The organism is Rhodoferax sp. OV413 (genome assembly GCF_900104385.1).
Classification (GTDB): Bacteria; Pseudomonadota; Gammaproteobacteria; order Burkholderiales; family Burkholderiaceae_C; genus Rhodoferax_B.
Window position 1 is genome coordinate 160,386 of sequence record NZ_FNJA01000001.1, and the last position, 228,039, is coordinate 388,424.

216 protein-coding genes, 2 tRNA genes and 2 riboswitches (1 of these 220 cut by a window edge) are annotated in these 228,039 nt (G+C 63.5%); of the genes, 117 read left to right on the forward strand and 101 right to left on the reverse strand.

Annotated features, from left to right (window positions below; all coding sequences use genetic code 11):
• Both BLT66_RS26720 and BLT66_RS00760 read left to right on the forward strand, forming a co-directional pair.
• Positions 1-2,524 (forward strand): ATP-binding protein (locus tag BLT66_RS26720; RefSeq protein ID WP_218922540.1); only part of this gene is annotated, 2,524 nt, incomplete at its 5' end.
• 176 nt (positions 2,525-2,700) lie between these two features.
• On the forward strand, positions 2,701-4,218 hold the full coding sequence (locus BLT66_RS00760; protein WP_092754498.1) for a methyl-accepting chemotaxis protein: 1,518 nt from the start codon (positions 2,701-2,703) through the stop codon (positions 4,216-4,218).
• 55 nt (positions 4,219-4,273) lie between these two features.
• Here the strand turns inward: BLT66_RS00760 and BLT66_RS00765 are convergent, their stop codons facing one another.
• The 4 genes from BLT66_RS00765 to BLT66_RS00780 form a co-directional block, all read right to left on the reverse strand.
• On the reverse strand, positions 4,274-5,521 hold the full coding sequence (locus BLT66_RS00765; protein WP_092754502.1) for a GGDEF domain-containing protein: 1,248 nt from the start codon (positions 5,519-5,521) through the stop codon (positions 4,274-4,276).
• Positions 5,522-5,536: 15 nt separating this feature from the next.
• Complete coding sequence (locus tag BLT66_RS00770; protein ID WP_092754505.1) at positions 5,537-6,640, reverse strand: ABC transporter substrate-binding protein; 1,104 nt, start codon at positions 6,638-6,640, stop codon at positions 5,537-5,539.
• A gap of 76 nt (positions 6,641-6,716) precedes the next feature.
• Positions 6,717-9,344: an alanine--tRNA ligase gene (gene alaS, locus BLT66_RS00775; RefSeq protein ID WP_092754508.1), complete on the reverse strand. Its 2,628-nt coding sequence runs from the start codon at positions 9,342-9,344 to the stop codon at positions 6,717-6,719.
• Between the two features lie 253 nt (positions 9,345-9,597).
• Positions 9,598-11,280, reverse strand: coding sequence for a diguanylate cyclase (locus BLT66_RS00780; RefSeq protein ID WP_176954934.1), 1,683 nt, complete (start codon positions 11,278-11,280; stop codon positions 9,598-9,600).
• Between the two features lie 221 nt (positions 11,281-11,501).
• On the opposite strand from BLT66_RS00780, the gene BLT66_RS00785 reads away from it, so the two are divergent.
• Positions 11,502-11,575: transfer RNA gene (locus tag BLT66_RS00785), tRNA-Gly, on the forward strand.
• Positions 11,576-11,593: 18 nt separating this feature from the next.
• Here BLT66_RS00785 and BLT66_RS00790 read toward each other — a convergent pair.
• The gene (locus BLT66_RS00790; RefSeq protein ID WP_092754514.1) at positions 11,594-11,965 is read right to left on the reverse strand and encodes a hypothetical protein; all 372 of its coding nucleotides are present in this window, start codon (positions 11,963-11,965) and stop codon (positions 11,594-11,596) included.
• Between the two features lie 157 nt (positions 11,966-12,122).
• On the opposite strand from BLT66_RS00790, the gene BLT66_RS00795 reads away from it, so the two are divergent.
• Complete coding sequence (locus BLT66_RS00795; RefSeq protein ID WP_092754517.1) at positions 12,123-13,298, forward strand: PQQ-dependent sugar dehydrogenase; 1,176 nt, start codon at positions 12,123-12,125, stop codon at positions 13,296-13,298.
• A 14-nt stretch (positions 13,299-13,312) separates the two neighbouring features.
• Here BLT66_RS00795 and BLT66_RS00800 read toward each other — a convergent pair whose 3' ends face one another.
• Both BLT66_RS00800 and BLT66_RS00805 read right to left on the reverse strand, forming a co-directional pair.
• The gene (locus tag BLT66_RS00800) at positions 13,313-13,951 is read right to left on the reverse strand and encodes a CoA transferase subunit B (protein WP_092754520.1); all 639 of its coding nucleotides are present in this window, start codon (positions 13,949-13,951) and stop codon (positions 13,313-13,315) included.
• Position 13,952: 1 nt separating this feature from the next.
• On the reverse strand, positions 13,953-14,783 hold the full coding sequence (locus BLT66_RS00805; RefSeq protein WP_092754523.1) for a CoA transferase subunit A: 831 nt from the start codon (positions 14,781-14,783) through the stop codon (positions 13,953-13,955).
• A 77-nt stretch (positions 14,784-14,860) separates the two neighbouring features.
• On the opposite strand from BLT66_RS00805, the gene BLT66_RS00810 reads away from it, so the two are divergent.
• Positions 14,861-15,427 (forward strand): PAS and helix-turn-helix domain-containing protein, encoded by a 567-nt coding sequence (locus BLT66_RS00810; protein ID WP_092754526.1) that lies wholly within the window; start codon positions 14,861-14,863, stop codon positions 15,425-15,427.
• 268 nt (positions 15,428-15,695) lie between these two features.
• Here the strand turns inward: BLT66_RS00810 and ilvC are convergent, their stop codons facing one another.
• The 3 genes from ilvC to BLT66_RS00825 form a co-directional block, all read right to left on the reverse strand.
• On the reverse strand, positions 15,696-16,712 hold the full coding sequence (gene ilvC / locus BLT66_RS00815) for a ketol-acid reductoisomerase (protein ID WP_092754529.1): 1,017 nt from the start codon (positions 16,710-16,712) through the stop codon (positions 15,696-15,698).
• Between the two features lie 130 nt (positions 16,713-16,842).
• Positions 16,843-17,334 (reverse strand): acetolactate synthase small subunit, encoded by a 492-nt coding sequence (gene ilvN, locus BLT66_RS00820; protein WP_092754532.1) that lies wholly within the window; start codon positions 17,332-17,334, stop codon positions 16,843-16,845.
• 154 nt (positions 17,335-17,488) lie between these two features.
• Complete coding sequence (locus BLT66_RS00825; protein WP_092754535.1) at positions 17,489-19,285, reverse strand: acetolactate synthase 3 catalytic subunit; 1,797 nt, start codon at positions 19,283-19,285, stop codon at positions 17,489-17,491.
• A 304-nt stretch (positions 19,286-19,589) separates the two neighbouring features.
• Here BLT66_RS00825 and BLT66_RS00830 point away from each other — a divergent pair, with 304 nt between their 5' ends.
• From BLT66_RS00830 to BLT66_RS00850, 5 genes are read left to right on the forward strand one after another with little or no spacing between them, the layout of a single operon-like run.
• Positions 19,590-20,153 carry an RNA polymerase sigma factor gene (locus BLT66_RS00830; protein WP_092756953.1) on the forward strand — a complete coding sequence of 188 codons (564 nt, stop codon included), beginning with the start codon at positions 19,590-19,592 and terminating at the stop codon, positions 20,151-20,153.
• A complete protein-coding gene (locus tag BLT66_RS00835; RefSeq protein WP_092754538.1) occupies positions 20,150-20,587 on the forward strand; it encodes a DUF3619 family protein in 438 nt (145 codons plus the stop codon). Before BLT66_RS00830 ends, BLT66_RS00835 begins: the two co-directional genes overlap by 4 nt.
• A gap of 60 nt (positions 20,588-20,647) precedes the next feature.
• Positions 20,648-21,289, forward strand: a complete 642-nt coding sequence (locus BLT66_RS00840) for a DUF3106 domain-containing protein (protein ID WP_255406711.1) — start codon at positions 20,648-20,650, stop codon at positions 21,287-21,289.
• Positions 21,289-21,810 carry an RDD family protein gene (locus tag BLT66_RS00845; RefSeq protein WP_255406801.1) on the forward strand — a complete coding sequence of 174 codons (522 nt, stop codon included), beginning with the start codon at positions 21,289-21,291 and terminating at the stop codon, positions 21,808-21,810. Before BLT66_RS00840 ends, BLT66_RS00845 begins: the two co-directional genes overlap by 1 nt.
• Complete coding sequence (locus BLT66_RS00850; RefSeq protein WP_092754547.1) at positions 21,810-22,211, forward strand: diacylglycerol kinase; 402 nt, start codon at positions 21,810-21,812, stop codon at positions 22,209-22,211. The genes BLT66_RS00845 and BLT66_RS00850 overlap by 1 nt, the downstream gene beginning before the upstream one ends.
• A gap of 1 nt (position 22,212) precedes the next feature.
• On the opposite strand, the gene BLT66_RS00855 is transcribed toward BLT66_RS00850, so the two are convergent.
• Positions 22,213-22,551, reverse strand: coding sequence for a P-II family nitrogen regulator (locus BLT66_RS00855; RefSeq protein WP_092754550.1), 339 nt, complete (start codon positions 22,549-22,551; stop codon positions 22,213-22,215).
• An 18-nt stretch (positions 22,552-22,569) separates the two neighbouring features.
• Entirely contained in the window at positions 22,570-24,234 is a 1,665-nt protein-coding gene (locus BLT66_RS00860; protein ID WP_092754553.1) for an NAD+ synthase, read from the reverse strand.
• A gap of 48 nt (positions 24,235-24,282) precedes the next feature.
• Between BLT66_RS00860 and BLT66_RS00865 the strand changes: the two genes are divergently transcribed.
• Entirely contained in the window at positions 24,283-25,503 is a 1,221-nt protein-coding gene (locus tag BLT66_RS00865; protein ID WP_092754556.1) for a GNAT family N-acetyltransferase, read from the forward strand.
• On the opposite strand, the gene BLT66_RS00870 is transcribed toward BLT66_RS00865, so the two are convergent.
• Positions 25,481-25,864, reverse strand: a complete 384-nt coding sequence (locus tag BLT66_RS00870) for a cupin domain-containing protein (protein ID WP_092754558.1) — start codon at positions 25,862-25,864, stop codon at positions 25,481-25,483. The two genes, BLT66_RS00865 and BLT66_RS00870, sit on opposite strands and share 23 nt — an antisense overlap.
• 71 nt (positions 25,865-25,935) lie before the next feature.
• On the opposite strand from BLT66_RS00870, the gene dapC reads away from it, so the two are divergent.
• The 5 genes from dapC to prmB are packed head-to-tail and all read left to right on the forward strand — an operon-like array spanning position 25,936 to position 31,244.
• Positions 25,936-27,150 carry a succinyldiaminopimelate transaminase gene (dapC, locus tag BLT66_RS00875; RefSeq protein WP_092754561.1) on the forward strand — a complete coding sequence of 405 codons (1,215 nt, stop codon included), beginning with the start codon at positions 25,936-25,938 and terminating at the stop codon, positions 27,148-27,150.
• A gap of 13 nt (positions 27,151-27,163) precedes the next feature.
• Complete coding sequence (gene dapD, locus BLT66_RS00880; protein WP_092754564.1) at positions 27,164-27,988, forward strand: 2,3,4,5-tetrahydropyridine-2,6-dicarboxylate N-succinyltransferase; 825 nt, start codon at positions 27,164-27,166, stop codon at positions 27,986-27,988.
• A gap of 45 nt (positions 27,989-28,033) precedes the next feature.
• Positions 28,034-29,188: a PilT/PilU family type 4a pilus ATPase gene (locus BLT66_RS00885; protein ID WP_092754567.1), complete on the forward strand. Its 1,155-nt coding sequence runs from the start codon at positions 28,034-28,036 to the stop codon at positions 29,186-29,188.
• Positions 29,188-30,381 (forward strand): succinyl-diaminopimelate desuccinylase, encoded by a 1,194-nt coding sequence (dapE, locus tag BLT66_RS00890; RefSeq protein ID WP_092754570.1) that lies wholly within the window; start codon positions 29,188-29,190, stop codon positions 30,379-30,381. The genes BLT66_RS00885 and dapE overlap by 1 nt, the downstream gene beginning before the upstream one ends.
• Complete coding sequence (gene prmB, locus BLT66_RS00895) at positions 30,378-31,244, forward strand: 50S ribosomal protein L3 N(5)-glutamine methyltransferase (protein WP_092754573.1); 867 nt, start codon at positions 30,378-30,380, stop codon at positions 31,242-31,244. Before dapE ends, prmB begins: the two co-directional genes overlap by 4 nt.
• Positions 31,245-31,251: 7 nt before the next feature.
• Here the strand turns inward: prmB and gnd are convergent, their stop codons facing one another.
• The gene (gnd, locus tag BLT66_RS00900) at positions 31,252-32,676 is read right to left on the reverse strand and encodes a decarboxylating NADP(+)-dependent phosphogluconate dehydrogenase (protein WP_092754576.1); all 1,425 of its coding nucleotides are present in this window, start codon (positions 32,674-32,676) and stop codon (positions 31,252-31,254) included.
• 337 nt (positions 32,677-33,013) lie between these two features.
• On the opposite strand from gnd, the gene BLT66_RS00905 reads away from it, so the two are divergent.
• The 9 genes from BLT66_RS00905 to BLT66_RS00945 all read left to right on the forward strand — a co-directional run bounded on the left by BLT66_RS00905 (position 33,014) and on the right by BLT66_RS00945 (position 41,767).
• On the forward strand, positions 33,014-34,960 hold the full coding sequence (locus tag BLT66_RS00905) for an ABC-F family ATP-binding cassette domain-containing protein (RefSeq protein WP_092754580.1): 1,947 nt from the start codon (positions 33,014-33,016) through the stop codon (positions 34,958-34,960).
• Between the two features lie 52 nt (positions 34,961-35,012).
• Complete coding sequence (locus BLT66_RS00910) at positions 35,013-35,261, forward strand: GlsB/YeaQ/YmgE family stress response membrane protein (RefSeq protein ID WP_092754584.1); 249 nt, start codon at positions 35,013-35,015, stop codon at positions 35,259-35,261.
• A 203-nt stretch (positions 35,262-35,464) separates the two neighbouring features.
• The gene (locus BLT66_RS00915; protein WP_092754587.1) at positions 35,465-36,259 is read left to right on the forward strand and encodes a transporter substrate-binding domain-containing protein; all 795 of its coding nucleotides are present in this window, start codon (positions 35,465-35,467) and stop codon (positions 36,257-36,259) included.
• An 18-nt stretch (positions 36,260-36,277) separates the two neighbouring features.
• On the forward strand, positions 36,278-36,949 hold the full coding sequence (locus BLT66_RS00920; RefSeq protein ID WP_092754590.1) for an amino acid ABC transporter permease: 672 nt from the start codon (positions 36,278-36,280) through the stop codon (positions 36,947-36,949).
• Positions 36,950-36,958: 9 nt separating this feature from the next.
• Entirely contained in the window at positions 36,959-37,693 is a 735-nt protein-coding gene (locus BLT66_RS00925) for an amino acid ABC transporter ATP-binding protein (RefSeq protein WP_092754593.1), read from the forward strand.
• 6 nt (positions 37,694-37,699) lie between these two features.
• Positions 37,700-38,932 (forward strand): cysteine desulfurase-like protein, encoded by a 1,233-nt coding sequence (locus BLT66_RS00930; protein WP_092754596.1) that lies wholly within the window; start codon positions 37,700-37,702, stop codon positions 38,930-38,932.
• Positions 38,929-40,341 (forward strand): dihydropyrimidinase, encoded by a 1,413-nt coding sequence (gene hydA / locus BLT66_RS00935; RefSeq protein WP_092754599.1) that lies wholly within the window; start codon positions 38,929-38,931, stop codon positions 40,339-40,341. Before BLT66_RS00930 ends, hydA begins: the two co-directional genes overlap by 4 nt.
• Positions 40,342-40,362: 21 nt before the next feature.
• A complete protein-coding gene (locus BLT66_RS00940; protein WP_092754602.1) occupies positions 40,363-41,259 on the forward strand; it encodes a MurR/RpiR family transcriptional regulator in 897 nt (298 codons plus the stop codon).
• A gap of 1 nt (position 41,260) precedes the next feature.
• Positions 41,261-41,767, forward strand: coding sequence for an ureidoglycolate lyase (locus tag BLT66_RS00945; RefSeq protein WP_092754605.1), 507 nt, complete (start codon positions 41,261-41,263; stop codon positions 41,765-41,767).
• Positions 41,768-41,773: 6 nt separating this feature from the next.
• Here the strand turns inward: BLT66_RS00945 and BLT66_RS00950 are convergent, their stop codons facing one another.
• From BLT66_RS00950 to BLT66_RS00985, 8 genes are all read right to left on the reverse strand, one after another.
• Positions 41,774-42,670 (reverse strand): polysaccharide deacetylase family protein, encoded by an 897-nt coding sequence (locus BLT66_RS00950; RefSeq protein WP_092754608.1) that lies wholly within the window; start codon positions 42,668-42,670, stop codon positions 41,774-41,776.
• A gap of 65 nt (positions 42,671-42,735) precedes the next feature.
• Positions 42,736-42,811 (reverse strand) — tRNA-Lys (locus BLT66_RS00955).
• Positions 42,812-42,847: 36 nt separating this feature from the next.
• A complete protein-coding gene (locus BLT66_RS00960; protein WP_092754611.1) occupies positions 42,848-43,654 on the reverse strand; it encodes a tRNA threonylcarbamoyladenosine dehydratase in 807 nt (268 codons plus the stop codon).
• A gap of 70 nt (positions 43,655-43,724) precedes the next feature.
• Positions 43,725-44,501, reverse strand: coding sequence for a tol-pal system protein YbgF (gene ybgF, locus BLT66_RS00965; protein WP_092754614.1), 777 nt, complete (start codon positions 44,499-44,501; stop codon positions 43,725-43,727).
• The gene (gene pal, locus BLT66_RS00970) at positions 44,498-45,040 is read right to left on the reverse strand and encodes a peptidoglycan-associated lipoprotein Pal (RefSeq protein WP_092754617.1); all 543 of its coding nucleotides are present in this window, start codon (positions 45,038-45,040) and stop codon (positions 44,498-44,500) included. The genes ybgF and pal overlap by 4 nt, the downstream gene beginning before the upstream one ends.
• A gap of 30 nt (positions 45,041-45,070) precedes the next feature.
• A complete protein-coding gene (gene tolB, locus BLT66_RS00975; RefSeq protein ID WP_092754620.1) occupies positions 45,071-46,342 on the reverse strand; it encodes a Tol-Pal system beta propeller repeat protein TolB in 1,272 nt (423 codons plus the stop codon).
• 58 nt (positions 46,343-46,400) lie between these two features.
• Entirely contained in the window at positions 46,401-47,249 is an 849-nt protein-coding gene (locus BLT66_RS00980; RefSeq protein ID WP_255406712.1) for a glycosyltransferase, read from the reverse strand.
• A complete protein-coding gene (locus BLT66_RS00985) occupies positions 47,249-48,013 on the reverse strand; it encodes a glycosyltransferase family 2 protein (protein ID WP_092754623.1) in 765 nt (254 codons plus the stop codon). Before BLT66_RS00985 ends, BLT66_RS00980 begins: the two co-directional genes overlap by 1 nt.
• A 257-nt stretch (positions 48,014-48,270) precedes the next feature.
• On the opposite strand from BLT66_RS00985, the gene msbA reads away from it, so the two are divergent.
• Positions 48,271-50,043 (forward strand): lipid A export permease/ATP-binding protein MsbA, encoded by a 1,773-nt coding sequence (gene msbA / locus BLT66_RS00990; protein ID WP_092754626.1) that lies wholly within the window; start codon positions 48,271-48,273, stop codon positions 50,041-50,043.
• Between the two features lie 43 nt (positions 50,044-50,086).
• Positions 50,087-51,157 carry a glycosyltransferase family 9 protein gene (locus tag BLT66_RS00995; RefSeq protein WP_143029124.1) on the forward strand — a complete coding sequence of 357 codons (1,071 nt, stop codon included), beginning with the start codon at positions 50,087-50,089 and terminating at the stop codon, positions 51,155-51,157.
• Here the strand turns inward: BLT66_RS00995 and BLT66_RS01000 are convergent.
• Positions 51,149-52,162 carry a hypothetical protein gene (locus BLT66_RS01000; protein WP_143029125.1) on the reverse strand — a complete coding sequence of 338 codons (1,014 nt, stop codon included), beginning with the start codon at positions 52,160-52,162 and terminating at the stop codon, positions 51,149-51,151. The two genes, BLT66_RS00995 and BLT66_RS01000, sit on opposite strands and share 9 nt — an antisense overlap.
• A 37-nt stretch (positions 52,163-52,199) precedes the next feature.
• Between BLT66_RS01000 and BLT66_RS01005 the strand changes: the two genes are divergently transcribed.
• Complete coding sequence (locus BLT66_RS01005) at positions 52,200-53,501, forward strand: O-antigen ligase family protein (protein ID WP_176954936.1); 1,302 nt, start codon at positions 52,200-52,202, stop codon at positions 53,499-53,501.
• Between the two features lies 1 nt (position 53,502).
• Positions 53,503-54,327, forward strand: coding sequence for a glycosyltransferase family 2 protein (locus BLT66_RS01010; RefSeq protein WP_092754638.1), 825 nt, complete (start codon positions 53,503-53,505; stop codon positions 54,325-54,327).
• A 7-nt stretch (positions 54,328-54,334) separates the two neighbouring features.
• Here the strand turns inward: BLT66_RS01010 and rng are convergent, their stop codons facing one another.
• From rng to BLT66_RS01070, 12 genes are all read right to left on the reverse strand, one after another.
• A complete protein-coding gene (gene rng / locus BLT66_RS01015) occupies positions 54,335-55,837 on the reverse strand; it encodes a ribonuclease G (protein ID WP_092754642.1) in 1,503 nt (500 codons plus the stop codon).
• Between the two features lie 11 nt (positions 55,838-55,848).
• Complete coding sequence (locus BLT66_RS01020) at positions 55,849-56,451, reverse strand: Maf family protein (protein WP_092754645.1); 603 nt, start codon at positions 56,449-56,451, stop codon at positions 55,849-55,851.
• A gap of 87 nt (positions 56,452-56,538) precedes the next feature.
• Positions 56,539-57,114: a YceI family protein gene (locus BLT66_RS01025; protein ID WP_092754648.1), complete on the reverse strand. Its 576-nt coding sequence runs from the start codon at positions 57,112-57,114 to the stop codon at positions 56,539-56,541.
• A gap of 61 nt (positions 57,115-57,175) precedes the next feature.
• A complete protein-coding gene (locus BLT66_RS01030) occupies positions 57,176-57,742 on the reverse strand; it encodes a YceI family protein (protein WP_092754651.1) in 567 nt (188 codons plus the stop codon).
• A 28-nt stretch (positions 57,743-57,770) separates the two neighbouring features.
• Positions 57,771-58,343: a cytochrome b gene (locus BLT66_RS01035; RefSeq protein WP_092754654.1), complete on the reverse strand. Its 573-nt coding sequence runs from the start codon at positions 58,341-58,343 to the stop codon at positions 57,771-57,773.
• A gap of 144 nt (positions 58,344-58,487) precedes the next feature.
• Positions 58,488-60,356: an ABC transporter ATP-binding protein gene (locus BLT66_RS01040; RefSeq protein ID WP_092754657.1), complete on the reverse strand. Its 1,869-nt coding sequence runs from the start codon at positions 60,354-60,356 to the stop codon at positions 58,488-58,490.
• Between the two features lie 15 nt (positions 60,357-60,371).
• Positions 60,372-60,851 (reverse strand): 23S rRNA (pseudouridine(1915)-N(3))-methyltransferase RlmH, encoded by a 480-nt coding sequence (gene rlmH / locus BLT66_RS01045; RefSeq protein WP_092754661.1) that lies wholly within the window; start codon positions 60,849-60,851, stop codon positions 60,372-60,374.
• A gap of 14 nt (positions 60,852-60,865) precedes the next feature.
• Entirely contained in the window at positions 60,866-61,648 is a 783-nt protein-coding gene (gene rsfS / locus BLT66_RS01050; protein WP_092754664.1) for a ribosome silencing factor, read from the reverse strand.
• On the reverse strand, positions 61,645-62,262 hold the full coding sequence (gene nadD / locus BLT66_RS01055; protein ID WP_092754667.1) for a nicotinate (nicotinamide) nucleotide adenylyltransferase: 618 nt from the start codon (positions 62,260-62,262) through the stop codon (positions 61,645-61,647). The genes rsfS and nadD overlap by 4 nt, the downstream gene beginning before the upstream one ends.
• Positions 62,253-63,146 carry an oxygen-dependent coproporphyrinogen oxidase gene (gene hemF / locus BLT66_RS01060; RefSeq protein ID WP_092756955.1) on the reverse strand — a complete coding sequence of 298 codons (894 nt, stop codon included), beginning with the start codon at positions 63,144-63,146 and terminating at the stop codon, positions 62,253-62,255. Before hemF ends, nadD begins: the two co-directional genes overlap by 10 nt.
• A gap of 20 nt (positions 63,147-63,166) precedes the next feature.
• Positions 63,167-64,459, reverse strand: a complete 1,293-nt coding sequence (purD, locus tag BLT66_RS01065) for a phosphoribosylamine--glycine ligase (RefSeq protein ID WP_092754669.1) — start codon at positions 64,457-64,459, stop codon at positions 63,167-63,169.
• Complete coding sequence (locus BLT66_RS01070; RefSeq protein WP_092754672.1) at positions 64,456-65,175, reverse strand: YebC/PmpR family DNA-binding transcriptional regulator; 720 nt, start codon at positions 65,173-65,175, stop codon at positions 64,456-64,458. The genes purD and BLT66_RS01070 overlap by 4 nt, the downstream gene beginning before the upstream one ends.
• Positions 65,176-65,245: 70 nt before the next feature.
• Between BLT66_RS01070 and BLT66_RS01075 the strand changes: the two genes are divergently transcribed.
• Together BLT66_RS01075 and BLT66_RS01080 are read left to right on the forward strand one after the other, a co-directional pair.
• Positions 65,246-66,778 (forward strand): helicase HerA-like domain-containing protein, encoded by a 1,533-nt coding sequence (locus BLT66_RS01075; protein ID WP_092754675.1) that lies wholly within the window; start codon positions 65,246-65,248, stop codon positions 66,776-66,778.
• Between the two features lie 81 nt (positions 66,779-66,859).
• Complete coding sequence (locus BLT66_RS01080) at positions 66,860-67,828, forward strand: threo-3-hydroxy-L-aspartate ammonia-lyase (protein WP_092754680.1); 969 nt, start codon at positions 66,860-66,862, stop codon at positions 67,826-67,828.
• Here BLT66_RS01080 and BLT66_RS01085 read toward each other — a convergent pair.
• The gene (locus BLT66_RS01085; RefSeq protein ID WP_092754683.1) at positions 67,825-68,088 is read right to left on the reverse strand and encodes a DUF2798 domain-containing protein; all 264 of its coding nucleotides are present in this window, start codon (positions 68,086-68,088) and stop codon (positions 67,825-67,827) included. The two genes, BLT66_RS01080 and BLT66_RS01085, sit on opposite strands and share 4 nt — an antisense overlap.
• Before the next feature lie 131 nt (positions 68,089-68,219).
• Here BLT66_RS01085 and BLT66_RS01090 point away from each other — a divergent pair, with 131 nt between their 5' ends.
• From BLT66_RS01090 to BLT66_RS26725, 12 genes are all read left to right on the forward strand, one after another.
• Positions 68,220-69,173 (forward strand): LysR family transcriptional regulator, encoded by a 954-nt coding sequence (locus BLT66_RS01090; RefSeq protein ID WP_092754686.1) that lies wholly within the window; start codon positions 68,220-68,222, stop codon positions 69,171-69,173.
• 92 nt (positions 69,174-69,265) lie between these two features.
• Positions 69,266-70,546 (forward strand): GTP cyclohydrolase II, encoded by a 1,281-nt coding sequence (locus BLT66_RS01095; protein ID WP_092754688.1) that lies wholly within the window; start codon positions 69,266-69,268, stop codon positions 70,544-70,546.
• Between the two features lie 50 nt (positions 70,547-70,596).
• Positions 70,597-71,820, forward strand: coding sequence for a URC4/urg3 family protein (locus BLT66_RS01100; RefSeq protein WP_369821564.1), 1,224 nt, complete (start codon positions 70,597-70,599; stop codon positions 71,818-71,820).
• Positions 71,821-71,838: 18 nt separating this feature from the next.
• Positions 71,839-72,468 carry a uracil phosphoribosyltransferase gene (gene upp, locus BLT66_RS01105; RefSeq protein WP_092754692.1) on the forward strand — a complete coding sequence of 210 codons (630 nt, stop codon included), beginning with the start codon at positions 71,839-71,841 and terminating at the stop codon, positions 72,466-72,468.
• Between the two features lie 173 nt (positions 72,469-72,641).
• Positions 72,642-77,093, forward strand: a complete 4,452-nt coding sequence (locus BLT66_RS01110) for an EAL domain-containing protein (protein ID WP_176954937.1) — start codon at positions 72,642-72,644, stop codon at positions 77,091-77,093.
• A 62-nt stretch (positions 77,094-77,155) separates the two neighbouring features.
• The gene (locus BLT66_RS01115; RefSeq protein WP_092756956.1) at positions 77,156-78,445 is read left to right on the forward strand and encodes an amidohydrolase family protein; all 1,290 of its coding nucleotides are present in this window, start codon (positions 77,156-77,158) and stop codon (positions 78,443-78,445) included.
• 15 nt (positions 78,446-78,460) lie between these two features.
• Entirely contained in the window at positions 78,461-79,264 is an 804-nt protein-coding gene (locus BLT66_RS01120) for a Cof-type HAD-IIB family hydrolase (protein WP_092754696.1), read from the forward strand.
• A gap of 188 nt (positions 79,265-79,452) precedes the next feature.
• A riboswitch (glycine riboswitch) is annotated at positions 79,453-79,553 on the forward strand.
• A gap of 6 nt (positions 79,554-79,559) precedes the next feature.
• Positions 79,560-79,683, forward strand: a riboswitch (glycine riboswitch).
• 49 nt (positions 79,684-79,732) lie between these two features.
• The gene (gcvT, locus tag BLT66_RS01125) at positions 79,733-80,854 is read left to right on the forward strand and encodes a glycine cleavage system aminomethyltransferase GcvT (protein WP_092754698.1); all 1,122 of its coding nucleotides are present in this window, start codon (positions 79,733-79,735) and stop codon (positions 80,852-80,854) included.
• A 25-nt stretch (positions 80,855-80,879) separates the two neighbouring features.
• Positions 80,880-81,251, forward strand: a complete 372-nt coding sequence (gene gcvH / locus BLT66_RS01130; RefSeq protein WP_092754700.1) for a glycine cleavage system protein GcvH — start codon at positions 80,880-80,882, stop codon at positions 81,249-81,251.
• Positions 81,252-81,445: 194 nt separating this feature from the next.
• Complete coding sequence (gene gcvP, locus BLT66_RS01135) at positions 81,446-84,325, forward strand: aminomethyl-transferring glycine dehydrogenase (RefSeq protein WP_092754702.1); 2,880 nt, start codon at positions 81,446-81,448, stop codon at positions 84,323-84,325.
• 115 nt (positions 84,326-84,440) lie between these two features.
• Positions 84,441-85,052 (forward strand): DUF6198 family protein, encoded by a 612-nt coding sequence (locus tag BLT66_RS01140; RefSeq protein WP_092756957.1) that lies wholly within the window; start codon positions 84,441-84,443, stop codon positions 85,050-85,052.
• A gap of 105 nt (positions 85,053-85,157) precedes the next feature.
• Positions 85,158-85,298 carry a hypothetical protein gene (locus tag BLT66_RS26725; protein ID WP_176954938.1) on the forward strand — a complete coding sequence of 47 codons (141 nt, stop codon included), beginning with the start codon at positions 85,158-85,160 and terminating at the stop codon, positions 85,296-85,298.
• A gap of 66 nt (positions 85,299-85,364) precedes the next feature.
• Here BLT66_RS26725 and BLT66_RS01145 read toward each other — a convergent pair whose 3' ends face one another.
• Positions 85,365-87,659, reverse strand: a complete 2,295-nt coding sequence (locus tag BLT66_RS01145) for a putative bifunctional diguanylate cyclase/phosphodiesterase (protein WP_092754704.1) — start codon at positions 87,657-87,659, stop codon at positions 85,365-85,367.
• A 186-nt stretch (positions 87,660-87,845) separates the two neighbouring features.
• Between BLT66_RS01145 and BLT66_RS01150 the strand changes: the two genes are divergently transcribed.
• From BLT66_RS01150 to BLT66_RS01180, 7 genes are all read left to right on the forward strand, one after another.
• Positions 87,846-89,972 carry a PAS domain-containing hybrid sensor histidine kinase/response regulator gene (locus BLT66_RS01150; RefSeq protein ID WP_092754706.1) on the forward strand — a complete coding sequence of 709 codons (2,127 nt, stop codon included), beginning with the start codon at positions 87,846-87,848 and terminating at the stop codon, positions 89,970-89,972.
• Positions 89,969-90,235, forward strand: a complete 267-nt coding sequence (locus tag BLT66_RS01155) for a VF530 family protein (RefSeq protein WP_092754709.1) — start codon at positions 89,969-89,971, stop codon at positions 90,233-90,235. The genes BLT66_RS01150 and BLT66_RS01155 overlap by 4 nt, the downstream gene beginning before the upstream one ends.
• The gene (locus BLT66_RS01160; RefSeq protein ID WP_092754712.1) at positions 90,222-90,881 is read left to right on the forward strand and encodes an RluA family pseudouridine synthase; all 660 of its coding nucleotides are present in this window, start codon (positions 90,222-90,224) and stop codon (positions 90,879-90,881) included. The genes BLT66_RS01155 and BLT66_RS01160 overlap by 14 nt, the downstream gene beginning before the upstream one ends.
• A gap of 102 nt (positions 90,882-90,983) precedes the next feature.
• Positions 90,984-91,421 (forward strand): RidA family protein, encoded by a 438-nt coding sequence (locus BLT66_RS01165; protein WP_092754715.1) that lies wholly within the window; start codon positions 90,984-90,986, stop codon positions 91,419-91,421.
• A gap of 125 nt (positions 91,422-91,546) precedes the next feature.
• A complete protein-coding gene (locus BLT66_RS01170; RefSeq protein WP_092754718.1) occupies positions 91,547-92,260 on the forward strand; it encodes a YebC/PmpR family DNA-binding transcriptional regulator in 714 nt (237 codons plus the stop codon).
• Positions 92,261-92,325: 65 nt separating this feature from the next.
• On the forward strand, positions 92,326-93,576 hold the full coding sequence (locus tag BLT66_RS01175; RefSeq protein WP_092754721.1) for a serine hydrolase domain-containing protein: 1,251 nt from the start codon (positions 92,326-92,328) through the stop codon (positions 93,574-93,576).
• Positions 93,577-93,642: 66 nt separating this feature from the next.
• Positions 93,643-94,401, forward strand: coding sequence for an SDR family NAD(P)-dependent oxidoreductase (locus tag BLT66_RS01180; RefSeq protein ID WP_092754724.1), 759 nt, complete (start codon positions 93,643-93,645; stop codon positions 94,399-94,401).
• 61 nt (positions 94,402-94,462) lie between these two features.
• On the opposite strand, the gene ppk2 is transcribed toward BLT66_RS01180, so the two are convergent.
• Complete coding sequence (gene ppk2 / locus BLT66_RS01185) at positions 94,463-95,356, reverse strand: polyphosphate kinase 2 (protein ID WP_176954995.1); 894 nt, start codon at positions 95,354-95,356, stop codon at positions 94,463-94,465.
• Between the two features lie 161 nt (positions 95,357-95,517).
• On the opposite strand from ppk2, the gene bktB reads away from it, so the two are divergent.
• The 7 genes from bktB to BLT66_RS01220 all read left to right on the forward strand — a co-directional run bounded on the left by bktB (position 95,518) and on the right by BLT66_RS01220 (position 103,794).
• The gene (gene bktB, locus BLT66_RS01190; RefSeq protein WP_092754730.1) at positions 95,518-96,702 is read left to right on the forward strand and encodes a beta-ketothiolase BktB; all 1,185 of its coding nucleotides are present in this window, start codon (positions 95,518-95,520) and stop codon (positions 96,700-96,702) included.
• Positions 96,703-96,850: 148 nt separating this feature from the next.
• Positions 96,851-98,053 (forward strand): ROK family transcriptional regulator, encoded by a 1,203-nt coding sequence (locus tag BLT66_RS01195; protein WP_092754733.1) that lies wholly within the window; start codon positions 96,851-96,853, stop codon positions 98,051-98,053.
• Positions 98,050-99,537 carry a sugar ABC transporter ATP-binding protein gene (locus BLT66_RS01200; protein WP_092754736.1) on the forward strand — a complete coding sequence of 496 codons (1,488 nt, stop codon included), beginning with the start codon at positions 98,050-98,052 and terminating at the stop codon, positions 99,535-99,537. Before BLT66_RS01195 ends, BLT66_RS01200 begins: the two co-directional genes overlap by 4 nt.
• On the forward strand, positions 99,518-100,513 hold the full coding sequence (locus tag BLT66_RS01205; RefSeq protein ID WP_092754738.1) for an ABC transporter permease: 996 nt from the start codon (positions 99,518-99,520) through the stop codon (positions 100,511-100,513). Before BLT66_RS01200 ends, BLT66_RS01205 begins: the two co-directional genes overlap by 20 nt.
• Positions 100,514-100,581: 68 nt before the next feature.
• Positions 100,582-101,541 (forward strand): substrate-binding domain-containing protein, encoded by a 960-nt coding sequence (locus BLT66_RS01210; RefSeq protein ID WP_092754741.1) that lies wholly within the window; start codon positions 100,582-100,584, stop codon positions 101,539-101,541.
• Positions 101,542-101,620: 79 nt separating this feature from the next.
• Complete coding sequence (locus tag BLT66_RS01215) at positions 101,621-102,628, forward strand: sugar phosphate isomerase/epimerase family protein (RefSeq protein ID WP_092754744.1); 1,008 nt, start codon at positions 101,621-101,623, stop codon at positions 102,626-102,628.
• On the forward strand, positions 102,625-103,794 hold the full coding sequence (locus tag BLT66_RS01220) for a Gfo/Idh/MocA family protein (protein ID WP_092754747.1): 1,170 nt from the start codon (positions 102,625-102,627) through the stop codon (positions 103,792-103,794). The genes BLT66_RS01215 and BLT66_RS01220 overlap by 4 nt, the downstream gene beginning before the upstream one ends.
• A gap of 105 nt (positions 103,795-103,899) precedes the next feature.
• Here the strand turns inward: BLT66_RS01220 and BLT66_RS01225 are convergent, their stop codons facing one another.
• The 4 genes from BLT66_RS01225 to BLT66_RS01240 all read right to left on the reverse strand — a co-directional run bounded on the left by BLT66_RS01225 (position 103,900) and on the right by BLT66_RS01240 (position 105,893).
• On the reverse strand, positions 103,900-104,265 hold the full coding sequence (locus BLT66_RS01225; protein ID WP_255406713.1) for a hypothetical protein: 366 nt from the start codon (positions 104,263-104,265) through the stop codon (positions 103,900-103,902).
• A gap of 85 nt (positions 104,266-104,350) precedes the next feature.
• The gene (locus BLT66_RS01230) at positions 104,351-104,590 is read right to left on the reverse strand and encodes a YdcH family protein (RefSeq protein WP_092754750.1); all 240 of its coding nucleotides are present in this window, start codon (positions 104,588-104,590) and stop codon (positions 104,351-104,353) included.
• A gap of 36 nt (positions 104,591-104,626) precedes the next feature.
• A complete protein-coding gene (locus BLT66_RS01235) occupies positions 104,627-105,376 on the reverse strand; it encodes a 2OG-Fe dioxygenase family protein (protein WP_092754753.1) in 750 nt (249 codons plus the stop codon).
• Positions 105,377-105,611: 235 nt separating this feature from the next.
• Positions 105,612-105,893: a DUF427 domain-containing protein gene (locus BLT66_RS01240; protein ID WP_092754756.1), complete on the reverse strand. Its 282-nt coding sequence runs from the start codon at positions 105,891-105,893 to the stop codon at positions 105,612-105,614.
• A gap of 398 nt (positions 105,894-106,291) precedes the next feature.
• Here BLT66_RS01240 and BLT66_RS01245 point away from each other — a divergent pair, with 398 nt between their 5' ends.
• The 4 genes from BLT66_RS01245 to BLT66_RS01260 all read left to right on the forward strand — a co-directional run bounded on the left by BLT66_RS01245 (position 106,292) and on the right by BLT66_RS01260 (position 109,093).
• Entirely contained in the window at positions 106,292-107,335 is a 1,044-nt protein-coding gene (locus tag BLT66_RS01245) for an NADP-dependent oxidoreductase (RefSeq protein WP_092754759.1), read from the forward strand.
• A gap of 29 nt (positions 107,336-107,364) precedes the next feature.
• Positions 107,365-107,748 carry a DUF1801 domain-containing protein gene (locus BLT66_RS01250; protein ID WP_092754762.1) on the forward strand — a complete coding sequence of 128 codons (384 nt, stop codon included), beginning with the start codon at positions 107,365-107,367 and terminating at the stop codon, positions 107,746-107,748.
• A gap of 13 nt (positions 107,749-107,761) precedes the next feature.
• Positions 107,762-108,421, forward strand: a complete 660-nt coding sequence (locus BLT66_RS01255) for an HD domain-containing protein (protein ID WP_369821565.1) — start codon at positions 107,762-107,764, stop codon at positions 108,419-108,421.
• A 93-nt stretch (positions 108,422-108,514) separates the two neighbouring features.
• Positions 108,515-109,093 (forward strand): dihydrofolate reductase family protein, encoded by a 579-nt coding sequence (locus tag BLT66_RS01260; protein WP_092754765.1) that lies wholly within the window; start codon positions 108,515-108,517, stop codon positions 109,091-109,093.
• An 18-nt stretch (positions 109,094-109,111) separates the two neighbouring features.
• Here the strand turns inward: BLT66_RS01260 and BLT66_RS01265 are convergent, their stop codons facing one another.
• Positions 109,112-110,272, reverse strand: a complete 1,161-nt coding sequence (locus BLT66_RS01265) for an IS30 family transposase (protein ID WP_092756960.1) — start codon at positions 110,270-110,272, stop codon at positions 109,112-109,114.
• Positions 110,273-110,361: 89 nt separating this feature from the next.
• Between BLT66_RS01265 and BLT66_RS01270 the strand changes: the two genes are divergently transcribed.
• Both BLT66_RS01270 and BLT66_RS01275 read left to right on the forward strand, forming a co-directional pair.
• Positions 110,362-110,640: a hypothetical protein gene (locus tag BLT66_RS01270; RefSeq protein WP_143029127.1), complete on the forward strand. Its 279-nt coding sequence runs from the start codon at positions 110,362-110,364 to the stop codon at positions 110,638-110,640.
• Positions 110,641-110,719: 79 nt separating this feature from the next.
• Positions 110,720-111,109, forward strand: coding sequence for a GFA family protein (locus tag BLT66_RS01275; RefSeq protein ID WP_092754771.1), 390 nt, complete (start codon positions 110,720-110,722; stop codon positions 111,107-111,109).
• 665 nt (positions 111,110-111,774) lie between these two features.
• On the opposite strand, the gene BLT66_RS01280 is transcribed toward BLT66_RS01275, so the two are convergent.
• Positions 111,775-112,716 (reverse strand): aromatic alcohol reductase, encoded by a 942-nt coding sequence (locus tag BLT66_RS01280; RefSeq protein WP_092754774.1) that lies wholly within the window; start codon positions 112,714-112,716, stop codon positions 111,775-111,777.
• Positions 112,717-112,756: 40 nt separating this feature from the next.
• On the opposite strand from BLT66_RS01280, the gene BLT66_RS01285 reads away from it, so the two are divergent.
• Both BLT66_RS01285 and BLT66_RS01290 read left to right on the forward strand, forming a co-directional pair.
• Positions 112,757-113,230 (forward strand): winged helix-turn-helix transcriptional regulator, encoded by a 474-nt coding sequence (locus tag BLT66_RS01285; protein WP_218922542.1) that lies wholly within the window; start codon positions 112,757-112,759, stop codon positions 113,228-113,230.
• Positions 113,231-113,545: 315 nt separating this feature from the next.
• The gene (locus BLT66_RS01290) at positions 113,546-116,230 is read left to right on the forward strand and encodes a bifunctional acetate--CoA ligase family protein/GNAT family N-acetyltransferase (protein ID WP_092754777.1); all 2,685 of its coding nucleotides are present in this window, start codon (positions 113,546-113,548) and stop codon (positions 116,228-116,230) included.
• Between the two features lie 16 nt (positions 116,231-116,246).
• On the opposite strand, the gene dctA is transcribed toward BLT66_RS01290, so the two are convergent.
• Entirely contained in the window at positions 116,247-117,542 is a 1,296-nt protein-coding gene (dctA, locus tag BLT66_RS01295; protein ID WP_092754780.1) for a C4-dicarboxylate transporter DctA, read from the reverse strand.
• A gap of 208 nt (positions 117,543-117,750) precedes the next feature.
• On the opposite strand from dctA, the gene BLT66_RS01300 reads away from it, so the two are divergent.
• From BLT66_RS01300 to BLT66_RS01370, 15 genes are all read left to right on the forward strand, one after another.
• Positions 117,751-118,635: a LysR family transcriptional regulator gene (locus BLT66_RS01300; RefSeq protein WP_092754783.1), complete on the forward strand. Its 885-nt coding sequence runs from the start codon at positions 117,751-117,753 to the stop codon at positions 118,633-118,635.
• Between the two features lie 205 nt (positions 118,636-118,840).
• Entirely contained in the window at positions 118,841-119,119 is a 279-nt protein-coding gene (locus BLT66_RS01305; RefSeq protein ID WP_092754786.1) for a DnaJ domain-containing protein, read from the forward strand.
• Positions 119,116-119,652 carry a hypothetical protein gene (locus BLT66_RS01310; RefSeq protein ID WP_092754789.1) on the forward strand — a complete coding sequence of 179 codons (537 nt, stop codon included), beginning with the start codon at positions 119,116-119,118 and terminating at the stop codon, positions 119,650-119,652. The genes BLT66_RS01305 and BLT66_RS01310 overlap by 4 nt, the downstream gene beginning before the upstream one ends.
• Before the next feature lie 5 nt (positions 119,653-119,657).
• Positions 119,658-120,410, forward strand: a complete 753-nt coding sequence (locus tag BLT66_RS26365; protein WP_143029128.1) for a hypothetical protein — start codon at positions 119,658-119,660, stop codon at positions 120,408-120,410.
• Between the two features lie 161 nt (positions 120,411-120,571).
• Positions 120,572-121,825: a hypothetical protein gene (locus BLT66_RS01320; protein WP_092754795.1), complete on the forward strand. Its 1,254-nt coding sequence runs from the start codon at positions 120,572-120,574 to the stop codon at positions 121,823-121,825.
• A 61-nt stretch (positions 121,826-121,886) separates the two neighbouring features.
• Entirely contained in the window at positions 121,887-123,515 is a 1,629-nt protein-coding gene (locus tag BLT66_RS01325) for a sensor domain-containing diguanylate cyclase (RefSeq protein WP_092754800.1), read from the forward strand.
• A 59-nt stretch (positions 123,516-123,574) separates the two neighbouring features.
• A complete protein-coding gene (locus tag BLT66_RS01330) occupies positions 123,575-124,813 on the forward strand; it encodes a hypothetical protein (RefSeq protein ID WP_092754803.1) in 1,239 nt (412 codons plus the stop codon).
• A 257-nt stretch (positions 124,814-125,070) separates the two neighbouring features.
• The gene (locus BLT66_RS01335) at positions 125,071-125,454 is read left to right on the forward strand and encodes a hypothetical protein (RefSeq protein ID WP_092754806.1); all 384 of its coding nucleotides are present in this window, start codon (positions 125,071-125,073) and stop codon (positions 125,452-125,454) included.
• 114 nt (positions 125,455-125,568) lie between these two features.
• A complete protein-coding gene (locus BLT66_RS01340) occupies positions 125,569-125,886 on the forward strand; it encodes an HNH endonuclease (RefSeq protein WP_092754809.1) in 318 nt (105 codons plus the stop codon).
• The gene (locus BLT66_RS01345; protein ID WP_092754812.1) at positions 125,876-126,238 is read left to right on the forward strand and encodes a PilZ domain-containing protein; all 363 of its coding nucleotides are present in this window, start codon (positions 125,876-125,878) and stop codon (positions 126,236-126,238) included. Before BLT66_RS01340 ends, BLT66_RS01345 begins: the two co-directional genes overlap by 11 nt.
• A 105-nt stretch (positions 126,239-126,343) precedes the next feature.
• Complete coding sequence (locus BLT66_RS01350) at positions 126,344-127,123, forward strand: GntR family transcriptional regulator (RefSeq protein ID WP_092754815.1); 780 nt, start codon at positions 126,344-126,346, stop codon at positions 127,121-127,123.
• On the forward strand, positions 127,120-127,911 hold the full coding sequence (locus tag BLT66_RS01355) for a transporter substrate-binding domain-containing protein (RefSeq protein WP_092754818.1): 792 nt from the start codon (positions 127,120-127,122) through the stop codon (positions 127,909-127,911). Before BLT66_RS01350 ends, BLT66_RS01355 begins: the two co-directional genes overlap by 4 nt.
• A gap of 42 nt (positions 127,912-127,953) precedes the next feature.
• Entirely contained in the window at positions 127,954-128,625 is a 672-nt protein-coding gene (locus BLT66_RS01360; protein WP_092754821.1) for an amino acid ABC transporter permease, read from the forward strand.
• A gap of 11 nt (positions 128,626-128,636) precedes the next feature.
• Positions 128,637-129,290 carry an amino acid ABC transporter permease gene (locus BLT66_RS01365; RefSeq protein ID WP_092754824.1) on the forward strand — a complete coding sequence of 218 codons (654 nt, stop codon included), beginning with the start codon at positions 128,637-128,639 and terminating at the stop codon, positions 129,288-129,290.
• Positions 129,274-130,035 (forward strand): amino acid ABC transporter ATP-binding protein, encoded by a 762-nt coding sequence (locus tag BLT66_RS01370; protein ID WP_092754827.1) that lies wholly within the window; start codon positions 129,274-129,276, stop codon positions 130,033-130,035. The genes BLT66_RS01365 and BLT66_RS01370 overlap by 17 nt, the downstream gene beginning before the upstream one ends.
• Positions 130,036-130,105: 70 nt before the next feature.
• Here BLT66_RS01370 and BLT66_RS01375 read toward each other — a convergent pair whose 3' ends face one another.
• On the reverse strand, positions 130,106-130,306 hold the full coding sequence (locus BLT66_RS01375; protein ID WP_092754830.1) for a hypothetical protein: 201 nt from the start codon (positions 130,304-130,306) through the stop codon (positions 130,106-130,108).
• 122 nt (positions 130,307-130,428) lie between these two features.
• Here BLT66_RS01375 and BLT66_RS01380 point away from each other — a divergent pair, with 122 nt between their 5' ends.
• Positions 130,429-131,826, forward strand: a complete 1,398-nt coding sequence (locus BLT66_RS01380) for a phospholipase D-like domain-containing protein (RefSeq protein WP_255406714.1) — start codon at positions 130,429-130,431, stop codon at positions 131,824-131,826.
• Between the two features lie 62 nt (positions 131,827-131,888).
• Here BLT66_RS01380 and BLT66_RS01385 read toward each other — a convergent pair whose 3' ends face one another.
• The 3 genes from BLT66_RS01385 to cysS are packed head-to-tail and all read right to left on the reverse strand — an operon-like array spanning position 131,889 to position 134,991.
• Positions 131,889-132,866: an acetyl-CoA carboxylase carboxyltransferase subunit alpha gene (locus tag BLT66_RS01385; RefSeq protein WP_092754833.1), complete on the reverse strand. Its 978-nt coding sequence runs from the start codon at positions 132,864-132,866 to the stop codon at positions 131,889-131,891.
• 33 nt (positions 132,867-132,899) lie between these two features.
• Positions 132,900-133,565: a DNA-3-methyladenine glycosylase family protein gene (locus BLT66_RS01390; RefSeq protein WP_092754836.1), complete on the reverse strand. Its 666-nt coding sequence runs from the start codon at positions 133,563-133,565 to the stop codon at positions 132,900-132,902.
• Between the two features lie 49 nt (positions 133,566-133,614).
• Positions 133,615-134,991 carry a cysteine--tRNA ligase gene (cysS, locus tag BLT66_RS01395; protein WP_092754839.1) on the reverse strand — a complete coding sequence of 459 codons (1,377 nt, stop codon included), beginning with the start codon at positions 134,989-134,991 and terminating at the stop codon, positions 133,615-133,617.
• A 192-nt stretch (positions 134,992-135,183) separates the two neighbouring features.
• Between cysS and BLT66_RS01400 the strand changes: the two genes are divergently transcribed.
• From BLT66_RS01400 to BLT66_RS01420, 5 genes are all read left to right on the forward strand, one after another.
• Complete coding sequence (locus BLT66_RS01400) at positions 135,184-135,711, forward strand: tetratricopeptide repeat protein (RefSeq protein ID WP_255406715.1); 528 nt, start codon at positions 135,184-135,186, stop codon at positions 135,709-135,711.
• 74 nt (positions 135,712-135,785) lie between these two features.
• Positions 135,786-136,355: a peptidylprolyl isomerase gene (locus BLT66_RS01405; RefSeq protein WP_369821566.1), complete on the forward strand. Its 570-nt coding sequence runs from the start codon at positions 135,786-135,788 to the stop codon at positions 136,353-136,355.
• 12 nt (positions 136,356-136,367) lie between these two features.
• Positions 136,368-136,874, forward strand: coding sequence for a peptidylprolyl isomerase (locus BLT66_RS01410; protein ID WP_092754848.1), 507 nt, complete (start codon positions 136,368-136,370; stop codon positions 136,872-136,874).
• Positions 136,875-136,886: 12 nt separating this feature from the next.
• Positions 136,887-137,663 carry a UDP-2,3-diacylglucosamine diphosphatase gene (locus tag BLT66_RS01415; protein WP_255406716.1) on the forward strand — a complete coding sequence of 259 codons (777 nt, stop codon included), beginning with the start codon at positions 136,887-136,889 and terminating at the stop codon, positions 137,661-137,663.
• 5 nt (positions 137,664-137,668) lie between these two features.
• On the forward strand, positions 137,669-138,505 hold the full coding sequence (locus BLT66_RS01420; RefSeq protein WP_092754851.1) for a M90 family metallopeptidase: 837 nt from the start codon (positions 137,669-137,671) through the stop codon (positions 138,503-138,505).
• 4 nt (positions 138,506-138,509) lie between these two features.
• On the opposite strand, the gene BLT66_RS01425 is transcribed toward BLT66_RS01420, so the two are convergent.
• The 3 genes from BLT66_RS01425 to BLT66_RS01435 form a co-directional block, all read right to left on the reverse strand.
• The gene (locus BLT66_RS01425; RefSeq protein ID WP_092754854.1) at positions 138,510-139,463 is read right to left on the reverse strand and encodes a LysR family transcriptional regulator; all 954 of its coding nucleotides are present in this window, start codon (positions 139,461-139,463) and stop codon (positions 138,510-138,512) included.
• 188 nt (positions 139,464-139,651) lie between these two features.
• Positions 139,652-140,062 carry an alternative ribosome rescue aminoacyl-tRNA hydrolase ArfB gene (gene arfB, locus BLT66_RS01430; RefSeq protein WP_092754857.1) on the reverse strand — a complete coding sequence of 137 codons (411 nt, stop codon included), beginning with the start codon at positions 140,060-140,062 and terminating at the stop codon, positions 139,652-139,654.
• Positions 140,059-140,790, reverse strand: coding sequence for an SIMPL domain-containing protein (locus tag BLT66_RS01435; RefSeq protein ID WP_092754860.1), 732 nt, complete (start codon positions 140,788-140,790; stop codon positions 140,059-140,061). Before BLT66_RS01435 ends, arfB begins: the two co-directional genes overlap by 4 nt.
• A gap of 239 nt (positions 140,791-141,029) precedes the next feature.
• Here BLT66_RS01435 and ompR point away from each other — a divergent pair, with 239 nt between their 5' ends.
• The gene (gene ompR, locus BLT66_RS01440; RefSeq protein WP_092754863.1) at positions 141,030-141,761 is read left to right on the forward strand and encodes an osmolarity response regulator transcription factor OmpR; all 732 of its coding nucleotides are present in this window, start codon (positions 141,030-141,032) and stop codon (positions 141,759-141,761) included.
• Between the two features lie 87 nt (positions 141,762-141,848).
• The gene (locus BLT66_RS01445; protein WP_092756964.1) at positions 141,849-143,207 is read left to right on the forward strand and encodes an ATP-binding protein; all 1,359 of its coding nucleotides are present in this window, start codon (positions 141,849-141,851) and stop codon (positions 143,205-143,207) included.
• A gap of 11 nt (positions 143,208-143,218) precedes the next feature.
• Here the strand turns inward: BLT66_RS01445 and BLT66_RS01450 are convergent, their stop codons facing one another.
• The 21 genes from BLT66_RS01450 to ispD all read right to left on the reverse strand — a co-directional run bounded on the left by BLT66_RS01450 (position 143,219) and on the right by ispD (position 160,821).
• Positions 143,219-143,878: a 4'-phosphopantetheinyl transferase family protein gene (locus BLT66_RS01450; RefSeq protein ID WP_176954940.1), complete on the reverse strand. Its 660-nt coding sequence runs from the start codon at positions 143,876-143,878 to the stop codon at positions 143,219-143,221.
• A 14-nt stretch (positions 143,879-143,892) separates the two neighbouring features.
• Complete coding sequence (locus BLT66_RS01455) at positions 143,893-144,345, reverse strand: hypothetical protein (RefSeq protein ID WP_092754870.1); 453 nt, start codon at positions 144,343-144,345, stop codon at positions 143,893-143,895.
• Between the two features lie 38 nt (positions 144,346-144,383).
• Complete coding sequence (locus BLT66_RS01460; RefSeq protein WP_092754873.1) at positions 144,384-145,616, reverse strand: beta-ketoacyl-ACP synthase; 1,233 nt, start codon at positions 145,614-145,616, stop codon at positions 144,384-144,386.
• Positions 145,613-146,344, reverse strand: a complete 732-nt coding sequence (locus BLT66_RS01465) for a 3-ketoacyl-ACP reductase FabG2 (RefSeq protein WP_092754876.1) — start codon at positions 146,342-146,344, stop codon at positions 145,613-145,615. Before BLT66_RS01465 ends, BLT66_RS01460 begins: the two co-directional genes overlap by 4 nt.
• Positions 146,344-146,838: a hotdog family protein gene (locus BLT66_RS01470; RefSeq protein ID WP_255406717.1), complete on the reverse strand. Its 495-nt coding sequence runs from the start codon at positions 146,836-146,838 to the stop codon at positions 146,344-146,346. The genes BLT66_RS01465 and BLT66_RS01470 overlap by 1 nt, the downstream gene beginning before the upstream one ends.
• A complete protein-coding gene (locus BLT66_RS01475; protein ID WP_092754882.1) occupies positions 146,810-147,991 on the reverse strand; it encodes a beta-ketoacyl-ACP synthase in 1,182 nt (393 codons plus the stop codon). The genes BLT66_RS01470 and BLT66_RS01475 overlap by 29 nt, the downstream gene beginning before the upstream one ends.
• On the reverse strand, positions 147,988-148,533 hold the full coding sequence (locus BLT66_RS01480; RefSeq protein WP_092754885.1) for a DUF3261 domain-containing protein: 546 nt from the start codon (positions 148,531-148,533) through the stop codon (positions 147,988-147,990). Before BLT66_RS01480 ends, BLT66_RS01475 begins: the two co-directional genes overlap by 4 nt.
• Entirely contained in the window at positions 148,530-150,857 is a 2,328-nt protein-coding gene (locus BLT66_RS01485) for an MMPL family transporter (RefSeq protein ID WP_092754888.1), read from the reverse strand. Before BLT66_RS01485 ends, BLT66_RS01480 begins: the two co-directional genes overlap by 4 nt.
• The gene (locus BLT66_RS01490) at positions 150,850-151,428 is read right to left on the reverse strand and encodes an outer membrane lipoprotein carrier protein LolA (protein ID WP_255406718.1); all 579 of its coding nucleotides are present in this window, start codon (positions 151,426-151,428) and stop codon (positions 150,850-150,852) included. Before BLT66_RS01490 ends, BLT66_RS01485 begins: the two co-directional genes overlap by 8 nt.
• A 35-nt stretch (positions 151,429-151,463) precedes the next feature.
• Positions 151,464-151,880, reverse strand: a complete 417-nt coding sequence (locus tag BLT66_RS01495) for an acyl-CoA thioesterase (protein ID WP_092754894.1) — start codon at positions 151,878-151,880, stop codon at positions 151,464-151,466.
• A gap of 1 nt (position 151,881) precedes the next feature.
• Positions 151,882-153,435: an HAL/PAL/TAL family ammonia-lyase gene (gene hutH, locus BLT66_RS01500; protein WP_092754897.1), complete on the reverse strand. Its 1,554-nt coding sequence runs from the start codon at positions 153,433-153,435 to the stop codon at positions 151,882-151,884.
• Positions 153,436-153,443: 8 nt separating this feature from the next.
• Positions 153,444-154,403, reverse strand: a complete 960-nt coding sequence (locus tag BLT66_RS01505) for an LpxL/LpxP family acyltransferase (protein WP_092754901.1) — start codon at positions 154,401-154,403, stop codon at positions 153,444-153,446.
• Positions 154,400-155,146, reverse strand: coding sequence for a glycosyltransferase family 2 protein (locus BLT66_RS01510; protein WP_092756965.1), 747 nt, complete (start codon positions 155,144-155,146; stop codon positions 154,400-154,402). The genes BLT66_RS01505 and BLT66_RS01510 overlap by 4 nt, the downstream gene beginning before the upstream one ends.
• Positions 155,139-156,827, reverse strand: a complete 1,689-nt coding sequence (locus BLT66_RS01515) for an ApeI family dehydratase (RefSeq protein WP_092756966.1) — start codon at positions 156,825-156,827, stop codon at positions 155,139-155,141. The genes BLT66_RS01510 and BLT66_RS01515 overlap by 8 nt, the downstream gene beginning before the upstream one ends.
• Positions 156,820-157,392 carry a COG4648 family protein gene (locus BLT66_RS01520; RefSeq protein WP_092754904.1) on the reverse strand — a complete coding sequence of 191 codons (573 nt, stop codon included), beginning with the start codon at positions 157,390-157,392 and terminating at the stop codon, positions 156,820-156,822. The genes BLT66_RS01515 and BLT66_RS01520 overlap by 8 nt, the downstream gene beginning before the upstream one ends.
• Positions 157,373-157,630, reverse strand: coding sequence for an acyl carrier protein (locus BLT66_RS01525; protein ID WP_092754907.1), 258 nt, complete (start codon positions 157,628-157,630; stop codon positions 157,373-157,375). The genes BLT66_RS01520 and BLT66_RS01525 overlap by 20 nt, the downstream gene beginning before the upstream one ends.
• 14 nt (positions 157,631-157,644) lie before the next feature.
• Positions 157,645-157,905: a phosphopantetheine-binding protein gene (locus BLT66_RS01530; RefSeq protein WP_092754910.1), complete on the reverse strand. Its 261-nt coding sequence runs from the start codon at positions 157,903-157,905 to the stop codon at positions 157,645-157,647.
• A complete protein-coding gene (locus BLT66_RS01535) occupies positions 157,886-158,665 on the reverse strand; it encodes a lysophospholipid acyltransferase family protein (protein ID WP_092754913.1) in 780 nt (259 codons plus the stop codon). Before BLT66_RS01535 ends, BLT66_RS01530 begins: the two co-directional genes overlap by 20 nt.
• Complete coding sequence (locus BLT66_RS01540) at positions 158,658-159,323, reverse strand: beta-ketoacyl synthase chain length factor (RefSeq protein ID WP_092754916.1); 666 nt, start codon at positions 159,321-159,323, stop codon at positions 158,658-158,660. The genes BLT66_RS01535 and BLT66_RS01540 overlap by 8 nt, the downstream gene beginning before the upstream one ends.
• A gap of 290 nt (positions 159,324-159,613) precedes the next feature.
• On the reverse strand, positions 159,614-160,096 hold the full coding sequence (gene ispF / locus BLT66_RS01545; protein ID WP_092754919.1) for a 2-C-methyl-D-erythritol 2,4-cyclodiphosphate synthase: 483 nt from the start codon (positions 160,094-160,096) through the stop codon (positions 159,614-159,616).
• Positions 160,096-160,821 (reverse strand): 2-C-methyl-D-erythritol 4-phosphate cytidylyltransferase, encoded by a 726-nt coding sequence (ispD, locus tag BLT66_RS01550; RefSeq protein ID WP_369821567.1) that lies wholly within the window; start codon positions 160,819-160,821, stop codon positions 160,096-160,098. The genes ispF and ispD overlap by 1 nt, the downstream gene beginning before the upstream one ends.
• Positions 160,822-160,928: 107 nt before the next feature.
• Between ispD and mfd the strand changes: the two genes are divergently transcribed.
• Entirely contained in the window at positions 160,929-164,408 is a 3,480-nt protein-coding gene (mfd, locus tag BLT66_RS01555; RefSeq protein ID WP_092754925.1) for a transcription-repair coupling factor, read from the forward strand.
• Positions 164,409-164,787: 379 nt separating this feature from the next.
• Positions 164,788-167,442, forward strand: a complete 2,655-nt coding sequence (locus BLT66_RS01560) for a chemotaxis protein CheW (RefSeq protein WP_255406719.1) — start codon at positions 164,788-164,790, stop codon at positions 167,440-167,442.
• A gap of 81 nt (positions 167,443-167,523) precedes the next feature.
• Here BLT66_RS01560 and BLT66_RS27020 read toward each other — a convergent pair whose 3' ends face one another.
• Complete coding sequence (locus BLT66_RS27020) at positions 167,524-167,763, reverse strand: hypothetical protein (protein ID WP_255406821.1); 240 nt, start codon at positions 167,761-167,763, stop codon at positions 167,524-167,526.
• On the opposite strand from BLT66_RS27020, the gene BLT66_RS01565 reads away from it, so the two are divergent.
• Complete coding sequence (locus tag BLT66_RS01565; RefSeq protein ID WP_255406802.1) at positions 167,654-168,808, forward strand: MFS transporter; 1,155 nt, start codon at positions 167,654-167,656, stop codon at positions 168,806-168,808. The two genes, BLT66_RS27020 and BLT66_RS01565, sit on opposite strands and share 110 nt — an antisense overlap.
• An 87-nt stretch (positions 168,809-168,895) precedes the next feature.
• On the opposite strand, the gene BLT66_RS01570 is transcribed toward BLT66_RS01565, so the two are convergent.
• Positions 168,896-169,885, reverse strand: a complete 990-nt coding sequence (locus BLT66_RS01570; protein ID WP_176954941.1) for an alpha/beta fold hydrolase — start codon at positions 169,883-169,885, stop codon at positions 168,896-168,898.
• A 245-nt stretch (positions 169,886-170,130) separates the two neighbouring features.
• Here BLT66_RS01570 and dnaG point away from each other — a divergent pair, with 245 nt between their 5' ends.
• The 3 genes from dnaG (at position 170,131) to rpoD (ending at position 175,386) form a co-directional block, all read left to right on the forward strand.
• A complete protein-coding gene (gene dnaG, locus BLT66_RS01575) occupies positions 170,131-172,011 on the forward strand; it encodes a DNA primase (protein ID WP_092754934.1) in 1,881 nt (626 codons plus the stop codon).
• A 39-nt stretch (positions 172,012-172,050) separates the two neighbouring features.
• Positions 172,051-172,659 (forward strand): hypothetical protein, encoded by a 609-nt coding sequence (locus BLT66_RS01580; RefSeq protein ID WP_092754937.1) that lies wholly within the window; start codon positions 172,051-172,053, stop codon positions 172,657-172,659.
• A 366-nt stretch (positions 172,660-173,025) separates the two neighbouring features.
• A complete protein-coding gene (gene rpoD / locus BLT66_RS01585; protein ID WP_092754941.1) occupies positions 173,026-175,386 on the forward strand; it encodes an RNA polymerase sigma factor RpoD in 2,361 nt (786 codons plus the stop codon).
• A 66-nt stretch (positions 175,387-175,452) separates the two neighbouring features.
• Here the strand turns inward: rpoD and BLT66_RS01590 are convergent, their stop codons facing one another.
• Both BLT66_RS01590 and BLT66_RS01595 read right to left on the reverse strand, forming a co-directional pair.
• Positions 175,453-176,304, reverse strand: coding sequence for a class III extradiol dioxygenase family protein (locus BLT66_RS01590; protein WP_092754944.1), 852 nt, complete (start codon positions 176,302-176,304; stop codon positions 175,453-175,455).
• Between the two features lie 2 nt (positions 176,305-176,306).
• Positions 176,307-176,648, reverse strand: coding sequence for a protocatechuate 4,5-dioxygenase subunit alpha (locus BLT66_RS01595; protein WP_092754947.1), 342 nt, complete (start codon positions 176,646-176,648; stop codon positions 176,307-176,309).
• A gap of 79 nt (positions 176,649-176,727) precedes the next feature.
• On the opposite strand from BLT66_RS01595, the gene BLT66_RS01600 reads away from it, so the two are divergent.
• Both BLT66_RS01600 and BLT66_RS01605 read left to right on the forward strand, forming a co-directional pair.
• Entirely contained in the window at positions 176,728-177,666 is a 939-nt protein-coding gene (locus BLT66_RS01600) for a LysR family transcriptional regulator (RefSeq protein ID WP_092754950.1), read from the forward strand.
• 40 nt (positions 177,667-177,706) lie between these two features.
• Complete coding sequence (locus BLT66_RS01605; protein ID WP_092754953.1) at positions 177,707-178,078, forward strand: thioredoxin family protein; 372 nt, start codon at positions 177,707-177,709, stop codon at positions 178,076-178,078.
• Between the two features lie 7 nt (positions 178,079-178,085).
• Here the strand turns inward: BLT66_RS01605 and BLT66_RS01610 are convergent, their stop codons facing one another.
• From BLT66_RS01610 to BLT66_RS01635, 6 genes are all read right to left on the reverse strand, one after another.
• Positions 178,086-178,673, reverse strand: coding sequence for a DUF2242 domain-containing protein (locus tag BLT66_RS01610; protein ID WP_176954942.1), 588 nt, complete (start codon positions 178,671-178,673; stop codon positions 178,086-178,088).
• A 2-nt stretch (positions 178,674-178,675) separates the two neighbouring features.
• Positions 178,676-179,044 (reverse strand): DOPA 4,5-dioxygenase family protein, encoded by a 369-nt coding sequence (locus BLT66_RS01615; RefSeq protein ID WP_092754956.1) that lies wholly within the window; start codon positions 179,042-179,044, stop codon positions 178,676-178,678.
• Entirely contained in the window at positions 179,041-179,280 is a 240-nt protein-coding gene (locus tag BLT66_RS01620; protein WP_092754959.1) for a hypothetical protein, read from the reverse strand. Before BLT66_RS01620 ends, BLT66_RS01615 begins: the two co-directional genes overlap by 4 nt.
• Positions 179,281-179,639: 359 nt before the next feature.
• Positions 179,640-179,870 carry a hypothetical protein gene (locus BLT66_RS01625; RefSeq protein WP_092754962.1) on the reverse strand — a complete coding sequence of 77 codons (231 nt, stop codon included), beginning with the start codon at positions 179,868-179,870 and terminating at the stop codon, positions 179,640-179,642.
• 192 nt (positions 179,871-180,062) lie between these two features.
• Positions 180,063-181,457: an MATE family efflux transporter gene (locus tag BLT66_RS01630; RefSeq protein WP_092754965.1), complete on the reverse strand. Its 1,395-nt coding sequence runs from the start codon at positions 181,455-181,457 to the stop codon at positions 180,063-180,065.
• Positions 181,458-181,471: 14 nt separating this feature from the next.
• Complete coding sequence (locus BLT66_RS01635; RefSeq protein WP_092754968.1) at positions 181,472-182,125, reverse strand: DUF2239 family protein; 654 nt, start codon at positions 182,123-182,125, stop codon at positions 181,472-181,474.
• Positions 182,126-182,257: 132 nt separating this feature from the next.
• Here BLT66_RS01635 and BLT66_RS01640 point away from each other — a divergent pair, with 132 nt between their 5' ends.
• The 4 genes from BLT66_RS01640 to pyk all read left to right on the forward strand — a co-directional run bounded on the left by BLT66_RS01640 (position 182,258) and on the right by pyk (position 187,387).
• Positions 182,258-183,151 carry a LysR family transcriptional regulator gene (locus BLT66_RS01640; protein ID WP_092754970.1) on the forward strand — a complete coding sequence of 298 codons (894 nt, stop codon included), beginning with the start codon at positions 182,258-182,260 and terminating at the stop codon, positions 183,149-183,151.
• A 170-nt stretch (positions 183,152-183,321) separates the two neighbouring features.
• Positions 183,322-184,644 carry an MFS transporter gene (locus tag BLT66_RS01645; RefSeq protein ID WP_092754972.1) on the forward strand — a complete coding sequence of 441 codons (1,323 nt, stop codon included), beginning with the start codon at positions 183,322-183,324 and terminating at the stop codon, positions 184,642-184,644.
• A 26-nt stretch (positions 184,645-184,670) separates the two neighbouring features.
• Positions 184,671-185,960, forward strand: coding sequence for a glycerate kinase type-2 family protein (locus BLT66_RS01650; protein WP_092754974.1), 1,290 nt, complete (start codon positions 184,671-184,673; stop codon positions 185,958-185,960).
• 8 nt (positions 185,961-185,968) lie between these two features.
• Entirely contained in the window at positions 185,969-187,387 is a 1,419-nt protein-coding gene (pyk, locus tag BLT66_RS01655; RefSeq protein ID WP_092754976.1) for a pyruvate kinase, read from the forward strand.
• On the opposite strand, the gene hrpA is transcribed toward pyk, so the two are convergent.
• The 3 genes from hrpA to BLT66_RS01670 all read right to left on the reverse strand — a co-directional run bounded on the left by hrpA (position 187,384) and on the right by BLT66_RS01670 (position 194,399).
• Complete coding sequence (hrpA, locus tag BLT66_RS01660) at positions 187,384-191,286, reverse strand: ATP-dependent RNA helicase HrpA (protein ID WP_092754978.1); 3,903 nt, start codon at positions 191,284-191,286, stop codon at positions 187,384-187,386. The two genes, pyk and hrpA, sit on opposite strands and share 4 nt — an antisense overlap.
• Before the next feature lie 65 nt (positions 191,287-191,351).
• Positions 191,352-192,503 (reverse strand): outer membrane beta-barrel protein, encoded by a 1,152-nt coding sequence (locus BLT66_RS01665; protein ID WP_092754980.1) that lies wholly within the window; start codon positions 192,501-192,503, stop codon positions 191,352-191,354.
• Between the two features lie 36 nt (positions 192,504-192,539).
• Complete coding sequence (locus tag BLT66_RS01670; RefSeq protein WP_092754982.1) at positions 192,540-194,399, reverse strand: Ig-like domain-containing protein; 1,860 nt, start codon at positions 194,397-194,399, stop codon at positions 192,540-192,542.
• Between the two features lie 463 nt (positions 194,400-194,862).
• On the opposite strand from BLT66_RS01670, the gene BLT66_RS01675 reads away from it, so the two are divergent.
• Both BLT66_RS01675 and BLT66_RS01680 read left to right on the forward strand, forming a co-directional pair.
• On the forward strand, positions 194,863-195,438 hold the full coding sequence (locus BLT66_RS01675; RefSeq protein WP_092754984.1) for a hypothetical protein: 576 nt from the start codon (positions 194,863-194,865) through the stop codon (positions 195,436-195,438).
• 45 nt (positions 195,439-195,483) lie between these two features.
• Entirely contained in the window at positions 195,484-195,948 is a 465-nt protein-coding gene (locus tag BLT66_RS01680) for a hypothetical protein (protein WP_092754986.1), read from the forward strand.
• 50 nt (positions 195,949-195,998) lie between these two features.
• Here BLT66_RS01680 and BLT66_RS01685 read toward each other — a convergent pair whose 3' ends face one another.
• Both BLT66_RS01685 and BLT66_RS01690 read right to left on the reverse strand, forming a co-directional pair.
• The gene (locus BLT66_RS01685) at positions 195,999-196,400 is read right to left on the reverse strand and encodes a nuclear transport factor 2 family protein (protein WP_092754988.1); all 402 of its coding nucleotides are present in this window, start codon (positions 196,398-196,400) and stop codon (positions 195,999-196,001) included.
• 104 nt (positions 196,401-196,504) lie between these two features.
• Positions 196,505-197,755 (reverse strand): winged helix-turn-helix domain-containing protein, encoded by a 1,251-nt coding sequence (locus tag BLT66_RS01690; RefSeq protein WP_092754990.1) that lies wholly within the window; start codon positions 197,753-197,755, stop codon positions 196,505-196,507.
• Between the two features lie 114 nt (positions 197,756-197,869).
• Here BLT66_RS01690 and BLT66_RS01695 point away from each other — a divergent pair, with 114 nt between their 5' ends.
• From BLT66_RS01695 to argA, 6 genes are all read left to right on the forward strand, one after another.
• Positions 197,870-199,414 (forward strand): HAMP domain-containing sensor histidine kinase, encoded by a 1,545-nt coding sequence (locus BLT66_RS01695; RefSeq protein ID WP_255406720.1) that lies wholly within the window; start codon positions 197,870-197,872, stop codon positions 199,412-199,414.
• Positions 199,407-200,006 carry a hypothetical protein gene (locus tag BLT66_RS26730; RefSeq protein WP_176954929.1) on the forward strand — a complete coding sequence of 200 codons (600 nt, stop codon included), beginning with the start codon at positions 199,407-199,409 and terminating at the stop codon, positions 200,004-200,006. Before BLT66_RS01695 ends, BLT66_RS26730 begins: the two co-directional genes overlap by 8 nt.
• Positions 200,003-201,439: a sigma 54-interacting transcriptional regulator gene (locus BLT66_RS01705; protein ID WP_092754994.1), complete on the forward strand. Its 1,437-nt coding sequence runs from the start codon at positions 200,003-200,005 to the stop codon at positions 201,437-201,439. Before BLT66_RS26730 ends, BLT66_RS01705 begins: the two co-directional genes overlap by 4 nt.
• A 185-nt stretch (positions 201,440-201,624) precedes the next feature.
• A complete protein-coding gene (locus tag BLT66_RS01710; protein WP_176954943.1) occupies positions 201,625-203,160 on the forward strand; it encodes a glucan biosynthesis protein G in 1,536 nt (511 codons plus the stop codon).
• Positions 203,157-205,301, forward strand: coding sequence for a glucans biosynthesis glucosyltransferase MdoH (mdoH, locus tag BLT66_RS01715; RefSeq protein ID WP_255406721.1), 2,145 nt, complete (start codon positions 203,157-203,159; stop codon positions 205,299-205,301). Before BLT66_RS01710 ends, mdoH begins: the two co-directional genes overlap by 4 nt.
• A 95-nt stretch (positions 205,302-205,396) precedes the next feature.
• Entirely contained in the window at positions 205,397-206,746 is a 1,350-nt protein-coding gene (gene argA / locus BLT66_RS01720) for an amino-acid N-acetyltransferase (RefSeq protein WP_092755000.1), read from the forward strand.
• On the opposite strand, the gene BLT66_RS01725 is transcribed toward argA, so the two are convergent.
• Complete coding sequence (locus BLT66_RS01725) at positions 206,730-208,376, reverse strand: HD family phosphohydrolase (protein WP_218922543.1); 1,647 nt, start codon at positions 208,374-208,376, stop codon at positions 206,730-206,732. The two genes, argA and BLT66_RS01725, sit on opposite strands and share 17 nt — an antisense overlap.
• A 278-nt stretch (positions 208,377-208,654) precedes the next feature.
• On the opposite strand from BLT66_RS01725, the gene BLT66_RS01730 reads away from it, so the two are divergent.
• Positions 208,655-209,551 carry an aldose 1-epimerase gene (locus BLT66_RS01730; RefSeq protein ID WP_092755004.1) on the forward strand — a complete coding sequence of 299 codons (897 nt, stop codon included), beginning with the start codon at positions 208,655-208,657 and terminating at the stop codon, positions 209,549-209,551.
• Positions 209,552-209,601: 50 nt separating this feature from the next.
• Here the strand turns inward: BLT66_RS01730 and BLT66_RS01735 are convergent, their stop codons facing one another.
• The 8 genes from BLT66_RS01735 to BLT66_RS01770 form a co-directional block, all read right to left on the reverse strand.
• Positions 209,602-210,525, reverse strand: coding sequence for an SDR family oxidoreductase (locus BLT66_RS01735; protein ID WP_218922544.1), 924 nt, complete (start codon positions 210,523-210,525; stop codon positions 209,602-209,604).
• A gap of 73 nt (positions 210,526-210,598) precedes the next feature.
• Positions 210,599-211,177: a TetR/AcrR family transcriptional regulator gene (locus tag BLT66_RS01740; protein ID WP_092755008.1), complete on the reverse strand. Its 579-nt coding sequence runs from the start codon at positions 211,175-211,177 to the stop codon at positions 210,599-210,601.
• A 44-nt stretch (positions 211,178-211,221) separates the two neighbouring features.
• Positions 211,222-211,728, reverse strand: a complete 507-nt coding sequence (locus tag BLT66_RS01745) for a disulfide bond formation protein B (RefSeq protein ID WP_092755010.1) — start codon at positions 211,726-211,728, stop codon at positions 211,222-211,224.
• 50 nt (positions 211,729-211,778) lie between these two features.
• Positions 211,779-212,897, reverse strand: coding sequence for a sulfate/molybdate ABC transporter ATP-binding protein (locus BLT66_RS01750; RefSeq protein WP_092755012.1), 1,119 nt, complete (start codon positions 212,895-212,897; stop codon positions 211,779-211,781).
• A gap of 12 nt (positions 212,898-212,909) precedes the next feature.
• A complete protein-coding gene (gene cysW / locus BLT66_RS01755) occupies positions 212,910-213,848 on the reverse strand; it encodes a sulfate ABC transporter permease subunit CysW (protein WP_092755014.1) in 939 nt (312 codons plus the stop codon).
• The gene (cysT, locus tag BLT66_RS01760; protein ID WP_092755017.1) at positions 213,845-214,714 is read right to left on the reverse strand and encodes a sulfate ABC transporter permease subunit CysT; all 870 of its coding nucleotides are present in this window, start codon (positions 214,712-214,714) and stop codon (positions 213,845-213,847) included. Before cysT ends, cysW begins: the two co-directional genes overlap by 4 nt.
• Positions 214,711-215,751 carry a sulfate ABC transporter substrate-binding protein gene (locus tag BLT66_RS01765; protein ID WP_092755020.1) on the reverse strand — a complete coding sequence of 347 codons (1,041 nt, stop codon included), beginning with the start codon at positions 215,749-215,751 and terminating at the stop codon, positions 214,711-214,713. The genes cysT and BLT66_RS01765 overlap by 4 nt, the downstream gene beginning before the upstream one ends.
• A 116-nt stretch (positions 215,752-215,867) precedes the next feature.
• Positions 215,868-216,767 carry a LysR family transcriptional regulator gene (locus BLT66_RS01770; protein ID WP_092755023.1) on the reverse strand — a complete coding sequence of 300 codons (900 nt, stop codon included), beginning with the start codon at positions 216,765-216,767 and terminating at the stop codon, positions 215,868-215,870.
• A 115-nt stretch (positions 216,768-216,882) separates the two neighbouring features.
• Between BLT66_RS01770 and BLT66_RS01775 the strand changes: the two genes are divergently transcribed.
• Positions 216,883-217,290, forward strand: coding sequence for a tautomerase family protein (locus BLT66_RS01775; RefSeq protein WP_092755026.1), 408 nt, complete (start codon positions 216,883-216,885; stop codon positions 217,288-217,290).
• A 184-nt stretch (positions 217,291-217,474) separates the two neighbouring features.
• Here BLT66_RS01775 and BLT66_RS01780 read toward each other — a convergent pair whose 3' ends face one another.
• The gene (locus tag BLT66_RS01780) at positions 217,475-217,684 is read right to left on the reverse strand and encodes a hypothetical protein (RefSeq protein ID WP_092755029.1); all 210 of its coding nucleotides are present in this window, start codon (positions 217,682-217,684) and stop codon (positions 217,475-217,477) included.
• A 201-nt stretch (positions 217,685-217,885) separates the two neighbouring features.
• Here BLT66_RS01780 and BLT66_RS01785 point away from each other — a divergent pair, with 201 nt between their 5' ends.
• Together BLT66_RS01785 and mnmD are read left to right on the forward strand one after the other, a co-directional pair.
• Complete coding sequence (locus BLT66_RS01785; protein WP_092755032.1) at positions 217,886-218,158, forward strand: oxidative damage protection protein; 273 nt, start codon at positions 217,886-217,888, stop codon at positions 218,156-218,158.
• Between the two features lie 2 nt (positions 218,159-218,160).
• Positions 218,161-219,897, forward strand: coding sequence for a tRNA (5-methylaminomethyl-2-thiouridine)(34)-methyltransferase MnmC2 (gene mnmD / locus BLT66_RS01790; protein ID WP_092755035.1), 1,737 nt, complete (start codon positions 218,161-218,163; stop codon positions 219,895-219,897).
• Here the strand turns inward: mnmD and BLT66_RS01795 are convergent.
• Both BLT66_RS01795 and BLT66_RS01800 read right to left on the reverse strand, forming a co-directional pair.
• The gene (locus BLT66_RS01795) at positions 219,894-220,784 is read right to left on the reverse strand and encodes a DMT family transporter (RefSeq protein ID WP_092755038.1); all 891 of its coding nucleotides are present in this window, start codon (positions 220,782-220,784) and stop codon (positions 219,894-219,896) included. The genes mnmD and BLT66_RS01795 overlap by 4 nt on opposite strands.
• 3 nt (positions 220,785-220,787) lie before the next feature.
• On the reverse strand, positions 220,788-221,573 hold the full coding sequence (locus tag BLT66_RS01800; protein WP_092755041.1) for an SDR family oxidoreductase: 786 nt from the start codon (positions 221,571-221,573) through the stop codon (positions 220,788-220,790).
• Between the two features lie 143 nt (positions 221,574-221,716).
• Here BLT66_RS01800 and BLT66_RS01805 point away from each other — a divergent pair, with 143 nt between their 5' ends.
• On the forward strand, positions 221,717-223,414 hold the full coding sequence (locus BLT66_RS01805; RefSeq protein ID WP_092755044.1) for an electron transfer flavoprotein-ubiquinone oxidoreductase: 1,698 nt from the start codon (positions 221,717-221,719) through the stop codon (positions 223,412-223,414).
• A 100-nt stretch (positions 223,415-223,514) separates the two neighbouring features.
• Here the strand turns inward: BLT66_RS01805 and BLT66_RS01810 are convergent, their stop codons facing one another.
• Complete coding sequence (locus BLT66_RS01810; RefSeq protein ID WP_092755047.1) at positions 223,515-224,504, reverse strand: ABC transporter substrate-binding protein; 990 nt, start codon at positions 224,502-224,504, stop codon at positions 223,515-223,517.
• 107 nt (positions 224,505-224,611) lie between these two features.
• Here BLT66_RS01810 and BLT66_RS01815 point away from each other — a divergent pair, with 107 nt between their 5' ends.
• The 4 genes from BLT66_RS01815 to BLT66_RS01830 form a co-directional block, all read left to right on the forward strand.
• The gene (locus BLT66_RS01815) at positions 224,612-225,607 is read left to right on the forward strand and encodes an ABC transporter substrate-binding protein (protein ID WP_092756970.1); all 996 of its coding nucleotides are present in this window, start codon (positions 224,612-224,614) and stop codon (positions 225,605-225,607) included.
• 38 nt (positions 225,608-225,645) lie between these two features.
• Entirely contained in the window at positions 225,646-226,755 is a 1,110-nt protein-coding gene (locus BLT66_RS01820) for an LLM class flavin-dependent oxidoreductase (RefSeq protein ID WP_092755050.1), read from the forward strand.
• A complete protein-coding gene (locus BLT66_RS01825; RefSeq protein WP_092755053.1) occupies positions 226,752-227,570 on the forward strand; it encodes a class II aldolase/adducin family protein in 819 nt (272 codons plus the stop codon). Before BLT66_RS01820 ends, BLT66_RS01825 begins: the two co-directional genes overlap by 4 nt.
• A 102-nt stretch (positions 227,571-227,672) precedes the next feature.
• On the forward strand, positions 227,673-228,039 hold the 5' portion of the coding sequence (locus BLT66_RS01830; protein ID WP_092755056.1) for a universal stress protein. Its footprint extends 56 nt past the window's final position; 367 of the gene's 423 nt are visible here — the first part of the coding sequence; the start codon lies at positions 227,673-227,675; its stop codon lies beyond the right edge, outside the window.

Below are 228,039 nucleotides of genomic sequence, written 5' to 3' on the forward strand. Positions count from 1 at the left end.
CTATCGTTTCGGCCGCTTTGAAGTGCGCCCCGCCCAGCGCGTGGTGCTGGTAGACGGCAAAAGCACCAACCCCGGCGCCCGGGCTTTCGATGTGCTGATGGCCTTGCTGTACCACCGTGACCGCGTGGTCTCCAAAGACGAGTTGCTCGATCTGGCCTGGCCCGGCCTGGTGGTCGAGGAAAACAACCTCCAGGCCCAGGTATCGGCGCTGCGCAAGCTGCTGGGGCCACAGGCCATCGTCACCATTCCCGGGCGCGGCTACCGGTTTGCGCTGGAAGCCAGCGACGCGGCGCCGGATGGCACCCAACCGCCCTTGCCGCCCCCACCCAGCGCGCCCCAGCCCAACAACACCCACCTGCCCCTGGTGCTCACGCCGCTGATTGGCCGCACCCACGATGTATCCAACCTTGGCAACCTGATGGGCCAGCACCGCTTGCTGACCATCGTCGGCGCCGGCGGCATTGGCAAGTCGCTGCTGGCCCAATGGCTGCTGCACGAGCGCCGCGGCGCCCACCAGCATGGCGTGGCCTGGGTCGATCTGGCATCCCAGACCTCGCCCGAGTTCGTCGCCAGCACGGTTGCCGGCGCCCTGGGCCTGCAATCCGGCCACGGCGACCCGCTCAAGGGCCTGATGGAGGCCGTGCGCCCGCTGTCCATGCTGATCGCCATCGACAACGCCGAGCACCTGCTGGACGAGGTCGCGCGCATCCTGCAAGCCCTGCACCAGGCCGCGCCCCAGCTGCAGGTGCTGGTGACCAGCCAGGCACCGCTGAAGCTGGCCAATGAATGGGTGTATCGGCTGGATGCGCTGGCTCTGCCCGAGCGCGCTGCCACGCTGGACGAGGCGCGCAACTTCGGCGCTGTCGCCCTGTTTGCCCAGCGCGCCCAAGCCGCCGACCGGCGCTTTGAGCTGGGCCCGCAGAACCTGGCCACCGTGGTGGAGATCTGCCGCCGCCTGGACGGCCTGCCGCTGGCCATCGAGCTGGCGGCCGCGCGCGTGCCCTTGCTGGGCCTGGTGCCGCTGGCGAATTCGCTGAACGAACGCCTGCGCCTGCTCAACGGCGGCGGCCGCGGCGCACCGGCGCGGCAGAAAACCCTGCGTGCCGCACTCGAATGGAGCTACGGCCTGCTGGATGCCAGCGAGCAAACCGTGTTCCGCCGCCTAGGTGTGTTCGTGGGCGGCTTCTCGCTGGAAATGGCCCAGCAGGTGGTGGCCGACGAGGCTCTGGACGGCTGGACCGTGGTCGACGTACTCGGTGCGCTGGTCGACCGCTCCCTGGTGATTGCCGACGGTGGCGACACCCCGCGCTACCGCCTGCTCGACACGCCGCGCAGCTATGCGCTGGAGCAGCTGGCAGCCGCGGGCGAAGACACCGCGCTGCGCCAGCGCCACGCCCTGGCCATGCGCCATTTGTTCGAACAGGCAGACCGCGATTTCTTCAGCGGCAAGCAGCGCATAGACGACTGGTATGTATCCCTGGCGCCCGACCTGAGCAATGGCCACGAAGCGCTGTCCTGGGCCATCCAGCACGATCCGCATACCGCGGTGGCGATCGCTCCCGGCCTGGCCGAAGCCCTGACCAGCGACCGCAGGCGCGAACGCCGCTTTGTCTGGCAGGCCACGGCCCTGCTGGTCACCGACCAGCTGCCGGCCGACCTGCAGGCCCGCTGGTCGAGCCGGGCCGCGTATTTCTGGGCCTACCGCCAGCCGGCGCTGGCCTGCCGCCTGGCCCGCCGCGCCGCCACGCTGTACCGGGCCCAGCCCGGCGAGCAGCGCAACCTGTACCACGCGCTGGCGGCCCTGGTTTACGCGCTGACCTATGGTTCCGAGCAGCGCCAGGAGCAGCGCGAGGTGCTGGCCGAGATGTGGGCGTTGGAGGACCCGGCCTGGCCGCCCATCGTGCGCAGCTACGGCCTGTTTGCCTCGCTGACCTGCAACTTCATCGAAGGCCGGTTCGACCAGGCCATCGAGCAGCTGCTGCAAAAAGCCACGCTGGACGCGCTGGCCGGCTATTCCGAGGCCTTGCTGCGCGGCGAAGACATCATTGCCTACATGGAGCTGGCCGCGGGCCGCGTGGATGCGTCCATCGACCGCTACCTGGCGCTGCAGGCCCGGCTGGCCGGCACCCGCCACATGGCCACCCTGCTGCTGGTGCAGCTGCACCTGACCGGCGCCTGGCTGGCCAAGGGCGATACCCAACAGGCCCGCGCCCTGCTGGAAACCTGCTGGCCGCAGGTGCTGCACTTTGAAGCCCAGGTCTACGCCGCGGACAACCTAGCTCTGCTGGCCGCGCTGGAGAGCCGCCCGCATACCGCCAGCCGCCTGCTCGGTTATGCCGACACGGTGCACGCCGCGCACGGAAAATCGCGCGAGGTCAACGAAGCCCGCTGCGCCGAATGCGCCGAGCACCTGGTGCGCCAGCAGCTGGACGCTGCCAACTTCGAGCGCCTGAAGACCCTGGGCACCGGCCTGCGGCATGACGACATTGCGGCCCAGGCCCTGGGCCGTGTCGACGCTGTCTAAATTTATAAAAAATCGGGCTCTGGTGCAGTATTAACCTGCGCCAGCCGCTACTTTATTGGTAGCAAATCATGCGCGCGACCCAGCGCCGTGGCGTTGACAGTTTGCTGTAAGCACGTTCAGATACAAGCGCTGGGCGGCGAAGTACCGGCAGCGACATTACAAAGAGAGACAAACGCATGATTTTCGAAACCCTGTTTTCCCCGGGTCTGTGGCTGATGCGCAGCATGCGCCTGGGCGCCAAGCTGCTGTTGCTGGCGCTAGTGCTGTTGGCCACGCCGCTGGTGGTGTTGCTGCAGTACGCGTTCTCGGACTCTGGCTCGACCGCCGTGGCCTGGCTCAGCGGCATCTGCGTGCTGCTGGCGGTCTACGGGCTGCTGGCCTTCTTCAGGAGCTTTACCCAGGACCTGGGCCAGGTGCGCCAGGCCATGGAGCAGCTGGTCAAGGGCGACCTGCGGCTGCGCCTGGTACTGCGCGGCAGCGACGAGCTGGCCGGCCTGGCCGCCGCCACCCAGCACATGGGCGCCACCGTATCGGCCATGGTGGCCAATGTGCGCAGCAATGCAGCCTTCGTCGCCCACGCCGGCACCAGCCTGGCGAATGGCAACCGCGCCCTGTCCGACCGCACCGAGCAGCAGGCCGCCAACCTTGAACAAACCGCGGCCAGCGTGGAGCAGCTGTCCAGCACCGTGCAAGACACGGCCCAGACCGCCGGCCAGGCCAACACCCAGGCGGCCCGCGTGCGCGACGCGGCCAACCAGGGCGCAAGCAGCATGGCCGAAGCCATTGCCTCGGTCGAAGCCATCCAGAGCAGCGCCCAGCGCATGGACGAGATCGTCGGCGTGATCGACGGCCTGGCCTTCCAGACCAATATCCTGGCGCTGAACGCCGCGGTCGAAGCGGCCCGTGCAGGCGAATCTGGGCGCGGCTTTGCGGTGGTGGCAAGCGAGGTGCGTTCGCTGGCCCAGCGCTCGGCCGAAGCCGCCAAAGAGATTCGCCAGCTAATCGGCGCTTCCAGCAGCCAGGTGGGGTCCAGCGTGCAGAAGATCCGCACTGCCGGCAGTAATATGGACGCCATCGTCACCGGCATCCGCGACGTGGCCAGCAATATGGCGCAGATTTCCAATTCCAGCGCCGAGCAAAGCACCGGCCTGAGCGAGATCACCTCGGCCGTGCGCCAGCTCGACGAGATCACCCAGCAGAACGCCCAGATGGTCGACCACGCGGTGACCCAGGCATCCACCCTGGAAAGCCGGGCCTCCACCCTGGTGGAAGCCGTGGCGCTGTTCAAGCTGCAGCAGGGCTCGGCCGAAGAAGCCCGCGCGCTGGTCGAAAAAGCCTTGCAGCACCGCCGGCGCAACGGCTCGCGCGACACCTTTTTGCGCGAGCTGACCAATCCGACACAGGGCTTTCACGACCGCGACATGTATGTGTTCGTGCTGGACCGCAACGGCACCTATGTGGCCTTTGGCGGCAACCCGGCCAAGGTCGGTACCCGGGTGCAGGACATTGCCGGCATTGACGGCGCCGGCCTGCTGCAGTCGATCTACAACCAGGCCGAGCACGAGCCGGGCTGGGTCGAATACGACATCACCAACCCGACCACCGGCCGGGTGCAGACCAAGATGTCGTTCGTGCAGCTGGTGGACGACCTGGCCGTCGGCTGCGGGGTCTACAAGAACCTGGTCGTCAGCTAAGCCGATTTAAACGAAATCGGGCTCTGGCGCTTATATACCCTTCGCCAGCAGCTATTCATTCCATAGCAGGAGGCGCTGGGAAGATGCAGTTCCGGCCTGCGGCCTTGGCCTGGTAGAGCAGGCTGTCGGCCAGTTGCACCAGTTCAGCCGACGCCTGGTCGTCCTGCCATTGGGCCACGCCGAAGCTGGCCGTCAGATCGATGCGTTGGCCTTCAAACCACACAGGTTCGGCCTGCAGCAGCTGGCGCAGGCGCTCGGCATTCTGCAGCGCGGTGGCCAGCACGGTTTCGGGCAGCACGATCAAAAACTCCTCGCCGCCCAGGCGCACCGTCCAGTCGAGCCGGAAGCGCGTAGCGTTGCGCAGGTGGTCGGCGGTGGCGCAGAGCACGGCATCACCGGCCGCGTGGCCGTAGCTGTCGTTGATCTGCTTGAAATGGTCGAGATCCAGGCAGATCACCGAGAACGGCCGCTGGTAGCGGTGGGCGCGTTCGATTTCTTCCAACAGCCGCGGCTCCAGCGTGCGGCGGTTGAAGCAGCCGGTCAGCGGGTCGGTGATGGACAGCACGTGGTTGGCCTCGGCCAGCGCCTCCAGCTGCTGGGTGCGCTCGGCCACCATCTTGTCCAGATTGGCAATATGGGTGCGCAAGCCGTTTTGCAGCTTGGAAAAGCCGTGGGCCACCAGGTCGATCTCGTCGCTGTGGCTGCGCCGCGGCCGGTCCAGCACCAAGGGCTGCACCAGGGTTTGCGGCGTCAGCTCGCTGGCGAACTGGGCCAGGCGCTGCAGCGGTATCTGCAGCTCGCGGCGCAGCAGGTAGGCAATTAGGCTGCAGATCAGCACAGTGAACAAGCCGTAGCCGGCCAGCACGGTCCAGGCGGTGTGCACCATTTCGTCGATAGCGAACTGCGGATTCGGCCACAGCCGCAGCTCGGCAATCACGTTCTTGCCCTGCGGCGCGGGAATAGCAATCCGCAGGCTGCTGGACTCGGGCTGCAGCGCCGCATTGCCCGCCTGGAACTGCTGGCCGGTGCCCACGGTCAGCATCACAAAGCCGACCTCGGGGCGCTCGGCCATCATCGCCACCTGCTGCTGCACGGCCCGCAGCTCGATGTCCCACAGGCTGACCGACAGCAGCGGCACGCTGGTCTTGGCGATCTCGTCGGCCAGCCGTTCGAACTCTTTGCGCTGGTGCTGCAGCATGATGCCCACCTGCACCACGAACACCGCCACCATGCAGCACAGGGCCAAGCCCAAAGTGCGGCGTATCAAATGCCCGGCGAGCGATCTGAAGGGAAGGTTCGGCATGGGCGCAGTGTGCAATCAGCGTAGCAATTGGGCAAACCCAAAGCTGTAGCGCGCCAGCTTGGGATTCAGCACTTTGCTGTAGCGCCGAAAGTCAATGCTGTCGTAGCGCTGGCCAAAGCGGGCCTCGAATTTGCGCGCCGTGGCCGGGTCGAACAGCACGAACATCGAGGCTTCGAGTTGCAGGCCTTCGTCGGCAAAGTCGCGGCCGTGGTGGTAGTCGTAGAGCATGACCAGCGCCCAGGCACCGGCAATGAAATGGCCGCCGGCCAGTGCCGCCAGCCGGCCCGACTGGATGGCCTGCATACCGTCTGCCGAGGCGTTGATACCGCTGAACCACATGCTCTTGCCAGGTGTGCCGCCGCGCTTTTCCAGCGACTGCATGGCACCAAAGGCCATCAGGTCGTTGCCGGCCCAGACCAGCCGGGCGGCCGGGTAGCGCTCGTACAGCCAGTCGGCTTGCTCGGCCGCCTTGTCGCGGGTCCAGCCGGCGTAAATGGTTTGCTCCAGCACTACGTCCTTGGCCTCGGCCACGGCGCGCTGCAGGCCTTCGTTGCGCCGCACCGAGCTGGGGGTGGAGCGGTCGCCGGCTATCGCCAGCAAATGCAGTTTGCCGTCGGCCGCCTGTGCACGGGCACTGCGCCCCTGCTGGATCAAGGCCTTGGCCGTCAGATAGCCGGCCTCCTCGGCCAGCGGCTCCAGCGAGCCTATCCAGTCCTTGTAGCGCTGGCGGGGTCCGCCCAGCTGGGCTTCCTCCGCCGCGGAGAGCCGGCTGAAGGCCATGAAACATTTGATGCCCGAGCCGTCGAACAGGCGCAGCAGCTCGGCGCCGGTGGCGTTGTCATTCGACAAGATCACGTAGTCGGGCCGCTGGGCCGGTGGCCGGGCCACCAGGCTGCGGGCCAGCTCCAGCACCCGCAGGTGGTCGCGCTCGGCGTACTGCACCTCCAGCTGCCAGTCCAGGCTGCGGGCCGCAACCTGCATGGCCTGCGTTGCCGCGACCCAGTAGGCCTCGGTCGACTTACCCGGATTGATGAAGGCCACCGTCACCGCACCGGCCGGCCACGCCACTAGCAGCGTCCAGCAGAGAACCAGGTAACGGATCAGGGTGCAGGGCTGCAAGCGAGAGATTCCAGAAATTGAAAATGCGCAGCGGCCGGGCCGCCGCAGCGCCCGCCCGGTGCGCGGTGTGCCAGGCTCAGACCCGTTCTGCCACCCAGGCTTGCACAGATGCCAGCGCTGCCGGCAGCTTGGCCGGCTCGGTACCGCCAGCCATGGCCATGTCGGGCTTGCCGCCCCCCTTGCCGCCGAGCTGGCTGGCTACAAAGTTGGCCAGCGCGCCGGCCTGCACCTTGTCCACGCTGTCCTTGGTCACGCCGACGGCGATCTGCACCTTGTCGCCATCGACAGCGGCCAGCACGATGACCGCGGTTTTCAGCTTGTCTTTCAGCTTGTCCATGGTCTCGCGCAGGGTCTTGGTGTCGGCGCCTTCGAGCTTGGCAGCCAAGAGCTTGATGCCCTTGATGTCCAGCGCGCTGTTGACCAGCTCGTCACCCTGGCTCGAAGCCAGCTTGCCCTTGAGCTGGGCAACTTCTTTTTCCAGCGCCTTGATGTTGTCCAAGGCCAGCGTGACGCGGGCTTGCAGCTCGGCCGGCTGCACCTTGAAGCTGCCAGCGGCTTGGGTCACGGTGCGTTCCAGGTCTTGCAGATAGGCCAGGGCGCCCTCGCCGGTCACGGCCTCGATGCGGCGGATGCCAGCGGCCACGCCGCCCTCGCCCACCACCTTGAACAGGCCGATATCGCCGGTGCGCTGCACATGGGTGCCGCCGCAGAGTTCTTGGGTGGTGCCGATGCTCAGCACGCGGACGATTTCGCCGTACTTTTCACCGAACAGCATCATGGCGCCGGTCTTTTGAGCCGATTCGATGTCCATCAGCTCAGCCTTGGTCGGGGCGTTGGCCAGGATCTCGGCATTCACCAGGGCTTCGATCTGCGTGATCTGCGCGTCGGTGACCGGGGCGTTGTGGGTGAAGTCGAAGCGCGTGCGTTCGGCGTTCACCAGGCTGCCCTTTTGCTGCACATGGCTGCCCAGCACGGTGTGCAAGGCCTTGTGCATCAAATGGGTGACCGAGTGGTTGCGCTGGGTGGCGGCACGCAGCGCGGTGTTGACCTGGGCGGTGACGCTGTCGCCGACCTTCAGGCGGCCCTGGGCCACCGTGCCCTGGTGGCCGAACACATCGGCCTTGATCTTCTGGGTGTCGCCGACTTCGAAGCGGCCGGCGGCAGACACCAGCGTGCCCTCGTCGCCGACCTGGCCGCCGGATTCGGCGTAGAACGGCGTGGTGTCCAGCACCACGGTGCCGGTTTGGCCTTCATTCAAGGCTTCCACGCTTGCACCATCTGCGTAGAGCGCTACAACTTTCGCAGCGGATTCAAGCGCGGTGTAGCCGATGAACTCGTTGCTGGCACCGGTGTATTCGAGCGCCCGGTCCATCTTGAACTTGCCGGCCGCGCGGCCCTTGGCCTTTTGCGCTTCCATCGCGGCGGTGAAACCGGCTTCGTCCACCGACAGGCCACGCTCGCGGCAGACGTCGGCCGACAGATCGAGCGGGAAGCCATAAGTGTCGTGCAGCTTGAAAGCCACATCGCCGGGCAGCACCTGCACGCCGCCTTCAAGGGCCGCGTTCAGGATTTCCATGCCCATGGCCAGGGTTTCGAAGAAGCGCTCTTCCTCGGCCTTGAGCACTTCGGCGATGCGCTCCTGCTGGGCGGCCATGGCCGGATAGGCTGCGCCCATCAGTGCCACCAGGTCGGGCACCAGCTTGTGGAAGAAGGGCTTGGTCTGGCCCAGCAGGTAGCCGTGGCGGATGGCGCGGCGGATGATGCGGCGCTGCACGTAGCCGCGGCCTTCGTTGCCGGGGATCACGCCGTCGCTGACCAGGAAGGAGGTGGCACGGATGTGGTCGGCGATCACGCGCAGGCTCTTGTGGCCCAGGTCTTGTTCGCCGGTTTCGCGCGACGCGGCCTTGATCAGCGCGTCGAAGATGTCGATTTCGTAGTTGCTGTGCACGTGCTGCAAGATGGCGGCCAGGCGCTCCAGGCCCATGCCGGTGTCCACGCAGGGCGCGGGCAGCGGCTTCACCGAGCCGTCGGGCTGCATGTCGAACTGCATGAACACGTTGTTCCAGATCTCGATGTAGCGGTCGCCGTCCTGCTCGGGGCTGCCGGGTGGGCCGCCAGCGACTTCGGGGCCGTGGTCGTAGAAGATTTCGCTGCAGGGGCCGCAGGGGCCGGTGTCGGCCATCATCCAGAAGTTATCGGACATGTACTTGCCGCCCTTGTTGTCGCCGATGCGCACCACGCGCTCGGGCGGCAGGCCGATTTCCTTGGTCCAGATGTCGTAGGCCTCGTCGTCATCGATGTAGACCGTGGCCCAGAGCTTGTCGGCCGGCAGCTTGTACACGGTGGTCAGCAGCTCGAACGCCCATTTCAGCGAATCGCGCTTGAAGTAGTCGCCAAAGCTCCAGTTGCCCAGCATCTCGAAGAATGTGTGGTGGCGCGCGGTATAGCCCACGTTTTCCAGGTCGTTGTGCTTGCCGCCGGCGCGCAGGCAGGCCTGCACCGAGGCCGCGCGCACATAGGGCTGCTTGTCGGCGCCCAGGAACACGTCCTTGAACTGCACCATGCCGGAGTTGGTGAACATCAGCGTCGGGTCGTTGCCCGGTACCAGCGAGCTGCTGGGCACCACGGTATGGCCCTTGGAGGCAAAGAAGTCGAGGAAGGTCTTGCGGATGTCGGCAACGGTGATGGAGGCAGGGGTGCTCATAAGCGTGGGGTCTCGTTCAAATCGTTCTACGCCGCCAGCACAAAGCCAGGGCACACACAGGGGTGAATAGGGTCAATGGATTGAAATCAAGCCGGGAGCCGCGCAGGCCAACCCGAAGCGCACAAATTTTAACAGCCGGGCGGCACCTGCCATGGCGGCCAGGCCGCCGCCGTTTGCTATGTTTAGCATAGCTGCTTGCGCAGATGCAATAAGCGCTAGCGGCCTGTATCTCTTATACCCCCGACCCACCCGCTCAGGCTTCGGCTTGGACCACCCGGTTGCGCCCCGAATGTTTGGCCCGGTACAAGGCCTGGTCGGCGGCTTTCAACAGGGCGGTGGCGTCGGCGCCGTGCAGCGGAAACTGCGACACGCCAAACGATGCGGTTGGCGCCGCCAGCCGCTGCCCGGCGTGCAGCAGGTCGATGGACGCGATGGCGACGCGGATTTTTTCGGCCCGCCCCAAGGCCGTGGCCAGGTCGCACTCGGGCAGTATCAGCACCAGCTCTTCGCCGCCGAAGCGGCAGGCCAGGTCGCTCTCGCGGATGTTGTCGCGCACCTGGTTGGCCACGCTTTTCAGCAGCAGGTCGCCCGCATCGTGCCCAAAAGTGTCGTTGACGCGCTTGAAGTGGTCCAGGTCCAGCACGATCAGCGACAAGGGCAAGCCCTTGCGCTCGGTTCGGCCCAGCTCGCGCCTCAGGGTCTCGTCCATATAGCGCCGGTTGAACAGGCCGGTCAACGGATCGATGATGGACTGCATGCGCAGCGTCTCGCGCAGCCGGACATTGCTCAACGCCAGCGCGATCTGCTCGGTCAGCCGGTCCAGCATTTGCTGCTGAGCCTTCAGGCTGGCCTCGTCTTCCGCCAGGCCCTCGAAGTAAATCAGGCCGATCACCTCGCCCTGCGTAACCAGTGGAATGCACAGCCGGCCGACCGGAAACACCGCCTGCGGGGCGTAATGCGCACAGCACAGATCGCCGGCGTTGCGGGTCGCATGCGCCCTGCCCCGCTTCAGCGCCCAGCAGTCCTTGGGCTCGAGCTGCTCCACCGACGAGGAACTATTGCCCCAGGACGCCTGGGCTTCCAGCAGGTCGCGCGAGCTGCGGTACAGGTAGACGGTGCCCGACATCCCGGGCAACAGCTTGGCGCAGTAGCTGGCAATGATGCGCGAGGTTTCGGCAGAAGAAGAGATCGAGCCTAGCGCCTGCAGCATTTCTGCGCTGACCTCCATCTGCACATTGCGGCGCTCGGCTTCGGCCGCACTCCGCCCCAGGGTATTGGCAGTTTCCTGCACCAGAGCCGCGGTGGCCTGGCGCGCCTTCAGCACCCGCGTCATCGCCACCATCAGCAGCGCCAGCAGCAGCAGATTGGCCACGGTAGCACCGACTTCGACGGCAAAAGCATCCTGGGACTTGCGCTCCAGTTCTTGCCGCAACTCGCCGCGCCGGTTGGCCAGATGCGCTTGCTGCACGGCGATCAGCTGGCGCAAGGCGTCCATGTATTCCTTGCCGCGCTCGACGGCGATCACGGGTTCGGCCAGAGCCAAGCCCTTGGCACGCCGCACCTCGATCATGTACGCCATGTCTTTCAGCTTGAGCTCGACCATGCGGAAGATTTCTTCCAGAGCCGCCAATTCCTGCGGCTGTGCCTCGGCCATCTGCAGCAGCGCTCCGCGCGCATCGGGAATCTCGCCCAGCGCCACGTGGTAGGGCTCCAGATAGCTGTCCTTGGCGGTAATCAGGTAGCCGCGCTGGCCGGTTTCGGCGTCGCGCAAGGCATCGATCAACTGCTCGAATTTCTCTTCCCGGTTTTGGATACGGCCCAGCTCGACCACCGTTGCCCGGGTCGACAGGCTGGCGCGGTACGGCACCACGGCGATCAGCAAAATCAAGACAAAAACCAGCCCGGCTGCGATGTTGAGCTTTTTTTCGGCGTCCATGGGTTTGCGTTTTGTTGCGCCCGCTGAAACCAGAATTGTGTGCCGGTCCATGGTGCCACAGCGCTTGCGCAGACGCCAGCGCAATAACCAGTTACACCTGTTGTGAAGCCCGCCCATCCGCCCTTACAGCTTGGCGGCAACACTGGGGCTCGGGTACACTGCCGCTAGCTTGGTGGTGGCACTGCTGGCCGATGCCAGTCCAGCCGCCCACCGCACGCCAAGCGGGTGTAGTTCAATGGTAGAACGCTAGCTTCCCAAGCTCGATACGAGGGTTCGATCCCCTTCACCCGCTCCATTCGCAGGCGTACCCCGCCTAGATCGTTCTCAGCAGATCCGTGCCGCTGCGGCGCCGGGCGCTGACCCTGCGCTCCTGGAACACGGGTGCCGCATGGCTGTCGTAATGCAGCCGCTCGCGCATTTGGCGCAACGCCTCCAGCCCCGCCATCAAGTCGTCGTTTTCATCGATGCCCATCGGCAAATGGGACCGCGTCAAACGCTCGCAGACCAGTTGGAACCGCGTCAGGCATTCCTGCACCTGGTTGTCGTGGCAGGCGCCGCGCATGACCAGGCAGATGCGGACAATCTTTGGCAACTCCAGCTTGCGGCCCAGCCGCGTACGCTCGATGAAGCGGGCATACGTGCCTTCCAGCTGTTTCAAGGTGCGTTCTAGTTCTTGGTGTGGCATAAAAAACCGACCCTTCCTACAAATCCAACTTGAGCTTGTTGCTGCGCTATGGATTTTCAAGCCAGTGGACATGAAAGGGAATAGGTGTAAGCACAGGCCAAACCGGCTATGGTGGGGCCTGAAAACCGGTACTTATGCCCATTTCAGGAGTCCGCGCATGCTTTTTGACCGCCATTTGCACACCTTGCTATCGCGCACCCGTGCGCTCCCCTACGCTTTGGCCGCTGCGCTGTGCTGGGGCTTGCTGGGTTGTGGCGGTGGCGCCGGCCAGGCTGAGGCCCAGGTGCTGCAACCCAAAGTCAGCGTGCTGCGCAGCGGTCTGGCATCACCCTGGGGACTGGTGTTTCTGCCCTCGGGCGAGATGCTGGTGACCGAACGCGGCGGGCGCCTGCTGCGGCTCAGCGCCGACGCGCAAACCAGTACCGAAATAACTGGCATCCTGCCGGTCAATGCCGCCGGCCAGGGCGGCCTGCTAGGGCTGGCGTTGGACCCTGACTTTGCGACCACGCTCTGGGTCTACTGGGCTTTTTCCGAGCCCGGCACGGGCCGCGCAGCGGGCCTGACCGGCACCGCGATAGCCCGCGGGCGCCTTGTGGGCAATAACTTGCAGAACGTGGCGGTGCTGTTCCGCCAAAGCCCCAAAACTTCGGGCAACGGCCACTACGGTTCTCGCCTAGTGTTTGCCCGGGACAAAACCCTGTTCATCACCCTGGGCGAACGCCAGTTGGGCAGTCCGTCGCAAGACCTGGGGCAGACTCTCGGCAAGGTGGTGCGTATCCAGCGCGATGGCAGCATCCCCGCCGACAACCCGGCGCTGGGCGCGGGCGCCCTGCCCGGCATCTGGAGCCTGGGCCACCGCAATGTGCAGGGCGCGGCGCTGCACCCGGATACTGGAGAGCTGTGGACCAGCGAGCACGGCCCGCAAGGCGGCGACGAAATCAACATCACCCGCGCGGGAGCCAACTACGGCTGGCCGGTCAAAAGCTATGGCTGCAACTACGGATCGCCGGTAGGTGACGCCTGCCGCATCGGCGGTGGCGTGCATGCGCCAAGCTTCGTCGAACCGCTGACCTACTGGGTGCCGACCTCGGTGGCGCCGGCCGGCCTGCTGTTCTACACCGGCAGCCTGATTCCGCAGTGGAAGGGCAATTTGTTCTCTGGCTCGCTGGCCGGCCAGACCCTGTGGCGCATGACCGTCAGCAACAACGCCGTGCTGAGCCGCGAAGCACTGCTCAGCGATTTGAAGGAGCGCATCCGCGACGTGGTGCAGGCACCGGACGGGGCCATCGTGCTGCTCACCGATAGCGGCAAGCTGCTGCGCCTGGCCCAGTGAATTTCAGGCCGAGATCAGACCAGCTTGACGCCGGTCTTGGCCTGCAGCGATTCCAGCGTCACATCCGGCGCCAGCTCCACCACTTTCAGGCCGGCGGGGGTCACGTCCATCACGGCCAGGTCGGTGATGATGCGGTTCACCACGCCGACGCCGGTCAGCGGCAGGGTGCAGGCGGGCAGGATCTTCAGGTCTTCGCTGCCATCTTTCTTCTTGGCCACGTGCTCCATCAGCACGATCACGCGCTTCACGCCGGCCACCAGGTCCATCGCGCCGCCCATGCCCTTGACCATCTTGCCGGGGATCATCCAGTTGGCCAGATCGCCCTTTTCGCTTACCTGCATGGCACCCAGGATGCTCAGGTTGACCTTGCCACCGCGGATCATCGCAAAGCTGTCGTGGCTGCCGAAGATCGAGGAACCGGGCAAGGTGGTGACGGTCTGCTTGCCGGCGTTGATCAGGTCGGCATCGACCTGGTCTTCGGTCGGGAACGGGCCGATGCCCAACATGCCGTTCTCGCTCTGCAGCCAGACTTCCTTGTCGGCAGGCACATGGTTGGCCACCAGGGTCGGGATGCCGATACCCAGGTTCACATAAAAGCCGTCTTCTAGCTCCAGTGCCGCGCGGGCTGCCATTTGGTCTTGGTTCCAGGCCATCTCAGGCTCCTTTCACGGGGGTGGTTGGGGCTGCGGCGTCCACTTTGGGTACGGCAACTTCGTCGCTGCCAATAATGGCAGCGTGGGCAATAACGGCCTGGGCTTCGGCCTTGGCGGCAGCCGGGTCTACCGCGGCAGCAGCCGACAGCGTGCGTTTTTCAATCCGCTTCTCGGGGTTGGCGTTCAGCACAATGCGGTGTACGTAAATGCCGGGCAGGTGCACCTGGTCGGGGTCCATGGCGCCGGTTTCGACGATCTCCTCGACTTCCACAATGCAGACCTTGCCGGCCATGGCGGCGGCCGGGTTGAAGTTGCGCGCTGTCAGGCGGAACTGCAGATTGCCGGATTTGTCGGCGCGGAAAGCCTTGACCAGGGCGACTTCAGGCACCAGGGAGCGCTCCATCACATAGGTTTCGCCGTTGAATTCGCGCAGCTCCTTGCCTTCGGCCACCAAGGTGCCGACACCGGTCTTGGTGAAGAAAGCCGGAATGCCGGCGCCACCGGCACGCAGCTTTTCGGCCAGCGTGCCCTGGGGGGTGAATTCCAGCTGCAGCTCGCCCGCCAGGTACTGGCGCTCGAATTCCTTGTTCTCGCCCACGTAGCTGGAGATCATTTTCTTGATCTGCCGGGTTTCCAGCAGCTTGCCCAGGCCGAAGCCATCGACACCGGCGTTGTTGGAGATGACGGTCAGGTCTTTCACGCCGGAATCGCGCAGCGCGTCAATCAAGGCCTCGGGGATGCCGCACAGGCCGAAACCACCCACGGCCATCAGCTGGCCGTCCTTCACAACGCCTTGGAGCGCTTCGGCGGCAGAGGGGAAAATTTTGTTCACACAGGTCTCCGGTTAAAAGATCAAGGCGTACGATACTACCTATTTAATTACGTAGTTTTTCGTAAAGGGTTTGCCCGATGGATCTGGCTGCAGCAGTGGATTACCAGCTGGCTTTCGCGCTGGCGCCGGTCGGGCTGGTGGTATCGCGCAATCGCGCCATTGTGGACTGCAACCAGCATCTGTGCGAGATGTTCGGCGCCGACCGGGAGCAGCTGATCGGCCAGTCGTTCCAGGTGCTCTACCCCAGCGCGGTGGAGTTCGAGCGCACCGGCACCCGCATCACACTGACCATGGATGCGAAAGGCCATTACGCCGACGACCGCATCATGCAGCGCGTGGACGGCCGGCTCAAAGGCGAGGTGTTCTGGTGCCACGTGATCGGCCGGGCCTTTGACCGCAATGCGCCGCATGCGGCCGGCATCTGGAGCTTTGAAGACCTGTCGTCGCGCCGCCCGGTGCAAGCCGCCCTGACGCCGCGCGAACGCGAGGTGGCGGCGCATGTGATGACCGGGCTCACATCCAAGGAAATTGCCAAACTGCTGGGCATCAGCCACCGCACGGTGGAGATTTACCGCGCCACCTTGATGCGCAAGTACAAAGCCTCGACCACTGCCGATCTGACGCAGAAGCTGATGGGTGGCTGAATTTATAGAAAATCGGCCTCTGGCGCAGATAGCGGCTGCGCTAGCAGCTACCAAATATGTAGCATACGAATGCTGACCCCAAACGCACTTCGGGCCTGCTAACCGAAGCTAGCAGGCCCGAAGTGGGGTTTACCGTCGGTACCCCAGTCTTGGCCCCAACCCCTCTTCACCAGAAACACCGCAGAACTGGCTCCGCCAGGCTGCTGGTGTTGCCCCCTGCAAGGGGGTCGGCGAAAAGCGCTTGCGCTGTAGCCTGGGGGTGTGCCGATCAGTTACGGGTTTGGTCAACCAGCTTGTTCTTGGCAATCCAAGGCATCATGGCGCGCAGCTTAGCACCCACAACTTCGATGGAGTGTTCAGAGGTCAGACGGCGGCGGGCGGTCATGCTGGGGTAGCCAGTGCGGCCTTCCAGGATGAACATCTTGGCGTATTCGCCGGTCTGGATGCGCTTCAGGGCGTTGCGCATGGCTTCGCGGGATTCAGCGTTGATCACTTCGGGGCCGGTCACGTACTCGCCGTACTCGGCGTTGTTCGAGATCGAGTAGTTCATGTTGGCAATGCCGCCCTCGTAGATCAGGTCCACGATCAACTTCAGTTCGTGCAGGCATTCGAAGTAGGCCATTTCAGGGGCGTAGCCGGCTTCCGTCAGGGTCTCGTAACCCATCTTGATCAGCTCGACAGCACCACCGCACAACACGGCTTGTTCGCCGAACAGGTCGGTCTCGGTTTCTTCCTTGAAGTTGGTTTCAATGATGCCGGCCTTGCCGCCACCATTGGCCATCGCGTACGACAGGGCCAAGTCACGGGCCTTGCCGGTCTTGTCCTGGTGCACAGCCACCAGGTGGGGCACGCCGCCGCCCTGGGTGTAGGTGTTGCGCACGGTGTGGCCAGGGGCCTTGGGAGCGACCATCCACACGTCCAAGTCAGCGCGTGGCACGACCTGGTTGTAATGCACGTTGAAGCCGTGGGCGAAGGCCAGCGAAGCGCCTTGCTTGATGTTGGGCTCGACGTTGTTCTTGTAGACACCAGCGATGTCTTCGTCAGGCAACAGAATCATGACCACGTCAGCGGCCTTGACCGCGTCGTTGACTTCCAGCACGGTCAGGCCGGCTTTGCCAACCTTGTCCCAGGAAGCGCCGCCCTTGCGCAGACCGACCACGACCTTCACGCCGCTGTCGTTCAGGTTTTGCGCGTGCGCATGGCCTTGGCTGCCGTAACCAATGATGGCGACCGTCTTGCCCTTGATCAGGCTGAGGTCACAGTCTTTGTCGTAAAAAACTTTCATGTTCTGCTTTCAAAAATTAAAGGTTTGGCGAAATGCCCATCGACAGGCTCAGGGCGAACGTAATACGCAATCGCCAAAAATAGTCCGTTCGCGTTGAGCCCGTCGAAACGCGCGTACGGACGACTCAAAACTAAACCCGCAGGATGCGCTCACCACGGCCGATGCCGCTGGCACCGGTACGCACGGTTTCCAGGATCGCGCTGCGGTCCAGCGCCTCCAGGAACGCGTCGTTCTTGCCTTGGTCACCGGTGAGCTCGATGGTGTAGCTCTTCTCGGTCACATCGATGATGCGGCCTCGGAAGATGTCGGCCATGCGCTTCATTTCTTCGCGCTCTTTGCCGACGGCACGCACCTTGACCATCATCAGTTCGCGTTCGGTGTAGGAGCCTTCGGTCAGATCGACCACCTTGACCACTTCGATCAGGCGGTTCAGGTGCTTGGTGATCTGTTCGATCACGTCGTCCGAGCCGGAGGTCTGGATGGTCATGCGCGACAAGGTGGCGTCTTCGGTCGGAGCGACCGTCAGCGACTCGATGTTGTAACCACGGGCGGAAAACAGGCCGACCACGCGCGACAGCGCACCGGGTTCGTTTTCCAGCAAGACAGCAATGATGTGTTTCATAAGACTAGATTCCTCTTTTCGCCGCCCTCCCCCGTGCACGGTAATGCGCGGGCTTGGCGGGCAATAGATTCGTCAGAAAGTTAATACTATCGAATTGATAGCTGCCAGCGCAGGCAGTACCTGCGCTAGAGCCGTATTTGGCTTAAAGACCTGGTTACAGATCCTCGCTGCCCAGCAGCATCTCGGTGATGCCCTTGCCGGCCTGCACCATCGGGAACACGTTCTCGGTGGGGTCGGTACGGAAGTCCATGAACACCGTGCGGTCCTTCAGCTTGCGGGCTTCGCGCAGTGCGGGCTCCACATCTTCGGGGCGCTCGATCAGCATGCCGACGTGGCCATAGGCCTCGGCCAACTTGACGAAGTTCGGCAGTGCGTCCATGTAGCTGCTGCTGTAGCGGCCGGCGTATTCCACCTCTTGCCACTGGCGCACCATGCCCAGGTAGCGGTTGTTCAGCGAGCAGATCTTGATCGGCGTGTTGTACTGCAGGCAGGTCGACAGTTCCTGGATACACATCTGCACCGAGCCTTCGCCGGTGATGCAGAAAACTTCGCTCTCAGGTTTGGCCAGCTTCACGCCCATGGCGTAGGGAATGCCCACGCCCATGGTGCCCAGGCCACCGGAATTGATCCAACGGCGCGGTTCGTCAAAGCGGTAGTACTGCGCAGCCCACATCTGGTGCTGGCCCACATCGGAGGTGATGTAGGTGTCGGCATCCTTGGTCATGTTCCACAGGGTTTCGACCACATACTGGGGCTTGATCACGTCGCTGGAGCCCATGCTGTACTTCAGGCAATTGCGGCTGCGCCAGCCTTCGATGGTGCTCCACCAGCTGCCCAAGGCATCGGCGTCGGGCTTGGTGCCGGCTTCCTTGATCATGGCGATCAGCTCGGTCAGCACTTCTTTCACGTCGCCGACGATAGGTACATCGACCTTGACGCGCTTGGAGATGCTCGACGGATCGATGTCAATATGGATGATCTTGCGTTCGTTCTGGGCGAAATGCTTGGTATTGCCAATCACGCGGTCGTCAAACCGGGCGCCGACGGCCAGCAGCACGTCGCAATGCTGCATCGCGTTATTGGCTTCGATGGTGCCGTGCATGCCCAGCATGCCGAGGAATTTCTTGTCGCTGGCAGGGTACGCGCCCAGGCCCATCAAGGTGTTGGTGCAGGGATAGCCCAACATATCCACCAAGGTGCGCAGTTCTTGCGAGGCATTGCTCAGCAGCACGCCGCCGCCGGTATAGATATACGGGCGCTTGGCGGCCAACAGCAGTTGCAAGGCCTTGCGGATCTGGCCGCCGTGGCCTTTGCGCACCGGGTTGTACGAGCGCATCGCGACGGTTTCGGGGTAGCCGTGGTACGGCGTCTTCTTGAAAGACACGTCTTTCGGAATGTCCACCACCACCGGGCCGGGGCGGCCGGTGCGGGCAATGTGGAAGGCCTTCTTCATGGTTTCGGCCAGATCGCGCACATCCTTCACAAGGAAGTTGTGCTTGACGATGGGGCGGGTAATGCCGACGGTGTCGCATTCCTGGAACGCATCCAGGCCGATGGCGTGCGTGGGCACCTGGCCGCTGATGATCACCATGGGGATGCTGTCCATGTATGCCGTGGCGATACCTGTGACTGCATTTGTCAGGCCGGGGCCGGAGGTCACCAACGCCACACCCACATCACCGGTAGCACGCGCATAACCATCGGCAGCGTGCACAGCAGCCTGCTCGTGGCGCACCAGTACGTGCTGGATGGTGTCTTGTTTGTAGAACGCGTCGTAGATGTACAGAACGGCGCCGCCGGGGTAACCCCAGATGTGCTTGACGTTCTCGGCCTGGAGACATTTCACCAGAACCTCTGCACCCATAAGCTCTTGGGCGGTAGTACGCGGGGTATTTTGTGCGGCGGTAGACGCAGCGGCTGCCGAAGCGATTTCGGCTTTTGACATTTCCATGATGAACCTTTGTGAATTTCTCTAACGAAATACCTTGGGTGCTTCTTCACGCACTCTTTTGGAGTTGTGTCGAAACTTAAGACCAAAGCCATGGGCGAGCTGCTTGCATCGCCGAACCATGATCCGTTTGCTTTTTGACTAGCAACGTGGATTATGGCACTCCCGGGCATGAAAACTGGTGCACGCCCCAAGAAAATCAGCCGGCGATGCCATAATCCGCCCGCAAACGCCCCAAATCCGGGCGTATGCTTTCCAAAAACAACGCGTATTCCTTTACCGACCCGCCCCCACAGGCCCCACCCTCTTGGCTACTGAACGCGAACTTTCTGATTTCCTCAAGAGCGTCGAGAAACGGGCGTTCAAACGCTCGGTCTACCACGTGCGCAATGAGGAGTCGGCGCTCGATATCGTGCAAGACAGCATGATGAAGCTGGCCGAGCACTATGGCGACAAGCCGGTGGAAGAGCTGCCCATGCTGTTCCAGCGCATTCTGTCGAACTGCACGCTGGATTGGTTCCGGCGCCAAAAAACCCGTAACGCTTTGTTTTCCAACATGAGCGATTTCGAGTCTGGCGACGACGGAGATTTCGACTTATTGGAAACCTTTCAGCTTGCAGATGACTCTGAGCGCACGGAAAGTGCGGAAGACACCACGCGGCGGGCACAGGTTTTGCGTGAAATTGACACCCAGATACAAGAGTTACCGACACGTCAACGAGAAGCGTTCTTGATGCGTTACTGGGAGGAGATGGACGTTGCTGAAACTGCCAGCGCGATGGGCTGCTCGGAAGGCAGCGTCAAAACGCACTGTTCGCGCGCGGTCCAGTCACTTAGCAAAGCGCTCAAAGCCAGGGGAATATTTCTATGACAAAGCTGCACACACTCCAAATTCTGTCGCCCGAAGACCAGTTTGCGCGCCGCGTCACGGCACGTCTTTCCGAGGGTGCAGCCGATCTGCCACACGACATTTCCGAGCGGCTGCGCATCGCCCGAATGCAGGCTCTGGCGCACCGCAAGGCGGTCGTCATGCGCACCGCTACCGTGGTGGCCAGCCAGGGCGGCACCGCATCGCTGACTTTTGGCAACGACAGCCCCAGCTGGTGGAACCGTTTTGCGTCTGCATTGCCGCTGGTGGCCCTGGTGGCCGGACTGCTGACTATTTACGTGGTGCAGGATGACAACCGCGCCGACGAGCTGGCCGAGGTGGATTCCGCCCTGCTGTCCGACGATCTGCCTACCGCTGCGTATACCGACCCAGGCTTTGTCGAATTTCTCAAGTCCAACCGGGACAACAACCAATAATCGAGCCCCTTACGGATGCAGCCATCGCACAAGCGCTTTTTTTCTCTGTCGCCCTCTTCCGTGGCAGGCCTGGTCTGGGTAGGCTTGGCCTTGGCCGGATCACCGGCGTGGGCGCAAACGGCGGCACCTGCATCGATTCCCCTGGCCAAAGCCAGTGCGGCCGACCAGAAGCCGCTGTGGAAAGAGCTCACGCCTGCGCAGCAGGTCGCGTTGCAACCGCTATCCAGCCATTGGAATGACATCAGCGTCGGCCAGAAACGCAAATGGCTGGCTTTGTCGCTGAACTTTGCCAAGATGTCCGCGGACGAGCAGACCAAGCTGCACGAGCGCATGCTGGACTGGGGCTCACTAAGCCCTACCCAGCGCAGCCAGGCACGCCTGAACTTCGCCGAAACCAAGCGCCTGGCGCCCACGGAAAAGCAGGCCAAATGGGAGGCCTACCAGACCCTGGACCCCGAAGAGAAGCAAAAGCTGGCCAAAAACGTGCGCAACAAGCTGCCTGGTGCGGCCACGGCCGTCAAGCTGGTTCCGCAACAAAAGCTCGCCACCGTGCCGCCCGCGCGTAAAGACGAGCCCAAAGGCCCGTCCATCGCCACGGCGCCGCACCAGATCAACCCCAAGACCCTGCTCCCGCTGCCGGTACAGCGTATGGATGCCGCGCGGCCGCAGGCGGCCAATCCTCCCGCTACCAACGCACCATGATGGCATCGACTGCAGCGGCGGGTCCAGACCCACTGGCACCCACCGCGCCCAGCCTGCGCCGCCGCATGGCCTGCTGGCTGTACGAAGGCATGCTGATGTTCGGCGTGGTGTTCATTGCCGGCTACCTGTTTGGCACGCTGAGCCAGACCCGTAACGCCATGGACAACCGGCTGGGCCTGCAGGCCTTCTTGTTCGTCATCTTCGGCATCTACTTCACCTGGTTTTGGTCCAAAGGCCAAACCCTGGCCATGAAGACTTGGAATATCCGTGTGGTAGGCCAGGATGGGCGGGCCATTTCCCAGCCGCGCGCCCTGCTGCGCTATGTCTGCAGCTGGATCTGGTTTCTGCCGCCGCTGGCGGCCGTGGCACCGTTTGCACTGCCCGCCGGTGAAACCATGGTCATTCTGCTGGGCTGGGTGGCGGTCTGGGCTTTGCTGAGCCGCTTTCACCCGCAACGCCAGTTCTGGCATGACGCGCTGGCTGGCACCCGCCTGGTCGGCTCCTTGCCGCTGAGCCGGTGATGCCGCCGATGGAAGCACCCGCGGCGCAAAAATCCCGCAAAGGTTTGCAGCGCATCTGGCATGCGGCCGGCTACTCGCTGGCAGGGCTGCGGGCCGGCTGGGATGAAACTGCCTTCCGGCAAGAAGCCATCGCCGCCATCGTGCTGGTGCCGTTGGCGTTATGGTTGGCGAACAGCTGGGTGGAATTTGCCTTGCTGGCCGGCTCGGTGGTGTTGGTGCTGGTGGTCGAACTGTTGAACACCGGCATCGAGACCGCCATTGACCGCATCGGCCCCGAGTGGCATGCGCTGTCGAAACGCGCCAAGGACATGGGCAGCGCGGCCGTGCTGCTGAGTCTGCTGATGGCTGCAGCCATCTGGGCCATGCCCCTGCTGGGGCTGGCGAAACGACTGCTTACGTAAATTACACCGCGGATTCGTCCTGCTCGCCCGTACGGATGCGCAGCACGCGTTCCACGCTGGTCACAAAGATCTTGCCGTCACCAATTTTGCCGGTGCGCGCAGCCCGGACGATGGAGTCGATGCAGCGATCCACATCGTCGTCCTTGACCACTACTTCGACCTTTACCTTGGGCAAGAAGTCGACCACGTATTCGGCACCGCGGTACAGCTCGGTATGGCCCTTCTGGCGGCCAAAGCCTTTGACTTCGGTAACCGTGAGGCCGGTGACGCCGCATTCGGCCAATGCCTGGCGCACTTCTTCGAGTTTGAACGGTTTGAGGATGGCGGTGATTTGTTTCATGGTGCTAATTGGCCTCGGTTAAGCGCGGAAATGACTGGTTATAGGATAGCGCCAATCCTTGCCAAAACTGCGGTGGGTCACGCGAATTCCCACCGGCGACTGGCGGCGCTTGTATTCGTTGATCTTGATCAGGCGGGTCACGCGCTCCACATCGGCACGGTCGAAGCCGGCGGCGACGATGGCCTCCAGGCTTTCATCGTTCTCCATGTAGCGCTCCAGAATCGCATCCAGCACCTCGTAGGGCGGCAGGCTGTCCTGGTCGGTCTGGTCGGCGCGCAGCTCGGCGCTGGGTGGCCGGGTGATGATGCGCTCGGGGATCGGGTTGCTGCCCGTGCCGTACGGGTCGTTGGCGTTGCGCCAGCGCGCCAGCGCAAACACCAGGGTCTTGGCCACGTCCTTGATCACCGCGAAGCCGCCCGCCATGTCACCGTACAGCGTGCAATAGCCGGTGGCCATTTCGCTCTTGTTGCCAGTGGTGACCACGATGCTGCCGAACTTGTTGCTCAAGGCCATCAACAGGGTGCCGCGGATGCGGGCCTGGATATTTTCTTCGGTGGTGTCCTCGGCGCGGCCCACAAAATGCGGCGCCAGCGAAGCCTTGAACGCATCGAACTCCGGCAGGATGGAGATTTCGTTGTAGACCACACCAAGACGATTCGCCATGTCGCGGGCGTCAATCCAGGAAATGTCGGCGGTATAGGGCGACGGCATCATCACCGTGCGGACCCGGTCCTTGCCCAGCGCGTCCACCGCAATCGCCAGCACCAGGGCCGAGTCGATGCCGCCGGACAAGCCCAACAGCACGCCGGGGAAGCGGTTCTTGCCCACGTAGTCGCGCAGGCCCAGCACCAGCGCGTCCCACAGGTCAGCCTGCAGGCTGCGCTCGGGAACAATGCTTGCTTCCAATTTGATAGCTGCCTGCGCAGGTACTGCCTGCACGTAGAACAGATTTTCCTTGAATGCCGGGGCGTGACCACTGAGCGTACCGTCGGCATCCACGCAGAAGGAATTGCCGTCGAACACCACCTCGTCCTGCCCGCCCACGATGTGGGCGTAGACCAGCGGCAGGCCGGCGGCGCGGGCCCGGTCGGCCATGCGCACGATCCGCTCGCCGCCCTTGCCCACATGGAAGGGCGAGGCATTGATGACGGCCAGCAGCTCGGCCCCGGCCTGCTTAGCCAGCGCGGCGGGCTCATCGAACCAGGCATCTTCGCAAATCAGCAGACCGACCTTCACGCCCTGCACCTCGAACACGCAGACGCCGTGCCCGGGGGTGAAGTAGCGGCGTTCGTCGAACACCTGGTAGTTGGGCAGCTCGCGCTTGGCGTACGTAGCGAGCACGCGGCCCTCGCTGAGCACGCTGGCCGCATTGAAGCGGCGCTGCACGGCCACGGACTTGGTGCGGTCGTCGCCGCCGCTGGGGTGGCCGACCACGACGCACAGGCCGTTTAACCCGGCGAGTTCGCGGGCCACTGTTTTCACGGCATCATCGCAAGCAGCGGTGAAGGCCGGGCGCAGGAACAGGTCTTCGGCCGCATAGCCGCAGATCGACAGCTCCGGCGTCAACACCAGGCGCGCACCCTCGGCATAGGCGGTGCGGGCCGCATCGATGATTTTTTGCGCATTGCCGGCCAGGTCGCCGACGACAAAATTAAGCTGGGCAACACAGAGTTTGAGAGTCATGGAAACAAAAAATACGAGGGCAGCCGGCTGCTGCCTGCAGGGTGGGATATGAGTGCGACAGATTATGTCATCCGGGTGCTGGACTCGCCGCTGCTGCTGAGCGCCGAGGCCTGGAACGGCCTGCTGGCCCAGCAGCCCGACGCCAGCCCCTTCATGCGCCACGAATACCTGGCTGCGCTGCAGCTCAGCGGCAGCGCCACGCCCGCCACCGGCTGGACGCTGCGCCTGGTGACGCTATGGCAGGGCGAGGCCTTGCACGCCGCCTGCGCGCTGTACCTGAAAGACCATTCCTACGGCGAATACGTGTTTGACTGGGCCTGGGCCAATGCCTACCAGCAGCACGGCGTGCCCTACTACCCCAAGGCCATCATCGCTGCGCCCTTCACCCCCGTGCCCGGCGCGCGGCTGTTGGCCCGCGATGCCGCGGCGCGCCAGCTGCTGGTGCAGGCCGTGGTGGCCTGGTGCAACGAGCAAGAGCTGTCGTCGCTGCACGTGCTGTTTGCCAACCAGGAGGACGTGGACGCCTGTGCCGAGGCCGGCTTGATGCTGCGCCATACGGTCCAGTTCCATTGGACCAATACTGCGGCGGGCTACCAGGACTTCGACGACTTCCTGGCCTCCATGGCCCAGGACAAGCGCAAGAAGATCCGCCAGGAGCGCCGCAAGGTGGCGGACGCCGGCATCCGCTTCCGCTGGGCCCGGGGCCGCGACATCGCGCCGCAGGACTGGGATTTCTTCTACCGCTGCTACGAGCGCACCTACCTGGAACACGGCAACGCGCCGTATCTGAGCCGCGACTTCTTCCAGCGCATGGCCGACACCATGCCCGAGCACTGGCTGCTGTTCGTGGCCGAACGGGAGGACGCGGGAGTAATCAAGCCGATTGCTACCAGTTTGATAGCTATCAGCGCAGGTAATGCAAGCGCTAGCGGCCTAAATGATGCCCAACCTTTGGTTGCCTACGGCCGCTACTGGGGTGCCATCGAGCGTGTCGACTGCCTGCATTTCGAGGCCTGCTACTACCAGCCGCTGGCCTGGTGCATTGAACACGGCGTGGCCCGCTTTGAAGGCGGTGCCCAGGGCGAACACAAGATGGCGCGCGCCCTGCTGCCGGTCAAGACCACCAGCGCCCACTGGCTGGCCCACCCGGCGTTTGCCGATGCGGTGGAGCGCTTTCTGGAGCGCGAAGGCGCGGGGATTGCAGGCTACATGGACGACTTAGCCCAGCGCAGCCCGCTGAAACACCCTAAGCCCGCACAAACATCGTGACCAGCGGCTCCGAACCGACCTGGCGGCTCCAATGGCCGTGGACGTTGGGGTCGAAGGTGGCGCCGGCCGGCAGCACATCAGCCGAATAAAAGTGTTCGCCCGCCTTGAAGATGCGCGAGACGCCGCCTTGCAGGCCAATCTCCATCTGCCCACCCAGAATCACCACCCACTGCGGGTCGGTGGTGCAATGGAAGTTGCTCTGGAAGCCCACCGGGCTGTGGCGCAACTGGTAGCCGCCGCTGGGCTCCAGCGTGGACAGCTGGGAGGTGGGCGTGCCGCCGAGCAACTCCACGGCCTCGTCACGGAACTGGGCGCGGCCATCGGCCCCGGTGTAGAGCACGACTTTGGTGAATACGGTCATATCTGGTCCCACAAAATTGGAAGAAAGCGTCTGGCTGGGATCATAAGTGGCTGCGCTGATAATCTCCCCCCATGAATCCCCTGCTCACCAAACTCCAGCCCTACCCGTTTGAGCGGCTCAAGCAACTTTTTGCCAGCGTCACCCCGAACCCCGCCTACCGCGCCATCAGCCTGGGCATTGGCGAGCCCAAGCATGCGACACCTGCCTTTATTGAAACGGCCATGCTGGCCGGCATCAAAGGCCTGTCGGGCTACCCGGCTACCGGCGGCGACCCGGCTTTGCGTAACGCCATGGCCCAATGGATCCAGCGCCGCTACGGCCTGGAGCTGAACCCGGCCACCCAGGTGCTGCCGGTCAACGGCTCGCGCGAAGCGCTGTTTGCGTTTGCGCAGACCGTGATCGACCCCACCCAGACCGGTGCCACCGTGGTCTGCCCGAATCCGTTCTACCAAATCTACGAAGGCGCAGCTCTGCTGGGCGGCGCCACGCCCTACTACGCCCCCAGCGACCCGGCACGCAACTTTGCGGTCGACTGGGACAGCGTGCCCGCCGACGTCTGGGCGCGCACCCAGCTGCTGTTCGTCTGCTCGCCCGGCAACCCCACGGGCGCAGTGATGCCGCTGAGCGAATGGCAAAAGCTGTTCGCGCTGAGCGACCAGCACGGCTTTGTGATCGCCTCCGACGAGTGCTACAGCGAAATCTACTTCCGCGACGAAGCTCCGCTGGGTGGCCTCGAAGCCGCTGCCAAGCTGGGCCGCACAGATTTCAAGAACCTCATCGCCTTCACCAGCCTGTCCAAGCGCAGCAATGTGCCGGGCCTGCGCAGCGGCTTTGTGGCCGGCGACGCAGCGCTGATCAAGCCGTTTTTGCTGTACCGCACCTACCACGGCAGCGCGATGAGCCCGGTGGTGCAAAGCGCCAGCATCGCCGCCTGGAACGACGAAGCCCATGTGGTGGAAAACCGCGCGCTGTACCGTAGCAAGTTCGCCCAGGTTACGCCCATCCTGTCCGAAGTGATGGACGTGGCCCTGCCCGACGCCGGTTTTTACCTCTGGGCCCAGGTGCCTGGCCCGGCCACGGTGGACGGCCTGGACAGCGACGTGGCCTTCGCCCGCGACCTGCTGGCTGCCTACAATGTGACGGTGCTGCCTGGCAGCTACCTGGCACGCGAAGCCAACGGCCAGAACCCCGGCCGCCAGCGTATCCGCATGGCCTTGGTGGCAGAGACGGCCGAGTGCGCCGAGGCCGCCCAACGCATCCGACAATTCATCCAATCCAAAACCTGAAGCAGAGAACAACATGACACAACAACTCCAAGCCACCATCGACGCCGCCTGGGAAGACCGCGCGAATCTGTCGCCCACCGCCGCCTCGGCCGAAGTGCGTGACGCCGTCGCCCATGTGATCAACGAGCTGAACAACGGCCACCTGCGCGTCGCTACCCGCGAAGCCGTCGGCCAATGGACCGTGCACCAGTGGATCAAGAAGGCCGTGCTGCTGTCGTTCCGCCTGAAGGATAACGAAGTCATCAAGGCCGGCGACCTGGGCTTTTACGACAAGGTGCCCACCAAGTTCGCCCACCTGAGCGCGGATGAGATGAAGGCCACCGGCGTGCGCGTCGTGCCACCAGCCGTGGCCCGCCATGGCAGCTACATCGCCAAGGGCGCGGTGCTGATGCCGTCCTACGTGAACATCGGCGCCTACGTGGGCGAGAACACCATGGTCGACACCTGGGCCACCGTCGGCTCCTGCGCGCAGATCGGCAAGAACGTGCATTTGAGCGGCGGCGTCGGCATCGGCGGCGTGCTCGAGCCCCTGCAGGCCGGCCCGACCATCATCGAAGACAACTGCTTTGTCGGCGCACGCTCCGAAGTAGTTGAAGGCGTGATCGTTGAAGAGAACTCCGTTATCTCCATGGGCGTGTACCTCGGCCAAAGCACCCCGATCTACGACCGCGCCACCGACACCGTGACCTACGGCCGCATCCCCTCTGGCTCGGTGGTCATCAGCGGCACCCTGCCCAAGGATGGTGGCAAGTACAGCCTGTACGCGGCCATCATCGTCAAGCGCGTCGATGCACAAACCCGTTCCAAGACCAGCCTGAACGACCTGCTGCGGGATTGATCCCTGCCGCGCGGCGTTTTGGCAAACACGACACAAAGGTAATCGATGAGCACTATGGAACGGATCCTGCGCTTGATGCAGGAAAAACACGCCTCCGATGTCTACCTGTCGGCCAATTCGCCCGCGCTGATCCGCATCAACGGCCAGTGCGTGCCGATCAACAGCCAGATGCTGCAGGCCGACGCGCCGCGCAGCCTGCTGGCCGAGGTGGTGACGCCTGACCGCATCCAGGAGCTGGAAAAAACCGGCGAGCTGAACATGGCCGTGTCCCTGGCCGGCGTCGGCCGGTTCCGGGTCAGCGCCATGCGCCAGCGCGGCAGCTATTCGGTGGTGCTGCGCTACATCAATGTGGAAGTGCCGCTGCTGGCCAACCTGCGGGTGCCCGAGGTGCTGGGCGAGCTGGTGCTGCAAAAGCGCGGCCTGATCCTGATGGTCGGCTCGACCGGCGCCGGCAAGACCACCACCCAGGCCGCCATGATCGACCACCGCAACCAGCGCATGGGCGGCCACATCCTGACCATCGAAGACCCGATCGAGTACCTGTACAAAAACAAGCGCTCGGTGATCAACCAGCGCGAGATCGGCTCTGACACGGTGTCGCTCGAAGTGGCGCTGAAAAACGCGCTGCGCCAGGCACCCGACGTCATCCTGATCGGCGAAATCCGCGACCGCGAAACCATGTCGGCCGCCATTGCCTACGCCCAGACCGGCCATTTGTGCATGGCCACCCTGCATGCCAACAACAGCTACCAGGCGCTGAACCGCATCGTCAATTTCTACCCGGTGGAAGTGCGCGCCACCATGCTGGCCGATTTGTCGGTAGCGCTGAATGCCATCGTCTCGCAGCGCCTGCTGCGCACGCCGGCCGGCGAACGCGTGCCGGCCGTGGAGATCATGCTGAACACCTTGCTGGTGGCCGACATGATCGAGAAAGGCGATATCGGCGGCGTCAAGGAAGCCATGGAGAAATCCATCGCCGATGGCTCGCAAACCTTCGAAGGCGATATTGCGCGCCTGATCACCGAGGGCATCATCGACCGCAAGGAAGGCCTGGCCCATGCCGACTCGGCCACCAACCTGATGTGGCGGCTGCAGAACGACTTTGCCCGCGCCAGCCAGAAGAACGATGGCGAAGTCCTGCAAGCCGCGGCCGACGACGAGCCCTCCTTTACCGAAATCACCCTGGACGTACGGAACTGATGTCCCACACCCTGTACCTGGCTGAGCAACTGATCGCCCAGCCGTCCGTCACGCCCGATGACGCGCAATGCCAGGCCCTTGTCCAGGCCCGCCTGGCACCGCTGGGCTTTGAATTTGAAACCATCACCAGCGGCCCGGACAACTTCCGCGTCACCAACCTGTGGGCCGTGCGCCGCAGCACCTTTAAGGGTTTTAAGCCCGCAGCGCAGGCAGAATCTGCGCCAGCAGCTAGCAAACTCATAGCATTCGCCGGCCATACCGACGTGGTGCCCACCGGCCCGCTGGCGCAATGGAGCAGCGACCCGTTCATCCCCACGCACCGCGACGGCAAATTGTTCGGCCGTGGCGCCAGCGACATGAAGACATCCATCGCCGCCTTTGTGGTGGCGGTCGAAGAATACGTGGCCGCCCAGCCCGACACCCCGTTGTCCATCGCCCTGCTGCTGACCAGTGACGAAGAAGGCCCGTCCGTCGACGGCACGGTGGTGGTCTGCAAGCTGCTGCAGGAACGCGGCGAACGCATCGACTACTGCATCGTCGGCGAGCCCACCTCGGTGGAGCGCACCGGCGACATGGTGAAGAACGGCCGCCGCGGCAGCATGAGCGGCAAGCTGACCATCCGCGGCGTGCAAGGCCATATCGCCTACCCGCAGCTGGCCAAGAACCCGATCCACATGGCCATGCCGGCGCTGGCCGAGCTGGTGGCCATAGAGTGGGACGGGGGCAATGCCTTCTTCCAGCCGACCAGCTGGCAGATGAGCAATATCCACGCAGGCACTGGCGCCAACAACGTGATCCCCGGCACCGTGGTGGTGGACTTCAACTTCCGCTTCTGCACCGAATCCACACCCGACGGCCTGCAAAAACGCGTCCATGAAGTGCTGGACCGCCACGGCCTGGGCTACGACATCCAGTGGACCGTGGGCGGCCTGCCTTTCCTGACCACGCCCGGCACCCTGGTTGAAGCGGTACGCAAAGCGATACAGGCCGAAACCGGGCTGGACACCGAGCTGTCCACCACCGGCGGCACCAGCGACGCGCGCTTCATCGCCCAGATCTGCCCGCAGGTCATCGAATGCGGTCCGCCCAACGCCAGCATCCACAAGATCGACGAACACATCGCCGTGGCCGACATCGAGCCGCTGAAGAACATCTACCGCCGCACGCTGGAAAACCTGGCCAGCCATCCATGACCATTCTCGAACTCATAGAACAATCCGCCGCCCAGCTGGAGGCCGCAGGCGTGTCCTACGGCCATGGCACGACCAACGCCTTTGACGAAGCCGCCTGGCTGGTGCTGTGGCGACTGGGCCTGCCGGTGGACGACCTGGATTCTGTAGAAAATCAGCCTGTAGCGCAGGACAAGCAAGCGCTGGTAGCTACACTTTTGGAAGCACGCATCGCCAGCCGCAAGCCGGCGGCCTACCTCACCCAAGAGGCTTGGCTGCAAGGAGTGCCGTTCTATGTGGACGAACGTGCCATCGTGCCGCGCAGCTTCATCGCCGAGCTGCTGGTCGACGGCGGCATCGACTACTGGCTGCGCGAGGAAACCAGCACTGTGCTCGACCTGTGCACCGGCAACGGCAGCCTGGCCGTGCTGGCGGCCATGGTCTACCCCGACGTGCAGGTCACCGGCGCCGACATCAGCCCCGACGCACTGGCCGTGGCCCGCATCAATGTGGACAAGCACCAGCTGCAGCATCGCATCCAGCTGGTCGAATCCGATGGCCTGGCCCAGCTGGCCGGCCCGTTCGACCTGATTTTGTGTAACCCGCCCTACGTCAACAGCCAGAGCATGGCCGCCCTGCCCGCCGAATACCAGGCCGAGCCGGTGCTGGCGCTGGCCGGCGGCACGGACGGCATGGACTTCATCCGCAGCCTGCTGAAAAGCGCCGCCGCCAAGATGACGGCCGACGCCGTGCTGGTGCTGGAGATCGGCAACGAGCGCGAATACTTCGAGGCCGCGTTCCCGGCGCTCGAAGTGGTGTGGCTGGAAACCAGCGCCGGCGAAGACCAGGTGTTGCTGGTGACGCGCGAGGCGCTGGACGCGCTCTAAGCCAAGCTTAGCCGATCACTTCCGGCCACTCCGTGTGGAAGAACTGGCCTTCCGGCTTGTCGATGCGCTCGTAGGTGTGAGCGCCAAAAAAGTCGCGCTGGGCCTGCAGCAGATTCGCCGACAGCCGGTGAGAGCGGTAGCTGTCGTAGTACGACAGTGAGGAGCTGAAGGCCGGCACCGGAATGCCATGGCCCACTGCCAAGGCCACCACTTCGCGCCAGTTCTGCTGCGCAGCATTCAGCACGTCCTTGAAGAACGGCGCCAGCATCAGGTTCACCAGCGTCGGTTCGCTGCGGTAGGCATCGGTGATGTGGTTCAGGAAACGCGCACGGATGATGCAGCCGCCCCGCCAAATCGAGGCGATGCCGCCAAAGTCCAAGCCCCATTGCTTCTTCTCGCCCATGGTCTTGATCAAATCGAAGCCCTGGGTGTAGCTGATCACCTTGGAGGCATACAGCGCATCGTGCACCTTGGCCACCAGGTCCTTCTTGGCCGCGCTCAGGTCGGCTTTCGGTCCCTGCAGATGCTCGCTGGCCGCCACGCGCTGCTTTTTCTGCGATGACAGCACACGGGCTTCCACCGCAGCGTTGATGGTGCCGATGACCACGGCGTTCTCGGCTGCGTTCAGCTGCGTCCACTGGCCCGTGCCCTTCTGGCCGGCCTTGTCGAGGATCAGGTCGACCAGCGGTTTGCCGGTTTCCGGGTCTTTTTGCTCCAGCGCCTTGCCGGTGATCTGGATCAGGTAGCTTTGCAGCGCGCCTTCGTTCCACTCGTTGAAGATGGCGGCCATCTCGTCGGTGGTGAAGCCGGCCGCCTTGAACAGGCTGTAGGCCTCGCAGATCAGCTGCATGTCACCGTATTCGATGCCGTTGTGGATCATCTTCACGTAGTGGCCCGCACCACCGGGGCCGATGTGGATCACGCAGGGCTGGCCGTCGACCTTGGCGGCGATGCTCTCGAAGATCGGCTTCATCACCTCCCAGGTGGAGGCCGGGCCGCCGGGCATGATGGCCGGGCCCTTGCGCGCACCCTCCTCGCCACCCGACACGCCGGCGCCGATGAAGCGCAGGCCTTTTTCAGCCAGGTAGCTGTCGCGGCGCTCGGTGTCGGTGTACAGGCTGTTGCCGCCGTCGATGATGATGTCGTCTTTGTCCAGCAAGGGAATCAGTTGCTCGATCACCTGGTCCACCGGCGCGCCGGCCTTGACCATGATCTGGATCTTGCGCGGCGATGCCAGGCTTTGCACAAAGGCCTCCAGCGTGTCACAGCCGACCAGCTGTTTGCCGGGGTTGGCGGCAATGAATTCGTTGGTCTTGTCCACGGTGCGGTTGTACACGCTGACCTGGAAGCCGCGGCTTTCCACGTTCAGCACCAGGTTCTGGCCCATCACGGCCAGGCCAATCAATCCGAAATCGCTTTTCTTGCTGCTCATGTGCATGCTCAGTTGGGAGTAGGAGCGCTCCAAGCGCCCGGATGAAATTCAGAACTGCATTTTTACAGGGCTAGGGCCTGGATGCACGGACTGCAAAAAATACACACCAAATAAGCCTCCAGCGCATATTTAGATTGCGCAAGCAGCTATAAGTTACATAGCAAACATGCAGCCTGACCACCACACTGCAAAGCCAAGCCGTTACGGGTTTTCCCAGGTACAGGCCCAAGCCACTTAAAATCCACGCCATGCCGTCCCCGCACCTTGCGGCGGCTCAGGCCTTGTCCTCGCGGATTTCCTCTTATCTTCCCCGGCTGCCTTTGGCTGCCACCTTGCCATGATCACCCTTAAAAACGTCGTTCTTCGCCGTAGCGCCAAAGTATTGCTCGACAGCGCCAACGTCACCATCAACCCCGGCGAAAAGGTCGGCCTGGTGGGCCGCAACGGCGCCGGCAAGTCCACGCTGTTTGCCCTGCTCAACGGCACGCTGCACGAAGATGGCGGTGACTTCTACGTGCCGCCGCAATGGCGCCTGGCCCAGGTGGCGCAGGACATGCCGGAAACCGATCAAAGCGCCACCGACTTCGTGATCGAGGGCGACACCAATCTGTTGGCGGCCCAGCAGGAAGTCGACGCCGCCGAAGCCACCGACGACGGCGAACGCATGGCGAATGCCTACATGGCGCTGTTCGATGCGGGTTCCGGTGATGCCCAAGCCCGCGCCCAGGCACTGATCCTCGGTCTGGGCTTCAAGACCACCGAACTCGACAATCCAGTGAACAGCTTCTCCGGCGGCTGGCGCATGCGCTTGCAGCTGGCGCGCGCGCTGATGTGCCCGTCGGACCTAATGCTGCTCGACGAGCCGACCAACCACTTGGACTTGGACGCTTTGGTGTGGCTGGAAGCCTGGCTGAAACGCTACACCGGCACCATGCTGGTCATCAGCCATGACCGCGAATTCCTGGACGCCATCACCGACGTCACCGTGCACATCGAAACCGCCAAGCTGAACCGCTACGGCGGCAACTACAGCAAGTTCGAAGACATGCGCGCCGAAAAGATGGAGCAACAGTCGGCGTCCTTTGCCAAGCAGCAGGACAAGATTGCCCATCTGCAGAAATTCATTTCGCGCTTCAAGGCCCAGGCCAGCAAGGCCAAGCAAGCACAGAGCCGGGTCAAGGCGCTGGACCGCATGGAGAAGATCGCGCCGCTGCTGGCCGAGGCCGAGTTCACCTTCGAGTTCAAAGAGCCAGCCAATCTGCCGAACCCGATGCTGTCGATGTCCGACGCCACCTTCGGCTACCCGCCGCCAGAAGACGCACCCGCAGGCACCGGCCCGACGGTCATCGTGCAAAAGGTCAACAAGTCGGTACTGGCCGGCCAGCGCATTGGCATTCTGGGCGCCAACGGCCAGGGTAAATCGACCCTGGTGAAGACGGTAGCCCGCGCGCTGACGCCCATCCACGGCGAAATCCTCGAAGGCAAGGGCCTGAACATCGGCTACTTCGCCCAGCAGGAGCTCGACGTGCTGCGCCCGGTCGACACCCCGCTGGAGCACATGATCCACCTGGTGAAGGAAACCACCGCCGCCGGCAAACTGGCCGGCCAAGGCACGCGCGAACAGGACTTGCGCAGCTTCCTGGGTACCTTCAACTTCAGCGGCGACATGGTCAAGCAGGCCGTGGGCAGCATGAGCGGCGGCGAAAAAGCCCGCCTGGTGCTGTGCATGATCGTCTGGCAGCGCCCCAACCTGCTGCTGCTGGATGAGCCAACCAACCACTTGGACTTGGCCACCCGCGAAGCGCTGGCCATGGCATTGAATGAATTTGAAGGCACGGTGATGCTGGTCAGCCATGACCGGGCCTTGCTGCGCTCGGTGTGTGACGAGTTCTGGATGGTGTCGCGCGGCGGCGTCGAGCCTTTCGACGGTGATCTGGACGACTACCAGCGCTACCTGCTGGACGAAGCCAAGCGCATGCGCGAAGCCGCCAAGGAGGCTGGCAAAGCCGCAGTACCCGCACCTGCGCCGGTGGTGGTGGCTGCCCCCCCTGTCGTCAACACCAAGGCCTTGCAACGCGACCTGGACAAGATCGACACCGAGATGGCTGCCATGCAACTGGAAAAAGACGGTCTGGAGCAAAAGCTAGTCGACGCCAAGAACCCCCATGAACTCGGCCAGGCGGGCAAGCGGTTGAAGAAGGTCAACGCCGACATGGCGGCGCTGGAAGAACGCTGGATGGCTTTGTCCGAACAGCTGGAATCCGCAGGCGCCATCGCCGGCTAAGGCCTAGCAGGTATATTTAAGCCTCCTATTCACTTGGTATACGGAGATTTCTATGTTTTCTTTGATCGGCACGCTGATTGTGGGTCTGGTGGTCGGTTTGATTGCCCGCGCGGTCAAGCCCGGCGACGACAAGCTGGGGCTGATCATGACGTCCATCCTGGGCATTGCCGGCTCGTTCATCGCCGGCTTCGTGGGCGAGAAAATGGGCTGGTACGCGCCCGGCGCACCGGCCGGCTGGATTGCATCCGTCGTGGGCGCCATCGTGTTGCTGGTGATTTACGGCATGGTTAGCAAAAAGTAATTACGCACTTGGTGCGTCACGGCAAGGGCTTGCGCCAAACGGGTGCAAGCCCTTTTCTTTTGCACCGATTTGGATCAAATAATTCATTTTATTATTTATTGATTTATTTAATTCAATTTGGTATCTTTGCGACTCCAGACATTTGCAATGCACACCGCTGTCGGAAACCCATCCTTCAACCCGGTCATCCAGGAGTAGCCCGCATGAAACTCTCTCAATTCGCTGCCAAAGTCGCCTTCACGGTGGCCACCGTCGCTGCAGCCACCGTCCCCGCACTCGCAGCCGACTGGACCGTCGGCGCCAATATCGGCAATGTGCCCTGGGAATTCCAGGACGCCAGCGGCAAGTTCGTCGGCTTCGAGATCGATATGGTGAATGAGGTCGCCAAGCGCGCCGGCAAAACCGTGCAGATCGAGAACATCCCGTTCAACGGCCTGTTCCCCGCCGTGCAATCTGGCCGCATCCAGATCGCCATCTCCAGCATTACCATCACGCCAAAACGCCTGGAGTCGCTGGCGTTTGCCCAGCCCTATTACGACAGCGACCAGTCTCTGTCGGTACTGAAGACCACCAAGATCGACAAGCTGGAAGACCTGGCCGGCAAGACGGTCGGTGTGGACACGGCATCCACCGGCGACATCTATGCAACCCAGAACACCGCCAAACTGAAGATCGCCACCATCTCGCGCTACGAAGGCCTGGCACCCGCCATGCTGGACCTGGCTTCCGGCCGGATTGACGGCTACATCAGCGACATCCCGGCTGTGGAGTACTACATCAAGGACAAGCCGCAGTACCGCATTGCCGCGCGCATTCCCACCAACGAGCGCTACTCCTTCATGTTCGCCAAGAACTTCGCCGATGCTGCCAAGGTGAACGACATCCTGACGACGCTGAAGAAGGAAGGCTTTGTGTCGGCCACGCACAAGAAATGGTTTGGCACCACACCGCCCGACAGCTCGTCCAGTGTGATGGTGATGGACGTTCCCAAGCTGTAAACCCCTGCCAGCCCTCGCATGAATCTGCTCGACACCTTCTTCAACTGGCCGGTTTTCCGGGACGCCCTGCCCTTGCTGCTGCAGGGCCTGTGGACCACGATTCTGCTGGGGGCGGTCAGCATTCTGCTGGGCTTTGTAGGTGGCCTGCTGCTGGCCCTGGTGCGCCTGTACGGTGTGGCCTGGGTACGCACTGTGGCCCGCATCTATATCGACGTATTCCGGTCGATTCCTTTGCTGGTTTTGCTGGTACTGGTGTACTACGCCCTCCCGTTTGTTGGCATACGCCTGACCTCGTTTGCCGCGGCCACAGCAGCGTTGACCTTGGTGTCGTGCGCCTACACCGCCGAGATTTTTCGGGCTGGCATCGAGGCCATTCCCAAAGGCCAGTTCGAAGCGGCCGACGCCATTGGGCTCGGCTTTTTCAGCTGCATGCGCGATGTGGTGTTGCCGCAGGCCATGCGCATCGTCGTGCCGCCGCTGACCAGCAACTGCATCAATGTGCTGAAAGACACCGCGCTGGCCTCCGTCGTCGCCATGCCGGATCTGCTGAAGCAGGCCACGCAAGCCCAGGCCTTGGCAGCCAACCCCACGCCGCTGATCGGCGCAGCTGTGTTGTATCTGCTGCTATTGCTGCCGCTGGTGCGGCTGGTCGGATTTTTTGAAGCGCGGCACCGCACTTCTACCCGCTGAGGTGCACGCATGACGGCATTGATTGAAATTCGCGGACTCTGCAAGTTCTATGGCACGTTTGAAGCCCTGCACAGCATCGACCTGGACGTGACTGCCGGCGAGGTGGTGGTGGTCATCGGCCCTTCCGGCTCGGGCAAATCCACGCTGATACGCTGCATCAACCTGCTGGAAGACTACCAGCGCGGCGAGGTGCTGGTCGATGGCGAAAGAGTCGTGCGCGGCAAGGGCCTGGCCAAGGTACGGGCCGAAGTCGGCATGGTGTTTCAAAGCTTTAACCTATTTCCGCATCTGACGGCGCTGGCCAATGTGGCGCTGGGCCCGCTGCGGGTGCGGCATATGCCAAAGCGCGAAGCCGAAGCCCGGGCGCTGGCGCTGCTGGAGAAAGTCGGCCTGGGTGCCCATGCGCACAAGCGCCCGGCGCAGCTATCCGGCGGCCAGCAGCAGCGCGTGGCGATTGCCCGGGCGCTGGCGATGGAGCCCAAGGTACTGTTGTTTGACGAGCCCACCTCGGCGCTGGACCCGGAAATGGTCGGCGAGGTGCTGGATGTGATGCAGAACCTGGCACGCACCGGCGTGACCATGGTGGTGGTGACGCATGAGATGGGCTTCGCCCGCCGCGTCGCCGACCGGGTGATCTTCATGGAGGCCGGGCGCGTGATCGAGCAAGCCCCGCCCGAGCAATTCTTCAGCGCGCCCCGCGAGGAGCGTACCCAGGCCTTTCTGAAGGCCATTCTTCAACACTGACCCCTTATGCCGCACGCACTCAATCTGGACCATATCCGCGCCGAATTTCCGGCACTGAACAATGACTGCGCCTACCTCGACAACGCCGGCGGCTCACAGGTGCTGCGCCGCGTGGCCGACCGGGTGCGCGACTATCTGCTGACCAGCAGCGTGCAGCTGGGCGCCAGCTACGCCCAGTCGCAGGATGCCGGCGCCAAGGTGCTGGCGGCGCGCCGCTCGGTGGCCGAGCTGATCCACGCGCCCTTCGACGACGAAGTGGTGATGGGCGGCTCCACCACCTCGCTGATGTTCCAGGTGACGCAGGCGATCCAGCTCGGCATCCAGCCAGGCGATGAAATCATTGTCACGAATACCGACCACGAAGCCAATATCGGTGGCTGGATGCGGCTGCAGGCCGCAGGTGCCATCGTCAAGATATGGGAAGTGAACGGCGACACATTGGCACTCGATCTCGACAGCCTGGACCGGCTGCTGACGCCGCGCACCCGATGGGTCGCCATGACCCATGCGTCGAACATTCTCGGCACCGTCAACCCGGTGGCCGAAGTTGCGCAACGCGTACACGCCGTGGGCGCGCGCCTGTGCGTCGATGCCGTGGCCTACGCGCCGCACCGCCTAGTCGATGTGCAGGCCAGCGGCGCCGACATGTATGTGTTCAGCTTCTACAAGGTGTTCGGCCCGCACTATGCGGTGCTATGGGTGCAGCGCGATCTGCTGCTGTCGCTACCCAGCCTGAACCACTATTTCATCGGCCAGGATGTACTGCCCTACAAGCTGCAGCCAGGCAATGTGAACTACGAGTTGTCGTACGGCTGCATCGGCATCAACGACTACCTGGTGGACGTGGGCAGCCGCCTCGGTTCCACCGGCTCGGCCCGGCAGAAAATGCAGCTGGCGTTTGATGCCTTCGAGCAACATGAAGACGCGCTGGCCGAGCGCCTGCTGGGCTATCTGCGCAGCAAGAAATCGGTGCGCATCATCGGCCTGGACACTGCCAGCGAAGGTGGCCGTGTCCCCACGGTGAGCTTCATGGTGGCCGGCCAGATGTCGGAATCCATCGTCCGGCATATGGACCGTTTCCAGATCGGGATCCGCTTCGGCGACTTCTATGCCAAGCGCCTGATCGAATCGCTGGGGCTGCAGGCCCAGGGCGGCGTGGTCCGCGTGTCCATCGCCCACTACAACACGTTTGCCGAAATCGACCGGCTGGTACAGCATCTGGACGAGGTGATTGCATGAGCACGACCTTAATTCGCAACGGCCGCATCATCACCGCTACCGACGACTACGTAGCCGACCTGCTGATGCGCGACGGCGTGATCGACAGCATCGGCCGTAATTTGCAAGTCGGCGAAGACGTGGCCATCGTCGACGCCACCGGTCTCTACCTGCTACCCGGTGGCGTGGACACCCATGTGCACCTGGAAAATGTGATCGGCCCGACGATCACCTGCGACACCTTCGCCAGCGGCACCAAGGCCGCGGCCTTCGGCGGCACCACCACCATCGTCGACTTCGCGCTGCAAACCGCCACCGACTCGCCCCTGGGTGCCATCGCCCGGGCCCAACGCAGCGCCGAGTCGCAGGTGGCGGTGGACTTCAGCTTCCACGTGATCATCACCCGCGTCGACGAACAGGTGCTGCAGGATGTGCGCCATGCGATGCGCCACGAGGGTGTGACCAGCTTCAAGATGTTCATGGCCTACCCCGGCGTGATGATGGCCGACGACGCCGCCATCTTCCGCATGCTGCGCCAGGTCGGCGCCGACGGCGGCATGGTGGCGCTGCACGCCGAGAATGGCACGGTGATCGACCTGCTGATCAAGGAGGCACTGGACGCCGGCCACACCTCGCCGCGCTACCACGCGCTGACCCGCCCGGCCATCATGGAAGGCGAAGCCACGCACCGCGGCATCCGCCTGGCCGAGCTGGCGAATGCGCCGATCTACTTCGTGCACGTCTCCAGCAACCAGGCGCTGAAGCACATCGTGGCGGCCCGCGCCGAGGGCATTCCGGTGTTTGCCGAGACCTGCCCGCACTACCTGCTGTTCGACGACTCGGTCTACAACACCGACGACGTGGAAATCGCCAAATACGTGATGACGCCGCCGCTGCGCACGCCCGATGACCAGAAGCATCTGTGGCGCGCGCTGCGCTACGACGACCTGCAGGTCATCGCCACCGACCACTGCCCGTTTTGCATGAAGGAAGGCCACCTCGGTTACCGTATGCAGAAGATGCGCGGCAAAGACGACTTCTCGCTGATCCCTAACGGCGCGCCGGGCATCGAAACGCGGCTGGTCAGCCTGTTCGATATCGGCGTGATGCAGGGCAAGCTGTCGCTGAACCGCTTCGTGGAACTTACCTCGACGACGCCGGCCAAGCTGTTTGGCCTGTTCCCGAAGAAGGGCACGATCGCCGTCGGCAGCGATGCCGATGTGGTGCTGTTCGACCCGGCTGCCAGCCAGACGATTTACGCCAAAGACCTGCACGGCAACTGCGACTACACCCTGCTCGAAGGCCGCACGCTGCGCGGCCGGGTGGAGAAGGTATTTCTGCGCGGCAACTTGATTGTGGATGGCAAAGAATGGCGGGGGCGCGAAGGCATGGGCCGATTCGTGCCGCGCGGCGAGGTCCGGGCCTTCTGATTCTGTGGCTATGATTGCTATATGAGTAATAGCAAACCCCGCAATCTGGATGCGCTGCGTGACCTGATTGGACGTGAAAGCGAGCGGCTCACGCCGCGCATGCGCGATGCCGCCCGCTACGCCATCGACCACCCAAACGATATGGCGCTGAACCCGGTGGCCACGGTGGCCGGCATTGCCAAGATTGCGCCGGCGGCTTTCATCCGCATGGCCAAGGCGCTGGGTTTCGATGGCTATTCCGACCTGCAGCGCCTGTTCCGCGAACCGCTGCAGCACGCTGTCAAACCGACATTCAAAGAGCGCATACGCCACTTCGGCGGCGAGCAAACGCTGGACAACCCCGACGACCCGGCCGAGGTGCTGCGCGCTTTCAGCCAAGCCAATGTGGTGTCGCTGGAGCATCTGCAGGATGATGCCGCCAGCATGCCGCTGCAGGAAGCTATCGCGCTGATCCAGAACGCCCGCATCGTCCATGTGCTGGGCCTGCGCCGATCCTATGCAGTGGCGGCCTACCTGGCCTATGCGCTGAACCGGGTCGGCCAGCCGGCGGTGCAGATCACCGGCCTGGGGGGGGCCATCACCGAGCAGGCCAGTACCGCCGGGCCGCAGGATTTGCTGATCGCCATCAGTTTCCCGCCCTACGCGGCCGATACCTTGCAGGTCTGCGAGCAAATCCGTCAGAGCGGCGCCAAGCGGCTGGCGATCACCGACGCCTTCATGAGCCCAGTGGCCAAGGATGCCGACCTAGTACTGGAAGTGAACGACGCCAAGTTGCTGGGCTTTCGTTCACTGACCTCAGCCATGTGCCTGGCGCAGACCCTGGCCATGGGCCTGGCTTTCGCCAAACGCAGCAAGCGTAGCAAACGTGCGGGCACGCAGCCGACGCTGGCCGCCGACCTGCAAGATATTGATTGCTGATATGCCGTCCTCTACGCTGCCGATCGAACCTTTGACCGCCGAGGCCTTCCGGCCCTTTGGCGACGTCATCGAGGCCAGCGATAGCGCGCGGCATTTCAGCATCAACGACGGCTTTGCCGAGCGCTACCACGACCTGGCGCAGATCGATGTGGGCAGCCTGGGTGGCCGCGCCATTCTGAGCATCTTCAAGGCCTTGCCGCGCAGCCTGCCAATGCAGCTGGTATTGCTGGAGCGGCATCCGCTGGGCAGCCAGGCCTTCATGCCCTTGTCAGCGCTGCCATATCTGGTGGTGGTGGCCGAGGCCGGACCCGTGCCGCAGCTATCGGCCATCCGCTGCTTCCGCGCCGCACCGGGGCAAGGCGTGAACTATGCGCGTGGCACCTGGCACCACCCGCTAATTGCCTTGCACCAGGCGAGTGACTTTCTGGCGGTCGATCGCGGCGGTGCGCCCGGCGATGCGAACTGCGATGAGCATCCTCTGGGCGACACGCCAATCTGGATTGAATAAGCCGCGCTAAGCCTGCGGCAAGGCATCCATCGCGCTGGCAATCGCGCCCGGCGTCGTGAACCAGATATCACTGCGGTGGTTGGCAATATGCTGCAGCGCCCGGCGCAGATGCCGCAGGCGGTACGGTTGCCCAATGATGTAAGGGTGCAGCGCAATGCCCATCACCAGCGACTGACCCTGCGACTGCAGCAGCATTTCGTCGAAGTTGTCGATGACCATCTGGGCAAAGTCTTTCGCGTCCAGCTGGCGGCCCATGATCATTGGAATGTCGTTTAGCTCTTGCGGATAAGGGATAGACCAGATCGGACCGCTGCGCGTCTGCATCGCCACCGGCTGGTCGTCGTGGCACCAGTTCAAGCTGTAGCGGTAGCCGGCTTCGCGCAGCAGGTCCGGGGTCAGCGCGGTCTCGGCAATCCACGGCGACAGCCAACCGCTGGGTGCCACGCCGCTGTGCTGCAGCATCAGGTCGCGGCAGGATTGCAGCAGATCCAACTCGGTAGCCTCGTCCATACCGCTCTGGCGCTCGGCGTTGGTGTGGCCATGGCCGATCAGCTCATCGCCACGGGCCACGCAGGCAGCGACCACCTCGGGGCAATGCTCGTATAAAGCCGTGTTGACAAGGGTGCCGGCCGGCAGATTCAGTGCATCAAACAACTCCAGGCAGCGCCACACGCCGACGCGGTTACCATATTCGCGCCAGGCGTAGTTCAGCACATCGGGTTGCGGCAACACCGGGCCCAGATTCGCGCCGAGGCCTTCGCCGAAAGCGAAATGCTCGATGTTGAAACCCAGATACACCGCCAGCCGTGCACCGTTTGGCCAACGGAAATCGGGGCGCTGGTGGATGGCCGAATAGGGGAAGCGGTCGTGATGGGGGACCGTGGTGTAGCGTTGGACAGGCATGCGTACTCCCTTGGCTAAAAACCAAAAAGCCCGCTATCTTTTGAATAGCGGGCTTTTCTTAATTTTGGTGGGACGTGCGGGGGTCGAACCCACGACAAACGGATTAAAAGTCCGCTGCTCTACCAACTGAGCTAACGTCCCTGCTTTTAAGTTTTCACTCTGCAGCGTAGCCTTAGATTATAGCGTGGTTTTTGGTGTCTTTTCAATCGACGATGCCAATTTGTCCAAAACCCACCCGGCTGCGCACTGGCCGAAAGTGGCCGTCACGCTGACCACCGAACCATAGCCGTGGCAGTTCAGGCTGCCATCGCCTTCCACCGCACAGGAGGCGTCGGGCGGCATCACAGCTTCGCGGCTGAAGACGCAGGCAACGCTGATTTTTTTACCCTCGCGGGGTGCGCCATGCTCCTTACGCAATCGATAACGCAACTGGGCCAGCAGCGGATCGTGGGTGGTGAGCGACAGGTCGTCGATATCGACTTTGTGGGCGTGGCGCTTGCCGCCGGCCGCACCCACGGTAATGAAACAGCTGCGCGTCTGGCGGGCCCAGGCGGCCATGGCGGTTTTGGCTGGCACCTGGTCGCAGGCATCCACCACCGCGTCTGCGTCCGTAGGCAAGAGCTGCAGCCAGTTGCCCGGCTCGACAAACTCGTCTATGCAGTCGACGGTGCAGGCCGGATTGATCTGCGCGATACGCTCGCGCATGGCCACAATCTTGGCCTGTCCGACGGTGGACTCCAGCGCGTGGATCTGGCGGTTGATATTGGACTCGGACACATGGTCCATGTCGATCAGCGTCAAGCGCCCTACCCCGCTGCGGGCCAAGGCCTCGACCGTCCATGAGCCAACACCGCCAATACCGACGACCACCACGTGCGCAGCACGGATGCGCGCAGCGCCGGCCACGCCGTACAGGCGCTCCAGCCCGCCGAAGCGCCGCGCCAGATCGGTCGGCGTGGTTATGTCTACAGTTGGATTATGCACAAAATAGCCTTCTAGCGCTTATGCAACCAGCGTAAGCAGCTACGATAACAATAGCAAATACCGGGTTTGCTTACTTGAGCTTGCTCAAACGGTCCTTGGCAGCAGATGCGGCTTCAGACTGCGGATAGGCCTTGACCAAGTCTTCCAAGGTCTTGCGGGCCGCCTTGCTGTCCTTCAGTTCCATCTGGCAATTGGCAATCGACAAAGCGGCTTCTGGCGCCCGCGGATGGTCGGCTGCCGACGTCAACATGGTACGGAAATTGGTCACCGCGCCCTTGTAGTCTTTGTTGGCGTACTGGGCATTGCCCAACCAGAACAAAGCCGAAGGACCATAGCCGCTTTGCGGGTAGCGCTTGGTGAAGGCCGTAAACGCGTTTTGGGCGGCCACAAAGTCACCACCGCGGAACACCGCCAAAGCGGCATCGAATTCGCGCACTTCCGCGGGGTCGGCGGTGAACTCTTTGCCATCTACCGATACCTTGCTGGGTTCAAACTTGCGCAAGCGCTCGTCCACCCCCTGTGCCTGGTCCTTCAAGCGGCGCTGCACCTCGGCCACGTCGCGTGCCAACTGTTCGTCCTGGCCGCGCTGCCGGGCCATGTCATTGCGCAGGTTTTCAATCTGGCTTTGTAGATCGAGCAGGCTACGGCGCAACTGGCTGTTTTCTTCGGATGCTCTTCTCACATCCTCCGCCGCCTTTTGGGAAATCATGTCGACTTTGGCGCGCAAGTCCAAAATGGCTTTGCGCGCCTCGTCGTCCTCGAACAAAGCGGCGTGGGCACTGCTGGCAAGCAGCATCCAGCAGCCCAACGCCACGGCGGCCAGACGCGGTGCAGGGCTGCGGCTCATCGGTAGCTGATCTCAGCGCGGCGGTTCTTGGCCATGGCGGCCTCGTCGCCGCCTTGCACGGCGGGCTTTTCCTTGCCGAAGCTCACGGCTTCGAGCTGGCTATCGGCAACACCCAGCAGTCCCAAGGCGCGGCGCACCGACTCGGAACGCTTTTGGCCCAGAGCCAGGTTGTATTCGCGGCCACCGCGCTCGTCGGTATGGCCTTCGACCACGGCACGGCGGGTTTTGTCGGCCTTCAGGTAGCGGGCATTGGTTTCGATGATGGCCTGGTCGCTAGGCATCACGGCATAGCTGTCGAAATCGAAGTACACGATGCGGCCACTGCTGGGGCCGGTGGCCACCGAGCTGGACGCCGACAGATCCACCGGCGTCACGCCGCTTTGGGTCGCGCCCGATGCATTACCGTTTTGCGCGCCTGCGCCCGATTGGGTTACACCGGCACCGCTCTTGTCTACGACCGGCACATCGTCCAGCTTTACACCCGACGCACAACCCGCCAACACGGCGGTCAATGACAGCGCCCAGATCATATTTTTCATGTTCAAACTCCTGGTTAAATAGATAAAGATTTATGGTTTGAGAAACGGACCCCAGTCCGGTTCACGTATATCGCCAGCCTGCCCTGCGAGGCGTGCCTTGATCTTGCCATCCAGCGTGGTCGTCATCAAAGCCTCGCGGCCTTGCTGCTGGGTCGCATAGACCAGCAAACGGCTGTTCGGGGCAAAGCTGGGACTTTCGTCGGCGCTGGTATCGGTGATGCTGGTCACGGTGGAGCTACTGAGCTCCATTACTTGCAACTTGAACGCGCCGCCGATGCGGGAAATGTAGGCGAGCCAGCGGCCATCCGGGCTGATACTGGGCGAGATGTTGTAACTGCCGGTAAAGGTAACGCGCTCTGGATTGCCTCCGCTGCTGGGCATCCGGTAGATCTGCGGTGCGCCGCCACGGTCGCTGACGAAGTAAATGTATTTGCCGTCGGCCGAATACCGGGGTTCGGTGTCGATGCCGCTCGACTGGGTGAGCCGCCGCGGCTCACCACCATTGGCGTCAATGGTGTAGAGCTGTGAGCCGCCGTCGCGGCTCAAGGTCATGGCCAGACTGCGGCCATCGGGCGCCCAGGCAGGCGCGCTGTTGGAACCCTTGAAGTTGGCGATCAGGCGGCGCTTGCCGCTGGACACGTCGTGCACATAGATCACCGGCTTGCGGGCTTCAAAAGACACGTAGGCTAGCTGCGCGCCGTTCGGCGACCAGGCCGGGGAAATGATGGACTCGGGGCTGGCCAGCGCGGTTTGGCTGTTCTCGCCATCGGCATCGGCAACCCACAGCGTATGGCGGGTGCCTGCTTTGGTGACGTAGGCGATGCGGGTCGAGAAAATGCCTTTGTCGCCCGTCAGCTTTTCGTAAATGAAATCGGCGATACGGTGGGCTGCCAGGCGCAAATCGCCCTGCGGCACGGTAAAGCTCTGGCCGCCCAGATCTTGCACGCGCACCACGTCCCAAAGGCGAAACCGTACGTCGTAGCGGCCATCGGCCAGCCGGGTCACACTGCCGGTCACCAAGGAGTCAGCGGTTTTTTGTCGCCATAAGGCGACGTCGGGCCGAGCCGTTTCGTCTAGCGCTACACCGCTGGCATCGATGGCCCGGAACTGCCCGCTGCGCTCCAGATCGGCCTGCACAATCGCACCGATCTTTTGCGGCGATTGCTCGTCGCCGCGGAAGCTGGCCACCGCAATCGGCAGCTGGGTCAGGCCGATACCCGAAACTTCTACCCGAAACTGCGCCAAGGCGGGCGCTGCGGCCGCCGCAGCCAAAAGCCCCATCGCGCCCCCCATTGCGCCCATTACCTGGCGCCTGTGCCAATGCGAACCCAAATTCTTCACAAATCTTCTCCCATGCTATTTAGTTGATACGGGTGACCTGCACCCCTTGGCGGTCTGCCAGTTGGTCCAGCCCCACATCGGCCTTTACCTGTGCGCCGTGCATGCGCGCCAGCACACGCTGGCGATTGATACTCTCCTGGTCTCTGGCGTTCTCCCGGTGCCACAAGTGGTAGACCTCGGTGCCCCAGAAACCGTTTATTCGTTGCATGCCGTGGTGGTGCAAACGCAGCACCAGATCGGCATCCTCATGGCCCCAGCCATTGAAGCTTTCGTCGAAACCATTGACGGCTCGGAAGTCCTTGTTCCATACAGCAAAATTACAGCTGCGGATGCCTTTCCAGCGAAACCCGGTCGATGTTCTGAACGGGGCCGAAGGCCAGTGCAGCAGGTGGAGCAACTTGTTGCTTTCACCACTCCAGCGCATGCGCGCCCAGTCTACCGCGCTGAGTTGGAGCAGATCCACGGCGTTTTGTTCCACAAGCCGGGTCACATTTTCATTCAGCAGCACGCGGCTGCCGTTCACGAAAGCCCCGGTTTGGGCTAGCAACTGGTGCTGGGCCATGAATGCGGCATTGGGAACGCAGTCCCCATCCAGAAAAATCAGGTAGTCCGCGTCGGCTTGCGCTGCAGCCAGATTGCGCGCGCGAGCCGCAGTGAAACCGACATCGGGATGCCATACGTGGTGCACCGGGCAAGCAAAGCTGGGCATGCCGCTACGCATGGCCTCTACTTGCTCGGGGCGGGAACCATCGTCGGCGATCCACACCGAATGGTCTGGGCCGCACTGGGTCGCCAACGAGCGCAACACGGCCAGCAGTGCATTCGCACGGTTGTAGGTCAGCACCACCAGCGCGATTTTCAATGCCATCAGGCAGGCTCTTTCTCATCCACCCGGCGCTGCAGCAACCACAGCTTCAAATAGCGGTAGTAAGTGCCTTCGGCATTCGAAATCGCCAACACCAAGCCCATGCGCCCATCCAGAAAACCGCGACGAATGACGTAGGTACGGAAGAATGCCCAAAAGCCATGCAGCAAAGCCTTGCCCAATGAAGCCGACTTACCCTTGTTGGCTAAAGCCTGTGCGCCGGCCGTGGAGTAGCGGTTGACCTTGTCGAGTACCGACTCCAGATTGCGAAAGCTCAGGTGCGCCATCGGGCCTTGCAGCGCGCCAACCGGCAAACTCGTCCGCAGCGACTCATGCACCAGATCATCCGAGAACCGCGCTGCACCGCGCTGGAACAAGCGCACCACCGGGTCCGGGTACCAGCCTGAGTGGTTCATGGTCTGGCCGCAGTAACTGGAGCGCCGGTTCAACGCATAGACCTTGTGGGTAGGGGCAACCATAGTTGCCATGATTTCATCCCGCAGAATGGGTCCAATGCGCTCATCGGCATCAATCGACAAAATCCAGTCTTGCGTCGCCATATCCACCGCACGGTTCTTCTGCTGGCCAAAGCCTGGCCAATCTGGCGTCTGCAGAATCCTGGCCCCGAACGACTGAGCAATCTGCAAGGTGCCATCGGTACTGCCACTGTCCACCACCACCAGTTCATCGGCGAAGGAGACGGACTCCAGGCAGGACGCCAAATTCAGGGCTTCGTTCTTGGTAATGATGACAACAGACAAACCCATCAGAGAGCGCCGCCTGCAAGTGGAGTGAGCGAATCAAGTTCAAACATAGGCTGGGGATTATGAAGGCAAGCGCAAGCAGCCAACGCCACATCCGGTCCTAGCGCAGGGCAGCTTGTGAAAAGCTGGATAATCCCGACTCTTTGAAAAGTTCCGAAGCCTTCAATGAAAACCGTGTGGCCTGTTTGTGCTGACGCCCACCGCCTTTGTTAAATACAACTGCCGCTCAAGCCCCCACCTATCACTCAGGCAGTCACCCCATGAACACCGAGACTCCCCCCAGCCTGGTTAGCCTGCTGCGACAAAGCGTTGGCCGGCTATCGCCCTACTTCTTCAAAGGCCGTCGCTCGGCGTGGCTGGTTGTCATCCTGGCGACCATCATCGGTGCCGCTACCGAGCCCTTGGTACCCGCCATGCTCAAGCCTTTGCTCGACAACGGCTTTCAAAAAGGCGCGCTGAACCCCTGGCTTGTCCCCATCGCCTTGATTGCCGTGTTCGGCCTGCGGGGCCTGAGCAGCTTCTTGGGAGACGTGGCCATGGCCAAGATTACCCAGGATGGCCTTGATACGCTGCGCACAGCCATGTTTGGCCGCTTGCTGGACGCACAAAGCGCGCTGTTCTCGCAGAGAAACGCCAGCTCGCTGTCCAACACCATCGTTTATGAAGTGCAGAACGGCGCCATCTTGCTCGTTACCTCGGTGATGGGCTTGGCCAAAGACGCCATGGTGCTGGTTGCCCTGGTAGCTTATCTGCTGTATTTGAACTGGCAGTTGACGCTGATTCTGGTGGTGCTGTTCCCGTCCGTGGCGTTTGTGACGCGCACGCTATCGCGTCGCCTGTACCAGATTGCCAAAAGCAGCCAAGGGGCAACCGATGGACTCGCCTATGTGGTGGAAGAGAACGTGTTGGCCTACCGGGTCGTCCGATTGCATGCCGCGCAGGGCGCGCAGGCCAAGCGCTTCAGCCTGCTCAGCCAGGGCTTGCGCCGGCTGGCTATGAAGTCAGCCACGGCCTCAGCGGCGGTCACGCCCATGACCCACATGATGTCGGCGATTGCGCTGTCCAGCGTGATTTGCGTAGCGCTGCTACAAGGCTCCAGCGAAGTCAGTGCGGGAGAATTCGCGTCGTATATCACTGCCATGCTGATGCTGATTGCCCCGGTCAAACGGCTTTCAGACATCGCCAGCCCGGTGACTCGCGGACTCGCCGCGATGGAGCGGGCGCTCGACCTGATTGAAAAGACACCCATGGAGCCGAGTGGCGACTTCGTCCTCGCGCGGGCGCAGGGTCGTATTGAATTCCAAGCCGTCACCGTACGCTACCGATACGATGAAACCCGCTCAGCGCTGAACCAGGTCTCACTGAACGTTGCGCCGGGCGAAGTGGTGGCATTGGTCGGACCGTCGGGTTCCGGCAAGACGTCGTTGGTCAACTTGCTGCCGCGGTTTGTGTCCGCCCAAGCGGGCAATGTACTGGTCGATGGTCATAACATCAACGACTGGCAGCTCAAGGCCTTGCGCAACCAGTTTGCCATCGTTAACCAGGACGTGGTGATGTTCAACGACACCCTGGCCGCGAACGTTGCGCTCGGCGACACACCCGACCGGGCGCGGGTCGAAGCCTGCTTGCGGGCTGCCAACTTGGGTGGATTTCTGGACGATGCCCCCCAAGGCATAGACACCATGACAGGCCACAATGCGGCCGAGCTATCGGGCGGCCAGCGCCAACGCCTGGCCATCGCCCGGGCGCTGTACAAAGATGCCCCGATACTGATTCTGGATGAAGCCACGTCGGCCCTGGATACCGAGTCCGAACGTCTGGTACAGGAAGCCTTACAACGCTTGATGACGGGCCGCACTACGCTAATCATTGCGCACCGCCTGTCCACCATCGAACATGCGGATCGGGTGGCCGTGCTTGACCAGGGCGAAATCATCGAAATCGGCACCCATGCCGAGTTGATTACCCGAGCCGGACTTTACGCACGCTTACATGCGCTGCAATTTGGCACGCAGCCCGCGCTAGCGGCCTGAAGAAAGCCACTGCCCCATCCATAGCAGAAGAAGCGCTCTTTTTGTGAAAAAAATACTGGTGATTGCCACCCGGCAAATTGGTGACGTGTTGCTGACCACGCCTCTCATTCGGGCGGCACGTCGACAATGGCCGGAAGCGCAGATTGACGTTATCGGCCTGGCCGGCACCTTGGGCATGCTGAAAGGCAACCCAGACATCCACTCGCTTATCACCACCCACCCGGCCAAGGGTTGGCGCGATACGCTGGAGGTGCTAGGCACCATCTGGAAACGCTACGACCTGGCACTCGTTACCCAGCCCAGCGATCGGGCACATCTCATTGGTTGGGCCGCAAGCCGGCGTCACCGCAGCGGCATCATCCCCGCCAAGAATTCCAGCAACTGGTGGAAGAAACGCATCCTGAGCCACGTGGTCATCAGTGATGGAGATGAAGGCGCGCAGCACGTGGTCATGGAAAAAATGGCTTTGCTGGCCCCATGGCACACTGCTGTAGCCGAAGATACCAGGGTGCAGCCCCCGCCAGCCCAAACACTTCCAACCCAACTTGATGCATTGATTACGCCCCAAGCCATCGTCGTCCATGCTCCTTCAATGTGGCCATATAAGCAGTGGCCGATAGCGCATTTTCGACAGTTGGTGGTGCAGTTGATTGAGGCTGGGTACCAGGTGGTACTCACCGGCAGCGCCAGTCAAGTAGACAAAGACTGTATCCAACAGTTGCATGATGTTGCGCCCTCACCGCAGCTGATTGATTCGAGTGGTCAACTCAACTTCAACCAGTTGGTCGGTTTGTTTCAACGGGCAAGGCTGTATATAGGCCCGGACACTTCCGTGACGCACTTGGCAGCTGCCAGTGGCATCCGTGTGCTCACGCTGTTCGGCCCCACCAACCCGGTTCGCTGGGGCCCTTGGCCCAGTGCGCCAGACATCCGACAAGCCTACGTTCCACATTCTTTAGAACAGAAAGTGCACAACATTACGCTGCTGCAGGGCGCGATGGCCTGTGTGCCGTGCAGCAAAGCCGGATGCGAAAACCATACGCAGAGCCGTAGCGACTGCCTCAACAGCATATCGTCTGGCCGCGTGTACCAAATGGTGCAGAACCTACTCTAAAAATGCAGCCATTATCTGTTTATCGAAATTGACTGGCTCCTGCATGATTGCCGCACGGTAGACGAGAAAATCATTCTGACTTTCCGTCGTTGCATCAAAAATGCGCGTTGCCTCGCGCTCAAAACTGGCTACAAAATCAGGTGCCGATGGATCGAGCTTGTAGCGTGTATCCATGGGTACATCCACGCTATTAGCGGCCGAACCATATTGCCCCGTTATCACGCAACAGCCATGCAACACAGCCTCGCGTGGGAGGCGGTCTTTGCCGGGATGGTGGCCAAAATCCATATAGATCTTTCCACTCAAAAAATGGTCCGCCAACTGCTGGCGGTTGTACCCCGTTAACGGCATGAAATCCCAGGCAGGAAAAGCAGCCCGGAGCTGGGCTGTAATCGCCGCACCTTTGTGGGGGTTGTAAAAAATGCGGTTGATACGTTGCGCTCGTGCCAAGCGTTCAGGAAGCAATGCCAAATACGCTGCTTCTGTATAGACCGGTATCGGATCCGACAGCGGCAGAGCGTCAATGCCATTCTCCTGAAGAAACAATCTGGCGTAATGGCTTTGCGCAAAATGCGGCAACCCACGAAGGGCATCCAGACCTTGCCACGGAATACGCCCTTTGATCTGATTCTTGAGATAGCGCAATTTGTCTCGCAAGGGGTTCTTGTAACGCACGCACGTAAAATTGTTCACCGACATCCACCAGATAGCAGCCTGGGCGGAGCGGGTCTTCAGTGCCAATTTGGTAAATATCTCAGGGAATAAAATCAGATGGCCAGGCTGATCTTGGTACTGCTGAACAGGTACGTTGTACTTTTTATAAGCCGGAGGAGTGGCAAAGGTTTGATCAAACGGGTGATATACCATCGCGGCAGATTGACCTAGCATGTTCATCCGCTCGACCAACTGGTGCAGCGCCTCCGGGCCTGCCGTCATTGCGTTTCCTGGGCATACCACAAGCACTTTTTGATACCGTTTTTTTTGCATATATTTTTGTTTGTTCATGCCCACTAGTGCCCTTCGCCTGCCCCAGGCCACCCAATTGACACGCATCTTGGCCCGAAGGGAGATTTACCAAACCTCGGCCGAAAAGAGCCCGCTGAGTATCCCCGATTTGCTATTCATCGCGTGCCTGGCTCTGGCACCTTTGTGTCTTCTCAGTGTGCGCAGCTGGACGATTTTTTTTGTATTTTGTTTGGTGGGGCTCGCTACCTGGCAACTGGGGCGCCCCGAAAATGGATTCGCAGTATTGCGTGGAGATCCCGCCAGGATGTGGATAGTCGCCACCTTGGCATCCCCTTTGATAGCGGTCTTGGCCGGGCAATTGGTCCGAGGGCATATTCAGCCTGGGTTGATGGACGGGCCAAGCCGCGCATTGCTAGCCATCACCCTTTTTACATATCTTTTGCACAAGCAAATTGATTTTGTGCGCTTGCTGGAGTGGTCGGCACCACTTTCATTGCTCATACTATGCGGCGTTTTGTTGGTGCACCCCTACGGATATGCCTCAATGACGAGCGAGCGCTTTGGCACCTTTGCCGTAGACCCCTTATCTCTTGGCCAGTATGCGACGCTGCTAGGCTTCATCTGCCTGATCACACTGAATCTCTATGGACCTGACCGCCTCCTACTGAAGAGCCTCAAATTCATGGGTATGGCCATTGCTGTCTGGATCAGTATTGGGACGGGTTCACGCAGCGGATGGATTGCTTTTCCTTTTTTGATATTGCTGTGGCTCATTTTTGTACACCAGATACGCCAGATCAAAACACTCGTTCCTGTGCTCCTAGGCTTGGGTTTTCTCGGATTTATGGTGTACGAAACAAATGCCATGGTGCATGAACGCATAGGCTTGGCCATCACCGAGTTCATGGAATATTCACATGGCTACGGCCACGACACCTCTACAGGACTGCGTATGTCGATGCTGAAGATGGCAGGCTTGCTTTTTTGGGAGCAGCCACTTGCCGGATACGGAGATTCGCACTATCCCGCACTGTCCGGCATTCCTTCTATTGCCCCATTCAATACAGAAGCCCTGGAATTCGCCCTCATCCACAACGGCGTGCATAACGAAATCATGCAGAACGCCCTGCGCTCTGGGGTCTTCGGCCTTGCTTCAAGTCTGCTGATGTTTATCGTACCTGGTGTGGTCTTCTATCGAGGCACGCGCTCACAGATACCTAGCGTGCGCGCCGCCGGCCTGGTGGGCCTTTGCTACATCGTGGCGGTGTTTTGCTTTGGCTTGAGCACCGAAACTTTCAATCTCAAATATACCATCTCGTTCTACGCACTGATGGTATCCACCCTTGCGGCACAAGTGTTGCGACCACAATCCATCTGATATGAATTCCGCACGCTACGCACTCACCTTCGCTTGCTATAACCAAGTCGAATACACCCGCCAATGCATAGACAGCATGGTTCGGCATGGCATGGACTTGTCTCGGCTCATCGTGGTGGATAACGGGTCCAAAGACGATACCCGCGATTACCTCCTCACGGTGCCCGTCGGTGGACGCATATACAACCAGGCCAACCTCGGCTGCGGTGTGGCCTGGAACCAGGGTGCACTGGCGTTGCAGGCCGAATGGACCATCGTGATGAATAACGATGTACTGGTCAGTCCGCAATGGATTGAGTCGCTGATAGGCACCGCAGAACAACACGGTTTGAAGGTCGTCTCCCCCGCCCTGATCGAGGGGCCGCTGGATTACGACTTTGAGAAATTCGCCCCCATGGCATCGCAGAAAATGGCGGGTACCGTACGGGTTGGAGGTCGCCACGCCGTGTGCCTCGCAGTGCACCAGTCGGTGTGGATGGACATTGGTTACTTCCAACCGGTACCCAAATTACTGGGCTATGAGGACACCCTGTTCTTCCACGAGCTGGAGAAAGCCCGCATTCCCATCGGCATGGCAGGCGCATCTTGGCTGCACCACTACGGCTCGGTCACCCAATCAGCGATGAAACAGGAGCGCGGTCTGGCAGAGCACGATGGCCTGGGCTACCGCTACAACTACAAATTGCTGAACCAAAGTTGGCTGACCCGTAAACTCGCCAAGTCACGCCGGATTGCACAGCAAAAAATCTGGCAAAAAGAAGAGCTGGCAGCCCACGCCATGACTATCCACGGACTGCGCGAGAACGGCCAGTTCCGCTGGATTTAAGCCAACCTCACAGCAGCACGATGTCGTACTGCTCCTGACCCATGGCGCCCTCGCTTTGCAGCGAAATTGGCTTGCCGATGAAATCGCTCAAACCCGCCAAGTGCTGGCTTTCTTCATCCAGAAACAACTCAATCACCTTGGGTGAGGCCACGATGCGGAATTCACGCGGGTTGAACTGGCGGGCTTCTCGCAGGATCTCGCGCAGGATGTCATAGGTTACGCTGCGCGCGGTTTTTACCGTGCCCTTGCCACTGCACACGGCACAGGGCTCGCACAGCATATGGGCTAGCGATTCGCGGGTGCGCTTGCGCGTCATCTCCACCAAGCCTAGCGCCGAAAACGCGCCTGCCGTGGTTTTGACCCGGTCCCGCGCCAGCTGCTTGCGGAACTCCGCCAGTACCGTCTCACGGTGGTCTTCGCGGGCCATATCGATGAAATCCACGATCACAATCCCGCCCAGATTGCGTAGGCGCAATTGCCGGGCGATGGCCTGGGTGGCCTCCAGATTCGTCTTGAAAATAGTGTCGTCAAAGTTGCGCGCGCCGACAAACGCGCCGGTATTCACATCCACCGTAGTCAGTGCCTCGGTCTGGTCGACGATCAGGTAACCGCCCGACTTCAGATCGACGCGCCGGCCCAGCGCCTTGGCGACCTCCTCGTCGATGGAAAACAAATCAAAGATCGGGCGTTCGCCCTTGTAGTGCTGCAGTTTCTCGACCGCCGCCGGCATGAACTCCTTGCCAAACACCTGCAGCTTTTCAAACTGCTCGCGGGAATCCAGCCGAATAGTCTGGGTCTGCTCACACACCAAGTCGCGCAACACGCGCTGCAGCAGATTCAGGTCCTGGTGCAGCAAAGACGTGGGCGGCAAGCGCACCGAGGCACTTTTGATGCGCGCCCAGGCTTTGCGCAGATAGGCAATGTCGTCGGCCAGCTCTGCATCGGTGGCATCTTCGCCATTGGTGCGCAAAATGAAGCCACCACCGCCGCCGGTAGCAGCATCGCCCACCAGGGTCTGCAAGCGCCGCCGCAGGTCTTCGCGCTGGGCCAGGGGGATTTTTTGCGAAACCCCCACATGGTCATCCTGCGGCAAAAACACCAGCAAGCGGCCGGCGATGCTGATCTGGGCCGAAAGTCGTGCGCCCTTGGTGCCGATCGGGTCCTTGATGACTTGCACCATCAAGGCCTGGCCTTCGAAAACCTGTCGCTCGATGGGTACGCTGGGCGCGGCTGGGCGCGGTACGCCGTTGGCGTCCACCTCGGCAGCCTTGTGCCCCACAAAACCATTCGCCAGGTCAGCCACATGCAGGAACGCGGCACGCTCCAGCCCAATGTCAATGAACGTGGATTGCATGCCCGGCAAGACCCGCACCACCTTGCCCAGGTAGACATTGCCCACCATGCCGCGCTCCAACGTACGCTCGACGTGCAGCTCTTGCACAGAGCCGTGCTCAACCACCGCAACACGGGTTTCCTGGGGCGACCAATTGATGAGGATGTCTTGTTGCATGGCAGGTGTAGTCACAGCTTGAAACCGACAGCGCGCAGTAGCTGCGCTGTCTCGAACATGGGTAAGCCCATGATGCCCGAATAGCTGCCACTGATCTGCGAGATAAACCCTGCCGCCCTGCCCTGCACCGCGTAGGCGCCGGCCTTGCCCAAGGGCTCACCCGAGGCCACATAACTCTTGATCTGCGCCGGGGTCAACGGGGCAAAGGTCACACGGGAATCGCTCAGCGCCTCCTGGCGCTTGTTCCGATGCTGCACGGCCACCGCCGTCAGCACGCGGTGCCGGGTACCGCCAAGTTCGGCCAGCATGCGGGAGGCATCCGCAGCATCCTCCGGCTTGCCGAATATTTTGCGGCCCAAAGCCACTGTGGTATCGGAACAAAGTATCGGGGCCACGGGCAGGCGCCGGCGCTTCAGGCGGGCCAGGGCTGCATCGAGTTTTAGGCCTGTAACGCGCTTTACGTAAGCGGCAGGCGCTTCGTTTTTAATAGCAACCTCCAAACCTTCACTGTCTTCATCGGCATCCGGCAACAGCAGTTCGTGGCGTACCCCCAGTTGGTCCAGCAGTTGGCTGCGGCGGGGGCTTTGCGAGGCGAGGTAAATGAAATCGATCATGGCACGATTATCGGGTGTGGCCGGCCCCAAAAAAAGAACAGCCCGCCCATCATTGCGATGGGCGGGCTGCCAGCAAGCTAATGCAGATTACTGCTTGACAGCTTCGACCTGGACCACCAGACGAACCGCGTCAGGGAAGCCGTAGTTCGCGCCCCAGGTCATGCCCCATTGGCTGCGTTGGATGGTGGTGTCAAAGTCACCGCCGCAGACCTCACGCTTAAGCATGGGGTTCTGGTAGCAATTGAACTGGCTGGCTTTCAAAGTGACAGGATTGGTCTTGCCCAGCAAGGTCAGGTTGCCGACCACTTCCGACACCTTGTCGCCGTTGAAGACAAATTTCTCGGCGGTGAAACCGATGGTAGGAAACTGGGCGACGTTGAAGAAATCTGCACTTTGCAGATGCTTGTCAAATGCAGCCGTGCCGGTGGACAAAGAGGTTGCGTCGATCTTCAGATCTACTTTGCCCGTCTTACCTGCGCGGTCCAGCTGTACCGAGCCTTCTTTTTTGTCGAAGCGGCCACGGTTCGTCGAAGCGCCCATGTGGCCGATCTCGAAGGTCACAAAAGTATGGGTTGGATCAACTGCATAGGTTGCAGACTCTGCCTGTGCAGTACCCACGGTCAAAGTGGCGATAGCGGCAAGGGCGAGCAAGGTGTGGCGCATGGGTTTCTCTTTCAAGAGTGGTTAAGGGAAAAGGGAATCGGTAGGGCAGACGCTGCAGGGCTTAGAGCTTGCCCACACCGGTCAGGCTGAATTTGAATTTGACCTGCACGTCATCGGCCACCATGGAGGTATCGGCCCACTCGTTTTCGCCGATCTTGAACGCCAGGCGCTTGATGGGTAAAACGCCGGTTGCAACAGTGGAGGGCCCGGTCTGCACCATGCTTACCGGCACCACCACATCGCGGACCTGGCCCTTGATGTTGAGCTTGCCGGCCACGTCGAACTTGCCGCCGCCCAAAGCCTTGATGCTGCTGGAAACGAAGGTCGCCTGGGGAAACTTGCCCAGATTGAACCAGGTGGGCTTGGGCAGCTCGGCATCGGTTTCTGGCACGCCCAGCGTCGCGCTGGCCATGTCTACCGTGAAGTTCACTTTGCTGGTGTCCAGCTTGGCCGGATCAAAATTCAGCTGCGCATCAAATTTCTTGAAACGGCCCTCGACGGACACTCCCATCTGCTTGCTGACGAACACGATTTCACTCTGGGCGGGCACTAGCTTTTGCTGCGCGTAAGCGCCGATGGCAACGCCGGACACGAGCACGGCTACGGACAATTTCAACAGAGAAGACATGGATACTTTCGCGAGGATAAAAACAGAATCAGGGCAGCATGCGACCGATCAGGCCGTCACGGTCAATCCATTGGTGCTTGAACGCCGCAGCCACATGCACCACCACCAGGGCACACAAGGACCAGGCGGCCAGCCGGTGCAGGGGCTTGAGCGTTTCTGCCAGCTCCTTGCTGGCAGACACCAGGTCCGGCAAGGGGAACTGTCCAAACAGCACGATCTGAAAGCCGGTTGCCGAGCTGTAGGCCCAGCCCAGCAAGGGCACGATGAAGAACAAGGCGTACATGGCGTAGTGCGTGCCTTCGTGCGCCCAGTGCTGCCACGCCGGCATGCTTTGCGCCATGGCGGTTGGCAGGGCCGGCGGGCGGTGGGTAAAGCGCCATAGCAAGCGCAGCGCCGACAGCGCCAGAATCGTCACGCCCGCCCACTTGTGCCAGTTGTACAGCTTGAGCCGCAGCGGAGAAAACGACAAGCCCACCATGTAGGTGCCCGCAGCAAACAGACCGATCAAGGCCAGCGCAAGGACCCAGTGCAAGGCCATGGCAACACCGGAATAGGCCTTGGGTTTTGCAGATTCTGCTGCGGGAGACGGGGTCAATGCCATATGTACAACACAGGGCGGCTAGGCCCAATCAGTAAACTCGATGGCTAGTGTAGAAACGGCTGCAGCCGAAAAGTTCACGCAATTCGTCGGAATACTTCGAATTTTTTGAACCCTTGCCCCCCAAACCTGGGCGCGCACCACGGTTTAGACCATCGCGACGGGCTCCGCCTCGTCGTCCTCTTCACCCAGAAAGCCCCCACTCTGGTGGGCCCAGAGCCGCGCATACAGGCCACCCGATGCGAGCAGGCTGCGGTGGTCACCCATCTCCACGATGCGGCCCTTGTCCAGCACCACCAGGCGGTCCATCGCGGCAATCGTCGACAGCCGGTGCGCAATCGCCACGACAGTCTTGCCCTCCATCAGCCGGTACAGACTGGACTGGATGGCCGCCTCGACTTCCGAGTCCAGCGCGCTGGTCGCCTCGTCGAGCAGCAGAATCGGCGCGTCTTTCAGCATCACCCGGGCAATCGCAATCCGCTGGCGCTGGCCGCCCGACAGCTTCACGCCGCGCTCGCCCACATGGGCATCAAAACCTTTGCGGCCGCTTGGGTCGCTCAGGGTGTGGATGAAGTCAAACGCTTCGGCACGCCGCGCTGCAGCCTCCATATGGGCATCGGTGGCATCCGGCCGGCCATAGAGGATGTTGTCGCGCACCGAGCGGTGCAACAAGGAGGTGTCTTGCGTAACCATGCCGATTTGCGCGCGCAGGCTCTCCTGCGACACTTTGGCGATGTCCTGGCCGTCCACCAGGATGCGGCCGTGCTCCACGTCGTAGAAACGCAGCAGCAAATTCACGATGGTGGACTTGCCCGCCCCCGAGCGGCCGACCAGGCCGATCTTCTCGCCCGCGCGGATATGCAGCGACATGCGGTCGATCACCTTGCGGGCATCCGGGCCGGTAGCGCCATAGGCAAAGTCCACGTTTTCAAACTGCACCTCGCCCTTGGGCACGCGCAATGGCGGGGCCTGAGGAATATCCTGCACCGCCTGCGGGCGGGTCAAGGTATTGAGCCCGTCCTGCACCGTGCCCACATGTTCAAACAGCGAGGCCATTTCCCACATCACCCAGTGCGAGATACCGTTCAGACGCAGCGACATCGCGGTCGCGGCGGCCACTGCGCCCACCCCCACCCGGCCTTGGGTCCACAGCCACAGGGCCAGGCCGGCCGTTGCCAATATCAGCAACATGCCCAGCACGTGGTTGACTACCTCGAAGCCGCTGACCAGGCGCATCTGCCGTTGCACGGTCTTCAAAAAGTCCTGCATTGCTGAACGAGCAAAACCCGCTTCGCGCCCAGCGTGGGAGAACAGTTTTACGGTTGCAATATTGGTATAGGCATCGGTGATCCGGCCGGTCATCAGCGAGCGCGCATCGGCCTGCTTCTTGGCCACGCCCGACAGGCGAGGCACAAAGTAACGGATGGCTATCGCATAGAGGATCACCCAACCCAGAAACGGCAGCAGCATCCAGGCGTTGAAGTTACCCACCACCGCCACCATGGTGACGAAGTAGATGGTCACGAACACCAGGATATCGCCCAGAATCATGCACACATCGCGCACTGCCAGCGCGGTCTGCATCACCTTGGTAGCGACCCGGCCAGCGAACTCGTCCTGGTAGAAGCCCATGCTCTGGCCCAGCATCAGGCGGTGGAACTTCCAGCGCAGCAGCATCGGAAAGTTAGCCGCCAGGGTCTGGTGCTTGAACAGGGTCTGCAATGCAATCAATAGCGGACTACCTAGCAGCAGCGCGCCCAGCAGCAGCAAACTGCTGCGCTCCTGGGTCCACAGCAAAGCTGGCGGCACCTGGCCCAGCCAGTCCACCACACGCCCCATCATGGCGAACAACAAGGCTTCGAACACGCCCACGCAAGCGGTCAGCAAGGTCATCGCCAGGATGTACTTGCGCACGCCCTTGCTGCAAGCCCATACAAAATGAAAAAAGCCGCGCGGTGGCGGCTGGGGGGTGTCGTCCGGGTAAGGACTCACCAGGTTTTCAAACCATTTCAGCATGCCTATGTCTCTGGTTCACTCTCGGTGGTAGGGGTGGTTGGCATTCACCGACCACGCCCGGTACAACTGCTCCACCAGCAGCACGCGGGCAAACGCGTGCGGCAGAGTCAGGTCCGACAGCCGGATGCGCTCATGGGCGGCCTGGCGAAATGCCGGGTCCAGCCCATCGGGGCCGCCGATCACCAGCGCCACGTCATCGCTCTCCAACTGCCAAGCTTTGAGCTTACCCGCCAATGCCTTGGTGGTGAGTGCGGTGCCGCGTTCATCCAGGGCGACGATACGGGCATTGCGGCCTATGCTGGACTGGATGGCGGTTTCTATGCGCTCACGCTCGGCCGCGTAAATCGTCTCCAGGGTCTTGGAACCCCGGGGCTCGGTCTTCACGGCCTTGAGCTCGATCTTGAGCTCGGGTGGGAAGCGTTTGGCGTAGTCGTCGTAAGCGGTTTGCGCCCAGTCGGGCATGCGCTGGCCTACGGCAACGATCACCAACTTCATGTCGCCAGCTTCATTTACTTGCGGCCAGGTGCTCGCTTGGCAGGTGCCTTAGGTGTCTTGGGCGCAGCGCGCTTGGCGGCAGCAGCCTTTTTGACCGTCTCGATCGGGGCCTTGATGACCACGGTCTTGACGGCCGTCTTCACCGCGGTCTTGGCTGGCGCCTTGACAGCAACAGCCTTCTTGGCGGGCACGGCTTTCTTGGCCGGAGCAGCCGCTGCTACCGTCTTGCGAGCGGCCTTCTTGGGAACATCCAGCACCGGACGTTCTGGCGCCAACAGGCTTTCGGCATGTTCGCGGGCAGCGATCTTGCTGGCGCGCTTGGCCGCAGCGGGCGACAATTTCTTGGCTGGGGTCTTCTTGGCGGCGACCTTTTTCACCGGCGCTGCTGGCTCTTCGGCCTTGGGCAGCGGCTTGGCGGCGCCCAGCTTCAGGCGGATCGGCTTTTCGCCCCACAGCTCTTCCAGGTGGTAGTACTGGCGGATCGCGGGTTGCATGATGTGCACCACGGCGCGGCCGCAATCCACAATGATCCACTCGCCATTGGATTCGCCTTCGGTACGGGGCTTGGCAAAACCGGCGTCGCGCACGGCGTCGCGCACGCTGGCGGCCAGGGCCTTGGTCTGGCGGTTCGAGGTGCCCGAGGCAATGATCACGCGCTCGAACAGGGCCGACAGGCCTTCGGTGTCGAACACCACGATGTCAACAGCTTTGACATCTTCCAGTCCATCGACGATGGCCCGTTGGAGTTTTTGGGTGTCTTTTTTCGCAACGGTTTCGTTTTGGGCAGAGGTGGTCATCGGTCAATTCGGTAGAGATGGTGTTGGTCAATATAACGTGCTACGCCCTCTGGGACCAGATGGGCTATCCCTTGCGAGGTGGCGGCGCGGTTACGGATGTCGGTAGCACTGAGCGCCAAGGGAGGCAAATGCAGCGCCTGGAAACGTTCCGGCGGCAAGAATTCAGGCATAAATGGACTGCTGGCGCTGGTTGGATCAGCACGTGAAGCTACGGAAATTATAGCAGTCTGCACAATCTCCTCCCAACCATGCCAAGTCGGCAGCCGGCGCGCCTGGTCTTCGCCCATCAGCAGGAACAGCTGGGCCTGTGCGTGTTCGGCGCGCAGCTCATGCAAAGTGTCGATGGTGTAGGTCGGGCCATCGCGCAGGATTTCCCGCGGATCGACACGCACGCCAGCTATGTCCGCAAAGGCCAGTTGGGCCATCGCCAGCCGATGTACTGACGGGCTGAGAGTGCGGCTCTTGTGCCACGCATGGCCGGTGGGAAACACATACAAGGCGTCCAGCTGCAGCTGCTGCAGCGCCGACTGCGCCAGGGCCACGTGCATATTGTGGGGCGGGTCGAATGCTCCGCCGAACACGCCGATACGGCGCAGAGGCGAAGTTACACCCATGCACGTGGAACCAGAAACTCGCGCGTCAATGCGTCTTCGGCCGAACCCGCTTCCGGCTGGTGCTGGTAGGACCAGCTGGCCAGCGGTGGCATCGACAGCAGGATCGATTCCGTGCGTCCGCCCGACTGCAGACCGAAGTGCGTACCGCGGTCCCACACCAGGTTGAATTCCACATAGCGGCCGCGCCGGTACAGCTGGAAAGCCCGCTCGCGCTCGCCGTACGGCGTATCTTTGCGGCGCAACAGAATCGGCACATAGGCATCCAGGAACGCCGAGCCCACGGCCTGCGTCATGGCCATGCTCTGCTCGGAGCCCAGCTCCGAGAAGTCGTCAAAAAACACGCCCCCGATGCCGCGTGGCTCCTGGCGGTGCTTCAGATAAAAGTACTCGTCGCACCATTGCTTGAAGCGCGGATATTTGTCGGCACCAAAGGGTGCGAGTGCGCTTTGGCAGGTACGGTGAAAGTGCACCGCGTCTTCTTCAAAGCCGTAGATAGGCGTCAGATCCATGCCGCCGCCGAACCAGCAGACGGGCTCACCGTCTTGCGGCGTCGCAACGATCATGCGCACGTTCATGTGCACGGTAGGCGCATACGGATTGCGCGGATGGAACACCAGCGACACGCCCATGGCCTCGAAAGGCGCACCCGCCAGCTGCGGCCGGTGCTGGGTGGCAGATGGCGGCAACTGCGGCCCGCGCACATGCGAAAACCCACAGCCCGCGCGCTCCAGCACAGCACCGTTTTCCAGAATCTGGGTGATGCCCTGCCCTTGCAGCTTTTCGCCCGGCGGCTTTTCCCAGGCATCGCTCAGGAAGCTGCCGCCATCCAGCGCAGCCATGCGGGTGGTGATACGCGACTGCAGGCCCAGCAAATAGGCCCGCATCAGCTCAGCGGTGTCCAAGCTCAACCCTTGACGGCTCTGAATCCGATGTCGCGGCGGTACTGCATGCCATCGAAATGGATGCCGCGCGTCACCTCGTAGGCATGCTGCTGCGCCAGCTTGACGTTGTCGGCCAGCACCGTCACGCACAAGACCCGGCCGCCCGAGGTCGACACCACATCGCCCTCCTTGACGGTACCGGCATGGAACACCACTGCATCGTCGGTCGCCTTGGGCAAACCGGTGATCGCATCGCCCTTGCGCGGCGTCATTGGATAGCCGTGGGCGGCCACCACCACGCCCAGGGCGATACGGCGGTCCCAGTCCAGGCTGATCTGGTCCAGCTTGCCATGCGGGCCGGGCTCGGTAGCCGCCCACAGCACCTCGAACAGATCGGACTTCAGCCGCATCATCAGCGGCTGGGTTTCCGGGTCGCCGAGGCGGCAATTGAATTCCAGCGTCTTGGGCTTGCCCTTGGCATCGATCATCAGTCCGGCGTACAAAAAGCCGGTGTAGGTGATGCCGTCTTTTTCCATGCCCTTGATGGTCGGCAGGATGATTTCACGCATGGCGCGGGCGTGCACATCGGCCGTCACCACGGGGGCGGGCGAATACGCGCCCATGCCGCCGGTGTTCGGGCCCTGGTCGCCGTCGAGCAGGCGCTTGTGGTCCTGGCTGGTGGCCAGCGGGATCACATTCTTGCCGTCGCACAGGACGATGAAGCTGGCTTCTTCGCCGGCCAGGAATTCTTCGATCACCACCCGCGCCCCACCCTCGTTGTGGCTCACACCCAGGGTGTTGTCGAGCAGCATGAAGTCGATGGCCTCGTGCGCCTCGGCCAGGGTCTGGGCTACGACCACGCCTTTGCCAGCAGCCAGGCCGTCGGCCTTGACGACGATGGGCGCGCCCATTTTCTCGACGTAGGCATGGGCTGCGACCGGGTCGCTGAAGGTATCAAACTCGGCCGTGGGAATCCCGTGGCGCGCCATGAAGGCTTTGGAGAAAGCCTTGGAGCTTTCCAGCTGCGCGGCGGCCTTGGTAGCGCCAAAAATGCGCATGCCATGGTTGCGGAACTCGTCCACTACGCCAGCCGCCAGCGGGCCTTCGGGGCCGACCACGGTCAGCGAGATGCCTTCGGTCTGCGCCCACTGGCGCAGCGCCTGCACATCGGTGATCGGCACGTTGATGAATTGCTCGTCCAGCGCGGTGCCGCCGTTGCCGGGGGCCACGTAGACACGGGTGACGCGGGCGCAACCGTTGAGCTTCCAGGCGAGTGCATGTTCGCGGCCGCCACCGCCAATAACCAGGACTTTCATAGGCCAGCGTTGTGAAAGACTTCTTGGACATCGTCCAGGTCTTCGAGCACATCCAGTAGTTTTTGCATTTTTTCGGCGTCAGCGCCTTCCAGTTCGATGGTGTTCTCTGCCCGCATGGTGACTTCGGCCACCTCAGGTTTCAGGCCGGCGGTTTCCAGCGCCAGCTTGATCTTTTCAAAATCGGGGTAGGCGGTCAGCACCTCGATGGCGCCGTCTTCGTCGGTAATCACGTCTTCGGCGCCGGCTTCCAGCGCCACTTCCATCACCTTGTCTTCGTCCGTGCCCGGGGCAAAAACGAACTGGCCGCAGTGCTTGAACTGGAACGAGACCGAGCCTTCGGTACCCATATTGCCGCCGTATTTGCTGAAGGCGTGGCGCACTTCGGCCACGGTACGCACACGGTTGTCGGTCATGGTGTCGACGATGATGGCTGCGCCACCGATGCCGTAGCCTTCGTAGCGGATTTCTTCGTAGGTCACGCCTTCCAGCGTGCCGGTGGCTTTTTCGATGTTGCGCTTGACGGTGTCAGCCGCCAGATTCGAGGCCTTGGCCTTCTCAACGGCCAGGCGCAAACGCGGGTTAATACTGAGATCCCCGCCACCCAAACGGGCTGCCACCATGATTTCGCGGATCACACGGGTCCAGACCTTGCCCCGTTTTTCATCCTGGCGGCCCTTTCGGTGCTGAATATTCGCCCATTTACTGTGACCGGCCACAAGAATTCCTTATCAATTGATTTAATCTACCGGCAGATTTTACTGACCCCCAAACCTCCAGGACACCGCCATGGCCGAACCCATCTTAATTGCCAAAAACGCCACCACTGTCTGCGAGTTGCTGCCCGCCCTGGCAAACCGCCATGGCCTGATCACCGGCGCCACCGGCACCGGCAAAACCGTCACCCTGCAGACCCTGGCGGAAAACTTCTCCAAGATCGGTGTACCCGTCTTCATGGCCGACGTCAAAGGCGACCTGACCGGCATCAGCCAGGCCGGTCGCATTGGCGACAAGCTGGCCGGCATCCTGAAGGAACGCGGCATTGACCAGCCCGAATCCCTGGCCTGCCCCGCCACCCTGTGGGACGTGTTTGGCGAGCAAGGCCACCCAGTGCGCGCCACCGTGTCCGACATGGGGCCACTGCTGCTGGGCCGCATGCTGAACCTGAACGACACCCAGAGCGGCGTGCTGAACATGGTCTTCAAGATCGCCGACGACAACGGCCTGCTGCTGCTCGATTTGAAAGACCTGCGCGCCATGCTGCAGTACGTGGGCGACAACAGCAGCGAATTCACCACCCAGTACGGCAATGTGTCGGCGGCCAGTGTGGGCGCCATCCAGCGCGGCCTGCTGCAGATCGAGTCCCAGGGCGGCGACAAGTTCTTTGGCGAACCGATGCTGAACATCAGCGACTTCATGCAGACCGTCGACGGCAAGGGCGTGGTGAACATCCTGGCGGCCGACAAGCTGATGAATTCGCCACGCCTGTACGCCACCTTCTTGCTGTGGATGCTGTCCGAGCTGTTCGAGCAACTGCCGGAAATTGGCGACCCCGAGCAGCCCAAGCTGGTGTTCTTCTTCGACGAAGCCCATCTGCTGTTCAACGAGGCGCCCAAGGCCCTGGTCGAGCGCATCGAGTTGGTGGTGCGCCTGGTGCGCTCCAAGGGCGTGGGCGTGTATTTCGTGACCCAAAACCCGCTGGACATTCCCGACTCGGTGCTGGCCCAGCTGGGCAACCGGGTCCAGCACGCGCTGCGCGCCTTCACCCCGCGCGACCAGAAGGCCGTCAAGGCCACGGCCCAGACCATGCGGCAAAAGCCCGGCCTGGACATCGAAGCCGCCATCACCGAGCTGGCCGTGGGCGAGGCCCTGGTCAGCCTGCTGGATGCCAAGGGCCGGCCCAGCATCACCGAACGCGTATTTGTGCTGCCGCCGGGCAGCCAGCTCGGCCCCATCACCCCGGACCAGCGCAAAGTGCTGTTGCAGACCTCGCTGGTCGCCGGTATCTACGAAAAGGTGGTCGACCGCGAATCGGCTGCCGAAAAGCTGCAAGGCCGCACCCAGGCCACCGTGGCCAATGCCGCAAACAACGCCCCCGCAGGTACCCTGCCCGGCCAGGCGGCACCGGCCTCTGGCGGCGCCCTGGGCGGCGTGATGGGCGGGCTGAACGACATCCTGTTCGGCACCACCGGCCCGCGCGGCGCAAAGCACGACGGCCTGGCCCAGACCATGATGAAGTCCGCCGTGCGCACCATGGGCACCAAGGTCGGCCAGGAAATCCTGCGCGGCGTCTTGGGCGGCATCTTCGGCGGCAAAAGATAAATTCATAAAAAATCGGGCTCTAGCGAAGATACTACTTGCGCAAGCAGCTACACATTCAATAGCAAATCAATATTCCACGCCATGGCAGAACTCCCGCTCCCCAGCTTTGACGACGTGGCCGCAGCATCCAGCCGCATCCAGGGCCAGGCCCATGCCACGCCGGTGCTGCGTTCGCGCACCATCGACTCGCAACTCGGCGCGCAGCTGTTCTTCAAGGCCGAGAACTTCCAGCGCATGGGCGCGTTCAAGTTCCGCGGCGGCTTCAATGCGCTGTCGCGCTTCACGCCCGAGCAAAAAAAGCGCGGCGTGCTGGCGTTCTCCTCCGGCAACCACGCACAGGCGATTGCGCTGTCGGCCCAGCTGCTGGGCATGCCGGCCACCATCGTGATGCCGCAGGACGCACCCGCCGCCAAGCTGGCGGCCACCCGCGGCTACGGCGCCGAGGTGGTGACCTACGACCGCTTTACCCAGGACCGCGAGGCCATCAGCCAGCAGATCGCCCAAGAGCGCGGCATGACGCTGATTCCGCCGTATGACCATGCCGACGTGATCGCCGGCCAGGGCACGGCGGCCAAAGAGCTGTTTGAAGAAGTGGGCGAACTGGATTATTTGTTCGTCTGTCTGGGCGGCGGCGGCCTGCTCAGCGGCTCGGCACTGTCGGCCAAGGCCTTGTCGCCGCAATGCCGCATCTACGGCGTCGAGCCGAAGGCCGGTAACGACGGCCAGCAGTCGCTGGCCCAGGGCCACATCGTGCATATCGACACCCCGCGCACCATCGCCGACGGCGCGCAGACCCAGCACCTGGGCCAGCTGACCTTCCCCATCATCCGCCGCGATGTGGCCGGCATCGTTACCGCCAGCGACGCCCAATTGGTGCAGACCATGCGCTTCTATGCCGAGCGCATGAAGATGGTCGTCGAGCCCACCGGCTGCCTGAGCCTGGCCGGTGCCGAGCACGGCGGCGTGGACATCCGCGGCGCGCGCGTCGGCATCCTCGTCAGCGGCGGCAACGTCGACATGGCGCGTTTCGCGGAGTTGCTCGGCAGCTAGCCCTGCACGGTCGCCGCGGTCAGCCGCAGCACCACCGGTCGCACGCCCAGCACGCAGACAAAGGCCGCCGGCATGGCCAGCGCATAGGCGCTCAGCACCCGCCACAGGTAGCCGTTGGCCAGGCCGGTGCCGGCGGCGACGATCACCGCGCACATCAAAAAGGCCATGATGCCAGCCATGTAAAAGGCGAACACCACGGGCGTAAAGCGCTTGGGTATCTTCCAGAAGGCCGGGCGTGGGGAAGAGGTGGATAGGGACATGGTGTGGACCTGGTAGTTGCAAGCGAATGGCGCAACTTTAAGAGCCATCGCCGCTGCGCACTAGACGGCTACAGCCACTTTCACTGCTAAGCTCAGCTTATGAATAAAGAAATCTATTCCTAAGCGAATCCATGTCCAACCTGCGTGGCATAGAAACCTTTATCCGGGCCGTCGAAGGCGGCAGCATCGCTGCGGCGGCGCGCCAGCTGGGCATCAGCGCCGCGGCCGCCAGCCAGAACCTGGGCCGATTGGAAAAAGAACTCGGCACCCGGCTGCTGACGCGCACCACCCGCTCGCAGGCGCTGACCGCGGCCGGCGAGGTGTACTTTGCCCAGGTCGGCCCGCTGCTCGACGGCCTGGCGCAGGCCCAGTCCGAACTCTCGGCGCTGCAGGACACGGTGCAGGGCCGGCTCAAAATCTCCTGCGCGGTCGCCTTTGGCCGGCATATGGTGGCGCCGCTGATGCCGGCCTTTATGGCGCGCTACCCGCGGGTGCACCTGGAAATGCTGATGGTCGACCGCAATGTCGACCACCTGAAGGAGGACGTGGACGCCAGCATCCGCTTCCGCCACGTGCTGGAGCCCGGCCTGGTGGCGCGGCGAATCGCCACCGCGCCCATGGTGTTCTGCGCGGCACCGGCCTATCTGCAGCAGCATGGCCGGCCGACCACGCCCGAAGACCTGGCCCACCATCCCTGCCTGGCGTTTCGCCTGCCGCTGGACGGGCGACTCATGCAATGGCCGTTTCTGCGCGACGGGGTTCGCTTCGCCCCGGCCATCCAGACCGCCGCCGTGTGCAACGACATCGACACCCTGGCCGCTCTGGCCGTAGCCGGTGCCGGCGTGGCCCGGCTCGGCAGCTTCATCGCCAACCCCTTGATCGCCGCCGGCAAGCTGGAGCCGCTGTTTCTGAATTCCGGCGGACGCGGACGCACCCGGGCCGACCCCGAGCCGCTGGAGTACTTCGCCTGCTTCCGCGACCGCCAGCACCTGCCGGCGCCGGTGCGGGTGTTCGTGGACTTCATCGCCGAAGCCTTGCAAGACCACCCGCTGCTGCGCGCGCCGGTATGGCCACTGGCGGCCTGAAACACAAGCCCGCGGCACGCAAAATGCATAGCATCTACCCTGCTTGCCAGACTGCCCGCCCATCGCTACATTGGATTTTTTGAGGACTCTCCATGCCTGCTGACCTCGCCACCAGCTCCCCGGCGCCCGCCGCTCCTGGCCCCAGCCATATCCGCTTGACATCCCACGCCAGCGGCTATGGCGCCTTGCCGATACGCTGGGCCGCGGCCACCGCTACCGAGCGCGGCCCGGTGGTCGGCACCACCACCAAACGCAGCCACCGCAATGTGATCGGCACGCACAGTGGCAGCTACAGCATCTACCGCGCGCTGGCCATCGCCTCCGGCGGCCTGTCGCCCAAGCACAAGGCCGATCTGACCAACACCATGCCGACCGACATCATCGGCCCCTACCCGCAGTGGAGCGAGCCGGGCCGCATCGTCGCCATGGACCCCTGGGGCGCGACGATTGCCGACGTGTTCTCGGCCGAGCTGGCCGCCGGCTACGACATCCGCCCGACCATCGCCGTAACCCAGGCCCATGTGATCCTGCCCGAAGTCATCGAAGCGCTGCAGTCGGGTCGCCTCAAGGCCGATGGCAAATTCCTTACCGCTGGCGGTGCCGCCATGGTCACCAAGGTGGCGGTCGAGCCGGTCTGGTACCTGCCCGAAGTCGCCAAGCGCTTCAACTGCACCGAAGCCGAACTGCGCCGCGTGCTGTTCGAAGAAACCGGCGGCATGTACCCCGAACTGGTGACGCGCAGCGACCTGGAAGTGTTTCTGCCGCCGATCGGCGGGCTCACCGCCTACATCTTCGGCAACCCGCGCGACCTGGCGAACCCCGAGGTCGAGCTCACCGCCCGCGTCCACGACGAATGCAATGGCTCGGACGTGTTCGGCTCCGACATCTGCACCTGCCGCCCCTATCTGACGCACGCCATCGAGGAATGCATCCAGGGCGCGCAGCGCGGCGGTGTCGGCCTGGTGTCGTATTTCCGCAAGGAAGGCCGGGCCCTCGGCGAAGTCACCAAGTTCCTGGTCTACAACGCGCGCAAACGCCAGGTCGGTGGCGACACGGCGGACCAGTATTTCAACCGCACCGAATGCGTGGCCGGCGTGCAGGACATGCGCTTCCAGGAACTCATGCCCGACGTGCTGAACTGGCTGGGCATCCGCAAAATCCACCGCCTGGTGTCGATGAGCAATATGAAGTACGACGCTATCACCCGCGCCGGCATCGAGGTGGTGCAACGGGTGAATATTCCCGACCACATGATCCCCGCCGACGCACAGGTCGAAATGGACGCGAAAATGGCGGCTGGCTACTTCACCCCCGGTGCGGTGCCAACTGCCGAAGAATTGAAAAAGGCCAAGGGCCGTGGATTGACTGAATGACTATGGATTTGATAGCTGCTGACGCAGATATAACAAGCGCTGCAGCCCTGTTGCGCTCAACAAAAGCGATACGCAGCCGGGCCCAGGCCCTGCTGGCGCGGGCCCGCGCCGGCGGCTCGGCCTACTTCACGGTAGATGACGCCGCGCTGCAGCCCACCGCCGCCCTGGTGGCCCAGGTGACGCGCGAGCGTTACCCGAGCCTGAAGATCCCGTACCACAGCCGCTGGCGGCATTTCGAGGCCGGCAAGGTAGACCGTACTGCGCTGCTGAACGAAGAACTGGGCAAGGTATCCGTGGCCAAACGCGCCCGCGCCCACATCGACCTGGCCATCGTCAGCGTGCTGCTCGATGCCGGCTCGGGCCCCGACTGGAGCTACACCGACCCGCGCACCGGCCAGAAGCTCAGCCGCTCCGAAGGCCTGGGCGTGGCCAGCTACAACGCCTTTACCAAGGGCTTGTTTTCCAGCAAGCCGACCCAGCCTTGCCAGGCCGATGCGCTAGGCCTGCAGAATCTGACGGCACGCCAACTCGGCGATGCCTTCCAGGTCGGCGTGGAGAACCCGCTGGTCGGGCTCGAAGGCCGGGCCGCGCTGCTGCGGCGCCTGGGTGAAGTCATCGCCGCCCAGCCCGAAGTGTTTGGCGGTGCTGGCGGCCTGTGCCGGCCGGGTCGCTTGTTCGACCATCTGGTGCCAGCCGATTCTGATGCGCCAACGGTGGCCGCACACGACATTCTTGTAGCCTTGTTAAGCACGCTGTCGCCCATCTGGCCTGCGCAGAACGCAATCAAAACCGAAGCGGGCAACGAAATTTCGCTGGGCGACTGCTGGCGCCACAGCGCCGTGCCCGGCGTGGGTGCCAGCGCCGGCTGGATGCCTTTCCACAAGCTGTCGCAGTGGCTGTCGTATTCGCTGCTGGAACCGCTGGAATGGGCCGACGTAACCGTCACCGGCCTGGATGCGCTGACGGGCTTGCCCGAATACCGCAACGGCGGCCTGCTGCTCGACGGCGGCGTGCTGGCTTTGAAGAACCCGGCGCTGGCCCAACAGGCGCAGACCGCTGGCGATGAATGCATCGTCGAATGGCGCGCGCTGACGGTGGCGCTGCTGGACGAACTGGCTCCGCTGGTGCGCGCCGAGCTGGGTTTGACGGCCGAGCAGATGCCGCTGGCCTGCGTGCTCGAAGGCGGCACCTGGGCCGCCGGCCGGGTGCTGGCCCAGCGCCTGCGCGGTGGCACGCCGCCCCTGAATATCGCCAGCGATGGCACCGTGTTTTAACTTGGAATCGAAGACATCATGAGCAACGTACACCTGATCAGCCACCCCTTGGTGCAACACAAGCTGACGCTGATGCGCCGCAAGGACGCCAGCACCAACACCTTCCGCCGCCTGCTCAACGAGCTGTCGTCGCTGATGGCCTACGAGGTCACGCGCGACATGCCGATGCAGGACATCGAGATCGAAACCCCGCTGGAGAAGATGACCGCCAAGGTCATCGACGGCAAGAAGCTGGTGTTCGTCTCCATCCTGCGGGCCGGCAACGGCATTTTGGAAGGCATGCTCAGCGTGGTGCCGGGCGCGCGCGTCGGCCATGTGGGCCTGTACCGCGACCCGAAGACGCTGACGGCCGTGGAGTACTACTTCAAGATGCCGCACGACATGCACGAGCGCGACATCGTCATCGTCGACCCGATGCTGGCCACCGGCAACTCGGCGATTGCGGCAGTGGAGCGGCTGAAAGAGCTGAACCCGAAGTCGATCAAGTTCGTCTGCCTGCTGACCTGCCCCGAAGGCGTGGCCGCGCTGCAGGCCGCCCACCCCGACGTGGCGATCTACACCGCCGCCATCGACCGAGAGCTCAGCGACCACGGCTACATCCTGCCGGGCCTGGGCGATGCCGGCGACCGTATTTTTGGCACCAAATAAGGCTCTAGGGCTTATTCAATCAGCGCCACCAGCTATCTAAAACATAGCATTATCCGGCACTGCAGGGCAGCCTGATGGCGGAAAACGCTGACCCGGCAGAAAACAAAATCACCGACAATTTCCAGCAGAGAAGTGGAGTGGCCGCTGCGCCCGATCTACAGCAGGAAAACCAAGTGAAAGACCCCGAAGTCCCTTTCTGGCGGATTTTCCAGAGCAACCCCAGGCCGATGTGCGTGTACGGCCTGGAGTCCGGGCGTTTTCTTGCCGTCAATCCCGCCATGCTGGCGTTTTATGGCTATGCCGAGCCCGAGCTGCTGGGCCTGCCGGTCGGCGATCTCTGGCCCGCCGGCCCGGAACCCGTGGCCCCCCTCTTTCCCCTGCCCGCACAGCCGCCCCGCACCTACGGCCATCGCCGCAAGGATGGCGGCCTGGTGGAGGTTGAAATCACCGCCGACGACGTAGGCTTCCTGGGCCAGCCCGCGCATATGTGGGTGGTGGTGGACGTGACCCCGCGGGTCCAGGCCGAGCGCGAATGGGCGCGCCTGAGCCGGGCGCAAACCATGCTCAGCAGCTGCAACGAGGCGCTGATCCGCACCGACACGCAAGATCTGCTGCTGCAGAAAATCTGCCGCATCGCGGTCGACATCGGCGGTTATTTCGGCGCCTGGGTGGGACTGGCGCGGGACGACGACTTGCGCAGCATCGAATCCGTGGCCTTTGCGGGTATCCGGCCGATCTCGGTGTTCCCACACGGCGCATCCTCGTCGGAATCCCTGCCGGGGGGGCGGGGCGCGGCCGGGCGCACGGTTCGCAGCGGCCAGGTGGTCATCATGGATGACATCCTGCGGCCAGAAAACCAGCTGCCCTCAAGCCTTGTGCTGGCGGATGCCGGCGTGCGCGGCCTGATCAGCCTGCCGCTGTCCGATGCCGAACGCACCTTCGGCGTGCTGTTTTTGTACTCCGCCGAGCCCATCCAGGCCAGCGCCGAAGAAATCCAGCTGCTGCAGGAACTGGCCGACGACCTGGCTTTCGGCATCCGCAATCTGCAGGCCCAGCACGAAGCCCGGCGCGATGTGCAGACGCGCCGGGAAATCCTGGACATCCAGCAGGAGCTGGCCTTGCCGGACAAAGACCTGGTGGAAGCCATGACCGTGATGGCCGGCCGGGTACGCAACCTGACCGGTGCCGATGGCTGCGCGGTGGACTTCGTGGAGGGCGATGAACTGGTGACCCGGGCGCGGGCCGGCCTGGAGCCCCTGCTGCCGCTGGGCTTCAGGCTGCCGCTGAACAACAGCCTGGCCGGCATTGCGGTGGCCACCCGCCGCACCATGTTCAGCGAAGACACCAGCAACGATGCGCGCGTCAACCAGGCCATCGCCACCCTGCAGCAGAACGTGCGCTCGCTGGTCATCCTGCCGCTGCTAGTGCACGGCGAGGCCATCGGCGTGCTGAAAGCCGCCTGGGCGCAACCACGCGGCTTTGCAGAGCGCGATGTGGCGAACCTGCAAATCCTGGTGCAGACCCTGGGCGCCACCATCCAGCAGCACCGCATGGCCGACCAGCTGCGGGCCTCCGAGAACCAATACCGCCTGCTGTTTGCGCAGAACCCGCAACCCATCTGGGTGGCCGAGAACATCACCCTGAAGCTGCTGGCCGTCAACCAGGCCATGGTCCACCACTACGGCTATACCGAGCAGGAATTGCTGGGCATGACGATCCGCGAGCTGTGGGCCGAGGCCGCCCAGGAAAGCGAAGCCATCGTGCAGCAGCATATGCGGGAGAGCAGCCCCTACACCGGCACCCGGCGCCACCGCCGCAAGGATGGCTCGGTGATCGACGTGGTCATCACCTCCAACCCCATCGTCTTCAACGGCACGGCGGCGCGGCTGATACTGGCCTCCGACGTGACCCAGCGGCTGCAGGCCGAGCGCGATCTGGCGCGGCTCAGCCGGGCGCAGCGCATGCTCAGCACCTGCAACGAGGCCTTGATACGCGCCAGCTCGCGCGAGAAGCTGCTGTCTGACATTTGCCGCATCACCATCGACATCGGCGGCTACCTGGGCGCTTGGGTGGGTTTTGCCCACGACGATGCCGCCAAGTCGATAGAGTGCGTGGCGGTGGCCGGCCTCAACCTGGACGCCTTCTGCACCGGCGACCTGAGCTGGGATGCTGACTCGCCCCAGGGCCAGGGTCCGGTCGCCCGCACGCTGCGCAGCGGCCAGGTCTGCGTGGTCAACAACCTGGACGGCGAAGACGCCTCCCTGCGCGGTCGCAACGAAGAATTCCGTGAAGCCGGATTCCAGAGCGTGGTCTTGCTGCCGCTGCGCGATGCCCAGCGCACCTTTGGCGTGATGTACCTGATTGCCGGCGTACACACCATCGGCCAGGACGAAATCACCCTGCTGCAAGAGCTGGCCAACGATCTGGCTTTTGGCATTGGCAACCTGCGGGCGCAGGAACAGCAGCGCCGGGTACAAGCCGCCATGCTCAAGGTGGCGGCCGCCGTCTCGGCAAGCTACGGCCTGGAGTTTCTGGCCCAGCTGGCGCGCAACATGGCCCAGGCGTTGGACGCCCAGGCTGCGTTCATCACCCGCCTGCTGCCGGGCTCGCCGCCCCAGGGCCGCACGCTGGCCGCAGTGTTCAACGGCCAGGTGCTGGACAACTTCGACTACCCGATCCAGGGCACGCCCTGCGCGGCCTTGGCCGAACACGCCCACTGGGTGGTGCCGGCCGATGTGATGGCGCGCTACCCGCAGGCCGCAGACCTGGCCCGGATGCAAGCCCAGGCCTATGTGGGCCAGCGCCTGGACGATGCCGAAGGCCATGCCATCGGACAAATCTTCGTGCTGTTCAGCACGCCGGTGGAGGAGCCGGAATTCGTCCTGTCCACCCTGCAGATCTTTGCCGCCCGGGTGGCCGCCGAGATGCAGCGGCAAAAAGCCGACGCCCACATCCGCGACCAGGCCGCGCTGCTGGACAAAGCGCAGGACGCCATCATTCTGCGCAGCCTGAGCGACGGCGTGGTGTACTGGAACCGCGGCGCTGAGCGCCTGTACGGCTGGACCGCCGAGGAAGTCCATGGCCAGTTCATGGCCGACAAGCTCTACCGCGACACCACCCAATTCCACGACAACCTCAAGAAGCTGTTGGTCACGGGCGTCTGGAAGGGCGAGGTAGAGCATCTGCGCAAGGACGGCAGCACCGTGGCGGTCGAATCGCACTGGACCTTGGTGCACGACGACCAGGGCCGGCCGCAGTCGGTGCTGTCCATCAACACCGACATTACCCTGCGCAAGGCCGCCGAACGCGAAATCCAGCAACTGGCCTTCTACGACCAGCTGACCCGGCTGCCGAACCGCCAACTGCTGATGGACCGGCTGCAGCAGGCACTGTCTGCCAGCGCGCGCAGCGGCCGCTGTGGTGCCCTGCTGTTCATCGACCTGGACAACTTCAAAACCCTGAATGACACCCTGGGCCACGAAAGCGGCGACATGCTGCTGCAGCAAGTGGGCATGCGCCTGAGCACCTGCATACGCGACATGGACACCGTGGCCCGGTTTGGCGGCGACGAGTTTGTGGTGATGCTGGAAGACCTGGGCCACAACGACGCCGAAGCCGCGGTGATCGCGCGCAACACCGGCGAGAAGATTCTGCAGGCGCTGGCCGTGTCCTATGTGCTGAACGGCAACGAGCACCGCACCACCTCCAGTATCGGGGTGGCACCGTTTGGCCGCCGCCACAGCGGCGCCAGCGAACTGCTCAAGCAAGCCGACCTGGCCATGTACCAGGCCAAAACCTCGGGCCGCAACGCGATCCGCTTCTTCGACCCCAGCATGCAGGCGGTGGTCAACGCCCGGGTGCAGCTGGAGTTCGAGATGCGGCTGGCGCTGACCCAGCACGAATACCTGCTGCACTACCAGCCGCAGTTCTGCGCGGCCGGCCACATCATCGGCGTGGAAGCGCTGGTGCGCTGGCTGCATCCGCAGCGCGGCCTGATCTCGCCAGCCGAATTCATACCCGCCGCCGAAGACACCGGCATCATCATCCCGCTGGGCCAGTGGGTGCTGAGCCAGGCCTGCCAGCAGCTCAGCATCTGGCAGGCCAGGGCCCACACCGCCCACCTGAGCATGGCGGTCAATGTGAGCGCGCGGCAGTTCCGCAACCCCGATTTCGTGGACCAGATCACCCAGATCCTGCGCAGCACCGGCATCGACGCGCGCGGGCTCAAGCTGGAGCTGACCGAAAGCCTGCTGGTCGAAGACCTGGAGCAGACGATTGCCAAGATGAGCGCGCTGAAAGCCCTGGGCCTGTGCTTTTCGCTGGACGACTTCGGCACCGGCTATTCATCGCTGTCCTACCTCAAGCGCTTGCCGCTGGACCAGCTGAAGATCGACCAATCCTTCGTGCGCGACATTGCCACCGATGCGAACGACGCCTCCATCGTGCAAACCATCATCGCCCTGGGCAAGAGCCTGGGCCTGGCGGTGATTGCCGAGGGCGTGGAGACCAGCGCCCAGCGCGACTTTCTGGCCCAGCACGGCTGCGTCAACTACCAGGGCTATTTGTTCAGCCGCCCCCTGCCGATCCGCGAGCTTGAAACCATTTTGCTTGCCACGGCAACCTAGCGCTGCGCTAGCAGCTGCATTTTTGATAGCATGCAGCTTGCAAGAATTTTGATAGGACGATGATGCTGGATCTCTTGGTCACCAACGCCACCCTGCCCGACGGCCGCACCCAGATGTCGCTGGCGGTGCAAGACGGCAAGTTTGTCGACGTCGCGCCCGGCCTGGCCGCCGCCGCGCAGCAGACCATAGACGCCCAGGGCCTGCTGGTCAGCCCGCCGTTTGTCGACGCGCATTTCCACATGGACGCCACCCTGAGCTACGGCCTGCCGCGGGTCAACCAGAGCGGCACCCTGCTGGAAGGCATTGCGCTGTGGGGCGAACTCAAGCCGCAGCTGACCCAGGAAGCCCTGGTGCAGCGGGCGCTGGCCTATTGCGATTGGGCGGTGGGGAAGGGCCTGCTGGCGATCCGCAGCCACGTCGACATCTGCGACCCGCGCCTGCTGGCCGTCGAGGCGCTGCTGGAGGTGAAACGCCAGGTCGCGCCCTACCTCGACCTGCAACTGGTAGCCTTTCCGCAAGACGGCGTGCTGCGCGACCCCAACGGTATGGACAAGCTGAAGCGCGCATTGGAGATGGGCGTAGACGTGGTCGGCGGCATCCCGCACTTCGAACGCACCATGGCCGACGGCGCCCTGAGCGTCAAGCTGTTGTGCGAACTGGCGGCCGAGCAAGGCAAGCTGGTCGACATGCACTGCGACGAGTCCGACGACCCGCTGTCGCGGCATATCGAAACCCTCACCTATGAGACCAACCGCCTGGGTCTGCACGGCCGGGTCACCGGCTCGCACCTCACGTCCATGCACTCCATGGACAACTACTACGTGAGCAAGCTGCTGCCGCTGATGGCCGAGGCGCAGATCCACGTCATCAGCAACCCGCTGATCAACATCACCCTGCAGGGCCGGCACGACACCTACCCCAAGCGCCGCGGCATGACCCGCGTGCCCGAGATGATGGCCCAGGGCCTGACCGTCGCGCTGGGCCAGGACTGCGCGATGGACCCCTGGTACAGCCAGGGCAGCGGCGACATGCTGGAAGTCGCCAGCATGGGCTTGCACGTGGCCCAGATGACCAGCCAGGCCGCCATGCGCCAGTGCTTCCAGGCGGTCACCGCCAACCCCGCCAAGATCATGCAACTGCAAGGCTACGGCCTGGAGGCGGGCTGCAACGCCGACTTCGTACTGCTGCAAGCACAGGACCCGGTGGAAGCCATCCGCCTGCGCGCCACCCGCCTGCAGGTGTTCCGGCGCGGCAAACTGCTGGCCCAGACCCCGGCGAACACCGCCCGGCTGCAACTGCCGGGACGGCCCGACAGTGTGGACTGGATGCTGCGACAGCACGTCCAGGCCTGATGAACCGTTCTGAACATGAAAAAAGCATTCTTCTTCGATATCGACAATACCTTGCTGGACCACCAAACCAAGCAAATCCCCCCATCGGCCTTGCAGGCCATTGACGCACTGAAAGCCGATGGCCATATGGTGGTGATTGCCACGGGGCGCGCCTATGGGCACGCCGTGGAATTCATCGATTTGATCCAGCCCGCCTATGCGATTACGCAAAACGGCGCCCGCATCATGCGCGGCGATATAGAGGTGGACAAACACCCCTTGCCTGGGGCCAGCTTGGCAAAGCTGTTCCAGCTGCTTGAATCCAAAGGTTTTTATTACGGCGCCACGGATGGCTACGCGGCCCATGTGAGTGCCATGGTGGACGAGGTGCTGCTGCCGATGGAATCGGTGGATTTGAGTTCGCAGGCCGATTTGAAAACCACTCAGCCGTTTGAGATCTTCCAGGGCTGGATGTTCTTCCATGAGCAGCATGACGCCACGCTGATGCCCGAATTGGTCAGCGCTTTCCCGGAATTTGACTACATCCGCTGGCACACCACGGCTCTCGACGTGCTGCCCAAAGGCGTGAACAAAATGACCGGCTGCGCCTGGGTGCTGGCCGACGCCGGCATGCACGCCGCGCACGCCTATGCCTTTGGCGACGGCCTGAACGACATCGAAATGCTGCAAGGCGTAGGCACCGGCATCGCCATGGGCAACGCGCATCCGCGCCTCAAGGCCGTGGCGGACCGGGTTGCCGAGGCGATCCACCACGACGGCCTGGCCAAGATGGTGGCGCAACTGCGGCAAGAGTGGCTCGGTTTGGCGTATGCCGCATAACGGCATCGCTGGTCGACCGAGATTGCTATTATTTTAAGAGCTATTTGCGCAGGTGCAATAAGCGCCGGCGGCCTGGAAACTATATAAAACACGCGCCTGGAGAAGCCCTGGCGGCCCTGCCCGACCAGCCGCTTATTTTGGCTGCCCACCGGCATTTTGCGGAAACAGGCGATCCGCGTGGGTAGAATCCCACCCCGTCAGGAGAGAGTTCTCTGCAAGAGAGCCGCCGAAGGCGCAGGGCCCCGCTACGTGGGCCTGAACGCTCAGGCAAAAGGACTGACAAGCGCTTTTACAAGCGTCTCCCCCTGGAGAGAAACCCGCCCTGAGCGGGTTCACCGAAGGCGCAACCCGCAGTCGGCCTGCACCACCGCAAGGCCCGCCCGGCGAATCGCTCAGGTAAAGCGGACAGCGGGGGCCACACATGATTCTTCGGGATCATGATTCCAATGTGTCCCCGAAAGAACCGCCATGTCCGATTTGTTGCTGACCCCACTCAACGCGCTGCACCTGGAGCTCGGTGCCCGCATGGTGCCGTTTGCCGGCTACAGCATGCCGGTGCAATACCCGGCCGGCCTGATGGCCGAGCACCACCACACCCGCAACGCCGCCGGCCTGTTCGATGTATCCCACATGGGCCAGCTGCGCCTGGTCGGCCCGGACGCCGCCGCCGCGTTTGAAACCCTGGTGCCGGTGGACGTGATCGACCTGGCCGTAGGCAAGCAGCGCTACGGCCTGCTGTTGAACGACGACGGCGGCATCATCGACGACCTGATGCTCTTCAAGCGCGAGGCCGACATCTTTGTGATCGTCAACGGCGCCTGCAAGGTTGAAGACATCGCCCACATCCAGGCCAAGATCGGCCAGCGCTGCGAAGTCATCCCCATGCCAGAAATGGCGCTGCTGGCGCTGCAAGGCCCGCAGGCCGTGGATGCTCTGTCGCGCCTGGCGCCGGGCGTGGAGAAGCTGGTCTTCATGACCGGCGGCAGCTTCATGGTTGCCGGCATCCCCTGCTTCCTGACCCGCAGCGGCTATACCGGCGAAGACGGTTTTGAAATCTCGGTGCACGCCGAGCAGGCCGAGGCCCTGGCCCGCGCACTGCTGGCCCAGCCTGAAGTCAAACCCATAGGCCTGGGCGCACGCAACTCGCTGCGCCTGGAAGCCGGCTTGTGCCTGTACGGCAATGACCTGGACCCGACCACTACGCCTATCGAAGCCGGCCTGAACTGGGCACTGCAAAAGGTGCGCCGCACCGGCGGTGCCCGCGAAGGTGGCTTTCCAGGTGCTATCAAAATCCTAGCGCAACTCGCATGTGCTACGGGCGCTATTACCCGGAAACGTGTAGGTCTGGTGGCCCTGGAGCGCATCCCCGTGCGCGAGCACACTGCCCTGCAGGACGCGGCCGGTAACGCCATCGGTGAAGTCACCAGCGGCCTGCTTGGCCCCACGGTAGACAAGCCGATCGCCATGGCCTACGTGGCGCCCGAGTTCGCGGCCATCGGCACCCAAATCAACGCCGTCGTGCGAGGCAAAATCGTGCCGATGGAAGTCGTCACCATGCCTTTCACGCCCAACCGCTATTTCCGCGGCTGATTCCATTTTTTACAGGAGCAACCCCATGAGCATCAAGTACACCGAAGACCACGAATGGCTGAACATCGAGGGCGACACCGCCACCGTCGGCATCACCCACCACGCGCAAGACGCGCTGGGTGACGTGGTGTTTGTCGACCTGCCCGCAGTCGGCACGACTTTCGCCCAGAAGGATGTGGCCGGCGTGGTCGAGTCGGTGAAAGCCGCTGCCGACGTCTACATGCCCGTGTCCGGCGAAATCACCGAGGTCAACGAAGCCCTGCGCGCAGACCCGGCCCTGGCCAACACCGACCCACTGGGTGCCGGCTGGTTCTTCAAGGTCAAGCTGTCGGACCAGTCCCAAGTGGCTGCCCTGCTCGACGAAACCGCCTACAACGCCTTTAGCCAAAACGCCTGAAGCTAAGCACACCCCCAGGCTGCAGCGCTACGCGTCTTTCGCCAACCCCCTTGCAGGGGGCAACACCAGCAGCCTGGCAAAGCCAGTTCTGCGGTGTTTCTGGAAGAGCCAGGCGCCGCTTACCTCGGTTGCTCTAACCCTCACCCACCCTCTCTCTCGCTCGGGAGAGGGCGTAAAACCATAGCGACTTCCCAATGACCTCCCTGCTCGAACTCGAAAACTCCGGCGAATTCATCGCCCGCCACATTGGCATTGATGCCGCTGACGAAACCCTGATGCTGGACGTCATTGGCTCGAGTTCGCGCCGGGATCTGATTGACGGCATCGTGCCGCGCAGCATCGCCCGCAGCAAGCCCATGGACCTGCCGCCCCCGGTCACCGAAGCGGCAGCATTGGCCGAGCTGAAGGCGATTGCCAGCAAGAACCAGGTGTTCAAGAGCTTCATCGGCCAAGGCTATTACGGCACCCACACACCTGGCGTGATCCTGCGCAACATCCTGGAAAACCCCGCCTGGTACACCGCCTACACGCCCTACCAGGCCGAAATTTCGCAGGGCCGGATGGAGGCGCTGATCAACTTCCAGACCATGGTCTGCGACCTGACCGGCATGCCCATCGCCAATGCGTCCATGCTGGACGAAGCCACGGCCGCTGCCGAAGCCATGACCCTGGCCAAGCGCAGCGTGAAGAGCAAGAGCAATGTCTTCATCGTGGCCGGCGACTGCCATCCGCAAACCATCGAAGTGATCCAGACCCGCGCCAAGCCGCTGGGCATCGAGATCAAGGTCAGCACCGCGCTGGAAACCCTGCCGCAGCTGATGGCCAGCGGCGACTTCTTCGGCGTGCTGGCCCAGTACCCGGCCACCAACGGCGCGGTGCACGACCTGCGCCCACTGGTCGGTGTGGCCCATGCAAGCGGCGCGGCTGTTTGCGTGGCGGCCGACCTGCTGGCCCTGACCCTGCTGGTGCCGCCCGGCGAATGGGATGCCGACATCGTCATCGGCAACACCCAGCGCTTCGGCGTGGCCATGGGCAATGGCGGCCCGCACGCTGCCTACATGGCCTGCCGCGACGCGTTCAAGCGCTCGCTGCCAGGACGCCTGGTCGGCGTCAGCGTCGATGCGCACGGCAACCCCGCCTACCGCCTGGCGCTGCAGACCCGCGAACAGCACATCCGCCGCGAAAAAGCCACCTCCAACATCTGTACCGCCCAGGTGCTGCCGGCCGTGCTGGCCAGCATGTACGCGGTCTACCACGGCCCGCAGGGCCTGACCCGCATCGCCCAGCGCGTGGCGCGTTTCACCGCCATTCTGGCGCGTGGCCTGCAGCAAATGGGCTACACGCTGACCAACGAACATGCGTTCGACTCGATCACCGTCAAAACCGACGACGCTAGCGATTTGATAGCTACCCGCGCACGCAAAGCCAGCGCCAACCTGCGTTTTCGCTTGGTAAATCACCTGGGCATCTCGCTGGACGAAACCACCACCCGCGGCGACATCGAGATGCTCTGGTCGTTCTTCGTCAAGCCCGGCGAACCCATGCCGCGCCTGAGCGAGCTGGAAGACAGCGTGGACTCGCTGATCCCCGCCGAACTGCGCCGCCGCAGCGCCTTCCTGACCCATCCGGTGTTCAACACCCACCATAGTGAGACCGGCATGCTGCGCTACATCCGCGCGCTCAGCGACAAGGACCTGGCACTAGACCGCAGCATGATCCCCCTGGGCAGCTGCACCATGAAGCTCAACGCCACCAGCGAAATGGTGCCGGTGACCTGGCCCGAATTCGCCAACATCCACCCGTTCAGCCCTCCCGAGCAGCGCCTGGGCTATGCCGAGCTCGACGTACAACTGCGCGAATGGCTGTGCCAGGCCACCGGCTACGCCGGCATCAGCCTGCAGCCGAATGCCGGCAGCCAGGGCGAATACGCCGGCCTGCTGGCCATCAAGGCCTACTTTGACGACCACGGCCAAGGCCAGCGCAATGTCTGCCTAATTCCGTCCAGCGCCCACGGCACGAATCCGGCCAGCGCCCAGATGGCCGGGCTGAAGGTGGTGGTCACCGCCTGCGACGCCAATGGCAATGTCGACATGGCCGATCTGCAAGCCAAGTGCGAAGAACACAGCGAAGACCTGGCGGTGGTGATGATCACCTATCCCAGCACCCACGGCGTGTTCGAAACCCAGGTGAAAGAACTTTGCGCCATGGTGCACAGCCACGGTGGCCGCGTCTATGTGGACGGCGCCAACATGAACGCCCTGGTCGGCGTGGCCGCACCCGGCGAATTCGGCGGCGACGTGAGCCACTTGAACCTGCACAAGACCTTCTGCATCCCGCACGGCGGCGGCGGCCCGGGCGTCGGCCCGGTCTGCGTGGTCGAAGACCTGATCCCCTACCTGCCCGGCCATGCCACCGTGGGCGATACCCAGCACGGCATCGGCGCCATCAGCGCAGCGCCGCTGGGCAATGCTTCGGTGCTGCCGATCAGCTGGATGTACTGCCGCATGATGGGCGCCGAAGGCCTGCAGCACGCGACCGAAGCCGCGATCCTGGCCGCCAACTACATCAGCACCAAGCTGGCCCCGCACTACCCCACGCTGTACGCCAGCGCCAACGGCCATGTGGCCCATGAGTGCATCCTGGACCTGCGCCCGATCAAGGACAGCTGCGGCGTGACCGCCGAAGACGTGGCCAAGCGCCTGGCCGACTACGGCTTCCACGCGCCGACCCTGAGCTTCCCCGTGCCCGGCACCTTGATGGTCGAGCCGACCGAGAGCGAAACCCTGGCCGAGCTGGACCGCTTCATCTTTGCCATGGTCGCCATCCGCGACGAGATCCGCCAGATCGAAAGCGGCGCCTGGCCGCAGGACAACAACCCGTTGAAGCATGCGCCCCACACCGCCGCCAGCCTAATGGCCGCCGACTGGGACCGGCCGTACGCACGCGAAATCGGCGCCTTCCCGTTGGCATCGCTGAAGCAAGCCAAATACTGGCCGCCAGTGGGCCGGGTCGACAACGTGTTCGGCGACCGGAATCTGTTCTGCAGCTGCGTGCCGGTGGCGGACTACGCCTGAGCTGCGTGACGCATATGCTTGAAACAGCCACACGGCAGACGATCCGCCTGCCAATATGGCTGTAAACCGAGAGGCCGAAGACGGCCTCGGCACGGTTCCTGCAATCGGCGAGGAGATGTCCACCAGCTCGCCCGTCCATGTCCACACGCTGTTTGAAGACGCCCAGGCGATCTTCACCGGCACGCTGTTTGTATCGCTGGCGCTGATCCTGTTTGCCCAGGTCGGCATGCTGACCGGCGGTACTGCCGGGGCGGCTTTCGTGCTGCACTACGCCACCGGTATCACGCTGGGCAAGCTGTTCTTTCTGATCAACCTGCCGTTCTACTGGTTCGCCTGGACCCGCATGGGCCGCGAGTTCACCTTCAAGACCTTCATCGCCATCAGCATGCTGTCGGCCATGATGGAGTGGTCGCCCAAGCTGTTTGCCATCGAGCGCCTGCACCCCGCCTATGCAGCCGTGCTGGGCGGGCTGCTGCTGGGCTCGGGCTGCCTGTTCCTGGCGCGGCACCGGGCCAGCCTGGGCGGCGCCACCATCGTCACCCTGTACCTGCAGAAAGCCTATGGCTGGCGCGCGGGCAAGGTGCAGATGGGCATAGACTGCACCATCGTGCTGCTGGCGCTGACGGTGATCGAGCCCGCCCGGGTCGGCTATTCGGTGCTGGCGGCGGTGGTGATGAATCTGTTCATCTGGATCAACCACAAGCCCGGGCGCTACGCGGTGCTCTAGAAGGTGATCGAGGTAGGCAGCTTTCTGTCGCCCTGGGCTCAAAATGCAGGCTTGAACTGATAAGCTCAGAGCTGCAAGAAACTTCTTAAACGACTGGAGAAAATCATGGCCAAAGGTGAGCAAAAAAGCAACAAGGAATCGAAGAAGCCCAAGAAGGACACTTCGCCTCCCAAGCCAATTTCTACCGATGCGGTGCGCCCCACCATCACCACCGTGGTGCCTGTGCGCGGCAAGCTGAAGAAGTAAACCGCGCTCCCCGCCCAGCCGCACCCGGTGCGGCTTTTTTACGCCTGCCGGCAGCCGATCTGGACTTCAGGCGTAGACGCCAGTCTGGATTTCGGCCAGCCAGCGTTCGGCATCGGCAGGCGCCAGCGGCATGGCAAACAGCTCGCCCTGCAGCTCGTGGCAGCCGGCCGCCCGCGCCACCTCGGCCTGGGCCTGGGTTTCGATCCCCTCGGCCACCACCTCCAGCCGCAGCGCCCCGGCCAACTGGCAAATCGCATGTACCACCGCCGCCGCATCCGGCGCTGGCAGCGGGTCGATCAGGCCGCGGTCGATCTTGACCGACTGCAGCGGCAAGCTGCGCAGCATGTTCAGCGACGAGAAGCCGGTGCCAAAGTCGTCCAGCCCCACCGCAATGCCCATCTGGCGCAACTGCTGTATCTGCTCGCGCGCCTGCTCCAGGTTGGCCACGGCCGCGCTCTCGGTGATCTCCAGGGTGATGGCTTCGGCCGGCAGGTCGCAGCTGTACAGCAGCTGCTCCACCAGCGCAGGAAAGCCCCCGTCCAGCATCTGCAGCGGCGACACGTTCACCGCCACCGGCACCAACCGGGCGAAGCGCTTGCGCCAGTCAACCACCTGCTTGCAGGCCAGGGTCAGCAGCAGCAGGCCCAACTCTTCGATCAGGCCGGTGCGCTCGGCCACCGCGATGAACTCCACCGGGCTAATGGAGCCCACACCCGGCCGGTCCCAGCGCGCCAGGGCTTCAAAGCTGGTCAGCCGCCCGGTATGCGCGTCCACCTTGGGCTGGTAGTGCAGGCTGAACTCGCGCAGCTCGATGCCGGTACGCAGTGCCTGCTCCTGCGCCAGCAACTCGCTGGAGCCGCGCTCGAAGCGGGCCTCGGCCAGCGCCATCGAGGTGCCCGGCGTGCGCTTGGCCGCATGCATGGCGGCATTGGCGGCCCGCAGCAAGGCCTCGGCGTCCTGTGCGTGCCCGGGGTAAAGCGCAATCCCCATGGACACATCGATGAAAAACCGGTGCTGCGGCAAGACCAGGGGTTGCAGCAGCAGCTTTTGCACCCGCCGCGCCATCGCCACCGCGGTATCACCGTCCTGGTTGGGCCGGGCCAGAAAGGCAAACTCGTCGGCCCCCAGGCGCATCAGGTCGCAGCCCTCGCCCAGCTCGCGCACCACGGCCGCGGCCAGGGCCTTCAGCACCTCATCGCCCATCGAATGGCCATGGGCTTCGTTGAACAGCTTGAAGCGGTCCACCCCCAGCAGCACCAGGCCAAACTCGGGGCGCTCGGGCAAGGACACGCAACACTGGCGCAGCCGCTGCAGCAACGCGCTGCGGTTGGGCAAACCTGTCAGCTCGTCGTGCATGGCCTGGTACAGCAGGGCCTGGGTGGCATCATGGTCGGCCGTCTGGTCGGTCACCAGCACCTGGGTGGCTTCTTCTTCGCCCCACAGCGTGCGCCAGGCCGAAAAGCGCAGCCATACCGACGAACCATTCTGGCGCTGGCGCAGGCCCTCCCAGTGGACCTCGTCCACGGCGCCGCTGTCGAGCTGGCGGAAGTGGGCTGCCACCTCGTCTATCTCTTCGCGGCGCAGGCCGCGCAGCAAGCCGGTGGCGCTAAGCTCGGCCAGCCGCGTCACGCCGTAGATCGACAGCAAAGCCGGGTTCGCATACCGCACCTGCTGCCCGACCAGCACAAAAATGCCCTGGTGCGAACGCTCGACCAGTTGCTGGAAGCGCATGCGCAAATGCCGCGAAGCGGTGCTGGCCCGGGCCAGGGCCGCATACATCAGCACCAGGCCCAGCACCAGGCGCAAGCCGGTGCCGATATTGAACTGCAGCACCAGGGTCGTCTGGCCCCAGAGCGCAAACTGCACCTGGTTCAGGCCCAGCAACACCAGCAGCGGCCCCACCAAGCGGTCGGCCGGCGTGCTGCGGCGCAAGCCGCGCGTGACCGCCACCCCGGCCACCGTAATGAACAGCGGCGACGCCCAGGCCATCAAGGACGGATCGTTGAACACCACCACCCACAGGCCCGCCACCGACAGCAGCCCCAGGAACAGCGCCCACTCGGTGCGCGACACCGTCCAGCCCGAGAGCCGGCAGCTGCCGCGCAAGATGAAGGCCACGCCCCCGATCTGGGCGAACACCGCCACCGACAAGCCCAGCGCGGCCACCCGGTGGTCGGCCATCTGACTGCCCCAGTAGCCCAGTGGCACCACGGCCTGCAGCAGCTGCGAGAACGCCAGATCGCGAGTCAGCAGCAGTTCGCGGTGGCCGCGCCACACCCATAGCAAGGCGATGCCGACGGCCAGGCCAGTCGAAGCATTGACCGCAAGGGAGTAGACAATCAGAGGGTTGAGCGCAGACACAATGGGTTTGTAAACAATCGCGCAAGTGTTTGCGTAACAGGGGGCGCTATCGTAACCGCGCCGAATGACGCCCAGAAGCGTCGTAAGACGCGTAAAGCTGTGTACCAGCGGCGCGACAGACCGGCGGCGAACCCGTAAACTGTTACGTCTGATAACCAACCTTCTTCTACCCGGTCACTGGAAACCATGCGCCAGCCTCCTCCTCCCGCGTTGGTGCAAAACGCCGCATCTGCCGCCACCCCGGACAGCCCCCTCGTCGTCAGCACCGTACCGCAGCTGATCCAGGATCTGCGCACCTACCAGGCCGAGCTGGAAAGCCAGAACAAAGTACTGCGCTACAGCCAGGCCGCCTCGGAGGCCGCCTCGGAGCGCTTTGAAACCCTGTTCTCCGGCGTGCCCCTGGCGCTGATGGTGGTGGACGACCACGACATGGTGGTGCAAAGCAATGCCATGGCGCAGCGGCTGTTCCAGCCTACCGAGAGCGACCGGCCGTTGCATTTTCTAATGCCCTTCGTCAGCCCCGGCTGCACCGAGCAGGTACGCCAGGCCTTCCGTGAGGCCCGGGTCGACGGCCACTGCGAAGCCACCGAGGTGGTGTTCACCATCGGCCAGGACGGCGCCATGTCCGGCGACCTGCACATCGCCCGGCTGGAAAGCGCCCAGGAATCGGTAGCCCAGTACATCTGCGCCGTGGTCGACCAGGGCCCGCTGCTGGCCGAGCGCCGAGCGCTGCAGCTCAGCGCCGCCGCGCTGCGCCAGCGTAACGAGCAGCTGCGTTCCAGCGAAAGCCGGCTCGAGGCCATCATCAACTCGGCGCTGGACGCCATCATCTGCATCGACAAAGACCAGCGCATCACCGTCTTCAACCCCACGGCAGCGGCGCTGTTCCAGTGCCCGTCGTCGCAGGCGCTGGGCAGCCTGCTGACGCGCTTCTTCCCCGATGCCGCGCACGCGCTGGCGCTGAACCAGATTTCCACCCAGGCCTTTCTGGGCGAAATGCTGGCGCTGACGGCCAGCGGCAAGACCTTGTCGGTGGAAGTCAGCGTCTCGTTTGAGCGCCACCCTACCGGCGAAACCACCACCGTATTCGCCCGCGACCTGACCAGTCGCAAGCGGGCTGAGGTGCAACGCAGCGTGCTCGAAGCCCAGCTGCGGGAGTCGCAAAAAATGCAGGCCGTGGGCACCATGGCCGGCGGCATTGCGCATGACTTCAACAACATCCTCAGCGCCATCCTGGGCAATGTGGAGCTGGCCAAGGAAGACGCCGGCCCGAACTCGCCGGCCCAGGTCAGCCTGCATGAGATCGAAAAAGCCGGCCGGCGCGCGCGCGACCTGGTGCGCCAGATCCTTACCTTCAGCCGCAACGAGGCGCCGCGGCGCAGCCCGGTGGCACTGGCCGAGCTGGTCAGCGAAACCGAGCGCCTGCTGCGCGTGACCCTGCCCCCGGCGGTCGAGCTGCACCTGCACATCGACCCGAACACCCCGGTGGTGATGGCCGATGCGGTGCAAGTCCAACAGGCCGTGCTGAACCTGTGTACCAATGCCATCCAGGCCAATGGCGACGAGCGCGGCGCCGTCACCATCGAGCTGTCGGGCGTAGAGCCCGACCTGCGCCTGTGTACCCGCCTGGGCCTGGCGCCCGGCAGCTACGCCATGCTGACCGTGCTGGACAGCGGCAAGGGCATGGACGACGACACCTTGCTGCGCATCTTCGAACCCTTCTTCACCACCAAGGAAGTCGGCCAGGGCACGGGCCTGGGCCTGGCCGTGGTGCACGGCGTGATGCGCAGCCATGCGGGCGCCGTCGATGTGCAAAGCGCCCCCGGCCTGGGAAGCCGCTTCACCCTGTACTTCCCGGCCACTGAAACCGGCACCGCTGCCACCCCCAGCACCCCAGCCCCACCGGCGCCGCATACGGCCAGCGAGCAGGTGCAGGGCAAGCACGTGATGTATGTGGACGACGACCATGCGCTGGTGTTCCTGGTCGAGCGCCTGCTGCGGCGCCGCGGCTTCCGGGTCAGCGGTTTTTCCGACCCGAACAAGGCCGCCGCCGAGCTGCGCGCCAACGCCGAGGCCTACGACCTGCTGGTCACCGACTTCAACATGCCCGGCTACTGCGGCGTGGACCTGGTGCGCGAAGCCCAGCGCATCCGGCCCGACCTGCCGGTGGCCCTGGCATCCGGCTACATCACCGCCGAGATCGAGCAAAGCGCTATCCAGGAAGGCGTGAAGGCGCTGATCCACAAGCCGAACGACGTGGAAGAACTGTGTGCTACCGTGCAGCGCCTGATTTTGGACAACGCCACCGCATGACACCCGATACTCCACACGCTCCGCCGCCCGAAAAACAGGCCCGCAACCCGCTGCACGGCCTGACGCTGGAGGCCATCCTGACTGCGCTGGTCGAGGCCTACGGCTGGGAAGGCCTGGGCCAGCAGATCAATATCCGCTGCTTCACCAGCGACCCCAGCATCAATTCCAGCCTGAAGTTCCTGCGCAAGACCCCCTGGGCGCGCGAGAAGGTTGAAAGCCTGTTTCTCTTCATGCAGCGCGAACAACGCCGTGGCCGACTCTGAGCCTGCCGGCCTGGAAACACTCTACGCCGACGACCACCTCCTGGTTTTCAACAAACCCAGCGGCCTGCTCTCGGTGCCCGGCCGGGGTGAGGACAAGCAAGACTGCCTGAGCGCCCGCGCCCAGCAGGCCTACCCCGACGCGCTGGTCGTGCACCGCCTGGACATGTCCACCTCGGGCCTGCTGCTGATGGCGCGCGGGATCGACATGCAGCGCCGCTTGAACGCCGCCTTCGCCGGCCGCACGGTCGCCAAGCGCTACACCGCCGTGGTGGCGGGCCGGCTGGCACCACCTACCGACAGCCCCGACGGCTGGGGCCAGATCGACCTGGCGATCCGGGTCGACTGGCCGAACCGCCCCCTGCGCATGGTCGACCCCGACGGCGGCAAACCCAGCTGCACCCGCTGGCAGGCCATCGCCGCCACCGAACACAGCACCCGGCTGCTGCTGGAGCCGGTCACCGGCCGGTCCCACCAGCTGCGCGTGCACCTGGCCGCCATCGGCCACCCGATTCTGGGCGACGCGCTGTACGCACCCAGCGCGGTGCAAGCCCAGGCCCCGCGCCTGCTGCTGCATGCGAGCCGGCTGGAACTGCTGCACCCGGTGACCGGTCTGGCGCAAAGCTTCGAGAGTCCAGCTCCGTTTTAACCCTGCGCTACTTTTTTAATAGCTGCTCGCGCAGTGTGGATAAGCGCCAACGGGCTGTTTTACGTAAACTTCGGCACCCTCTTCAACCCACCGTCAAGCTCCATGTCTGTTGCTCCCCAAACCTCTGCGCACCGCTTCATCAACCCCCAGGGCCTGTACGACCCGCAGCCCAACGGCTATTCGCACGTGGTCGTCGCCACAGCACCGGCGCGCCTGGTATACGTGGCGGGCCAAGGCGGGGAAGACATCCACGGCACGCTGAGCGAGGACTTCGCCACCCAGGTGCAGCAGGCAATGCGCAATCTGCAGACCGCACTGGCGGCGGCCCAGGCCGGGCTGGCCGACGTGGTGAAAATCAGCGTGCTCATCGTCGACCATTCGGAGCAGCGGCTGGCTGTGCTCAGCCAGGAAGTGCGCGCTGCATGGGGCGATTTGCCAACGCCGGCCTGCACCCTGATCCCGGTGCCGCGCCTGGCGCTGGACCGCATGCTGTTCGAAATCGAGGCCACGGCCGTAGTGCCACTGGCGACCACGGCCTAGCCCGCACAGATGGGTGTATAACCAAGCCCCTCCCGGTCATGCGCCCGGGCTTCTGAAGCCGCGCGCATACCCCATCAACAGCACACCCCGCGCAATCAATGCGCAAACAGCAAGGAATAACCAACATGGGCGCACAGTGGAAAGCAAAAGGCAAGGAACTGGCGGCGAATGCCCGCGGCCGCGCCTTCGGAAAACTGTCCAAGGACATCATGGTGGCCGCACGCAGCGGCGCCGACCCGGCAGCCAATGCCCGCCTGCGCTTGCTGGTGGAACAGGCCCGCAAGGTCTCCATGCCCAAGGACACGCTGGACCGCGCGATCAAGAAAGGCGCCGGCCTGACCGGTGAAGCCGTCAACTTCGAACACGTGATCTACGAAGGCTTTGCGCCGCACCGCGTGCCGCTGATGGTCGAATGCCTAACCGACAACGTAAACCGCACCGCCCCCGAAATGCGCGTGCTGTTCCGCAAGGGCCAGCTGGGCACCTCCGGCTCGGTGGCCTGGGACTTTGACCATGTGGGCATGATCGAAGCCGAGCCGGCCAACAAGGATGCCGACGCCGAACTGGCCGCCATCGAAGCCGGCGCGCAGGACTTCGAGCCCGGCGAGGACGAAGGCAGCACCTTGTTCCTGACCGACCCGGCCGACCTGGACCTGGTGAGCCGTGCGCTGCCAGCCCAGGGCTTTACCGTCTTGTCGGCCAAGCTCGGCTACAAGGCCAAGAACCCCATCGACCCGGCCAGCCTGAGCGCCGAGCAGCTGGAAGAAGTCGAAGCCTTCCTGGCCGCCATCGACGCCAACGACGATGTGCAAAACATCTTTGCCGGCCTGGGCGGCTGATAGCTGATTTGCTTCACTATTGATAGCTTCTGGCGCAGGTAGTATCTGCGCCAGAGCCTATTTTTATGCCTAAGAATGTGCGTCCCCATGCATTGTTGCTGGCCCTGCTGCTGGCCAGCCTAGGCGCACAGGCCGCGCCGGACGAAGAGCTGCTGGGCCAGGCCGCGGGCTACCCCGCAGGCCGCAGCCTGGCCCAGGCCTACCGCGAACCCTTCATGGTGGGGTCCTTCAGCGCCATGGACGGCCTGCCCCCCGCGTGCACCCTGCCGCCGGCAGCGCAGCCTATGCCGCTGCCGCAGGCCGCTACAGAAACCGAGTTCCGCTACCGTTTTGCCGGGCGTAGCTGGGCGCTGGACGACTATCTGCAGCACCAGCGCGCCACTGCGGTACTGGTGCTCAAAGACGGTGCCATCGTGGCCGAGCGCTACAGCTACGGACGCGACGCCGGCATGCGTATGCTGTCCAACTCCATGGCCAAGACCGTGGTGGCGCTGGCCATAGGCAAGGCCCTGGAGGAAGGCTTGATACGCTCGCTGGACGACACTGCCGCTACCTATGCCCCAGCCCTGGCCGGCACCTTGTATGGCGAGACCCGCATCGTCAACCTGCTGCGCATGGCCTCGGGCGCCCGCTACGTGGAGGACTACACCCCCAGCGACGACCGCGCGCGCTTCAATGCCGTGGCACGCCGCGTCGGCACGGCCCAGGCGGCGCGGACCATCACCGAGCGTGCCGACGCCGAGGGTCAGCGCTTCAACTACGCCGGCGCCCAGACCGATATGCTGGGCCTGGTGCTGCGCGGCGCCACCGGCCGCAGCCTGTGCGACTACGTGGCCGAAAAAATCTGGCAGCCTCTGGGCGCCGAAACCTCGGCCAAATGGCTGCTGAACCCGGTCGACGGCCTGGAGCTGGCCGCCGGCGGCTTCAACGCCACGGTGCGCGACTACGCCCGCCTGGGCTGGATGCTGGCCAACGACGGCCAGGCCCAGGGCCAGGCCGTTCTGCCACGCGACTACCTGCTGGACATGACCGACGCTGCCCGCCAGCCCGAAGCCTTTCGCCCCGGCCGCATGCAACACAAGGGCAGCAGCTACTTTGGCTACGGCTTCCAGGTTTGGCTGGTGCCGGGCAGCCACCGCCGCTTTGTCCTGCTGGGCATCCATGGCCAGGCGATTCTGGTCGACCCCGATCTGAAGCTGGTGGTGGTGCACACCGCCGTCGGCAAGGACGCGGCCGGCGACGCCAGTGGCAGCCATCTGGGCGCCGAGCGCGACGCCTTGTTCCGTGGCATCGTGGCGCACTACGGCGCATGGTAAAGCCAGCCGTTACTACGTTATTGATAGCTATCAGCGCATATACAACCTACGCCAGAGCCTATTTTTATGCCTAAAAATAATTCCCAACATCTCACCATCCTGACCGGCGCCTCGCGCGGGATGGGTCTGGCCATGGCCGGGCAATTGCTGGCAGCCGGCCAGTCCCTGGTCTGCATCTCACGCCAGACCAACCCGCAATTGGCGGCGCAGAATGGCGCGCTGCTGGAGCAGTGGCAACACGACCTGGGCGATGCAGCCCCGGTTGCCGCCCGCCTGGGGCAGTGGCTGCGACAGCAGGACGCTGCGCAGTGGGCCAGCGTCAGCCTGATCAACAACGCTGGCATCCTGGCCCGGCTCACACCCTTGCGGGATGCCGAGGCAGTCGACCTGGCGCAGGCGCTGCGGGTGGGGCTGGAGGCGCCTATGCAGCTGACCGCCGCCTTCCTGGACGCCACCCGCAGCTGGCCGGGGCAGCGCCGGGTGCTGAATATTTCGTCCGGTCTGGGTCGCCGCGCCATGGCCGCATCGGCCGCCTATTGCGCGGCCAAGGCCGGCATGGACCACTTCAGCCGCTGCGTGGCGCTGGACGAAGCAGATCAGCCCAACGGCGCCAAGATCTGCTCCCTGGCCCCGGGCGTGATCGACACCGACATGCAAGCCCAGCTGCGCGGTGCAGACAGCGCCGCATTTGCCGACCGAGAAGCCTTTGCCAACCTGCACCGTAGCGGCCAGCTCACCTCGCCCAGCGACGCCGCGGCCCGGGTACTCGCCTACCTGGCGCAGCCGGATTTCGGCAGCCAGCCGGTGGCGGATGTGCGCGGCTGAGCCGTAACGCTATAGATTCAATAGCTTCTGGTGCTTATGAAATAAGCGCCAACCCGGGTTTTCAATAGATTTCTGGCACCACAATTTCATTCGGCACCGGCTGACGGATGTAGTCGTCGTGGCGCTCGCGCTCGGGCAGATGGATGGCCGGGTGTTCCACCTCTTGGTAAGGCATTTGCTGCAGCAGGTGGTGGATGCAGTTGAGGCGGGCCTTCTTCTTGTCCACGGCCTGCACCACCCACCACGGCGCTTCGGGGATGTGGGTGCGGTCCAGCATCACTTCCTTGGCCTTGGTGTATTCCTCCCAGCGGCGGCGCGACTCCAGGTCCATGGGGCTGAGCTTCCATTGCTTCAGCGGGTCGTGGATGCGGCCCAAAAAGCGCAGATGCTGCTCCTGGTCGGAGATCGAAAACCAGTATTTGACCAGCTGGATGCCGGATCGCACCAGCATGCGCTCGAACTCGGGCACGGTGCGGAAGAATTCTTCGTACTGGTCGTCGGTGCAAAAACCCATCACCCGCTCGACGCCCGCGCGGTTGTACCAGCTGCGGTCGAACAGCACGATCTCGCCAGCCGCCGGCAGGTGCGACACATAGCGCTGGAAGTACCACTGCGTACGCTCGCGGTCGTTCGGCGCGGGCAGCGCGGCCACGCGGCAAACCCGTGGATTCAGCCGCTGGGTGATGCGCTTGATCACGCCGCCCTTGCCAGCCGCGTCGCGGCCTTCGAACAAAATCACCACCTTGTGGCCGGTGGCGACCACCCAGTCTTGCAGCTTGACCAGCTCGGCCTGCAAGCGGAACAGCTCGCGGAAGTACTGGCGGCGCGCTTCCTTCTGGCTGGGGCTGTCTTCCTCCATCGGCATGCCGTCCAGGCCGACCAGGGTGCGGTCCTCGATCTCCATTTCCAGCTCTTCGTCGTAGCTGTCGAGCAGGTCGCGGTGTACGCGCTGCATCATCTCGTCGGTGTATGCGTTCACAAAATTCTCCTGGGGGCGGGGCCATTGACTGCCGCCACAGTACAGAGCATTCATGTCAGATATGTGACAGATGCGTGTAAGCCCTGTGCCACCAAGCCGGCCCATACTCGGGGTTTCGTTCAAAACAGGAGACTCCCATGCGCCGTGAAGTTGTTGTGGTCAGCGGTGTGCGCACCGCCATTGGTACGTTTGGCGGCAGCCTGAAAGACCAGGCGCCCAGTGCGCTGGCGGCGCAAGTGGTGCGCGAAGCGCTGTCGCGCGCCGAGGTTGCGGGTGCCGACGTCGGCCATGTGGTGTTCGGCCACGTGGTCAACACCGAGCCCAAGGACATGTATTTGTCGCGCCTGGCGGCCGTCAACGGCGGCTGCAGCCAGGAAACCCCGGCCTTCAACGTGAACCGCCTGTGCGGCTCGGGCCTGCAGGCCGTGGTCTCGGCGGCCCAATCCATCCTGCTGGGCGATACCGACATCGCCATCGGCGGCGGCGCCGAGAGCATGAGCCGCGCGCCCTATGCATCCCTGAACACCCGCTGGGGCGCACGCATGGGCGACACGCAAATGGTGGACATGATGGTCGGCGCGCTGCACGACCCGTTCCACACCATCCACATGGGCGTGACGGCCGAAAACATCGCCAAGAAATGGGGCATCAGCCGCGAAACCCAGGACGCGCTGGCGGTAGAAAGCCACAACCGTGCTGAGCGCGCCACCCAGGCCGGCTATTTCACAGAGCAAATCCTGCCCGTCATGCTGAAAAGCAAGAAAGGCGATGTGGCCTTTGCCGCCGACGAGCACTTCCGGCCCAACTGCACCCTAGCCGATATGGCCAAGCTCAAGCCGGTGTTCGTGAAGGAAAACGGCACCGTCACCGCCGGCAATGCATCTGGTCTGAACGATGCCGCTGCGGCCCTGCTGCTGATGGAAAAAAGCCAGGCCGAAGCCCGCGGCCTGAAGCCCATGGCGCGCCTGGTGGCCTATGCGCACGCCGGCGTCGATCCGCAGTACATGGGCATAGGCCCGGTACCGGCCAGCCAGAAGGCGCTGAAGCTGGCCGGGCTGACGGTGCAGGACCTGGACGTGATCGAGGCCAATGAAGCCTTTGCCGCCCAGGCCTGCGCGGTGACACAGGACCTGGGGCTGGACCCGGCCAAGGTGAACCCCAACGGCTCGGGCATCTCGCTGGGCCATCCGATCGGCGCCACCGGCGCGGTGATCACCGTCAAAGCCTTGTACGAGCTGCAGCGCATCCAGGGTCGGTATGCGCTGGTGACCATGTGCATAGGCGGCGGCCAGGGCATCGCGGCGATCTTTGAACGGATGTGAGGCCAGCCACTGCGGCACCTACTTACTTAGACCTAAATTTGGTCGAAGTTAGAACTTGATGGGTTGAAGTGTCCGTCCTACCATACGCTACCGCTTGCCGCACACCCCCGTGTGCCCGGACAGGCGGACGCATAAAAGGAGACACGCTTTGGCACTTTGGGACCGCTTGTCTTCGGTGGAAACCGCCCTGCTGCACACCATCTTCTGGTCGGCGGGGGCTTCGCGCTGGGACCTGGCCGAACGCCTGGGCTACTCCAAGAGCAAGACCAATAGCCTGGTCGCGTCCCTGCTCGACGTAGGCCTGCTGGAAGAAACCGGCCTGGCCGGATCCACCGGCGGCCGCCGACCCGAAACCGTGCAGCTCAGCCAGCGCCTGGGCGTGCTGATCGGTGCCGACCTGGGCGCCACCAGCCTGGATCTGGCGATTCTGCGCCCCGACCTCAGCGTGCTGGCCCGCCGCACCGAAGCCGCCGACGTGCGCGCCGGCCCCGGCGTGGTGATGGCGCGGGTCCGGGTGCTGATGCGCGAGCTGCTGGCCGAATGCGGCGCGACCGCTCAGCAAGTCATCGGCATCGGCATGGGCGTGCCCGGCCCGGTGGACTTTGAAAGCGGCCAGCTGGTGAACCCACCGCTGATGCCGCACTGGGACAGCTTCTCGATCCGCGACTATCTGCGCGAGGAATACGCGGCCCCGGTGTTCGTCGACAACGACGTGAACCTGATGGCGCTGGGCGAACTCTGGCGGCTGCAGCGCAGCCTGCAAAACTTCTTGGTGATCAAGGTCGGCACCGGCATAGGCTGCGGCATCGTCTGCCATGGCGAGGTCTACCGCGGTGCGAATGGCTCGGCCGGTGACGTAGGCCACATCTGCGTGGATACCGCCGGCCCGCGCTGCCATTGCGGCAACCTGGGCTGCGTGGAAACCATGGCTGCCGGCCCGGCCATCACCCGCATGGCGACGGAAGCCGCCGAATCCGGCGAAAGCGCCCTGCTGGCCGCCGTGCTGGCCGAGAAAGGCAGCATCAGCCCCGAAGACGTAGGCCAGGCCAGCCGCCATGGCGACGCCGCCGCGAACCGCATCATCCAGCACACCGGCAATCTGATCGGCCAGATGCTGGCGTCTGTCGTCAACTTCTTCAACCCCTCCCATGTGTTCATAGGCGGCGGCATCACCCGCATCGGGCCGCTGTTCCTGGCCTCGGTGCGGCAAAGCATTTACCAGCGCTCGCTGGCGCTGTCGACCCGGCACCTCGAGATCCATTACACGCCGCTGGCCGAGCAGGCCGGCTTGGTCGGCGCCGGTGTGCTGGCGATGCAGGAAACGCTGAAAAGCAAGGGAAGCACACGATGAGCGTGAACGTAGCATTTGACAATGTGGTCAAGGAATTTGGCCCTGTGCGCGTGCTGCACGGCGTCAGCTTTGCGCTGCAGGCCGGCCGCACCGTCGGCCTGCTGGGCGAAAACGGCGCCGGCAAGTCCACGCTGATGAAGATCCTGGCTGGCTTCGAGACCGCCACCGGCGGCACGCTGCGCATCAACGGCCAGCCCATGCAGTTCACTACTTCGCGCCAAGCCGAAGCCCAGGGCATTGTGCTGATCCACCAGGAATTCAGCCTGGCCGAAGACCTGACCATCGCGCAAAACCTGTTCCTGGGCCACGAGAAAAAAAAAGGCTGGCTGCTCGACGACGCCACCATGCAGGCCGAAGCCGCCAAGGCCATCGCCCAGGTCGGACTAAAGGCCGATGTCAACACCCGGGTCAAGCAGTTGATCGTGGCCGAAAAGCAGCTGGTGGAAATCGCCCGCGCGCTGTTGCGCAAGGCCCGGCTGCTGATCATGGACGAACCCACCGCCACCTTGACACCCGGCGAAACCAAGCGCCTGTTCGCGCTGATGGCGCAACTGAAGGCCGACGGCGTCACCCTGGTCTACATCTCGCACAAACTCGACGAGGTGGAACAGGTGACCGACGAGGTAGTGGTGATGCGCGACGGCCGCTTTGTGGCCCGCGAAGACACGAAGAACCTGAGCCGCCAGCAAATGGCCAGCCTGATGGTGGGCCGCGAACTCACCGATCTGTACCCGCCCAAAGCGCCGCATGCGGATGCCGCACTGCCGATGCTGAAAGTGACTGGCCTGACGGTGCCCGGCTGGGCCGAAGACGTCGGCTTCGAGGTCCGTGCCGGCGAGATCCTGGGCTTTGCCGGCCTGGTCGGCGCAGGCCGCACCGAGCTGTTCGAAGGCCTGCTGGGCCTGCGCCCGCGCAGCGCCGGCCAGGTCGAGCTGCAAGGCAAAGTGGTCGACCTCAAGAGCCCGCGTGCCGCCGCCCAGCAGGGCCTGACCTATCTGAGCGAAGACCGCAAGGGCAAGGGCTTGCACGTGCACTTCGGGCTGCGCGAAAACCTGACCCTGATGGCGCTGGAGCGCTACACCCATCCGCTGCTCGACCCGCAGGCCGAGATGGCGGCGCTGGCCACCGCGGTGAACGACTACGGCATCCGCACCGGCGATCTGCAAAGCAAGGCCTCGTCGCTGTCCGGCGGCAACCAGCAAAAACTGGCGCTGGCCAAGGTGCTGCATCCGCAGCCCAAGGTGGTGGTGCTGGACGAACCCACCCGCGGCGTCGACGTGGGCGCCAAGCGCGACATCTATTTTCTGGTGCAGCGCCTGGCCCGCGAAGGGCTGGCCGTGGTGGTGATCTCCAGCGAACTGATGGAGCTGATCGGCCTATGCCACCGCGTCGCGGTGATGCGCGGCGGACGGCTGCAAACGGTACTAGAAGAACAGCAACTCACGGAACAGGAACTCATACGCCATGCCACAGGAAGCCATTAAATCCCCCCGCAGCGCCGCCCACTGGATGGGCCGCCTGCACGGCATGGGCCCGGTCATCGGCCTGGTGCTGCTGCTGATTGCCGGCACTTTGCTGAACAGCAATTTCGCCACCCTGGACAACGCGATGAACGTGCTGACGCGCACCGCCTTCATCGGCATCATCGCGGTGGGCATGTGCTTTGTGATCGTCTCCGGCGGCATCGATCTGTCGGTCGGCTCGATGGCGGCGCTGATCGCCGGCAGCGTGATCATGCTGATGAATGCATTGGGGCCGATGCTGGCCTCGCCGGTGCTGGTGGTGGCGCTGGGCATGGCGCTGGCACTGGTACTGGGCGCAGCCTTCGGCCTGGCGCACGGCCTGCTGATCACCAAGGGTCGGATCGAGCCCTTCATCGTCACGCTGGGCACCTTGGGCATCTTCCGCGCCTACCTGACCTACTTTGCGAACGGCGGCGCCATCACGCTGGACAACGACCTGAGCGACGTCTACAGCCCGGTGTACTACGCCAGCCTGGCCGGCATCCCGATCCCGGTGTGGGTGTTCCTGGTCGTCGCCTTGCTCGGCGGCGTGATCCTGAACCGCACGGCCTTCGGCCGCTATGTGCAAGCGATTGGCTCGAACGAGCAGGTGGCGCGCTACGCCGCCGTCGATGTGGACCGCATCAAGATCCTGACCTATGTGCTGCTCGGCGTCTGCGTGGGCATCGCCACCCTGCTCTACGTGCCGCGCCTGGGCTCGGCCTCGCCGACTACCGGCCTGCTGTGGGAGCTGGAGGCGATTGCCGCGGTGATCGTCGGCGGCACGGCGCTCAAGGGCGGCGCCGGCAGCATCACCGGCACCGTGGTCGGCGCCATCCTGCTGTCCGTCATCAGCAACATCCTGAACCTGACCAGCATCATCAGCGTGTACCTGAACGCCGCCGTGCAGGGCTTTGTGATCATCGGCGTGGCATTCATGCAGCGCAGCAAGCGTTAGTTTTAAAGATAGCTTTCCAACCCGGTAGCCACAAGCTACTTTTTATCCACCTGTAGGAGACAACTGAAATGAAAAAAATCACCCGTAGATTGGCCCTGACCGCCGTCGCTTTTGCAGCACTGGCGAGCGCTCCGAGCTTTGCGCAAGAAAAAGTCGTTTTGGGCGTTGCCATCCCGGCCGCCACCCACGGCTTTACCGGCGGCATCGTGTTCTGGGCCAACCAGGCCAAGAAGGACCTGGAAAAAGCCCACCCCGGCCTGCAAGTCATTGTCAAGACGGCATCCGGCGCGCCCGAGCAGGCGAACCAGCTGCAGGATCTGCAGACGGTGAACAAGATCAACGCCCTGGTGATCTTCCCGTTTGAATCGGCCTCGCTGACCAAGCCCGTGGCCCAAGTGAAAAGCAAGGGCGTGTACGTCACCGTGGTGGACCGCGGCCTGACCGACACCAGCGCGCAGGACGCCTACATCTCGGGCGACAACACCGCGTTTGGCAAGATCCCCGGCGAATACCTGGTCAAGGCCATGGGCGGCAAGGGCAATATCGTTGCCATGCGCGGCATCGCCACCACCCTGGACAACGAGCGCATGGACGCGTTCAATGCGGCGATCAAGGGCAGCGACATCAAGCTGCTGGACGCCAAGTACGCCAACTGGAACCGCGACGACGCGTTCAAGGTGATGCAGGACTACCTGACGCGCTTCAAGCAGATCGACGCTGTGTGGGCCGCCGATGACGACATGGCCGTGGGCGTGCTCAAGGCCATCGACCAGGCCAAGCGCACCGACATCAAGATCGTCTTCGGTGGCGCCGGTGCCAAGGGCATGATCAAGACCCTGATGGACGGCAAGGATCCGCGCATCCAGGCGAATGTGTCGTACTCGCCCAAGTTCATCTACGACGCGATCAAGCTGACGGCCGAAGCGCGTCTGAAAGGTGAGAAGCTGCCTGCGACCTACATCATCCCGTCGGTGCTGATCACCAAGGACAACGCGAAGCAGTTCTACTTCCCCGATTCTCCGTTTTAAATTTATAAAAAACAGGGCTCTGGCGCAGGTAATACCTGCGCCAGCAGCTATGTAAACCATAGCATCCGGGAGTTACACCATGGCAAGACCTGTCACGCTGTTTACGGGCCAATGGGCCGATATTCCGCTCAAAGAGCTGGCGCCACTGGCCAAAAGCATGGGCTATGACGGCCTGGAGCTGGCCTGCTGGGGCGACCATTTCAACGTGCAGGAGGCATTGGCTTCCAGCAGCTACGTGCAAGATAAAAACGCCCTGCTCGCCAGCCACGGCCTGCGCTGCTACGCCATCGGCAACCACCTGGTCGGCCAGGCAGTGTGCGACCTGATCGACGAGCGGCACCAATCAATTTTGCCCAGCCATGTATGGGGCGACGGCGACCCCGAGGGCGTGCGCCAGCGCGCAGCGGCCGAGCTGCAGGACACGGCCCGCGCCGCGGCCAAGTTCGGCGTGAAGACGGTGACCGGCTTCACCGGCTCGTCGATCTGGCATGCCACCTACGCGTTTCCGCCAACGTCTCAGGCGTTCTGGGACAAGGGCTTTGCCGACTTCGGAAAACGCTTCACCCCCATCCTCGACACCTTCGAGCGCGAGGACATCAACTTTGCGCTCGAAGTCCACCCCACAGAGATCGCCTTCGACACCGCCACCAGCCAGCGCGCGATCCAGGCGGTCTACGGGCACCGCCGCTTCGGCTTCAATTTCGACCCCAGCCACCTGGCCTACCAGGGCGTGGACTATGTGAAGTTTTTGCGTACCTTCCCCGACCGCATCTACAACGCCCACATGAAAGACGTGTGGTGGGGCAAGGGCGACGGCACGGTCGGCACCTTCGGCGGCCACACCAGTTTTGGTGATGCGCGGCGCAACTGGGACTTTCGCAGCTTGGGCCGCGGCATGGTCGACTTTGAATCCATCATCGTGGCGCTGAACGACATAGGCTACGCCGGCCCGCTCAGCGTCGAATGGGAAGACAGCCGCATGGACCGCATCCACGGCGCCACCGAGAGCGCCGCCTTCTGCAAACGGCTGGACTTCAAACCGGCGGCGGGCGCTTTCGACGCGGTATTTGCCAAAGACAAACAATGAACTCTTCCAGAAAACTCCGCTACGCCATGGTAGGCGGCGGCCGCGACGCCTTTATCGGCGCAGTGCACCGCAAGGCCGCGGCCCTGGACGGCCAGATCGAACTGGTCGCCGGCGCACTCTCCGCAAATCCCGACAAAGCCCGCGCTTCCGGCCGCGACCTGTTCCTGGCCGACGACCGGAACCACGGCAGCTGGCAGGAACTGTTGGCCGACGAGCTGAAGCGCCCGGCGCACGAGCGCATCGATTTCGTCAGCATCGTCACGCCGAACCACCTGCACTTCCCTGTCGCCCAGGCCTTTGTCGACGCCGGCTTCCACGTCGTCTGCGACAAGCCTCTGGTACACACCAGCGCCCAGGCGCTGGCGCTGGTGGCCGCGGTGCAGCGCCAGGGCACGGTGTTCGGCGTGACGCACAACTACACAGGCTACCCGCTGGTGCGGCAGATGCGCGAGATGGTGCGCAGCGGCGTGATCGGCAGCATCCGCAAAGTCATCGTCGAATACCACCAGGGTTGGCTGGCGACCGCGGTGGAGGCAACTAACAACAAACAGGCTGCCTGGCGCATGGACCCGGCGCAAAGCGGCATGGCCGGCGCCATGGGCGACATAGGCTCGCATGCCGAGAACCTGCTGACCACCGTGACCGGATTGGAGATCGAAGCCATCTGCGCCGACCTCAGCGCCATGGGCGCGGGCCGCACGCTGGACGATGACGCGAACATGTTGCTGCGCCTCAAAGGTGGCGGCAATGTGGTGAAGGGCGTGCTGATGGCATCGCAGATCTGCGTGGGCAGCGAAAACGATTTGCGCCTGCGCGTGTTCGGCACCGAGGGCACGCTGGACTGGAGCCAGGAGCATCCGAGCCGACTGGTCCACACGCCCTTGAACGAAGCGCCCCGCACCCTGACCCGCGGCGGCCCCGGCCTGTGCGAGGCGGCGATCCGCGCATCGCGCCTGCCGTCCGGCCACCCCGAGGGCTTCATCGAGGCTTTTGCGAATATCTACCTGGGCGTGGCCGCCGACATCCGCGCGCGGCTGGCGGGCTTGGCGCCGGATGCGATCGCCGCCGACTACCCCCGCGTGGAAGACGGCGCGCGCGGCGTGCGCTTCATCGAGAAGGTGCTGGAGTCGTCGCGCAGCACGCAGAAGTGGACGGCGCTGGACTGAGTTTGCTATATTTTCAATAGCTTCTTGCGCAGATGCTGATTGCGCTGCAGGCGCATTTGGCATGTATTGAGTACACAAGAAAGCCCTGAAGCGCCCTCCCTCGCTTCACAGCTTTTTCCACACTTCTCCATCCTTGGTGCGGTAGGTGCCGCCGGTGGCGCAGCAGCCTCCCGCACCAAAGGCGATGCGCCCCAGCGTGACGGTAACTGCGCCTTTTTCTGCAAGCAGCGTCTGCCGGTCGCACGAAGTGAAGAACGGATAGAGCTCGGGCTCAAGCACCATCTGCCAGCCGCCCCCATCGGGCAGGGCGCGATAAACCTTGCATCCCTGCACCGCCAAGTGCACGGGCTTGCCCGCCAGCACGCCCTTGAACACACGCTCCGGCGGCACCTCTGCCATCGGATCGACATCGGCAGGCGGCGGTTCCGGCGGCGCGGGCTCGCTACAGCCGGCCAACACGACCGCCAGCACAAGCAGGCTCCACTGCGCGCGCCACCTTGGCCCGGTCACCACGCAATCACCTGCCGTGCCAGCGGAGCACGGGTACCTGGGCTGCTCAGGGCGCTATCAACATCTGGTAGATGTCGTCCTTGATCTTCAAACGCTTCTTCTTCATTTCTTCCAGCGCTTCGTCGGAGATGACACTGCCGTCTTGCTCGATCTTGGTGATGGCGTTGTTCACCTCGTCGTAGCCATTGAACAGGTGCAGAAAGCGCGAGCTCGACAGCTTGAGGCTGCGGATCTTGCCTATCAGCTGCGGGAATTCATGGGCCAGGTCGTGGTTGAGTAATTCCATGTTGTCTCCTTGTGTTTCTAGAAAGCAGAAAGCGACTCAGCTACTTTGGAATTGGCTGGACCGGAAGGTCAGCACCAGCGTATCCCGGTAACCGCCCGGTGCCACGGGCTGGATCGGCGTGGACTCGTGTACCACCCGCGCGTCGTCAAGCAACAGCATAGTCCAAGGCTCGGTCATGGTGAAGCGCTGGCCGTGCGGGCCGTCGGCCTCGAAGACCCGGGTTTCGCCGCCTTTGATGCCTTCGCGGCCCACCAGCAGCACGGCGACAAAGTCCACACCGTCACGGTGCGCACCCTCGGGCGTGGGCCGGCCGATGCCGTCGGTGGTGTCGATGCGGAACTGGTGCGCCTCCACATACCAGGGCGCGGGCTCGGCAGCATCGCCCTTCAGCGCGCTGCAGATATGTCCCAGGCCCAGCAGCAAGCGGCTCCAGGCCGGCTGCGCCACGGTCTCGTCCAGCATGGGGGCAAACCAGCGCTCCATGCCGCCATGCAAGGCGTTGTATTCCACCGGCTGCCAGTGCGGACGGTGCGGCACCTGGGTCAGGCTGTCGCCCTGCAGCACAAAGCAGGAATGGCGCCGGCGCCGGTAGCGGCCGCCATCCTTCAGGTATTCGTCGGGCGGCAGATCGGCCCAGCTGGGCTGCAAGGCATCCAGGTCGGCCAGGCTGCAGCCGGCAAGTTGCGCCACGCCGGCCGGGCTGAGTGCCGCATAGGCCTGCTGGCGCAGTACCTCCACGGCCTGCGTCGGGGCGGTGATAGTCGGAGAAAGAAGACGCGTGCTCATGCCGTAACCTTGATCGGGCAGTTGAATGCGCCCGAGGGTGCAGCGATGGGCGCGGCATAGAAGGCGTGACAACGCAGTGGGCTCCTGCCCACCAGGCGGAGCAACGCACTATGACGTGGCCAGCGCGGTGCCTTCGGGGGTGTAGCGTCGGCACCCAAGAAAGGAAAGTGGTAACGGGGGGGGGTATCAATACACAAACGGCTTCTCCAACGGTAACAAGCGGTCAACTGCCTGATCAAGGTTCAATCTTTACGCCTTTCCAGAAAGCCACGCGGTCGGTGACTTCTTCGGCGCCCATCTTCGGGTTGGCGTAGTACCAGGCGGCGTCGGTGTTCATTTCGCCATCCACCATCAGCGAGTAATAGCTGGCCTGGCCCTTCCAGGCGCAGGTGGTCTTATGGTTGCTGAAGCTGACGAATTCGCGGTTCAGCGAGCTCAGCGGGAAATAGTGGTTGCCTTCCACCACGGCGATGTCGGAGCTTTCGGCGATCACGGCGCCGTTCCAAATGGCTTTCATGGGAACTCCTCAAATTGGTGCAGCCCACAGGATATACCAGCGCGCCGCCCTGTCGCGCCAGCGATGTACGGGGCCGCAGCTTCTGGCTACTATCGCGGTTTAGACCAAAGAACGTGTTCACGATCTCTTTGGGGTCGCGTTGGGGTGCAATGGGGACGAGTTGGTTGTCGGAGACCGCAGCATGGGCTCTCTGCCCATGCAAGGGCTACGGCGGACAAATCGCCCGATTTCACCCCAACCCGAAGGGCAGGTACCTTTTCGGGCGCTCTGCGTCGTTACAAAACCAGCCAAGGCATCAGCCTTGGCTTGGGTTTTGCGCCTAGCAGAGCATCCCGAAAAGGCACCTGCGCGACCCCAAAGAGATCGCGAACACGTTCTAAACAAGACAGGAGACAAGCATGGCCGACACCACCCAGCTCAGCAACCACCAGATCCGCCTGGCCAGCCGCCCCGTCGGCCTGCCCACCGCCGCCAACTGGCGCAGCACCACCGAGCCGGTACAGCAGCCGGGCGCCGGCGGCCTGCTGGTCAAAACCCTGGCCCTGTCGCTGGACCCGGCCATGCGCGGCTGGATGAACGAAGGCAAAAGCTACATACCGCCGGTCGGCATAGGCGAAGTCATGCGCGCCGGCGGCGTGGGCCTGGTGGTGGCGTCTGAGAACCCGCAATTCGCGGTGGGCGACCATGTGTCCGGCTCGCTGGGCGTGCAGGAATACCTGCTGTTGTCGCAAGACCAGATCAAGCGCAACGGCCTGGCCAAGATCGACCTGCGCCTGGGCAGCCTGACCCAGTGGCTGAACGTGCTGGGTATGCCGGGCATGACCGGCTACTTCGGCCTGATGGACGTAGGCCACCCCCAGGTGGGCGAGACGCTGGTGGTATCAGGTGCGGCCGGCGCCGTGGGCCAGACTGTCGGCCAGTTGGCCAAGATCAAGGGTTGCCGGGTGATCGGCATTGCCGGCGGCGCAGCCAAGTGTGACTGGGTGGTCAACACCCTGGGCTTCGACGCCTGCATCGACTACAAGGCCGGCCCCGACGCGGTGCGCGACGGCCTGAAGGAGCATTGCCCGAACGGCGTGGACATTTATTTCGACAACGTGGGCGGCGACATCCTCGACCAGGTGCTGGCCCGGCTGGCGCGCGGCGCGCGCATCATCATCTGCGGCGCCATCAGCCAGTACAACAACACCACGGCCGTGCAAGGCCCGAAGAACTACCTGAGCCTGCTGGTGAACCGGGCCCGCATGCAAGGCATCGTGGTGTTCGACTACGCCGACCGCTACCACCTGGCGGTGGCCGAGCTGGCTGGCTACCTGAAAGCCGGCCGCATGCACAGCAAGGAAGACGTGGTGCGCGGCCTGGACACCTTCCCGCAAAGTCTGCTCAAACTGTTTGCCGGCGAAAACTTCGGCAAGCTGGTGCTGCAAGTAGCCGACGCCTAAATGCCGAGGGAAAAGAGTCTAGGACGGATATGAAAAAGAGCGCAATGCCCGAGGGCGAATCTGCTGCACAACGCATAGTCGCAAGAATCCAGGAACTGGACGGCTGGCGAGGCCAGACCCTGGCCCATGTGCGCGCGCTGATCCACCAGGCCGACCCTGGGGTGGTCGAGGAGTGGAAATGGAGCGTCCCGGTCTGGTCGCACGACGGCATACTTTGCACCGGCGAGGCCTACAAAAGCGCGGTGAAGCTGACCTTTCCCAAGGGCGCATCGCTGCCGGACCCTGCAGGGCTGTTCAACGCCAGCCTGGAGGGCCAGGTCAGGCGGGCCATCGATTTCCATGAAGGGGATGCGATAGACGAGGAGGCTTTCAAAGCGTTGATACGCGCGGCGGCGGCGCTGAACCGGTCCTAGGCACAATCGTCCTATGATGGATTGGACAGACTTGCAAGACTATTGGCGCGCCCAACTGGTTCGCTTGGCCACCCACGGTGACGCTGGCGACAGCGCACATGACCTCAACCACTTGAACAGGGTGTGGGCAACGGCCAAGGTGCTTCTGTCGACGCATCCGCAAGCCGATCCATTGGTGGTCATGGCCGCTTGCTACTTGCACGATCTTGTCAATTTGCCCAAGGACCATCCGGACCGGAAAAATGCATCGCGGCTATCCGCCCTGGAGGCAAAAGCGCAGTTGTCGACGCTGGGCTTTCCCCCTGAGCAATTGGGTGGCGTAGTGCACGCCATCGAAGCACACAGTTATTCTGCCCAAATACGCCCTGAAACGATCGAAGCCAAGATCGTCCAAGACGCCGACCGTCTTGACGCTTTAGGCGCCGTGGGCTTGGCGCGCATGTTGCACATTGGAGGTCAGTTGGGCCGGTCGCTCGCGCATGCAACCGACCCTCTGGCCACGACCCGCGCACTCGACGATATGCGCTACACCCTCGACCACATCGAAAACAAGCTGCTGCGCTTGCCGATGGGTATGCATACGGTCGAGGGGCGGGCATTGGCGCAATCCCGTGCCCAGCTGCTCGTCCAGTTTCGGGATCAATTTGTGGCGGAGTGGATGGGAGGGGCTTGACTCGGTGGCTGCATCAGGCCCAACGCAATCATGGATGCGCGCATACAAAATGATCGGCTGTATGGGCGTTCCTGCAGAAATCTAAGGTGAAATATGACAACCCAGTACTACACCGCCACCAGCCTTGACGGATTTCTGGCAACCGAGGACGACTCGCTGGAGTGGCTTTTCCCTCTCGGAAGCTTGAAGGATTCCAGCTATCCAGAGTTCATATCCAAAGTGGGCGCTTTGGCTATGGGCTCTGCAACCTATGAATGGATGGTGCGCAACGCCGAAACGGTTGCCGCCGAGACCGGCTCACCGTGGCCATACGTGCAGCCCACATGGGTGTTTTCCAGCCGCAATCTTCCAAGCATTGACGGCGCAGACATTCGGTTCGCCAAAGGCGATGTGCGTACTGTTCATTCGGAGATGCGGGCAGCTGCCGGTGACATGAACATTTGGGTCGTTGGCGGTGGCGACCTCGCCGGTCAATTCCATGATGCCGGCCTATTGGATGAACTCATCGTCCAGATTGGCTCGGCTACCCTTGGCAAAGGCAAGCCCCTGTTCCCCCGAAGAGTGCTGAGCCCCAGCCTGCGCTTGGTATCCGTTTACCAGATGGGTGCCGGCATGGCGGAGCTGCGCTATGAGGTGAATAAAGGGCTTGCGGTTGGTGTTGGTACGGTATGACTGGATGCGGCGGCGGATTCAACCGGTCAATGCAACACATTCGCTGAACATTTCAGCGGGTGTGTGGAAGCCGAGTGTTTTGCGCGGCCTCTGGTTCAATTGTCTCGCAATCGCGTTGAGTTGAAGTTGCGAGAATCCTGAGAGGTTCATGCCCTTGGGCATGTACTGCCTGAGTAGTCCATTCGTGTTCTCATTGCTTCCGCGTTGCCATGGGCTTCTCGGATCGCAGAAGTAAACCTGGATATCGGTGGCCATCGTGAATTGCTTGTGCGCATGCATCTCTGTGCCTCTATCCCAAGTCAGTGACTTATAAAGCTCCTGCGGCAGCTTGCGTGCGTTCTTGATGAGTGCGTTGACGACTGTTTGGGCGTCTTTGCCATCGAGTTTCACCAACATCACGTATCGCGTTTGGCGATCGACCAATGTCGCGATCTGGCTATTGCCACTACCAAAGACCAAGTCCCCTTCCCAGTGTCCAGGCACTGCTCGGTCTTCGACGCAGGCAGGTCGCTCGCTAATCGAAATTGCATCGACGATCTGTCCATGGATTGGTGTCTTCTGCGTGTAGTGCCGAGATCGACGCATTCCACGTGTGCCTCTCAGGTGCTCCAACAGTTCCTTCTTCAAGGCGCCCCGCGCTTGAATAAACAGACTGCGGTAGATGGTTTCGTGTGACACGTGATAGCTTTCGTCGCACGGGTACGTCTGCTTGAGCCAGCCTGCGATTTGTTCCGGCGACCAGAGCATGCGCAGCTTGTTGGCTACGACGCGAGCCAATGCGCGGTTCGTAGTGAGCTTACAGCGCTTGGGGCGCCGTGCTCGATCCCAAGTCGCCTTATCGGCCTGGTTTGCACGGTAGCCATCGCCGCCCCCGTTGCGTTTAATCTCCCGACTGATCGTTGATGGCGCTCGTCCAAGCCGAGCCGCGGTTGTTCGGATTGATTCGCCTGCCACCATCGCCCGCGAGATCTCCTCACGTTCCGCCAACGTCAACGCCGTCGATGTGCGTGACCGCTGCGCCGGTCGAAATCCGCCTGTTTCCGCAAGTATTCGGTGAATGGACGTGTGCGGTCGATCGAAAAGCTTGCCGATCTCATGCAACGTAGCCCCTTGCTTCCAGCGCTCCCACATCAGCGCTTTTTGGCTATCTGAATAATAGATCCGTGGTCGCCGTTTCATCTGCAACACTCCTTCCGCCTAAGCGGTGGTTAGTGTGTTGCATCGACCGGTTGAATCCGCCGCCAGGAACGGACATTGAAGGAGGCCCCTTGTTTGCATTGCAAAGACTAGATTCTCTTGTGCGGGACCGTCTCGACGGAGATAAGTCGAGGTTGCTTGAGCTATTCGAGACGCGCGAGGTGTTTGACCTCTTGAAGTCAACCAACCTACCGGGAGACTGGTACCACTTCGAGCCCAGGACGTTCGATGGAGCTTATCTCGTAGCAACTCCGGCAGGCTTCCAGGCATACCAGCAGGAACGCCGTGCCATAGTTGACTTGCGCGATTTCAGCACGTTGCGCGACGCCGCAGCGGCCCTCTTTTGCTGACTGCGGCAATCGGCCAGTAGCTGACGCTCAAAGGGCTGCTGGTGCTGGTTGAAAATCCGTCGCAGCAAGGAGAACAACGATGAAATACTCAGGAGCATGCCACTGCGGGTCCGTCACTTTCGCTTTTGAAGCTGACGTCGATGAGATTGTCCGATGCGACTGCTCACTATGCAGCAAGCGGAACGCCTTGATGGTGACCGTGCACCGAGAACATTTCAACATCTCCCGTGGCCAGGATGCCTTGCGAGTCTACCGTTGGAACAGCGGCGTGGCTCGGCACTACTTTTGCGGTACGTGCGGCATCTATGTCTATCATCAGCGCCGCAGTAATCCAGCGCTGTTGAGCGTTAACGCATGCTCTATTGATGGCTTGGACCGTGAGACACTCCCAACGAGGCAGGTTGACGGCAAGAGCCGCAGCGTGGTTGAAACTACTGCTGCCGCCGATGCTGCTGCTGCTGCTGAATAGTACTGGCGCGAGCTCCGTGCAAGCCATAGCAACAGTCGACCAATACGCGGACGTAGCGCACGCCTACGTTCAAGGTCGATGAGAACGGCAATATTACGTGTGAGTTTCAGCTGAACCCGAAATATCGAGGTGAACCCTGAACCCGGAACGTACAGCCGGACCCGGCCAAAAGCAGACATCACCCAAGGGGATATATGGACCAGACGTTGGGGGCTTGCAACTTGCTGTATTAGAGCTAATTTGGCCAACCGACCCTTGGATCGAATCTGTTTATCTTTGCGGCGCAGGTCCGAATCAAGTTCTGTATGTCGAGACCGCGGGCGATCAGGAACCCGGGGAGCTGGCCGCCTGCAAGTCGTCAATCGATGAAATTCTGGCGTTGTGGCAGCCTGAGTTCCGGGTATCGCTTAGTTTTAAGTCCGAGTCCTCCGCATCGATTCCATGTACCGAAATAATCTCAGCGGAGATCTTCAATCAAATCGCCAAAGAAATTGCACCGTGGCGTCTGGGGGGGCGGTAGCGTTCGAATCACGATCTGGTTCAAAGCTCGCTGATACGATGGCTGAAATCGGCGGCCAACAGCGGTCATATGGACGAACTCCCGAATGAATCGGGACTTGGCGCTCCTAAGTATGCGCGGCCCTTTCAGCCACCTAAGTTCGTGTTCATTTGTTCGCGAAGTTTTTCTTTGCCCACTGCTCGGCGGTAGTGACAGGAATTGACTCTCGCTCGTTGAAAGTGCCGGCTTTAGGCCACGCCACGCCTCGGCCTTGTGCAAACACAGCACGGTACTTTTTGATGTGATGTGCTGGGTCTTTTTCCAATTCTTGCATCAGGAATGGAACAGTCCAAACGTTGCGCTTAAATGGACGGCCCAGCACATGTTCAAGCATGCTCGCAACCTGCCCATACGTCACCGTGTCGCCAGAAAGGTAGACGATTTCATTGCGGAAGCGCGGTTCAAAGAAAACGATTTCCGCGGTCAGAGTACCGATGTCATCTGGTGTCGTCAGAGTCACGCTGTTCTCCAGACTGCCCAGGGCATTCACTGTGTCGTTTTCGAAGTCAACCACTTCAAATACAGGCTCGAAAAGGAAACTCGTGAACATACCAGTCGAGATGATGACCCATTCAGTTTTTTCTTGAGCGCGAAGCAACTCGCGCACATCTAGCTGAGCATCGAATAAATCTTGAGGGCTGCCCCGCCCAATCACCTCGAAATCAACACCAAACTGCCATGGGAAATAGCGCTTTACACCGGACTTGAGGGCTACTGTCGCCAACTTCATCGGGGTTTCTCGCCCCGCGACCATGCCTGCGCAACCAATGACGGTGTCGAAGCGTGCGAAGACTTCAGCTAGTTGTTCAATTGAATCGTTCACCAGGTCTGCCGCGACCATTTGAATGCCCAGACCACGGAGCTCGTCGATTTCTAGTTTTTTCTCCGATAGTTGGGTACTGATAGTCGACTCCCTCAGCAAAACACTGATTTTTGAACCCGACACGCGCTTCACTACGCGTGCAAGATTGCGTAAAACCGGAAGGCCGAGTTCGCCGGCGCCTAGAACGAGAATCGATTGGGGGGAAAGTTGGGTTACCTGGGTCATGTGATGAGACTTGTTGCCTATAAGATAAGTCGATGGTTGCATGATTGCGCAACGCTCACAAGAAGGCACACATGTGATACCAGATGAAATCGTGACCGATGGTGACGCGCTCCGTCAGGCAGAGGTCATCTGTCAAACGCTGAGAGAAGACGATGATGGTGTCAGGCGGGAAGTGCTCGCCCACGCGGGCAGCCGCTGGTCGCTGGGCATCCTGCATGCCTTGGGGGTGTACGGAACGATGCGCCATGCCGAGATAAAAAAGCAAATGGCGGGCGTGACTCAGCGAATGTTGACCAAGACGCTGCGGTCCCTGGAGCGTGATGGTCTTCTGATTCGGCGGGAGTTCGATGAAAAACCGCTCCGTGTGGAGTACGAGCTGACTTCCCTAGGGATGGCGTTGTTGACCCGTATGTCCCCTATTTGGACTTGGGTAGTCGAAAACGCCGAAGACTTCCGGGAGGCGCGTCGTACTTTCGACAGTCAGGTTCGAAAAAATCCTTGGCGAACTAAGTAAGCCCGTTTTGACGGCACTGGGCGCTGCTAGGTGAGAACGACTTCGCTCTGCCAGCGGCCGACGTCTGCGAACAAGTTGATGCCCTCATTCAATGTCGGCTTGGGAGAAATTCGAACTTCCGTTTGGGGCCCAAAGCCGAAATCCACTTTCCGCTCAAACCGCGGTTTCCCCGCAAGCACACCAGCACACCGTGCTACAACCAGTCTTTGCTACCTGCCAACTCCGCAGCCCTGCAACAAGCACTACAAATAAGATAGCTACTCGCGCAGACTTTCCGTGCGCCAGCGGCCTTTTTCACTTCAATATTGGACGGATATGCACTACCTCCACTCGCTGTTCTCGCCGGACGCCATCGTGGTCTTTGCCGGGCAAGAGGCTGAGCGCACGCCGGTGGCGCAGGCGCTGGTGGCGGCACTCCAGGCCCAGCCGTTCAGCGGCAGCCTGAATTTTCTGGACATCCACACAACGGGAACGTTGGCCGATCTGGCCCAGGTGCGGGCCGACCTGGCCGTTATCGCCCTGCCGCCGGCCGACGTGGCGGCTGCGCTGGAGGTGGCTGGGCGCATCAAATGCCGGGCGGCGGTGGTGATTTCCAGCGGCGTCCACGCCGCGCTGGCGGTAGATCTGCACCGGGTGGCGCGGCGCCACGGCATGCATTTGCTGGGGCCCAACTGCCTGGGCTTCCAGCGGCCCAGCATGGGGCTGAACGCCAGCGTGGCCGGCCGGCTGGCCGCGCCTGGGCATCTGGCGTTGGTATCGCAGTCGGGCGCCCTCACCGCGTCGATCCTGGACTGGGCGCAGCAGAACGCCGTGGGCTTTTCGGCCGTAGTGTCGCTGGGGCCGAACACCGCTGTCGACCTGGCCCAGGTGCTGGACTTTCTGGCATCCGATGCGCAGACCCACAGCATCGTGGTCTACATGGAAGGCATCTCGGACGCGCGCCGCTTCATGAGCGCGCTGCGGGCTGCCGCCAATGCCAAGCCGGTGGTGGTGCTGAAGGCCGGGCGCAAGGCGGCGGGCAATGCGGCGGCGCACACCCATTCGGGCACCATCGTCGGCAGCGACGATGTGTTCGACGCCGCGCTGCGCCGCGCCGGCGCGGTGCGGGTGCGCTCATTTGTACAGCTGTTCTCGGCCGCCAAATGCCTGGCATCGCGCTACCGGGCGGTGGGCAAGCGCCTGGCCATCATCACCAATGGCGGCGGCCCAGGCGTGCTGGCGGCAGACTGGATCAGCGAGATCGAACTGCAGCTGGGCACCCTCAGCGCCGCCTCGGTGGCAGCATTGCGCCCGCAGCTGCCGGCGCTGGCCACGCTGACCGATCTGATCGATCTGTCCGAAGACGCCACGGCCGCGCATTACCGTGCCGCGGTGGAAGCCGCCAGCAGCGACAACCAGGTCGACGGCGTGCTGGTGATCCACTCGCCCAAGGGCGGTTGCCAGGCGGCCGACATCGCCGCCGCGCTGGCCGACTACATGCCGCGCATGGCCAAGCCGCTGCTGACCTGCTGTATGGGCGACGCCTCGGTGGGCGATGCCCGGCTGCTGTTGAACAATGCTGCTATCCCCACCTTCCGCACGCCCGAGGCGGCGGTGGGCGCGTTCGGCAATATCGCGTCCTTCTACCAAAACCAGCAGCTGCTGCAGCAAACGCCGACGCCGCTGTCGGCCCTGGCCAAGCCCGATGTGGAAGGCGCGCGCCTGCTGATCGAGAGCGTGCTGGCCGAGCGCCGCAAGGTGCTGACCGAGATGGAGTCCAAGGCCTTGCTGGCCGCCTTCCACATTCCGGTGACGCAGACCGTGCTGGCCCGCAGCGCCAATGAAGCCATGATGATTGCCACCCAGCTCGGCTACCCGGTGGCGCTGAAGATCGACTCGCCCGACATCAGCCACAAGTCCGACGTCAACGGCGTGGCGTTGAACGTGATGAACGCGGTGGGCGTGCGCGACACCTACAACGACATGGTGCAGCTGGTGGCGCGCCAGCTGCCCGGCGTCCGCATCAACGGCGTGACGGTGCAGAACATGGCCCGCCACAAGCGCGGCCGCGAGATCTACATCGGCCTGGTGACCGACGACCCGTTCGGCCCGGTGATCGCCTTCGGCGCAGGCGGCACCATGATCGAGCTGATCAACGACCGCGCCATGGAGTTGCCGCCGCTGAACCAATTCTTGGCCCGCAGCCTGATAGCCCGCGCCCGCGTGGCCGAAACCCTGGGCGACTGGCGCGGCGCCAGCGCTGTCGACATGGACGCGCTGGAGCATGTGCTGATGCGCGTGTCTGAGATGGTCTGCGAGCTGCCCCAGCTGCGCGAAATGGACATCAACCCCGTGATCGTCGACGCCTCCGGTGCGGTGGCGGTGGATGCGCGCATCGTCATCGACAGCGCGCCCCATAGTCCGCTCGCCAGTGGCGGGCGCAACCACGACTACCAGCACCTGGCCATCCTGCCCTACCCTGCACGCTACGAGCAGGTCTGGCCGCTGCGCGGCGGCGGCGAATACACGCTGCGGCCGATCCGCCCGGACGACGCGCAGATGCTGCAGGCGCTGGTGCGCGGCCTGTCGGCCGAGAGCCGCTACTTCCGCTATGTGTCCATGCTGTCCGAGCTGCCGCCCAGCATGCTGTCGCGCTTCGCCCTGATCGACTACGACCGCGAAATGGCCCTGGTGGCGGTGTTCAAGGAGCGCAAGGCCACCGATACCGGTGAGATGCAGGAAACCGAGCGCATCGTCGGCGTGTCGCGCTATATCACCAACCCCGACAGCGCCAGCTGCGAGTTCTCGCTGGTGGTGGCCGACGACTTTGGTGGCCGCGGCCTGGGGACGCGGCTGATGCTCAGCATCATGGACGTGGCGCGCGAAAAAGGCCTGAGCGAGATCGAAGGCCTGGTGCTGGCCAACAACCCCGGCATGCTCAAGCTGATGAAAAGCCTGGGCTTTTCCATCAAGCCATTTGCCGAGGACCCGGACTTCCGGCAGGTGCTGCACGCTTTGTAAGCAACTCGACGTTGAACTATTCCCGGTTCAGTACCCGGTGCATCTGTTCTTCGTCCAGCCCGTCCTCCCATTTGGAGACAACGATGGTTGCCACCGCGTTTCCGATGAGGTTGGTCGGGACCAGGCCTTCTGCGAGCAATCGGTGCACCCCCAGGATCAACGCAACACTGGTCACGGGAATGCTTCCCACGGTCGACAGCGTCGCCGCCAGCACCACGAATGCAGCCCCAGCGACGCCTGCCGCACCTTTCGACGTGAGCAGCAGCACGCAAAGCAGCAAAAGTTGCTGGTAGATGTCCAGTGGCGTGTTGGTAGCCTGCGCGAGGAACACCGCCACCGAGGCCAGGTAGAGGCAAGTCCCATCGAGGTTGAACGAATAGCCCGTAGGAATCACCAGACCGACGACGCTGGCCTTGCAACCGAGGTTTTCCATCTTGACCAACATGCGCGGCAGCACGGCTTCGGAAGAAGTCGTTGCAAAGCAGATCAACAGCTCCTCACGCAGATACCGGAGCAGCTTGAAGAGGCTGAAGCCCAGGAATTTGCACACCGGTGCCAGTATCAGGAACACGAAAACCAGGCAGGTGAAGTAAAAGCAGACCAGCAGATTGCCCAGAGACGCAAGCGCGCCTGCACCATAACGACCGACGGTAAAAGCGATGGCCCCGAATGCCCCGATCGGCGCCAGGTACATCACAATGGCGACGGCGCGAAACAGCATCTCCGAGCCGATGTCCAACAGCTGGATCACCGGCTTGGCACGCGGCCCGATGGCGACCAGCGTGCTGCCCAGGAGCACCGAGATCAGCAGCACCTGCAGGACATTACCTTCTGCAAAAGAGCCCACCAAGGTCGAAGGAATGATGTCCATCAGAAAGCCCACAGTTCCGTGCGACTGGGTCTGGTCGACATACATCTTCACCGACCCCGCATCCAGCGCCGCCGTGTTGACGTTCATGCCCACACCCGGCTGCCACAGGTTCACAATAACCAACGCCAGGACCAGCGCCACGGTGGTCATTACCTCGAAGTAGACCAAGGCCTTGATGGCGACCTTGCCCACCTTCGACATGTCGCCCATCTTGGCGATGCCGAGCACGACGGTGCAGAACACAATCGGCGCGATCAGCATGCGGATGAGTTTGATGAAGCCGTCGCCGAGGGGTTGCATCAGCTTGCCGGCATCGGGATAGAGGTGCCCGAGGACGACACCCAAGGCCATCGCCACCAGCACCTGAACCCACAACTGGCGGTACCACACACGCCGCGATTTCGGCTGCGACGCATCCGCAACCATGCTTTCGATACTCATTTTGTCTCCTGGATTGCGCTCGCTACAGCGAGACTCATATAGATTTCGGGCAAATAGCCCGTCGGTACACCGATCCAAAATGGCTTGGACAGGCGGGCAGCAGAGGAATCGACCAATTCCGATTCTCGAGGTGCGAGCCCCTATAAGTAAGGTCTAGCAGACGCTATTAGCTATGCACTGACAGCATGACTTATGGGAAGATCTGTGCATGAACCTGAATCAACTTGAGACCTTCGTGCACGTGGTAGAACACGGAAGCTTCAGCAAGGCCGCCTTGGTACTAGGTGCGGCGCAGCCAGCCCTGAGTCGGCAGGTGCGTGCGCTGGAGGTTGAATTGCGCGAAGCCTTGCTGCTGCGCCACGGCCGGGGAGTGGAAGTCACCGAGGCCGGCCGCCGGCTGCTCGACCATTGCTACAGCATCCTCCATCTGGTCGAGCAAGCCAAAGAGAACGCGGTCACACAGCGCGATGAGCCCACTGGCAGCCTCGTGATCGCGATGCCGCCAACGCTGGCGCGCCTGCACACGCTGCCCTTGATCCAGGCCTTCCGCGACGAGATGCCCAAGGCCCATCTGGCGATCATCGAGGGCTTCTCAACACACATCACCGAATGGCTGGTTTCAGGCCGCTGCGACCTGGGGCTGGTTCACAGCCCGGAGCCTATGCCTTCGCTCGAGATCCAGCCTTTGCGAGAAGAGCGGCTGTGTCTTGTCAGTCCGGCCAACCAGGCTCCCACCGGCCCGGTGACCTTGCAGGACCTGTCCAAGTACTCTTTGATCATGCCCGAGAGAGGGCAAACCTACCGCAGGTTGATGGAGTCTGCCGCGGCGATGGCGGGCGTGCCCATGCATGTCGAGTGGGAGGTTTCCAGCGTGTCGGTGATCCTCGACCTCGTGAGTGCCGGCATCGGGCATGCCACCCTGAGCGAAGACGCCACCCGCGTGTTCGCATATCCCGAGCGGCTGGTCGTGTCACCGTTCGAACAACCCGAAATCAAAACCACGCTCTGCCTTGTCACGCCCGCCCAGAGACGGGAAACACCGCTGAGGCGGCGGACCGCAGCGCTGATGGCGCGGCTGATTCGTGGTCTTTAATGCAGGTCTTGGGTAGGAAACCACTGCGCAGCCAGATGCTACTTAAAACATAGCTGCTAGCGCTGGTGGAATAAGCGTTAGGGCCATATTTTTCATATAAAAATAGGCTTTACGGCTAGCCCAGGTAAAATCCGCCACCGACGCCGCCGCGTCGTGATACAAGCACAGCCCCGACGCGGGCTGTCTTTTTTTGCGAAGACACACCATGCAAGACCACTATGCCGCGCTAGGGCTGTCCCCAGCCGCGACGCTGGCCGATATCAAAAAAGCCTATCGGCAACGCGCCGCGCAATACCACCCGGACCGCAACACCTCGCCCGACGCCCCCCAGCTGTTCCGCGCGGTGCAAACCGCCTACGAAGTGCTGGCGGACGACGAGCGCCGCAAGACCTACGACGACAACCGCCGCCGCGGCCTATTGGACAGCCCCATCGACACCGCCCGCGAAATCTGGCACAACTACCTCCTTGAGGCCCTGAAATGAAACTATCCCGCTATTTCTCCAACCACGCACGCGCGTACGACGCCGAGATGGACGACCTGGTGTCCGATTCCGAAGGCAAGAACGTGCTGGAAAAGCGCCTCAAAGAGAAGCGCAGCCAGCTCGACTTTCTGGTCGTGATGATGGACGACAGCCCCGAAATGCTGGCCGCCGCCTTCCACCAGGGCTTCCGCTTCCCGAGCGCCAAGGCCATGGACCTGCTGGTCGCGCTGGAGCCCGAGGAGTTCCCCGACTGGGACAAGCTGGCCCGCACCATCACCCTCACACCCTGGGCCCAGGCCATGGCCGACCGCGTGCTGCGCGAGCCCACGGGCGAACAGTTCATGGTGGTAGCAGCCTGCCTGGAATACCTGTACACCCGTGCCGATGACCGCGGCGCCGCCGTGGAAGACGAGAACGAAGACGAAGAAGACCACGACCTCGACCCCGAAGAACAGGAAGCCCGCGACCGCGAAGACGCGGGCGCGGCCTGGATGGAAGAACAAGGCTTCGACCCCAAGCCACCCAAAGGTTAAATTTGATGCACTACCCTGCCATTGTTAAAGCCCAAAACCTGATCCTGGCCGGCGACATCGTCGGTGCCGAATCCGCCCTGGTGGAGCTGGCCGACGAAGAAGGCGACCACGCCCTGGTGCTGGCGCTCGACCAGCTGCCGCCCAAAGACCTGCTGGCGGTGATCCGCGAATACGACCCGTCCAAAGACTCGGTGATCAACCTGCTGGTCACGCCCGAGCAGTTCTCGCGCGCCGTGGTCATCGAGAAGCAGTACAAAGACCTGACCCATGCCCATCTGCGCGGCATGATGAATTCGGTGATCTTCCGCGACGACAACGATCCGGTGGAGTTCCTGCGCGCGATTGGCGAGCGCGAAGGCGGCTGCGATGCGCTGGCCGACTACCTGGCCGACCACTGGGGCCGTGTCGAAAGTTTCTTGCGCACTGGCACCTTCGAAGCCTCGGAAGACACGGGCGCCGTGCTGTCCGAAGCCGAGCTGGTGGTGCAGATGTACCACGACGCCAAGGTGGACCAGGACGAGATCGCCGACCACGACTGGATGGAATTCACCTGGCTGCTGCGCGCCCACTGCCCCGACATCCTGATCGAGGTGATGGTGATACTGCGCGCCCGGGTCAAGGCCTACGAGCAAGAAGCCGAGGGCGAGGAAGAAGACGGCCACCACCAAGGCGGCCACACCCCATTCCGCGAAACCCACGGCGAAGGCGAAGGCTCGCAGAAAAAAGCCATCGACCCCGACGAAGAATCGGCGATATGAAGCTCACCCCCAGGCTTCGCGCACTGCGTGTCGCTTCTCCAACCCCCTTGCAGGGGGCAACACCAGTGGCCCGGCAAAGCCGGTTCCACGGTGTTTCTGGAGGAGACAGTCGCATTTTTGGGCATTGTGGGTGGTACGTTGCACCTTGGAGCCATTGATTTATGCAAGACACCAGCGCCAGTATTTCGATTTATGACCACCGGCCCTTCTTCGAGAAGGCGCTGCGCTTTGGCCTGCACAACGGGCTGATCGACGAAGCCAAGCTGGAGACCATCCGCAACGACGCACCCAAGGGCATGGTGCAGATTGCGCGCTACTTTGGCACCGAGTTCCTGCGGCCCGAGCTGGAGAAGTCGCGCGAGCGCATCGTTAACCTGGTCAGCCTACACCTGGAGCAGGACACGGGTGGCGACCTGCACGCCGCCGCCGAGCTGCTGCGCGAGAACTCGTTCTTGTCGCGCTCCAAGGCCGGCTCGGAGATGCTCAAGGCCTTGCTGTCCATGCCCGACAACACCCACTTCAGCATGCAGGAAAGCGGCGAGTTCCGCGATGAGCTGATCCCGGTGCTGGCCCGCTGGACGCTGAAGACCCTGCCCGAATACCAGCAGGAGCTGGCCAAGCGCAGCGAAATCGAGAACCGCATCGAAGCCGCCTTCTGGTGCGCGCAAAAGCTGGGCGTGGCCCGGCGCGAGCTGCAGTCCGCCGACACCGACAGCGAGGCCGTGGTCCGCACCGCCCTGCTGGCCCAGGCCGCCGGCCGCAGCCTGATGCCCAACTGGGCGCAGTTTGAAACCGCCGTCACCCTGCTGCGCAAGCGTGCCGAGGCCGGCAAGCCGGTGCAACTGGCGCTGCCCAAGGGCGTGCCCGCCGAGTTCCGGCCAGTGCTGCAAGCCACCTTGGAGGTGATGCAAGAGCACGACCTGCCGAAGATCCTGGACGCCACCGTCAAGCCGCGCAAGCTGTTCATCCAGTCGCTGGCCTTCATGGGCCGCTACTTCTGGCTCGACGAAGGCGTGGACGACATCAGCGAGCTCGACCGGGCGATTTCCGACCAGTGGCTGAAAGTGACCCAGCGGCATACCGACGACAGCTCGCTGATCACCCTGTTCCTGTGCATCGCCACCGGCGCCGCGCGCAAAACCACGCTGACCGAAACTGCGGCTGCCAGCATCGTGCGCAAGATCCGCAAGGGCGGCTTCCACCCGCAGCAGGCCAGCGACTTCATCCGCGAATACGCACCCCACGAGCACCACGCCGACTACCAGACGCTGTGGCAGAACTTCGTCGAGGAAACCCAGCGCGACCTGCTGGACGAGCGCGACACCCGGCTGGTCGAAGCCATGGGCGCACTCAAGCTGCACTGCAACCTGGTCAAGGCCCCGCCCAAGACCGCCAAGCCCAAGGCCAGCCCATGACCCGACTCGGCCACAGAATCTTTCTGCCAGACCAGCGCAGCTAAGACCCGCCCCACACACCATGGCGCCCACCCAGCCCCAGGATCCCGCACAGCAGCAGCCGCAACCCCGGCGACGCGGCCAGCGCCTTATCCTGATTGCCTGGCTGTTCATGGCGCTGGTGGGTGGCACCCTGGGCTTTGCCTACTACAGCATGGGCGTGCTGTCGGCGGCGCGGGCCTTTGTGGGTGGCGAAGGCCTGTGGTCCAAGGCGCAAAAGGAAGCCATCTACGCGCTGTCGCGCTATGCCAGCACCCGCGACATCCACGACTACGAGGCCTACACCACCGCCCTGGCCGTGATACTGGGCGACCGCCGGACCCGCCTGGAGCTGGACAAGGCCCAGCCCGATACCGAGGTCGCGCGCCAGGGCCTGCTGCAAGGCCGCAACCACCCGGACGACCTGGACGGCATGGTCAGCCTGTTCCGCAACTTCCGCAATGTGCCGGAGATCTCCAAGGCCATCAGCCTCTGGGCCACGGCCGACATGGACATCGACCACCTGCGCCAGGTCGGAACCAGGCTGCACACCGCAGTGCAGAACAATATGCTGGACGAGGCCACGGCCAAGGACATCCAGGAAGAGCTGCACCAGATCAACCTGACGCTGGCACCGCTGGCCGACGCGTTTTCGTATTCGCTGGGCGAGGCCTCGCGGCGCGCCAAGAGCGTGCTGCTATGGACCATGTTCATCGTCGCCACCTTGCTGGCCGCCGCGGCCCTGGTGTTCTCGCGGCGCCTGGTGCGCGACAGCGAGCGCCTGCAAGCCATGCTGCTGGACGGCGAGCAGCAAGTGCAGAAGCTGCTGAAGGCCGCTCCCTTCCCTATGACGATTACGCTGGAACATTCCGGCACCGTGCTGTATGCCAACGAGCGGGCGCTGGCGCAGTTCAAGACCAGCATGCAGGATCTGCAGCATGCCAAGTCCAAGGACTTCTACGTCCGGCCCCAGGAGCGAGAGCAATGGCTGCAGCGCTTCAAAGGCCAAGACAGCCTGCAGGACTGGGAGGTGGAAATGAAGGACGCGCAGGGCGGCACCTTCTGGGCGCTGGTGTCCAGCCAGCGCATCCTGTACCAGGGCCAGGAATGCCTGCTGAACGGACTGAACAACATCGAACTGCGCAAACGCGCCGAGGACGCACTACACCACCGCGCCTACCACGACGAGCTAACCGGCCTGCCCAACCGCGCCATGTGCATGGACGCGCTGCGCCGCATTCTGTCCAAAAGCGAGCGCAAGAGTGCGATGTTCTCCATCCTGTTCATCGACCTGGACCACTTCAAGGACATCAACGACAGCCTGGGCCACGAGGCCGGCGACCATTTGCTGCAGCAGGTCGCCCAACGCATCCAAGGCTGCATGCGCAGCAGCGACCTGGTGGCACGGCTGGGCGGCGATGAATTCATCGTCGCCATCGAAGAACACCACGACGTGGTCGAGCCGCACCGCATCGGCAGTAAAATATTGCATACACTGGAACCCACCTATCTGCTCTGCGGCCAGCGTGTACACGTTACCGCCAGCATCGGCATCAGCACCTATCCGCAAGACGGCACCGATCTACAGCAGCTCCTGACCCACGCCGACAACGCCATGTACCAGTCCAAAAGCGGCGGGCGCAACCATGTGAGCTCCTTCACCCCCTTGTAAAAATGCATTCCTTCTGGCGCCGTGTTCGATACCTTCTGCTCTGCCTGCTTGCCCTCTGTTTGCTCTGTATCCCCCTCGCCCTGGCTTGGGCCGCCTACCAGGCGATCGACGACGAAGCCCTGCTGAACGCCACCCCCAACGTCAGCCCCGCACGGGTGGCCAGCGCCCAGCGCCTGATCGCCCGCAACGACCCGCGCAAGCAGCCCGCCGGCGTGCTGCGCAGCGTGCAGCTGGGTGACGACGAGCTGAACCTGGCCCTGGTCTACCTGGCCAGCCGCTACCCGCACACCCGCGCCCAGATCAGCCTGCAAGACGGCGCGGTGCATCTGCGCAGCAGCAGCTTTCTGCCGCCGAACCCGTTTGGCAACTACCTGAATGTCCAGGCCGTGCTGCGCGAAACCGCCGGCCTGCCCGAAGTGCAGCAACTGTTGCTGGGCCGCCTGGTGGTACCACCCCGCCTGGCCAACCCGCTGCTGCGCTGGGGCCTGGCCCGGCTGCAGGAGCGCCAGGACAAGGCGGGCGCTGCAGCGGCGCTGGACAGCATCCAGCACGTGGGCATGCGCAACGGCGTGCTGCGCGTGGTGTTCACCTGGGACGACACCCTGCCCGCCCAGCTGCAAGCCGCCCTGGTGCCCGCCGCCGAACAAGACCGGCTGCAGGCCTACCAGGCCCGGCTGGTCACCCTGGCCGCCGCGCCCGGCCCGCGCAGCCTGCCGCTGAGCAAGCTGCTGCAAGACCTGCTGGCCTACGCCGCAGAACGCGGCAATGCGGACAACACCCGTCACAGCGCCGATGAAAACCGCGCGGCCCTGGTGGCGCTGGCCTTCTACGTCAACGGCAAAGGCCTGGGCGCGGTGCTTCCCAGCGCCAAGCACTGGCCGGTGCCCGCGCCGCGCCAGATCACCCTGGGCGGCCGCGGCGACACGGCCCAGCACTTCAGCATCTCGGCCGCCCTGGCCGCCGCCGCCGGCACCCCGCTGGCCGACGCCGTTGGCCTGTACAAAGAGCTGGACGATGCCGAAGGCGGCAGCGGTTTCTCTTTCAACGACCTGGCTGCCGACCGCGCCGGCACCCGGCTGGGCGCACTGCTGCTGACCAGCGCCGGCCAGCAGCGGCTGCAAAAACGCCTGGACGCCGGCCTGCGCGACACCGACCTGCTGCCCAAGGTGCAAGACCTGCCCGAGCTGCTGCAGGCGGCCGAATTCCAGCGCCGCTTTGGTGGCGTCGACGGTGCGGGCTACAAGAAGATGGCCAACGACATAGAGCAGCGCATCGCCGCGCTGGCCTTGTACCGCTAGCCGCAGATTTACAAGCCTTTTAGGCCTCTGGCGCATATAAAATCTGCGCCAGAAGCTATCAAATATATAGTGGACAAGGTGCCAGCGGCAGCCCAGACGAATGCAAGTAATTCGCATCTTGCGCTATCATTCCGGTCCCTACAGCGCGGCTCCCGGCCGTGCTGCCCCAACCCGCCAGCCACCGCCAGCCTGTTGCCACCGTTTCCGCCCCTGGCGCCCCCTGCGTCTGGGCGGAAGCTTTATTGCACACAGACCGCATGGCCCGCTCCGTACCCACACCACCTCCACCGCATGCCCTGCTGGCCCGCTGGCGCTGGCTGGGCTGCAAGGTCCGCTGGGCGCTGGACCCGGAAGAACCCCGGCTGCTGCGGCACTACCTGGACGCCGGCCAGCAAGCCCAGCAAGGCGGCCAGATCGATGCCTGGAACTGCCACGGCCAGTGCGTCAAGCTGCTGCACGCCACGGCCCGCGACCTGGTGCTGCCCTGGCATTGGCGGGTGCAGTGCCTGGACATCCTGGTCTGGCCCATGGCCGACCTGGAGCGCCTGGCCGGCACCGATGCCGCCCGCCAGTTCGCCCTGCGCGTGCTGCGCTCCCAGCTGGCGCTGACCGACATGGCGCCCAGCCTGCCGCTGGACTAGCGGGCCACGCACAGGTGCCAGACGCCTGTTTTCAAGCTTTTCAGGCCTCTGGCGCATATTCCACCTGCGCCAGCAGCTATACAATGCATAGCAAATCCATTCCCGAGACCTGCCATGAGCCGCCTTGGCCACACCCGCGACAAAATCTACAAAACCGTGGCCCGCCAGCTGCACGGCAAAGTGCCCTGCTGGATTTGCGGCGAACACGTGCTGCCCGAAGCCGCCACGCTGGAGCACATCCAGCCCCTGGGCGAAGGCGGCAACAGCCACCAGGAAAACCTGGCCATCAGCCACGATGTATGCAACAACCAGCGCCATGCCAGCGGCGTCGTGCCCACATCCCCGGCAATGCCCGGAAAAGTTGCACGCGCAATATCGGCAAAACGGGTGCAGAATTCTGCTACCCAACAAGGAGCCTCCCATGCCGACTGAACGCCGCCACTTCGTGCGGGTTGCCTTTGATGCACCGGCATTTCTGGCCACGCCCTCGGCCTTGATCGAGGTCGAGGTGGTCGACCTGTCCTTCAAAGGCGCGCTGGTGCGCATCGCCTCGCCCAGCGCGCTGCGCGTGGGCATGCACACCCAGCTCAGCATCACCCTGGCGGTGATGGAGGTCGGCATCATCATGACCACCGAAGTCGCCCACATCGATGGCAACCAGGTCGGCCTGCTATGCCGCAGCATCGACCTGGACAGCATGACCCACCTGCGCCGGCTGATTGAGCTGCAGCTGAACGACCCGGCACTGCTGGATCGCGAATTCAAGGCGCTGGTGTCGGTCTAGGCACCAAATTAGTTCCTGACGGAGCCCGCCAGGGCAGCTAAAAGCCCATTTTCGGTGCACGTATCTTGCATACCAGTTGGCACGCATTCTGCGTGCTGACACTGCATGACAACCGCCGCCGAGATCAGTACCCGCATCATTGAAGCCGTGATGGCGCAAAAGCTCGCGCCCGGCGCCCGACTGGGCGAGCAGCCGCTGGCCATGCTGTTCGACTGCAGCCGCACCATCGTCCGCGAGGCGCTGACCCGGCTGGCTGCACGCGGCATCGTCACCGTCAGCGCGCGCCGCGGCTGGTATGTGATCGAACCCTCGCAAGACGAAGCCCGCGAGGCTTTCGAAGCCCGCCGCGTCATAGAAACCGGCCTGATCCGCAGCCTGCAAAGCATAGGCAAGCCCGCGCTGAAGCGGCTGAAACAGCATTTGAAGGAAGAACAGGCGGCCGTCAACGGCAGCGACGTGGGCGCACGCAGCTTTCTGCTGGGCGACTTCCACGTCTGCCTGGCCGAGTGCCTGGGCAACAGCCTGCTGGCCGATACCCTGCGCGATTTCACCGCCCGCACCACCTTGATCGCCATGCTGTACCAGTCGTCGCACAACGCCGCCCAATCCTGCGAAGACCATGTGCAGATCGTCGCGGCGCTCGAAAAAGGCGATCTGGCCCTGGCCGAATCGCTGATGGCCGCCCATATCGGCACGGTGCAGCACGCGCTGCGCCTGCCGGTCAGCGTCGATCCGCTGGCCCAGCTGCGCGACGCGCTGGCGCCGGTGGGCAAAGCTGCACCGCAGACTGCGGCACAAGTCTTGCATACAAGATCACGCAAGGCGGCGGCCAAAACCACTAGCCTTCCCGACGAACCCTCTACTTACCTAGGAGCTTTGCTATGACATCCACCCGCCGCCAGTTTCAATCCGGCTTCGCCGCCATCGCCCTGCTCGCCAGCCTGGGCGCGCATGCCCAGACCGCCCTCGACGACGTGCTGAAGGCCAAGAAGATCACCATCGCCATCCCCACCGACTTCCCGCCCTACGGCTTCGTCGGTACCGACCTCAAGCCCCAGGGCCTGGACATCGACATGGCCAACTACATCGGCGCCAAGCTCGGCGTGGCGGTGGAACTGGCCCCGGTGACCAGCGCCAACCGTGTGGCCTATCTGCAATCCAAAAAGGCCGAGCTGGTGATCTCGTCGCTAGGCAAGAACGCCGAGCGCGAGAAGGTCATCGACTTCACCTTTGCCTACTCGCCCTTCTTCCAGGCCGTGTTCGCCCCCAAGAGCCTGAGCATCAAGAGCTTTGCCGATCTGGCCGGCAAGTCGGTGGGCGTGACCCGCGGCGCCATCGAAGACCAGGAGCTGACAAAGCTAGCCCCGGCCGGCGCCGACATTAAGCGCTTTGAAGACAATAACGTCACCGTCTCGTCCTTCGTCTCCGGCCAGGTGCAGGTGATTGCCACCGGCGCGTCGGTGGCCGGCAACCTGATGGCCAAGAACCCGCAGCTGGGCGCCGAATACAAGCTGCTGCTGAAAGACTCGCCGAACTTCATCGGCGTGGCCAAGGGCGAAGACAAGCTGCGCACCAAGGTCAACGAAATCATCACCGAAGCCAAGAAGAACGGCGACATCGACAAGATGGCCGTGCGCTGGCTGGGCCGCCCCGCCGGCACGCTGCCGGAATAAGCCTCGCCTCCTCCGTCCGACCACTCCCTTTGGAGCCTTTCCATGCGCATTGAATTTGATTTTCTGGCCGTGTTGGCCCAATGGCCGCTGTTGGTCAAGGGCGTGGTCTGGACCCTGGCGCTGACGCTGATCGCCACGCTGATCGGCGCCGCGCTGGGCATCTGCTGCGCCTGGGTGCGCAGCCAGAATTCGCGTGCACCGCTGGCGCTGAAATGGGTGGTGGGCGCGTATGTGGAGCTGATCCGCAACACGCCATTCATCGTCCAGCTGTTCTTCATCTTCTTCGGCCTGCCGGCCCTGGGCTTCAAGCTGTCGCCCGAGGTCGCGTCCATCCTGGCGATGGTGATCAACCTCGGCGCCTACGCCACCGAGATCATCCGCGCCGGCATCGATGCCACGCCGCGCGGCCAGATCGAGGCCGCGTCCAGCCTGGCGCTGTCGCAGCTGCAGATCTTCACCCGGGTGGTGCTGCCGCCGGCCTTGAAGAAGGTCTGGCCGGCGCTGGTCAGCCAGATCATCATCGTGATGCTGGGCTCGGCGGTCTGCGGCCAGATTTCGACCCAGGAACTCAGCTACGCCTCGAACCTGATCCAGAGCCGCAACTTCCGCGCGTTCGAGGCCTTCATCATCGGTACCGGCATCTACCTGGCGCTGTCCATCTCGGTGCGCAAGCTGCTGAACTGGCTGGGCCCCCGCTTCGTCTACGGCAGATAAGGACACACACCATGGTTGACTTTGCCCTTTGGGATATTTTCCGCAACCTGCTGCTGGCTGCGCGCTGGACCATCAGCCTGTCGCTGATCGCCTTCATCGGCGGCGGCCTGGTCGGCGTGCTGCTGCTGGTGGCACGGTTGAGCCAGGTGCGCGGTGCCGATACCTTCGTCGGCGCCTATGTGCAGGTATTCCAGGGCACGCCGCTGCTGATGCAGCTGTTCCTGGCGTACTTTGGCATCGCGCTGTTTGGCATCAACACCAGCGCCTGGGTGGCGGCAGCGGTGGCGCTGACGCTGTACACCAGCGCCTTCCTGACCGAAATCTGGCGCGGCTGCGTGGCCTCGATCCCCAAGGGCCAGTGGGAGGCCTCGGAGAGCCTGGCGCTGAACTTTGGCGAGCGGCTGCGCTACGTGGTGCTGCCCCAGGCCATCAAGATTGCGATTGCACCCACCGTGGGCTTTCTGGTGCAGGTAATCAAAGGCACGGCCCTGGCCTCGGTGATCGGCTTCATCGAGCTGACCAAGGCCGGCACCATGATTGCCAACGCCACCTTCAAGCCCTTCGTGGTCTACAGCTGCGTAGCCCTGATGTATTTCGCCCTGTGTTTCCCGGTCAGTTTCTACGCCAAATTGTTAGAGAGGAAGATGCATGCAGCCCGTCGCTAAAACCAGTTCATCCGCCATCGTCGAAATCAAGGGCCTGCGCAAGTCCTTTGGCACGAACGAGGTGCTCAAAGGCATCGACCTGGAAGTACAGGCCGGCGAAGTGATCGCCATCATCGGCAAGAGCGGCTCAGGCAAGAGCACCTTGCTGCGCTGCATCAACGGGCTGGAAGTGTTCCAGAGCGGCACGCTGACGGTCGACAACAAGCCCTTGCTGCACGACAACGCCCTGGCCATGCGCGCGCTGCGCCAGCGGGTTGGCATGATCTTCCAGGGCTTCAACCTGTTCCCGCACCTGACGGTGGGCAAGAACGTGATGCTAGCGCCGCGCCTGGTCAAGCAGCAGGCCGAAGAACCGGGCACCGCCCAGGCCAAGAAGCTGCTGGCCCGCGTCGGCCTGGCCGAAAAGTTCGATGCATGGCCCGACCAGCTGTCGGGCGGCCAGCAGCAGCGCGTGGCGATTGCCAGGGCTCTGGCAATGGAGCCGGCCGTGCTGTTGTGCGATGAAATTACCTCGGCGCTCGACCCGGAACTGGTCGGCGAAGTGCTGCGCGTGGTCGAGGGCCTAGCCGACGAGGGCATGACCCTGCTGATGGTCACGCATGAGATGAGTTTTGCACGCAAGGTCAGCAACCGCGTGATCTTCATGCACCAGGGCCGGGTGCATGAAATGGGGCCGCCCGACCAGCTGTTTGGCAACCCGCAAACACCAGAACTCAAGCAGTTCTTGTCGTCGCTGCACGACTAGCCAGACGCTAGCAATTCAATAGCTGCTCGCGCTTGTTAGATAAGCGCCAGCGGCTATTTTTATTTAAATCTCAAGCTCTTCGCAGCTCGGGTTGCTGACGCTGCGCCGCGTCTTCTTCCTCGATCTGGATCACGGCCGCCTCCAGCTTGCGGTAGGTCGCCACAAACAGCTCCTGGCAGGCTATCCGGTGGCCGCTGGACAAGCGATCCACATCCTTGGCCACCAATGCCGCCACAATCAAGGCAGTGGGTTCTATGAGTTCGGTTTTCATAGCAAGTCCTTTCAAAGGGCAAAGTACGTATGGGCATTGCACGCCCATTTGTTCGACATGGCAACCGGGTACACACTAGGCCCTGATAGCAACTCGGCATCTTTACCTGGGCTCCACACTGCGTGCTGCACGAACTTTTTACCCGCAACTCGATCACCCTGCACAGCGCGCTGGTGGTGCTGGGCCTGGTCATCTACACCGCGGCGTCGCACACCTTGCGGCAGCGTCGCCACCCGTCGGCCGCCATCGCCTGGATCATTTCACTGGTCTTGCTGCCCTACTTCGCGCTACCGCTGTACCTGGTGTTCGGCCGGCGCAAGGTGGTCCGCCGCGCGCTGAAGACCGGCCCGGCGGTACATACCAGCGTCAGCGCCCACGAACAGTTGGCCAGCGCCATCGGCCTCGGCCCTCCGGCCAGCTTTGAGCAGCTGCAGCTGCACCAGGACGGCAGCCACGCACTGCACGCCCTGCGCGAGATGCTGGGCAGCGCCCGCCAGGCTATCGACGTCTGCACCTTCATCCTCGGCCACGATGTGCTGGGCGACGAGATAGCCGCGCTGCTGATGCGCCGGGCCCGCGAAGGCCTGCAGGTGCGCCTGCTGCTGGACGGCATAGGCATCTACCTGGGCGGCCACGCCAACCTGCGCCAGCTGCGGGCCGCTGGTGTGCAGGTGCTGCTGTTCGTGCCGCCGCTGCATTCGCCCCTGAGGGGCCGCACCAACTTGCGCAACCACCGCAAGATGGTGCTGGTCGACGGCCACTGGCTGTGGTGCGGCGGACGCAACCTGGCCGCCGAATACTTTGAGGGCGACACTTTGTCGGTGCTGAAAAAACCGGTCTGGTTCGACCTGAGCTTTGACCTGCGCGGCGCCCTGGCCCAACAAGCCCAGCAGCGCTTTGACAACGACTGGAGCTTCGCCAGCACCGGCAAGACCGTGCGCACGCCACTGCTGGCCCACGTTCCCCACGTGCCGGCCAGCGAAGGCCCCCAAGCCCGCCTGGTGCCCAGCGGCCCCGACCAGGCGGAAGACACGGTCTACACCCTGCTGGTGTCGGGCTGCTTCACCGCGCAGACGCGCATCCTGGCCGTTACGCCCTACTTCGTGCCCGACCAGACCCTGCTGATGGCGCTGGCGCTGGCCGCTCGCCGCGGCGTGGCGGTGGACCTGCTGCTGCCCGCCCGCTCCAACCACCGGCTGGCCGACATCGCCCGGCATGCTGCGCTGCGCGAGCTGGTGAGCGCCGGCGCCCGTGTCTGGCTGCTGCCGCAGATGGTGCATGCCAAAGCCGTGTTGATCGACCAGGACCTGGCCCTGGTCGGCTCGGCCAATCTGGACGAGCGCAGCCTGTTCCTTAACTACGAGCTGATGGTGGCCTTCTACGACCCGCCGGTGGTGCAGCGCTATGCCGACTGGATCAGCGGCCACCAAGCCCAGGCCACGCCCTACCAGCCGCGCCCGCCGGGGCTGGCACGCGAGCTAGTCGAGGGCCTGGTGCGCTGGGTGGCTTTCCAGCTGTAGATGGCAAAAACCCCGGCAGCCGCGAGGCTTGCCGGGGTTTTGTATCGCTAAAGACCGGAGGCTTATTTGCTCTCGGCCTTGGTATCGGTAAAGCGGCCGTAGCTCTGCAGGCGCTCGTAGCGGCGGTCCAGTAGTTCCTTGGTCTTCAGGTCGCTGATCTGGCGGTAGGCATCGTTCAGCGCGCGCTTCAGGAACGCCGCCATCTGCTTGTGGTCGCGGTGCGCGCCGCCCACGGGCTCATTGACGATCTTGTCGATCAGGCCCAGGGCCTTGAGGCGGTGCGCGGTAATGCCCAGGGCTTCGGCCGCGTCAGGCGCCTTCTCAGACGTCTTCCACAGAATCGAGGCGCAGCCTTCGGGGCTGATCACCGAGTAGATGGCGTACTGCAGCATCACCAGCTGGTCGGCCACCGAGATCGCCAGCGCGCCGCCGGAGCCGCCTTCGCCGATGATGGTGGTGATGATGGGCACTTCCAGCTGCGCCATCTCGTAGATGTTGCGGCCGATGGCTTCGGACTGGCCGCGCTCCTCGGCGTCGATACCCGGGTAGGCGCCGGGGGTGTCGACAAAGGTGAACACCGGCAGCTTGAACTTCTCGGCCGTCTTCATCAGGCGCAAGGCCTTGCGGTAGCCCTCAGGCTTGGTCATGCCAAAGTTGCGCAGGCCGCGTTCCTTGGTGTCACGGCCTTTTTGGTGGCCCAGCACCATGCAAGCCGTGCCGTTGAAGCGGGCCAGGCCGCCGACGATGCTCAGGTCATCGGCAAAGTGGCGGTCGCCATGCAGTTCGACGAAATCGGTGAAGATTTCATTCACATAGTCCAAGGTGTACGGACGCTCGGCATGGCGGGCGATCTTGGTGATCTGCCACGGCGTGAGCACGCTGTAGATGTCCTTGGTGAGCTGCAGGCTCTTTTTGCTCAGCTGGTCGATTTCTTCGGAAATGTCGACAGCCGACTCGGTCTGCACATAGCGCAGCTCTTCAATTTTGGTTTCCAGGTCCGAAATCGGCTGTTCGAAGTCAAGAAAGGTTTTTTTCGCCAAAGTCGTTCTCCTATGGGATAGGTTTATTGGGGCTTATTTCGGCGGGTTGACCGCGGGTACGGCGGCCAAAGAGCGCCAAATATACCAAGTTGCCACGCTGCAATACGGTGCCCAGGCGGCAGCGACTTCACGCGCATCGCTGCGGCTGACCGGGTCACCCGAAAAATAGTTCTGGCTGATGCCGTTGATCAGGCCTACATCGTCCAGCGGCAACACGTTGGGCCGCATCATATGGAAGATCAGGAACATCTCGGCCGTCCAGCGGCCAATGCCGCGGATCGCCACCAGCTCGGCAATGATGGCCTCGTCGTCCATCTCTTCCCAGGCCTGCACATGCAGCTTGCCGGCGTCGAAATGCAGGGCCAAATCGACCAGGTATTCAACCTTGCGCGCGCTCAGGCCCGCGGCGCGCATGTCGTCGACCTTGAGCTTGAGCACATTCATCGGCGCCATCTGCTCGGGCAGCAGCACGAACTTGCCCCACACCGTCTGCGCCGCCTTGACCGAGATCTGCTGGCCGACGATGCTGCGCGCCAGCGTGGTGAAGGCGTCGCCCCGGGTTTCCAGGCACACGTCGCCAAACTGCGGAATCAGCCGCTTCATCACCCGGTCTTTTTTTACCAGATGCTTGCGCGCTTCGGCCCAGTAATCGGGGGTGAACACCGTGGGCTCAACCGCTATCTTTTTAAGAGCTACCACCGCACACTCCACTTGCGCTGGAGGCATAAATTACCCAAACAACAAGGCACTACGCTGCCTCCCAGGTCGTGCCACCGGCGGCGTCTTTGAGCGCGATGCCGTTGGCCAGCAGGTGTTGGCGGATGCGGTCGGCTTCGGCAAAGTTGCGCGCGGCCTTGGCCTCGGCACGCTGGGCGATCAGGGCCAGGATGGCCGCGTCATCGAGCGCCGCACCGGCTTGCAGGAAGGCCTTGGCGCTGCCTTGCAGCAAACCAAGCGTGCCGCCCAGAGCTTGCAACAGTCCGGCCAGCTCCGCCGACTGGCTGCGGTTGACTTCTGATGCCAGGTCGAACAGCACGGCAATCGCCTCGGGCGTACCAAAATCTTCGTTCATTGCCGCCTGGAAGCGGGCCGCGAACGGCTGGCTCCAGTCGATGGCCGCGGGTACCACCGGCGTCACCAGGCTAATGGCGGTGTACAGGCGCTTGAGCGCAGTGCGGGCGTCATCCAGATGCGCATCGCTGTAGTTCAGCGGGCTGCGGTAATGGGTGCGGACCAGGAAGAAGCGCAGGGTTTCGGCATCGAACTTTTGCAGCACATCGCGGATGGTGAAGAAGTTGCCCAGGCTCTTGGACATCTTCTCGTTGTCCACCCGCACAAAGCCGTTGTGCACCCAGAAGTTGGCCAGCCGCTTGCCGGACGCGCCTTCGCTCTGGGCAATTTCGTTCTCGTGGTGCGGGAACTGCAGGTCGGCGCCGCCGCCGTGGATGTCGAAGCTCTCGCCCAGGGTCTGGCAAGACATGGCAGAGCACTCGATGTGCCAGCCGGGCCGGCCCGGGCCGAAGTCGCTGTCCCATTTGGCGTCGGCCGGTTCGGTGGGTTTGGCGGCTTTCCAGAGCACGAAGTCCAGCGGGTCGTCTTTGCCATCCAGCACCGCCACACGCTCACCGGCGTGCAGTTCGTCCAGCGACTTGCCCGACAGCTGGCCGTAGCCAGGGAACTTGCGCACCGCAAAGTTCACATCGCCTTGCGGTGTGCGGTAGGCCAGGCCTTTTTGCTCCAGGGTGCCGATCAGGCTCAGCATCTGCGGCACGTATTCGGTAGCGCGCGGCTCGATGGTCGGCGACTCAATACCCAAGGCGCCGATGTCCTGGTGCATGGCCAGGGTCATCTCATCGGTCAGCGCACGGATGCTGATGCCGCGCTGCACCGCGCGGGCAATGATCTTGTCGTCGATATCGGTGATGTTGCGCACATAGGTGACGCGCAGGCCACTGACCTTGAGCCAGCGCTGCACCACGTCGAACGCCATCATCATGCGGGCGTGGCCGATGTGGCACAGGTCGTAAATCGTCATGCCGCACACATACATGCGCACATGGCCAGGTTCGATCGGAGAAAACTCTTCCAGAGCACGCGACAGCGTGTTGTAAATGCGCAAACTCATGAAATATAGCAATTGGGCAGGACGCTCAGGCGTACTGCGGACGTGGTCAGTGGGTTGGCGAACAGGGTCTCCCGCTCAGGCCGTAGGGGTGGAGAAGGCGGCGTCAGACCCCTGGGCTACAATCCTTCGCAGTATATCGCCCCCTCGTTTGGGCATGGCTTTGCATCCTGTTTAAGAGGCTTTATGGCGCACATGACATCCCGTTTTTCCGCAGGTTTACGCGTGCTGGCCGCTGCCGCTCTGTTCGCCTGCGCAGCTACCGCCTACGCCGATGAGTACGCCGATGTCAGCCAGCTGCTGCGCACCGGCAAGCTGGCCGAAGCCCAGGCCAAGGCCGACCTGTACCTGGCCGTCAAACCCCGCGACCCGCAAATGCGCTTTCTGAAGTCGGCCGTGCAATCGGCTAACGGCCAGGCGGGCGAGGCCATCGCCACCCTGAACGCCCTGACCCAGGAATTCCCCGAGTTGCCCGAGCCGTACAACAACCTGGCCGTGCTGTACGCCAGCCAGAACGACCTGGACAAGGCCCGCACCGCGCTGGAAATGGCGGTGCGCATCAACCCCGCCTACGCCACCGCCTACGAGAACCTGGGCGACGTGTATGCCAAGCTGGCCAGCCAGTCGTACAGCAAATCGCTGCAATTGAATGCCAGCAATCCGCAGGCTTCGCAAAAAGTGACCTTGTTGAAAAGCGTTTTGGCTCCAGCTAAAACCAAGTAAACCGGCTATCCGGGATTACTGCGGCCGCTACTGGCGGCCTCCCCGTCCTTTTTATCTTTCTAGTATCCATGACCATGACTTCTATCTCCAAGCGCGCCTTGCTGCTGGGCTGCGCCCTGTGGGCAGCGGGCAGCGCCTTTGCCGCCGATGCACCCCGCGTCAAGTTCAGCACCTCGATGGGCGAATTTGTGGTCGAGGTCTACCCCGACAAAGCCCCCAAGACGGTGGAGAACTTCCTGCAGTACACCAAAGACAAGTTCTATGACGGCACCATCTTCCACCGCGTGATGGACGGCTTCATGGTGCAAGGCGGCGGCTTCACCGCCGACATGCAGCAAAAGCCTACTCGTCCACCGGTGCCGCTAGAAGCCAGCAACGGCCTGAAGAACGACCGCGGCACCATTGCCATGGCGCGCACCGGCAACCCGAATTCGGCCACCGCCCAGTTCTTCATCAATGTGCAGAACAACGCCAGCCTGAACGCGCCCTCGCCGGACGGCTATGGCTACACCGTGTTCGGCAAAGTGGTGTCGGGCATGGAGGTGATCGACAAGATCCGCGTCGCCCCCACCGGCAACAAAGGCCCGTTCCAAAACGTCCCGCTGACCACCATCAGCATCCAGTCTGCTACCTCTGTTAACTAAGGAAACCTTGCCATGAGCAACCCTAAAGTCGAACTCCACATTGCCAACCGCGGCGTCATCACCCTCGAACTCGACGCTGAAAAAGCACCCAAGTCGGTCGCCAACTTCCTGGCCTACGTGGCCAAGGGCCACTACGACAACACCATCTTCCACCGCGTGATCCCCGGCTTCATGGTGCAAGGCGGTGGTTTCGAACCCGACATGAAGCAAAAAGGTACGGACGCGCCTATCGACAACGAAGCCAACAACGGCCTGAAGAACGACAACTACACCGTGGCCATGGCGCGTACCAATGACCCGCACTCGGCCACCGCCCAGTTCTTTATCAACGTGGCCAACAACGGCTTCCTGAACCACACCGCCATCTCGGCTTCGGGCTGGGGCTATGCCGTATTCGGCAAAGTGGTCTCGGGCGCTGAAGTGGTCGACGCCATCAAGGCCGTGAAGACCGGCAACAAGGGCGGCCATGGTGACGTGCCTGTTGAGGACGTGATCATCGAAAAAGCCGTCGCCATCTAAGTCGGTTTCTTCGTGACCTCGACCGTGCCCCCGGTGGCGGAGCTGATAGCTCCTAGCCACTGGCGCACGGTCGATTGCATTTCGGACCTGCATCTGGTCGCCAGCGAACCCGCCACCTTTGCGGCCTGGCAGCGCTACATGGCCGAGACTCCGGCCGATGCGGTCTGCATACTTGGCGACCTGTTTGAAGTCTGGGTGGGCGACGACGCAGTGGCAGCCGACCCGGACGGCTTCGACGCCGCCTGCATGGAGGTGCTGCGCGCAGCGGCCCGCCAGCGCCCTGTGTACTTCATGCACGGCAACCGCGACTTTCTGGTTGGCCGCGCCGGCCTGGCGGACTGCGGCGTAACGCTGCTCGACGACCCCACGGTATTGCAGTTCGCCGGCCAGCGCTGGCTGCTCAGCCATGGCGACGCGCTGTGCCTGGACGATACCGATTACCTGCAATTCCGCGCCCTGGTGCGCAGCCCACAGTGGCAAACCGAGTTTCTGGCCAAACCGCTGGCCGAACGCCAGCAGATCGCGCGCGGCATCCGCAGCCAAAGCGAGCAGCGCAAGCGCAGCGGCGCCATCTATGCCGATGTGGACACGCCCGCCGCCCGCGACTGGCTGCACGCCGCGCAAGCCCCGGTGCTCATCCACGGCCATACCCACCGGCCGGCCCTGCACAACCTGGGCGACGGCCTGCAGCGCTGGGTGCTCAGCGACTGGGACCTGGCCGCCACACCGCCGCGCGGCGAGGCCTTGCGCTTGTCGGCGGCCGGTGTGCAGCGTCTGCCGCTGGCCTGAACCGCATGTGGGATTGGCTGCGGGCGAAACGGCAACCGCCGATTCCCGATGCGCTGTGGCAGCCGCTGCTGGCCCGGCACCGGTTCCTGGCCGAACTGCCAGCGCACGACCAGCTGTATCTGCGCGAACTCAGCCGCCAGTTCCTGGCGCACAAAGAATTCCACGGTGCACACGGCCTGCAGATCAGCGACGGCATGGCGCTGGCAATTGCCGCCCAGGCCTGCCTGCCGCTGCTCTACCTGCCGCGCAAGGCGACCCGCTGGCAGCCGGGCGGGCTCGGCTGGTATGGCGACTTTGTTGGCATCAACGTCTACCCCGGTGAGGTGCTGGCCGGGCGTGAAAGCGTGGACGACGCGGGCGTGGTGCACCGCTACCGCGAAGCCTTGCTGGGCGAAGCCATGGACGGCGGGCCGGTGGTGCTGAGCTGGGTCGACGTGGCCCAGGCCGACGCCAGCGCTGCGCAGGGTACCAACCTGGTGATCCACGAGTTCGCCCACAAGATCGCCATGCAGGGTGGCCTGGCGGACGATGAAGAGCTGGGCTACTGCCCGCCCCTGCCGCCGGGTTTTCTGGGCAGTCGGTCGGCACGGGCCGCGGTGGCCGCCTGGTATGGGCTGCTGCAGCCCGCGTATGAAGGCTTCCGCGAGCAGGTCATCATCGCCGAGCGCTTCAGCGGCCCGCCGACCTGGCTGGACCCGTATGCGGCAGAGTCGATGGACGAGTTCTTCGCCGTGGCCTGCGAGGCCTACTGGGTGCAACGGGCCCGGTTTGCCCAGGAGTTCCCGTCGCTGATGCCGCTGATGGACGGATTCTTTCGCCCCGGAAGCGCCGAAAATTTATAGAAAATCAGGCTCTAGCGCATATTTCACCAGCGCCAACAGCTATTTTTTCAATAGCACGCAGCCTATCCCACACCGGCTCAGCCCCAAAGCGTTCGGCCAGAAAATCCAGCAAGCTGCGGATGCTGGCCGGCTGGTGGCGGCGCGGCAGGTAGACGGCGTAGATGCCCAGGCGCGCAGGCTGCCATTCGGGCAGCACAATCTCCAGCTCGCCAGACTGCAACAGCGGCGCCACCGCATAGGTAGGCTGCAGCGACAGCCCGGCGCCCGCGCGCACCGCCTGCACCAGGGCCGTGGTGTCGTTGGCGCTGAGGTTGCCGCCGACCTGCACCGAAGCCTCCACACCGTTGCGGTAGAAGGTCCATTGGCTGGTGTCCAGGCGTGACGCCGTCAGGCAGTTGTGCTGCACCAGGTCTTCCAGCACCTGCGGCACACCTTTGCGCTGCAAGTAGGCCGGCGCCGCGCACAGCACCGACCGGCATACCGACAGCTTTCGGGCCAGCAGGCTGGCGTCCAGCGCGTTGGCGATCCGCACGGCGACGTCGACCCGGTCTTCGGCCAGCTGCACCAGCCCATCGCCCAACAGCAGATCAACCCGGACCCGCGGATAGCGCGCCAGGTAGTCGGCCACGGCCGCCGCCAGATGCGACTGCCCGAACCCGCTGCTGCAGGCCACGCGGATCTGGCCATAGGGCTCGGTATCCCGCTGGCCGACCACTTGCTCGACATCGTGCACCAGCTCCAGCAGCAGATGACTGCGTGCCACGCAGGCCTGGCCGGCTTCGGTCAGCGACAAACGGCGGGTGGTGCGCTGCAGCAAGGGTTCGCCCAACCAGTGTTCCAGCTCGGCAATATGCCGTGTCACCATGGCCCGGGACATGCCCAGCGTGCCAGCGGCCGCGGTAAAGCTGCCGGCCGCCACCACTTCGCCAAAGACCCGCATGGCAGAGATTCGGTCCATCAATGTCTCCTAGCTGCCCACGCTTGCCGCCCAAACCCACTGGAGATCGCCGCAAGAGCACGCGGAACGGCTAAATTTTTTACTATTTTTTGAATACAGGCAATATTTTTCAATAAATATTGCATACAAATATTCTTGGACAAATAGCCCAAAAAGTGCTTGCTACCTGCGCAGCGGGGAGACTGGCTTTAGTCGAAGACCTTGGCGCGCAAGGCCTTGGTGCTGGATCGCTGGGTTTTGCCTTCCAGCCGGCGCTGCTTGGAGCCGTAGGTAGGCTGGGTGGCGCGCCGCACCCGCGGCGGCAGGGCCACGCTGTTGACCAGGGCTTGCAGCCGCTCCAGCGCGTCGGCCCGGTTCTGGTCCTGGCTGCGGGTTTGCTGGGCTTTGATGACCAGCACGCCTTGCTGGGTGATGCGGCTGTCGCGCAAGGCCAGCAGCCGCTCCTTCACATCCTCCGGCAAGGACGATGCCGGGATGTCGAAGCGCAGATGGACCGCGCTGGAGACCTTGTTGACGTTCTGCCCGCCCGCGCCCTGGGCCCGTATCGCGGTGATCTCGACTTCGGCCGGATCGATGGGCAGCGGGCGGAAATGGATCATGGGCTGGTCAGCTGCACCGCGCCGGATACCGTCACCTGCACCGTGCTGCGCCCGGCTTCCACCGGCACCGCCATGTCGGCCGAGGCCATTTTGGCTTCCATGGCCATGGCGCGTGGCCGGGGCATGCCGCCGACATCGTTGGCGTTCACCGAGATTTCGCGCAGGCTGTAGCCGGCAAAGCCGAAGCCCTTGGCGATGTCGCTGGCCTTGGCCTTGAACTGTTCAATCGCGATGGCCTGGGCCTGGCCTTCGACCTGGGCGCGCTGGGCGCGGCTCAGGCTGAAGCTGACGTTGCCCAGGGTCAGGCTGGGAATCTTGCCGGCGGTGCTGGCGATGCGGGCGAAGTCGCGCCCTTCGAGTACCAGCTCGGTCGTGCCTTGCCAGCCCTGGATCTTGCCGTCCTTGTTGTAGCGCGGGTAGAGGCTGAAATTGCCGGTACGCACGTCAAGCTGTCCAGTTTGCGCGGCCTTGCGGGCTTCGGTCAATGCGGCATCCAGGGCCAGCTTGAGCTGGGTTTGCACCACGCCGGCATCGTTGCCGTCGCGGCTGGTGGCGAGCACCACGGTCAGCAAATCCTGCTGCACCTCGACCGCACCGCTGGCGGCCAGCTGCACCACATTGCGCAGCGGCTGCGTGGCCAAAGACTCTTGGGCAAAACCACTGCTGGCGCAGACCAACAGTGCGCTGGAAGCTATTACTTTGGTAGCAAATCGGGAAAAAATAGGCATGCAAAACTTTCTGGTGTTGGTGCGGAACAGGGCTGTTCCAGGGAGGTAGAGCGGCAGCTTGCCACAGGGGTTCCATGGTTCGCCGAAGCTTGGTATTTTCAGCGCGGCAGCCCCTCAAAAAGCACACAAGACAGTATGCAAAAGTTGTAACATTCTGTCATAACACCTCCTTCGCCGCGGCTTTGGGCTGTTACACACTGCAGAATCCCTCCTTGTTACATATTACCGGCCTACAGACTATGAACCAGACTGCCAACCGTCCCGACAAAATCCTGGTGGTCGATGATGACTCCCGGATCCGCGACTTGCTGCGCCGCTACCTCATGCAAGAAGGCTTTGAAGTGATGCTGGCCGAAGACGGCAAAGCCCTGAGCCGCATCATGCTGCGCGACACCGCCGACCTGATCGTGCTTGACCTGATGATGCCCGGCGAAGACGGCCTGAGCATCTGCCGCCGCCTGCGCGCCAACAACGACCGCACGCCCATCATCATGCTCACTGCCAAGGGCGAAGACATCGACCGCATCGTCGGCCTGGAAGTCGGCGCCGACGATTACCTGGGCAAGCCCTTCAACCCGCGCGAACTGCTGGCCCGCATCCACGCCGTGCTGCGCCGCCGCCCGGCCAAAGAGGCGCCAGGTGCGCCGTCCATCGACAACGAAATCATCACCTTTGGCCCGTTTGCCTTCGACCTCGGATCGCGCACGCTGAACCGCAATGGCGAAGAGCTGCCGCTGACCACCGGCGAATTCGCCATGCTGAAAGCCCTGGTACGCCACCCGCGCCAGCCGCTGTCGCGCGAAAAGCTGGCCCTGCTGGCCCGCGGCCGCGAGTTTGAGCCGTTCGACCGCAGCCTGGACGTACAAGTCTCCCGCCTGCGCAAGCTGGTCGAGGTAGACGCCGCCGCGCCGCGCTACATCCAAACCGTATGGGGCGTGGGCTATGTATTCGTTCCAGACGGAGCGGGTTGATCCGTTTTGAGCAAGTCACAGACCACCCACTTCCGCCGGGGCGAGCTGTCCGACCCGTCTGACGCCACCAGTCCAGCGCCGCTGGAGATGCTGCCCAACAAGACGCATCTGTCACGCCAGATGGTGGTGGTGAGTCTGTTCTGGCGTACCTTCTTCCTGCTGGCAGCCCTGCTGATGGGCAGCATGTTGGCCTGGCTGATGACCTTGCGGGCGCTGGACTTCACGCCGCGCGCCATCCAGACCGCCCAGCAAATTGCCTCGCAGGTGAATCTGAGCCGCGCGGCTTTGGTACATGCTGACCCGATTGCCCGGGTCTCTCTGATCAAGGCGATGGCCGAGCAGGAACGCATGCGCATCCTGCCACGCGAGCCCTCCGACCAGCACCTGCCATTTGACCGGGACAGCCTGAGCCAGAGCATCGCCGAAGAGCTGACCAAAATTCTGGGCCCCAGCACCGTGGTGGCGCGCAGCGTCAACGGCGTCGATGGGCTGTGGGTCGGCTTTGAAATCAATGGCGACGCCAATTGGCTGCAGCTGGACCACGAGCGCTTCAACCCGGCCAGCAACAAGACCTGGCTGATCTGGCTGTGCACCATAGGCGCCCTGTCGCTGGCCGGCGCAGCGTTGATTGCGCGGCTGATCAACCGCCCGCTGAAACAGCTGTCGTTTGCCACCAGCCGCGTGCGCGAGGGCGACTTCGATGCTAGCCACCTGGACGAACGCGGCGTGACCGGCGAGGTGCGCGAAGTCAACATCGGCTTCAACCGCATGGCGCAAAAGCTGGCCAAGATCGAACAAGACCGCGTCATCATGCTGGCCGGCATCTCGCACGACCTGCGCACGCCGCTGGCCCGGCTGCGGCTGGAAACCGAGATGAGCGTGGCCGACAACGATGCCCGCGAGCACATGGTGGCCGACATCGGCCAGCTGGACGCCATCATCGACAAGTTTCTGGACTATGCGCGCCCCGGCCATGCCAAGCTCAACACGGTGTCACTCAACGATGTGCTGGAATCCAGCCTCTACGCTGTGCTCGATTACGAAGACATGCGCATCAACCTGACAGTGGATGAACCTCTGAAGGTGCTGGCCGACGAGGTCGAGCTGGGCCGCGTGATCTCCAACCTGCTGGAAAACGCGCGCCGTTACGGCAAGTCTCCCGACACCGGCATTGCCGTGGTGGACATCGCCGCCAAGGGCCGTGAAGACTGGGTGCTGCTGAAGGTACGCGACCACGGCCGCGGCGTAGACCCCGAGCAACTGGCCAGCCTGTCCAAGCCCTTCTTCCGAGGCGACGCCGCCCGAACCGCCGCCACCGGCGCCGGCCTGGGCCTGTCCATCGTGGACAAAGCCATCCAGCGCATGGGTGGTGAATTCGAGCTGACCAATACCGCATCCGGCGGGCTGGCAGCGCACATCAAGCTGCAGCGGGCACCCAAGAGCTGAATTTTCAGCCCCTAAACCGCGCCCACCTGCCACCAGGAGGGCGCGGTTGCCATCCATCCTTCACCAACGACCTGGGCATCTGCAGATGCAATCAAGGCCAAAGTGACGCCCTCGGCTTGCCAAACCCGGGCATTGCCCTGCCCTATGGGCATCGCCTGCGTGTGCAAAGCGGCCAGCCGCTCCAAAGCCAGCCCTTCGCCTCGGGACTTGAACCAGGCTTCCTTCAGAGTCCAGACGCGGTAGAAATACTGCAACGCATCGGCGGCGTCCAGGCCTTCGGCGCTTTTCAGTTCAGCCGTAGAAAACACGGTGGGCGCCAAGCGTGCCCAATCGCGCGCACGTGCCGGGGCTTCGATGTCTACCCCAATAGGTGCATCCGATACCGCACACACCACCCAGTCGGCACTATGGCTCAGCGACAGATGAAGATGCGGGTGGCCCAGTACGGTAGGTGCGCCAGCAGCATTGGCGGCCAGCGCCCAGAGCTGCGGTGCAGCTGCGCCGGCAAAGGCCGACAAGGCCTGCCGAGCCAACCAATGCCCTGCCAAAAACTGGCTACGCCGCAACGGGGCACTGATATGCGCCACCCTATGCGCTTCGTGGGCAGACAACCATTGCAGATCCGTTTGCTCGGCCTCGGCGGCGCATTGCGCTACCGGGGCAACACACACACGGATCTGCTGGATCACTGGGCTGCCACTTTGGCGTAGCTTGCTTTCAGCACCACATGGATACGGAAAGTGCCCGCATGGCATTCGACCGTCGTCGGACTTTTGGTGGGTTCGTTTTTGAAATTACTGTGGATGTCGACCACGGCATTGGCACCGAGCTTCTTGGCCTTGGCCTGGAAGGCCAGCAATGACGACAGGGCTGCAGCATGGCAACCCGCCAGTTCCTCCTTGACGGAACCATTCGCCGAGCCATGCGACCTGTCTTCGCGCAAGGTTTGTTCAATGACCGGGGTGTTCTGGCCTGACAGGTAAAACTTCACCGAACCGTCCAGCTTGGCCTGGGCCTCGGGCATTTTGAGTACGTCTTCCAGCGGGATCTGGTACTCAACATCGCGTGCGAATGCAGGTACGGTAAACGCCGCGCTCAAAGCGAACACAGCAACAGACAGGGCAATGGTATTTTTCATAAGGTGGTTAGAGCAAGGTATCCAGAAACAGCGCTGTGTCAAACACCGCGCCAGCGGCCAAAAATCAAGGAGGTGTTGATGCCTCCAAACGCAAAGTTGTTGCTCATCACATGGTCGGTCTGCAAGCTGAGACCATCGCCCATCACGTACTGCAGCGGTGCGCAGCGCGGGTCTACCTGGCGCAGATTGACAGTCGGGGCAAACCAGCCCTCACGCATCATCTCGATGGTCATCCAGGCTTCCAGCGCGCCGCAGGCCCCGAGGGTGTGGCCCATGTAGCTCTTCAACGAGCTCAGCGGCACACGCTCGCCAAAAATGGCGTGGGTGGCAATCGACTCGGCCACGTCGCCGTGGTCGGTTGCCGTGCCGTGGGCATTCACGTAGCCAATCGCCTCGGGCGCCAGGCTGGCACTTTCCAGCGCTAGCCGGATCGCCTCGGCCATGGTTTCAGACTTGGGCTGGGTGACATGGGCGCCATCGCTGTTCGTGCCATAGCCCAGCACTTCTGCATGGATGCGTGCGCCACGGGCCAAGGCATGCTCCAGCTCTTCCAGCACCAAGGTTCCCGCGCCTTCGCCGAGTACCAGGCCATCACGCTCCGCATCGAAAGGCCGGGGCGTTGACCCAGGCTCGTCATTGCGCACGCTGGTGGCAAACAAGGTATCGAACACCGCGGCTTCGGTCGCATCCAGCTCTTCGGCGCCACCGGCGAGCATGGCAATTTGCTTGCCCGACTGGATTGCCTCAAACGCCGAACCAATCCCCTGGCTACCCGAGGTACAAGCGCTGGAGGTAGTGATGATGCGCCCCGTCATGCCAAAGAAAACGCCGATGTTGACAGCCGCAGTATGCGACATCATCTTGATATAGGTGGTGGCGTTGATGCCCTCGGTGCTTTTCTCCGACATCATGCGGCCAAAGTCACCAATCGCCGACGGTGTACCCGCCGACGAACCATAGGACACGCCCATGCGGCCACTCTTGACCAAGGGGTCACCCAGCAAGCCCGCATCGATTAAGGCAAGCTCGCTGGCCCGCGTGGCCAGCACCGCCACACGGCCCATGCTGCGCATCGATTTGCGGTTGTAGTGTGCAGGTAGCTCGAAGGGTTGGGCAGGTGCGCCCAAGCGCGTATGCAAGCCCTCGAACACAGCCCAGTCGTGCATGGTGACCACGGCATTGCGTTTGTCTTGCAAGTGCTGGCGAACGCTCGGCCAGTCGTGGCCTAGAGGGCTCAAGGCGCCAAATCCGGTAATAACAACCCGCTTCATCCGACCATCCCTCCATTCACCGAGATTACCTGGCGGGTGATGTAGGCGGCATCCGGGGTCATCAAGAAGGCCACCACGGCAGCCACTTCCTGGGGCGTGCCCATGCGCCGCAACGGGATGATCTTCAAAGCCTCTTCCAGCACATGGGGTTCGACCATTTCCGTATCAATCAAACCGGGGGCCACGCAGTTCACCGTGATGGCCCGTTTAGCCAGTTCAACGGCCAGGGATTTGGTAGCGGCAATCACACCGGCTTTGGCAGCGCTGTAATTGGTTTGGCCGCGGTTGCCCATCAGCGCAGATACCGAGGCCAGGGTCACGATACGCCCCGGCTGGCGGCGCTGCACCATGGGCATCACCACAGGATGGAGTACGTTGTAGAAGGCATCTAGGTTGGTGTGTACTACCGCGTCCCATTCCTCGCCCGTCATGGCTGGAAAAGCGTTGTCACGTGCCAAACCCGCATTGCAGACCACGCCGTAGTAGGCACCGTGCTGGTCCATATCCGCCTGCAGTTCGGCGGCACAGGCCTGCCGGTCGGCCACGTCAAAAGCCAGTACCCGGGCTTGCCGCCCGAGCGCAACTATCTCTTGCACCACCGCCTGCGCCTGGCTGAGTTGGGCACGGCAATGCACCACGATGTCAAAGCCATCGGCCGCCAAGCGCAGGGCAATGGCTTTGCCTATGCCCCGGCTCGCGCCGGTCACCAAAATGGTGGAAGATTTCATTACGGGGTTCCCTCTGATTCTTGTAAGTAGGCCATGCCGTCCTTGGGCTCGAACACCGAAACATGCGCGCGGGCCAGCTCTTTTTCATCTGCATAAATTCGGCAATCAAACATGCCCAGACCATTGTCGGCAACCAGCTCGGCACGCGCCTCGATACGCAGCACGCTGCCCACTGCAAAGCCCGCGCAGTCGGCTACATAGCGCCGGGTTCCCAGCAAAAAACCGATATTGACCGGCTCGCCACGCTCCATAGACCGGACACCGGCCCAGGCGGCAATCGCCTGCGCCATTAGCTCCACCCCTACCCATGCGGGCAATTGCGCACCTTGGACAAACAACCGGTCGGCCCGTACATCAGCCTCTACCGACACAGAGTCCGGGCCAACGGAGACCAGGCGATCGATCAAACGCATAGCACCGCGGTGCGGGATATAGGTTTCAATAGAAGATGCCACTGCCGACATATCAGCCCTGCGCGAATAAAAGCGCGGCATTGCTGCCGCCAAACGCAAACGAGTTGCTCATGACATACCGTGGCGATCGTCCCAACGACTCACCCGCATGCACCAGGTGGAGCGGTGGTAGCTGCGGATCGCGTACACCATCAAACCAATGCGGTGGCAAGTAACCTAAAGGATTGTCCACCAGCGTTGCCCAGGCCAATGCCGCTTCGATGGAGCCAGCAGCCGCCAATGCGTGGCCCGTCATGGGCTTGGTAGAGCTTACAGGTACCTCGCACCCCAGCAGATCGGCCACCGCACGGCTCTCCATGGCATCGTTCTGCACTGTGGCCGTGCCATGCAAGTTCAAATAGTCCACCATATCAGCCGCTACACCGGCCCGTGCCAGTGCCAGCCGCATGGCGTCGGCCGCACCTTGGCCGCTGGGCTCGGGTGCAGACATATGGTGCGCATCCGATGTCTCGCCCCAACCCGCCAGGCGCATCGGCCCCGCGTCACGCCCCATCAAAAACAAGGCTGCACCCTCCCCCAGGTTGATGCCATTGCGATGCAGCGACATCGGATTGCAGCGTTCGGCCGATACGGACTCCAGCGATGAAAAGCCGGCAATCGTAAAAGTGCTCAGCGCATCGGCACCGCCTGCCACCACTGCGTCGACCAAGCCCGCGCGTAACAAACGGGCGCCACTGGCCAGTGCCTTGGCACCCGACGAGCAGGCGGTAGAGATGGTGTAAACCGGCCCCGTTGCGCCTATTTCCCGGGCTACAAACGCGGCGCCTGATCCCAGAGTCTGCTGGGCATAGTCGTACCCTACCGGCCAAACCCCATGTGCACGGTGAGAGCGCACAGCCTGCTCTCCCTCTTCCAAACCCGGTGCGCTGCCGCCCAAAATCACGGCGACCCGGGACGGGCCATGGCGTAACACTGCTGCCTGCACCGAGCTGCGCATCTGATGCAGGGCTTGGGCCAGCAGGGCGTTATGGCGGCTACGCTGCGCTAAGGGCACCTGGCCCCAGTCGGGCGACTCTGTCTGAACCCGGCCCAGGTGCAATAAGCGCCCAGGCGTGTACTGGTCGCTGGGCGCCACACTATCGGGTATCTCATGCGCCCACAGCTTGGCCCGGATACCGGGCAAGTCAGAGCCCAAAGAGCAGACCACCCCAAGCGACTGGAGGTATACGTTCATGGCGTTTGCTCCACCGATTCAATCTGCAACTGGTAACCCGCGCGGTGGTTGAAAACATCCACATGCTGGCCATCGCGGTACTGCACTTGCATTACTTCTTCGCCCTTCCACAGCAAGCGCCGCTGGGCGACGCTACTATCCAAGGTCCAGCCCTCGGGCAGCGCAGCACGCACTACCTCGGCCGGCCACCAGACGAGTTGCAGGTCACTCAAAATGCGTTCGCCACGCACAACATCCGGCAGCCAGCTGGCGCGGGTTTGCTGCAACGTCTGGCCATCCCAGCTCATCCGCACCACGGTTTGGTTCATGCCCAGCACTGCCAGGCGCAACTCCTGCGGATCGACCTCCAGCGCCACATCTACCGCCTGGCTACGGCCCGCGGCCATCACCACCAGGTGCTGTTGCAGCCACATGGAGCGGCCCAGACTGGCAGGCGCCAAACGCAGCAGCAATTCATGCTCTGGAGAAGCGCCCATGCGCCCAGCGCAGGCGCCCAACAGCAGCAGCAAAAACAGCGTACAGAAACGTAGCAATAGCATCATTGCGGCAGCCTCTCAGGAGGACGAAAAAAGGGAGACAAGGCCCACACCAAGCTCACACCGCAGGCCATTGTGAAACCAAAAGCCTGCAGCGCTGGCGTAGAAGACAGGGCCAACAAACCAAACGACAACAGCGTGCTGGCAGCACCCAAGGCGATAGCCAACCACGCAGAGCGGTCACCCCGGTGTTCCAGCAGAAATATGCCGTAGTCCACCCCCATGCCCAGCAACAAAACCAGCGCCAGCACATTGAACAGCTGAAATGGGATGCCGCAAAAACCTTGAATCGCCAGACTCAAGCCACTGGCCAACACAGTAGGCACCCAGGCCCGCCAGGCATCGCCGCGGTAGCGCCAGAACAAAGCCAGGAACACCACCACATAACCGCCAGCCAACAGACCGAGCATGGACACGCGGTAGCGCCCCAGCAGCGAGGACACATTGGCCGTGGTATCAACCCAGCGCACCCCGTCCAGGCCTTCGGCCAGCTGTGCCAGGTGCGGCAAAGAGGCAGCCCCTGCCACGCCCTGCAACATCACCACGCTGCTCATCTGCCCGTTCACCTCGCCCAGCCACAACGGCCGCGCCACGGCGGAAACCGGGTGCGCCAGCCAGGATGCAAGATCCAGAGCCTGCGGGGCAAAGGCAGGACGCGTAAAAGTCTCGCCCAATTGCTGGGCCACGGTGGCTAGAACTTCATGTTCGGCCCGCGCAGTCAACGCCGCATCCGCTTGCTGCCGGGCTTGCGACGGCAGCCAATCCGATACCGCACGCCAGCCGCCGACCAGGCCTTGCGCGGCCAATGGCTCCAAGGCTTGCTTCAGTGCTTCCTCCCGCACCAGTACCTGCTCGGCATCCTGTCCCCGCACCAGGTAAAACTGCGCCGGACTCGGCAGCGCCAGCAACGCGCCCACCTCTCGCTGGGCGTCAATCAAAGCCTTGGGTGAACCTTGCAGCTGGCGTACATCGTCGTTGGTCTGCAAACGGTTGATACCGAACACCATCAACGCCGCCATCACCAGTGCGCTAGCCCACAGCGCTGGCCGCATGCGCAGCACCGGCACATGGTCGAGACTGTAGGAGATACGCTGGGCAAAGCCGCTCATGGGCACCTGCCCCCGGTCCAGCCAGGGGAACCAGCACACCACCGTCAGAAATGCAGCCACCAGACCGACCGAGGAAAAAACGGCCATCTGGCGCAAGCCCGGAAATGGCGCCAAGCCCAGCACCAGATAGGCCAGCACACTGGTAGTCAGCGCCAGCGCCAGCCCCGGCAGCAGGTTGCCCATCACCGCCCAACGTGCTTGGCCCTGGCGCGATTGGCGGGTCGCAAAATAATGGATGCCGAAGTCTTCGGCAACCCCGACCAGGCTGGCGCCAAACACCAGTGTCAAGAGATGCACTTTGCCAAACAGCAGTGCGGTCACCGACAGTGCTGTCGCACATCCCACCAGCAAGGACAGGGACACCAAGGCAATCGGCCGCAGGGAGCGAAACGCCAGCCAGACCAGTAGCAGCACCGCTGCCAAAGACCCCCAGCCAATCGTATTCACCTCCCGGTTAGCCTGGGCCGCAGCGGCTTCCGCATGCAGGGCAATGCCTATCGACACAATGCGCAGGTCCGGCGTCTGGACTGCAGCCGCCGCCTGCGCCAAGGTGTCGGTTATCGGTGTACTGCCATCCATGGCAAATGCCGGACCAGACAACTCATAGACCAGCACCACCCAATCCATGCCGTTTGCCGCCACCCATGGCCAGCCGTCGCGCAAGCGCGCCCGGCTCTCCCCGGCGCGTTGGGCCCACCACTGCGGCCACAAAGCCAAGGGGTCCGTCACCCAGTCGGATAGCTTCAAGCCGACCCCGGGCTGGTAGAGCCCGGCCAAGGCAGACTGGACCAGCGTGGCCGGAGGGCTGTCCGCCAATTGCGCGCGCTGGGCTGGCGTCAGTAGGCGGTCACGGTAGGGGCGGTAGAAATCCAGCACCTGCGCTAAACCTGCTGCGTCCATACCGGGCAAAGGCTTGAGTCCACCCGGCCGGGCGGCAACTGCAGCACGGTGTGCCTCGGCCGCCTGGCGCACCTGGTCCCAGTTTTTCCCGCCCAGCACCACCACGACCTGGCGCGAGGTCTGTTCCGCCAAGCGCCGCGTCGCAGCCGACACCTCCGGCGCATGCTCGTCCTGCGGCAACAGCGTCAGCACGTCGCTATCCAGATTGGCAGCACGCCAGAAATGCCATTGGTGTGCCGCCACCAGCACCACCACCAACAGCCAGACCAGTGCCAGTGCATGCCATAAGCGCGGCATCCTGGCGTTGAGCGCCTTATTCAAACCGCACTTCCTCGTCACGGCTCAGCGCCACACCAGGCACCATGGCGGTGAATCGAATCAGCGTGCTGTCACCCTGGGCTTCGGCCATTTTGATACTGCGGACAAACTGGTCGCCTTCGATATCCACCTGGGTAAACACCTGCAAAAGCGCTGCCTCCCGCGGCACCAGCCGCAACCGCCAGGCGTCTTTGCCCAATAGCTCCCCGTCCACGCTGAAGCGCGCCGACAGCGCCGCCACATCGCCGCGCAACAACGCAAACATCACGCTGTTGACCACGCGCAAGCCCGGCTCGTCCCGGGTATTGAGCTGTGCGCTGATCTGGCCATCGGCCTGGCGCGCCACCAGGCGCTCCTGGGTTACCACCAAGGTCGAGGCAAAAGGCTCGCGGGTCAACCACTGCACGCCTTTGCCACGCGCCACCAAAAACTGGCCGCGCGAGACCAGGGGTTTCTTGAACCCCTTGAGAGTCTTGGACTGCTCGAACTCGCCGCGGAGCAGCTCGGTGTCCTGCAAACGCTGACGCACCTGGGCCGCTATGTCGGCCGCAACCGCTGCAGGTATCCAGGGCAAGGCTCCCAACCCGGCTAATGCCAATAGCTGCCGCCTCAGCATGGTGGCACCCCCAGCCGCTCCCAGAGCACCGGAGGACACACGTACTGCATTTGCTGGCTGGCCATATCCACCGCCACCTGGATGGTGTAAGCCGAGGTGAGCTTGCTGCCGGTCTGCACATCGCGGATCAGGTAATTGATCTTCAAGCGGCTCTCCCACTCCACAATTTCACAACGCACGGCAATCCGCTGGCCAAAGGAGGCCGGGCGCACGTACTTCAGACGCATATCGACGATAGGCCAGGCGTACCCAGAGGCCCGCATCTGCGGGTAGTCGTAGTCCATGCGTGCCAGCAAGGCACAGCGGGCAATTTCCATGTACTTGACGTAGTGGCCGTGCCAGACAATTTCCATGACGTCCATGTCATGGAATGCCGGCACCAATTCAATCTCGTGTACCCATTCCGCCATTTCAGATCTCCCACACCTGGGCGCGCAAGGCTTGCAACAAGGCCTGCAGGTCTTGGTCCAGCGCACGGTCTTCGTCCACAAACGCGACGCGGCTTTCCAGATCGGCCGCGAACGCCGCCAAACCCGGGCTCAGGCTCTGCAGCGGGTCCATGCGCCCGCGCAGCGCCAGGCCCTGGCGGGCTGCAATCAGCAGGCCAGCGCAGACCTGTTCGGTCAGCTCCAGCACCCGCAGACAGTCGCGGGCGGCAATCGTGCCCATGCTGACCTTGTCCTGGTTGTGGCATTCGGTAGAACGAGAGAACACCGAAGCCGGCATGGTCTGCTTCAAGGCCTCGGCGGTCCAGGCCGAGACGCTGATCTGCAAGGCCTTGAGCCCGTGGTTAATGGCCGCACGCGGGCCGGTCGCTCCCGACAGGTTAGACGGCAAACCGTGGTTGAAACGGGTATCGACCAGCAGGGCCAGTTGCCGGTCCAGCAGGTCCGCCACATTGGCCACCGCGGTCTTCAGGCTGTCCATCGCAAATGCGATGTGGCCGCCATAGAAGTGACCACCGTGCAGCACACGTTCGCCATCGGGGTCGATCAGTGGGTTGTCGTTGGCGCTGTTGAGCTCGTTCTCGATCAGCGTGCGCATAAAAGGCAGGGCATCTTCGAGCACACCGATCACGTGCGGCGCACAGCGCAGGGAATAGCGGTCTTGCAAACGCTGGTCGTTGCGAGCCGGCCGGTCGCTGGCCAAGTCGGCGCGCAGGCGTGCAGCCACCGCCTGCTGTCCGGGGTGGGGCTTGAGCGCAAACAGGGTTTCATCGAAATGGTGGGCATTGCCGGCACTGGCCACTACATTGCAAGCCGTCAAGCGCGTGGCCAAACGCGACACATAGCTGGCACGCTCAAACGCCAGGCAGGCCAGCCCGGTCATCACGGCCGTGCCGTTCATGATGGCCAGGCCCTCCTTGGGGCGCAGGCGCAAAGGGGTGCGGCCCACCGCCTGCAAAGCCTCTGCGGCCGGCCGGCGCGCGCCATTGAACCAGACCTCGCGCTCACCGCACAGCACCGCGGCCACATAGGACAAAGGCGTGAGATCGCCACTGGCACCCACCGATCCTTCGGCCGGGATCATGGGCAGCACATCGTGGACCAGCAACGCCTCCAGCTGCACCAGCAAATCCACGCTGACTGCCGAATAGCCTTGCGACAAAGACGCCAGCCGCGCAGCCAGCACCGCCCGCACCTCTTCTGGAGCCAGCATCCGACCGGCACCGATACCGTGGTAGGTATACAGATGGTGCGGCAGCTCCGCCACCAGATCCAGCGGTATGTGCACCGTACAAGAGTCGCCATAGCCAGTGGTTACGCCATACACCACGCCGTCTTCGCGCAACAGCCGATCCAGAAAATCAGCGCCTTTGGCAATCCGCGCGCGAAAAGCCGGGGCCGCTGACAGCACGGGTGGCCGCTCACGCCGGGCTAAGGCACAGATGTCCTCAATGCACAAACGCGTACCGTCAAAGCAGACCGGCTCTGGCGCCGGAACAGAAATGGGGGATGACAACATAGGTAAGCTTAAAAACGCCGGGAAGCCAGAGACGCGTCACCACGCCCCTGCGCCCAAAATGGGAAAAAATTGAACCAGTCGTACGGAGCCTGCTGCAGCAAAAGCTCCAGCTGCTGGACGAACCCTGCCGCGTATTCGGCCAAAGCCGCCTCGCGCCGCGCCCTTGGCAGAACGACCTGCTGTGCCAGACGGGCGAAGCGTAGGGTGTGAACCGCGTCTTCACGGACACAGCCCATGAAGTACAAGGGGCATTTCAGCAATGCCGACAGCACATACGGCCCCACGGGAAACCGCGCGGCATGGCCTAGAAATAGCGCCTCCACCGTGCGCCCAGCCCCCAAGGGAACGCGATCGCCGGCAATCGCCACGAACTCCCCGCGCTCCACCCGCTCAGACAACCAGACGGCCGTGCCCGCAGACACCTCGCTGACCTGCAGCAGCTGCACGGCGCTGTGCGGATGCAGACGCTTGAGCAGGCGGTTGAAGCGCTCGGCATGCGCCGTATGCACCAGAATATTCATTCGCAAACCGGGTAGGCGTTCAGCGAGGACCTGGCATAGCTCCAGGCAGCCCACGTGGCCGGTCACGATCACACCGCCCTGCCCCGCGGCCAAGGCTTGCAGCAGCGGTGCCTGGCCTTCGATGCGGACGCTGTCAAACGGATAGCGCCCGCCCATGGCCAGCATCTTGTCGAGCAAGGTATCGGCAAAAGACACGAAATGGCGCAAGCTGTGCCAGTGCCCAGGCGTATGTCCCACGCTGCCGTGGGACGCCTGTAGCCGCTGCAAATATTCCAGGGAGGAGCGCCGTGCCAATGCACCTGTAGCCCAGTACACCAGCACCACAGGATACAGGCACAGCACAAAGGGCACGCGTCCCAGCCAGCGGTGTATCCAGGCCAGCAGCAGCATGCCGAACACGCAGGTGTTCTCTCCCACGTTCGCCCAATGGGGCGCTGGCGCACTCATGGCTTGCGCCCCAGCTTGCGCCATAGCAGCAGTGGTGAGCGCAGCAGCATGCCGAAGAACAGCCGCGTATGCATGCGCGTGATCAATAGATTGTCCAGCCAGAGCCGGAAGTGCGAAATCCCATCCAGCGGATAGGTTACCCGGGTCGGCTGGTTCACCACCGCGACACCCCGCCAATGCAGGCGCACCAGCACGTCGGTATCAAAGTCCATGCGGTGGCCGATATCCACCTGGTCCATCAGCTGCACCACGGCCGCCAACGGATAGACCCGGAAACCACACATTGAATCGCGGATATCCAGCGACAAGGTATTGATCCAGACCCAGATGTGGGTGGCATAACGGGCGATCAAGCGGGTCCGCGGCACCGATGCATCGAACAGCGGGCAACCGGCAATCACCGCCAGCGGGCGCTGGGCGCTGCGCGCCAGAAATACCGGAATATCCGCGGGCTGGTGCTGGCCGTCGGCATCGATCTGCAAGGCATGGGTATAGCCCAGCGCATGGGCCCGACGCAAGCCGGCCACCATCGCCGCGCCTTTGCCCTGGTTGTGCGGCAAACGCAGCAGCAGCACCGTGTCGGCATGGCGCTGGGCCAAGGCCTGCAGCACCGCCGCGCACTCCGGCCCGCTGCCATCGTCCACCAGGATGCAGGCCAAGGCACGCGCGTGCACAGCCGCCACCATGGTGCCTATGGCCTCGCCATGGTTGTAGACGGGAATCACCGCCACCGGCTTAAACATGCGCAGGCCCGGCAAACACGATACGGCCGCTGGAATGCATCTGCTCGCCGGAGCGGTAGGCAAATACCAAAGTCGATGCCGCGGCACGCCAGGTCAGCGCAAGAGTGATACGGTCGCCCGGCCGCACCGGGCGCTGGAATTTGAGCGTTTCCACGCGCAAGAAATCGCCGTTGATGGGAAAACACTCGCGGCCAAACGACACCGCCCAATCCAGCTGGGCTACCCCCGGCAGCACCGGTGCCACCGGGAAATGTCCGTCGAAAACCCGCAGGTCCGCCTGGATATCCAGCACGGCACGGGCCTCGGCTGGATCGCGCTGCTGCCACTGCGCTATGGGCCGGGTCGGGCGCAGTAAATCCAATAGCAAGGCCTCGGTGGTCTTGCTCTGCGCGTTCACAGGCATCTGCGCGGGGTAGCGCCAGCGCTTAGGCAGCGCCACCGGCTCCACCACCGAGGCCAGCAGTTCACGCAGCCTCTGATTAACAGCTGGTTTGCCCAGCCGGGCCAAGGCCTCGTTGCCTTCGGGCGTAAGAACAGCCACCACGGCCAGCCGCCCCTGGTAAACCAGCGCACGCACTTCTTGCACCCAGGGTGACTGGGCCAGATGCCGCTCGATGGCCGTCAGGGAAACGCGCTTTTCCTCGATCTTGACGATACGGTCTTCGCGCCCCAGCAACACAAACCCACCCGATGCGGTGGGCGCAATCCTGTCGGTGCTACGCCACCAGCTACTGTCGGCCAGGTTCGGAGAGCGCAACTCCAGCACCTCGTGCGCCACCCGCCATTGCACGCCCACAAAAACCTGCCAAGTATCGCCATGCTCTCTGCGCTGGCGCCAGGCAATGCCACCGGTTTCCGAGCTGCCAAAGACTTCCACTGGAGAGCAGCCCCATAGCCGCAGCGTGTCGTCCGCCGCCTGCGGCGGCAAAGGGCCACCCGAAGAAAACACCATGCGCACACCTTGGCGCGCCGCGGCCCAGTCCAGCGTCTCGGGCAAGCGGCGCAAATGGGCCGGGCTGGCAATCAGCACACTGGGCTCAGGCCCCAAGGCCTGCGCCATCTGTTCGGGGTAGACCAAACGCTCTGCCACGAAGCGCATACCACTGGCCAGCGGCCACAGGATGGCGAACAGCAGCCCGTAAATATGCTGGTGCGACACGGTGGTCAGAATATGGGCCTGCGGCTCAGAGGGCATGCGCGCGGCAAAGCTCTGGTGCAGGGTGCCGATCTCGGCCTCCAGCTGCCGCAGCGACTTGGCGATCGCCTCCGGCTCGCCGCTGGAGCCCGAGGTGTACAGCACCAACCGGGTGTTTTCCAAATCCAGCGCCTGCCGGGCGTGCGCCGCATCCACGCTGGCCGCGCACAGGCCTTGCGGCACATCGCCAGCCCAGCCATCCACCTCGGCATTCAAGCGCGCAACGCTGCCGGGCTGCACATCGCCGGGCAGGAACACCGTCTTGCCCGCGTGCCATGCGCCGTACAAGGCACAGGCGAACTGGTAGCCATCTTCAAAATACAGCGCCCAACGCAAACCTGTGCTCTGGGCAAAAACGGTTTGCCAACGCCCCACATCGGCGACGAAGTCTGCATGGCTGCGGGCTTGCCCGGCTTGCCGTGCCACTACCCGCCCATGGCGACCAGCCCCGCAAGCGACCTCGGTCAGGGAAATGAACTCAAACATGCGCATCCTGCAGATGGCGCCAGCGCGCCTTGACCCGGCGGCGCACCAGCCATTCGCCACCAAACAACAGCCCCATCAGGCCGTAGGCCAGCAAACCGTTGTACAGCGCCCAGACCGCCGGGCTGGCCCATAGCGCGGTCAGCAACGCAACCGTGCCGTTCAACACAAAAAATCCGCACCACAGCTTGGTCACCTGGCGCGTGTAGGCGATGGCCTGGGGCGGCAGGTCAGGCTCGGTCAGCCGGGCCAGCCGTTCAATGGCCGAAGGGGGATAGGCCAGGCTGGCGGCAAACACGGTGCACAGCACCGCATTCACCAGCACCGGGTACAGCTTGAGCGGCAACAGCGCATTGCCCCAGATGCTGAGCAGGGCCAGGCACAAAGCGCCGGCCGCAGCCACCCACCAGAACCGTTGCCGCGTCACCAGCAGGCGCAACAGCGCCAGCGCCAGCAGCAGCAGCGCCAGCCAGCGCGGTTCAAAATGGCCGATACCAAAGTACACGGCCAGCGGATAGGCCAGAGTCAGCGCCCCCAGCAACAGCGTTTTAGGCTGGAGCGGCGTCATTCACAAGGCCGTGCAAGGCATCGACGATGTCTTGTACGGTCCGCACCGATTTGAATGCCTCGGGCTGCAGACGTTTGCCCACCAGGGGCTTCAACTGGACGATCAGATCCACGGCGTCAATGCTGTCGATGTCCAGGTCGTCATAAAGCCGGGAGGTGGGCGTGACCCGGTCTGGCTCTATGTCAAAAGCGTCTTTCAGGATGCTCCGGATGCGTTCAAAAATTTCGTCTTTGGTCATAGCGTTCTTCAATTTCAAGCCGCGCGTTGGCCGTTCACAAAAGCCACCAAGGCGTCAACGCTGGCAAAGTGGCGGCGCGTCTGCTCCGAGTCGGTGCCCATGCTCACGCCGTAGCGTTTTTGCAAGGCCATGCCCAGCTCCAGTGCATCGATAGAGTCCAGGCCCAAGCCTTCTACAAACAAGGGTTCGGAGGACACGATGTCCTGCGGCGTGATGTCTTCCAGCGCCAGCGCGGAAATGATGAGTTCTTTGATCTCAAGCTCTAAGGTGGACACCTTGGGTCTCCCATGAAAAATAATCGGTCAGGTGCGTCGTCAGCCGGCGCGCCGCCACCCCTTCGGCCACACCTTCCAGAAAGGGGGCCACCACAATATCGTCACGCACTTCAATCACAAAGTGCATGCGGCGGATCGGAATCTGGTACCACTTGTCGCCCTTGCTCAGGGTGGGCGGCTCGCAGCGTATCGATACCGGCGTGATGTTCACGCGCCCGCGCACTGCCACATTGGCCGCGCCGCGCTGCAGATGCATGCCGCCACTGCGCGCGGTACGCGTGCCTTCGGGAAAGATGATCAGGTTGTTGCCCGCATGCAGCGAGTCTATGCAGCCCTGCACCAGGTCGGCACCCGAGTCATTGCAGACAAAGCCGGCGGCCGTCACCGGCCCGCGCATGAACGGGTTGTCGCGCAGCGCCGCCTTGACCACGCAGTCGGCGCGCTGCGTCAACGACATCAGGAACACCACATCCAGCAAGGTGGGGTGGTTGGCCAACACCAGCAAACCATGGCGCTGCAGCTTTTCTACCCCGTGCAGCTCGCAGCTCATGACGCCCAGCCCGCGCATCATGCCGAGGAACATACGAAACGCACCGCGAATCACCTCCTTGACCAGCAGCGCCCGGCGCACCGGATCGCGCACCAGCGTGGCCAGCACCGGGAACAGCAGCACCCGCATCACCAGCCCGCCCAGGCCGAACACCACGAAGCAGAAACCAGTGGTGAACACGCGCACGGCACGCTCCAGCCGGCTAAACATGGCGTTGCCACTCCCAGCCGCTGCCGGCCACCGGGCGCGCAAACTGCATTTCCCCCGACAAGGCGAATCGCAGCACATCCAGGCCGTAAGGCAACAGCGCCGGTGCCACTTCTGTGCTGTCGGCAACAGTGCTGCACAAGCGTAGCCGTGAAGCCCCGGCCTCAGCCGGCGCCATGCGCCAGGCCCAGGCATAGGTGGCCGCCGGCTCATCGCGAAAAACACTGTAGTGGCCGGGCAGCGGGGTGTCATAGCACAGCAACAGCACCTCGGGCGCGCCGTCAGCCAGCAGGCCCACGGCCTCGACCACGCCCAGGGCCACGGTATCGGCACCGGCTGCCACGGCCAGGTAATTGGAACGGTCGCCGCGCGCAATCGAATACATCGCACCGATGGCGTTGTGCACCGACAGGCCAAAGCCGGTGGGCGACATGGGTTCTTGCGCAGCCAGATCGGCCAGCAAGGCCAGTGAACGCTCCAGATCGCCGTGGCGCGATGCCAGCACCACCGGCACGCCAGATTGCTCAGCCTGCGCCCAGTAGGCTACCTGCAGAGCCATGCGGCCCAGGGTGTTGGCGCGGCGGCGCGCCATGGGCGCCAGTTCGGGCAAAGCCGGAGCCGCTTCGTCCTGCGGCAGAAACGGCTGTGCAGCCCACGCCATCCATGCTTCTGGAGAGTGCAGCCCGGACGCAAACGCGGCCCATCCACGAAGACAGAAATCAAACGCCAAAATATTGAGTATTCAAGAAGAATGCAGGAGCGATGCAGACCCGACGATGCGCAGGCAGAACGCGGCACCAGAATAAGCCCGCTACACGAACGGGAAATGCAACCGTGTTAAGGCTAGGGATTCTACCCCGCATGCGCATGCGGCCAGCCCCCGCCTCTCTGCCTGCCAACTTAGATATAAAAAATGTCTCTAGCGCATATTGAACAAGCGCAAGCAGCTATTTATTCAATAGCAAAAAGCAGCACCACCGCCCGCGCCTCTATGCTCTGGCCCAAACCCACCGGGCCCATCTTCTCGGCCGTTTTGGCCTTGATGTTGATTTGCTCCAGCGCCAGGCCCAGCCCGCTGGCGATGCGTTCGCGCATGGCCAAGATGTGCGGCATCATCTTTGGCGCCTGGGCGACGATGGTGCTGTCGATATTGCCGATCTTGTAGCCCTTGGCCGCGACCCGGCGCATCGCTTCCACCAACAACACCATCGAATCCGCGCCCTTGAACTGGGGGTCGGTATCAGAGAAATGCGTGCCGATGTCGCCCAGCGCGGCCGCGCCCAGCAACGCATCGGTGATGGCGTGCAACAAGGCATCGGCATCCGAGTGGCCGAGCAAACCCATGGTATGGGGAATCTCCACCCCGCCCAATATCAGCTTGCGGCCCGCCACCAGTGCGTGCACATCCCAGCCTTCTCCAATCCGAAACGACATTAATCCATCCTTTGTGAATACCGGCTTTGCAGAACGGCCTCGGCCAGCGCAAAGTCTTCGGGGTAGGTTACTTTGAAATTCTGCGCGCTGCCCGGCACCAACTTGGGCGCCAGCCCCAGCGCCTCGATAGCGCTGGACTCGTCGGTCACCTCGGCGCCGGCAGCCTGCAGCGCCTGCGACAGCATGCCGATGCGGAACATCTGCGGCGTCTGCGCCAGCCATTTGTCGGCGCGCGGCACGGTAGCCGCGACACGGCCCTGGTCTTCGCTTTTGAGCGTATCGGCCAGCCGATGCGCCAGCAGACCACCGACCGCATCGCCCTCGCAGGCGTCGATCAGCGCGTTGATCTGCGCGGGCGTGACCAGGCAGCGCGCCGCATCGTGTACCAGCACCCAGTCGTGGCCCTGCGCGCCTTGCTCATACAAGTCGTGCAACCCATTGGCCACGGTTTCGGCGCGGGTGGCCCCGCCGCAGTCGGACACCACGCAGGTGGAACTCTGGTGCTCGAAAAAATCATCGCCAGCAGAGACCACCACCAGCACGTCGGCGATCCGCGGCACGCTGGCAAAAGCCGCCAGGGTGTGCATCACCATAGGCTGGCCGGCAATCGGCTGGTATTGCTTGGGTATGGGAGCCGCACCGGCAAGCAGCGCGCGGCTGCCCACGCCGGCGCAAGGAATCAGAGCAAAAAAACGGGATAACGGGGGCTGGGCAGCGGTAGACATGGGCCGCATTCTAGAATCAGCCCCATCCACACCCCCCGCCCTCGCGCCGGGGGGTGTTTTTGCATTCCTGAACCCGCCCAACCGCAGCCACCGCCACCACCGCCCATATGGACCTCCCCAAACTCCCCCCCGGCAAACGCTTCACCCTGCCCCGCCCCCAAGGCTCGGCCGATGCGGTGCTGCTGGCCCAGCTGGCTCTGCGGGAAAAGGCCAAGGGTTCGCTGACGGCGATCTTCACCTCGGACGCCAGCGACGCCCAGCGGCTGATGGAAGAAATCGTCTTCTTCGCGCCGAGTCTGCGCTGCGCCATGTTTCCCGACTGGGAAACCCTGCCCTACGACACGTTTTCGCCGCACCAAGACCTGATTAGCGAGCGCCTGGCCACGCTGTGGCGCATCAGCCAGCGCGACAAGGACACCGGTGCCGACGTAGTCATCGTGCCGGCCACCACCGCGCTGTACCGGCTGGCACCGCCCAGCTTCATGGCCGGCTACACCTTCCAGTTCAAGACCAAGCAGAAACTCAACGAAGCCAAGCTCAAAGCCCAGCTGACCCTGGCCGGCTACAGCCATGTGACCCAGGTGGTCAGCCCCGGTGAGTACGCGGTGCGCGGCGGCCTGATCGATCTGTTCCCCATGGGCAGCCAGGTGCCTTACCGGGTCGATCTGTTCGACGACGAGATCGATAGCATCCGCACCTTCGACCCCGACAGCCAGCGCAGCCTGTACCCGGTGCCCGAAGTGCGCCTGCTACCGGGCCGCGAGTTCCCGATGGACGACGACGCACGTGCCAAGTTCCGCAGCCGCTGGCGTGAGTTGCTTGACGGCGATCCGACCAAGAGCCGCATCTACAAGGACATGGGCAATGGCGTGGCCACCGCGGGCATCGAGTACTACCTGCCGCTGTTCTTTGAAGACACGGCCACTGTGTTCGACTACATCGGTGCCGATGCCACCGTGGTGCTGCACGGCGATCTGGAGCCATCGATCCTGCGCTTCTGGCAGGACACGAAAGAGCGCTACCGCCTGGTGCAAGGCGATATAGACCGCCCCGCTCTGCCGCCCGAGGCCTTGTTCCTGGGCACCGAGCAGTTCTATGCGCTGACCAACCAGCACGCCCAGCTGGCCTTGCGCACTGTGGAAAGCAGCAGCGACACCGGCTTCGAAGCGCTGCCCGTTCTGTCGGTGGCGCGTGGTGCCGAAGACCCGCTGACGCAGCTGAAGATGCACATCCAGCGCACGCCGCACCGGGTACTGCTGCTGGCCGAAAGCAATGGTCGGCGCGAGAGCCTGCTGGATCTGCTGCGCGCCAGCCAGGTGAACCCGCCGGCCTTCGACTCTCTGGAAGACTTCCAAACCAGCAGCGAGAAGATCGGCATCGCCACCGCTGCGCTGAACACCGGTTTCAGCTGGCTGGCCGAGGCCATCGACTTTGTCACCGAAACCGAGCTGTTCGCCGCCGGCCCGACCACGCGCCGCCGCAAGAAGCAAGAACAGGTCAGCGATGTCGAGGCGCTGATCAAGGATTTGAGCGAACTGACCTTGGGCGACCCGGTGGTGCATTCGGCCCACGGCATTGGCCGCTACAAAGGCCTGGTGCATCTGGACCTGGGCCAGGGCAAGAACGCCGACGGCACGCCGGTGCTGCAGGAATTTCTGTTCCTGGAATACGCCGACAAGGCCACGCTGTACGTGCCGGTCAGCCAGCTACAGCACATCAGCCGCTACACCGGCGTCAGCGCCGACGAAGCGCCGCTGCACCGCCTCGGCTCGGGCCAGTGGGAAAAGGCCAAGCGCAAGGCGGCAGAACAGGTACGCGACTCCGCGGCAGAGCTTCTGAACATCTACGCCCGCCGCGCGGCGCGCGAAGGCCATGCGTTCCGCTACTCGCCCAACGACTACGAGGTGTTTGCCAACGACTTCGGCTTCGAGGAAACGCCGGACCAGAAGGCCGCCATCCACGCCGTCATCCAGGACATGATCAGCCCGCGTCCCATGGACCGCTTGGTCTGCGGCGACGTGGGGTTCGGCAAGACCGAGGTGGCTTTGCGCGCTGCCTTCATCGCCATCACCGGCGGCAAGCAGGTAGCCTTGCTGGCGCCTACCACCTTGTTGGCCGAGCAGCATTACCAGACCCTGGTAGACCGCTTCGCCAAATGGCCGGTGAAGGTGGCCGAGGTATCCCGCTTCCGCTCCGGCAAGGAAATCACCGCCGCTCTCAAAGGCATAGCAGAAGGTGGCGTGGATATTGTGGTGGGCACGCATAAGCTGCTTAGCGAATCGACCAAGTTCGCGAATCTCGGCCTGCTGATCATCGACGAGGAACACCGCTTTGGTGTGCGCCATAAGGAACAGATGAAGGCGCTGCGGGCGGAGATCGACGTGCTGACCTTGACTGCCACACCGATCCCGCGCACCTTGGGCATGGCGCTGGAAGGCCTGCGCGACCTGAGCGTCATCGCCACCGCGCCACAGCGCCGGCTGGCGATCAAGACCTTTGTCCGCAGTGAGAGCAATGGCGTGATCCGCGAAGCCGTGCTGCGCGAACTGAAGCGCGGCGGCCAGGTCTACTTTCTGCATAACGAGGTCGAGACCATCGAGAACCGCCGGCAGAAGCTCGAAGAGCTGCTGCCCGAGGCCCGCATCGCCGTAGCCCACGGCCAGATGCCGGAACGCCAGCTGGAATCGGTGATGCGCGACTTCGTGGCCCAGCGCTTCAATCTGCTGCTGTGCTCGACGATTATTGAAACCGGCATCGACGTGCCCAGCGCCAACACCATCGTCATGGCGCGCGCCGACAAGTTCGGCCTGGCCCAGCTGCACCAGCTGCGCGGCCGTGTGGGGCGCAGCCACCACCAGGCCTATGCCTATCTGATGGTGCCGGACCTGGAAGGCCTGACCAAGCAGGCGAACCAGCGCCTGGATGCGATCCAGAAAATGGAAGAACTCGGCTCCGGCTTCTACCTGGCGATGCACGATCTGGAAATCCGCGGCGCTGGCGAGGTGCTGGGCGAAAACCAGAGCGGCAATATGCTGGAAGTCGGCTTCCAGCTGTACAACGAGATGCTGAACGAAGCCGTACGCTGCCTGAAGGCCGGCATCGAACCCGATCTGCTGAGCCCGCTGAGCGTCACGACCGAGATCAACTTGCACGCCCCGGCCCTGCTGCCCAACGACTACTGTGGCGACGTGCACCTGCGCCTCAGCTTCTACAAAAAGCTGGCCACCGCCAAGACCACCGACCAGATCGACGCGCTGCTGGAAGAAATCGTCGACCGCTTCGGCAAGCTGCCGGCCCAGGCGCAGACCCTGATCGACGGGCATCGCCTGCGGGTGCTGGCGCGGCCCTATGGCGTGGTCAAGGTGGATGCGGCGCCGGGGGTGATCAACATCACCTTCAAGGCCAACCCGCCGATCGAGCCGATGCGCATCATCGAGCTGATCCAGAAGAACAAGCACATCAAGCTGGCCGGTAACGAGAAGCTGCGCATCGAACGCGAGCTGCCCGAGCCCAAGGACCGCGCGCAGATGGTGCGCGACGTGCTGCGCAGCCTGGGCCAACCGCGGGTAGAGGCGGTGCCCGCCTAGGCCAAGCCTCTATTACGGTGCATGGACGCACCAAATAAGGCGCAAACAGCGCCTAAACATACGCCCAACATCGCCCAAACGCGGTGTCGGGCTTTTTTTCGCCCCAAAACACGGCATGAACTTTGCTTAATTTTGTAATTATTTGTTAAGCGTTCTGAGGACGTGTTCCATGCCAGGTTTTCTCCGATGCACCCCGCGCCCGCCGCATTCTGACGGCCAAGCCGCCCGCCCCTCGGTCCAGCGTCACCCCGGTATGCACCCGCCGGCGCCGCGCTAGCACCCACCTGCCCCGCCCAGCCACGGCCGGGCCCACCGCCTTGCGCTTGACACCTTGCCACCCTACAGTGGCGAGCGCCGGCAGCGACACCCAACCATAGACATGCACACACCCGCAAGCAATCCACTTCTCCAGCCCGAACAACTGCTGCGCTACATGCCCGGCGTGCAGCACCAGCGCCAGGAACTGCGCTTGATTGAAGCCGCTTGGGACAACCTCTCGCTGCTGTCGTCCCTGTCCACCCTGTCCAGCAAAGCCTCTGCCGGCGGCGACCTGGCCCAGGCACGGCGCGACTTTGCCGCCTTGTCCGAAGAAATGATGCGCGGACTGGCTACCGAGGCCCTGAAAACCGCGCTCGACGACCTGGGCTCGCGCGCCCAGGTGTGCATCGACATCCTGGTACGCAACCTGTTTGAGCGCACGGCGGATATCGGCTTTTTTGCCACCGACGGCGCAATGGCCGACTACCTGGCCCAGCCCGACCCCGCGCTGCGCCCGGCCCTGGAAAGCCGCTTGCGCGACTACGCCAGCAAATACACGGTGTATGACAACATCTACCTGTTCGACACGCAAGCCCAGCTGCAAGCCTGCCTGACCGCCCAAGCTGCGCACAGCCTGCCTACCAGCGCCAGCGATACCGCATTCCTGGCCGAAGTCCAGGCCAGCCACGCCGCCTATACCGAGCACTACGCAGTGCACGATTTTTGCACCGCCGCCAGCCCCAGCCTGCTCTACGCCCAGCCCGTCGCGGTGGCCGGCCACGCCCAGGGCGTGATGTGCCTGCAGTTCAAACTGGCCGACGAGGCCGGCGCCATCTTTGCCCAGGTGCAAGGCGACAACCCACAGGGCCAGGACGTAGTGCTGGCCCTGGTCGACGCCCAGGGCGCGGTCATCCATTCCAGCGACGCACTGCAGTTGCCACTGGGCTGGCGCCTGCCGCAAGCCACGGCTGCGGGCACGTTTACCCTGCGCCACCTGGGCCGCAAATACCTGACCGTGGTGCGCGACACCCTGGGCTTCCAGGGCTATGCCGGCCCGGGTTGGCGTGGGCTGGCCATGCTGCCGCTGGACAGCGCTTTCGAGTCGGATGCCGACGAAGCCCGGTCCGCCCTGATGGACGAAGTCGCCGCCCACCCTGACTTTCTGGCCGGCGAGCTGAGCCACATCCCCAAACGCTCGGCCGCCATCCAGTCGGCGCTGGAACGTTCGGTATGGAACGGGCTGCTGGAACTGAACCGCACCGCGACAGACAGCAGCGAATCCGCACGCGACACCTTGTTCGCCAAGACCCTGCTGTCCGAAATCGGCGCCACCGCCCAAAAAACCGCCGCCGCCTTTGCCAGCGCGCTGCACGACCTGCAAAAGGTGGTGATGCGCTCGGTGCTGCGCGATGCCCACAGCCGCGCTGAGCTGGCGATGCAGATCCTGGACCGCAACCTCTATGAGCGCGCCAACGACTGCCGCTGGTGGGCATTGACACCCCAATTCGCTACAACATTAATAGCTGGTAGCGCAGGCTGCAAAAGCGCTACAGCCGTTTTAGAGCAAATAAATTCGCTGTATACCGTGTACGCCTGCCTGGTGCTGTTCGACCGCCAGGGCCGCGTCATAGCGGTGTCCCGCCCCGACCAAGCCGAGCAGGTAGGCCAGGTTCTGGACGAACCCTGGGTCGCCCACACCCTGCGCCAGGGCAATGGCCAGGACTACAGCGTCAGCAGCTACGGCCCCAGCCGCTTTTATGCCGACGGCCCGACCTTCGTCTACACCGCCGCGGTGCGCGACCCGCAAAGCCGCCAGGGTGCGGCCCTGGGTGGCATCGCCATCGTCTGGGACGCAACCGGCCAGATGCAATCCATCCTGGGCGACTGCGCGGCCGGGCTGGACGCCCAAGACCTGCTGGCGTTTGTAGACGCCAGCGGCCAGGTGCTGCACGCCAGTGGGCCAGACGGCTTGCGCCAGCACCTACCCGCGCTGCGCACGGCGCAGACGGGCCAGCCGGTGATCGATCTGCAAGGCCAGCTGTACGGCCTGGGCGATGCGCCCGGCCGCGGCTACCGCGAATTCGGCAGCAGCGACAGCTACCGCCACGGCCTGCGCTGCCTTTCGCTGCGCCACCTGTGTGCACGCCAAGACAGCCGCCTGGCCACCCCCAACCTGCCCGCTGCGCAAGCGGGGCAACGCACGGCTGCCGAATACCACCTGCAGCTGGCCACCTTCACGATTGCCGGCCACTGGCTGGGCATAGACGCGCGCCACATCCTCAAAGCCGCACCCGACACCACGGTGATGAGCGCTGGCAGCGCCCGGCCACCGCTGCTGGGCTTCACGCAGATCGGCAAGCAGGTCTACCCGGTGGTCGAGCTGCGCAGCGTGATCACCGACTACACCGGCCCGCTGTCCCGCGACGCCGACCCGACCCGCCAGATGCTGGTACTGCGCCTGCCGCCGGATAACGGCAACGGCAGCAGCAGCGGCAGCGGCAAGGGCCGTGAATTCGCCCTGCGCGTAGACACCCTGGGCAGCATGCTCGACATCGACAGCCGCCAGCTGCAGGCCTTGCACGCATCGGCCGACCCCGGCGCTGCCCCGATGGTGGACGCGGTGGTATCGGTAGGCAACGACGCATCCAGCAAGCAGCCGCTGCTGTGCCGGATGTCGCTGGCCTGGCTGCAGCAATGCACCAACGGCGAACTGGTGCCACAAGATCTGGATGCCTTGACCGCGCCCCTGCCGGCAGCGCGGAGCGCACGGGAATAGAGCATGTGCCACGCACAGACTTTGTGCGGCGCAACCAAAAACAACTCTACTGCCGCTAAAAACCGATAGATCGCCGCATTTTTACGCCCCAAAATCTGGCGCGCAACTTGCTTTGGTGCATGGGATTGTTTTTAATTTCAGGATCTGCACCATGTCGGGATTTCGTAGTTTTCTCAAGAGCGGGCACTCGCCCACGCTATTCGCCGCATTTTTGTATTTCTCCTTTTCTTGCTGCATCTGGGTACTCAACGGTGCGATGGCACCGTTCATTTCGGAAACCTTCAACCTCAGCCCTGCGCAAAAGGGGTTGATGCTGTCCATTCCCATCATGGCCGGCGCCTTGATGCGCTTCCCGCTAGGCCTGTTGTCGCAGTACATCGGCCGCAAGAAAGCCACGCTGGTCGAGATGGGCATGATCATGGTGGCCATGCTGTTCGGCTTCTTCTTCGTAAAAAGCTTCAACGACCTGCTGGCCATGGGCGTGCTGCTGGGCATTGCCGGCGCCAGCTTCGGCGTGGCCTTGTCGCTGGGCTCGGGCTCGTTCCCACCCAAGCACAAAGGCCTGGCCATGGGCTTGGTGGGTGCGGGCAATGTCGGCACCGCGGTCTGCGTGCTGGTAGCACCGCCGCTGGCCCAGGCCTATGGCTGGGTCACGGTGTATGGCTTCGCGGCCGCGGCGATCATGATCCCGATGGTTGTGATGGTCATCTACGCGCAGGAGCCGCCGGACCTGGACCCGCATGCCAGCTTCAAGGAACACATCGCCTGCCTGTTTGAAAAAGACGGCTGGGCCTTCAGCCTGATCTACGCAGTGACCTTCGGCGGCTTCATCGGCCTGATCACCTTCCTGCCCACCTACTATTACGACCAGTTTGGCGTGAGCAAGGTGCAAGCCGGGCAGTTGACCATGCTGGCCGCCTTCATGGGCGCGGCGCTGCGGGTGTTCGGCGGCTGGATCTCCGACCGCTGGGGCGGCGTCAACACGCTGAACCTGGTGCTGCTCACCGTCGCCGCCACGCTGGTGGCCTGCGGCCTGGCCGGCAACTCGCTGACCCTGACGACGCTGCTGATGATTCTGTGCTTTGCCGCGCTGGGCGCCGGCAACGGCGCGCTGTTCCAGCTGGTGCCGCTGCGCTGGCCCCTGGCCACCGCCGTGGCCGGCTCGATGATCGGCGAAATCGGTGCCCTGGGCGGCGGCCTGGTGCCGAACGCCATGGGCTTGTCCAAGCAATACGGCGGCAGCTATATGTGGGGCTTCATGCTCTTCGCCGGCCTGGCCATCGTCATGCTGGTGATGCTGCGCGTAATGCAAATCCGCTGGACCCGCACTTGGGCGGAGAAAGGTGGGCGGGCGCGCAGCGCCTGAGAGCCACATCTGCACACAGTGGTTTTATATAAAAACCACTGCTAGCGCAATATTTAACTGCGCTAGCAGCTATTAAATCAATAGCAACTAGCCGCGGATCCGGGCCTGTGCCTGCGCATAGCGGGCGGCCGCCACCACGCTGAGGATGGCGGTGGTCACCATATCGGGCTGGTCCTGGTGGATGTTGTGGCCACTGTCTTCGCAAACCTTGATGCGGCCCAGGCGCGACATCTTGGCCATGTTGCGCTGGCTAGCCGCCCAGACCTTGCCCAGCCGCTCCGGCCATTTGCCGGTGTCTTTGGACTGTGTCAGCACGATCAGCGGCACGGCCGGGAACGGCCCGGCCTGGCGGGCCTGGCGCATGGTCAAAGACGCGGCCGCCAGCTCGGCCCGCATGGCACTAGGAGACAGCGCAAACAGTACCGACGGGGGCTCGTACCAGAGCCGGCTCACGCCCAGCTGCCGGCAGCGCTTGGCGAATTCGGCCGCGCGCGCATCCACCAGCACCACGCCCACCACTTCGTCCGGGTAGGTTCGGGCAAACAGCTTCATGATGGTGCCGCCCAGCGAGTGCCCTACCAACACGTATGGCGGTTTGATTTCCTCGGCCTGCAGCATAGCGCGCAGCTCGCGCAGTATCTGCAAGCCATCGCGCGGCTGGTCCGACGGCTCACTCTGGCCGTAGCCCGCCCGGTCGTAGGCGACCGCATGGGTCACGGCGCTGACCTCGTTGAAGATGCTGCTCCAAGCCTCTTTACCGCTACCCAGGCCGGACTCAAACAGCACCGTCGGCGAGCTATTGCCCGCACCCGCACTGATGAAAGAGCGGGTGCCGAATTCGGTATAGCTGGTCAGCGCCGGCGGCAAGGCTTTGTGGCGGACTGCCGGGTCGATATTCGCGCGTATAGCCTCGACCGACAAGGTAGGCAGCGGCGGCACAGGCGCCGTAGGTGGCTTGGGCGCCTTGCCGACAGTGACCCGGCCGATGGGTTTGAGGAAGGGCAAGGCATTGGCCATGGCGGTGCTCAGCACGGTCGTGCGGCGCCGCACCGGGGGAGCATCAAAATGCTCGGACAATTCAGATGCAGATGGCTCTGTGGAACTCTGGGGTGGAATGGTAAAGGCTCGGACCATTTCAAAAACAGGCGGTAAGGGATGCAACGGCTGCGCAAGCCCGCTGGCGGAGCCCAGGCGCAAGGCAAAAGTTGTACATGTCCATGCTTCTATTATCCGATAGAGCGTGACAATCCAGAGACAGGCATTTACGCCCCATAGCCCCGGCATTTCCCGCCGCCCCCGCCCAAGCAGAGACAATAGGCCCTGTGACTATCCCCCATACCTTCATCCAGGAACTGATTGCCCGCGCCGACGTGGTCGAGATCGTCGGCCGCTACGTGCAGCTGAAAAAAGGCGGCGCCAACTTCATGGGCCTATGCCCGTTCCATTCCGAGAAATCGCCGTCCTTCTCGGTCAGCCCGACCAAGCAGTTCTACCACTGCTTTGGCTGCGGCAAGAGCGGCGACGCCCTGCGCTTTCTGATGGACCACGCGGGCATGACCTTCATCGAGGCGGTGAACGACCTGGCCCAGCAATTCGGCATGCAGGTGCCCGAAGACGATGCCTCGCCGCAAGACCGCGCGCGCGCCGCCGAGCAAAAGCAGAAACAAGCCACCCTGACCGATGTGCTTGAACAGGCTTGCACCGCCTACAAGAAGCACCTGCGGGATTCGCCGCGCGCCATCGACTACTTCAAGGGCCGCGGCCTGTCGGGAGAAATCGCCAAGCAATTCGACCTGGGCTATGCGCCAGAGGGCTGGCGCAGCCTGGCAGGGGTGTTCCCGCGATACGACGACCCACTGCTGGCCGAAAGTGGCCTGGTCATCACCAGCGAAGACGATCCAGAAAAACGCTACGACCGCTTCCGCGACCGGGTGATGTTCCCGATCCGCAACGTCAAGGGCGAATGCATAGGCTTTGGCGGCCGGGTGCTGGGCGACGACAAGCCCAAATATTTAAATTCACCCGAAACCCCGGTGTTCAGCAAGGGCCGCGAGCTCTACGGCCTGTTCGAAGCCCGCAACGCCTTGCGAGACGCCGGCTACGCCCTGGTCACCGAAGGCTATATGGACGTGGTGGCGCTGGCCCAGTTGGGCTTCCCGAACGCCGTCGCCACGCTGGGCACGGCCTGCACGGCCGACCATCTGCAAAAGCTGTTCCGCTTTACCGATGCGGTCGTCTTCAGCTTTGACGGCGACGCCGCCGGCCGCCGCGCCGCCCGCAAGGCGCTGGACGGCGCCCTGCCCCTGGCCACCGATGTGCGCAGCTGCAAGTTCTTGTTCCTGCCCGCCGAGCACGACCCGGACAGCTACATCCGCGCCTATGGCCGCGACGCGTTCGCCCGCTACATCTCCGAAGCCACGCCGCTCAGCCGGTTTTTGATCGAATCGGTGCGCGAAGGCTGCGACCTGAACAGCGCCGAGGGCCGGGCCCACCTGGCCAGCAACGCCAAGCCGCTGTGGAGCCAGCTACCCGAGGGCGCGTTGAAGCGCCAACTGCTGGGCGAAATCGCCGACCTGGTGCAGCTCAACAGCAACGAGCTGACCGACGTCTGGGCCGGTAAAGCCATAGGCCAGCGCTCTGAAGCCAAAAGCTCCAAAAAATATAGCACCCCGTACACACCCGGTAAGCGCTACAGCCCTAAAGAACCTCCAATCGGATCGGACAGCGCAGGACGGCGCCAGCCCGCCAGCCGGGCCGACCACGCTACCCGATTGCTACTGGCCAACAGCAGCGGCTGGGACAGCCTGACCCACGAAGACCACGCCCTGCTCTGCGAGCTGCCCGCGCCGCACGGCCCCTTGTTCGTCTGGCTGGAAAGCCAGCAGCACGAGCACGGCCCGCAAGACTGGGAGGCGCTGCGCGGCCGTTTGCAGGCGCAGGCCTTCGAAAGCCTGGCCCTCAAGCTGATGTCCAGCCCGGTCGCCGCCGGCGCGCCCGACGCCGCAGATGCACCGCCCGCCCGCGAAGCCCTGCAAGAGCTGCGCGCCCTGCTGAATCTGATGCTGATAGACCGCCTCAAGCAACTGGAAACCGAAGCCCTGGAAGCCGCTAAATCAGATCCCACCGCGCTGCAGCGCTACCGCGAGCTGAACGCACGGCGCCGAGAACTCATGGCCGCCACGGCGGGCACCAGCACCTCCTAGCAGTCCGTACACTGCACGCTCTTTAATTTCCACTGAACCATGAAAACCATCTTGACCGCCGGGCTGCTGGCCATCACCAGCACGGCCTTCGCCGCCGATAAAGTGCTGCTGGAACTGCCTGTGACCTATACCGCAGATGCCAGCGTCGTCCAGCCGGTGCGCGAGCAATGCGAAATCGAAGACAAACTGACCCGCCATGTGGGCACGGCCATGGCCAAACTGAACCGGTCAGGCCCCGGCACGGTCGCCTCGGCCGCCGAGGCAGGCGATGCCAGCGTGCTGAAGATTCAAATTTCGCACATCCTGGGCGTCGGTGGTGGTGCCTGGAGCGGCCCAAAGGCTGTCACCGTCTATGCAACCTTGACCGATAAAGACGGCACACAGCGCAAAACCCGTATCAACCGCTGGTCTGTTGGCGGCTTTTGGGGCGGCTTCAAAGGTACCTGCTCCATCATTGAGCGCTGCACGGTCGCCATCGGCAAAGACCTGCAGCGCTGGGTGCGCGACGCGTCTTATGTGGTGAAAGACGAAGGTCCACCCAAGGAAGGTGCTCCTGTCGATGGCGAAAAAGCTCCCGCCGAACCCGCGGCCAGCGATGACAAGGCAAGCCCCTCGGCCACGCCACCCGCCTCTGCCGTAGCGCTATAAAGCTAGCAAACGGGGCAGCGCAGCATCCGGTGAAACACCTCTTGCCGGCATCCGGCGGCTGCAACCTGCCCAATTAACGCCACAACCGCTCCAAAAGCCCTTGAATTTCAGCCAACAAGCTATAATCTAAGGCTAACTGCTCGGCAAGAGCGACAGCAACACCTCCGGATACGGCCAACAGCCGCCATAGCGCGCACCGGCCACCCCACCGCAAGGATTGCCTGCATGGATGCCAACAACCATGCAAATGATCGCCCTCCCATCTTGCCAACAAGAAATTCTCTCTCTTACGTTTACGCACCCGCGCCGGTAGCCTGTGGCTCCCGGGTTTATTTCGTTTTTTTGTTGTCCTGAGGTTCTTCGCCCATGCCCGCTCCAAAGTCCGAGAAGCCCGTTAAGCCCGCAGCCAAAACCAGCGCCAAAGGAGCAGCGAAAGCCGCCCCCGAGGCCGTGGTCAAGCCCGCTTTGAAAGTCAAATCAGTGCCCGCATCGAAGTCCCCCGCCGTCAAAGAAGTCGCATCTGCAGCCGATGATGCCAAGAAGAAACCCGGCCGCCCGCCCAAGGTCGTGACCCTGCCCGCCGCCAAAACCAGCACCAAAGCAGCCGCTGCTGCCGCCGCAGCGGCGCCGGTGAAGGCCAAGCCCGCGGGCGCCAAGCGCGGCCCCAAACCCAAAGGCTCGATCTCCACCGAGATCAACCTGGACGACCTGATCGAGATCGAGGAGGATCCGGTTGAAGAAACCCCGGTCCAGCTCAGCCCCACCGGCGAGAAGATCAAGCCACTGCGCATGAAGATCAGCAAGGCCAAGGAGCGCGCGCTGATGAAGGAATTCGGCCTGGACGAAACCGTCCTGTCCGAAGAAGACATGGCCAAGCGCCGCATGCGCCTGAAGGCGCTGATCAAGCTGGGCAAGACCCGCGGCTACCTGACACACGGCGAAATCTCCGACCACTTGCCCGACAAGCTGGTCGACGCGGAAACGCTGGAAGTCGTGGTCAACATGTTGAACGACATGGGTGTGGCGGTGTATGAGCAAACGCCGGACGCCGAAACCCTGCTGCTGAACAACACGGCACCGACGGCTGCGACCGAAGAAGAAGCCGAAGAAGAAGCCGAAGCTGCGCTGTCCACCGTGGACAGCGAGTTCGGCCGCACCACCGACCCGGTGCGCATGTACATGCGTGAAATGGGCACGGTCGAGCTGCTGACCCGCGAAGGCGAAATTGAAATCGCCAAGCGCATCGAAGGCGGCCTGATGCGCATGATGGAAGCCATCAGCGCCAGCCCCGCCACCTTGGCCGAAGTGTTCGCCATGGGCGAGCAGATCCGCGAAGGCAAGGTCGTGATCTCGACCATTGTTGACGGCTTCTCGAACCCCAACGAAGCCGACGATTACGTGGCCGAAGAAGACTTCGACGAGTTCGACGCGGCTGACGATGACGATGGCAAGGGCGGCTCGAAAGCGCTGACCAAGAAGCTCGAAGAACTAAAGAACGAAGCCCTGACCCGATTCGACCGTCTGCGAGAGCTGTTCGAGAAGGTCCACAAGATCTACGATAAGGAAGGCTACGGCACGCCGCACTACGTCAAGGCCCAGGCGGCTTTGAGCGAAGAGCTGATGACCATCCGCTTCACCGCCAAGACCATTGAAAAGCTCTGCGACCTGCTACGCAGCCAGGTGGACGACGTGCGCAAGAAGGAGCGCGAGCTACGCCGCATCATCGTGGACAAATGCGGCTACCCGCAAGAAAACTTCATCGCTGACTTCAGCGGCCGCGACAAGATGGGCAACAAAGTGCCATCGCACCTGCTGGACCTGAAGTGGATCGAAAAGCAAACCGCGGCTAACAAGCCCTGGAGCGCGATCATGGGCCGCAACATCCCACCGGTGCAGGATCTGCAGCAAAAACTGACCGATCTGCAAGCCCGCGTGGTGGTGCCGCTGGACGAACTCAAGGGCATCAACAAGCGCATGAACGAAGGCGAAGCCTCGTCGCGCGATGCCAAGAAGGAAATGATCGAGGCCAATTTGCGCCTGGTGATCTCCATCGCCAAGAAGTACACGAATCGCGGCCTGCAGTTCCTGGATCTGATCCAGGAAGGCAACATCGGCTTGATGAAGGCGGTGGACAAGTTCGAATACCGCCGCGGCTACAAGTTCTCGACCTATGCCACCTGGTGGATTCGCCAGGCCATCACGCGTTCGATTGCCGACCAGGCGCGCACCATCCGGATTCCGGTGCACATGATCGAAACCATCAACAAGATGAACCGCATCAGCCGCCAGCACTTGCAAGAGTTCGGCTTTGAGCCCGATGCATCCATCCTGGCCGAAAAAATGGAGATCCCGGAAGACAAGATCCGCAAGATCATGAAGATCGCCAAAGAGCCGATCTCCATGGAAACGCCGATTGGCGACGATGACGACAGCCACCTGGGCGACTTCATCGAAGACGGCGCCAACACCGCGCCTATCGAAGCCGCCATGCAGGCCGGCCTGCGCGATGTGGTGAAAGACATCCTCGACAGCCTGACCCCGCGCGAAGCCAAGGTGCTGCGCATGCGCTTCGGTATCGAAATGAGCACCGACCACACGCTGGAAGAAGTCGGCAAGCAGTTCGACGTGACCCGCGAGCGCATCCGCCAAATAGAAGCCAAGGCGCTGCGCAAGCTCAAGCACCCCAGCCGTTCCGACAAGCTGCGCAGCTTTATCGACACGCTGTAAGCCAGCCGCCACAAGAGGCCCCCGCCGGTGTTGCACCCGCGGGGGCTTTTTTATGCGCGCCAGGGTTCAGGCAGCAGGCTCCATCAGCATCAGGCCGGCCGCGGTATTGGAGATCGGGATGTGGTAGTTCGAATGCAGCAGCCGGGCTGGGCCGGGCATGGCAGCCCGGGCGGTCAGCCACATCAGCAGCTCGATACCCTGGGTGCCCACCTTCTCCACCAGCCCATGGATGCTGAAGCGGGTGGCCCAGGCCGGGTCGCTGACCAGGCTGTGCATGAACTGCAGGTCAAATTCTTTGTTGATGAAGCCGGCCCGCTGGCCATCCAGCTGGTGGCTCAGGCCGCCGGTGCCGATGACGACCACCCGGGCATCGCTGTCCCAGGACGCTACCGCCCGGCCAATCGCTTCGCCCAGCTTGTAGCAGCGCGCCGCCGTGGGCAGTGGAAACTGCACCGTGTTCAGGCATACCGGCACCGTGGTGACCGGCCAGCTGCCTTGGGCGCCGGCATCCGGCCACAGCAGCGCCATCGGCAAGCAGAAAGCATGGTCCACCAGCATTTCCTGGCAGGTCGTAATGTCGAACTCGTCGTTAACCAGGCTGTTGATCAGATGCCAGGACAGGTCCTGGTTGCCCTGGAACGGCACCATGTCGGCCAGACCCCAGCCCTCATCGGCATTGCGGTACGAAGCAGCAGCCCCCACCGAAAAGGTCGGCATCTTGTCGAGGAAAAAATTCAGCCCGTGGTCGTTGTAGATAACCACTGCGACGTCGGGTTTGACCTCATTCAACCATTGGCGCACCGGCGGAAAACCATCGAAAAACGGCTTCCAGTATGGATCATTCTGCAGATCCTTGGCAATCGCGCGGCCAATGGCGGGCACATGGGAGGTGGTGATAGCGCCTACGATATGTGCCATGTTTACGCTCCTGCGGCCAGCAGGCGGGCCTTGAATGCGTCTTTGCTCATACCGGTCTGCTGGGCACCGATGTCCTGCATATCCAGCCCGAAGATTCCTGCAAACTTGGCCAGGTAGTAGGCATTGCCACCCGCCGCGATCAGTTCCAGCACATTGCGCCGGCGAATCGCCTCGGCCTGCTCGGCGTTCAGCCCAAACTGGCGCATGTACGCCTCTTCGTCGCACAGGAATGCGGCGCGCGCTTCGGCGCTATTGAATGAAAAGCACATCTTGTTCAAGGCGTAGCCTTTGCGGGCCTGGATGCCGTCGAACAAGGTGGTGCCGGGGATATCGGCGTGGACCATGGTGATCTCCTGTGAAGTGGGTAAACCCAGTATTCCCAGAACCACCACCCGAATAAACCAGATAATCCAGATCGAACCCATGAGCAAATTCGATTACTCCCACCTGGATGGCCAATTGTTGCAGCTGCTGTTGGCAGTGCTGGAGGAAGGCTCGATCACCCGGGCCGCCCAACGCCTGGGAGTCACGCAGTCGGCTGTCAGCCATTTACTGGACAAGCTGCGCAGCATCACCGGCGACCCGCTGTTTGTGAAATCGGGCCGCGGCATCGTCCCTACCGCGCGTGCCGAAGCCCTGGCCCAGCCCGCGCGCCTGCTGCTGGAGGACATGCAACGCCTGGCCACGCCAGACCAATTTGACCCGGCGTCCCTGCAGGTCTGCTTCACCATCGCCGCCAACGACATGCAGCGTGACCTGCTGCTGCCACCATTGCTGCGGCGGCTGCGCCTGCAAGCGCCTCGGGTACGGCTGCACACCATTCCCTCGGGCGTGCCCAGCGCCGAAATGCTGCGTGACGGCAGCTGCCAACTGGTGCTGTCTCCACGCCCGCCGGATGCCAGCGACATCGTGCAAAAACGCTTGTTTGAAACTCCGTACCGTGTGTTCTATGACGCCAGCATGCGTGCAGCACCCGATACGCTGGCCGGCTACCTGGCCAGCGAGCACGTCAGCGTGCTCTACCAACCACGGCGCATGCTTGACATCGACCAATGGCTGCAAGCACAAGGCGTACAGCGCCGCATGGCCGCCACCGTGCCCGGCTTCGCTGGCATTGCCGCGTTCCTGCAGGGCAGCCCCTGGCTGGCCAGCGTGCCGGGTTTGCTAGGCCAGGGCATGCTGCGGGGGTTTGCCAGCTGCGCGCTACCTCTGCCCTGCCCCAACCTGCCGATGTACATGCTCTGGCATTTGCGGCACCAGCACGACCCGGTACAACGATGGCTGCGCGCGTCGCTCGAAGCCACTGCAGCCGACGTATTGCCCCCGACCGCGCATGCATTCCAACCCACGACACAGACATGAATTTCACACATAAAATAGCCCGCTAGCGCAATCAGAACATATGCCACAAGCTATTAAATCTATAGTAAACAGCCCCAGTTTATGGGTTGCCTGCCTGTGTGCCGATTGGTGCGGCAGCTGCCGCGACTACCAGGAGCGGTTTGAGCAGGTGGGGCGCAGCTTTCCGGGCGCCGAATTTGTGTGGATCGATATCGAAGACCAGGCCGATCTGGTGGACCCGATCGAGGTAGACAATTTCCCGACGCTGTTAGTGCTGGTAGACCAGCAGGTACGCTTCTTTGGCAGCATCACGCCGCAGACCGAGACGCTGCAGCGCCTGGTGCAGGCCCAGCTGGAATCGACAGCACCCAGTACACCCGCAAACCCCGCGCTCACCGCGCTGGCGCAGCGGCTACTGGCCCAGCAGGCCTGAATCCGGTTCAGTGCGCTGGTTTGGGCTTGTCTGGCTGGACGGCATCGGTATCGACGTCTTCCAGGTCTTGCACCAGGTAGTGCTGAACCAGGGCAAAAAACCGGTCGTAGAACGACTCGGACACCACGGTTTCGCTCCCTACCTTGACCATGGCATCGCTGCTGGAGCTGAGCGGCAAAGATACCGAGCCCAGCGCCCCCACGCCCAGGCTGGCCGAGGTATTCGACTTTTTCAGCGCATAGCGGTCTTGCAGCGCCGTCACAAAGCCCAGGCTGACGCGTCCGTCCTTGCTCTCAGGGGCACAGACCACGCGGATGCCGACCTGCACATGGGTTTCGCTCTCCGGTTGGAAGCTTTTCTGCCCTTGAATCAGCTCCTTGTCCGCGGTAGAAATCACGTAGCCCTGGCTCATCAAGGCACGCCGGGCCGCCTCGCAGGTTTGCGCAGCAGACGCATCAAACATGCGCGAAAACTTGCCGGCGGAGCTGAAGTCTTCCTGCTGCGGAATGGCTTTCATGGGCAGCGAACAAGCCGCCAACGCACCTGCCACACACACGACCGTCAGGGCCTGTACACCACGCAATAAAGTTTGCATCGTCAATCTTCGGGAAGCTCGTAGATGGTGTCGACACCCGACAGCACCGACAAGTTCAGCGGACGCACTGCACCCATCCACATCGCGTAGTCGCGGTGGTCGATCAAGTCGTTACCGGTGATCGGGTGGATGAACACCACCAGGCCGCGGCGGTGCATGGCCAGCCATGGCACCAGGTCGGTGAACACAGCCGGCCCGAAAGCCAGCTGGCAACTCCAGTCCGGGTGCGGGCCTACCGGCTGTTGATGCACCCGCCCCATGGCCAGTTTGAATTGGCTGGCGGCATCCACGCACAACGCGCGCGCCTGCTCCAGCGTAGTGGCATCGAAGTAGACGTGGGCATGGAAACCCCGGATACGTGGCTCGCTCATGGAGCGCGGTGCAAGCGCGGGCTGGCCAGCGCCACCACCTGCTCGTTAAGGGCGGTATCCACATTGGGATGGCGCGCGGGCGCGTTGGGCAGCTGCAACATCACACGCAGCTGGGCCACATCTTTGGCGCTGGGCGCAGCCTTGATCTGGGCAATGGCCGCCGTGGCATTGCCGCTACGGATCAATGCCAGCATTTTGGTTACCCATTCACTGGGGCCGGATTTGTGTTTGACCATGGGCTCGATTCTGCTTGAATTTGGAACTGCACAAATGACAACGCCGCGTAGGGTGCCTGTTGAAGGCAACCTACGCGGCGCAGTGCTCGCAAAAGAGAGGGCTTAGCCGCCTCTTAACCGCCTTTATGGGGACGCTTGCCAGGGTTCTTCTTGCTGCGAGTTGCAACGCCACGTTCCAGGCTGCGCTTTTGGCCGCGGCTCACGGGGTTGGTGTAACCAGGCAGGGGCGTAGGACGGGGAGTCGCGCGACGCTCTGCTTCGGTACGGGGTTCTTGTGCCATTTAATTACTCCATTGAAAATTGGTCAACCCGCAATTAGGCCACAACCGCAGGGCCAGTTTGCAGGAAGACGGTGAAATTTAGCTTGCTGCTTCGTCCATCGCTTGGCACGATGGGGCGCAAACCGCCTGGGATTTGCCCAATACCTTGCGCGTGCCCATCAGCGAACGGGTACGATGCTTGCCGCACAGGAAGCACGACATGGTGGCGCCGCCAAATGATGCAGCAGCCGCAAAGGGCGAGCCAGAAGCCTTGGATTTGTAACGCAATCCGTCAGCAAGCATGGCAGTTTTGGAATCAGCTTTCGCCATCGATAGAACCTTTGTTGGGATGCCTTTAAGGCATATAGAATGCGGCGCGAAGCCGGATCGAAGCCCGTATTATCCTCTTGATCGAAATGCCCTCTGTGCGCTAGCGCGCACACCAAGGCGGTATACAGGGTTATTCATCCTCAATTTTCAGGAGATTCGTGAAGTTTTTGGCTTCCGCGGCCGCCCATCTGCCTATAAGCGCTGCACGGGCTTCTTGCGCCACACCAGACGGTAGTAGGTCGTCTGCATCGCCAGCATGGCCAGAAATGCAATTGGATAGGCCGCCCAGATGCCGTTCAAACCGTAGTAATGGCTCAGCACCCAGGCCACCGGGATCTCCACTCCGGCAATCGCCAGCATGGTCAATACCGTGGGCACCAGCACGGCGCCGCTGGCGCGCATCAGACCTGACAAAACCATAGACATGCCCATGATCACGCTGCTCCACAGCATGATGTGCAGCAGGGTTTGCGCCAGATCGACCACCGCCGCATCGGTAATGAACAAGCCCAGAATGCTGCGCGAGAACACATAGCCCAGCAGCACCAGCGAGCCGGTCAGCAGCAGATTCATCCAGATGCCGGTGCGGGCAATCAACCCCAAGGTATGGCCGCGCCCCGCGCCAATTGCCTGCGCGCCCAGAATCGACGCGGTAATCGCAATCGAAATCGCCGGGAACTGCACGTACGAAACAATCTGGTTCACCGCGCCGTACGCCGCCGTAGCCTGCGAACCATAGCGATTCACCAGGAACAGCACCGCGATTTCAGCTATCGAGATGGTGATCATCGACAGCGCTGTCGGCAGGCCGATGCGCAGCACCTTGGCCAGGATCGCCCGGTCGATGCGCAGATACGGCATAAAGGCCGCGTTCGGCGCCATCACATGGTTTTTGCGCCGCAACGACCAGGCCGTCCAGACCATGGACACCACAAAGCCGACGCCCGCCGCATACGCACCGCTGGCCACGCCCATTTGCGGCAAACCGGCCCAGCCGCGGATCAACGCCGGGGTCACCACCAAACCCACCGCGGTAGAAATCAGCAGCGTTTTCAACGGCGTGGTGGTGTCACCCACGCCGCGCAGCATGGATGTCACCAGCAAAAAGATGAACACCGCGGGCGCTGCCAACAGCATCACCTGCGCATAGGCCGTCGCCCCGGGCAAGATGTCGTCCGGCGTGCCCAAAGCGCGTAGCATGCTCTGCGTAAATGCGCCACCAAATACCGCCACCACCAGGCCGGCGCACAGGCCCACCATCAAGGTGGTGCCGGCAATCGCCTTGACGCGGTCCAGCTCCTTCGCTCCCCAGGCCTGGCCGATCAACACCGCAGCACCGGCACCTAGGCCGATCATGAAGGAGATCAGAAAAAACAACACAGGGAAGAAGGCCGAGACCGATGCCATCGCCCCCACGCCCAGCATCTGGCCCAGGTAGATGTTGTTGATGGTGCCCGACAAGGCCTGCAGGAAGTTGCTGGCGATCATCGGCACCAGGAACGCCAGATACACCTTCCACAACACCTTGGGCTGTGGCGCGCCCGCAGCGGCGGCTGAAGATGGGGAAGTCACGGTACTTGTGTCCATACGGTTCTCACGGTTCATGCCTGGAAGGCGTCTGCCAGGATTTTTTTCAGATGGGTTTGCACATCTATCGGCCAGCCGGCGATACGCGCCTCAAAGCCGGCCCGGTCGCCGGCAAACAGCGCGCGGCTGGCCTCTTCAAAGGCCGGCTCATGCCCAGCCATGGTGGCCATGAACTTGTAGCCGGCGGCACTGCAGCGTCGTACGCGGTCCTTCTGCACCGAGTCCCGGCGTGCGACTTCGACCAGCTTGCGCAGCGCCACAGAGGCGCCACCCGGTTGACCGGCCAGCCACTCCCAATGGCGGGGCAGCAAGGTGACCTCTCGCGCCACCACCCCCAGCTTGGGCCGGCCGGGGCCGCGCGGCACCTCGGCGTCCGTTGACGCGGTATCGGCCCAGTCATCGCTGGCGCTGGTATCCGGCACCGCCACCGCATCCAACGCAGCAGCCAACTGTACGAGCCTGTTGCTGAACACTTCCGGTGTGCCACGCCAGTCCAGCTCTATGGTTTCGCTGCTCGCATCGCTGAACACCAGCACCGGCAAGGGCGCTGTGCTGCTGGCCGCCAGATCAACCGCCGCCTTGGCGCGCGGCGCAACATCGTTCAGCGCGCCACTGGCGATGCATTGACCGCCTTCAAATGCCGTACACGGCGTATCTAACCAAGCCATATTTTTATCCGGGTGAAATTCAGAATGAACAAATTCTACCCGGATATAACACCAAACGTATTTCACCCGGGTAAATAAACATCATCCATACAGACTCTCAACCCATGGCGCCGAACCAGGGACAATGCCGCAATGGAATTCAACCAACTGAGGGCATTTCTGGCCGTGGCGCGCAGCGGCCAGCTGGTGCGGGCGTCCGAGCAGCTGCACCTGACCCAATCTGCCCTCTCCAAGCAAATCAAGGGCTTGGAAGATGAGCTGGGGGTCTTGCTGTTCGCCCGCACGCCCAGCGGCATGGTGCTCACCGGAGAAGGCCGGCGCCTGCTACCGCTGGCCACCAAGACCCTCGATGCCATGCAGGACATCAGTGCACAGGCGGCATTGATGCGCGGCACCGTCTCGGGCGCACTGAGGCTGGGCACCATCATCGATCCAGAGTCGATCCGCTTGGGCCCCCTGCTCACCGCCTTGCTGCAGTTCTACCCCCATGTGGACGTGACACTGCTGCACGGCATCTCTGGCAGCGCACTGCAGATGCTGCGCGACGGCCAAGTCGACGCCTGCTTCTACCTGGGGACGCTGAAGGACACGGACATCGCAGTGCGGCAGCTGTCGCTAGAGCACTATGTGGTGGTGGGGCCGGCGGCTTGGGAAGAACGGCTGCGCCATGCCGGCTGGAACGAGCTGGCCGCCATGCCCTGGCTCGCCACAGCCGTCGGCAGCTCGCAATACGGCCTGGTGGCCCAGATGTTTGCCGAGCGCGGCCTGACCTACCGCACCGTGGTGCAGGCCGACCAGGAAGCCACCATGCTGGAACTGGTGCAAACCGGGGTCGCACTCGGCCTGATGCGCGAACAGATCGCCGCTCCCGTAGTGCAAAGCGGCCAGGCCGTCACCTGGCAGGGCGTGCGCCTGCCCTGCCCCTTGTCCCTGCTCTACCGGCGCTCCAGCGAAGACTCCGCCACCCTCCAGGCGCTGCTGGCCATGCTGGATGTGGTGTGGCAAACCGAGCCGGACATAGGCTAAGCGGCCGTTCCGGCCGCCTAGGGGTTTTCACCTGGCCCACCGCGGCCACAGCGTGCAAGTCCTTGTCACACAAGGCTATTCCAGCGAGTTGAGGCCTGCTTGACGAGATGTCACTCGGCATCCAGCGCGTCCCTCTCTAGACTGCGTGCACCATCTATTGGAGACAAAAAATGCCCAGTCCATCCCCCTCCAGCGCCGCGCTGGAAAAAGCCGCGTACAGCAAAGTCACCTGGCGACTCATTCCCTTTCTGTTTCTTTGCTACGTCGTCGCCTACCTCGACCGGGTCAACGTCGGCTTCGCCAAGCTGCAGATGCTGGCCGACCTGAAGTTCAGCGAAACCGTCTACGGCCTGGGCGCCGGCATCTTCTTCATCGGCTACTTTTTGTTCGAAGTGCCGAGCAACATGATCCTGCACCGCACCGGCGCACGGGTCTGGATCGCCCGCATCATGGTGACCTGGGGCGTCATCTCCTCGGCCATGATGTTCGTGTCAACGCCAACGACTTTCTACGTGCTGCGCTTTTTCCTCGGTGTTGCCGAAGCCGGCTTCTTTCCCGGCATCATCCTGTACCTGACCTACTGGTTCCCGTCGGCCCGGCGCGCCCGTGTCGTCGCGCTGTTCATGACGGCGATTGCTTTGTCTGGCGTCATCGGCGGGCCACTGTCGGGCTGGATCATGCAGGCCTTCGCCGGTGTGCACGGCTGGGCTGGCTGGCAATGGCTGTTCCTGCTCGAAGGCATTCCTTCGATCCTCGTCGGCATCTGTGTGTTCTTCTACCTCGACGACTCGATCGCCAAGGCCACCTGGCTGACCGATGCCGAAAAGCAGCTGCTGATCGCCAACATCAGCCGCGACGAAGGCTCGCGCGCCGACCACAGCCTGAAGCAAGTCTTCAGCAATGGCCGGGTCTGGCTGATGGCCAGCATCTATTTCTGCTTCATCATGGGGCTCTACGGCATCAGCTTCTGGCTGCCACAGCTGATCAAGACCGCGGGCGTCAAAGACGTGCTGAATGTCGGCCTGCTGACCATGATCCCCTACGGACTGGCCGCCGTCGCCATGGTGCTGGCCAGCCGCAGCTCCGACCGCAGCGGTGAGCGCCGCTTCCACACCGCCGGGGCCGGCTTCGTGGGCGGCGTGGGCCTGGTGCTGAGTGGCCTGTTTGGTGGCGATGTCACCTGGGCCATGGCCGCGCTGAGCCTGGCCACCATGGGCATTCTCACGGGCTTGCCGCTGTTCTGGACCTTGCCGACCAGCATGCTGCGCGGTACCGCCGCCGCAGCCGGCATCGCCCTGATCAACTCGGTCGGCAACCTGGCCGGCTTCGTCAGCCCCTTCATGGTCGGCAGCATCAAAGACGCCACCGGCAGCACCACCGCAGGCCTGTATGTGCTGGCGGCCAGCCTGTTCCTGGGCGGCATCCTGGTACTGCTGGCAACACGTGGGCAGGGCCGGGTATCGCCCCTGGCTGCCAGCGCATCACGCACCTAGCCGGCACCCGCTTGATCGGAAGCCATATGACCACAGAACCATTGCCCGACCGCCGCCCCCTGCTGCGCAGCCTGTTCGATGCGGCTGTCGCCGCGGCGCAGCCCGCGCTGTGCCTGTCGCGCCATCTGCCGGCGCCACCCAAAGGGCGGACCATCGTCATCGGCGCGGGCAAGGCCTCTGCAGCCATGGCCCGGTCGCTGGAGCAGCATTGGGATGGCCCACTCGAAGGCCTGGTGGTTACCCGCTACGGCTATGCCGTGCCCTGCGAGCGCATCGAGATCGCCGAGGCCGCCCATCCCGTGCCCGATGAGGCCGGCCTGCGTACCACCGAGCGCATCCGCCAACTGGTCAGCGGCCTAAGTGCCGACGACCTGGTGATTGCGCTGATCTCCGGCGGCGGTTCCTCGCTGCTGGTCGCGCCCGCAGAAGGCCTGACCCTGGGCGACAAACAGGCGGTCAACACCGCCCTGCTCGAATCCGGCGCCAGCATCTCGGAGATGAATTGCGTGCGCCGCCATCTGTCCCAGGTCAAGGGCGGGCGGTTGGCCGCTGCCTGCCACCCGGCGCGCCTGGTTACTCTGTTGATCTCCGACGTGCCGGGCGACGCACCTATCGACATCGCCTCTGGCCCCACCGTGGCCGACCCGACGACCTGCGCCGACGCGCTGGCCATCATCAAGCGCTACCGCATCCCGGTGCCCGCCGCTGTGCACGCGCTGCTGGAAAGCGGCAAGGGTGAAAGCATCCAACCCGGCGATCCGCGGCTGGCAACCAGCAGCACGTATACCATCACCGCACCACAGATCGCGCTCGAAGCCGCGGCCGCGGTCGCCCGCGCCGCCGGCTACACGCCCTACATCCTGGGCGACAGCCTGGAAGGCGAAGCCCGTGACCTGGGCAAGGCGCTGGCCGGCATCACCCGCCAGGTCGTGCTGCACGGCCAGCCATTCCAGCCGCCCTGCGTGCTGCTGTCAGGTGGCGAAACCACGGTAACCCTCAAGGGCCAGGGACGAGGCGGCCGCAATGTCGAGTTCCTGCTCTCGTTGGCCGTCGCGCTCGATGGCCTGCCCGGCGTGCACGCCATCGCCGGCGACACCGACGGCGTGGACGGCGCCGAAGAAATCGCCGGTGCCACCCTGGCGCCCGACACCCTGGCCCGCGCCTGGGCCCAGGGCATACGCCCGCGCCACAGCCTGGACAACAACGACGGCCACGGCTTCTTCCAGGCGCTGGGCGACTCGGTCATCACCGGCCCCACCCTGACCAACGTCAACGACTTCCGCGCCATCCTGATTGACGCTCCCATCCCCCACTAAGGTTACCGATGCCACATTCCCACAACGCCAAGATCGTCGCCACCCTCGGCCCGGCCAGCGCCGACCGCGCCACCATCACCGCCCTGGTACGCGCCGGTGCCAACGTGTTCCGGCTGAACTTCAGCCATGGCACGCACGCCGACCACCGCCAGCGCTTCGAGCTGATACGCGCGATTGAAGCCGAGCTGGGCCGCCCCATTGGCATCCTGCTCGACCTGCAAGGCCCCAAGCTGCGTATCGGCACCTTCGCCCACGGGCCGGTCCAATTGCTCGACGGCGCCGCCTTCCGTCTGGACCTGGATGCAGCCCGGCCCGGCGACGCGACCCGCGCGTCCATGCCACACCCGCAGATCTTCGCCGCCCTGAAGCCAGGCGCCGAGCTGCTGCTGGACGACGGCAAGCTCAAGCTGGAGGTGCAAAGCTGCGGCGCCGACCATGCAGAAACCCGGGTCATCAACGGCGGCCAGCTGTCCGACCGCAAAGGCGTGAACGTGCCCGGCGTGGTCCTTCCGCTGTCGGCCCTCACCGAAAAAGACAAGGCCGACCTGGACTTCGGCCTCAGCCTCGGCGTCGACTGGGTGGCGCTGTCCTTCGTGCAGCGCGCGGCCGACATCACCGAGGTCAAGCAGATCGTGCAAGGCCGGGCTGGCATCGTCGCCAAGCTGGAAAAACCGGCCGCCATCGAAAGCCTGGAAGCCATACTCGCCGAAACCGATGCGGTGATGGTGGCGCGCGGCGACCTGGGCGTGGAGATGCCGGCCGAGCAGGTGCCTGCGATCCAGAAGCGCATCGTCCGCGCCTGCCGCCGGCTCGGCAAGCCGGTGATTGTGGCCACGCAGATGCTCGAATCCATGATTGCCGCACCCGTGCCGACGCGGGCCGAGGCATCGGACGTGGCCACCGCCATCTACGACGGCGCCGATGCGGTGATGCTGTCGGCCGAATCGGCCTCGGGCCGGTTCCCGGTCGAGTCGGTGGCCATGATGGCGCGCATCATCGCCCAGACCGAGGCCGACCCGCACTACCGCGACGCGCTAGACGCCTCGCACACCCCGCCCAGCGCAAACACCGCCGATGCGATTGGCCACGCGGCCCACGCGGTGGCCGGGCTGCTGGACGTGGCTACCATGGTGGCCTACACCAGTTCGGGCGCATCGGCCCTGCGCATGGCGCGCGAACGGCCGCGGGCCAGCATCCTTGGCCTGACGCCCAACCCCGCCACGGCCCGGCGCCTGGCGCTGGTCTGGGGCGTGCGCCCGGTGCTGTGCCAGGACGTGACCAATGTCAGCGAAATGACCGAAGTAGCCCTCCAAACCGCGGTGGCCCAGCAGTTCGCCGCATCCGGCCAGACCATCGTCATCGCGGCCGGCATGCCGTTCGGCGCGTCGGGCAGCACCAACCTGCTGCGCATCGCGCAGGTCGGCTAGCCCAGCTGGGCCCAGGCTTTGTCCAGCCGCTTGGCGCTCACCGGCTGCGGGGTCTTCAGCTCTTGCGCGAAGAAGCTGACCCGCAGCTCCTCCAGCAGCCAGCGGAATTCCTGCATGCGCGCGTCGGCCACACCTTTGCGCTCTGCCACCAGTCGCCAGTAGCGCTGCTCCTGCGGGCGCAGCTCGGCCAGCTTGGTGGCGTCTCGGGCCGGGTCGGCGCGGTATTTGTCCAGCCGCGCGGTGATGGCCTTCAGGTAGCGCGCGTAATGCTGCAGCGGGCCCCAGGGCGTGTTCGCCAAGAAGCGCTTGGGCATCAGCCGCGCCAGCTGCTGGGCGGCGTCGGCGGTGGCTTCGGGTGCGTTCTTGGTGTCCTTGATCTTGCGGGCGGCCGTGGCGTATTCAGTCAGTATGGTGAGTGATAGGCGCGCCACCTCGTTGGCGATCAGGGTCAGGCGGCCCCGACCCTCTTCGATGCGGCGCTTGAAGGCGAACTCGTCGGTGGGCAGCGGATCGAGCAGGAATGCGCGGTCCAGCGCCACATCGATGATCTGCGCACGCAGTTCTTCAATCGTGCCGCCGCCCGAGCCGTCGGCGTTCTTGCCGACCTGCATGAAGGTGACGGCCATTTTCTGCAGGTCCGGGATGTTCTTTTCCAGGTACTTCAACGCGTCCTTGATCTGCAGCGAGAACAGGCGGCGCAGGCCGGCACGGTGCTTGGCGGCGGCGACTTCGGGCTCGTCAAACACTTCGATGGTCACCGCGTCACCGGCGTCGATCAGGCCGGGGTAGCCAATCAGCGTCTGGCCGCCCTTCTGGATTTCCAGCAGCTCGGGCAGCTCGCCAAAGGTCCAGCTGGTGTAGCGCTGATTCGCCGGAGTAGCCGGCTTTGCTGCAGTTTTGATAGCTGCTAGCGCAGGTGCTACCTGCGCCAGAGGCTGATTTTCTTTAGAAATTGGTTTGGCGGCAGCGTTGCTGGCCATCTTCAAACCCGCCAGCGCCTGGAAGGCCCCGCGCGCCTGCGCGCCCAGCTCGGACTTCAGCGCGCCGAGGTTCCGGCCCGTGCCCAGTTGGCGGCCATGCTCATCGACCACGCGGAAGTTCATGAACATGTGCGGACTCAGCATATCCGCCTTGATGTCGGCACGCACGATGTCCAGCGAGGTAGCGGCGCGCACCAGTTTCAGCACCGCATCGACCAGCGTGCCGTGGCCAAACAGCTCGGGCGCGTTCAGCGTCTCGGCCATCTTCGCCGCGGTGTCGGGCAGCGGCACCAGGCGAGAGCGCGGGCGCTGGTGCAGGGTCTTGATCAACGCCTGGATCTTGTCTTTCAACATGCCCGGCACCAGCCATTCGCAGCGCTCGTCGTTCACCTGGTTCAGCACGAACAGCGGCACGGTGACGGTCAGGCCATCCTTGGCGTCGCCGGGTTCGTGCAGATAGGTCGCCAGGCAGTCCACTCCGCCCAGGCGGATGGTCTTGGGAAACGACTGCGTGGTAATGCCGGCGGCCTCGTGGCGCATCAGCTCCTCGCGGGTCAACATCAGCAGCTTCGGGTTCTGCTGCAGCGCCTCGCGGTACCAGCGCTCGAAACTGGCGCCGCCGTACACATCGGCCGGCAGCTGCTGGTCGTAGAAGGCGTAGATCAGCTCGTCGTCGACCAGCACGTCTTGCCGGCGTGCCTTGTGCTCCAGGTCTTCGACCTGCTTGATCAGCTTGAGGTTGGCTTCGAGGAACGGGAACTTGCAGTCCCACTGGCCCTGCACCAGGGCTTCGCGGATGAAGATCTCGCGCGCGCCCACCGGGTCCACGCGGCCAAAGTTGGCGCGGCGGCCGCTGTAGATCACGATGCCGTACAGCGTGGCCCGCTCCAGCGCGGTGACCTCCGACGCCTTCTTTTCCCAGTGCGGGTCCAGCAGCTGTTTCTTGAGCAAATGGCCTGCGACCTGCTCCACCCATTGCGGCTCGATGGCGGCAATGCCGCGGCCGAACAGGCGCGTGGTTTCCACCAGCTCTGCCACCACGATCCAGCGGCCCGGCTTCTTGCGCAGATGCGCACCCGGATGCCGGTGGAACTTGATGCCGCGCGCGCCCAGGTACTCAGTCTGCGCAACCTCGTCGCCCTCGGTCTTCCAGCCGATATTGCCCAGCAGGCCGGACAGCATCGACAGGTGGATTTGCTCGTAGCTGGCCGGCGCGGCATTCAAGCGCCATTTGTGCTCGGCCACCACGGTGTGCAGCTGGCTGTAGATGTCGCGCCACTCCCGCACGCGGCGGATATTGACGAAGTTCTGCCGCAGCAGTTGCTCGTACTGGCGGTTGCTGAGCTTGTGCGCGCTCCCCTCTCCACCATTTCCGCCCCGGGCGTCATTGATCCATTTCCACAGGTTCAGGTAGCCGCTGAACTCGCTGCGGTCGTCGTCGAACTTGGCGTGCGCCTGGTCGGCCTGGGCCTGCAGGTCCATGGGGCGATCGCGCACGTCCTGCACGCTCAGGGCCGATGCAATCACAAGTACCTCGTCGAGCGCGCTGCGGTCGCGGGCTTCCAGAATCATGCGACCGACCCGTGGGTCCAGTGGCAGCTTGGCGAGTTCCTTGCCGGTGCCAGTCAACTCGTTTGCATCGTCCACTGCACCCAGTTCGGCCAGCAGCTGGTAACCGTCGGCAATCGCCCGGCCCTGGGGCTTTTCCAGGAACGGAAAGTCCTCCACGATGCCCAGATGCAGCGACTTCATGCGCAAGATCACGCCGGCTAGCGAGCTGCGCAGGATTTCCGGGTCGGTGAAGCGCGGCCGGCCGTTGAAATCCTGTTCGTCGTACAGGCGGATGCAGATGCCGTTGGCGACCCGGCCGCAGCGGCCAGCCCGCTGGTTGGCAGAACTTTGGCTGATCGGCTCGACCAGCAGCTGCTCCACCTTGCTACGGAAAGAATAGCGCTTCACGCGCGCCGTACCTGCGTCAATCACGTACCTGATGCCAGGCACGGTGAGCGAGGTCTCGGCCACGTTGGTCGCCAACACGATGCGCCGGCCGCCGGCGTGGTTGTCAAAAATCCGGTCCTGCTCGGCCGGGCTGAGCCGGGCAAACAGCGGCAGCACCTCGGCGCTGCGGAACACCGGCTGGTGCGACACATGCTTGCGCAAATGGTCGGCCGCCTCGCGGATTTCGCGCTCGCCGGGCAGGAAGATCAGGATGTCGCCGGCGTTGTGCGGATCGCGCCAAAGCTCGTCCACGCCGTCGGCGATGGCCTCGTTCAAGCCGTAGTCACGGCTTTCCTCGAACGGCCGATAGCGCTGTTCCACCGGGAACATGCGGCCCGACACCATGATCACCGGCGCCGGCCCCTTGGCCGATTCAAAGTGTTTGGCAAACCGATCCGCGTCGATGGTGGCGGAGGTGACGATGATCTTCAGGTCCGGCCGGCGCGGCAGGATCTGGCGCAGGTAGCCGAGCAAGAAGTCGATGTTCAGGCTGCGCTCGTGCGCCTCGTCGATGATGATGGTGTCGTAGGCGTTCAGTAGCGGGTCGGTCTGCGTCTCGGCCAGCAAGATACCGTCGGTCATCAGCTTCACCGAGGCGTCGCGGCCCAGGCGGTCCTGGAAGCGCACCTTGAAGCCGACCACATCGCCCAGTGGCGTCTTCAGCTCTTCGGCAATCCGTTTGGCCACCGAGCTGGCGGCAATCCGCCGCGGCTGGGTGTGGCCGATCAGCTTGCCGCGCTGGCCTTCGGGGTAGTTCAGTTTGCCGCGGCCCATGGCCAGGGCGATCTTGGGGAGCTGGGTGGTTTTGCCGGAGCCGGTTTCGCCGCAGATGATGACCACCTGGTGGGCGGCAATGGCGGCTTCTATCTCTTCGCGCCGTTCTGAGACGGGTAGCGAAGCGGGGAATTCAATTTTCAACATATCCGGCGATTATCCGGGTGCGCGGCAATAGGCTTGCCGCGCACCCTTGCGCCGATACCGCCTTTTTAGCGCGTGCCGACGACTTCCAGCTCGACCCGGCGGTCGGGTTGCAGGCAGGCGATCAAGGCTTTGCTCACTTTGCTGCCCTTGCAATCCCCGGGCTTGGTCACGGGGTCGGCCCCATCCACGCCTTTGGACAGCATCTTGGCGGCGGGAATGCCCGCAGACTGCACCAGATAGGCGGACACCGCCTCGGCGCGGCGGGTAGACAGCTTCATGTTGTAGGCATGCGAGCCGATGCGGTCGCTGTGCCCGGTAACCATGATGGTGTCGAACTGCAGGTTCTTCACGTCGGCCGCGAATGCGTCCAGCGCCTGCCGCCCCGCAGGCGTGACCGTGGCTTTGTCGAAGGCGAACAGGGAATCCGCAGCAATCGTCACCTTCATGGGTGGCGGTGGAGGTGGCGCAGGTGTGGGGAGCGACATGGGCGCGGGTGTGGCCACCACCTGCGGCTGGGGCGCCGGCGCCACAGGTTCGGGCATGGCCGCCCTCGCCACCGGTGCCGACACGGGGCCGCCAAAGCGGTACACCAGGCCGACCGACACCATGTCGACATCGCCCTTGTTGCCCACGGCATCGTTGACGCGGTAGCGCTCAACCTCGGCGCGCATCGCCAAAGAATCGCTGAACGCATATTGCACGCCCAGGCCCAGCTTGAGGTTGGTGTCGCGCTTGCGGGGGTTGGGGTCGTTCACCGCCACGGCTCCGGTGCCCGAGAAGCGGTCAGACGCCCGGGCGTAGTTGGCACCTACGCGGGCCAGCGCAGAGAACTTGTCGGTGAGAGGCAGCGTGCCGACCAGGTCTAGGTTCAAACCGCGCAGCTTGATGTCACCCTGCAAGCGGCCGGCAGGCACCGTGGTCGCGTTAAAGCCAAACTTGCCCAGATCGAAATACCCGCCTTCCAGCGCGAAATTACGGTTGAACTGGTAGCCGCCAAAAATCTTGTAGCCGGTGCTGCGGCCATCCTCGTCGATCGCAACCGCGCTAAAGCCGTTGCCCAGCAGGCTGTTGCTGATCCTCTCGTTGTCGATATTGGCCCGGGTTGGGCCCACGCTGGCGCCGCCGTACCAGCCGGTACTGTCGGCCAAGGCCATCGGGCTGGCCACTGCGGTGAGCGCAGCGCAGGCCAGCGCACCCGAGGTTTTTTTAAAGTTCATGTCGTTCTCCAGAAGGGTGTGGGAAGGCTGGCGCAATCAAGGAGCAGGCACGTTGATGAACGTGTCCACCAGCGTCACCGACGCACCCAGCGACAAGATGCGGCCGTTCAGCGTCACCGGCACGGTATTGCCCACGGTGGAGAACGCGGCTCCGGTCTGCGTGATGATGGTGCCCGACATGCTGCCGCCACCCGCCGCGTTGATGGTGGCAAACGAGCCCACCTGCCAATAGATGTTCTTGGCCTGCGCACCGCCCGCCAACACGATGCGCTGGGGAAAGGCCGCACCAGGGCCGCCCACCGTCAGCGTCGTGGCCATTTGGAACACCCACACCGCATTCGCGTTGCCTTGGGCGTCCAGTGTGAGGTCACCGCCTTCCACCATGAATGAGCCGCTGGGCGCGGTGTAGACGCCGGGTGCCAGCGTCAGGTTCGCCAGGTTGGCACCGGGGTTGGCACCAGGCGGCATCGCCACCAAGGCCAGGTAGGCGGTTTGGGCATCCAGCCGGGCCTGGGTGGCCACGGCGCAGGCCGCTGCATTTGGGCCGGCGGCGGTGGGACCGGTGACCGAGTTGGTACAGGTGAAGATGGTGCCGTTCACCGCGCCGATGTTGGCCAGCGTCTCGGTGTAGATGTCGCCATTCTTGTCATGGAAGCCTTGGATCGACGAGGTGCCGGTGGCAATGGTGCCGATGTCGCCATTTATCTGCGTCGTGATCCCGGTATTGGTCATGCCCGCGGTGCCGCCAAACGTACCAAAGGGTGCGGCCGAACCCAGGTTGATGCTGGGCTGCAGCACCGTCACTGCGGTGGTGGTAAAGCGCCACACCTTGTCAACGGCCAGTGGGTTGCCCGCAATATCCTGCACTCCGCCGGTACCACCTTTGAGGGTGGCGGTGTACGTCGTGTTGTTGGCCAATGGGCTGGAAGGGGTGAAGGTTGCTACCTGGCTCTGGGCGTTAAAGCTTACCTGGCCGGACACGCCCGCCACCGTGAAGTTCGCGGCGTTGATGCTGCTCGCATCCATGGCCTCGCTGAAGGTAGCGCTGGGTGCACTGCTGGTCGCCACCTGGGTGGCGTTGTCTGCGGGGTACATCAGGCTGACGGTGGGAGCGCTGGTGTCTGCCGTGGCGCCAGTGGTCCAGCTCCACACATACGGGCTGGCCAGGGCATTGCCCGCCAAGTCCATGGCACCCGTGCTCAAGGTGGCGGTGTAGGTGGTGTTAGGCGTCAGTGCCGCAGCAGGCGTAAAGACAACGTTGGAGCCCGAGGACGATACTGTGCCCGCCACCACCGTCGCACCTTGCTTGAAGCCAAAGGTGGCGGCGTTGATGCTGGACGGGTCTATCGCCTCGCTGAACGTTGCCCCTACGCGGGTGTTGGTTGGCACGCCGGTGGCGCCATTGGCGTGGATGGTGCCGGTAACCGTGGGCGCCGTCAGGTCGCTGGTCACGCCAGTGGTAAAGATCCACACGTAGTTGCTGGTCAGTGCAAAACCTAGGCTGTCCTTGGCTGCCGTGCTGACCGTGGCGGTACACAGCACGCTGGGCGGCAAGGTGGATGTGGACGGCAGTGAGAGCGTGGCCAGCCGGGAGGCTGCGTCATAGCCCACCACGCCACTGACCGGCGTGCCCGTCGGGCAGGCCAGCGTGAAGGCGCTGGCCGTCAGCGTGCTGCCGTCCATTGCCTTGCTGAAGCCCACGATGATCTTCTTGGTGTTGAGCGGTACCAGGCTGGCCCCTGGCAGTGGGCTGGCGCTCGTCACTGCCGGCGCCATGCCTACATTGCTGCCGGTGCCCAGAACCGGGTCGCGCCCTCCGCCACATGCGGACAAGGTACCCACCGCCAACGCTACAGCCCACGGAAGAACCCGCGGGTAGCTTTTGAATATATGCATTTGATTTACTTTGTAATGTGCTGACGCTGAGGGCGAGCAAGGTAAGCAAACCAGCTTTGGGGTACCCGGGCCGACGTCCTGCATCCACGCTGTCCAGCGCCGATGCAAGATGGCCCGAGTGTTTCGATTGCCGACGGTGCCGTATGTGCGTTGGCACACAGTGGGGCAAATGAATGCGCAGAAAGCGCAGGCCGGCTGCCCAGTCCTCTTTTTCAACAGCTGCAATGAGCCAGAAGCAGCAGCGAACGGGTGCATGCCCAGGGCCTGCAAGCTACATTATTCATAGCTACTTGCGCAGGTGGAATATGCGCTGCGGGCCTGAAATGCTTAAATTTCGCTAGCCCTGCCCTTCAGCGTGCGCCACAGATGTCGCCCCCGTCTCGCAGGAACAACACCGGCAAACCGGCCCGGCCGGCCACGCCCCACGGCGGCGGCGATACTTGTCTGAACAACCGTCTACCCCATGGCCTTGATCGACCAGCTCCTGCCCCGCTACCAGTTCTGTGAGAAGCACCAGCTGTTGACCAGCGCCGAGCCCGCTGCCCTATTGGACGCCGCACTCCGGCCCGAGATCAGCGAAGACCCGTGGACACGCCGCTTCATCCAGCTACGCGAGTTGCCCGACCGTGCGTGGGGCGCTCTAGGTGGACACAGCGGGCTGCAGCGGCAGCCTGCGTTTGGCATCCACAACTTCACGCCGCTGGGCCGCGACGGAGATCAAGAAGTCGCCATCGGCCTGGTGGGCAAGTTCTGGCAGGCCGACTTCGGCCAGGCCCGGATTGCGAACGCGGACGCATTCATCCAGTTTTCCGAACCCGGTGTGGCCAAGCTGGTGCTGAACTTCAGCACCGAAGCCGCGGCAGATGGACGCACCTGGCTGCGCACCGAGACTCGGGTGTTTTGCAACGACCGGCCTTCCTTGCGGCGGTTTACGCCGTACTGGTGGTTGATTCGACCGGTGAGTGGGTTGATACGCAAGAGGCTACTGGGGCGGGTACGGGATGCGGCGCAGCGCAACCAGAAAGGCCGGCCGCTATAGTCCTAAGAAATACCTTAGCCTCCATCCAAGCTCCAACCACCACGCATGTTGAAACTCCCGTTCCTTGTCATCATCTCGCTGCTCTTTTCGTTTGGAGCAATCCATGCCCAAACACCAAAGACACCCAAACTTTCAACCCGGGACGAATACCGTGCTTGCCAAAAAGAAGACGACGAATTAAAGAACAAGCGTAGTTTTCTGACTAATGAGTCAGAAACGCATAGCGCCAACCTCAAACGCATCCAAGATGAAATGCAAGCCCATGTGGCCACTCAACCATTGGTTAATGCATCTGACGAAGCGGCAGTTGTCGCCTTCAACGAGAAGATCCAGGCGCTGAACACACAAGTCAGCACGTCAAACAAAGAGGCCGAGAGGCTGAACCAGGAACAACACAGGTTCAATGCATGGACTGCTGCCCTAAACCAACGATGCGCGGGTATGGTGGTGAGCTACGCCGACCATGAGGCGATTCGAAAAGAGCGAGCGGAAACTGGCAAGAAGAAGTGAGATGAAACCACCCATTGACTGACCTGCCCCGGAAAACGGGGTCAAGTCAGTCAATGCAGCTTATGCCCCGCCTCCACCGGCGTTTCGGTATGCATTACACACTGCCACGCTTTGCCCTTCTGCACCCAGGTCGAAGTGTCGTGCATCACTTGCTCGGTCGTCTTGCTCTTGCCCTTGGTAGCCATGGCCTGCTTGACGCGGTAGGTGAGGATGGCGGTGGCGTCGTTGGGGAACATGACTTCCATGTCGCTGAGCTCGAAGGATGTGATGACCATCGTGCCTTGCTCGGCCATCTTGCGGTAGCTGGCGTGGTCGAACTGCATCGCGCCTTGGGCGCTGACCATCAGCGCGGGCTCGCTGAGCATTTCCAGCGCTGTGTCCGTGTCCTGGTCGACCATGGACTGCCAAAACTTGTTTTCCAGGTCGATGAGGGTTTTTTGGGGTGTCGCCATGGCGGACTCCTTGTGGGTTGAAAGTGTCCATCCTGCTCCGGTGCAGACCAGCCACTATCAGACAGCACACTGCCCACGGGTAGGCCTGCTCCTACGCCGCAACGCTAAGCCAGCAAGGCCTGGCGCAGCTGCGTCGCCAGCCCACTCGGCTCCGTCCGCCCCAGCCGCACTTCCGGCGTCCCATGCCAAGCCGCACAACGCTGGATCGCCTCCGCCACCGCCCGCACCGCCGCGTCGCTGAGCCGAACGCCCGGCTCCAGAAACAGCGCTTTCACCTCGAACACGCCTTGCGCGCGGTGCGCCTTGGCGTCCAGCCGTCCCACCAGCGCGCCCTTGTGCAGGATGGGCAGCACGAAGTAGCCGTAGGTGCGCTTGTCTTCCGGCGTGTAGCACTCGATGCGGTAGTCGAAGCCGAACATGGCGGAGGCGCGTTCACGGTCCCAGACCAGCGGGTCAAAGGGCGACAGCAGCGCGGTGTGGGTGGCGCGCAGCTTGCCGGCCTGGGCGGTTTGCAGCAGCTCGGCGTGCTGCTGGTGCACGTAGCCGGGCAGCGTCCAGCCCTGCACTTGCACGCGCTGCACCACGCCCTGCTCCACCAGCGCATCCAGGTCAGCGTCCTTCAGGCGCGGCTTCTGGCGGAAGTAGTCATGCACCCAGCGGGCCTGGGTGATGCCCAGCGCCAGGATGGCTTTCTCGGTGAAATGTCTGTGCACGGCGGCGGCTTCGGGCAGCTGGGCGTCGGCCAGGTGCGGGTGTACGCGGTGCGCGAGGTCGTAGACGCGTTGGAAGCTGTCGCGCCGCTTCACCATCAGCTCGCCGCTGGCGAACAGCGCCTCCAGCCAGCGCTTTTCGTCCTTGCGGTCCCACCAGCCGTTGCCGGTCTTACCGTCTTGTCGGGCGAACTCGGACGACTTGACCGGGCCCTTGACATCGATATGCGCGAGCAGATTGTCCAGATGTGCGCGCTGGCTGGTCTGGACTGCCTGGCCGTTCAGCAGGCTCCAATGCCGGCGCGTGTGCTGGTTGTAGCTGCGGTGCAGCAGCACGTCGTCAGTCGGCGCAAAGCAGGCTTCGTGGGCCCAGGTTTCGAACAGATGGCCATCTGCCAGGGCCGCGTCCAGCCAGGCCTGCGGGTAGGCGCCCAGCCGAGAGAACAGCACCAGATACGGGCTGCGCGCCACCACGCTGATGGTGTCGATCTGCAGCAGCTGCATGCGGGCGATGCAGTCGCGCAGCGCCAGCGGGGTGGCCGCCCGGCGCGGCGTGGTCAGCAAGCCCTGGGCGGCCAGCTGCAGCAGACGGGCCTGGGCCAGGGTGAGGGGCGCATTGGCCGGGGTGTCTGAGGGCAAAGTCATTTCACTATTCAATTGATAGCTGCCAGCGCTGATGGAATATGCGCTGGAGGCCTAAAAAGCTTATAAACCGCAGGCAAGGGTGCGAAGGCCAAGCTTGCACAGCATAGCCCGGGCATGACCGCGACGGAGGCCGAGAGGATGGCCTTGCATATGCTGCAGCGCAGCACACCCTTTTATACTGGGCCGACAGCAGCGCCATCCGCCGCGCTGCCCGACTGGACCACCCTCCCCTTGATGTTACGTGCCTCTTTTCGCCAACTGCTGTTGCTGGCTTTTGTGCTGATGTCCGTGCTGCTGGGCGCGGTATCGCTCAGCGGCTTGCAGGCGCTGCAAGGCCTGCTGGCCAAGAGCCGCGAAGCCGGGCAGCAAAGCATCCAGCTGAATCTGTCGACCCGCGGCCTGGCCGAGCGCAGCACCGACATGGAACGCGCGGCCCGCCAGTACCTGGTGCTGGGCGACGACGCGTTGCGCCAGCGCTTCGACGACGCGGCCAACCAGGCGCAGACCCTGCTGCTGCCATTGGGCCAGTACCCGCCAACCCAGGTGCTGACCCAGCAATGGCTGGCCGGGGCGGTGCGCGTGCGCAGCCAGTTGGCCGACCAGCGGCTGGACCTGGCCGCGCGCGAGCAGGCCGTGGCCACCGAATTCCGCGCGCTGGAAAACATCTTGCGCAGCCTGACCCAGCAGGTGCAGCAAAGCATCAGCCAGCGCAACCAGGAGGTGCAGGACGCGCTGGAAACCCAGCGCAACCGGCAGGTGCAGCAGGTGCTGGTGGCCATCGTGGCCGCCGCGGTGGCGGCGCTGGCGTTTGGCTTGTGGCTGACCCGGCCGCTGCGGCGCCTGGGCCAGGCCATCGTGGCGCTGGGCGAAGGCCGGCTGGCCGAGCCGGTGAACATCCGCGGCCCGGCCGACCTGTCCAGCCTGGGCCGCCAGCTCGATTGGCTGCGCCTGCGCCTGACCGAGCTGGACGAAGACAAGGCCCGCTTTTTGCGCCACACCTCGCACGAGCTCAAGACCCCACTGGCCGCCGTGAGCGAAGCTGTGTCGCTGCTGCAAGAGGGAGTGGGCGGCACGCTGGGCGCCGAGCAGGCCGAGATCGTCGGCATCCTGCAGCACAACACCAGCGTGCTGCAGCAGCAGATTGAAGACCTACTGCGCTACAACGCCGCCGCCTTTGACGCACGCCGGCTGCAGCGCCGACCGACCCCGCTGCGCAGCCTGGTCGAGCAGGTGGTGCAAGCCCAGCGCCTGAGCTGGCAGGCGCGCAGCCTGTCGGTGGCGGTGGAAGGCGATGTAGCGCTGGTCCAGCCGGTAGACCCCGAACGCCTGGGGGCAGCGCTGGGCAATCTGCTGTCCAACGCCATCCGCTTCAGTCCGTCGGGCGGCCGCATCCGCTGGTGGGTGGGCACGCTGGGCGACAAGGCGGTGCTGCAAATCAGCGACAACGGCCCCGGCGTACCGGCGGCCGACCGCGAACATATCTTCGATCCGTTTTACCGCGGCAGCCTGCAGCCCCAGGGCCAGGCCCGTGGCAGCGGTATCGGCCTGTCCATCGTGCGCGAACAAGTCAGCGCCCACGGGGGTCAGGTCCGGCTCGCCGCCGATGCGGCGGGCGCCTGCTTTCAAATCCTTTTGCCGTTGGAAAATTCCCATGCATGAGCCAATGCTTCGCCGACTCGGCCTATTGAGTCTGCTCACCCTGGCCGCCTGCAGCTCGGTGGTACTGCCGCCGCCGGCGCCTCCACCGCCCGTGGTCCCTGCCCCGGTCGCCGTGCCACCGCCTGCGCCCGCAGTGCAGATAGTTGCCCCACCCGCGCCAGCGCAGCCGGCCCCGGCCGACGAAGCCGGGCGCCAGCTGCTGCGCTGGCAAGAGGCTTTGCGGGTGGCCGCCCCCGACACCCTGCCCGCCCTGGCCGCCCGCCTGGCGGCCGAGCCCCCCAACCCCGCCAGCACGGTGCACCTGGCCCTGGTGTGGATGAACACCCGCACGCCGGGCGATGTCAACCGCGCCCTGCCCTTGCTGGAGCAGCTGCAGCAGTCGACCGATCCCGCCGCCCAGCCCTGGGGCGACTGGGCGCGGCTGCTCGCCACCCGGGCCGGTGAGCAAAAGCGGCTGGAAGAACAGGTGGCGCGCCAATCGCAGCAGCTGCGCGACAGCCAGCGCCGCATCGACCAGCTGAACGAACAACTGGAGGCGCTGAAGGCCATCGAACGGTCGCTGGCGCCGCGCCGCCTGGACAAAGCGCCATGAACCAGAAACCCCCGACCAGCACGGACCGAAAAGCCACCAACGGCAAGAGCCTGACCAAGATCCTGGTGGTGGACGACGATGCCGACATGCTGCGGCTGCTGTCGCTGCGCCTGGGCGCGGCCGGCTATGGCGTGACTGCAGTGGACAGCGCGGAGGCGGCCCTGGCCCGGCTGGAGGTGCTGCGGCCGCAGCTGGTGCTGAGCGACGTACGCCTGCCCGGCATGGACGGCCTGGCGTTGTTCGACGCGGTGCAGGCCCGGCTGCCCGGGCTGCCGGTGATCCTGCTGACCGCCCACGGCAGCATCCCCGACGCGGTAGATGCCACGCTGCGCGGCGTCTTCAGCTACCTGACCAAGCCGTTTGACGGCAAGGAGCTGATGGCCGCGGTGGAGCGCGCGCTGGCCTTGTCGGCCGCAGCCCGGCCGGTGGCGGGCTCGGCCGGCGAAGCCTGGCGGGCCGAGATCGTCAGCCGCTCGGCGGTGATGGACGAGGTGCTTTCCGAAGCCCGGCTGGTGGCCCCCAGCGATGCATCGGTGCTGATACGCGGCGAAAGCGGCAGCGGCAAGGAACTGCTGGCCCAGGCAATCCACCGCGCCAGTCCACGCGCCCACGGCCCGTTCGTAGCGGTGAACTGCAGCGCCATCCCCGAGGCGCTGCTGGAGTCCGAACTGTTTGGCCACGTCAAGGGTGCGTTCACCGGCGCAGTGGCCCACCACCGCGGTCTGTTCCAGAGCGCCGATGGCGGCAGCCTGTTTCTGGACGAAATCGGCGACATGCCGCCGGCGCTGCAGGTCAAGCTGCTGCGCGTGCTGCAGGAGCGCCAGGTGCGGCCGGTGGGCGCCCAGCAGTCGATCGCGGTGGACGTGCGGATCTTGTCGGCCACCCACCGCGACCTGGATGCTGCGCTGGCCCAGGGCGACTTCCGCGAAGACCTGTATTACCGGCTGAACGTGGTCACGCTGACCCTGCCACCGCTGGCCGAACGGCGCGAAGACATTGCCCTGCTGGCCCAGCACTTTTTGCAGCGCCTGGCCACCAAGTACAGCAAGCCGCTGAAGGGTTTTGCGCCCGACGCGCTGAGCCTGCTGTCCACCGCGGCCTGGCCGGGCAATGTGCGGCAGCTGCACAACGTGGTCGAACAGGTCTGCGCGCTGGCCACCACGCCGCTGGTGCCGCTGGCCCTGGTGCAACGTGCCTTGCGGGTGCCCACAGTCGAGGTGCTGGGCTTTACCGAGGCGCGCAACCGCTTCGAGCGCAGCTACTTGGTGGGGCTGCTCAAGCTGACCGACGGCCAGGTGGCCGACGCGGCCCGGCTGGCCGAGCGCAACCGCACCGAGTTCTACCGCCTGCTGCAAAAACACGGGCTGACGCCTGGCCTGTACCGCGGCGAGTCGCCGGACGGCGACACCCCAGAACCGCCTGTCGCCGACTAGCGACAGGCTATTTATCTTTACAAATCAGCTACTTACGGCCCAGGCCCGGGCCAGGCCCCACAGCCTGTCGCCAATCGGCGACGGTTTTGCCCAAGCAGCTTGTAGGAATACGCTCACAAAGCATGCCAAGTAGTTGATTTGCATAGGTATTTTTGAGTGGCACAGGGTTTGCACTAATACGTGCAATGAACCCTCAACTACACGCTCAACGACACCATCTTTCGCTGGCCGCGCTGCTGCTCGCCGCCCCCATGGCAGTGCTTGCCGCTCCGGGCCGTACCGACTTTGACACCGTAGGCGAACGCGCCAGGGCCCTGGCCGCCCAGCCCTACCGCCCCACGCCCAGCCGCACCCCAGATGTGCTGCGCCAGCTGAGCTACGACCAGATGCGCGACATCCGATTCAAGCCCGAGCGGGCCGCCTGGCGCAGCGATCAACTGCCGTATGAACTGATGTTCTTTCATCTGGGCAAGTACCAGACCGAGCCGGTGCGCATGCATGAAATCACGGCCGAGGGCGACCGCCCTTTCCGCTTCAACCCATCAGACTTCACCTACGGCGCCAACACCTTGAAGCCCGAAACCTGGGGCGATATTGGCCACGCCGGTTTTCGGGTGCATTACCCGCTGAACAACCCGGCGTACAAGGACGAGCTGGTGGTGTTCCAGGGCGCCAGCTACTTCCGTGCGCTGAGCACCGGGCTGCACTACGGCCTATCGGCCCGTGGCTTGGCGGTAGACACCGCTGGCGGCGGCCCAGAAGAGTTTCCGCGCTTTACCGACTTCTGGATCGAAAAACCCACGGCCGGCTCTACAGCGCTGAACGTGCTGGCCCTCCTGGACTCGCCCCGGGTCAGCGGCGCTTATCGCTTTGAAATCCAGCCCGGCAGCACCACCACCATGAAGGTACAGGCCCGCCTGTACCTGCGCGACGCCGGCAAGAACCCGATCAAGACGCTGGGCATCGCACCGTTGACCAGCATGTTCACCTTTGGTGAAAACCAGCCGAGCCGGGATGACTTCCGCCCCGAGGTGCATGACTCCGACGGCCTGATGGTCGCCAGCGGCGAAGGCGAATGGCTGTGGCGCCCGCTGCAGAACCCGCGCAGCCCGCTGGTCACCTCGTTCACCACCCAATCGCCCAAAGGCTTTGGCCTGATGCAGCGCGACCGTAACTTCAGCAGCTATGAAGACAGCGAAGCCAGCTACGAACGCCGCCCATCCGCCTGGGTTACGCCCACCGGCGACTGGGGCGCAGGCCGGGTGGAACTGGTGCAGTTGCACACCCCTGACGAAACCCACGACAACATCGTTGCCTACTGGGTGCCCGCCAAATTGCCCATGCCCGGCCAGCCGCTGGACATTGGCTGGCAGGTAGCCTGGCAAGGCGATGCCCAGCAGCGCCCACCGGCCGCTTGGGTTGCCCAGACCCGCGTGGGCCGCAGCTTTGCTGCCCTGGCGCCCAACGAGCAGCAGCTGATCGTCGACTTCACCGGCCCCGATCTGCCCAAAACCGGCGAAGTACGCGCCATTGCCAGCGCCGACAGCAATGGCCAGATCACCGAACAAAACGTCTACCGCGTAGAGGCCACCGGTGCCTGGCGCCTGGCTCTGCGCGTGAAACCCGTGGACGCCAGCCGCCCCGTGGAACTGCGTGCCTACCTCAGCTCCGGCCCCAACACCATCAGCGAAACATGGACCCACATCCTGGTACCCCTATGACTACACGCTCCTACTCCCGCTCCACGCCGCCCGGCATGCCGCCGATCCAACGCGGCTCCATGCTCGCGCAACCCTGGCTCGGCTTTGTACGCCGGCTGCAGGGTGAACAAGCCCCGGCCGATGCCCCCTGGCGTGCTAGCGCGGCGCGACTGCAAGCCCAGGCTCCGGCCTGGGAAGCCGCAGCCCAGCAACGCCGGCGCTGGCTGATGTTCTGGATTCTGGCCGCCACCGTGTTTGCCACCGCTCTGCTGTGGCGTGCGCAACCCGGGGCTGGTTCCGATTTGATGCTGGCAGCCCAACTAGGCTTGTTTGCGCTGCTGTTTGCCTGGGTCTCGGCGGGCACGGTGACGGCGGTGATGGGCTTTATCGTCACATTGCGCGGCGACCGCCATGCGCTGTCGGCGCGCAGTGCCGAGGGCGTAACCCTGCCGGCCGATGCGCGCACGGCCGTCATCATGCCGATCTGCAACGAAGACGTGACCACGGTGTTTGCCGGGCTGCGCGCCACCTGCGAGTCGCTGGTGGCGTCGGGGGCCGAGCGCCTGTTCGATGTGTTTGTGCTGTCGGACAGCAATGACCCAGCCCTGCGCGCCGCCGAGCTCACCGCCTGGCAAGACCTGCGCGACCAGCTGCAAGCCGGTGGCAGCACGATACGCGTGCACTACCGCTGGCGCCAGCACCGGACCCGCCGCAAGGCCGGCAATGTGGCCGACTTTTGCCGCCGCTGGGGCCGTGGCTACCGCTACATGGTGGTGATGGACGCCGACAGCGTGATGAGCGGCGACACCCTGGTGACTCTGGCCCGCTTGATGGAAGCCCATCCGCGCGCCGGCATCTTACAAACCGCACCCCGCGCCTGCGGCCACGCCACCCTGCATGCCCGGGCACAGCAGTTTGGCAGCCGGGTTACCGGCCGCTTGTTTACCGCCGGCATGCAGTTCTGGCAACTGGGCGAAGCCCATTACTGGGGCCACAACGCCATCATCCGCATTGCCCCGTTCATGGAGCATTGCGCTTTGGCCACCCTGCCCGGCAAGGGCGCGCTGGCGGGCGAAATCCTGTCGCATGACTTTGTCGAAGCCGCCTTGATGCGCCGCGCCGGCTACGAAGTCTGGCTGGTGAATGATCTGGACGGCAGCTACGAGCAGCAACCACCGCATCTGCTGGCCGAGTTGCAACGCGACCGCCGCTGGTGCCAGGGCAATCTGCAGAATGCTCGCCTGTTGGCTGAACCCGGCTTGCAGGCCGTACACCGTGCCATGCTGGGCACCGGGGCCATGGCCTATGTATCGGCGCCGCTGTGGCTGCTGTATGTGGTGCTGGGCGCTGCGCTGTGGCTGCACGACAGCGAAATAAATGTGTGGTCCAACCACAGCGTGGTGACGCTCTGGGCCTCTACCGCCTTGATGCTGGCCCTGCCACGGGTGCTGGGCCTGGCAGCGGTATTGCTGCGCGGTGAACAGCGCGCCTTTGGCGGCACTTTGGCTCTGCTGGGCAGTACGCTGCTGGAAGCAATCTTGTCGATGCTGCAAGCCCCGCTGCGCATGGCTGCGCACAGCCTGTTTGTGCTGGGTGCGCTGACTGGCTGGCGACTGGAGTGGACCTCGCCTCCGCGTGAAGCCAGCGACCTGCCCTGGAGCGATGCTGCCAAGCGCTTCGGTCCGCTGGGCCTGGGCGTGCTGGTACTGCTGGGTACAGTGGCCTGGTTCTCGCCCGCCACCACACTGTGGCTGTTGCCCATGGGCTTGCCGCTGCTGCTGGCCGTGCCATTCACGGTGCTGAGCAGCCAGGGCGCACTGGGTAAACGCTTGCAGGCCCACGGCTGGTTGCTGATCCCGGAAGAAACCTATTCGCCTTCGGTGCTGCGCCAGGCCTGGGGTTATGCCAAGCACCCTGCAGCCCGCAGCAACGCCACTACCTGGCTGGGCGACCTGCCGCGTTTGGCAACCCTGGCGCTGCAGGCACTGGGCCCACGCCATACGGGCCGCGGCCTGCGCGGCGAACAACGCCGCCAACGCGTGCTGCAGCTGAGCCGCATGCACAGCGCCACGCCGAGTTCTGCCGAGCAAATGCGCTTTCTGAGCGAACCGCACAGCCTGCGCCTGCTGCACGCCGCCATCGCCGGCCAGCCGATGCGCTGACACCACGTCGACATTGCGCCCGCAAGAAAGGGCAAGGGCGAACTTCGTAGAGAATCGCGCAATAACTTTGCCCTGCCACCTTTTTTGCGCGTGCCATGACCTCTGTATTCAATTTCACCTTTGTGCCCTGGTTTCGGTCGGTGGCACCGTATATCCACAAATTTCGCAACCAGACTTTTGTGGTTGGCCTGGCCGGCGAAGCCATTGCCGCAGGCAAGCTGCCGAACTTGGCACAAGACCTGGCGATGATCCAGAGCATGGGCGTGAAGATCGTGCTGGTGCATGGCTTTCGCCCCCAGGTGAATGAACAGCTGAAGGCCAAGGGCCACGCGCCCAGGTATTCCCACGGTATCCGCATCACCGACGAAGTTGCGTTGGACTGCGCCCAGGAAGCCGCGGGCCAGCTGCGTTACGAGATCGAAGCCGCCTTCAGCCAAGGCCTGCCAAATACGCCAATGGCCGGTAGCACCGTGCGGGTGATTTCAGGCAACTTCATCACCGCCCGGCCGGTCGGCATTGTGGACGGGGTGGACTTTCAGCATTCGGGCCTGGTGCGCAAGGTGGATACCGGTGGCATTACCCGTGTGCTCGACATGGGGGCGATGCTACTGCTGTCGCCCTTCGGCTTTTCGCCCACCGGCGAAGCCTTCAACCTGACCATGGAAGAAGTAGCCACGTCGGTCGCCAGCGCGCTGCAAGCCGACAAGCTGATCTTCCTGACCGAGGTGCCCGGCATCCGCACCCGCCCCGACGAACCGGAGAGCGAAGACAACCCCATCGACACCGAGCTGCCGCTGGCCGTGGCCGAGAAACTGCTGGCCGAGCTGCCCGCCGCCAACCGGCCCAGCGACACCGCGTTCTACCTGCAGCACTGCGTCAAGGCCTGCAAATCCGGCGTGGAGCGCAGCCACATCATCCCGTTTGCGGTAGACGGCGCGATCCTGCTGGAGGTCTACGTGCATGACGGCATAGGCACCATGGTGGTCGACGAAAAACTGGAAAGTCTGCGCGAGGCCCTGGTGGACGATGTGGGCGGCATCTTGCAGCTGATCGAGCCGTTCGAAAAAGATGGCACCTTGGTCAAACGCAGCCGTACCGAGATCGAACGCGATGCCAACCTGTACACCGTGGTGGAGCACGATGGCGTGATCTTCGCCTGCGCAGCGCTCTACCCTTACCCCGAAGCCCAGACCGGCGAAATGGCCGCGCTGACAGTGTCGCCCCAGGTGCAAGGCCAAGGCGACGGCGAGAAGGTGCTGAAACGCATTGAGCAGCGCGCCCGCGCCGCTGGCCTGCAAAGCATTTTTGTGCTGACCACCCGCACCATGCACTGGTTTATCAAGCGCGGCTTTGTGCAGGTCGACCCCGAGTGGCTACCCGAGGCCCGCAAGCGCAAGTACAACTGGGATCGGAAGAGCCAGGTGCTGGTTAAAAAACTGGGCTAGGCGCTACGTACGGCAGCGTGTCTGCCGGCAGATCCAGCTGCTCGGGGTTCATGAACTGCTCGGCGTAGCGGCGGTACACGCCCTGGCGCATGAACACGTCAAACAGGTCGGGGTCGATATGCCCGTTCTTGCTGAAGCGCACCATCATCTCTAGCGCCTTGGACAGCTTCATGCGCGGCCGGTACGGGCGTTTGGCGCTGGTGAGCGCCTCAAACACATCTGACAGCGCCAGCATGCGCGCCTGCAAGGACATCTGGTGTCGGGTCAACCCCTTGGGGTAGCCTGTGCCGTCCATGCGCTCGTGGTGGGCGCCTGCGTACTCGGGCACGTTCTTCAGGTGCTTGGGCCAAGGCACCTGCTCCAGCATCTGGTTGGTGGCGACGATGTGGTGGTTGACGATTTCGCGTTCCTGCGGATTCAGCGTGCCACGGCGGATGGACAGATTTTCCAGCTCATCGCCTGACAAGAAGGGGCTAGATGCGCCCTCGGGATTGGTCCAGCGGCGCTGGGTGCCAATCTCTCGCACCCGCTGCAGTTGGGCGTCGGTCATGGCGGTCTGGCCGGGGTTGACCTCGCGCAGGAATGCCCGGTCGGCCTCGATGCGGGTCACGGCCGCTTGCTTTTGCTCGGCCAACGCCGCCTCGGCAGCCGGATCGGTACAGGTGCGCAAGGCCAGTTGCTGGCGCAGCATGGCGATCTCGGCATCGCGCTTGAGGACTTCAAAGCGGGTGTCGATCAGCCCGATGCGGTCGTACAAGGTCTGCAACTTGGTGGCTTTGTCCACCACATGGACGGGGGTGGCAATCTTGCCGCAGTCGTGCAGCATGCCGGCGATCTTCAGCTCGTAGCGGTCACGCTCGGTCATGCTGAAACTCGCATACGGCCCTTCGGTCACCGCGTCCACCGCCTCGGCCAGCATCATGGTCAGCGCCGGCACCCGCAGGAAACGGCCGCGCGCATAAGGCGACTTTTCATCAATCGCGGTATTGATCAGCTTGATGAAGGCCTCGAACAAGGTTTCCAGCTGGTTCACCAGCAGCCGGTTGCTCAGGGCAATCGCGGCCTGCGAAGCCAGCGACTCGACCAGGCGCTGGTCGGCCTCGGAGAAGGTGACGACCCGGCCCGTGTCGGGCTCCATGGCATTGATGAGCTGCAGCACACCGATGACTTCGCCCTCAAAGTTCTTCAGCGGCACGGCCAGGAACGACTGCGAGCGGTAGCCGGTTTGGGTATCGAACTTGCGGGTACCCGAGAAGTCGAACTCCGGCTCGGTATAGGCGTCGGCCACATTCACCGTGCGGTCATGGATCGCCACATAGGTGGCGACCATGGTGTCGTTGAAGCCGCCCTCGGCGTTGATCAGCTGCAGGGGCGCAAAAGCAATTGACCGGCCGGTGGTGCCGCCCAGAAAGATATCCAGCGAATTGGTGCGCATGATTTCGAAACGCAGCGCACTGCCATCCTCGGTCATGCGGTAGAGGGTGCCGCCATCAGCCTGGGTGATGTTCTTGGCGGCAATCAAAATGCCTTCCAGCAAACCGTTGATGTCCCGTTCTTTGGACAATGCCGCACCGATAGCATTGAGTTGATCGAGTCGGCCGAGCAAGTCGCCGACGAGGTCCATCGTCATAGTGTCATCATCCCGAATGAATCTGGCAAAAAGTCTTACAAATAGATCAGATTACCATCAAATCACGTTTTGATACAGATTGCTTCCTCAGCCTTGATGAAGCCCATTTCAGGGCCTGTAAAAAGCCCTGTCCCGCAGGTAAAGCTGCAGGCACACCAACCCAGCGATGGCATTGCCAGTAACATTCGGCCCGCACAATATGCGATGAAGATCCGGTAGAGGCGACCCAAAGTGCCCTGCCATTGCAAAGCATTCCCTCACCAATAATCAGACAATACATGACGACCTCTATCGAACTCCGCGCTGGCGAACTCCATCTGACCCTGGCCCCGCAGGTCGGGGGCTCGATTGCCCGCTTCTACAGCCAACGCGGCACCCAGCAACAGCAATGGCTGCGCGCAGCCGATACGCTGGATCCGGCCAAGCCCTGGACCATGGGCAGCTTCCCGCTGGTGCCCTATGCCAACCGCATCCGCGATGGCCGCAGCAGCTTCGGGCCGCGGGCCTTGAACCTGGCCTCCAATTACCCGGACTCCAAACACGCGATCCATGGCACGGCCTGGCAGCAGCCCTGGCAGGTGCTGGCCCAGGCCGCGGACCACGCCACCCTGGCCCTGGACTACACGCCTGGCGACTGGCCCTATGCGTTCCGTGCAGTGCAAGAGTTCAAACTGGATGTGCAGGCTGGCCTGACACTGGTTTTGTCGGTCACCAACCTGGACAGAGTGGACATGCCGGTCGGCGTGGGACATCATCCGTACCTGCCGCACCGGCCCGGTACGCGCCTGACCACCGGCGTGCAAGCCATGTGGGGCGGCGATGCCGAAGTCATGCCCACCAGCCTGCAGACCCCGGCCTTTCTGGAAACCCTGCGCAGCGGCATCGCGTTGGATACGCTGGACCTGGACAACAACTTCATAGGCTGGAACCGCCACGCCCGCGTCGATTGGCCCGACACCGGCACCGCACTGGTGATGACGGCCGAAGCGCCTTTCGATTACTTCGTTCTGTACTGCCCCAAGGGTGGCGAGGCCTTCTGCATCGAGCCGGTCAGCAATTGCACCGACTGGATGAACCTGGCCCAGCAAGGCCAAGGCGACGTGGGCGGCCAGCTGCTGGCACCCGGCGCCACGCTACACACCACCATGGTGTTGCAGCCTGTCTGGCCGGCCTAGGCCGCCGCCAGGCATGCGCAAACACGCCCCGGCCCTCCGCTAGCGTAAAACTATCGCGTGGGCAGCCAATGCGCGCCGGTTAAATCATCCGACACCGCCCACAAACGGGCGGCTACCGACGCATCCTGGGCCTGGGCCGCCACCACGGCCGGGGCTGGCGGGCCTTTGAGTTCATAGAATCCGCGCGGCCCGTAATAGCTGCCGGGCTGGGCTTGCGGGCCGATGGCGGCCAGCAAGACAGGAAGCGCACCCTGCGCAGCCGAATGGCTGACGATGGGCAGCGCCCAACGATTCACCATGGTCAACAGTCCACCCAGCCCGGGCCCATTCGCAATCAGGTCGGTACGTGCATAGCCAGGATGGGCCGCATAGCTGCTCAGGCCCCAGCCCTCGGCCGCACTGCGGCGCTGCAACTCCAGGCTAAACATCAGCATGGCCAGCTTAGACTGGCCATAGGCTGCCCAAGGCTGGTAGCTGCGCTCCCAGTGCAAATCGTCAAACAGGATGGCGGCACGGCGGTGCGCCAGGCTGCTGAGATTGACCACCCGCGCCGCTCGGCTGCGGCACAGCAGGGGTAACAAGCGCGCGGTCAAGGCGAAGTGGCCGAGGTAGTTGGTGCCTAGCTGCAGCTCGAATCCATCGGCCGTGCTGCGGCGCTGCGGTGGTGCCATCACGCCCGCGTTGTTGACCAGAATATCGATGGGCTGGGCTTCGGCCAACAACCTATCCGCAAAAGCATAGACCGAGGCCAGGCTCGCCAGATCCAGCAGGCCAAAGCGCAGCTGCGCGTTAGGGTGGATGCGCAGAATGTGCGCGACCGCGGCCTGGCCTTTCTTGGCGTCGCGCCCGGCCAGCACGACCTCGGCCCCGGCGCCGGCCAAGGCCAGAGCGGTTTCAAAGCCCAGGCCGCCCACGCCGGTCACCACCACCCGCTTGCCGGTTTGGGGCGGAATGTCTTTCACAGTCCAATCCATGCGGTTTTCTCCATGCATGCAGTCACAAGAACACTTTATGCGTGAGTAATCACGCATCTAAAAATCAAAAAAATTACGCAGCGAAAGCGATACCGTTCCACAGCACTTCAAAACCCGCACGCTGGTAGCTGGCGGCCGCCTGCGGGTCTTGCGCCATGCAGCCTATCGTGGCCTCGGCCAGGCTGGACATGCAGGCCCAGATGAAGGGCACGGGATAGTCGCGCAGCACCTGGCTGGCGATGCTGGCCTTGCACACCTGCTCGATCTCGGCAAACGGTCCCGAAGCCACGGTGCGGGACTCTGCCGTGATGTAGGCGGAGGTATGCAGCTGGGCCATCGCCAGCTTTTTGGCGGGCTGTGCGGCACCCCATTCCACATAGCGGTCCCACACATGCTGCAGCTGCTGGCGGATGGCCGCGTGGCGCGGAAAGCTGGCCATCATGGTGTCTGCCATCTCGCGCTTGATGTCCAGGTACAGCGCGTTCACCAGCGCGTCCTTGGTCTTGAAATAGGTGAACAGCGTGCCCTCGGCCACGCCTGCAGCTTTGGAGATCGCCGAAGTCGGTGTAGCCGAAAGCCCGCGCTCGGCGATCACCCGCACCGCAGCATCCAGGATGGCGGCGTGTTTGTCTTCGCTACGGGGTCGGGCCATGGAGATTCAATATAACTGAGTGTTCACTCAATTATAAACCCTACTCAACGGCGGCTGAGCTTGCGCGCCAGGAACACCAGCGCCAGCAGCGTAATCAACGCAAAGCAGATGAACGACCAGTTGGCGATGGAGCCGCCCAGAAAGGTCCAGTCGATCACCGTGCAATCGCCGCCGCCCTTGAAGATCATGGGGATCGCACGCTTGAGGGGAAAGGTTTCGATCATGCCGTAGAGGTCGCGGCCGCAAGTGGCCACCTCGGGCGGATACCACTGCAGGAAGCTCTGGCGGGCTGCCACAAAAGCGCCAAAACCGGCCACCAGCAGCACCAGAAACGCCCCGCCAATTTGCAAGCTTTTTTTGCCGCTAGCGCTTACAAGGCCTGCGATGATAGCTACCAAAACGAGAGCATAGCGCTGCACGATGCACATCGGGCACGGCTCCAGCCCCACCACGTGCTGCAGGTACAAACCAAAAGCCAGCAGGCCGATACAGCCCAGGCACACCAGCAACCATACGCGGCGCGGCGCGCGATCTATCCAGTTCAACAACATCCCATGCTTTCAAAAAATGCGCCCACCGGACGCACTTTTGAGCAAGAGCATCAGGCCGACACGGACTCCACAAACACCTTGGCGCGGCGCGGTGTGACCACCAGCGTATCGCCCTCGTTCAAACCCAGGTCCCGGAACTGCTGCGCAGGCAACTGCGCTTCGACCAGATTGTCCAGAGTATTGTCCACGGCTTGGTTCGTCTCGATGGGCGTTAGTTCCAAACGGGCAATCGGGCCGATCACCAACGCCCGGCTCAACGTCACCACCATGCCCAGGGGTTTGCCGGCTGCGTCCAGGCCCTCGCCCTTCACATAGCGCCGCACTTCGATGTCATGCGGGCGCACATAGGCAAAGGCTTTAGCGTCCTGCGCATCGGGATGCTCGGGCGCCTGGATCTTGATGCCTTCAAGCTGCACCTCACCCTCGTGGGCACGGCCATGGAACAGGTTCACATCACCCAGGAAACCGTAGACAAAGGGGCTAGCCGGGTGGTCCCAGACCTGTTGCGGCGAGCCGATCTGCTCGACCTTGCCTTTGTTCATCACCACCACGCGGTCGGCTACCTCCAGCGCCTCTTCCTGGTCGTGGGTGACGAAGATGCTGGTCACGTTCAGGTCGTCGTGCAGGCGGCGCAACCAGCGGCGCAACTCTTTGCGCACCTTGGCGTCCAGCGCACCAAACGGCTCGTCCAGCAGCAAGACCTTGGGCTCAACGGCCAGGGCGCGTGCCAGCGCAATCCGCTGGCGTTGACCGCCGGACAGCTGCGACGGGTAGCGGTTCGCCAGCCAGTCAAGCTGCACCAAGCCCAGCAGCTCGTGCACCTTGGCCTTGATCACCGCCTCGCTGGGGCGCAGGCCGCGCGGTTTGACACGCAGGCCGAAGGCCACGTTCTCGAACACCGTCATGTGGCGGAACAGCGCGTAATGCTGGAACACAAAGCCGACCTGGCGCTCGCGTACATGCACATCGGTGGTGTCTTCGCCGGCGAAATGGATGCTGCCGGCGTCTGGCGTTTCCAGCCCGGCGATGATGCGCAGCAGCGTGGTCTTGCCGCAGCCAGACGGGCCCAGCAAGGCCACCAGTTCGCCGGATTCGATGTCTAGGCTGACATCGCCCAAAGCGGTGAAGTCGCCGAACTGCTTGTGGATATTGCGGATTTCGATACTCATGGGGGACTTTCTTTAACTGGCAGTCACGGCAACCCGCGCACTCAGCGAGGCGGACACATTGGCAAGCACGGGCTGCTCGGGCGGCGTTTCGGCGATGGCTTTGAGTTCGCGCTCGATGCGCCATTCGGCCACCGACTTGATCACCAGGGTCACCAGCGCCAGGATGGCCAGCAGCGAGGCCACGGCAAACGCGGCCACCGACTGGTATTCGTTGTACAAAATTTCTACGTGCAGCGGCAAGGTATTGGTCTGGCCGCGGATATGGCCGGACACCACCGACACCGCGCCAAACTCGCCCATGGCACGGGCGTTGGTCAGGATCACGCCGTACAGCAGACCCCATTTGATGTTCGGCAGGGTCACGTGCCAGAAGGTCTGCCAGCCGGTCGCACCGAGCACGATGGCCGCCTGCTCTTCGTCATTGCCCTGGGCCTGCATCAGCGGAATCAGCTCGCGGGCGATGAACGGAAAGGTCACGAATATCGTCGCCAGCACGATGCCGGGCACGGCGAAGATGATCTTCAGGTCGTGCGCCTGCAGCCAGGGGCCGAACCAGCCATGGGCGCCAAACAGCAGCACATAGACCAGGCCCGCCACCACCGGCGACACCGAGAACGGCAGGTCCACCAGCGTGGTCAGGAACGACTTGCCCCAGAACTCGTACTTGGCAATCGCCCAGGCCGCAGCCACGCCAAACACCAGGTTCAGCGGCACGGCAATCGAGGTGGCCAGCAGCGTCAGCTTGATCGCGTCCCAGGCGTCGGGCTCGCGCAGCGCTTCAAAATAAGCGCCAGCGCCTTTGCGGAAGGCCTCGGTAAACACCGCCGCCAGTGGCAACACCAAAAACAGGAACAGGAACACCAGAGCCACACTCAGCAGCGTGGTGCGCACCCAGGCGGATTCGGTGGTGCCGGCCTGGGCGCGGCGCGCGGGTTTCAGGCTGGCGCTCATGCAGGTGCTCCTGTGTGGCGGCGCTGCCAGGCCTGCAAGGCATTGATCAGCAGCAGCAAGATGAAAGAGATGACCAGCATCACCAACGCCACCGCGGTCGCACCCGCGTAGTCGTACTGCTCGAGCTTGCCGACGATGATCAGCGGCGTGATCTCGGACACCAGGGGCATATTGCCAGCGATAAAGATCACCGAGCCGTATTCACCAATCGCCCGGGCAAAGGCCATGGCAAAACCGGTCAGCAGCGCGGGGGTGATGTGCGGCAGGATCACGCGGGTGAAGATCTGCAAGCGGGTCGCGCCCAGCGAGGTAGCGGCCTCTTCCAGCTCTTTCTCGGCATCTTCCAGTACCGGCTGCACCGTGCGCACCACGAAGGGCAGGCCAATGAAGATCAGCGCAATCACGATGCCGGCCGGCGTAAACGCCAGCTTGATGCCCATGGGCTCCAGGTACTGGCCGATCCAGCCGTTACCGGCCAGCAATGCCGTCAGCGAAATACCGGCAACGGCGGTGGGCAAGGCGAACGGCAGGTCCACCAGGGCATCCACGATCTTCTTGCCGGGAAAGTTGTAGCGCACCAGCACCCAGGCGACCAGCAGGCCGAACACCAGGTTCACCAGCGCGGCAAACAGCGAGGCGCCAAAGGTCAGGCGGTACGAGGCCATTACCCGCTCGCCCGTGACCGCCGTGACGAACTGGTCCCAGGTCAGGTTCAGGGTGTTGAACACCAGGGCCGACAGCGGAACCAGCACGATCACGCACAGGTAGAACAGCGTGTAGCCCAGGGTCAGGCCGAAACCGGGCAGCACCCGTTTGGCCTTGCCGGTTTTGGCGCGTGCCAGGGGATTGAAAACCGCAGCTGTCATTTAGCGCCCAGCGTGTAGATCTTGTCGAACTGGCCACCGTCGTTGAAGTGCACCTTCTGCGCTTCGCCCAGGCTGCCGAACAGCTCGTTCACCGTAAACAGCTGGATGGGCTTGAACACTGCCACGTATTTCTTCAGGATCGCTTCGTTGCGCGGACGCAGAGCGTGCTGGGCAGCAATCTCCTGCGCCTCGTCGGAGTACAGGTAATCCAGGTATTCCTTGGCCAGCGCGGCTGTGCCCTTCTTGGCCACCGTGCGCTCCACCACTGCCACCGGGTTTTCGGCCACCACGCTGATGCTGGGGTGTACCGCATCGACCTTGCCGGCGCCGAATTCACGGTCTATCGACACCACTTCGGACTCGAAGGTCACCAGCACGTCGCCAATATTGCGTTGCAGAAAGGTGGTGGTAGCCGCGCGCCCGCCCTGGGCCAGCACCGGCACGTTCTTGTACAACTTGGCTACGAATTCAGCGGCCTGGGCATCACTGCCACCCTTCTTCTTGGCGTAGCCCCAGGCGGCCAGATAGGCGTAGCGGCCGTTGCCACCGGTCTTGGGGTTCACCACCACCACCTGGATGCCGGGCTTGACCAGGTCATCCCAGTCCTTGATGCCCTTGGGGTTGCCATTGCGCACCAGGAACAGCATGGTCGACGTGGTGGGCGAGGCATTGCCCGGGAACTTCTTATTCCAGTCCTTGGCGACCACGCCCTTGTCGGCCAGGAAGTCGATGTCGGTCGAGGTATTCATGGTCACCACGTCAGCGTCCAGGCCTTCGGCTACCGAACGGGCGATGGCGCTGGAGCCGGCATGCGACTGGTCGATCTTCACATCCTTGCCAGTGGTCTTCTTGATATGGGCCACAAAAGCCGCGTTGTAGTCCTTGTAGAACTCGCGTGCCACGTCATACGAGCCATTGAGCAGCGTGGTCTGCTGCGCCGATGCCAGGCCGCTGGCGGCGATCACTACGCCCGCAAACAGGCTACGGAGCGTGACGGAAGAGCGGAGGAAGCCGGTACCACGGGGAAGATTGCGCATGCTTAAACCTGACCAATAAAGTTGTAAGCAATATTGTCCCGGCAAACCCATAGGCGGCTAACAACTGATTTTTTGTTTACATAGCCGGATTTGGAATATAGAAAGACGCAAACGGGTTAAGCCGCGGCATCCCCGCCCGCCAGCCACTCCTTCCAGTAGTCCACGCAGGCGCGGATCTTGGGCAGCCGGTGCCGCTCCTGCAACATCACCGCATAGATCGGGCTGGGAGGGCTGGGAAAGTGGTCTTGCAGCAGCGGCACCAGGGCACCACTGCGTACCAGCGGCCGAGCCATCAAGTCGGTCAGCCGCGCAATCCCCACGCCATGCTGCACCAGCGCGGTCATCACCGCAGAATTATCGGCCCGGGTATGGCTTTTGGCCACCCAGTCCTGCGGGCTGTCCGCGGGCCCCCATTGGTTCATGGCCAGGCTGGCACTGCTGGTGATGATGCGGTGCTGCTTCAAATCATCCGGGTGCTGCGGCGTGCCAAACGCGGCCAGGTACGCGGGCGCGGCGTACAAGGTGCGGCTATGGATGCCGATCTGCCGTGCCACCAGGGTGTCGCTGGCCGGGCTTCCCGTGCGGATCGCCACGTCAATGCCGTCCCGCGCCATGTCCACCACCCGGTCGTCGGCGGCAATGTCCAGATGCAGCTGGGGATGGCGCTGGTACAGGCCAGCCAGGCCCGGGGCAATCACCGATTCGGCCATCAGCGCACTGGCGCCGACCCGCACCCAGCCACTGGGGCCGCTGATCTTGCCGCGCAGCTCGCTGTCCAGCTCGGCTGTAGCGTCCAGCATGCGCCGGGCATAGGCCAGAAAGGTGTCGCCCTCGTCGGTCAGGCTCAGACCGTGGGTGGTGCGGTGCGCCAGGCGCACGCCGCAGCCGGCCTCCAGCCGCACCAGGGCGCGGGTCACCTGGCTGACCGGCACACCCCGCTCGCGGGCCGCGGCAGACAGCGTGCCCAGCTCGGCAATGCGGCCGAACAAGGCGATGTCGTCAAGCTGGATATCCATCGCCGGATTGTGGCTTGTTTTGCACATACCGCAAAACCAAAATGCTTTTCATACGGTTTCGGCAGTTTGCTTAACTGCCTAAAGTGCAATCCACACCCACTACGAGACCTGTTCCATGCCCTACCTGCACATCCAACTCAGCCTGCCCGCCTCTGCTGGCGTGGCCTCCGAAGTCGGCGCACTGCTCACCGAGCTGACGGCGAGCATCCTTCAGAAGAAGCACGAACTCACCGCGGTATCGGTCGAATTTGTCGATCCACAGCATTGGTTCATTGGCGGTGCATCCCTGGCAAGCCAGCATCTGCGCAGCTTCTACCTGCACGTCCAGGTGACAGAAGGAACCAACACCAAGGATGAAAAAGCCCGCTACGTGGCCCAGGTATTTGCCGGGCTGGAGTCGCTGCTCGGGCCCTTGGCACCGGCCAGCTACGCCGTAGTGCAGGAAGTGCACGCCGACGCCTGGGGTTACCAGGGCCGCACGCAGGAATACCGCTATGTCCAGGCCCAGCCTGCTAGCCGCTGAGGCCTTTATTTATGAGTACGCAACGACCAGACTACCCAGACTACCAAAGGCTACACAAGCTGGCCTTGCGCCGGGCCCAGGTATTGCGCCGGGAAGCGATGGACGACTTCTGGCGCGGAATCGCAGCGGGGCTGTACCGGATCAGCGCAGCGATAGTCCGCACTTTCCCGCGCGGTCAGCGGCTTCAGCGGCGTCCGCCACCACCGCGCCAATAGCCAGGCCGCCCGTAGTAGTACGGCGAATAGTACGGCCGCGGCGCCACATAGACCTGCGGCTGCACGACGACTTCGGGCTGCTCGTACACCGCCGGGCCATAGGCGCGGGGGCCATACGGCGCAACCACGCAGCCGCTGACGGTACAGGCTAGCAACACAACAGAAATGGCAGCTCGCATAGAAAGTCTCCTCAAATACAGTCATTCCACAACGTGGTAGCCGTGTAACAAGCCGACGTGGTGGGCATGAAGTTCTGTAAAGTCCCGGCAGGCCGCGAGTTCCCGGGTCGCCTCTGGGGCGTTGCAAACATTGCTAAAGTCGCACCCTGCATCGCGCGCCCACCGGGCTCGCCCCTCTCTTTAAATCTATAAGGTTCCCACATGGCACGCATGGTCCACTGCATCAAACTCGACAAAGAAGCCGAAGGCCTGGACTTCCCCCCGTATCCCGGCGATCTGGGCAAACGCCTTTGGGAGAACGTCAGCAAGGAAGCCTGGGCCGCCTGGCTCAAGCACCAAACCATGCTGGTGAATGAAAACCGCCTGAACCTGGCCGACCTGCGCGCCCGCCAATACCTGGCCCGCCAGATGGAAAACCACTTCTTCGGCAGCGGCGCCGATGCCGCCCAGGGCTACGTCCCCCCCACACCCTGATCTTGGCCGAGCCGATTGAATGGCTGGCCGACGGCACGCCGTTCAGCCCGCGCTTTAGTGACCGCTACCGCAGCGAATCCGGCGGGCTCACCCAAGCCAGCGAGGTCTTTTTCAAAGGCTGCGGCCTGCCCGATGCCTGGGCCGACCAGGCCCAATGGCGGATTCTGGAAACCGGTTTTGGCCTGGGCCTGAACTTTCTGGTTACCTGGGCTGCCTGGAAGGCCGACCCGCAACGCCCCCAACTGCTGCATTTCGTCTCTATCGAAGCCTGGCCCGCCAGCGCCGACGACCTGCTGCGCAGCTTTGCGGCCCACCCCGAACTCCTGCCGCTGGCCACGCAATTGCACGCCCAGTGGTGGGAGCTGTCGCCCGGCTTCCACCGCCTGGTGTTTGAAGGCGGCCAGGTCATGCTGACGCTGTGCATAGGCGATGCCCAGCCCATGCTGCGGGAAATGGTGTTCGAGGCCGACAGCGTGTACCTGGACGGCTTCAGCCCGCAGCGCAACCCGGAAATCTGGAGCCTGCACACGCTGAAAGCCGTGGCCCGGCATTGCCGGCGCGGCACCCGGGTCGCCACCTGGACCATTGCCCGCGCGGTGCGCGACGGCCTGGCCCAGTGCGGCTTTGAGGTGCAAAAAACCCCGGGCGTGCCACCCAAGCGCGACAACCTGCAAGGCAGCTTCAACCCGCAATGGGAGCCGCGCAAACCACCGCTGGCCGCGCCCATGCCGCCCAGCCACTGCGTGGTCATCGGGTCGGGCGTGGCCGGCGCGGCGGTGGCGGCCAGCCTGGCACGGCGCGGCTGGAAGGTCACGGTACTGGACGCCGCTGCGGCGCCTGCAGCCGGGGCATCCGGCCTGCCGGGCGGTGTGCTGGCGCCGCTGGTGTCCAAAGACGACAACCAGCTGTCGCGCCTGTCGCGCAGTGGTATCCGCGCCACCCTGCAACAGGCTGCGGCCTTGCTGAAAGCCACTGAGGACTGGCAGCCCTCGGGCGTTCAGGAAATGCGCGCCGACGATAGCCCGCTGTGGCATGCGCATGCGGGCTGGATCAAACCGGCCCGGCTGGTACAGGCCTGGCTGGACCAGCCCAACATCACGTGGCAAGGCAATGCCCGGGCTGAGCGTTTGCAACAGGTTGCCGATGGCTGGCAAGTCTGGGGCACCGACGGCCAGCTGCTGGCGCAAGCCCCGCTGGTGGTGGTCGCCGCCGCCCTGGGCAGCGCCGCACTGGCCGGGGTGGCGCTGCCCTTGCAGCCTATACGTGGCCAGGTCAACATGGGCACGCGTGGAGCTGAGGTGCTGCCGCCCTACCCCGTCAACGGCCACGGCAGCTTCATCCCCGATCTGCCTACGGCCCAAGGCCGGCGCTGGATCATGGGCGCCAGCTTCGAGCGTGACAACGCCCAGGCCGACATCACCGCTGCCGACCACCAGGCCAACCTGGAACGCCTGCAGGTGCTGCTGCCCGATGCCGCCCTGGCCCTGCAAGCCCAGTTCGGCGATGGCAGGCTGCAGGCCTGGGCCGGCGTGCGCTGCGCGGCGCCGGATCGCCTGCCTATGGTCGGCTGCATCGCGCCCGGCCTGTGGGTCAGCACGGCCATGGGATCGCGGGGCCTGAGCTTTGCGCACCTCTGCGCCGAGCTGCTGGCCGCGCAACTGCACGGCGAGCCCTGGGCAGTGGAGAAAAAACTGGGGGCTGCGCTGGACGTGCTGCGCGTGCTGAAACCGCGCGGCTAGCGGTGCGCGCGGATCGAGGCGACGATGCCCAGGGTGAACAGCAATACAGCCAGCCACTGCAAGCCGCTGGGCCATTGACCGTCCCAGACAAAGGAATACAGCAGGCCGAACAGGGTTTCGCTGACGATCAGCTGGCCGCACAGGCTGGCGCCCAAACGCTGCGACGCGATGCTCCAGCAGACGGTGGCCAGCCAACCCGAGCCCACGCCTATCGCTACAAATACAATAGCTGCCAGCGCTTTATCTTCCTGCGCCAGCAGCACTTTTGGCTCTGAACCCACGAGCAGCCACAAACCCATGGCGCCGACACCGGTGGCAATGCCCAGCCAGTTGGTCCAGTCGCTGGCCCGCACCTCGGGGTGGCGCTTCAGCCAGGCCGAGTTCCACACTGCAAACGCCGTCCAGCTGGCCATGGCCGCCAGTGCAAAGCCAATGCCGCGCCAGGTATGCGGATAGGCCGTGGTGTCACCCGCCTGCTGCACGCCGAGCATCAGCGCCAGCCCGGCAATGGTCAGCACCAGACCCGGCAGCAAGGCCGACCAGCGCAAATGCCCGGGCTTGCCCAACAGCATCACCCAGACCGGAATCGTGCCGATGATCAGCGTCGGCAGCTCGGTGCCCGCGTCCACAATCGCCAGGGCCAGCAGCCAGTAGTAGCCGGTAAACCCCAGCATGCTCAGGCCCAGCGCCGCCCACGCCTGCTGCCGCGTCGGCCGGGGCCGCGAGCGCCAACCCGCACACACCAGCACGGCCGCAAACGCGCCGTAGACAACAAACCGCCCCACGGTCACATCCACCGGCGCAAAGCCGCTGAGCACCCGTGGCGCGACGAACACCAGGCCCCACAGCGCACCGGCCGCCAGGCCGGCCAGAATGCCGGTCAGCAACGGTTAGGCAGCACCAAAGCCATCGTCGGCCGCGATCACCGCACCATTGATGAAATGGCTCTGCCCGCTAGCCAGCATCACCAGCAGCGCGTCCAGGTCTTCCGGCTTGCCGACGCGCTTGCGCGGCAGCATGTTCACCAGCTTCTGACCCTGCTCGGTGCCCCAGTGGTGGTGGTTGATTTCGGTGTCGATATAGCCGGGGCAGATGGCGTTCACGTTGATGCCGTACTTGCCCCACTCCACCGCCATGGCCTTGGTCATCTGGATCACCGCGGCCTTGCTCATGCAGTACACGCCGATCTGCGGCAGCACCTTGAGCCCGGCCATGCTGGCGATGTTGATGATGCGCCCACCGGTAAAGCTGCCCGGCGCCGAGCCCTGAGCGCGCGCCAGCATGCGCTTGCCGACCTCTTGCGCCACAAAGAACGCGCCGCGCACATTGGTGTTGAACATGAAGTCGAAGTCGTCTTCGCTCACGTCCTGGATGCGCTGGGTGGTGCTGACGCCCGAGTTGTTGACCAGGATGTCGATCGAGCCGACCTCGGTCTCGGTATGCGCCACGGCCGATTTGATCGAGTCGTTGTCGCTCACGTCCAGCTCGACCACGGTGGCGTCGCCGCCCTCGGCGATGATGTGGGCGCGCAGCTCCTTGAGCTTGTCAATGCGGCGGCTGGCCAGTACCACGGCCGCGCCAGCCTGTGCCAGTGTGCGGGCAAACTGCGCGCCCAGCCCGCCAGAGGCGCCGGTGACCAAGGCCACGCGGCCCGAAAGATCCATGCTGTATGCCATTGCGAGTGTCTCCAAGATGATGCAGGAATGGCCCGATTGTGACAGTGCGCCTGCGCCAGTCCGCATAAAATCGCGGCGATTTTGTCCGTCCCCGTAACAGTGCCGTAACCGCTGTCGCCCGCCCCACACCAGAAAAGAATGACATGACCAACGAAGAGATCCTCGCCCAGTTTGGCCCCCGCGAAGCCATGGAATATGACGTGGTGGTGGTCGGCGGCGGCCCCGGTGGCCTGGCCACGGCCATCCGCCTGAAGCAGCTGGCAGCCGACAAAGGCACGGACGTGTCGGTGGTGGTGCTGGAGAAAGGCTCCGAGCCCGGCGCCCACATCCTCAGCGGCGCCATCATGGACCCGATTGCGCTGAGCGAGCTGTTCCCCGACTGGAAGGCCATGGGTGCGCCGCTGAACCAGCCGGTGACCGACGATGCGATGATTTTCCTGGGCGAAAAGTCGGCCTTCCGCACACCCAATCTGCTGCTGCCCGACTGCTTCCAGAACCACGGCAACTACATCATCAGCCTGGGCGCGCTGACCAAATGGCTGGGCGAGCAGGCCGAAGCCCTGGGCGTAGAAATCTTCCCCGGCTTCGCCGCCGCCGAGGTGCTGTACAACGATGATGGCTCCGTCAAAGGTGTGGCCACCGGCAATATGGGCGTCAGCAAAGAAGGCGAGCCCACGGCCGACTTCCAGATCGGCATGGAACTGCACGCCAAGTACACCGTGTTCGCCGAAGGCGCACGCGGCCATCTGGGCAAACAGCTGATTGCCAAGTTCAAGCTCGACGCCGGCAAAGACCCGCAAACCTACGGCCTGGGCATCAAGGAAGTCTGGGAGATCGACCCCAAACGCCACCAGCCCGGCTTCGTGATGCACACCGCCGGCTGGCCCATGGACAGCAGCACCTACGGCGGCGCTTTCCTGTACCACATGGAGGGCAACAAGGTCACTCTGGGCTTCATCACCGGCCTGGACTACAGCAACCCGTATCTCAGCCCGTTCGAGGAATTCCAGCGCTGGAAGACCCACCCGAATGTGCGCTGGTACCTGGAAGGCGATGCCGAGCACGGCATCAAGCCGGCCAAACGCCTGGGCTACGGCGCCCGCGCCATCACCGCTGGCGGCCTGTCCAGCCTGCCCAAGACCGTGTTCCCCGGTGGCGCACTGGTCGGCTGCGATGCCGGCTACCTGAACGTCAGCCGCATCAAGGGCAGCCACGCCGCCATCAAAACCGGCATGCTGGCCGCCGAAGCCGCTTACGAGGCGGTGACCAGCGGCCGCCAGCACGACGAGCTCAGCGCCTACCCGGCTGCGTTTGAAAAAAGCTGGCTGCACACCGAGCTGCACAAGGCGCGCAACTTCAAGGCCTGGTTCAAGAAGGGCTTGTTCACCGCCACGCTGATGAACGGCATCGAGCAGTTCCTGTTCAAGGGCCACATCCCCTGGACCCTGCACCGCGACAAACCCGACCACGCCTACCTCAAGCCCGCGGCCGAGTGCAAGCCCATCGTCTACCCCAAGCCGGATGGCAAGCTGACCTTCGACCGCCTGAGCAGCGTGTTCATCAGCAACACCAACCACGCAGAAAACCAGCCCGCGCATCTGACCTTGAAGGATGCCAGCGTGCCGGTCAACATCAACCTGCACACCTACGCCGGCCCCGAGGCGCGCTACTGCCCGGCCGGCGTGTACGAGTTCGTGAAGACCGACGCCGGCCAGGACCGGCTGCAGATCAACGCGCAGAACTGCGTGCACTGCAAGACCTGCGACATCAAGGACCCGACGCAGAACATCGTGTGGGTGACACCCGAAGGCGGCGGTGGGCCGAACTACGCGGGCATGTAAGTTGGAGGCCTATTTTTAGGCATCAAATAAGGCTGTAGCGCAGGTAGCACCTGCGGGAGACGCTCCTGTTTTTGACATCAAAAACAGGAGCGTTTTGCTTTCAGCCTGCGCGCTGCCAGACCTGCGCGTCGGTGATGGCGCGCACATCGACGCGCACCGGCAGGATGCCGTCGCGGGCCGAGCGGTCGGCCACGGTCTGCAGCGCGGCGATGTCGGCCTCGCTGACGGGTCGGCCTGTCACCGCCGCACGCGCGGTGATGGTGCGCGAGGCCTCGATGGGCAGCCGGGTCAGCTGGGTGTAGGCCTGGGCATAGGCTTCGGGATGCGCCAGCGCCCAGTCGCCGGCGCGGGCCAGGCGGTCCAGAAACTGCACGATGGCTTTGCGCTTGCCGGCATCGACCAGGGCTTCTTCGCTGGCAGTAATGAAGCCCAGCGCGGTATTGATGCCGCGCCCGTCGCGCAGGATGCGGCCGCCGTTTTGCAGTGCAATCGTGTAGTACGGGTCAAAGATCGCCCAGGCGTCGATCTGCTTGGACGAGAACGCGGTCGACGCATCGGTGGGCAGCACGAACTTGATGGTGACTTCGTCGCGCCGCACGCCGGCTTCTTCCAGCGCGCCATACAGCTGGTACTGCGAAATGCTGCCGCGTGCCGACGACACCACCACCGTCTGCCCGCGCAGATCGGCCACGCTGCGCAGCTTTGAGTCGCCCTGCACCACGATGCCCAGCGACTCCGGCTTGCCGACGCGGGTGGCGACGATCTTCAGCGGCGTCTTGCCCACCGCGGCGGCCAGCACCGGTAAATCACCGGCCATGGCCGTGTCCACCGCACCGCTGCGCTGGGCTTCAAACAGTGGCGCTGCGCCCTGGAAGTTGGCCCAACGCCAGCTGAACGGTGCGCCGTCCAGCGCCTTGGACGCTTCGAACAGCGCACGCAGGCCACCGGCCTGGTCGCCCAGCACCAGTGCCGGCAGCGTCTGGGCCCGGCCGATCATGGGAAAGGCGGAGATAGCAGAGAAAGCCGGTAGAGCCGCAGCGCGTTGCAGCCATTGGCGGCGCGAAAGAGAAGAGTGTTGTAGATCGGTCATGCCGCGAAGTTAGCAAGCCGGGTCGCGCAGCCCAACAACGCATTCCAACTATGGACATGCGTTTTTCTGCGTTGGCTTTTGGCGCCGCCCTGGTTACGGTGCAAGGCATGAAAACTTCTCTATTAACCCGCCGCGAATGGCTGCAAGCCGCCGCTGCGCTGGGCGCCACCGGCCTCGGCGCCGCCCAGGGGGCCTCCGCCACCCCGTCCCAAGACCTCAGCGGCGTGACCCTGCGCGTCGGCACCTACAAGGGCCTGTGGCGCCCTCTGCTGCAGGCGTCCGGCCAGGCGAATACACCGTACAAGATCGACTGGCGCGAATTCAACAACGGCGTGCTGCACATCGAGGCCATCAACGGCGACGCGCTGGACCTGGGCTCGGGCAGCGAGATCCCGGCCGTCTTTGCCGCGCGGCAAAAAGCCCATGTGCGCTTCGTCGCCGTGACCCACGAAGACCTGAACAACCAGGCCACCCTGGCGCGCAAAGACTCGTCCATCCGCAGCATCGCCGACTTCAAAGGCAAGCGCATCGGCTATGTGCGCGCCACCACCGCCCACTACTACCTGGCCAAGCAACTGGCCGAGGTCGGGCTGTCGTTCAGCGACATCGACGCGGTCAGCCTGACGCCAGCCGATGGCCTGTCGGCCTTTGCCCGCGGCGACCTGGATGCCTGGGCCATCTACGGCTACAACGGCCAGCTGGCGCGGACCCAATACGGCGCGCGCACCATCAAGACGGCGGTGGGTTATCTGTCGGGCAACTTCCCGATCTACGCCAACCCGCGCACCCTGGACGACGCGCCGCGCCGCGCCGCCATCGGCGACCTGCTGCAGCGTTTGCAGCGATCCTTTGCCTGGATCAACGGCAACTACCTGGCCTATGCCAAGGCCCAGTCGGCCGAGACCCGGGTACCGGTGGGCGACCTGGTCGAGCTGTTCAACGGCCGCAGCAGCGACTACAGCCTGGCCGCTGTCGACGACAAGGTGGTGCGCAGCCACCAGGACGTGGCCGACACCTTCCAGAAGCTCGGCGTGCTCGATGGCCCGGCGAATGTAGTGCCATTCTGGGACCGCAGCTTCGACAACCTGCTGCGCCGCGCCTGACCCTGCCCCCTCCCCCATATTCTTTCCAAGGACACTCCATGAGCCAGAACGACGTTGAATTCATCGGCATGATCCAGACCCACAAGGTCTCGGAAATCCATGCCGCCCAAGGCCCGTCCATCGACCGCGACTATGTGCGCGCCTTCGCCCAGGCCCACGAGCAGGCCGGCTTTGACCGCGTCCTGGTGCCCCACCATTCGACCAGCCCCGACGCCACGCTGACGGTGGCCTACGCTGCTTCGGTGACCGAGCGCATCCACTTCATGCTGGCGCACCGCCCCGGCTTTGTTTCGCCTACGTTGGCGGCACGCCAGTTCGCCTCGCTCGACCAATTCAGCGGCGGCCGGCTGGCCGTGCACTACATCTCCGGCGGCTCGGACGACGAGCAAAAGCGCGACGGCGACTGGCTGGACCACGACCAGCGCTACGCCCGCACCGACGAATACCTGGACGTGCTGCGCAAGGTCTGGACGGCCGACAAACCTTTCGACCACCAGGGCGCGCACTACCGCTTCCAGAAGGCCTTCTCCGACGTGAAACCGGTGCAGAGCTTGAACGGCCGGCCGCATGTGCCGGTGTACTTCGGCGGCGCGTCGGAAGCCGCGATTCCGGTCGCCGGCAAGCATGCCGATGTGTACGCGCTGTGGGGCGAATCGCTGGAACAGGCGCGCGAACTGACCACCCGCGTGCGTGCCGAGGCCGCCAAGCATGGCCGGCAAGTGCGTTTCTCGGTGTCCTTCCGCCCCATCCTGGCCGAGACCGAAGACAAGGCCTGGGCGCGCGCCGAAGCCATCCTGGCCGAGACCAAGCGCCTGCGCGTGGTGCAAGGCTTTGGCGTTGGCGGGCCGCAGCAAAGCGAGGGCGCAAAGCGGCTGCTGGCCGCCGCCGACAAAGGCCCGCGCGTCGACAAGCGGCTCTGGACCGCGGTGGCGCAGGCCATTGGCGGCCGATCCAACAGCACGGCCCTGGTCGGGACACCCGAACAGGTGGCCGACGCCCTGCTCGACTACTACGACCTGGGCGTCACCACCTTCTTGATACGCGGCTTCGACCCGCTGGAAGACGCCACCGACTACGGCCGCGAGCTGATCCCGCGCACCCGCGAACTGGTGGCCCAACGCATCGCATCGCAAAGGAAAGCCGCATGAGCGCCGTACTCTCCATAGATCGCAGCACGCGCCTGCCGCTAAACCCGCATCCACAGCAGAAGTTCTGGTTCGACCCCATCCCGGCGCGCACCAGCATCGAGGCCGAGCGCCGGCACCGGCAGGAGCGCTTGGCGGGCGCCTTCCGGCTGTTTGCCCGTTTCGGCTTTGCCCAGGGCCTGGCCGGCCACATCACTGCGCGCGACCCGGAGTTGAGCGACCATTTCTGGGTGAACCCGCTGGGCGTGCATTTCTCACGCATCAAGGTGTCGGACCTGCTGTTGGTGAACAGCAAGGGTGAGACCGTGATCGGCGACCGGCCACTGAACAAGGCGGCGTTTGCCATCCACGCAGCGATCCACGAATACAACCCGAAGATCGTTGCCGCAGCGCACACCCATTCAACCTACGGCAAAGCCTGGTCGACCCTGGGCCGCAAGCTCGACACGCTGACGCAAGACGCCTGCGTGTTCCACGACGATGTGGCGCTGTTCGACGACTTCACCGGCATGGTGGTGGATGAAAGCGAAGGCCTGCGCATCGCCAAGGCCCTGGGCGACCGCAAGGGCGCGATCCTGCAGAACCACGGCATCCTCACCGCCGGCCCGACGGTGGAAGCCGCTGCCTGGTGGTACATCGCACTGGACAACGCCTGCCACACCCAGCTGCTGGCCGAAGCCGCGGGCACGCCCAAGCCGATTGACGAAGCCACGGCCCGCCACACGCACGAACAGATAGGCAAGCCCGAGGGCGCGCTGCATTCGTTTGAGAGCCTGTACGAGGGACTGGTGCAGGCCGAGCCCGAGCTGCTGGACTAGCGCGACACCGGCGCATTGCCAACGTTGCCAACATTGATTTAGCGCAAACACCGGTGGAGCCCCCTGGCTACACTGGTACGCACAAACCAATGGAGGCATCGCATGAAAATTCTCCTCGCCGTGGACGGCAGCGCCCACACCAAGAAAATGCTGGCCTACCTGGCCACGCACAACGAGCTGTTTGCCACCGTCAACGACTACATCGTGCTGACCGTGCAGCCCACGATTCCGCCGCGGGTACGCAGCGCGGTGGGCAAGGAGGCGGTGGACAACTATGCGCTGGAGGAAGCCGAGAAAGTGCTGGCCCCGGTCAGTGAGTTCCTGCTGCGCCACGGTATCGATGCCAAGACCAGCTGGAAGATGGGGCGGGCCGGCGAAACCATTGCCCAGTTTGCCGATGTCGAGAAATGCGACATGGTGGTGATGGGCTCGCACGGCCATAGTGCGCTGACCAATCTGGTGATGGGCT

Coding starts and splice junctions, on each gene's coding strand:
- hemF (WP_092756955.1), bottom strand. CDS start 63,146: ATGCGGGCCTATTTGCTGGGCCTGCAGTCGCGTATCACCACCCGCATG.
- BLT66_RS01200 (WP_092754736.1), top strand. CDS start 98,050: ATGAGCGTGAACGTAGCATTTGACAATGTGGTCAAGGAATTTGGCCCT.
- BLT66_RS01725 (WP_218922543.1), bottom strand. CDS start 208,376: ATGACGATGGACCTCGTCGGCGACTTGCTCGGCCGACTCGATCAACTC.
- BLT66_RS00850 (WP_092754547.1), top strand. CDS start 21,810: ATGCCGCCGATGGAAGCACCCGCGGCGCAAAAATCCCGCAAAGGTTTG.
- BLT66_RS01215 (WP_092754744.1), top strand. CDS start 101,621: ATGGCAAGACCTGTCACGCTGTTTACGGGCCAATGGGCCGATATTCCG.
- BLT66_RS01670 (WP_092754982.1), bottom strand. CDS start 194,399: ATGCATATATTCAAAAGCTACCCGCGGGTTCTTCCGTGGGCTGTAGCG.
- BLT66_RS00905 (WP_092754580.1), top strand. CDS start 33,014: ATGATCACCCTTAAAAACGTCGTTCTTCGCCGTAGCGCCAAAGTATTG.
- BLT66_RS01455 (WP_092754870.1), bottom strand. CDS start 144,345: ATGAAAAATACCATTGCCCTGTCTGTTGCTGTGTTCGCTTTGAGCGCG.
- BLT66_RS01140 (WP_092756957.1), top strand. CDS start 84,441: ATGTCCACCAGCTCGCCCGTCCATGTCCACACGCTGTTTGAAGACGCC.
- BLT66_RS01220 (WP_092754747.1), top strand. CDS start 102,625: ATGAACTCTTCCAGAAAACTCCGCTACGCCATGGTAGGCGGCGGCCGC.
- BLT66_RS00790 (WP_092754514.1), bottom strand. CDS start 11,965: ATGCCACACCAAGAACTAGAACGCACCTTGAAACAGCTGGAAGGCACG.
- BLT66_RS01520 (WP_092754904.1), bottom strand. CDS start 157,392: ATGACGCCGCTCCAGCCTAAAACGCTGTTGCTGGGGGCGCTGACTCTG.
- cysT (WP_092755017.1), bottom strand. CDS start 214,714: ATGACAGCTGCGGTTTTCAATCCCCTGGCACGCGCCAAAACCGGCAAG.
- BLT66_RS01115 (WP_092756956.1), top strand. CDS start 77,156: ATGCTGGATCTCTTGGTCACCAACGCCACCCTGCCCGACGGCCGCACC.
- alaS (WP_092754508.1), bottom strand. CDS start 9,344: ATGAGCACCCCTGCCTCCATCACCGTTGCCGACATCCGCAAGACCTTC.
- BLT66_RS01770 (WP_092755023.1), bottom strand. CDS start 216,767: ATGGATATCCAGCTTGACGACATCGCCTTGTTCGGCCGCATTGCCGAG.
- BLT66_RS01090 (WP_092754686.1), top strand. CDS start 68,220: ATGTCCAACCTGCGTGGCATAGAAACCTTTATCCGGGCCGTCGAAGGC.
- bktB (WP_092754730.1), top strand. CDS start 95,518: ATGCGCCGTGAAGTTGTTGTGGTCAGCGGTGTGCGCACCGCCATTGGT.
- BLT66_RS01310 (WP_092754789.1), top strand. CDS start 119,116: ATGAAACTATCCCGCTATTTCTCCAACCACGCACGCGCGTACGACGCC.
- BLT66_RS01535 (WP_092754913.1), bottom strand. CDS start 158,665: ATGTTTAGCCGGCTGGAGCGTGCCGTGCGCGTGTTCACCACTGGTTTC.
- BLT66_RS01025 (WP_092754648.1), bottom strand. CDS start 57,114: ATGCGCCACACCTTGCTCGCCCTTGCCGCTATCGCCACTTTGACCGTG.
- pal (WP_092754617.1), bottom strand. CDS start 45,040: ATGAAAAATATGATCTGGGCGCTGTCATTGACCGCCGTGTTGGCGGGT.
- BLT66_RS01810 (WP_092755047.1), bottom strand. CDS start 224,504: ATGACCGATCTACAACACTCTTCTCTTTCGCGCCGCCAATGGCTGCAA.
- BLT66_RS01665 (WP_092754980.1), bottom strand. CDS start 192,503: ATGAACTTTAAAAAAACCTCGGGTGCGCTGGCCTGCGCTGCGCTCACC.
- BLT66_RS00950 (WP_092754608.1), bottom strand. CDS start 42,670: ATGCCTGTCCAACGCTACACCACGGTCCCCCATCACGACCGCTTCCCC.
- rng (WP_092754642.1), bottom strand. CDS start 55,837: ATGCAACAAGACATCCTCATCAATTGGTCGCCCCAGGAAACCCGTGTT.
- BLT66_RS01675 (WP_092754984.1), top strand. CDS start 194,863: ATGGCCTTGATCGACCAGCTCCTGCCCCGCTACCAGTTCTGTGAGAAG.
- purD (WP_092754669.1), bottom strand. CDS start 64,459: ATGAAAGTCCTGGTTATTGGCGGTGGCGGCCGCGAACATGCACTCGCC.
- BLT66_RS01340 (WP_092754809.1), top strand. CDS start 125,569: ATGAGCCGCCTTGGCCACACCCGCGACAAAATCTACAAAACCGTGGCC.
- BLT66_RS01600 (WP_092754950.1), top strand. CDS start 176,728: ATGAGCAAATTCGATTACTCCCACCTGGATGGCCAATTGTTGCAGCTG.
- BLT66_RS01595 (WP_092754947.1), bottom strand. CDS start 176,648: ATGGTCCACGCCGATATCCCCGGCACCACCTTGTTCGACGGCATCCAG.
- BLT66_RS26725 (WP_176954938.1), top strand. CDS start 85,158: ATGGCCAAAGGTGAGCAAAAAAGCAACAAGGAATCGAAGAAGCCCAAG.
- BLT66_RS01820 (WP_092755050.1), top strand. CDS start 225,646: ATGAGCCAGAACGACGTTGAATTCATCGGCATGATCCAGACCCACAAG.
- BLT66_RS26730 (WP_176954929.1), top strand. CDS start 199,407: ATGCATGAGCCAATGCTTCGCCGACTCGGCCTATTGAGTCTGCTCACC.
- BLT66_RS01740 (WP_092755008.1), bottom strand. CDS start 211,177: ATGGCCCGACCCCGTAGCGAAGACAAACACGCCGCCATCCTGGATGCT.
- BLT66_RS01080 (WP_092754680.1), top strand. CDS start 66,860: ATGGCAGAACTCCCGCTCCCCAGCTTTGACGACGTGGCCGCAGCATCC.
- dapC (WP_092754561.1), top strand. CDS start 25,936: ATGAATCCCCTGCTCACCAAACTCCAGCCCTACCCGTTTGAGCGGCTC.
- BLT66_RS01300 (WP_092754783.1), top strand. CDS start 117,751: ATGAACCTGAATCAACTTGAGACCTTCGTGCACGTGGTAGAACACGGA.
- ompR (WP_092754863.1), top strand. CDS start 141,030: ATGAACCAGACTGCCAACCGTCCCGACAAAATCCTGGTGGTCGATGAT.
- BLT66_RS01235 (WP_092754753.1), bottom strand. CDS start 105,376: ATGAGCACGCGTCTTCTTTCTCCGACTATCACCGCCCCGACGCAGGCC.
- BLT66_RS01690 (WP_092754990.1), bottom strand. CDS start 197,755: ATGACTTTGCCCTCAGACACCCCGGCCAATGCGCCCCTCACCCTGGCC.
- hutH (WP_092754897.1), bottom strand. CDS start 153,435: ATGTTGTCATCCCCCATTTCTGTTCCGGCGCCAGAGCCGGTCTGCTTT.
- rsfS (WP_092754664.1), bottom strand. CDS start 61,648: ATGACCACCTCTGCCCAAAACGAAACCGTTGCGAAAAAAGACACCCAA.
- mfd (WP_092754925.1), top strand. CDS start 160,929: ATGGACCTCCCCAAACTCCCCCCCGGCAAACGCTTCACCCTGCCCCGC.
- BLT66_RS01210 (WP_092754741.1), top strand. CDS start 100,582: ATGAAAAAAATCACCCGTAGATTGGCCCTGACCGCCGTCGCTTTTGCA.
- BLT66_RS01335 (WP_092754806.1), top strand. CDS start 125,071: ATGGCCCGCTCCGTACCCACACCACCTCCACCGCATGCCCTGCTGGCC.
- BLT66_RS01540 (WP_092754916.1), bottom strand. CDS start 159,323: ATGGCGTGGGCTGCACAGCCGTTTCTGCCGCAGGACGAAGCGGCTCCG.
- gcvH (WP_092754700.1), top strand. CDS start 80,880: ATGAGCATCAAGTACACCGAAGACCACGAATGGCTGAACATCGAGGGC.
- BLT66_RS01685 (WP_092754988.1), bottom strand. CDS start 196,400: ATGGCGACACCCCAAAAAACCCTCATCGACCTGGAAAACAAGTTTTGG.
- BLT66_RS01205 (WP_092754738.1), top strand. CDS start 99,518: ATGCCACAGGAAGCCATTAAATCCCCCCGCAGCGCCGCCCACTGGATG.
- BLT66_RS01000 (WP_143029125.1), bottom strand. CDS start 52,162: ATGAACAAACAAAAATATATGCAAAAAAAACGGTATCAAAAAGTGCTT.
- ispD (WP_369821567.1), bottom strand. CDS start 160,821: ATGTCTACCGCTGCCCAGCCCCCGTTATCCCGTTTTTTTGCTCTGATT.
- BLT66_RS01695 (WP_255406720.1), top strand. CDS start 197,870: ATGACCGCGACGGAGGCCGAGAGGATGGCCTTGCATATGCTGCAGCGC.
- upp (WP_092754692.1), top strand. CDS start 71,839: ATGAGCAACGTACACCTGATCAGCCACCCCTTGGTGCAACACAAGCTG.
- BLT66_RS00945 (WP_092754605.1), top strand. CDS start 41,261: ATGCCGTCCTCTACGCTGCCGATCGAACCTTTGACCGCCGAGGCCTTC.
- BLT66_RS01480 (WP_092754885.1), bottom strand. CDS start 148,533: ATGATGCTATTGCTACGTTTCTGTACGCTGTTTTTGCTGCTGCTGTTG.
- BLT66_RS01505 (WP_092754901.1), bottom strand. CDS start 154,403: ATGAGTGCGCCAGCGCCCCATTGGGCGAACGTGGGAGAGAACACCTGC.
- dapD (WP_092754564.1), top strand. CDS start 27,164: ATGACACAACAACTCCAAGCCACCATCGACGCCGCCTGGGAAGACCGC.
- BLT66_RS01120 (WP_092754696.1), top strand. CDS start 78,461: ATGAAAAAAGCATTCTTCTTCGATATCGACAATACCTTGCTGGACCAC.
- ispF (WP_092754919.1), bottom strand. CDS start 160,096: ATGTCGTTTCGGATTGGAGAAGGCTGGGATGTGCACGCACTGGTGGCG.
- BLT66_RS00940 (WP_092754602.1), top strand. CDS start 40,363: ATGAGTAATAGCAAACCCCGCAATCTGGATGCGCTGCGTGACCTGATT.
- BLT66_RS01780 (WP_092755029.1), bottom strand. CDS start 217,684: ATGCGAGCTGCCATTTCTGTTGTGTTGCTAGCCTGTACCGTCAGCGGC.
- arfB (WP_092754857.1), bottom strand. CDS start 140,062: ATGATCCATTTCCGCCCGCTGCCCATCGATCCGGCCGAAGTCGAGATC.
- BLT66_RS01425 (WP_092754854.1), bottom strand. CDS start 139,463: ATGGACCGAATCTCTGCCATGCGGGTCTTTGGCGAAGTGGTGGCGGCC.
- BLT66_RS00985 (WP_092754623.1), bottom strand. CDS start 48,013: ATGGGTTTGTCTGTTGTCATCATTACCAAGAACGAAGCCCTGAATTTG.
- BLT66_RS01805 (WP_092755044.1), top strand. CDS start 221,717: ATGACCAACGAAGAGATCCTCGCCCAGTTTGGCCCCCGCGAAGCCATG.
- BLT66_RS00855 (WP_092754550.1), bottom strand. CDS start 22,551: ATGAAACAAATCACCGCCATCCTCAAACCGTTCAAACTCGAAGAAGTG.
- BLT66_RS01075 (WP_092754675.1), top strand. CDS start 65,246: ATGGCCGAACCCATCTTAATTGCCAAAAACGCCACCACTGTCTGCGAG.
- BLT66_RS01035 (WP_092754654.1), bottom strand. CDS start 58,343: ATGGCATTGACCCCGTCTCCCGCAGCAGAATCTGCAAAACCCAAGGCC.
- BLT66_RS01775 (WP_092755026.1), top strand. CDS start 216,883: ATGCCCTACCTGCACATCCAACTCAGCCTGCCCGCCTCTGCTGGCGTG.
- cysS (WP_092754839.1), bottom strand. CDS start 134,991: ATGAGTTTGCGCATTTACAACACGCTGTCGCGTGCTCTGGAAGAGTTT.
- ppk2 (WP_176954995.1), bottom strand. CDS start 95,356: ATGCAGCGCGTACACCGCGACCTGCTCGACAGCTACGACGAAGAGCTG.
- BLT66_RS01180 (WP_092754724.1), top strand. CDS start 93,643: ATGCCTAAAAATAATTCCCAACATCTCACCATCCTGACCGGCGCCTCG.
- BLT66_RS01525 (WP_092754907.1), bottom strand. CDS start 157,630: ATGACCAAAGACGAAATTTTTGAACGCATCCGGAGCATCCTGAAAGAC.
- BLT66_RS01255 (WP_369821565.1), top strand. CDS start 107,762: ATGATGGATTGGACAGACTTGCAAGACTATTGGCGCGCCCAACTGGTT.
- BLT66_RS01250 (WP_092754762.1), top strand. CDS start 107,365: ATGAAAAAGAGCGCAATGCCCGAGGGCGAATCTGCTGCACAACGCATA.
- pyk (WP_092754976.1), top strand. CDS start 185,969: ATGCCACATTCCCACAACGCCAAGATCGTCGCCACCCTCGGCCCGGCC.
- BLT66_RS01405 (WP_369821566.1), top strand. CDS start 135,786: ATGACTTCTATCTCCAAGCGCGCCTTGCTGCTGGGCTGCGCCCTGTGG.
- BLT66_RS01640 (WP_092754970.1), top strand. CDS start 182,258: ATGGAATTCAACCAACTGAGGGCATTTCTGGCCGTGGCGCGCAGCGGC.
- BLT66_RS01580 (WP_092754937.1), top strand. CDS start 172,051: ATGAAAACCATCTTGACCGCCGGGCTGCTGGCCATCACCAGCACGGCC.
- BLT66_RS01275 (WP_092754771.1), top strand. CDS start 110,720: ATGAAATACTCAGGAGCATGCCACTGCGGGTCCGTCACTTTCGCTTTT.
- BLT66_RS01040 (WP_092754657.1), bottom strand. CDS start 60,356: ATGCTGAAATGGTTTGAAAACCTGGTGAGTCCTTACCCGGACGACACC.
- BLT66_RS00925 (WP_092754593.1), top strand. CDS start 36,959: ATGACGGCATTGATTGAAATTCGCGGACTCTGCAAGTTCTATGGCACG.
- BLT66_RS01730 (WP_092755004.1), top strand. CDS start 208,655: ATGACGACCTCTATCGAACTCCGCGCTGGCGAACTCCATCTGACCCTG.
- BLT66_RS01345 (WP_092754812.1), top strand. CDS start 125,876: ATGCCGACTGAACGCCGCCACTTCGTGCGGGTTGCCTTTGATGCACCG.
- dctA (WP_092754780.1), bottom strand. CDS start 117,542: ATGAGTATCGAAAGCATGGTTGCGGATGCGTCGCAGCCGAAATCGCGG.
- BLT66_RS01710 (WP_176954943.1), top strand. CDS start 201,625: ATGAACCCTCAACTACACGCTCAACGACACCATCTTTCGCTGGCCGCG.
- BLT66_RS01290 (WP_092754777.1), top strand. CDS start 113,546: ATGCACTACCTCCACTCGCTGTTCTCGCCGGACGCCATCGTGGTCTTT.
- BLT66_RS01170 (WP_092754718.1), top strand. CDS start 91,547: ATGGGCGCACAGTGGAAAGCAAAAGGCAAGGAACTGGCGGCGAATGCC.
- ilvC (WP_092754529.1), bottom strand. CDS start 16,712: ATGAAAGTTTTTTACGACAAAGACTGTGACCTCAGCCTGATCAAGGGC.
- BLT66_RS01650 (WP_092754974.1), top strand. CDS start 184,671: ATGACCACAGAACCATTGCCCGACCGCCGCCCCCTGCTGCGCAGCCTG.
- BLT66_RS00760 (WP_092754498.1), top strand. CDS start 2,701: ATGATTTTCGAAACCCTGTTTTCCCCGGGTCTGTGGCTGATGCGCAGC.
- BLT66_RS01560 (WP_255406719.1), top strand. CDS start 164,788: ATGCACACACCCGCAAGCAATCCACTTCTCCAGCCCGAACAACTGCTG.
- prmB (WP_092754573.1), top strand. CDS start 30,378: ATGACCATTCTCGAACTCATAGAACAATCCGCCGCCCAGCTGGAGGCC.
- BLT66_RS01815 (WP_092756970.1), top strand. CDS start 224,612: ATGAAAACTTCTCTATTAACCCGCCGCGAATGGCTGCAAGCCGCCGCT.
- BLT66_RS00800 (WP_092754520.1), bottom strand. CDS start 13,951: ATGGCCTGGAACCAAGACCAAATGGCAGCCCGCGCGGCACTGGAGCTA.
- BLT66_RS01765 (WP_092755020.1), bottom strand. CDS start 215,751: ATGCGCAATCTTCCCCGTGGTACCGGCTTCCTCCGCTCTTCCGTCACG.
- BLT66_RS01320 (WP_092754795.1), top strand. CDS start 120,572: ATGCAAGACACCAGCGCCAGTATTTCGATTTATGACCACCGGCCCTTC.
- BLT66_RS01285 (WP_218922542.1), top strand. CDS start 112,757: ATGATTGCGCAACGCTCACAAGAAGGCACACATGTGATACCAGATGAA.
- BLT66_RS00795 (WP_092754517.1), top strand. CDS start 12,123: ATGCTTTTTGACCGCCATTTGCACACCTTGCTATCGCGCACCCGTGCG.
- BLT66_RS01155 (WP_092754709.1), top strand. CDS start 89,969: ATGACACCCGATACTCCACACGCTCCGCCGCCCGAAAAACAGGCCCGC.
- mdoH (WP_255406721.1), top strand. CDS start 203,157: ATGACTACACGCTCCTACTCCCGCTCCACGCCGCCCGGCATGCCGCCG.
- ilvN (WP_092754532.1), bottom strand. CDS start 17,334: ATGAAACACATCATTGCTGTCTTGCTGGAAAACGAACCCGGTGCGCTG.
- BLT66_RS01230 (WP_092754750.1), bottom strand. CDS start 104,590: ATGGAATTACTCAACCACGACCTGGCCCATGAATTCCCGCAGCTGATA.
- BLT66_RS01280 (WP_092754774.1), bottom strand. CDS start 112,716: ATGACCCAGGTAACCCAACTTTCCCCCCAATCGATTCTCGTTCTAGGC.
- BLT66_RS00980 (WP_255406712.1), bottom strand. CDS start 47,249: ATGGCATTGAAAATCGCGCTGGTGGTGCTGACCTACAACCGTGCGAAT.
- BLT66_RS01515 (WP_092756966.1), bottom strand. CDS start 156,827: ATGTTTGAGTTCATTTCCCTGACCGAGGTCGCTTGCGGGGCTGGTCGC.
- BLT66_RS01445 (WP_092756964.1), top strand. CDS start 141,849: ATGCTGCCCAACAAGACGCATCTGTCACGCCAGATGGTGGTGGTGAGT.
- BLT66_RS01635 (WP_092754968.1), bottom strand. CDS start 182,125: ATGGCTTGGTTAGATACGCCGTGTACGGCATTTGAAGGCGGTCAATGC.
- BLT66_RS01495 (WP_092754894.1), bottom strand. CDS start 151,880: ATGGCGGAATGGGTACACGAGATTGAATTGGTGCCGGCATTCCATGAC.
- BLT66_RS01680 (WP_092754986.1), top strand. CDS start 195,484: ATGTTGAAACTCCCGTTCCTTGTCATCATCTCGCTGCTCTTTTCGTTT.
- BLT66_RS27020 (WP_255406821.1), bottom strand. CDS start 167,763: ATGGACAGCATCAACCCCTTTTGCGCAGGGCTGAGGTTGAAGGTTTCC.
- BLT66_RS01375 (WP_092754830.1), bottom strand. CDS start 130,306: ATGAAAACCGAACTCATAGAACCCACTGCCTTGATTGTGGCGGCATTG.
- BLT66_RS01630 (WP_092754965.1), bottom strand. CDS start 181,457: ATGGACACAAGTACCGTGACTTCCCCATCTTCAGCCGCCGCTGCGGGC.
- BLT66_RS01605 (WP_092754953.1), top strand. CDS start 177,707: ATGCCACAAGCTATTAAATCTATAGTAAACAGCCCCAGTTTATGGGTT.
- BLT66_RS01150 (WP_092754706.1), top strand. CDS start 87,846: ATGCGCCAGCCTCCTCCTCCCGCGTTGGTGCAAAACGCCGCATCTGCC.
- BLT66_RS00865 (WP_092754556.1), top strand. CDS start 24,283: ATGAGTGCGACAGATTATGTCATCCGGGTGCTGGACTCGCCGCTGCTG.
- argA (WP_092755000.1), top strand. CDS start 205,397: ATGACCTCTGTATTCAATTTCACCTTTGTGCCCTGGTTTCGGTCGGTG.
- tolB (WP_092754620.1), bottom strand. CDS start 46,342: ATGGGCGCAATGGGGGGCGCGATGGGGCTTTTGGCTGCGGCGGCCGCA.
- BLT66_RS01360 (WP_092754821.1), top strand. CDS start 127,954: ATGCGCATTGAATTTGATTTTCTGGCCGTGTTGGCCCAATGGCCGCTG.
- BLT66_RS01240 (WP_092754756.1), bottom strand. CDS start 105,893: ATGAAAGCCATTTGGAACGGCGCCGTGATCGCCGAAAGCTCCGACATC.
- BLT66_RS01460 (WP_092754873.1), bottom strand. CDS start 145,616: ATGAAGCGGGTTGTTATTACCGGATTTGGCGCCTTGAGCCCTCTAGGC.
- BLT66_RS00780 (WP_176954934.1), bottom strand. CDS start 11,280: ATGGACGCCGAAAAAAAGCTCAACATCGCAGCCGGGCTGGTTTTTGTC.
- BLT66_RS00915 (WP_092754587.1), top strand. CDS start 35,465: ATGAAACTCTCTCAATTCGCTGCCAAAGTCGCCTTCACGGTGGCCACC.
- BLT66_RS01475 (WP_092754882.1), bottom strand. CDS start 147,991: ATGAACGTATACCTCCAGTCGCTTGGGGTGGTCTGCTCTTTGGGCTCT.
- BLT66_RS01365 (WP_092754824.1), top strand. CDS start 128,637: ATGGTTGACTTTGCCCTTTGGGATATTTTCCGCAACCTGCTGCTGGCT.
- BLT66_RS01620 (WP_092754959.1), bottom strand. CDS start 179,280: ATGGTCAAACACAAATCCGGCCCCAGTGAATGGGTAACCAAAATGCTG.
- BLT66_RS00920 (WP_092754590.1), top strand. CDS start 36,278: ATGAATCTGCTCGACACCTTCTTCAACTGGCCGGTTTTCCGGGACGCC.
- BLT66_RS26365 (WP_143029128.1), top strand. CDS start 119,658: ATGCACTACCCTGCCATTGTTAAAGCCCAAAACCTGATCCTGGCCGGC.
- rpoD (WP_092754941.1), top strand. CDS start 173,026: ATGCCCGCTCCAAAGTCCGAGAAGCCCGTTAAGCCCGCAGCCAAAACC.
- rlmH (WP_092754661.1), bottom strand. CDS start 60,851: ATGAAGTTGGTGATCGTTGCCGTAGGCCAGCGCATGCCCGACTGGGCG.
- BLT66_RS01355 (WP_092754818.1), top strand. CDS start 127,120: ATGACATCCACCCGCCGCCAGTTTCAATCCGGCTTCGCCGCCATCGCC.
- BLT66_RS00825 (WP_092754535.1), bottom strand. CDS start 19,285: ATGGAAATGTCAAAAGCCGAAATCGCTTCGGCAGCCGCTGCGTCTACC.
- BLT66_RS00810 (WP_092754526.1), top strand. CDS start 14,861: ATGGATCTGGCTGCAGCAGTGGATTACCAGCTGGCTTTCGCGCTGGCG.
- BLT66_RS01410 (WP_092754848.1), top strand. CDS start 136,368: ATGAGCAACCCTAAAGTCGAACTCCACATTGCCAACCGCGGCGTCATC.
- BLT66_RS00930 (WP_092754596.1), top strand. CDS start 37,700: ATGCCGCACGCACTCAATCTGGACCATATCCGCGCCGAATTTCCGGCA.
- BLT66_RS01165 (WP_092754715.1), top strand. CDS start 90,984: ATGTCTGTTGCTCCCCAAACCTCTGCGCACCGCTTCATCAACCCCCAG.
- BLT66_RS01610 (WP_176954942.1), bottom strand. CDS start 178,673: ATGCAAACTTTATTGCGTGGTGTACAGGCCCTGACGGTCGTGTGTGTG.
- nadD (WP_092754667.1), bottom strand. CDS start 62,262: ATGGGTGTAACTTCGCCTCTGCGCCGTATCGGCGTGTTCGGCGGAGCA.
- BLT66_RS01400 (WP_255406715.1), top strand. CDS start 135,184: ATGACATCCCGTTTTTCCGCAGGTTTACGCGTGCTGGCCGCTGCCGCT.
- BLT66_RS01010 (WP_092754638.1), top strand. CDS start 53,503: ATGAATTCCGCACGCTACGCACTCACCTTCGCTTGCTATAACCAAGTC.
- BLT66_RS01435 (WP_092754860.1), bottom strand. CDS start 140,790: ATGCCTATTTTTTCCCGATTTGCTACCAAAGTAATAGCTTCCAGCGCA.
- BLT66_RS01735 (WP_218922544.1), bottom strand. CDS start 210,525: ATGGATTGGACTGTGAAAGACATTCCGCCCCAAACCGGCAAGCGGGTG.
- hrpA (WP_092754978.1), bottom strand. CDS start 191,286: ATGTTGAAAATTGAATTCCCCGCTTCGCTACCCGTCTCAGAACGGCGC.
- BLT66_RS01465 (WP_092754876.1), bottom strand. CDS start 146,344: ATGAAATCTTCCACCATTTTGGTGACCGGCGCGAGCCGGGGCATAGGC.
- BLT66_RS00860 (WP_092754553.1), bottom strand. CDS start 24,234: ATGACTCTCAAACTCTGTGTTGCCCAGCTTAATTTTGTCGTCGGCGAC.
- BLT66_RS01085 (WP_092754683.1), bottom strand. CDS start 68,088: ATGTCCCTATCCACCTCTTCCCCACGCCCGGCCTTCTGGAAGATACCC.
- BLT66_RS01030 (WP_092754651.1), bottom strand. CDS start 57,742: ATGTCTTCTCTGTTGAAATTGTCCGTAGCCGTGCTCGTGTCCGGCGTT.
- BLT66_RS01470 (WP_255406717.1), bottom strand. CDS start 146,838: ATGCCGCGCTTTTATTCGCGCAGGGCTGATATGTCGGCAGTGGCATCT.
- BLT66_RS01305 (WP_092754786.1), top strand. CDS start 118,841: ATGCAAGACCACTATGCCGCGCTAGGGCTGTCCCCAGCCGCGACGCTG.
- gnd (WP_092754576.1), bottom strand. CDS start 32,676: ATGAGCAGCAAGAAAAGCGATTTCGGATTGATTGGCCTGGCCGTGATG.
- BLT66_RS01615 (WP_092754956.1), bottom strand. CDS start 179,044: ATGAGCGAGCCACGTATCCGGGGTTTCCATGCCCACGTCTACTTCGAT.
- BLT66_RS01245 (WP_092754759.1), top strand. CDS start 106,292: ATGGCCGACACCACCCAGCTCAGCAACCACCAGATCCGCCTGGCCAGC.
- dapE (WP_092754570.1), top strand. CDS start 29,188: ATGTCCCACACCCTGTACCTGGCTGAGCAACTGATCGCCCAGCCGTCC.
- msbA (WP_092754626.1), top strand. CDS start 48,271: ATGAACACCGAGACTCCCCCCAGCCTGGTTAGCCTGCTGCGACAAAGC.
- BLT66_RS00885 (WP_092754567.1), top strand. CDS start 28,034: ATGAGCACTATGGAACGGATCCTGCGCTTGATGCAGGAAAAACACGCC.
- BLT66_RS01625 (WP_092754962.1), bottom strand. CDS start 179,870: ATGGCGAAAGCTGATTCCAAAACTGCCATGCTTGCTGACGGATTGCGT.
- BLT66_RS01265 (WP_092756960.1), bottom strand. CDS start 110,272: ATGAAACGGCGACCACGGATCTATTATTCAGATAGCCAAAAAGCGCTG.
- BLT66_RS00835 (WP_092754538.1), top strand. CDS start 20,150: ATGACAAAGCTGCACACACTCCAAATTCTGTCGCCCGAAGACCAGTTT.
- BLT66_RS01175 (WP_092754721.1), top strand. CDS start 92,326: ATGCCTAAGAATGTGCGTCCCCATGCATTGTTGCTGGCCCTGCTGCTG.
- BLT66_RS00870 (WP_092754558.1), bottom strand. CDS start 25,864: ATGACCGTATTCACCAAAGTCGTGCTCTACACCGGGGCCGATGGCCGC.
- BLT66_RS01825 (WP_092755053.1), top strand. CDS start 226,752: ATGAGCGCCGTACTCTCCATAGATCGCAGCACGCGCCTGCCGCTAAAC.
- BLT66_RS01705 (WP_092754994.1), top strand. CDS start 200,003: ATGAACCAGAAACCCCCGACCAGCACGGACCGAAAAGCCACCAACGGC.
- BLT66_RS01325 (WP_092754800.1), top strand. CDS start 121,887: ATGGCGCCCACCCAGCCCCAGGATCCCGCACAGCAGCAGCCGCAACCC.
- BLT66_RS01420 (WP_092754851.1), top strand. CDS start 137,669: ATGTGGGATTGGCTGCGGGCGAAACGGCAACCGCCGATTCCCGATGCG.
- BLT66_RS01260 (WP_092754765.1), top strand. CDS start 108,515: ATGACAACCCAGTACTACACCGCCACCAGCCTTGACGGATTTCTGGCA.
- BLT66_RS01800 (WP_092755041.1), bottom strand. CDS start 221,573: ATGGCATACAGCATGGATCTTTCGGGCCGCGTGGCCTTGGTCACCGGC.
- BLT66_RS01785 (WP_092755032.1), top strand. CDS start 217,886: ATGGCACGCATGGTCCACTGCATCAAACTCGACAAAGAAGCCGAAGGC.
- BLT66_RS01645 (WP_092754972.1), top strand. CDS start 183,322: ATGCCCAGTCCATCCCCCTCCAGCGCCGCGCTGGAAAAAGCCGCGTAC.
- BLT66_RS01020 (WP_092754645.1), bottom strand. CDS start 56,451: ATGATCGATTTCATTTACCTCGCCTCGCAAAGCCCCCGCCGCAGCCAA.
- BLT66_RS01095 (WP_092754688.1), top strand. CDS start 69,266: ATGCCTGCTGACCTCGCCACCAGCTCCCCGGCGCCCGCCGCTCCTGGC.
- ybgF (WP_092754614.1), bottom strand. CDS start 44,501: ATGAGCCGCAGCCCTGCACCGCGTCTGGCCGCCGTGGCGTTGGGCTGC.
- BLT66_RS01510 (WP_092756965.1), bottom strand. CDS start 155,146: ATGTTTAAGCCGGTGGCGGTGATTCCCGTCTACAACCATGGCGAGGCC.
- BLT66_RS01750 (WP_092755012.1), bottom strand. CDS start 212,897: ATGAGTATCGAAATCCGCAATATCCACAAGCAGTTCGGCGACTTCACC.
- BLT66_RS01590 (WP_092754944.1), bottom strand. CDS start 176,304: ATGGCACATATCGTAGGCGCTATCACCACCTCCCATGTGCCCGCCATT.
- BLT66_RS00910 (WP_092754584.1), top strand. CDS start 35,013: ATGTTTTCTTTGATCGGCACGCTGATTGTGGGTCTGGTGGTCGGTTTG.
- gcvT (WP_092754698.1), top strand. CDS start 79,733: ATGTCCGATTTGTTGCTGACCCCACTCAACGCGCTGCACCTGGAGCTC.
- BLT66_RS01370 (WP_092754827.1), top strand. CDS start 129,274: ATGCAGCCCGTCGCTAAAACCAGTTCATCCGCCATCGTCGAAATCAAG.
- gcvP (WP_092754702.1), top strand. CDS start 81,446: ATGACCTCCCTGCTCGAACTCGAAAACTCCGGCGAATTCATCGCCCGC.
- hydA (WP_092754599.1), top strand. CDS start 38,929: ATGAGCACGACCTTAATTCGCAACGGCCGCATCATCACCGCTACCGAC.
- BLT66_RS01350 (WP_092754815.1), top strand. CDS start 126,344: ATGACAACCGCCGCCGAGATCAGTACCCGCATCATTGAAGCCGTGATG.
- BLT66_RS01745 (WP_092755010.1), bottom strand. CDS start 211,728: ATGTTGTTGAACTGGATAGATCGCGCGCCGCGCCGCGTATGGTTGCTG.
- BLT66_RS00765 (WP_092754502.1), bottom strand. CDS start 5,521: ATGCCGAACCTTCCCTTCAGATCGCTCGCCGGGCATTTGATACGCCGC.
- cysW (WP_092755014.1), bottom strand. CDS start 213,848: ATGAGCGCCAGCCTGAAACCCGCGCGCCGCGCCCAGGCCGGCACCACC.
- BLT66_RS00845 (WP_255406801.1), top strand. CDS start 21,289: ATGGCATCGACTGCAGCGGCGGGTCCAGACCCACTGGCACCCACCGCG.